Genomic DNA, 206100 nt, shown 5'->3' on the forward strand with positions numbered 1-206100 from the left:
CGGCCGGACCGTGGCGGAGAACCTCGCCGAGATCGCGCCGCCGGACCCCGACGGCAAGGTCGTGCGGGTGCTGACCTCGCCGATCCACCCGACCGGTGGCATCACCATCCTGGAGGGCACGCTCGCGCCCGGCGGCGCCGTGGTCAAGTCGGCCGGCTTCGACTCGGACGTGTTCACCGGCACGGCAAGGGTTTTCGATCGTGAGCGAGCGGCGATGGACGCGCTCGAGGACGGCACCATCGCGGCGGGCGACGTGGTCGTCATCCGCTACGAGGGCCCGAAGGGCGGCCCGGGCATGCGCGAGATGCTCGCGATCACCGCGGCGATCAAGGGCGCCGGCCTCGGCAAGGACGTCCTGCTGCTCACCGACGGACGCTTCTCCGGCGGCACCACCGGGCTGTGCGTCGGGCACGTCGCGCCGGAGGCGGTCGACGGCGGCCCGATCGCGTTCGTCCGCGACGGGGACCAGATCCGCCTCGATGTCGGCGCGGGCACCCTCGACCTGCTGATCGATGCCGCGGAACTCGCCCGCCGCGCCGAGGGCTGGGAACCGCTGCCGCCGCGCTACACCCGCGGCGTGCTCGCCAAATACTCGAAGTTGGTCGGCTCCGCGTCCAACGGGGCGGTCTGCGGGTAGGGCTGTGTGGGGGGGGGTGCCCCCGCGACTGGCGTCTTTCGGAAACCCTGAGGGTCGATAACACTTTTCAGGTGATCGATGGACAGCCGGGTGTGTCGGTTGAGGGTTTCACCGCCGAGGTGGGGGAAAGCTTCGCGTCGTACGATCCGGCGAACGGCACGGTGGTCGGCACCTATCCGGTGCACTCCGCGGCCGAGGTCGGCGCGGCGGTCCGGCAGGCTCGTGCGGCGCAGGAGACGTGGGCCGAACTCGGGTTCGACGAACGCAAACGGGTCCTGCTGGCGTGGCGCTCGTCGCTGGTGAAGCGCCGCACCGAGTTGTCCGACCTGGTGCACGCGGAGAACGGAAAACCGAAGGCCGACGCGATGATCGAGGCGATCGTCGCGCTCCAGCACATCGACTGGGCCGCCAAGCACGCGCGAAAGGTGCTCGGCCCGTGCCGAGTTCCGTCCGGGCTGTTCATGGTGAATCAGTCGGCCCGGCTCGAGTATCGGCCGCTGGGCGTGATCGGCATTCTCGGCCCATGGGACTTTCCGCTTTTCGGTCCGGTCGGCACGGCCGCGTACGCGCTGGCGGGCGGAAATGCCGTGGTGCTCAAGCACAGTGAGTACACACCGGGGATCGGGGAGTGGCTGGCCGCGAGCTTCGGCCGGGTCGCCGGGGACGACCGGTTGTTCCAGACCGTCACCGGCGCCGACACGACCGGCGAGGCGCTGTGCCGCTCCGGTGTCGACAAGATCAGTTTCACCGGCTCGCTGCCCACCGCGCGAAAGGTCTTGGCCGCCTGCGCCGAAACGCTTACCCCGGTGCTCGTCGACGCCGGCGCCTCGGATGTCCTGGTGGTGGACGAGGACGCGGATCTGGCGGCAGCGGCCGACGCGGCGGTGTGGGGCTCGATGAACAACGCCGGGCAGGTCTGCATTTCGGTGGAGCGCGCGTACGTGCACGAGCGGGTCTACGACGCGTTCGTCGAACAGGTCGTCGCGATCACCGGCACACTGAAAGCCGGTGCGGGACAACCGATCGGCCCGATCACCATGCCGGAACAGGTGGAAGTCGTCCGCGAGCACATCGCCGACGCACTGGAACGCGGCGGCAAGGCGCTGACCGGCGGCCTCGATGGTCTCGGCGACCGCTACATCCAGCCGACCATTCTGGTGGACGTCCCGGAGGACGCCCTGGTCGTTCGCGCGGAAACCTTCGGACCCGTGCTGGTCGTCACCAAGGTCGCCGACATGGACGAGGCCCTGGCCAAATCGAACGCCACCGGCTTCGGCCTCGGCGGCGCGGTCTTCGCCCGGGCCCGCGGCGTGGAGCTGGCCCGGCGCCTGCGCTCCGGGATGACCTCGGTGAACTCGGTCGTCGCCTACGCCGGCGTCCCCGCGCTCCCGTACGGCGGTGTGGGCAACTCCGGGTTTGGCCGGATCCACGGACCGGACGGGCTACGCGAGTGGACCGCCGCCAAAGCCATTACCCGCCAGCGTTTTACGAATCCGGTACGCACGACCACCTTCACTCGCCGCCCGCTGGACAATCGCCTGCTGGTCGCCGCGGCCCGAATTCTCTACGGGCGTGTTTGACCTTGTCACGGGCGGCGAATGCGAGCAGAGTCGGTGAAATGGATGAGACCACAACCGATTCGACTCCTGTGCGGACGGCGCGCGGCATCGCGGACGCGTATGTCGACGCCCTGGCCGAGCTCGATCCGCTGATCGCGGTCCGGCTCGGACGCGACCTCGACGACGACCGGCTCCCCGATCTGTCGCCGTCCGGTATCGAAGCGAAGGCCGCGCGGGCCCGCGCCACCCTCGCCGAACTCGATGCGGCCGAGCCCACCGGCGGCTATCCGGACGTCACCGACCGGCGCTGCGCCACCCTGCTGCGCGAGCGGCTCACCGCCGAGCTGGCCGTGCACGACGCCGGCGAGCATTTCCGGGCGATCCGCAACATCGCCTCCCCGGTGCACGACCTCCGCGAACTGTTCACGCTCTTGCCGACCGACACCGAGGCCCAATGGCGGGCCATCGGCCGCCGGCTCGAGCGGGTACCGGTCGCGCTGGCCCAGTACCGGTCCACGCTCGCCGAGGGCATCGACCGCGGCCTGCTGGCCGGGCCCCGGCAAGTCGACGCGGTGACCCGGCAATTCGAGGAATGGATCGCGGGGGACAATCCGGGCGGCTGGTTCGGCGATTTCGTCGCCCCGGCGCCGGAATCGCTACGCGCCGAACTGGATTCGGCGGCCGTCAGCGCCAACGCCGCCGTGGCGGAGTTGCACGACTGGCTGCGCGACGTCTACGGCCCGAAAGCGATCGACGCCCCCGATACGGTAGGTCGAGAGCGCTATCGGCGGTGGGTGCGCTACTGGAGCGGCGCCGATCTCGATCTGGACGAGGCCTACACCTGGGCGTGGGAGCAGCTGCGCGACGTCGACGCGCAGATGCGCGCCGAAGCGGAAAAGGTGCTGCCGGGCTCGACGCCGATCCAGGCCATGGAGTGGCTGGAACAGCAGGGGCCTGCGCTCGGCGACCCGGAAAGCGCTCGCCGCTATCTGCAGGATCTGATGGATCGAGCCATCGCCGACCTGCAAGGCACGCACTTCGATCTCGCCGAGCCGCTGCTGCGGATCGAGTCGATGATCGCGCCGCCGGGCAGCGCCGCCGCGCCCTACTACAGCGAGCCGTCACTGGACTTCAGCCGCCCGGGCCGCACCTGGCTGCCGGTGCTCGACCCCGCCCGAATCCCGGTGTGGAGTCTGATCACCACCTGGTATCACGAGGGTGTCCCCGGGCATCATCTGCAAATCGCGCAGTGGGTTCACCTGGCGGATCAACTGTCCGTCTATCAGGTCAGCCTCGGCGACGTGAGCGCCAACGTGGAGGGCTGGGCGCTGTACGCCGAGCGCCTGATGGACGAGCTCGGCTACCTCACCGACCCCGGTCACCGCCTCGGCTATCTCAACGCGCAGATGCTGCGGGTACTCCGGGTGATCCTCGATATCGGGCTGCATGTCGGCTTCGACTACCCGGCCGACTCCCCGTACCGGCCCGGCGAACAACTGGAACCGGACAACGCCAGGGAGTTCTTCGCGCTGTATTGCGGGCTGCCGCCCGAACACCTGGACAGCGAGCTGGTCCGCTACCTCGGCTGGCCCGGTCAGGCGATCGGATACAAGCTCGGCGAGCGCGCCTGGTTGCGTGGCCGGGCCGCCGCACAGGCCGCGCACGGCGAGGCCTTCGACCTGAAGGCGTGGCACATGGCCGCCCTGTCCCAGGGTTCGCTCGGCCTCGACGATCTCGTCGCGGAACTCTCCGCACTCTGAGAGTTAGCTCGCCCCTGGGGAATTGCCGCCCCTAGGGGCGAGCGGCCGATAGGTCGGCCCGCGTCATCGCGAATCTCAGTCGCCGATGACCTGCAACGCGCGGCCGACCTTCGCGAACACCGCCAGTGCTTTGTCGAGGTGGTCGTACTCGTGCACGGCGGTGACCGTGGTGCGGATCATCGCGCGCTCGGCGGGCACCGCGGGGGCGAGCACGCAGTTGCCGTAAACGCCTTCGTCCAGAAGGTGTTTGGCGAATCGGAGGCAGCGGAGTTCGTCGCCGATGAGCACCGGGACGATGGTGGTGCGCGACGTTCCGGTGTCGAAGCCCAACTCGGACAAACCCTTCCGCCAGTAGGCGGAGAGTTCGCGCAGCTTCGTCATGCGGGCTGGTTCGGTTTCCAGGACGTCGAGGGCGGCAGCGGCGGCGGCGACCGCCGGCGGTGGTATCGAGGCCGAGAACAGCTGAGCGCGACCGTAGTACCGCACCCAGTCCATCAGGTCGTGCGGGCCGGCCAGCCAGCCGCCGACCGAGGCGAGACTCTTGGAGAAGGTGCCGGTGAGAATGTCCGCCGCGCCGGGCAGCCCGAGTTCTTCCTCGATGCCGCGGCCGGTCGCGCCGATCATCCCGAGGCCGTGCGCGTCGTCGACCGCGAGCGGCACGCCGTGGCGGTCGCAGACCTCCCGAACCTCGGCCAGGCGAGCGATATCGCCCGACATCGAGTACACGCCGTCGACCATCACCATGGCGGGCAGCCCGCCCAGTTCGGTGCGCAACCTGCGGTCGAGATCGGCGATGTCGTTGTGCCGGAACTGGATCAGCCGGCACCCGCCGATCGCGGCGCCGTCGTAGATGGAGGCGTGGCATTCCTCGTCGACCAGCAGCACGGTGCCCTCGCCCATGAACGCCGACAGGAAGCCGAGATTCGCCTGATAGCCGGTGGTGAACAGCAGTGCGTCGGGCCGGCCGAGGAAGCGGGCGAGTTTCCGTTCGAGGTCGCCGTGCGCCGGGGTGGAGCCGTTCATCAGCCGGGAACCGGTGACGCTCGGCCCGTCTTTCAGTGCGGCGGCCGCTGTCGCCTCCCGGACCCGGGTGTCCGCCGTGAGGCCGAGATAGTTGTTGGAGCCCAGCATGATCAGTTCGCGTCCTGCGTAACGGCAGGTGGCACCGTCGAATTCGCTGAGGTCCGGGTAGAAGGGCAGCAGATCGGCCTCGCGCAACCGGCGGGCGAGGTCGAAGTCGCGGGCCTTGGCGAGGACGCCGCCGCTGTTGCGGTGGGCCAATGCGTGCCGGTTGCGGATGGACGCGCCGAGGTCCTGTTGCTCGGCGGGCCGGGCCGGCTCCGTCGGCAGGCTCGCAGTCCGATTGCCGGGCCATCGGTTTCGCAACTCGGCGAGATGACCCAGTCCGCCGAGCACCCGTGCCCGGTCGACACCGAAATCGACGAGACAGGCGATCTCGTCGACACCCACCGCGGCCAGCCGATCGATCAGCTCGGCGGCCCGTTCCGGGGTGCCGAGCAGCGCGCTGGTGTGGAAGTAGCGGGCAAAGGCATAGTCCAGGACGCGGTCCTGCTCGGCCTCACTCAGATTGTTCAGCGGTTCCGCGCCGCGGCGCCACAGGTCCACCGAGTCGCGCAGATAGCTCTTGAACGGCCGCTCCACCACCTGCCGGACCGTCCGCTCGTCCGGGTCGAGGAAGGTGTGCAGCATGAGCGTGACATGCCCGGTCCGCGGGTCGTGGCCATGGGCCGCACGGGCGTTGCGGTACGCCTCGATTTTGGTGCGCAGCTCGTCGATGTCCTGGAACAGCAACGCGGTCAGCACATTGGCGCCGAGTGCACCGGCCTGCTCGAATCGGCCGACCCCGCCGCTACAGGTGATCCACAGCGGCAGTTCGGCCTGGACCGCCGGCGGAAAGGTGCGCACCTCGATCTGCTCGCCCTTGCCGTTCGGCAGGCTGATCGATTCGCGCCGCCACAACCGCCGGACCTTGTCCGCGCCGGACAGCATCACCTGCTCGCGGTCGGCGTAATCCGCTGCGGCCAAAACGAAGTCGTCCGGGTTCCAGCCGGTGGCGAACGCGATATCGACCCGTCCGCCGGACAGGTTGTCGATGACCGACCAGTCCTCGGCGACCCGCACCGGATCGTGCAGCGGCAGCACGACACTGCCCGCCCGGATGCGTATCCGTTCGGTCGTGCGCGCCAGCACCCCGCCGAGCACCGCCGGGTTCGGGAACAGGCCGCCGAACCGGTGAAAGTGCCGCTCGGGCAGCCAGACCGCGCGGAAATCGTGTGTGTCGGCGAACTCTGCGCAGTCGAGGAACAGGCCGTAGCGATCCGGGTTGTCCGGCTCCGCGTCGCTGGCGAAGAAGAACAGGCTGAATTCGACCGGGGCGGTGGATGATCCGGTCGCGGGTGGCGCAGCGGTCACCGGGCTCGGCCTGCTCGAAACCCTTTGGTGCCCAGCGATATCGGCCGCCAGGTCGGCCATCGTCAGCCCCTCGAACAGCCGCTCGGCCGAGACCGCATAACCGAACTCGCGCTCGACGTAGACGCCGAACTCGCCGGCCTTCACCGAATCCAAACCCAGCGTGGTCATCGGTTTCCCGGCGTCCAAGGTCGCGGGCTCGACACCCGTCTGATTCGCCAGCCAGCGGGTGAGCTGATCGAGCACCGAAGGCGTTGCGGGAAGGTCCTTCTCGGCCAGGAACATGTCTCTAGCCTTCAACCGCTGCACCTTGCCGCTGGTCGTCCTCGGCAACTCGCCGGGGGAGAGGAACACCACCCGGTGCGTGTCGAGGCCGTAGGACTGCGAGATCGTCTGCCGGATAGAGGTTTCCAGCTCGCCGAGCGGCACATCCAGCTTGCTCGCGTCGACTTCCAGCAGCACGGCGAGCTCCTCGGTCCCGTCGACCTCGCAGCCGACGGCCGCGCACCGCCCTCGTCGCAACGCCGGATGCTGCGTCTCGATCGACCACTCGATGTCCTGCGGCGCGATATTGCGCCCCCGGATGATGATCAGCTCCTTCACCCGGCCGGTCACGAAAAGCTCGTCGTCATGCAGGAATCCGAGATCGCCGGTGCGCAGATAGATCGCCGGATCGCCGGGCAGCTCAGCGTGGAACGTCTCCTCGGTCTCGTCCTGCTTGCCCCAGTACCCGCCGGCGACACTCGGCCCGGTCAGCCAGATCTCGCCGATCTCACCGTTCGCCAGCCGGCTATGCCCCGCCAGATCCACGATGATCGCGCTGCCACCCGACACCACGCCGCAGCTGACCACGTCGCGCCCGGACATCCGCGTCGACCGCACACCGGCGCCGCGCGGGGTCACGCTGACGAACAGCGTCGATTCCGCCAGCCCGTAACCGGGAATCATGCTGCCCGGCCGGAAGCCGGCGGGCGCGAAGTGATCGGAAAACCGTTGCAGCGCACGCAGATTGATCGGCTCGGCGGCGACGAACGCGACCTCCCACCGGCTCAGGTCCAAGGTCGCGGCAGCATCGGGTGACACCCGCCGGACGCTGTAGTCGTAGCAGACGTTCGGCCCGCCACTCGTCGTCCCGCCGTGCTCGGAGAGGGCCCGCAGCCAGGTGAGCGGATCCCGGATGAACGCCTCCGGCGACATCAGCACCACCGGGAAACCCGCGTACAGCGGCTCCAGCAGCCCTCCGATGAGCCCCATGTCATGGTGTGCGGGTAACCAGATGACACCCTTGCTCTCCGGCGTATGGCCGAACGCCGCTTCGATGACACCGAGATTGTGCGTCAGATTGGCGTGACTGACCATGACCCCGCGTGGTGCCCGGGTGGACCCGGATGTGTACTGCAAGAACGCAACTCCGTCCGGATCCAGCGCCAGCGGCTCCGACGCCTGCCCGGCCGGCTCGTCACTGCTGAGCCAGGCCAGCCGGGCCAACGGCGGATACTCCGCGCTGGCGGCCCGCAACTGGGTCACCACCGCCGACGGCGCCAGAACCGCCGACGCCGTACAGTCCAAGGCCAGCGCCGCGAACGCCGACATATCCGAAAATGCCGACCCCGGTTGGTGATTCGCCACCGGCACCGGAATCCGGCCGGCGATCATGCACCCGAAGAACGACGTCAGGAAGTCCGGCCCGAACACCGAGGGGATCAGCACCCGGTCGCCCGGCGCGCCGGCGCCGCTCACCTTCGTCGCGATATCGGCCGCGGCCGCGTACACCTCGCGATAACCGAGCGTCTGGTCCCCGCCGTCCTCGGACAGATACGTATATGCCGCCCGGTCAGGCGTTTCCGCCGCCCGATCAGCCAGAATCCGCACCAGCGTCGTCCCGCGTGCTCCGGCCACAGCGCCTCCAACCCCGCAACCGTGGGCATAGGCGGCGCACCGGCTAGCGGAGCACAGATCTCACGATCACTCGACTCGACTCAGCATTCACGACCAGTGAACGTCCCCGCCCGCACCCCGACAAGCCCACAGAATGCCGGGCACCAGCGCTCAGGCTTCCTCGCGGCGGATCGGGGTGACCGGCGCCAGGTCCGGCTGATCCGCGCCGCGGAGCAGGATCTGCAGTTCGGTGACGAGGTGGCCGGCGATGTCATCGATGTCGGGGACCAGTTCACGGCAGCCGAGCAGGCCGAAGTGCAGGCGGCCGCCCGAGCTGCTGACGGTGATATTGAGGCCCTGGCCGTCCATCACGACCGAAAGCGGGTAGTTGGCAACCATTTTCGCGCCGGCCAGATAGACGTCGACGTTCGGGCCCGGGACGTTGGAGATGACGAGATTGAACGGCGGGATCCGGTGCGGCAGGCCCATGGCGAAGGCGACCCTGGCCGCGCGGGCGACCAGCGCCGGCGGCGCGAAGTCGGTGACGTTCTCGATCAGGCCGGGCGGGATCGCGGCCTGCTGAGCCTTGGCGATCCTCGTCGCCCGGTGCACGGCGGTGAGGCGGGCGATCGGATCGTCGAGATGGGTGGGCAAGGAGGCGAGCATCGCCGAAACCTTGTTGCCCAGTGCCGATTTGCTGTTCTCGTCGCGCACGGAGACCGGGATCATCGAGACCAGCGGCACGGCGGGCAGCGCGTCGTGATCGATCAGCCATCGCCGCAGCGCCCCGGCGGACATGGCCATCACGACATCGTTGACCGACATGCCGAACGCGTTCTTGACCGTCTTCACGTCGCCGAGATCGACACTGCGGAAGGCGAACCGGCGGTGCGGGGTGATCTCCCGGTTGAACGGCGTCTTCGGCGCGAGCCCGACCGCGCTGGCGATCACCGCGCCGTCGTCGTGCTCGCGGCCGAGAATCGCACCCACGTAAGGCGTCAGGTAGCTGCCGACCATCGGCAACGAGCGACCGAGATCCCCGGCGATCCGCGCGGCCTGTACGGGACTGCGAGCCAGCGACACCGCGGCCCGGGCGAGCATCGCTCGTTTGCTCGGCTTGGGCTCCGGCGCGAAAGGTGTTGTGGGAAGCACCCTTCGGCCCTCCGGCGTGAGATCGAGCAGGATCGTCATCAGCTCGGCGCCGGAAACCCCGTCGATCGCCGCGTGATGCATCTTGGTGTACACCGCGAGCCGCCCCTCGGCGAGCCCGGAGATGAGATACGCCTCCCACAGCGGCCTGCGCCGGTCGAGCGGCCGCGCGTGCAACCGGCTCACCTGTTCGGTCAGCTGCGCGTCCGAACCCGGTGCGGGCAGCGAGATCTCCCGCACGTGGTATTCGATGTCGAAGTTCTCGTCGTCGATCCAGTACGGCTGATCGAGGCCGAGCGGGACATACGTCAGCCGTTGATGCAGCAGCGGTATCAGCGGCACGCGCTCGCTGAGCAGACCGGTCAGCGCGGCCAAGTCGAGGACGGTAGGCGAATCGCTCGGATCGAGCACGCACAACCCGCCGACGTGCCCGGTGGAGTTGTGCGTCTCGAGCGACAAGAACGCGGCGTCGAGGCCGGAGAGCTGCTTCATCGTTGATCCTCTGTTGCTGCTGAGGATCTGAGCATGGCACCTCCGGTCCGCGCAGTCTCCGAAACGAACTCCTTGGTCGGGCGGCTGCGCGAACCGGGGCCGGCTAGTGCGTGATCCGGTCGTCGAGCGGGACGGGTTCGGTGGCCGCGGGCTGCGGGCGGGTCGGGGCGAACCAGGTCAGATAGAACGTCGTGGCCAGCGCCGCAAGCAATCCGAGCAGGCCGGCGCCGGACACGAGCGGGTGGTCGGCCATCGTCTGCGCGAGGTAGCGAACCGACAGCAGGGTGGTCGCGAAGGTGACGACACCCAGGGCGACCACGCGGACGCGGTAGTGATCCCAGCCGCGATCCGGCTCGCGCAGCGCGGATTCCACGGTCAGGCACAGCGCCGCGCCCGCGACCAGGTCGACGCCGTAGTGCGCGCCGAGACCGAGTGTCGCGATCAGGGTGCAGACCAGCCAGAACGCGCCGCCCACCCGCAGCCACAGCGGTCCGCGGCGGGAGTGGATGAACAGCGACAACGCCCACGCGGTGTGCAGTGACGGCATGCAGTTGCGCGGGGTGATGCCGTCGAAGGGCATCGGGTCGAGGGAGAACGGCAGTGGCGGAACGATATTCGGCCACACATCGGCGATCTCCAGCCCGTGCCCCTGCGGTCCGAAGGCGAGCACCGGCCCGACGACGGGGAAGACCACATACCAGAGCGGGCCGATCAACCCGAGCGCCAAGAACGTGCGCACCAGGTGGTGGCGTGGCCATGGACCGGTGGTCACGCCGCGCAACTGCCAGACGGCGACCACGATGGCCGCGACCGGCAGCTCGAAATACACCCAGCGCACCACGCCGAGCGGCACCGGCCCGGCGATGTCCAGGACGTGCCCGACGAACCAGGACGGATTGCCGAGCGCGTGATCGGCGAGCTGCGCGTACGGGTCGAGCACCGTCGGGCAGGCCCACGCCGTGATATCCAGCCAGATCTCGCCGACCTTCGTCGCGAGAATCAGCAGCGCGCCGAAAGTGATGGCGCGCAGCGCGGTTCGACGGCGTTCGCCGGACCAGCGGCACGCGGCGATCACGGCGAGCGCGGTGAGCACGATGGTCGGGCCGTTGCCGACGGTGAACAACCTGCCCTCGATCGCCCGGATCACCACGAACACCACGTCGATGGCGATGGCCGCGGCGAGCGCGGTGATCCGGACGCGAGTGGTCAGGCCGACGAGCGCGAGCAGGAAACCGGCCCACGAGGTGGTCGCGGACTTGGGCCTGCCGACGTAATCGCGAACCAGGCTGGTCAGCGGCCCGAGCGCGTGGATGTGCGCGGCGATGAGTTCGCCGGCGACGAGCACGAGCACCGCGGCGGCGACGCCGGCCAAGACGGCCGGTCGGACGCGACGTTCCTGAAACCGCTCAGCACCCGAGTGTTCGGCGGGTGGGGGCGGACTTCCCGGCGCGTCGTGAATAAGCATTCGGACATCGTAAACACGATGTGAACACGACCACGCGGCCCGGTGAACTCGCGCCGCTCGCACGCCCGCGCGAGCCCCTCGGGCTCATAGCATCAGGACCAGCGCGGAGATGAGGCCGAGCGTCGCTGTCGCAGTGGCGCCGACCGAGTTGATGATCACTACCGCGGCGGTGGCGAACACATGCGGCAGAGACTCGAGCCGAGCGGTCGTTCTCGCAGTCATGGCCCCTGTGCTACCCCGCGATATCGGGCTCAAACGGGGACATTCCAGGGCATGCCGTAGTTTTGCCCGCCCCGATCGCCGGGCCGATGTGCTCCGCGTATGACTATCCTGACCTGGTTCAAGGCTCGATGATCAAGGTGGGTAGTTATGCGGAGCAGGGACATTGAGCTGGCGGCTCGATGGTGGCAGTGGGCCATGGCGATTCCCACCGCCAGGAATCCGGTCAGCGACGAAACCGGCGAGTTCGCGGCGGAGGGGCAGCCCGCGGACGTCTGGTTCCTGGCCGGGACGTTCGGCGGCAAGGTGACCAGGAAGTGTTCCGTGCCGCACGGACGGCCGATCTTCTTCCCGGCCTTCAATATTCTCCAGCGAGCGTCGTTGTTCGGCAGGCGCGTGCCGGAGGTGCCGACGGCGAGCGGGCACGCGGAACTGAACGGCGTCACGCTGCCGTTGCGCGAGGTCGCCAACCGCAGTCCGTTCCTCATCGACGCGGACCCGGACGGTCCGTTCGGTCCGCCCGGGCGCTATCGGGCGAATGCCTGGGGCCTGTGGTGCGGCCTGGACGACCTCAGCCGCGGCGACTACATCCTCACTCTCGGCGGCGAGTACGGGCCGGGCGGATTCTGGACCGAGGTCACCTACGATCTCGAGGTCGTGTGAGGTAGTCGCGACCTGGTCACACCCGCCGCACCGAGACACCGGCGGCTTCGAGCGCGGCCGTCTCGCCGGGGGCGGCGGACTCGTCGGTGACGATCGCGTGCAGCGCGGCGGCCGGCGCGACGAACGCGAGTGCGGTGTGGGAGAGTTTCGCGGCTTCGGTGACGACGATGACGCGGCGGGACGCGGCGATCGCGGCGCGTTTGATCGCGGCGTCGTCGAGGTCGTAGGCGGTGAGTCCGTCGGCGGCGGTGAGTCCGCAACAGCCGAGGATCGCGGTATCGAAACGGAGCGCGGCCAGCGAGGCGAGGGCCAGGGGTCCGGTCAGTGCGAGTTCGCCGGGGCGGGGTGTGCCGCCGGGGACGAGCAGGGTCAGCTGCGGGGCGGCGGTGAGCGCGTTCACCGCGTGCAGCGACAGGGGGAGCACGGTCAGCCTGCGGTGTTCGAGGACTCGGGCCACCTCGAGGCAGGTGGTGCCGCTGTCGAGGACGACCGACTCGCCGTCGGCGATCAGGGCGGCGACCTCGATGGCGATGCGGCGCTTGGTCTCCAGCCCCTCGCCGGCGCGTAGCGCGAAGGGCGGTTCGTCGCCGCGCAGCAGGAGTGAGCGGGCGCCGCCGCGATAACGCTCGAGGACGCCCTGACCGGCCAGGGTCTCGAGGTCGCGGCGGATGGTCATCTCCGAGGCGCCGGTGCGCTCGGCCAGTTCCGCTACGCCGATCTCGCCTGCTTCGCGGACGGCCTCGGTGATCTGTTTCAGTCGGTCTGTGCTCACCACACTCGTAATCGAACATTCAATGTGTTCAAAAGTCAATGTTTCGAACATTGATTCTGTCCGATATGTTCGTGAGCATGCAGGGATCATTGCGGGCCGCTCAGCTGGCCACGTTCGCCTTCTTCGCGTTGAACGGTTTTCTGATCGGGATGTGGGTGGTCCACATTCCCGTGGTCGAGCGGCGGGCCGGGATCGGTCATCCGGCGCTCGGGTGGCTGTTGCTGCTGCTCGGCGCGGGTGCGTTCGTCGGCATGCGGCTGGTGGGTCCGCTCGCGGATCGGTTCGGTGCGCGCCGTGTGGTGCCGATCAGCGCGGCGTTGTGTTCGGCCGCGGTGGTTCTGCCCGGCCTGTCCGCGAACATCTGGACCCTGGGTGTCTCGCTGCTCGTGCTCGGGTTCGGCAACGGTTGCCTGGACGTGGCGATGAATGCGCACGCGGTGCAGGTCGAGCACGGTTATCGGCGGCCGGTCATGTCCGCGTTCCATGCCACGTATTCGCTCGGCGGTGTGCTCGCCGCGTTGGCCGGCGCGCGCACGCTCAGCTGGGGTTGGAGTCCGGCGGCCGCGCTCGGTGCGGCGGCGTTGCTCGGCCTCGGCTGCGCGGCGGTTGCCGCGCCCGCGTTGCTGCGCCCCGAGAAGCCGCTGCCCGCAGCAGATTTCGACACCTCGGCCGGACGGAGGACACCGCGGCGGATCTGGTTGCTGGCCGGTCTCGCACTGCTGCTGATGTTGTGCGAGGGCGTGGCGAACGACTGGAGTGCGCTGCATCTGCGTGATGTGCTCGAGGCGCCGGCTGCCACCGCGGCCCTGGCTTACGGCGCTTTCGCCACCGCGATGACCGTGGGCAGGCTGCTCGCCGACCGCGTCGCCACTCGTTTCGGACCGGTGGCGATCCTCCGCTACGGAGCGGGGGTGGCCGCGCTGGGCCTGATGACGGCCGCGCTGTCGCCGTGGATTCCGTTGGCGCTGTTGGGCTGGACGGTCTTCGGGGCCGGATTGTCCGGGTGTGTCCCGCAATTGTTCAGTGCCGCGGGTCATGCGGATCGAAATGCCGCGGGCGCCAACGTCGCTCGGGTCGCCGGGCTCGGCTACCTCGGCGTACTCGCCGGCCCCGCCATCGTCGGTCCGCTGACCCACCTCGCGCCGCTCAACATCGTCCTGCTGTTGCCCGTCGCCTTCTGCGTCGTCGCCGCCGGTGCGGCCGAGGTGCTACGACCCGGATCGGCGACGACCGCCCGCGCCGTCGCCACGGGGACCGTGAAGGGCTGATTGCCCTGGGCGACAACGACATCGGCGTACTTGCCGCCGCATGACCGCGTTAACGCACACGGGAGTCAGCGCCACCGGCGTCGTACCGCCGAATCGATCGGCCGCCGGCCACTCCGTCAGGCGGCCAGCAGCGCGCGGGCATTGCGCACCTCCGGTATTCCGATTGCCTTGGCGGCCAGCAGGAATGCCGTGACCCCGATCAGTGTCCCGGCAGCGAGGGTGACGACGTGCTCGACGCGCGGATCGGGCACGGTGTGGCGGGCGACGACCATGATCGCCAGGCAGGCCCACCCCGCGGTGGCGCTCGCCCAGATGACCCGCGTGAATGTCAGTGCGACAGCGGAGAATCCGAGCAGGCCATAGCGCCGTCGCAGCAGCACGTGCCCCATGATCGCGCCCACCACGTAGGACAGCGAGCCCGCGACGCTGAGCATCACCACGACAGCGTGATCGGGAAAGACGTTGACGGAGAACGCGACCACCGCGACCTTCGTGGCCACCATGGCGATGTTGATGAGTGTCGGCGTGCGAGTGTTGTTGTTCGCGTAGAAGACTCGCATCTGCAACATGACCAGCGCGAACGGGGCCAGGCCGAAGGCCGAGGACGCGATGGCCGTGCCGATCAATCCGGCGGCCTGCGCGTCGACGCGGCCGGTGAACACAACGGCGGCCAGCACCGGCCCGAGCAGACCCATGGCCATGGTCATCGGAACGAGTGCGACGGTCAGATAGCGTGCGCCACGGCCGAGGTCGGCGATCACCGCGTCCTGGTCACCCGCCGCCGCAGACCGGGAGATGCGCGGCATCAACACCGTCAGCAGCGAGGCCGCGAGGATGCCGTACGGCACCTGGAACAGCAGGTCGGCATAGGTGTAGATGGATACTCCATGGTGGGAGAACGCGACTCGCATCGTCACCCCGACGCCAACCTGGCTGATCGCCGCATAGGTCAGAATCCAGCCGAGCACCGGCATGCCCGCGCGCACCGGACGCCAGGTGTACGGCACCGGCCGAACACGCCATTTCCATTGGAAACCGTTGCGGCGCAACGCGAAAATCACCCACACGGCCTGCCCGGCGATTCCCGTCGTGGTGCCGATACCGATCGTGAGCACCTGCGCGGTCGTCATCGAGGCGGGTGTCAGCGTGACCGGGCCGGGCAGCAGCGCGAAGATCCCGCACGTCGCCAGCACGATCACGTTGTTGACCACTGGCGCCCAAGCCGCCGCGGCGAAGCTGTCCCGAACGTTGAGCACGGCCGTCAGCAAAACGGTTACGCCATAGTAGAAGAGTGCTTGCGCCCGTGCCTCCGCGCCCGGGTCAGCAGCGGCACCACGGCGCTGGCGAACACGCTGCCGAGCAGCAGTTCGTAGACCATGTTCGGCAGGTTGTTCGCCCCGGTGTAGGCGTCGCCGACCGCGGCCGTGCCGAGCAGCGCCGCGAGCACGATGGTCCGGGTGAACCCGGTCAGCCGGCTCACCACACCGGCCAGCGCGACCTGACCACCGGCCCGGGCCAGCGCTCCTCGCGCGGACCTTGGTTGAACTCCCTTCCACCGCGGCGCTTCCGGAGTCCTCGTCCCCAGCGGTAGTGGCTGGGTGGGTAAATTGCCGTAGTCGGTCATGGTCCTCACTCGCGTTAGCGGGTGGCAGCTCGGATGCCCGGCCCCCTGAACAGTTCCCGCCATGATGCCAGCGGCTACTCCGGGTAGGGCGGGATCAGTCGACCGCCAAGGCCTCGACAATGTCGAGCCGGGCCGCGCGGACGGCAGGCGGGATCGCGCCGACGAGGCTCAACAGCGTTGCGGCGGCGGCATAGACCAGGGTCATCGGGTTCGGGTGCGGGGTAACGTCGACGGTGAGGACGTGCGACATCGCCGGCGCGCTCAGATACTGCGTCACCGTGCCCGTCAGCAACCCGATCGCGCCGCCGACCAGGCCGATGCCGGCCGCCTCGGCGAGTACCATCCGCAGCGTGAAGCGGCGGCTGGAGCCGATCGCACGCAGCACGCCCAGCTCCCGCCGGCGTTCCAGCACCGACAGCATGAGCGTGTTCAACAGGGCGATGGCCGCGACGCCGGTGACGATCCAGGTGATGCCGCGCGAGAGTGCCGTCGCCTGTTCCACCGAGGAACTCACGCCGTGCACCGCGTCCTGCGCGGTGTACACGTACGCGTCCGGCGGCGTAACCTGCCGGATCGCCGCCAGCACCGCGTCCCGATCCGCGCCCGGGGCGAGATCGACGGCCAAGTTCGTCGATCCCGGCCGTCCGAACCACTCCCGCAACTGATCCAGGTGCATCACCACCGCGCCGCTGAGCGCCGAGAAGTACGGCACCACGTCGAGCACCCGGACCTGGCGCGGGCCGCTCGGCGTCGGCAGCTGCACCGAATCACCGGCGTCGACCTGCAGTGACCGGGCGATATCCCGGGACAGCACCACCCCGTCGCCGGCCAGCAGCTGATCCCGCAGACTGTCGCTCAGCGACTTGTAGATCTCGTTGGGTGTCCCCGGCACGCAGCCGTAGATCATCACCCGCTGAGTGCCGAGCGTCGCGAACGTGATCTGCCCCGGGATCACCTGCCGCACCCCCGGCACCGCGGCCACCTTCGCCTCGACGTCGGCAGGCAGGATGGGCGCGGTCGGAATCACGTCCGGCGTAGTCGAACTCACGTAGAAGTCGGTGTCGGCGAGCCCGGCCCACGAGGTGGACGCCGCCTCCACCACGTCCTTGTTCGTGCCGGTGAGCGCCACGATCGACACGACAGCGATCGAGACGGTCATCAGCGTCGCCCAAGCCCGCCGCGGTGCGCGTTCGATCGTCGTCGCACCGAGCGCGCCCGGCGGACCGAATCTTCGCGCGACCGAAACCGCCACTCGCACAATGGGTCCGGTGAACACGAAGCACAGGCTGATCGACGCGGCGGCCAGCAGGCCGACGGAGGCGATGGACAGCCGGCCCAGATCCGTCACCGCCATCGCCACCGCCCCGGCGCCGCCGAACAAGGCCACCAGCGCGGCGATCACCTGCAACGCGCGGCTCGGTACATCGGACCGGGAGACGCCGACCGGCGACAGCGCTTCGATCGGAGCCACCTTGTACACCTGCCGCGCGGCTATCCCCGCCGCCAGCGTGCTCGCCAGCAGGCAGGCGAGGATCCCCACCGGGACGGCGTAGCCGGGCAGCAGGAATTCCGTTCGCGTGTCGATGGATTGGACGATCGCCGACGGCAACTGATCGATCGCGGCCCGTCCCGCGAAGATGCCGAGCACCGCGCCGATCGATCCGCCGAGGAGGCCGACCACCGCCGCCTCGGCCAGCAGATCGCGAATGATCACCCGGCGTTTGCCGCCGATCGCGCGCAGCATCGAAATCACCGGGCGGCGTTGGCTTATCGCCATGCTCATCGCGATGTAGACGAGGAATCCGGCCACCACGAGCGAGACCGAGGCGGACAGCAGCGTGGTCGCGCGCAACAGCGAGATCACCCCGCTGGACTGCGCCGCGCGAAAGCTCGGATCGGCGACGATCGCGCGCCCGGCAACCGTGTTGCCGATACCGTTGCGCACCTGGTCGAGCGATGTACCCGGTGCGGTGGTCACCAGGACCGAGTCGAGACGGCCCGGCCGTCCGGCGGCGCGCTGCGCGAGCGGCAGCGGTGCGATGACGAACTGTCCACCGTTGAGCCGTTGGGCCACCTCGCCGGAAAGCACCGCCGCGACAGTCACTCTCGCCGCACCGAAGTCGAACGACGATCCCTCCGCACGCCCGAGCGCGGGACCCACCGCGACCCCGCTGGGCACGGTGAGCAGCTTCGCGCCGATCTGATCCCGGACCGTCTGTTGCAGATCGCTCCGCAACGTGCCGATGCTCGCGTCCACGCCGAGGAGCAGGATCCGGTCGGACCCCGAGCCGATCTGCGCGCGCACCATCGGCACCGCGGCGTCGACACCGGGGACCGCCGCGATCTGCGCCCGCAACGAGTCGTCGAACCCCGCGTCGGAGATGCCGGACACCTCGAGATCGGCGTTGCCGCCCAGGCTTTGGGTGATCCGCTGCAACGAGCCGGTCACCGATCCGGTGATGCTCAGCACCGCGACCAGCAGCGCGGCCGATACCGCCACCACCGCGAGCGACATCAGCGTGCGCCCCACGTGACGCAGATCGTCGCGAATATTGAACACGCGCAAGCGATCCCACGCGGCAGCCATTAACCCGGCACCTCGGCGGAATAGGTCGGCTCGTCCGAGCCGAGCTTGCCGTCGCGCAGCGTGATCACCCGATCGGTCGCGGCGGCCGCGTCGGTATTGTGCGTCACCATGACCACCGCGCGGGACTTCTCGTGCGCGATGGTGGTGAGCAGCGCCAGGATCGCCTCGCCGGTCTTGGAATCCAGGTTGCCGGTCGGCTCGTCGGCCAGGATCAGCGGCGGGTCCATGATCAGCGCCCGGGCGACCGCCACCCGCTGCATCTGACCGCCGGACAGCTCGGCGGGCCGATGCTCGGCCCGGTCGCCGAGCCCGACCAGTTCGAGCAGTCGCAGCGCGTCCGGTTTCGCCTTGGCCATCCGCGCCCCGTCGAGCAGCTTCGGCACGGCCACGTTTTCCCACGCCGACATGGTCGGCAGCAGATTGAAGAATTGGAATACGAAACCGACCCGGTGCCTGCGGAACTCGGACTGCGCCTCGTCGCCGAGATCGGCGATTTCTGTGCCCTGGAACAGAATCGACCCGGAATCCGGAGTATCCAGCGCGCCGAGCAGATGCAGCAGCGTGCTCTTTCCCGCACCGGACGGTCCGACAATCGAGACGAACTGGCCGCCGCCGATCGTCATGCTGATCCCGTCGAGCGCCCGCACGGATTGGCCGCCCACCCGGTATTGCTTAGTAACCTCGCTCAGTTCCAGCATCGGACTGTCCGGGCCGGTAAGCGCCTGCTGTCCGGGTGTCGTGGCGACCCCCGCCGGCCCGCGCGAAATTCGTTCCAAGCCATACTATTCAGGGTACGGGGTAGGTCGTCGCGGCGACATGGTTCCACCCGCCAAGTTCTTGTCATACCGTGGGTGGAGACGAAAGGCCGCTCATGGCACGATGCACAAACGGCCTGGGCGGATCTACGCTGACCGGGTGAGACTAATGCGGACGCTGTATCACGCTTGGAAAGAGCTCGCGCGCCGCAGAATTACCTCGTTGCCCTATGGGTATTCGCCCGCGGTCGTCGTGGTAACCGCCGCATTGGTGTTCGTCGTCGTGCTCGTCGCGGTGGAGCAGCGGAACGCGCTGATTCCGCCGGGCCTGCCAATTCTGGCCGGCGTCATCGCGCTCGTTCCGTCCCTGCTGTTCGCCGCCTTCGGATTGCCGCCCAGACCGATTTCCTTGGCGCTGACAATGATCGGCGGCACCGCATTGCTGCTGTGGTCGGCCCCGGTCGAATCCGATCTCGCCCCGTTCATCCTGGTGATTCTGGTCGGCGAAGTCGCCGCGATTTCCCGGGTGGCGCCCACCATTCTCGTGGCGTTCGCCTGCGGGGTCACGCTCGAAGTGGCCGACACCACCGGCCATCTCTATGGCGCACTGCCGCAATACATCACGGCTCTCGTGCTGGGCTGTTTCGCCGGTTTCATCGTGCAGCTGCAACAGCGCTTGCAGGAAAACGAACAGGCGCTGCAGGAGCAGAAGATCGAGCAGGCGGCCAGCGAGGAACGGCAGCGGGTCGCCCGCGAGGTACACGACGTCATCGCGCAATCGCTGAGCCTGACCATGATGAAACTGGCGGGGGTGCGGCAGGCGCTGATGCAGGACCGCGACATCGACGGGGCGGTCGACGCGATGACCGACACCGAGCGGCTCGGCAGGCAGTCGATGTCGGATATCCGGCGCACCATTCGCCTGCTCGAGGTGGAGCCGATGACCGTCATCCCCGAACCCGATGTCATCGATATCGGCGAACTGGTCGCCGAATTCGTCCGGGGCGGAATCCAGGTGAAGTACGCGGTGCAAGGGGATTGGCGTTCGGTGTCCGCCGTAACCGGCCTCGCGCTGTATCGGATCACCCAGGAATCGCTGGCCAATATCGCCAAACACGCTCCGAGCTCGACCGCGATGATCGATCTGCGCATCACCGATTCGACGGCCACCCTGGTGGTGGTCAACGACGCGCCGCAGTGTCTGACGAGTCGTGCGCGCGGCGGCGCCGGCTTGCGGAGTATGCGGCAGCGGGCCGAATTGCTCGGCGGCCGATTGCAGGTCGGTCCCGGCGACGACGGCTGGCTGGTGCGGGCGGAGTTGCCGAAGGGCACCGATCCGGGGGATATGCTCCGGCCGTTCCAGGGGATGACGTGAGTGGTCAGACGCCGGAGCGCCGGACGATTTTGTCTACGGTTCGCGGGGCGAAGGCGCCGAGTACGCGCAAGGACCGCGCATAACGCGGTTCGATTCGCACCGGACGTTTCCGGATGGCGGTCACGATCCATTCCGCCGCTTCCGCGGCGGTCAGCACCGGCAGGTCGGCGTAGCTTGCGGTCGGCGCGATCATTGCGGTGCGGACGAACGGATAGTTCACCGAGGTGACCGCGATCCCGGTGCCGGCGAGTTCGGCGTTCGCGGTCCGGCTGAACGCGGCGAGTGCGGACTTCGAGCCGAAATAGGCGGCGAAGTTCGGCGCGGTATCGGCCGCGCTGGTGGCGGTGCCGACGTTCACGATATGACCCGATCCGTGTTCGAGCATCGCGGGCAGTAAGGCGAGCGTCAGCCGCACCGGTCCTAGATAGTTCAGCGCCACGGTGCGTTCGAAGTCGTGGAATCGGTCCAGCGAATCGGTCAGCGGTCGCCGAATCGACCGTCCCGCATTGTTCACCAGTACGTCGATGGGCGAATGCCGGGGCCGAATCCACTCGGCCAAACGGTCCACGTCGCCGGTATTCGACAGATCGCAGCAGCGGTATTCCGCGGAGCCGCCCGCCGCGGCGATTTCCGCGCACACGGCCTCCAGTTCGTCCGCGCGCCGGGCGACCAGAATCAGCCGCGCGCCCGCCGCGGCCAGCCGCACCGCCGCCGCGCGGCCGATGCCCGACGACGCACCGGTGAGCAGAATCCGTTTTCCCGCAACGGTTTCGTCGGTCTCCGCCGCCCGCCCCGGCCGATGCAGCGACCTCGGCGGGCGCAGCGCCCACACCGGCGGGTGTCTCATCCCGCCCGGCCGTTGATGTGCGCCTCGATCGCGGCGGCGGAGGTGAGCGACGGCGTGGCCTCCGGCTCGATCCGCAGGCCGAACTCGCCTTCCAGCGCCAGCATCAACATCATGTGGTGCAGCGAGTCCCACCGCCGCAGGTTGTGCGTGGCCGGCTCGTCCGGCAAGTCTGCCTCCGCCACCTGCAGCACGGAGCCGAGTACCATGCGTACCCGGCGGGCCACGGTCGCGGTGTCCGAATCCGATGTCATTGCCACAGACCCGCTTTCGCTTCGATGACCCGATCGAGCGCCGAAGCGCCGAATTGCTCGAGCAGCACGGAGAGCCATCGCTCGAGGCCGAACGCGGCGCAACCGGAGAACGCGAACGAGCCGTCGCCCAGCGTGATCGCGCATCGCTCGCCGAAGAAGTTGCGATGGAAGTTGATCGAACCGATCGCGACCGGCCCGCCGCCGCCGGTGTAGACGAACTCCTCCTTGACCGGAAACAGTTGCTGCATCAGCTTCCGCGGCCCCGACGCCTCGAAGAACGGATCGCTGGACGCCTCGACTTCGAGCGGGAGCCCGATCGCGTCGGCGAAGGCGAGCACGGTCTTCTTGAACGTCTGTACATGCTCGATCACCGCCTCGTTGGCGCCGACGCAGACGACCTCACGCATGGTGAAGCCGAGTAGCCGCCGTTCGTGATATTCCTGCTCCCGGCGGAAACAGGAGGACACCGTGGTGATCCGCCGGTCCTGCTCGATGGTCGAATCCCGCAGCGCCAGATACACGTTGAAGCAGGCGGCCGAGGGCAGCGCGTACTGCGCCGGGCGCAGATCGCTGCCCGGCACCTCATCGATGAGCGTCGATTCGGCGTAGCGCTGCTGGGTTTCGGTGTCCCGCAGACCTGTTGCGAGCACCGCCAGGTGCGGGAAGTTGCGGAAGTAGTCGAGACCGGCCAGCTCCGCCACCGCGATCAGCGGCGGAAACAGCTGCCGTGCGGCGCCGGCCTGGAGCGCCCAGCCCTCGAACGTGGCGTCGAGCGCGCAGCGGAGGGCGACCGCGTCGTCCTCCAGCGTGGCAAGGCCCGCGCGCACCGCGAACGGCGCGTGGGTCGGGCTATCTGGTCGAGTCATCGAAGAACCTCGCCTTGATCCGGTTGACGGTGCGAAAGTCGTTGGGGGAGACGCTGTCCAGGGTGATCTCCCGGCCGGTCGCCTCTTCCAGGCGGTACAGGAATTCCACGAACATGAGCGAGCTGATGATCCGGTTGTCGATCAGATCCAGATCGGGATCGATGTCGACGAGATCCGGCCTTCGTTCCCGCAGGAAGCCGACGACGAACTCGACGCCGCTGCCGACGGTCATGCCGCGGCCCCCTCGGTGAAGATTCCCGACTTGACCAGGTAGTCGGTCGGCCGCCGCAGCACGCTCGTCGTGAACTGCTGCCACCGAGGCGATTCGAGCACCCGGCGGCGCGCGGCGTACGGGTCCGGGATGCCCGCGTCGCGGTAGGCCGCCGGGCTGGCCAGCGAGTCCACCGAGGCCCGCATGTAGTCCTTGAGGTGGCGCTCCAGCTCGAGCAGCTGTTCGGCGGGCAGCGCGCTTGCCAGCTTCGTGTACAGGTGACCGACGATCTGCCTGCCGAACGCGATGTGCCGGGACTCGTCGTGGTGGTGGATCGCGTTGACCTGCTTGATGGTTTCGTGCAGTCGCTGGTCGACGCCCATCTTCGCGTTGAAGTAGTCGACGATCTCCTCGAAGATCCACAGCCGCGCGAACACCAGGAAGTTCGCCGCCTCGGCCTGATCGGCGTTGTTCCAGCGAAGCTGCTTGTCCGCGTAGATCTTTCCGCCGTACTTCAGGCAGAAGGTGGCGAAGAACCACATGTGCTCGTTCTCTTCGCCGACGATGTGGTGCATGTATTCCGAGGCCATCTCGAAGCCGCGGGTGTGGATCCGTCCGATGATCTCGTTGAGCAGTTCCCGGATGCCGTGCACGTTGAGGCTGTAGAAGTTGATGCTCTCCCACTTGCTCAGGCGGTGCAGCTGCTCGATGCCGAGTTCATCGGCGACGTCGGTGCCGTGCACCGACATCAGCTCCGGGCTCATCCAAAAGGTTTGCTCCGGCAGCGATTTCGGCCACTTGAACACCTTGTAGGGATCGTAGTAGTCCCGCTCGGACATCATGCAGAGCCGGTCGAGTGTCTCGCGGAGCTTCTCGTCGGTGTCGTTGAGCGCGGGTGCCGCGGTCATTGTTTCTCCCTTCGAAGATCGGCCGGTGCCGAGTCCGGCGAAACGGGCAGGATGACGGCCGCGACGGACGGCTCCGAAACCGTGCCGCGGCAACCGTGCGTGGCCAGCGGCTGTGCCGCCGAAAGTGCCGTCGGCAGCAGCCGATTGGTGCGCGCGCTGATATCGGGGCGGTCGAGCAGCGGATTGCTGTCGGGCAACATCGAGGAGAACAGGCCGAAGATCGGATCGAGAATCTTGATCGTGCCGTCGGTATCCACGACCTCGACCCAGGCGTGCACCAGGTCCAACATGCCGAGCACCCAGCCGCGTCGCGTGCGAGCGGTCAAACCCGCTGCGTGGCACCGCCTTTCCAGATAGAGGCTCGCGGTGACGCAGGTGGCGATCCCGCGGGGCAGCAGGGTGTCGACATCGGCCTGGATCGCGGCGGGCAATTTGCTCCACCGCAACGAGCGCGCGAGAAAACCGGCATAGATGTCGCGCACCTGTGCCGACCGGATCTCGGTGAATTCGCCGTCCACCCGGATCTCGGCCTGGAAATGCAGCTTCTCGCCGTGCGAGCGCAAACGTCCGGCCGCGTCGGTATCGATGGGCTCGGGCAGCCGGATCGCACCGCCGTAGAGCTGGGGGGCCGGCACGGCTAGCGCGGATCCCGGATCGCCGTCGCAATACCGCGGCGTGCGGCAGCCGACGTCGGCGGTGAAGGTCCAGGTCCGGGCGCAGGTCAGTTCGTCCGTCGGCAGCGACATCCACCGCAACGCGTAGCGGAACGCCAATTCCGGTGGGGTGCGTCCGGATCCGGTGTGCAGCGCGAGATTGAACAGGTCGCGCTGATCGAATCGCAACCGCGCACCGTCGCGCGTCGCGGGCAAGCCGCGGCGCACCAATTCGGCAAGGGTGTCGTCGTCGCAGCCGAGGAGCTGCCGCGCCGCGACCGCATCCGTATCGGCTTGCCGGAAGGCGGCCGGTATCGGGAAGAAGCCGGCGAGGGTGTCGAAGAGCCGGTCGGTCGCCTGCTGGGTCACGCGGCCTCCCGGGCGGGACGCCACATCGTGGTCAGCACGTCACCGCTGGGTAGTTGGCAGCGTTCGCGCGGCTCGAACCCGACGAGGGCGTACAGCTGGGCGAGTAGAGGCGCGCTCGCCTCGAGGTACGCCGAGCGCCCCTCGTTGTCGACGTGCCGATCGAGCACGGTGCGCATCAGCATCATCCCGACGCCGCGCGTCCCCTCCTCCGCGCCGATCTGCCAGAAGTGCACATGCGCCTGCGGCGGTTGCAGGCCGCTGAAGTCGTTGTACGCCCGCAGTGCCCGTAATGCCGAGAACGGACCGGCGATCAGGCCGGGCAGCACTCGCGGCGCCCAGGTCCACCACGGAAAGCCGCGTTCGCCGTCCAGGAAGGCGAGGACGACCCCGACCAGCCGATCACCCTCGTACCCGCCGTACACCAGTCCGTCACGGCCGTAGGCGATCAGCATCTCGATGATGAAGAACGACCGCAGCACGAGCAGTCGGTGCCGGCGCGCCCGCGGCCATACCGCGGTCATCACCGGATCGGCGAGAAACGCGTCGGCGAGCAACCTGGCCGCGGGCCACGCTTGCCGCAGCGGCAAGCGCTGCACCCCGGTGCTGCTGTTCATACGGCCAATTAATCAACTCCCGCGCCGGTGCCGGTACCCCTAGCGCGGCATAAGGGTGCGCCGCTACACAAACTGGCCGTGCACGAAACCCGCCAGCAATACGATGAATCCGCCGATCTCGCCGATGATCAAAGTGATCATGTACACCCCCGTACCGCGCACCGGATTACGCAGCTGATTATCGGTGTCCTGCCGCCAGCCGTGCCAGACATAGGTCGTGATGGCGATGACGAAGTAGGGCAGCAACACCGCCGCGGCGATCAGATTCACCGCGGTCGGCCAGTCGCTGAGCTCGACGAATACCGCGATCAGCAGCACGGCGAAGGAGTACAGCAGCGCGGCCCGGTGCGCGATGCTGACATACGGATGCGCCTCGTGTTTCGGCGATACCACGATCTGCCGGTATTTCCAGGCGCCGAGCAGCAATGCCCAGAGAAAGATCAGCCCGGCCACCAGCAGCATTACTTTCGTATCTGTCCCCAGGATCATCGGCACAGTGTAGGTATCCGCCTGCCGAGCCGGACACCCTTATCGTCACTAGGGGTTTCGACGGCCGGCACCTTTTGGGTTAATGGCACGAAGTTGAAAAGCGCCACTCGCTGCGGGAGCAATTCGTGACGGATGTCCGGGCCGATAGTAGGGGAGACCAGGTGTCTTCCGGCATCGCCGCGGCCGCTGTGCAATTGGCGGTGACCGAACTCGTCGCGCGGGCAATGCCCGGGCTCGGCTCCCCGTTGTCGGCCGTGCAGCGCGCCGCCGTCGACCGATCCTCCGCGCCGATGTCCGACGCCGCGCTCACCCTGCTGGGCGGATACGCGAAGCATCTACTCGGCGTGGGCTTGATCGGCGGCATCCTCGGCAACGGCGCCGCCGCCGGGCTCGCCGTGCCCCGGGTCGGTGCCGTCGGCACGGGCCTGCTCGGCATCACCGGTGTCATCGGCGCGCTGGGCAGTCTGGCCCGGCCGGGTGCGCCGTCGTGGGCCACGCTGCCCGCCGCGGCCGGCACCGCCGCGGGAGTGCTCACGCAGTTCGCACTCCGCCGGCGCGGCGTGCGCACCGCCGCCCTTCTGGCGGGTGGCGCCGCTCTCGCGATCGCCGCGGCGCGCAGACCGCCGGCGATCGAGCGGGCCGAGATCAAGCTGCGGCAACCGGCCACGCTGCCGGCGCCGCGTGCCGATATGGAGTTCGGGATCCCCGGTGTGCGGCCGCTGATCACACCGATCGAGGACTTCTATGTGGTGCATATCGCGATCGACATGCCGCGCGTCGCGCTGCCGGATTGGCGGCTGCGGCTTACCGGCGAGGTCGACCACGAACTCGAGCTGACCTACGACGATCTGCTGGCCATGCCCATGGTCGAGGTCTACTCGACCATGGTCTGCGTGCACAACCACATCGGCGGCCCGCGGGTGAGCACCGGCCGTTGGCTCGGCGTTCCGGTGGCCGATCTGCTTGCGCGGGTAGGGGTTTCGCCCGGAGCGGATCAATTGCTGGCGCACTCGGTCACCGCCGACGCGCTCACCTCCGGTGTGCCGCTCGATACCGCGCGCGACCGATCGATCCTCGCTGTCGGCCTCAACGGTCAGCCGCTGCGCATCGAAAACGGCTTTCCGGTAAGGCTGCTGACGCCCGGCTCGTACGGGCAGTGGGCGAATGTGAAATGGCTGGAGCGGCTGGAGGTTACGCGCTTCGCCGACGCCCCGGACTATTGGGCCCAGCGCGGCTGGCCGTCGACCGGCTGGGTCCGGCCCGGTTCGCAGATCGACGTCCCGGTGCGGTTCGCCGCGTTGCCGGTGGGGGAGACGATCGTCGCCGGAGTCGCCTGGAATCCGCCGGCGGGGGTGCGCTCGGTCGAGGTGTCGATCGACGACGAGCCATGGGCCGCAGCCGAACTCGCCGCTGAACTGGCGCCTGCGGCTTGGCGGCAGTGGCGCTTCCGCTGGTCTGCGACGCCCGGCCGGCATCGGATCCGGGTGCGCTGCGACGGGCAGGAATCGCGGACTCGATCGGCGTTCCCGGCGGGGTTCGGCGGATATCAGACCGTGCGGGTCGACGTCGGGGCGGCCGATTCCCCACTGCGGCGCGGGTTGTCGACCTGGACCGACGAAATGCTGACCAGGGCGAGGTATGTGACGCGCGTACCCGCCAGCTGGCTCGGTGTCACCGAGCACAGGCCGAATCCGTCCTCGGACAAGGGTTTCGAGTAAGGGAGTGGATGGCATATGCCGAGGCAAGTTGTGACGATCACGCTCGGTGAGCTCAAATGGACCAACTTGCTGTACGCGATCGGTGCTCGACCGGACCGGCCGGGCGCGCCGCGGCCATACCTGTGGACCTCGTTCTTCAAGGTCGACGGGGACGGGGTGCAGGGCGACGGGCGTGGCGGACTGGCCGGTACGCCGCAGATATACGTCACCGATCGAAACGGTGACGACCCGATATTTCCCGCTGCGCCGGCTGAATGTTGTGCCGCCATACCGAGAACGGTCGGACAATGGTCGGGAACATTGTCACCAATTCCCGCGGTGGCTGGTCCGCGCAACGACCACGAAGGTCCGGGCTTGGTGGGGGTCGCCGTCGCAGTGCTGCAATCCCAAGGCTTTTCGACCGCGGCGGCGGGGGCGACGCGGGCCGCGCTGGACGACGCCATCCGCGCGGCGATTTCCCGGACGGTCGCGCGGGAATCCCTGCCCGACATCTATGTTCGGCTGCCGGATCAGGTTTCGGCGGCGCTGTGCGAGACGGATCATCGTGGGCGGTCCCGTCCGTCGGACCAGTTGCTCGGCCATCTCGTGCTCACCTGGTGTCAGCCCTGGTCGACGGGAAAGTATGCGAATCAACTGCTTTGCGCGAGCGGCGATCAGCTGTTCTCCGGAAAGCTGCGGGCCGGCTGGTGGGAAGAATGGGAACTGAACGGTCTTGTCGCCACGCGCGACATAGTCGACAGTCCGACGGCCTAGTTCGGCGGATTCGAGACAGCCACGCGGGTGAGAATTGATAGGATGCGGTCCGGGATTGGGGAGGGTTGAGGCCCAATGGAATTCTCGGTTCTCGGGACATTGACGGTCACCGCGAACGGGGCGCCGGTAGAGCTGGGCGGCACCACCCAGCGCGCGGTCCTCGGATACCTGTTGCTGAACGCCAATCAGGTGGTGCCCATTTCGCAGCTGATCCGGGTGCTGTGGCGCGACGATCCGCCGTCCACGGCGCGCAAGATGGTGCACAACTCGATCTGGTCGATCCGCCGGACCATGGTCTCGCCCCGTGGCCGTGCGGTGAAGCTGGCCACCCAGCCACCCGGATACGTCTTCCGCGTCGACGACGATGCCATCGATCTGTTCCGCTTCCGCCGGCTGGTCCGGCAGGGCCGTCAGGAACTGAACGGCGGCGCGACCGAACGCGGAATCGACTTGCTCAGACAGGGATTGGGCCTGTGGCGCGGCCCCGCGCTGGCGGACGTGGTCGATCCGGCGCAGTGCTGGTCCGAGCTGGCCGCCATCGAGGACGAGCGACTCGGCGCCTACGAGGTCTGCCTCGAGAGCGAGCTGGCCTGCGGGCGGCACCGGGAACTCACCGCCGAACTCGAGCGGCTCACCGCGGCCCAACCCCGCCGGGAAAGCCTGCACCGGCTCTATATGCTCGCGCTCTATCGCTCGGGCCGCCAGCTCGACGCGCTGGATGTCTTTCAGCGAGTGCGCAATTCCTTGGTGGACGGGTCCGGCGTCGAGCCGGGACACGATCTGCGACGCGTCCACGAACTGATCTTGCGGCACGACCGATCCCTCCAGTCGGATCCCGACCGGCCCGCGCTGCACACCTGATCAGCCGAGCAACTCGTCCGCGCGCATAGCGAAGCGCAACTCGGATCGGCTGCCCACCTTCAACTTTCGGAACACCCGGGTGAGGTGCTGTTCGACGGTGCTCGTGGTGATGCCGAGCTGCTCGGCGATATCCCGATTGCGTTCGCCGTCCGCCGCGAGCGTCGCCACCCGCAACTCGGCCGGGCTCAACGCGGATCGGATCTCGGCCGACGAACGGATCAGTACGGGCTGTTCGGCGGCGGTGGCATTGCCCGCCAGCGCTTTCGCGCCACATCGCCGGGACAGGCGGTCCGCGTTGCGGTGCAGCGCGCGGGATCGATCCGCCTGACCCGCGCGCTGATACGCCTCGGCGAGATCCTGGAGTACCCGGGCGATTTCGAGCTGATCGTCGTGTGCTCGCGCGATTGCCTCGGACTCGCGCAGCAGCGCCAGTCCTTCGTCGGGTCTGCTGGTCGCCGCGAGTATCCGCAAGGAGACGCCGCCGGTCCGGTGCGCGCCGGCCCGGCCCAACTCGGCGAGCTGCATTCGTGCGTAGGTCCGCGCATTGTCCTTGTCGCCCATGGCCAGATAGGCCTCGGCCATGTCGTTGCGCCACGGCACCACGACGGGCAGGTCGATCTGCCAGCGCTGCATGAGTTCACCGCAGGTGCGGAAATCCTCGAGGGCGTCGTAGAACCGGTGCGTCGCCACATAGAGATGACCCCGAGCATGCAGGTAGCGCAGCCCGAACCGGGACGCGAACATCGGCAACGGCACCGCTCGGTCGAGCTGCGCCTGCGCCTCGCGATAACGTCCGGCCGCGGTGAGCGCACGGATCAGCGTGGCCACCGGACTCCCGACCCAGGTGCCGAGGTTCTTGGCCGACACCTGATTCAACGCGCGCTGCGCATAGTGCTCGGCCGCGGTCAGGTCGCCGCGGCGCAGCGACACCTCGGCGCGCAGGCCGGCGAACACGGACTGCCAGGTCGGCGCGGACCGGGCGTTCGCCTCGGCCAGCAACACATCGCACCAGGTCTGCGCGAGATCGAGGCGTTCGGCGTGCACGAGTCCGGCGATCGCGGTGGCGAGCGGTTCGACGGTCGCCGGGTTCAACCGATGCTCGGTCAGCAGCTCCTGCGCGGCAATCGCGATCTGCCCGATGGGTTCTCGCGCGGTGATGGCGGACAACACCGTCGCGGCCTGCCGATCCGCCGACGCGGCATCGGCCCCGGCCTCCTGGGCCGGTTCGAGGTCGCGCGGGCCGTGGGTCGGGACCTCGGGATGGGTGTAGGCCAGCCACGCGTAGAGGAAGGCGACCTCGTCGGAGTTCGAGTCGGTGCCGGACGAGCGCTCGAGCGCGTCCAGGGCCACCTGCGCGTCGTCGACCTGGCCGTGCCACAGTTCGTAGCGGACCAGGAACGGCAGCATGCGCCAGTTGAGCAGCCCGGCCCGCGCGGCAACCGTGGTGCGCACATAGCTTCTGGTGGCGGGCGACGGGTTCACCTGCCATTCGATCGACAACAGCCGCCCGGAGATATCGGCCCGGTCGGCGGCGTGCAAGCTTGCGCGATAGGCGAGGGTGAGGCATTGAACCGCGCGATAGATCTGGTTCTGCAACATCGCGTCGTCGGCGGCGGCGAGCAGTACCGCCGAGGCCCATGGGTAGCGCGCGTAGCCGGCGCCGAGCAGCAGCCCGGCCACGGTGCGCGCGGACCCCTTGCCCCGCTGGAGCAAACCGGCGGCTCGATGGAACAGGCGCTTGCGCGCGTCGACCGGCGTGTGCCGCAGGACGCGGTCGCGGAAATCGGCTTGCTGAAACCTGGCCGCCGCAGCGTCGACCAGTCCGGCGGCGGACAGCCGGCCGAGCGTGGACCGCACCGCGGACTCGTCCGCCTCGACCAGCGCGGCGACCCGTTCCGGCGTCGCGGCCTCGTCGAGCACGGCCATCGCCTGCGCGATCCGCCACACCTCACCATCGCCGATCGGCAAGGGCGGCATGCCATTCGAACGCGCCACCCCGGCCGGGCAATTCGGATGTTGTGTGGAATGCATTCGACTCACTTGTGCCTCCAGCGTGCCGCGCCGATCGCCCCGCGTGAAAAGGGTGAGGGGCTCTCCGCACGCCAATGCGGGAACGTGGTCGACGTTGATCGGCTAGCATTCCCCCACCCAATCTTGCGTCAAACAGTGCATCGCACCCGTGACGACGTTGTCAAGATTGCGGTCCACTCTGCGCGGGAATTAGCAAGACCCTGTCATACGACCCGCAAAATGAACGAGCGGTGGTCCTGTCCGGCTAGGCGGCGCATAACTTGGACGAGGGATCGACGGCCCGGGTTCGCGATTACTCCGCAATTACCCGGCGTGGCTATTATGACACGGGATTACCGGGCGTGGCGTCGCGCCGGAGCCGCGATAGGGGATCGCCTAGGGGTTTCTGCTCGCTGCCCGGCAGGCGATCGTGGGTGGATGCACACAGGCGCAGCAGATTCCAGTGCCCGGGACGAGCCGGGCGGGCACCTCGACCCGGACGACAACCGCGCCCGCGACTTCCCCCGGTCCGCGCTGGCCGAAGACCAGTGGGCGGCGCGCGCGATGCTGGCCAAAAGGGTGGCGGCCAAAGCGCCGAATATGGTGCTCGCCAGCGCCTATATCCCGATCGACGGCGCCGTCGCCGGTTATCTGCTGCATCGAATTCTGAGCCGTGGCGGTAAAACCGGAACACAATGGCATTCGGTATTCGTCAATTCGGGAGTCGACGCGGTCGGCACCGTATTGAAGTATGTGCGCAACCGAACCAATCGCACACAGTCGGGGACGTCCTGTCGAATTCTGGCATTGGACTTGACCGGAACCATCGCGCACGCGTCCGGTCATGCCGTGCCCGGCCTGCGGTCGTTGGTGGACGACGGCATGCAGATCGTCGCCGACGTATCGAGTTTCGCTCTGCGCGCGGCGGATTCGTGGAGTGCCTACCTCGTCGTCTGCGACGGTCTCGACGATCGGGAGCGGATCCGGGTGCGGGACGTGCTCGCCGGGCGCAAAAGCGTTGTCGCCTACGGTGCGCTGCGCGACGAGGCGGCGTTCGCCCAGATCTGCGCCACGCCGCCCGACCGCGACATCGTGTTCTTCGGCGAGGTCTGCGTGAAGGGCCAGATCCCTTGTGGAACAGTGTCGTTCACCCGCTCGGCGTTCGGCCTCTGGAACAACCTGGCCGACAGCATCGCGCACATCTCGACCTTCGGCGGCAACGGCATCGCCGTGGAGATGTTGTGCGACACCTTGACCGAGCGGTGCCCGCTCGATCACCGCGCCGCGGCGGTAGTCGACCGGATCCGGCATCAGCCGATCGTGCGGCGAGCCCGGCTGCGGATGCACGCCAATTCATGGCAGACCCGCAATATCGACATCGGCGGTGTCAACCTGACCTTCGACAAAGCCGACGGCGTCAGCTATATCTCCGGCGACCGGCGCTACGTCGACCTGGCCTCCGGCGCCGGCCCGGCATTCCGCGGGCACAATATGCAATCGCCCGACGTCATCGCCTCGATCGGCGGCACCGGACGCGAAACCGAGCTGCTGGAAAAGAAACTCGCCGCACTGACCGGGCTGCCGGTCATGCTGCCCTCGATCAGCGGGGCGAGCGCGGTCGACAACGCGATCCTCACCGCGCTGAGCGCGCGACCCGGCCGCGGCACGGTGGTCACGCTGCACGGCAACTACTCCGGCAAGGGGCCGATGTCGATCGCGGTGAGCCGGACCAGTCCGTTCCTGCGCGAACTCGACCATCACCCGTTCCGGCCGTATCCGGTGCAGATCGTCGAGGTGCCGATGGACGATCTGGCGATGTTGCGTACGACCCTGCGCCGCACAGATATCGCGCTGGTCTGGATGGAGGCGGTGTTCGGCGCGGACTGTCTGGAGATACCGGAGGCGGTGCTGGACGAGATCGCGCAGGCGCGCGAGTCGTCGGGCTACCTGGTCGGTTACGACGAGATCTTCTCCGGTTTCTGGCGCGGCGATCCCGGCCACTTCCTCGCCAGTGCGGCACATGGCTTACCCGCTGACCTGATCGCGGTGTCGAAAGGCTTGAGCGACAGCCTCGTACCGATCGGCGCGACGATGGTCTCGGCGCGGGTGCTGGACGACATGATCGCGTCGGCCCCGGCCATGGCGAGCTGGCTGCGGTCGCACTATCGCAGCGATTTCGGGGCCGGATTGGCGCTGGCCGCGCTGGAGGAGGTCGACGGCCGAGCGTCGGGAGCCGAACTCGTCCAGGCCTTGGAGTCGATGCTGGCCAACGCATCTCGCTCGCCGATGTTCACCGGATATCGGCGGGTCGGACTGTTCGGCAAGTTGTTCGTGCGGCGGCCGCCGCGGATATTCGGGCCGCTGCGCCGATATCTGGAGGACTACTTCGATGTGCTCATCTCCAGAATTCTCGCGACGCGATGCGGAGTGATCCTGCTCGGCATGCGCGTGCTGCCGTGCACGGCGGGCGGACACGACGCCGAACTCATTCGCGCGCTCGACGAAACGGGACGCTATCTCGCACAACTGAATCGGCTGAGATTCCTGCGCACGATGGTGACCTCGGCTCTGCATTTCGCCGCGCTGGAAACGGCCACGATCCTCGTCTCGGTCCGGGAAAGGCTCGGCGACCGAAAGGCGAAATAGGGGGCCGCCCTAGGGGTTTCGGCTATTTCAACGTTTTGGCAGCATAAACCGCAACTGCGGGTTCCGGCGGCGGGCGGAGGGGTTCGATGCGCCGACCGCGTCCCACGATCGCCCAACGACAGAGGTTGTTCCGATGGCAAACGAAAACGAACTCCGCGCCTATCTGAAAAAGGCGATTCTCGAGTTGCAGGATACCCAGCAGCGCCTCGACGATGTGGAGTTCCGGGCGCACGAGCCGATCGCGATCGTGGGCATGGCCTGTCGTTATCCGGGCGGGATCGAATCGCCGGAGAGTTTGTGGGCGGCGGTGGCCGAGGGCCGGGATCTGATTTCGGAGTGGCCGACCGATCGCGGCTGGGATGTGGACGGGCTGTACGACCCGGACAATCCCGGGCGAGAGGGCAAGTCCTATGTGCGGGTGGGCGGATTCGTGCACGACGCGACGAAATTCGATGCCGCGTTTTTCGGGATCAGCCCCAGGGAGGCGCTGGCGATGGATCCGCGGCAGCGGACCGCGCTGGAGTCGGTGTGGGAGGCGATCGAATACGCCGGCATCGACCCGACCAGTCTGCGGGGCAGCGATACCGGCGTCTATCTGGGCATGATGTCCGACTTCTACGGGCCGCTGACGATGGAGGGCGGACGCGAGGAATTGGACGGCGTGCTCCCGTTCTTGATGACCGGGCAGGAGGCCAGCGTCGCGTCCGGCCGGGTGGCGTATGCGCTGGGGTTGCAGGGTCCGGCGGTGACCTTGGATACGGCCTGCTCGTCGTCCTTGGTCGCGGTGCATCACGCGACGCAGTCGCTGCGCTCCGGCGAATGTTCGCTGGCGCTGGCGATCGGGGTGACCATGATGGCCTCGCCGGTGCCGTTCGTCGGGTTCTCGTTGCAGCGCGCGCTGGCGCCGGACGGGCGGAGCAAGTCGTTCGCGGCGGCGGCGGACGGAACGACCTGGAGCGAGGGCGTCGGCACCCTGCTGCTGGAACGACTCTCGGACGCGCGGCGGCACGGTCATCCGGTGTGGGCGGTGGTGCGCGGGTCGGCGGTCAATCAGGACGGCACCTCGAACGGGCTGACCGCGCCGAACGGGGTCTCCCAGCAGCGGGTCATCCGGCAGGCCCTGGCCAACGCCGGCGTGGCCGCGCACGAGGTCGACGTGGTCGAGGCGCACGGCACGGGTACCGTGCTCGGCGATCCGATCGAGGCGCAAGCCCTGCTGGCCACCTACGGTCAGAATCGCCCAGCGGGACAACCACTCTGGCTGGGGTCGATCAAGTCGAACATGGGCCACACGCAGGCCGCCGCCGGCGTCGCCGGAATCATCAAGCTGGTCGAGGCCATGCGTCACGACGTCGCGCCGCCGACCCTGCACGTGGATGCGCCTACGCCACACGTGGATTGGTCGTCGGGGCAGGTGCGGCTGCTGACCGAGGCGCAGCCGTGGCGGCCGCGCGCCGATCGCCCGCGCCGCGGCGCAGTGTCCTCCTTCGGGATCAGCGGCACCAATTCGCACGTGATCGTCGAGGAGCCGCCGCAGGAGGCGAGCGCCGCGGCGGCGCCCGCGTTCGATCGCTCCGTCCCGGCCGCAGTGCCCTGGGTGGTGTCGGCAAAGAGCGATCAGGCATTGACCGGGCAGGCAGCGAAGCTGCTGGACTTCGTGCGGCGCGATCCGGACCTGGATGCCGTGGACGTCGGGTGGTCGTTGCTGTCGCGTGCGGTGTTCGAGCATCGTGCGGTGATCGTGGGGCGGGACAAGGCCGAACTGGTGGCCGGTCTGACCGCGTTGGCCGAGGGCCGGGACGCGCCGGGAGTGGTTCGAGGGCGGGCCGACGCCGGTGCGAAGACGGTGTTCCTGTTCCCCGGTCAAGGAACGCAGTGGGCGGGGATGGCGGCCGGGATGCTGGCGTCCTCGCCGGTGTTCGAGGCCGAATTGCGCCGCTGCGCGCAGTATTTCGCGGAGCTGGTGGACTGGTCGCTGCTGGACGTACTCGACGGCGTGCCGGGGGCGCCGGATCTCCAGCGGATCGACGTGGTGCCGCCGGTGCTGTTCGCGGTGATGGTGTCGTTGGCGGCGGTATGGCGTTCATTGGGCGTCGAACCGGACGGCGTGATCGGTCATTCGCAAGGCGAGATCGCCGCCGCCTATGTCGCCGGTGGGCTGCCGCTGCGGGATGCGGCGCGGTTGATCGTGCAGCGCAGCCGGGCATTGACCGATATCGCCGGGACCGGTGCGATGATCTCGGTCCCGTTGGAACTGGCGAAGGCGCGCGAGCGAATCACCCCGTGGGGTGAGCGATTGAGCGTCGCGGCGGTGAACGGCCCGGCGGCGACGGTGGTCTCGGGAGAGGTCGCTGCCATCGACGAGATACTGGCCGAGCTTGTGACGGAGGGGATTTCGGCCCGCCGCATCGCGGTGAACTACGCGTCGCACTCGGCCCAGATCGATCTGATCCACACCGCGCTGGTCGAATCCATGGACGCGGTGCAGCCCGTGAGCACGGCGACGGAGTTCATCTCCGCGGTCTCCGGCGATCCGGTGGACACCGGCGGCCTCGACCTCGACTACTGGTTCCGGAATCTGCGTGAGCCGGTGCGGTTCGACAAGGCGGTGCACACCGCCTACGAGCTCGGGTATCGCGGCTTCGTCGAGTGCGGGCCGCATCCGGTGCTCTCGGTCGGCGTGGAGCAGTTCCTCGACGGGGTCGACGATCACGGCGATGTGCTGGTCACCGGCTCGTTGCGCCGCGACGACGGCGGGCTCGACCGATTCCTGGTCAGTGTCGCGCAGGCGTATGTGCGGGGTGCTCCGGTGGACTGGTCTGTCCTGTTCGCCGGTACCGGTGCCCGTCGAATCACGTTGCCCACCTATGCGTTCGACCGGAAATACTACTGGCTCGAGCCGGCCGGCGATGCCAACGTCACCGCCGCCGGGCTTCAGGCCGCGCAGCATCCGCTGCTCGGCGCGGCCCTCACCCCGGCGGACGGCGGCGGGCTGATCCTGTCGGGGCGGCTGTCGTTGCAGTCGCATCGATGGCTGGCGGATCACCGGGTCGGTGGCTCGGTGCTGCTGCCGGGGGCCGCGCTGGTCGAATTGGCCTTGCATGTCGGGGAATTGGTCGACGCGCCGGTGCTGGGTGAGCTGATTCTCCAGTCGCCGTTGGTGATTCCGGAATCCGGAGCGGTCGAATTGCAGGTCGTGGCCGGCGGCGCGCAGGAGTCCGGTGATCGGTCGGTGTCGGTGTATTCGCGTCCCCAGGTGGCCAGTGAGGAGGCTGCCGGTTCGTGGACGTCGCACGCGGTGGGTGTGTTGCGGGCCGACGGCGACGAAGCACTGGACGACGACGAATTCGGCACCTGGCCGCCGGCCGGTGCGGTGGCGGTGGAACTGGGCGATATCGGCGAGGTCTACGCGGGTCTGGCGACGCTCGGCTACCGGTACGGTCCGGTGTTCCAGGGCTTGAAAGCGGTGTGGCGGCGCGGAGATTCGATCTTCGCCGAGGTGGCCCTGCCCGAATCGGCCCGGGGTGAGGCGGAGCGGTTCGGCCTGCATCCGGCCCTGCTGGACGCTGCGTTGCACGCGGTGATCGTGACCGCGACAGCCGGCGTGGCGGGGGAGGTGCGGTTGCCGTTCTCCTGGGAGGGCGTCGCGCTGGAAGCCGTCGGCGCGTCCTCGCTGCGCGTGAAACTGGTAGCGAACGGACCGGATTCGATCGCGTTGACGCTGGCCGATCCGGCGGGCGGGATGGTCGCGCGGGTGGCGTCTTTGACCACCCGCTCGATGTCGCTCGAGTCATTGGGCGCCGTGCGGGGCCCGATGGTCGACGATGCGTTGTTCGGCCTGAATTGGGTGCCGGTGGCGCCGGCGGACGATATGCCGGCCGCGACGTGGCAGTCGTTGCACGGCAACGGATCCGGCAACGGCGCGGCCGTAGCGGAGCGCTGCGTCGTAGCGGAGCGCGCGCACACGGTGATCCGCTGCTTCGCCGGCGTGGGCGCCGGGCCGGAGGTGGCCGCGCCGATCCGGACCCGAACTGTGGAGCTGCTCAACCGGATACGGGATCTCCTGGCCGACCCGCAGTCGACGGCACCCATCGTCGCGGTGACCTCCGGGGCGGTGCCGGTGCACGGCATGGAAGACATCACGGACTTCGCCGGTGCGGCCGTCTGGGGTCTGCTGCGGAGTGCGCAGAACGAGAACCCCGGCCGCATCATGCTCATCGATGTCGACGACCCGGCCGGCTACCGGGACGCGGTGACCACCGCGCTGGGCATCGGCGAGGAGCCCCAACTCGCGCTGCGCGGCGGCGCGGCGTCCGCCCCGCGGCTGGTCCGCGCCGGAGCGGACACCCTCGGTGCCCCGGATCTGATCGACCGCGGTGACTGGCAGATGGTCACCCGTGGCCGCGGGACGCTGCACGGCGACAACCTGCTCGCGGGCGAGAACCGCACGGCGGGAACGGCACTCGCGCCGGGGCAGGTGCGGATCGAGTTGCGCGCGGCCGGGATGAACTTCCGCGACGTGCTGATCGTCCTCGGCATGTATCCGATCCAGGACACACCGGTCGGCGGCGAAGGTGCGGGCGTGGTGATCGAGATCGGGCCGGACGTCACCGATCTGGCCGTCGGCGACCGGGTGATGGGCATGTTCCCCGGCATCGGCGCGACGGTGATCGCCGATCAGCGGGTCGTCACGCGGATGCCGGCGGGCTGGTCCTTCGCCGAGGCGGCTTCGGTGCCGGTGGTGTTCGCCACCGCGTATCACGCGCTGGTGGATCTGGCCGAGGTGCGGGCCGGTCAATCGTTGCTGGTGCACTCCGCGACCGGCGGCGTCGGCATGGCCGCCGTGCAGCTGGCGCGGCACCTCGGGCTGGAGCTGTATGTCACCGCCAGCCTGCCCAAGTGGAATGTGCTCCGGGACATGGGTTTCGAGGATGGGCGGATCAGCGACACCCGCAGTCTCGACTTCGAGGCGAAGTTCCTCGGCGCCACCGAGGGGCGGGGCGTGGATGTGGTGCTGGATTCCCTGGCCGGGGACAAGGTCGACGCCTCGTTGCGGCTGCTGCCCCGGGGCGGTCGCTTCATCGAGATGGGCGTCACCGACGTTCGCGAACCCGGCGATATCGCGGACCGGTATCCGGGGGTCGACTATCGGCAGTTCATGTTGCCCGCGGTGGGGCCGGAGCGGTTGCACGAGATCATGGTCGAGCTGGTCCGCCTGTTCGAATCCGGTGTGCTGCGGCCGGTTCCGGTGACGGAGTGGGACGTGCGCCGGGCGCCGGAGGCATTGCGATTCCTGAGTCAGGCACGGCACATCGGCAAGAACGTGCTGACCATGCCGCGCAGGCTGGATCCGAACGGGTCGGTGCTGGTGACCGGTGGCACCGGTGGCCTGGGCGGCGTGCTGGCCAGGCATCTGGTCGCGGCTCACGGTGTTCGGCATCTGGTATTGACCAGCCGGCGTGGTCTCGCGGCCGAGGGCGCGGCGGAGCTGGTCGCCGAGCTGTCGGAGTCGGGCGCCGCCGTCGACGTGGTGGCCTGCGATGTCACCGACCGGGCCGCGGTGGACCGGTTGATCTCCGGCATCGACGCGGAGCATCCGCTGACGGCGGTGGTCCATGCGGCCGGTGTCCTGGACGATGCCTTGTTCACCGCGCAGACCCCGGAGTCGGTGGCGAAAGTGTTCGGCCCCAAGGTGGATGCCGCCTGGCACCTGCACGAGGCGACGCGCGAACTGCCGCTGGCGGCGTTCGTGCTGTATTCCTCGATCGCCGGAGTGCTCGGCGCCCCTGGACAATCCAACTACGCGGCGGCGAACGCGGTACTGGACGCCCTCGCCCAGCATCGCCGGGTACTGGGTTTGCCTGCCACGTCGATGGTCTGGGGCTTCTGGTCGCGCGCGACCGGCATGACCGGTCACATGCAGGACGCGGACCGGGATCGGATGCGCCGCGGCGGTTTCGCCGGAATCTCCGACGCGGACGGGATGGCGCTGTTCGACGCCGCGTTGCGGTCGGGCCAGACGCTGATCGTGCCCGCGCGGATCGACGTGGCGACGTTGCGTAAACAGGGCGGCGATATCGAGGACATCCCGCCGCTGCTGCGCGGCCTGCTGCGATCCGCGCGCCGGGTGGCCGACGGCGGTTCGGTGGAGTCGTCGAAGCTGGTGGCGAGTCTGCTCGGGCTGAGCCGGGGCGAGCAGCAGCGAATCGTCTTGGAGGCCATCCGCGCCCACGCCGCGGCGGTACTCGGCCACGAGTCCAGCGACGCGGTCCCGCCCGATACCGCGTTCATGGAGTTGGGCTTCGATTCGCTCGGCGCGGTGGAGTTCCGCAACCGGCTGCAATCCTCGGCCGGGGTGAAGTTGCCGACGACGGTGGTGTTCGACTATCCGACCTCGATGGCGCTGGCCCGTTACCTCACCGAGGAGATCGCGCCGGCCGACAACCCGGCGGCGCGGCTGCTCGACCAGGTCGATTCGCTCACCGCCGCATGGACATTCGCCGAGCTGGCGCCGTCGGATCAGGACGCGTTGGCGGCCCGGCTGGACGATCTCGCACGCCGGATTCGCGCCCGCGCGCCGGAGGCCGCCGACGCGGATCTCACCGGCGCCGACGATGACGCGATCTTCGATTTCATCGATCAAACCGATCCGCTGGTCGATTCCGGTGGACCGCACTGATTCTCGCGCAGTCCGCTGATCGCCCTAGTTGCAGAGGTTGTCCCCGATGGCGAATGAAGCCGAGCTTCGTACCTATCTGAAGAAGGCCACGCTGAATCTCCAGAAGACGCGGCAGCGGTTGCGTGAGCTGGAGTCCAGGGCGTCCGAGCCGATCGCGATCATCGGCATGGCCTGCCGCTATCCCGGCGGTATCGAGTCGCCCGACGATCTCTGGACGGCGATATCGGAAGGCCGCGACCTGATCTCGGACTGGCCGGCCGACCGCGGCTGGGACGTCGAGGCGCTCTACGAACCGGACGAGCCGGGCAAGAACGGGAAGTCCTACGTCCGGGTCGGCGGATTCGTGCACGGCGCCGGGGAATTCGATGCCGCGTTCTTCGGCATCAGCCCGCGCGAGGCACTGGCCATGGAGCCGCAGCAGCGGATGGTGCTCGAATCGGCCTGGGCGGCCATCGAACACGCCGGGCTGGATCCGGCGGCGTTGTACGAGAGCGATACCGGAGTTTTCCTCGGCATCATCTCCGCCGACTACGGACCCACCATGAACGGCGACGCCAACCACAAGGACGCCGACGCCGTGCCGTTCCTGGTCACCGGGCTCACACCCAGTGTCGCCTCGGGGCGCGTGGCCTACGCCCTGGGCTTGCAGGGGCCTGCGGTCTCGATCGACACGGCATGTTCGTCCTCCTTCGCCGCGATCCATCAAGCGGTGCAATCGCTTCGGCTGGGCGAATGCTCGCTCGCCCTGGCCGGCGGGGTGACGGTGGCCACGACCGCCGAGATCTTCGTCGGGTTCTCCGCGCAAAAGGCGCTGGCACCGGACGGGCGGTGCAAGTCGTTCGCGGCCGCCGCGGACGGCACCGGGTTCAGCGAGGGCGTCGGCATGCTGATGCTGGAGCGGCTGTCCGAGGCGCGGCGCAACGGGCACCGGGTGCTGGGCCTGATCCGGGGCACCGCGGTGAATCAGGACGGCGCGTCGAACGGACTTGCCGCGCCGAACGGTCTGTCGCAGCAGCGGGTGATCCGGCAGGCGCTGGCCGACGCGGACCTGTCGGCGGCCGACATCGATGTGATCGAAGCGCACGGCACCGCAACCGTATTGGGCGATCCGATCGAGGCGCAGGCGTTGCTGGCGACCTACGGACAGCATCGGCCGGACGATCGTCCGGTGTGGCTGGGGACGATCAAATCGAATATGGGGCACACCCAGGCCGCGGCCGGGGTCGCGGGGTTGATCAAGATGGTGGAGGCGATGCGCCACGACGTCGCGCCGCCCACCCTGCATGTGGACGAGCCGACGCCGCATGTGGATTGGTCGGCGGGAAGTGTGCGGCTGCTGACCGAGGCGCAGCCGTGGCCACGCGGTGAACGGCCGCGCCGGGCGGCGATCTCCTCGTTCGGGATCAGCGGCACGAACTCGCACGTGGTCGTCGAGGAGGCACCTCAGGAGCCGGATGCGCTGGACACCGAACCCGGTGGGCTGCCGGTGGTTCCATGGGTGCTGTCGGCGAAGAGCGAACGGGCGCTGACCGGGCAGGCGGCGAAATTGCTGACCTATCTGGCGCGTAACCCGGACGCCGATCCGGTGGACGTCGGCTATTCGCTGGTATCGACGCGCGTCGCCTTCGACCATCGGGCGGTCGTGGTCGGACGGTCGCGCGCGGATTTGACCGCCGGGTTGGAACTGCTGGCGGGGGAGGAGATTTCGCCGACCGCGGTGAAGGGGATCGCCGGGGCTCGGGCGAAGACGGCGTTCATGTTCCCGGGACAGGGTTCGCAGCGGGCCGGGATGGGGCGCGAGTTGTGTTCGGCCTTCCCGGTTTTCGCGACGGCGTTCGAGGAGGTGTGCAGCGGGTTCGACGGAGCGTTCGAGGTGCCGTTGCGGACGGTGATCTTCGCCGAGCCGGAGTCGGCCGAGGCCGGATTGCTGGATCAGACCGCCTACACCCAGGCCGCGTTGTTCGTCGTGGAGGTCGCGCTGTATCGGCTGCTCGAATCCTGGGGAGTGGTACCCGATCTGGTGCTGGGTCATTCGATCGGCGAGGTGACCGCCGCGTATGTGGCGGGCGTCTGGTCGCTGACGGACGCGTGCGCACTGGTGGCCGCCCGCGGCCGGCTGATGCAGGCGCTGCCACCCGGTGGGGCGATGGTGACGGTGACCGCCGGGATCGACGCGGTGGAGGCCGCACTGCGCGGGCTGACGGATCGGGTCAGCGTGGCGGCGGTGAACGGGCCGGAATCGGTGGTCGTCTCCGGTGCCGAGGACGCGGTCGAGCAGGTGGTGGCGGCGCTGGAAGCCGCTGGGGCGCGGTCGAGGCGGCTGCGGGTGAGTCACGCGTTCCATTCGCCGCGGATGGACGCGATGCTGGCCGCCTTCGAGCAGGTTTGTGCGGGGCTGACCTATCGGCCGCCGCAGATCGGCGTGGTCTCGAACCTGACCGGTGAACTGGCCGGTGCCGACGAGCTGTGTTCGCCGGAGTATTGGGTGCGGCACGTGCGGGAGACGGTGCGATTCGCCGACGGGCTGGGCTGGGCGCATTCGAGGGCCGGGGTCGGCTGTTTTCTCGAGGTGGGTCCCGGCGCCGCGCTGACGGTTTCGGCACAGGGCATCCTGGATCAGGGTACGGCCGTGGTGAAGGGGATCTCACGCGCGCGAACCGACGCGGACATCGCCTTGCTGTCCGGGCTGGCCGGGGTGTATGCCGCTGGGACGCAGGTGGATTGGACGTCCGTGTTCGCGGGCAGCCGGGCACGGCGGGTGGACCTGCCGACCTATGCCTTCGATCGCAAGTACTTCTGGCTCGACCGATCGGACGGGGTGAACCTGGCCGCCGCCGGACTACAGGCTTCGGAACATCCCTTGCTCGGTGCGCAACTGGCCCTCGCCGACGGTGGTGGCCTGGTGCTGTCTGGTCGGCTCTCGGTGCGGTCGCATCCCTGGCTGGCGGACCACCGGGTCGGCGGGAAGGTGCTGCTGCCGGGGACCGCGTTTGTCGAATTGGCTTTGCATATAGGCGAATTGGTGGAGTCGCCGGTACTCGGCGAGTTGATTCTCCAGTCGCCGTTGGTGATCCCGGATTCGGGCGCCGTCGAGGTGCAGGTCGTGGCGGGCGTGGTCCAGGAGTCGGGGGATCGGACGGTGTCGGTGCACTCGCGGGCGCCGGGCTCCGGTGACCCGGCGTGGGTGCGGCACGCGGCCGGAGTGCTGCGCTCCGGTGACCTCGCCGAGACGCGTGAGACACCGGACCAGCGTGACTTCGTGTCCTGGCCGCCGGAGGGAGCGGTGGCTCTCGAACTCGGCGATGTGTATGCGGACCTCGCGGACCTCGGGTACCGATACGGCCCGGTATTCCAGGGATTGGACGCGGTGTGGCGGCGAGGCGATTCGATCTTCGCCGAGGTGATCCTTCCGGAACACGCGCGCGGCGAGGCCGAGAAGTTCGGTGTGCACCCGGCACTGCTCGATGCCACGCTGCACGCGATGATCGCCACCGCCATCGCCGACGGTGGCTGGGATTCGAGCGAGGTGCGGCTGCCGTTCGCGTGGGAAGGGGTGTCACTGCACGCGGTCGGCGCTTCCTCGCTACGGGTGCGCCTGCAAGCGGCAGGGCCGGATTCGATCGCCTTGACCCTGGCCGATGCCGCCGGCGGGCTGGTTGCGCAGGTGGCTTCGCTGACCACGCGGGCGGTGTCGCCGGCCGCGCTGGGCGCCGCGGGTCGCTCGGTGGTCGACGACGCGGTGTTCGGGGTGGACTGGGTGCCGGTGTCCCCACCGGATCAGCCGCCGCCGGACATTCGTTGGTCCGCGCCGAACGCTCTGCACAGCAACGGTTCTGCGAACGGCGCGCAGGCGAATCCGCCGCGCTGCGTGGTGGCGGGCCGAGAATTCGTGGTACTGCGCAGTGTTGCCGCGGCCCCGGATTCGGCGGTGCCGGAGCGCATTCGCACCGAGGTGATCGATGTCCTGGCCCGGACACAGGACCTGCTCACCGGCCAGGAAACGATCGTCGTCGTCACCTGCGGTGCGGTCGGCATCGACGAAACCGAGGATCTCACCGATTTCGCCGGCGCGGCGATCTGGGGTCTGTTGCGTAGCGCGCAGAACGAAAACCCGGGCCGCATCATCCTTCTCGACGTCGACGATCGGGATACATACCAAGATGCGGTCGCGGCGGCGATAGGGGTCGGGTCGGAATCGCAACTCGCGATTCGACGCGGGGTGCCGCACGCACCGCGACTCGCTCGCCGGAAAACCGACGCACCCGAGCAGGACAACAATGTGGTCTTCGATCCCGAAGGATCGGTACTGGTGACCGGCGGCACGGGTGGTCTCGGTGGTTTACTAACCCGGCATCTCGTTGCGGCGCATGGAGTTCGGCATCTGATACTCACCAGTCGCCGCGGCCGCTCGGCCGACGGCGCGCCGGAATTGGTGGCCGAACTGTCGGCGGCGGGTGCGTCCGTCGACGTGGTGGCTTGCGATGTCGCCGATCGATCCGCGGTCGACGAACTGATCTCCGGCATCGACGCGCGACATCCATTGACCGCGATAATCCATACCGCCGGTGTAGTGGACGACGCCCTGTTCACCGCGCAGACGCCGGAGTCGGTGGCGAAGGTGCTGGGCCCCAAGGCCGATGGCGCATGGCACCTGCATCGCGCGACCCGGGAGCTGCCGTTGGCCGCGTTCGTCCTGTACTCCTCCGTCGCGGGTCTGCTCGGTTCGCCCGGCCAGGCCAACTACGCCGCGGCGAACGCCGTGCTGGACGCGCTCGCGCAGCATCGCCGTGCGCACGGGCTGCCTGCCACCGCGATGGCGTGGGGGCTGTGGGAGCGCGCGACCGGCATCACCGGCGGTCTCCAGGCGGCCGACCGAGAACGCATGCGCCGCAGCGGATTCGTGCCGATCTCCGACGCGGACGGCATGGCCCTGTTCGACGCCGCGCTCGGTTCGGGGCAGGCGCTGATCGCTCCGGCACGCATCGATGCCGGCGCGATTCGACGGCAGGGCGCGGACCCCGAGGACCTGCCCCCGCTGCTGCGCGGCCTGCTGCGGTCGTCGCGCCGGGCGGCCGACGGCGGCTCGGCGGAGTCGTCGAAACTGGTGACGAGTCTGATCGGGCTGACCAGGCCTGAGCAGGAGCGGGTGGTCCTGGAAACCGTTCGTTCCCACGCGGCGGCAGTACTGGGCCACGGGTCCAGCAAAGCGGTTCCCGCCGAGGCCCCTTTTCTGGAGCTGGGATTCGATTCGCTCGGCGCGGTCGAGTTCCGCAACCGGCTGCAATCGGCGACCGGTGTGAAGTTGCCGACGACCGTGGTTTTCGATTATCCGAATCCGATCGAGTTCGCCCGCTACATCTGCGACGAGATCGCGCCGGCGGACGATCCCGCGGGCCGGCTCCTGGAACAGGTCGCCACCCTCGCCGCCGCCTGTTCGTCGGTGGACCTCGAGCCGGCCGAACTCGGCGCCCTGGCCGCCAGGATGGACGAAATCCTGCGGGGAATTCGCGACCAGATGCACGCGTCGGACGCCGCCGCCGAGGACTTCGGCGCCGCCGACGACGACGCGATCTTCGAATTCATTGATCAACCGGATCCGCTGGTCGATTCCGGTGGCTGAACCGATTGCGGAGGTTATCCCCGATGGCGAATGAAGCCGAGCTGCGTACCTATCTGAAGAAGGCGGCGGCGGATCTGCACAAGACGCGGCAGCGGTTGCGGGCGCTGGAGTCCAGGGTGTCCGAGCCGATCGCGATTATCGGCATGGCCTGCCGTTATCCGGGCGGGATCAGCTCACCGGCGGAGTTGTGGACGGCGATATCGGAAGGCCGCGACCTGATTTCGGAATGGCCGACGGATCGCGGGTGGGACGTCGCGAATCTGTTCGATCCGGACCACCCCGGCCGGGAGGGGAAATCCTATGTCCGCAACGGCGGCTTCGTGCACGACGCGACCGAGTTCGACGCGGGCTTTTTCGGCATAAGCCCGCACGAGGCGGTGGCGATGGACCCGCGGCAGCGGACGGCACTGGAATCGGCGTGGGAGGCGATCGAATACTCGGGCATCGATCCGCTGGCTCTGCGCGGCAGCGATACGGGCGTCTTTCTGGGAATGATGTCGGACTATTACGGGCCGACCACCGCGGAGGTGGACCGGGATGATCTGGACGGTGTGCTGCCGTTCTTGATGACCGGACAGGAAGCCAGTGTCGCTTCGGGGCGAGTGGCTTATGCGCTGGGTTTGCAGGGGCCGGCGGTGACCTTGGATACGGCGTGCTCGTCATCGCTGGTCGCGTTGCATCAGGCGGGTCAGTCGCTGCGTTCGGGAGAATGCGCGCTCGCCCTGGCCGGCGGAGTGACGGTGATGGCGTCACCGATCCCGTTCGTCGGATTTTCGCTACAGCGTGCGCTGGCACCGGACGGGCGGTGTAAATCGTTCGCGGCGGCGGCGGACGGCACCATCTGGAGCGAGGGCGTCGGCATGCTCCTGTTGGAGCGGGCCTCGGACGCGCGCCGCCACGGGCACCGGATTCTGGCGTTGCTGCGCGGTTCGGCGGTGAACCAGGACGGTGCGTCGAACGGGCTGTCCGCGCCGAACGGCGGATCGCAGCAGCGGGTGATCAGGCAGGCGCTGGCCAATGCCGGCGTGCCCGCCGCCGACGTGGACATGGTCGAAGCACACGGCACCGCAACGGTATTGGGCGATCCGATCGAAGCGCAGGCGGTGCAGGCCACCTACGGCATGAGCCGGCCGGCGGGACGGCCGCTGTGGCTGGGCACGATCAAATCGAACATGGGGCATACCCAGGCGGCCGCCGGGGTGGCCGGGGTGATCAAGGTGGTCGAGGCGATGCGGCACGAGGTGATGCCGCCCACGCTGCACGTCGACGCGCCCACACCGCATGTGGACTGGTCGGTGGGCGACGTGCGGCTGCTGACCGAGGCGCAGCCGTGGCCGCGGCGCGCTCGGCCGCGCCGGGCCGGGGTGTCCTCGTTCGGGATCAGTGGCACCAACTCGCACGTGATCATCGAGGAGGCCCCTGCGGACGAGGCCGTCGAGTCGTCGGATCGGGCTGTGCTGCCGGTGATTCCATGGATCGTCACGGCGAAGACGGCGAACGGGCTTGCCGCACAGGCGGCGAAGCTGCTGGCCTTCGTGCGGCGGCACCCGGACGCGGATCCGATGGACGTGGGCTACTCACTGGTGGTTTCGCGGACGGTGTTCGATCATCGTGCGGTTGTCTCGGGGCGGGACATGGCTGAATTGATCGCCGGTTTGCTGGCTTTGGCCGAGGATCGGGAGGCACCCGGGGTGGTGCGCGGGCGGGCCGACTCGGATGCGGACGCGGAGACGAAGTCGGTCTTCATGTTTCCGGGGCAGGGCTCGCAGCGGGCGGGGATGGGGCGCGGGTTGTGTTCGGCCTTCCCGGTTTTCGCGACGGCGTTCGATGCGGCCTGCGCGGGGTTCGACGGACAGTTCGAGCAGTCGTTGCGCGCGGTGATCTTCGCTGAGCCGGAGTCGGCCGAGGCGGGTCTACTGGATCAGACCGCCTATACCCAGGCGGCGATGTTCGTGGTCGAGGTGGCGCTGTATCGGCTGCTGGAATCCTGGGGTGTGGCGGCGGATCTGATGCTCGGCCATTCGATCGGCGAGGTCACCGCCGCCTACCTGGCCGGCGTCTGGTCGTTGCCGGACGCGTGTGCCCTGGTGGCCGCTCGGGGCCGGTTGATGCAGGCGCTGCCTTCCGGCGGCGCGATGGTCTCGGTCACCGCCCAGGTCGACGAGGTGAACGCGTTGCTGCGCGGGCTCGGCCGCCGGGTGAGCGTGGCAGCCGTGAACGGGCCCGAGTCGGTGGTGATCTCCGGCGACGAAGCAGCGGTCGCGGATGTGGCGGCGATGCTGGAAGGCACTGGGGCACGGTCGAAACGGCTCCGGGTCAGCCATGCGTTCCACTCGCCGCGGATGGACGCGATGCTCGCCGACTTCACACAGGTCTGCGAGAGACTGACCTATCGGGAACCGCGGATCGGGGTCGTGTCGAATGTGACAGGCGAGCTGGCGACCGCGGAGCAGCTGTGTTCGCCGGACTACTGGGTGCGGCATGTGCGCGAACCGGTTCGGTTCGCCGACGGTCTGGCCTGGGCTCGGGCCGACGGGGGGCGGAGTTTCCTGGAAGTCGGACCCGTTGCGGCGCTGACGGTTTCGGCGCAGAGTGTGCTCGAACAGGAGCTCGAGCAAGGGGTGGTCGTGGTGACTGGGACGTCCCGGTCGAAGGATGATGCCGACCGGGCGCTGATGGCCGGGCTGGCCGAGCTGTATACCGGTGGCGCACAAGTCGATTGGCGAGCGGTGTTCGCCGGCACGAACGCGCGGCGCATCGACCTGCCGACCTATGCGTTCGACCGCACACACTATTGGCTCGACGCGAGCGGCGGAGCGAACGTCACCGCCGCGGGGCTGGCTACGGCGGGCCATCCACTGCTGGGTGCGACGGTGAGCCTCGCGCAGGGCGACGGGCTGCTGCTGTCGGGCCTGTTGTCGTTGCAGTCACGACCATGGCTGGGGGAGCACCGGGTCGGTGGCGTGGCCTTGCTGCCAGGCGCTGCGTTGGTCGAATTAGCCTTGCACATAGGTGAATTGGTTGATTCTCCGGTGCTGGGTGAGCTCGTCTTGCAGGCGCCGGTGGTGATCCCGGAGGCCGGTGCGATCGAATTGCAGGTCGTCGCGGGCGGTGTACAGGAATCCGGGGAGCGGTCGGTGGGGGTGTACTCGCGGCCGCAGACCAACGGTGACGATCCCCTGGGTGCCGCATGGGTCTGCCACACGACCGGCGTGCTGCGCGCGGACGATGTGCGGTCGCCCCGGGCCGCGGACTCAGTCGATTTGGCAGTGTGGCCGCCGGTCGGCGCGGTGGCCGTGCAACTGGGGGACGTCTACGCAGGCCTGGCGGATTTAGGCTATTCGTACGGCCCGGTCTTCCGCGGCCTGAAAGCGGTGTGGCGGCAGGGTGATTCGATCTTCGCCGAGGTGGAACTGCCGGAGCAGGCGCGCGGCGAAGCCGGGAGGTTCGGCGTGCATCCGGCACTGCTCGACGCCACCATGCACGCGCTGATCGTCACCGCCGACGCCGCGGACGGACCCGACAGCGGTGCGGTGCGGTTGCCATTCTCCTGGGAAGGCGTGTCGCTGCACGCGGTCGGCGCATCCTCGCTACGCGTGCGATTGCGCGCCACGGGAGCGGATTCGATCGAGCTGACGTTGGCCGATCCGAGCGGCGCCCTCGTCGCGGAGGTTGCCGCGCTGACGATCCGCGCGGTGTCGCTGGCGGCCTTGGGCGCGGCGCAGACCTCGGTGGTCGATGACGCGTTGTTCGGGGTGGACTGGGTTCCGGTACCCGCTCCGGAGCGGTCGGAGGCCGAGTGGATCGCGTCGGACGCTGTGCACGGCAACGGTTCTTCGAACGGTTCGGCGGCCGCGCCCGAGCGTGCGGTGATCTCCGGCGGCGAGCTCGTGGTGGTCCGGCGCTGCCCGGCGGTCGGAGACGACAACGCGGATTCCGCTGTGCCGGAGCGGATTCGCGCCGGTGCGACGGAGACGCTCGGGCAGATACAGGAACTGCTGGCCGACCCGGCAGCGTCGCGGATCGTGGTGGTCACCTCGCGCGCGGTCGCGACCAGGGGCGACGAGGATGTCACCGACTTCGCCGGCGCGGCGGTGTGGGGGCTGTTGCGCACCGCACAAAACGAAAACCCCGGCCGCATACTGCTTGTCGACATCGATGACCCGGACGACTACCGGGAAGCCGCGATCGCCGCATCGCTGGGTTCGGAATCGCAGCTGGCGATCCGGGGAGGGGTCGCGCACGCGCCACGGCTGGTTCGCGTCGAGCTCGACCGCCCGGATGTGCACGAGCACGGCCGAACCGGGCGATTCGACCCGGTCGGAACCGTGCTCGTCACCGGCGGTACCGGCGGTCTGGGCGGCGTGCTGGCGCGGCATCTCGTTGCCGTCCATGGAGTTCGGCATCTGGTGCTGAGCAGTCGCCGCGGTGCCGAGGCCGCGGGCGCCGCGGAACTGGTGGCGGAGCTGACGGATTCGGGGGCCGCCGTAACGGTCGTCGCGTGCGACGTGACCGATCGGGCGGCGGTGCGGCGGTTGATCGGCGGTATCGACACCGCGCACCCGCTGACCGCGGTGATCCATGTCGCCGGGGTACTCGACGACGCGCTGTTCACCGCCCAGACCCCCGAGTCGGTGGCGACGGTGTTCGGTCCCAAGGTGGATGCCGCGTGGCATCTGCACGAGGCCACACGCGAACTGCCCCTGACGGCATTCGTCCTGTACTCCTCGGTCGCCGGATCGCTCGGAACCCCGGGCCAGGCCAACTATTCGGCGGCCAACGCGGTGCTCGACGCCCTGGCGCAGCACCGCCGCGTCCTCGGTCTGCCCGCCACCGCCATGGCCTGGGGGCTGTGGGAACGGGCAACCGGCATGACCGGACATCTCCAGGACGCCGACCGGGAACGCATGCGCCGCAGCGGGTTCAGTCCGATCTCCGACGACGACGGCATGGCCCTGTTCGACGCCGCATTGGCCTCGGGCCGGGCGCTGACCGTGCCCGCGCGGATCGATCTGGGCGTATTGCGTAAACAGCACGGCGATTTCGACGAAGTGCCAGCGCTGCTGCGCGGACTGCTGCGTGCGTCGCGCCGGGTCGCCGACGGCGGCACCGCGGAATCGTCGAAGCTGGTGGCGAGCCTGGTCGGGCTGAGCAAAGCGGAGCAGGAACGCATCGTCCTCGACGCCATCCGCACCCACGCCGCCGCGGTGCTCGGCCACGCGTCCAGCGACGCCGTGCCCGCCGACACCCCGTTCATGGACCTGGGTTTCGACTCGCTCGGCGCGATCGAGTTCCGCAACCGGCTGCAATCCGCGACCGGGGTGAAGCTGTCCACCACCATCGTCTTCGACTACCCGAACGCCGTCGAGCTCGCTCGCTACCTCGGCCAGGAGATCGCGCCGGAGGACAATCCCGCGGCCCGCATCCTCGCACAGGTCGACGCGCTCGCGGCGAGCTGCGCGACGGTCGCCCTCGCCCACACCGACCTCAGTGTGGTGGCGATCCGGCTCAACGACATCGTCAGATCGCTGCACGGGGAGGCCGCGGCGGGCCGCGCGATCGCCGATGTCGACGCCGCCGAGGACGACGAACTGTTCGATTTCCTGGACAAATCGCGGCCGGCCAGTCGCGCCTGACCCACCGAGAGGTTGCCGCCGATGGCGAACGAAGACGAACTGCGCGCGTATCTGAAGAAGGCGGCGCTGGATTTGCAGAAGACCCGGCAGCGGCTGCGGGAACTGGAGTCCAAGGTTTCCGAGCCGATCGCGATCATCGGAATGGCCTGCCGATATCCGGGCGGCATCGAATCACCGGAGGACCTGTGGACCGCGGTGGCGCAGGGCCGCGATCTGGTCTCCGGATTTCCGACGAACCGCGGCTGGAACCTCGATCTCATCTACGACTCCGACCCGGCCAAATCCGGCACCACCTACGTCCGCGACGGCGGTTTCCTCGACCACCCCGGCGAATTCGACGCCGACTTCTTCGGCATCGGCCGGCGCGAGGCGCTGGCCATGGACCCGCAACAGCGCCTGGTGCTCGAATGCGCGTGGGAGGCGATCGAGCGGGCCCGGATCGACCCGGTGACGTTGCGGGGGAGCGCGACCGGTGTCTTCGTCGGGGCGAACGATCAGCGGTACGGAATTTTCTCGCCCGAAGGATGGGCGGCCTATACCCGATTCGACGATGCCGAATTGTTCTGGATGACCGGCAATATGAGTTCCTACGCTTCCGGCCGGGTTGCCTATCTGCTCGGCCTGGAGGGTCCGGCGGTCACCCTCGATACCGCGTGCTCGTCATCCTTGGTGGCGTTGCATCAGGCGATGTTCGCGCTGCGGTCCGGGGAATGTTCGCTGGCGTTGGCGGGCGGTGTGACGGTGATGTCGACACCGATGCAGTTCGCGCTGTTCTCCCGGAATCAGGGGTTGTCGCAGTTCGGCCGGTGTAAGTCGTTCGCGGCGGGGGCCGACGGGATCGGGTTCGGCGAGGGCGCCGGGTTGGTGCTCGTCGAACGACTGTCGGACGCGCGGCGCAACGGCCACCCGGTGCTTGCCGTCGTCCGCGGCTCGGCGGTGACCCAGGACGGTGCTTCGCCGAATCTGATGGCGCCGAAAGGCTCTTCGCAGCAGCGCGCGATCAAGGACGCGCTCACCGACGCCGGGGTGCTTGCGGCCGAGGTCGACGTGGTCGAAGGACACGGCACCGGCACGCCGATGGGGGATTCGATCGAGGCGCAGGCTCTGCTGGCCACGTACGGACGGCATCGGCCGGACGGAAATCCGTTGTGGCTGGGGACGATCAAGTCGAACATGGGCCACACGCAACTGGCCGGCGGGGCCGCCGGATTGATCAAGATGGTGCAGGCGATGCGGCACGGCGTGGTGCCGCCGACCCTGCACGTGGACGAACCGACACCGCATGCCGACTGGTCCGCGGGCAATGTGCGACTGGCGACCGAGGCACGGCCGTGGCCGGATTCGGGTAGGCCACGGCGCGCCGGAGTGTCGTCGTTCGGTGTCAGCGGCACCAACCTGCATCTCATCCTGGAGCAGCCGGCGCCGCCCGCGAACGAACCCGGCGCTGCCGCCCCGAGTGTTGTTCCGTGGGTGCTGTCCGCGAAAACCGATGCGGCACTGCGTGGTCAGGCCGTTCGGCTGGCGCAGATGCTGGCGAACGATCGTGAATTCAGCCCGGTCGATGTCGGGTACTCGCTGGCCGTCACCCGGACGGCGTTCGACCGGCGGGCGGTGGTGGTCGGCGAAACCCGCGCCGAACTGCTGGACGGATTGGCGGCGATCATCGACGGTCGGCCGGTCGTCGAAGCGAGCACGGAAATCGTTGCGGGTGTGGGGCTGTCGGAGACCATGCGCGAAACAGCCGGTGCGACAGGCGAAACCGTGATACCGATCCTGCCACCCGATGCGTCGGACGTCCGTGGATACCTGGAATCGCTTGCACGCCAGTGGATTCGAGGAGCCGGCGTGGACTGGAGCGCGGCGTTCACCGGACACGCCGCCCGCACCGTCGACCTGCCGACCTATGCCTTCCAGCGCCGCAAGTACTGGATCGGTGACGTCGGTGAGGTGGCCGCCGAACCGGGCGCGCTGAGTGTCGGTTAGCTCACATACTGGGATATTTCGTAGGGATTGCCACCGATCCATGACATGGTAGTGCAGTGAGATCAAGCTTATCGACGTGATTCGTTTGGCTCATCTACAGAAAAGAAGAAGTAAAAGTAATGGCTCAAGGCAGTGTGAAGTGGTTCAACAGCGAAAAGGGCTTCGGCTTTATCGCACAAGATGGTGGCGGCGCTGACGTGTTCGTTCACTACTCCGCCGTGGCCGGCTCGGGATTCAAGTCCCTCGAAGAAGGCCAGCGCGTGGAGTTCGAGGTCGGACAGGGACAGAAGGGGCCGCAGGCCCAGGACGTCCGCGCTATCTGATCGACATAGCGTGAAAGAGCCCCGCACCCTTTGGGTGCGGGGCTTTTGCGTTGGGCCGAACCGTCAGTTCCCCTGTGCCGCAGCGGAGATCGGCTGCCATCTACGCCACAGCTCCAGCCGGGACTCGTAGTCCTTGGTGGCGATTGTCAGCGGCGCTTCGCCGAGGAAGATGCGCAACGGCGGCTCGTCCGCGTCGACCACGGCCAGGATCGCATCCCTGGTTGCGGCCGGATCGCCACTCGGCATCGACGAACGCTGCGCGGCCCTGGCCTCCCGCGCCGCGTCGTAGGCCGGGTTCGGGGTGGCGTGCTTGGACGACGGGCCCGCCCAGTCGGTGCCGAACCCGCCGGGCTCGATCAGGGTCACGTGCACGCCGAACGGCGCGACCTCCTGGGCCAGCGACTGCGAGAAACCCTCCAGCGCCCACTTCGACGCGTGATACGCGCCCAGGTTCAGGAAGGCGGAGATGCCGCCGATGCTGGACACCTGGATGATGTGGCCGCTGCCCTGCTCACGCAGGATCGGGACCGCCGCCTGGGTGACCCACAGGGCGCCGAACACATTGGTCTCGAATTGCGCCCGCAGCTCGTCCTCGGTGAGTTCCTCGATCATGCCGAACTGCCCGTAGCCGGCATTGTTGACGACCACGTCGAGCCGCCCGAAGCGGTCGACCGTCTGCCGCACGGCGGCGAAGTCGCCCGCCCGATCGGTGACGTCCAGCCGGATCGGTTCAAAGCTGTTGGGATACTTGGCGACCAGGTCGTCGAGCGTACTCAGGTCGCGTGCGGTGCCTGCGACACTGTCGCCGCGTTCCAGGGCGGCGAGTGCCCATTCGCGGCCGAATCCTCGGGAAACGCCGGTGATGAACCAAACTTTGCTCATGCCTCAACCGTAGTCACCTGGAGTGCACTCCAAGCAAGGTCTCCGGCGTGGCGATTTCCCGCTGTGTGAGCCAGTCCACTCGATTTTCGTCCGCGCCGCCCTACGCGCCGGTATCGTCACCGAATCTGAGGCAAAGCCTCTGCTCGGAACCGCTTTTTCCTGCCGAGGAGGTCGCAATGCGGCGCATCTCTCTCCGCCCGCTGTGGCGTCACGTACAGCGTGGCCTGATCCTGTGCGGTGCGTGCGCCGGTGGATCGGCCCGCTGCTACATCGAGTGGGCGCGGGCCAATCCCGTCGACCCGCCGAAGCAGGAATGCTGGGACTGGTCGGTGCCACAGCAGTGGTACGAGGCGGCACATCGGCACTGAACCGAGCACTCGGGGCGTGCGGCCCGCCCGCTCTGCTGGAAGAATCTCTCTGTCGCGGTGACTGTCTCGCGCGCGAGAGGGGTCTGAATGAGTGATCCGGCCGATCTACCCGCCACCGCCATGCTCGCGGGTTACCGCGACCGGACGCTGTCGCCGGTCGAGGTCGTCGACGCGGTGCTGGCGCGAATCGAGCGGTGGGAGCCGCAGCTCAACGCCCTGTACGTCCGCTATGCCGAGCGGGCGCGGACGGCGGCGATCGCCAGTGCGCAGCGCTGGCAGCGCGGGGAACCAGCCGGTCCACTCGACGGGATTGTGCTGACGCTCAAAGAGAACATCGCCACCGCGGGCTGCCCGACGCCGTTCGGCACCGCGGGATCGGAGCTCACCCCGGCCGCCGAGAACAGTCCGACCGCCGACCGGATCCGGGAGGCGGCCGGGATCGTGGTCGGCAAGACCACGATGCCCGACTACGGGATGTCGTCCAGCGGGCAGTCCAGCATCCATGGCGTCACGCGCAATCCGTGGAATCTCGCGCTCAATCCGGGAGGTTCGAGTTCGGGTGCGGCCGCGGCGGCGGCCGCCGGATACGGGCCGATCCACTACGGCACCGATATCGGCGGGTCGATCCGGTTGCCCGCGGGCTGGTGCGGGGTGGTCGGGTTCAAGCCGAGCTTCGGTCTGATCCCGGTGGTTCCGCCCTACCTCGGCCGCACGATCGGCCCGTTGACCAGGACGGTCGCGGATGCGGCGCTCGCAACGGCCGCGGCGGCAATCCCGGATCGGCGCGATCACACGGCCGGTCCGGAACTCGCGACCGATTGGGCCGCCGCGTCCAGGCCGCTCGCGCTTTCCGGTCTCCGGATCGGCCTGATGGTGGATGCCGGTGCCGGGTTTCCGGTGGAGCCTACCGTGCGTGCCGCGGTCGGCGCGGTCGCCGAACTGCTGCAATCCGCGGGCGCGCGGGTCGAGAAGGTCGAGCCGATCATGACCGACGAGATGCTCGCCGGATTGAACGACTTCTGGTGCATGCGGCAGTGGTCGGAGATCCGTTCGCTGCCCGCGGCGCGCAAGGAGAAGATCGCACCCTTCATCCACGATTGGATCGCCGGCGCCGAAAATCTGACCGGCGCCGCGGTTTTCGCCGGCTACTCGCAGTTCGACACCATGGCCTTCGCCGCCGACCGCAGGCTCGACGCCGTCGACTTCCTCATCACTCCGACCTCCCCGGTCACCACCTGGCCGGTCGACAAGGTCGTACCAGACGACGATCCGACTCTTCCGTTCAAACACGTCTGCTTCACCATCCCGTTCAACCCCGCCGGGCACCCGGCCATCTCGATGAACTGCGGCCGGGTCGCCGACGGCACCGCCATCGGCGTCCAGTTCGTCGGGCGCCGTTTCGACGACGTCCGGCTGCTGCGACTGGCCGCCGCGTTCGAGGAGGCGCGCCCGGTGCAGGCGCCGTGGCCGGGCGCGCCGCCGGTCAGCCCGTGACGCTCGGCTGGCCGTTCTCGATGTGGCCGCGGAAGTGGCGCTGGTAGGCGGGGTCGATGTCGACGGTGAGGGACAGGTCGTACCAGCCCTTGCCGTAGCTGAGGGCGTTCCAGGTGTCGGTGGTCGTCTTGCCGGGCGCGATCTTGTAGGTCCAGGGGCCGTCGGTGCGGTAGCTGTTGGCCTTGACCGTGACGACGGCGGGGGCGGTGCCCTTGTTCGTCATCGTCAGTTGCAGTTTGTTGTCCGGGGAGTACGCGGCGGTCACCTCGAGCGGGGACGTCGAGGTGCCGTTCATCCGCCAGAGGAAACGGTTCGGCCCGTGAATGGCGATGCCGTATTTCTTGTCCGGGTAGCTCTGGACGTTCCAGGTGTCGGAGACGGTGGCACCGGATTTCACGTCGTAGTGCCACGGGCCGTCGGTGCGGCCGTCTGCCCGATACGCGGCCAATTGGAGATCGGCCGCGCCGGTGTTGCGGAATGTGGTGGTCAGCGCGCCGCTGGCGAGGAGTGTCGCGTTGGCGACGGGAGCGTAGGGCAGGGCCCGGGCGGGACGGGTGCCCGATTCCTGCTCCGGCGGGTGCTGGCCGCCGGTGGCCGGGGGAGCGGGTTTGGGGAGTTTGCTCTGGGTGGCATCGGCTTGCGCGCGCAGCGCGGTGGCGTCGGGCAGCATCGGCACGGTGGTATTGGGCTTGGCGAAGTCGAAGCAGCCGGTGAGGTCGCCGCAGATGGAGCGGCGCCAGGCGGAGATGTTGGGTTCGGCGACGCCGGTCCACTTCTCCAAGAAGCGGATCACCGAAGTGTGGTCGTGCACTTGCGAGTTGACCCAGCCGCCGCGGCTCCACGGCGAGATGACCAGCATGGGGACGCGCGGGCCGAGGCCGATGGGCTGGCCGTTGACGTACTCGCCGGGTGTGCCGGGCGGCGCCATCGGCGGGGGAACGTGGTCGAAGAAGCCGTCGTTCTCGTCGAAGTTGATCAGCAGGGCGGTCGAGTTCCAGAGATTCTGGTTGCCCCACAACGCTTTCAGCACGGCCTGGGTATAGGCGGCGCCGTCGACGGGGCGGGCCGCGGGGTGCTCGGAGTATCCGTAGGGGGCGACCACCCACGAGACCTGCGGGAGGCGGCCGCCGGCACAGTCGGCGATGAAGTCCGCGAGGACGTGGTCGACCTGCTTGCCCTTACCCGAGTCCGGCTTCCAGTTCTGTGCGCCGAATACCTTTGCCCGCGAAGCCAGTTCGGTGTTCTTGGGATCGTGGTAAGCGTCGAAGAGCCACAGCGGGTTGTCGCCGTAGTCGCCGACGAAGGGGTGGCCGCCGTCGTCGCCCACCTCGTCGTTGGCGTAGACCTTCCAGCTGATTCCCTTGTCCTGCAACCGTTCCGGGTAGGTGGTCCACCGGTAGACGGGCTTGTAGTCGGCCGGGTTGCTGATCGCCGGACCGCCGAATTGCCCTGCGGGGTCGATCGTTCCGGTCCAGTGATAGAGCCGGTTGGGTGTGGTCGGGCCGAGGACGGAGCAGTGGTAATGGTCGCAGACGGTGAACGCGTCGGCGAGCGCGCGATGGAACGGGATGTCCGCTTCGGTGAAATAGCCCATGGCCATCTCGCCCTTCGCCGCGGTCCAGCCGTCGCTCCAGCCGCCGCGCACCGCGCGATGCTGGTCGTCCCAGCCGTGCGGCAGATCGCCGAGGTCCTGACCGTCGACCACCTTGGTGTCCACGTGGAAGGGCAGCAGGTAGCCGCCGTCGGACCGGCCTGGATCCGGTTGATAGTAGACATTTCGGCCATCGGCCTTCTGCACCACCGACGCGTCGGCGAGCCCGCGCACGCCGCGCATCGTGCCGAAGTAGTGGTCGAACGAGCGATTTTCCTGCATCAGGATCACCACATGTTCGACATCGCCGAGGGTCCCCTTGCGGCTGGGCGCCGCAAGGGCCTCGGTCATTCCGGCGGGCAGTATTTGCAGCCCACCGCCCAACGCGGCCGCGCCGAGCGCCCCACCGATGAATCGTCGCCTTGGAAAACCCGAACCTATGTGGGGCACAGCATTCCTCTCGATACGACATGAAACTGACGTGCAGAGTAGAGAATGTTCGCTTGCTATAACCATCGACGATGGTTTCGGCCGGAGGCAACTGGGCAGTGAACAAGCTGTAACTGGGGCCCGAATGGGTGGGGACTACGCGGGTTTAGGCAAACTCTCCGTTAACCATCCACGACCGGCAGTGGAATGGACGTCCGCAGGCTCAGCCTCGGGACAGGTAGGGGTCGGCGATTTTGGCGAATTCGTCCAGTTTGTGCAGGGTTTCCGATTCGGGAAGGGTGGGCAGGGTGAGCGAGACACGCCCGACGCCGGCTTCGGCGTAGGCGTCGAGCAGGGCGAGGTCGGCGTTGGCGCCGAGGACGGTGATCGGGAGGTCGTTGCCGTCGAGCTGGGCCAGTTGAGCGGGGATCTCGGCCGGGTCGGACACGGCGAGCGGGATCCAGCCGACGCGGTGGCGGATCGCGCGCTTGGCGGCGGAGTCGCCGCCGCCGATGAGGATCGGCGGGTGTGGCCGCTGGACGGGCTTGGGCCAGGCGTAGATGGGGTCGAAATCGACGAAGCGGCCGTGGTATTCGGCGAGGTCCTTGGTCCAGATCTCGCGGATGGCCTCGATCTGCTCGTCGACCAGCGCGCCGCGGGTGCGCGGGTCGGTGCCGTGGTTGGCCATCTCTTCCCGGTTCCAGCCGATGCCCACGCCGAAGACGAAGCGGCCGTTCGAGATTCGATCGAGCGTGGCGATCTGCTTGGCGGTGTGGATCAGGTCGCGCTGGACCAGCAGGGTGACCCCGGAAGCGATGATCAGCCGCTCGGTGACGGCCGCGACGGCGGCCAGGGTGATGAACGGGTCCTCTGCCCGGTAATACACCCGCGGCAACTCGCCGCCACCCGGATAGGGGGTCTCCCGGCTCGCGGGGATATGCGAATGTTCAGCGAGGAAGAGGGATTCGAACCCCCGATCCTCCAGTGCCAGGCCAAGCTTCGGGCCACTGATGCCCTCGTCGGTGACGAAGGTATTGATACCGATCTCCATGCGCAGACCAACCGAGGGCCCACCGCCGGATATTCCGGGCTACCGCATCGCGGACGGCGGGGGTCAGCGCAGCTGCACGACGTGATCGATGGCGAATTGCCGCAGCCGTTCGCGGACGGCGGCCGGTGCGGCGCCGTGCGCCCGGGCGGCGAGGCCGGTGAGTTCGTCCACGGTGCGGGTGCCGTCACAGAGGTCGAGCAGGTCACGGGTGGCGGCGGTCAGGCGGAAGATCCGGCCCCGGAGGCTCGGGCGTTTATGGAACGCGCACAGCCACGGTTCGCCGTGCACGATCTCGCCGCGGCTGGTCAGGGCATCCAGGGTGAGCGTGAATTCGTCTATTCGGAGCAGTGAGCTGCGGGTCGGACGCAGTCGGCCGAAATCGGGGTCGCGGCGTGCGCCCGCTGAGCGGGCGAAGGCCGGGTGGACGGTGTCGTGGTCCGCGTCGACCGCCAGCCACAGGCGGTGTCGCTCGAAGCGGATGATCTCGCGGACGGTGTCCAGCGGGAGGTCCAGAGGGGTGTCCTCGCCGACGGATTCAGCGATCAGGGCGGCGAAATCCAGTGCGCTGATCGACGCCGCCCGGTGCCGGAGTCGCTCGACACGGCCGTCGAGGATCGCCACGGTCCGCGGCATGTTCCTGCGCAGCAACGGAAGTACCGGGTCGGCGATCGGATGCCGCGGACGGCCGCGGGTGACGGCATCGAACATCGTCTCGTACGCGGCGCCCAGTTCGTCGTTGTCCGCCAACGGAATCCGCTCGGCGCTCCGTCGCCCGAATTCGACCGCCGCCGCCGGATCCTCGATCACTTCCGCGAGCACCGTTGCCAGCCCATCGATATCGCGCGGATCTTCGACGACCCGCGCCCGGTCGCGCAGCTGCGGCCAATACGGCTGGGTGCGAACCACTTCCGCGGACAGCACCGCGCAGGTTCCGCTGCTGAGCAGTTCCATCGGTAGCCCGGGGCGGTGCACCTCCACCGGGAAATCCCGTTCCAGACCGCACACTGCCGTGCAGGCGCGCAGGATCTCGGGGACGCGCCAGTGCGGCAGGAAGGGGAGCGTCCAGGTCACGTCGGCGAGTCCGAGTTCGTCGACCGCGGCGAGGAAGCGCAGGCGTTCGGCGCCACCCGACATGACCACGAAGTTGAATCGCATTCCGCGCCCGCGCAATCGCGAGAGCGCCTGGATCAGGTCGTACGAGCCCTTGGTGACGCCGAGCTTGCCGTAGACGCCGATCGTGGCGACCTCGGGATCGAGGGGCGCCGTATTGCGTACCCACGGTGTGTCGCTCAGCCGCGCGACGAGTGCCGACAGGTCGGCGACCGGACCGTCGGGGGTGAACTCCGGCGGCAGCGAAGCCCGCGGAATGGGCGCGATGCGATCGAGCGGAATGCCCAAGCCGGTCAGATTCCGGTCGCCGACGACAAGATCCGCGCGCCGCAGTACTTCTCGGTAGGCCTGGCCCAGCTCCGGATGATCGAGCAGGCGCGTCCGATCGCTGCCCGCGTGTTGGACGACGTGCGGAATACCGGTCCAGGACGCGGCCAGATGGGCGCTCAACCCGTAGGGCTCCAGGTAGGCGGAGAACACCAGATCCGCGCCGTGCAACCGGATCTCCTCGGTGGCCAGCGCGGCGAGCTTGGTCGCGAACGGATTGGCGGACGGGATGTAGGCCCGTGACCGCTCCCACCGGCCGGTCGAGATCACCCGTACCGCACCGCCATCCGGAAACGTCGCCTCGAGCCGCTGGAAGTCGCTGTCGTCGAGCTGGATTCGATAGTCGTCCTCGACCTCGTCGGCATTGGTCACCACGTCCACCTGGTGCCCACGCTCGGCCAGCGATCGGGCCATCCAGTAGCAGTGCGCGCTCACGCCGCCCTGAATCGGCGGGTACTTCATCACCGCGCAAATGCGCATCAGCCCACCGGGTTTCCGTCGAGCAGCCGTTCCTGCCGGGCGAACCGCACCACCGGCTCGGCCTCGGGCGGATACGGTGCGCCCGACCGCAGGACCCGATAGGCCTGCTCGCCCAGTCGATAGCAGGTCAGGGCGGAGCGTCCGGCCACCTTGGCCAAGGCGATGCGAATCGGCGTCGCCGTGCCGTCGGGCGGCAGTTCGCCGGTGCGCGTCCATTCGTTGTGCGGGGCAACCACATCGGTGTCGAATTCGGCGAGCCGCACGTGCGCGCCGAGCCGCGACCCCTCGTCCGTCGCGTACTCGGCCGCCAGCGTCGCCGCCGGGTCGTACAGCAACTCCAGGCGTAGTACCTCGTACCTGGCCAGATCAGCCATCTGCCGCCTGCCGCTGGTCGCCAGATAGTCGAGAAACCTTGTCCCCTCGGCCAATACGCGTTTGTGGTTCTGCTGACCCGCCACGTGCACCGGCGGACAGCGACGGATGAAGTCGCCGAGCAGCTCGTGCTGATGCGGCGCCGCGGACAGGGTGGCGGGCAGGCAGCGGGCGAGCATGTCCAGCCGCTTGTTGGTCACCGAGCGCACGTTGATATCGAGCTGCTGCCGATCCGCGGCGACCAGCAGCTCCAGCTCGGCCGGGCTGAGCCCGAACCGGGCGGCGAGCTCGGCGGGCCGCTCGTCCAACAGGATTCGCGCGTCGCCCGCGGTGAGCAGCTCGGCCAGCGCCCGCTGGAAACCACTGCCGGTCATCGGCTCACCACCGAACCGATCGCCTCCCTGGCCCGGCGCAGATCCGCGGTGAGTTCGTCGAAGTCATCCGGAAACTCTTGGTCGCGTTCGAGGATGACGCAGCGCAACGCCGGTGTCCGGTCGGACACGTATTCCAGCAGTTCCCACACCTCGGCGGGCACGGGAGCCGAATGCGAGTCCAGCAGTGTGCCTTCGGACCAGTAGCCGCCCGCCAGATGCATCTGTACCACCCGTTCGAGCGGGATCGAGTTCAGGAACTCGATCGGGTCGTAGTCGTGATTGGTGGCGTTGACGAAGACGTTCGTCAGGTCGAGAAGCAGTCCGCAGCCCGCCTTTTCGACCACCCGCGTGATGAACTCGGCCTCGGACAACTCGGCCGGGAAGTCCAGGTGATAGGTGATGTTCTCCAGCAGGAACGGCGTGCCGACGTGCTCCTGCACCTGCCGTGCCTTGCCCGCGATGTCGTCGGCCAGCTCCCGCGTGCGCATCAGCGGCGTCAACTGACCGATCGAGACGCCGCCGGCCCGGGTGAAGGACAGGTGGTCGCTGCACCACGGCGCGCCGACCCGCGCCACCAGCTGGGCGAGATCGTCGAGATAGGTGAGGTCGAGCGGTCCCTCGGTGCCGATCGACATCTCGATTCCGTGCGGTACCAGCGCGAACTGGTCGCGGAGCTGTTCGAGGGGGCCGCCGACCGGCGTATCGAGAAAGCTCTCGGTGATGATCTCCAGGCAGTCGATCGGTTCCTGGTTCGCCATGATCGCGGCGTCCAGTTCCCGGCGATATCCGAGACCTACCCCGAGGGCGGGCAGGCGGCCGAGGTCGAAATCAGGCATAGCACATGCAGCAGCCACCGCAGCGGCAGCAGGGGAGCACGCCCATGATGCGGTTCTCGGTGGCGCCTTCGTCTTCGGCCAGCTCCACGCGCTCGAAGAGGTATGGATCCATCAGCTCTATTGCGACCGACATTGTTCTCACCTTTCGTCAGGTACCGAGCAGTCAGCATGGGCCGGGTCGGCGGCCATCGGACAGGGAGTACGGACCCATGACGGCCGGGAATCTTTCCCGGACGGCCGGGAAAGTCGCGGGCGTGCGGGTTCGGTCAGCGGTCCGGCAGCTTCCCATTCGACCCTGGTCAGAGCACGCTCGAGCGGGACAGTCCGGCGAACCGGGCTGATCTCGAGGACTGTGCCAGGGGGTTGATCACTGTGCTGCCCAAGGCCGCTGCCCAGCGGCGAACGCTCGGGCCGGAACTTTCCGTCATCGACGGCATCGGTGCGACATTGACCGGAACGCGACCGTTGACCGTGGTGCTCGCCGATGACCACGTGGTGGTCCGGGCGGGTCTGCGATCGCTGCTCAGCTCCGCCGACTGGATCGAGGTCGTCGCGGAGACCACCGCGGACGGTGCGTTGCGCGAGGCCGTGCTGAGCCGGCCGGACGTGCTGATTCTCGGACAGTGGCGGCACCCCGAAAGCGGTGCGATCATCGGCGAATTGGCGCGTTCCGCGCCGGGTGTCGCGGTCTTGGTGTTCAGCGTGGGCGAGGACGACGAGTCGGTGTTCGCCGCGATCCGGGCCGGCGCGGGCGGCTGTCTGCGCGATGCGGCCGATCGCGACGACCTCCTGCGCGCGATCTGCGCGGTGTCCGCGGGGTGGGTCGTATTGAGCCCACACATCGGCGGCAGGCTCGCCACCATGCTGGCCGACCCGGCGCGACATGCGCGCCCGTTTCCGGATCTGACCACCAGGGAATTCGACGTGCTCACCCATGTCGCCGCGGGGTTATCGAATGCGGCTATCGCCGCCGAACTCCAGTTGGCGCCGAAAACGATCAGTAACTATCTGTCCCGCATCTTTACCAAACTGGGGGTCGCCGATCGCGCGAACGCGATTGTGCGCGCGCGTGACGCGGGGCTGGGGTGAGTACTGGGCGGTCGACTGTGAAGTGTCGGTTGTTCGATCGACAACAGGGCTCTCGGTACGTATTCCGGTGTAGAGTTCAACTACTTTCGTCCGGTACCGAAGCTCGTTTCGTATGAGTAGCGATAAGGCCGATTCGCGCGCGACGCGCAAACGGACGGAATACGGACCGATTAGTGCCGCGCCCAGCGTCGGTGGTGGGTCGGGCACAGTGGAACCGGATTCGGTGGGGCGGTGCGGCTCGGATAAAAAGCCGCGGGCTCGGCAGGGCAGCACCAGGTCTGCGCGGCCGAGCCCGACTCGGCGCTTCGGGTGGACCTACATGCTCGCCTTCTTGTAGGCGTCCACGACCTCGGCCGAAATCCGCCCGCGGCTCGATACATCAATACCCTTCTGGCGTGCCCATTCCCGGATGACACCGGTCTGCTCCCGCCCGGCCGCCGGCTGCGAGCGCGTGCTCGTACCCCGCGGTGCGCGTCCGACCTTGCGGGCGGTCGCGGTCCACTCCGCGAAAATGCCGCGGAGTTGCTTGGCGTTCAGTGCCGACAGATCCATCTCGTAGGCCACGCCATCCAAGGTGAAGTGCACTGTTTCTTCGGCTTGGGACTTGCCGTCGTAGTCGTCGACCAGTGTCACAACGACCTTGCGTGCCATGGAGTTTCCCCTTCGTAGATGCTCGAATGTGTAGAAGCGACAATCGTAGACCTACGGAATGACGCGTGGACTTCGCGGTATCCGTGTTCGAACAAATCCGAACTGGATGAGAAGCTGATCTGTGCTCGAGACTTCCATGACCGATGCCGTTCGGCGGCATGATCCAGCGGTGCGCGGGTTCGCCAGTGACAACTATGCCGGGGTGCACCCGGAGGTTCTCGCGGCGCTCGCGCTGGCCAACGGCGGTCACCAGATCGCCTATGGCGGGGACGACTACACCGCACACCTGCAACAGGTGTTCGCGCGGCATTTCGGCGAGCGGGCCAGTGCGTATCCGGTATTCAACGGCACCGGTGCGAATGTCGTTTCGCTGCAAGCGCTGCTGCCCCGGTGGGGCGCGGTGATCGCGGCGGAGTCGGCGCACATCAACATGGACGAGTGCGGTGCGCCGGAGAAGCTGGCCGGGGTGAAGATTCACACCGTCGCCACTCCAGATGGCAAATTGACTCCCGAGTTGATCGATCGGCAGGCCTACGGGTGGGGCGACGAGCATCGCGCGCAGCCGCTCGCCGTATCGGTCACGCAGAGTACCGAACTCGGCACCCGGTACACCGCCGCGGAACTACGCGCGATCTGCGAGCACGCGCACGAACGCGGCATGCTCGTGCACCTCGACGGCTCCCGGCTGGCCAACGCGGCCGCCTCGCTCGGGGTGCCGATGCGCGAGATCACCACCGACGTGGGCGTGGATGTGCTGTCCTTCGGTGGCACCAAAAACGGTCTGCTGCTTGGTGAATGCGTCGTCGTACTCGATCCCGGGGCGGTGCGCGACCTGGTGTACCTGCGCAAGATGTCGATGCAGCTGGCGTCGAAGATGCGGTTCGTCTCGGTGCAGTTCGAGGCGCTGCTCGGCGGTGATCTGTGGTTGCGCAGTGCCGCGCACGCCAACGCGATGGCGACGCGGCTCGCGGCGGCGGTGCGCGGTATCGACGGTGTACGGGTGGTGCGCCCGGTGCAGGCGAACGCGGTTTTCGCGATTCTGCCGCGCGCGGTGACCGAGCGATTGCAGCAGCGCTATCGGTTCTACCTGTGGGATCAGCAGACCGGCGAGGTCCGCTGGATGTGTGCGTTCGACACCACCGAGGACGATATCGACGAGTTCGCCGCGGCGATCGCCGAGGAAATGGGCAAGGCCTGATCCGTCAGCGGGTGGGCGCCACGTCTGCCGGCGTCGTGCGTCGCTGGGCGCGGCTCGGGCGCGGAATCAATGCGTCGATCGCGAACGCGCCGGGGCCCAGCACGGCGATGAGGAAGAACGCCCAGCAGAACATCGCCGCGGCCTCGCCGCCGTTCTGGATCGGCAGGATGCCGGTCTTCAAATGCACGAACAGGAACGCGTAGGCCATCGAGCCCGAGCACAGCAGCGCGGCGATCCGGGTGCCGAGGCCCAGGGTCACCAAACCGCCCCCGACCAGCTGGATCACCGCCGCCCACCAGCTCGGCCAGCTGGCGAACTCGGCGACATGGCCGCCGTGCGGGGCGACCGGCCAGGCGAACAGGCTGGACATGCCGTGAATGGTGAACGAGAGCCCGACCAGAATGCGAAACAAACCGAGCACAATCGCGCCGGGACCGCCCGGCACGGAACCAGTGTTCGCTTCGGAAGACAGCAGAGGCATGACACGACCTCGAATCCGTAGGTTTCGGATGATCGGAAGCGCCACCCGTATCTGTCACTACGATCCGCAGGCGTGAATTGTTCAGCAACTGGCGACGCCGAGTATGCGACGTCGTGTCCTCCCCACTTGATTTGCCGGTATCCGCGACCGGGAGTGCCTGGTAGATAAAGTCTTCGGCGGCGCGGCCGGCGACCGCTACAGTCGGAAGCTGTGCTACGCCCCGAGCTTCCGATCGCCACCGAACGACTCATCCTTCGCACCGCCACGGCCGCGGACCTCGACGAGATGTACGCGTACAAATCTCGACCCGAGGTCTGCCGCTATCTGCCCTACGAGCCCATGTCGCGGGACCAGGTCGCCGAGCGGCTCGCCGGGCCGTGGGCGCGGACCGAGCTGACCGAGGTGAATCAGGGACTCAACCTGAGCGTCGAGGACAAGGCGTCCGGACGGTTGCTCGGCGACGTCGTGCTGTTCTGGCGGGATGCCGAAAGTCGTAGCGGTGAAATAGGTTACGTGTTCTCGCCGTCCGCCGCGGGACACGGGTATGCCACCGAGGCGGCCCGCGCGCTGTTGCGACTAGGGTTCGAACAGCTTTCGCTGCACCGGATTACGGCCCGCATCGACGCGCGCAATGCCGCGTCCGCCCGGGTCCTCGGACGCCTCGGGATGCGCCGTGAGGCCCTCCATCTGGAGGATCTGTGGTTCAAGAACGAGTGGAGCGACACCGTCGTCTACGCCATGCTGGAACACGAATGGCGCAGCCGCACTACCGCACTCGGCGACTCGGTGAACCTCGGAGCCGGCCGTCCCTGAATCGGCTCGGCCGGTCCGGAGTCGGATTGCCGAGGGGTCGAACTACGCTTGGATAACCTCGATACGGACCATGGCGCCGGGGGAGTCGCAACTGGCCCAGGATTGATTCTGGCCGTACTGAATCGGGCCGTATTTCCAGTAGGTGAAGGGGACGGGCCAGGCGACGCAGGTAAGTTTGGCCTGGTGCCAGGTCGGCAGCTCGCAATTGACCATTCCGCCGGTGTTGAAGATGTTGTAGACGTGACAGTTGGCCTCCGGTACCGGGACGTCGGCCTGGGCCACGCCACCGCTTGCGAGCACGGCGGATGCGGCTGCGGTGGCGACCACGGCGCCTGCGGCGATTCGCTTCGCTGAAAACATTTCGAACCTCCTGAATCGGTGTTGACAGAAACATCGCACAGGGGTCGCGCTTGTTACTCGGAAATATTCGCAACGCTTCTTTCGGCCGGATTTCGGCTTGTCGGTTGATGCGACGTAACGCAGGTTGTGCGAATAACGATATCGCGGCCCGAAGCGCTTGTTTGCCCGCCGAAACGCGGCATTCTCCCCACACTGAATCCCGCAGTTTTCGCTGCGGCACTTTCTCTTTCGGGACCGGATGCGTGGGCTCCCGGCCGAGCGTGCCTAACCCCCGATGTCGGTACCCGACCATATGGTTGGACGTATGACCGACATAGCTCCACTTGCCGCGTCCTCACGGGCCACCTTCGGAGATCCGGGCGTGCACGCCGTCGTCCGATCCGGGCGCACCGTGCACGCGGTCAGCCTCGGTCAGTGGGTGGGCGATGAGGAAGTGCCCGAACTGCTGTGTCACACCGGGGTCGCCGGGTGGTCGCCCGCGGCGCTGGAACCGACCCGGGAAGCGGTCACCTGCGCGCGGTGCCTGCGCCGGACCGGGAGGCAGAGCCTCGCGTCGCAACAATTGCCGCTGTTCGGGGAGTTGGAGGTCGCCGACGAGGACGACAGGCTGCCGCTCTCAGAGTAGGCGCGCGACCGGGCTGTGCTCGAGTTCGCGCAACAGGTGGGCGACGTCGTCGCAGACGAAGGTCGCGCCCTCGGCTTCGAGTTCAGCGCGCGAGATCCCGCCGCTGAGCACGCCTACGGTCGGCACGCCGACGGCGGCGCTGGCGCGGATGTCCCACACCGTGTCGCCGACGAAGACCGCTCGGTCCGGCGGGACACCGGCACGGTCGAGCGCGATCTGCACGATGGTCGGATCGGGCTTCGCGGTGTCGACGTCTTCGCCGCTGGTCACGGCATAGAGCACGGATTCGCTGTCGAGCAGTTTGCGCAGGACGGACAGCTCGTCCGGAGGTGCTGAGGTGGCGAGCAGGACGCGCAGGCCGCGATCATGCAGGCCGGCCAGCACCTCCCTGGCTCCGGGGAGCAGGGTGAGTTCGTCGGCGCTGTCCAGGTAGAACCGAGAGTGCAGGTCGTCGGCGCGTTCGGCGGCGTCATCGTCGAGGTCACCGGCCAGGGTCTGAATCAGGGAGTCGCCGTCCATGCCGATCGCGCGGTGGATCCGCCAGGTCGGCACGGTCGCGCCGGCCTCGCGAAACGCCCGGTGCCACGCGCGGGCATGCAGGTAATTGGAGTCGACCAGGGTGCCGTCGATGTCGAACAGTACCGCCGCGGGCTCAGGCAACGAGGACTCCTTCGCTCGGGGCCGGTCAGGTACCGGCCTGTAGCCGATCTACCCCGGATCCTCCGATCGAACCGTTTCGCCCAGGGGCACTGGTGCCGGAGATAGGGTTGTCCCATGGATTGGGGGCACTTGTGCACGCAACGCGTCTGCGTCGGGTAGCGATTATCCCGGCATGATCACTCGCACTCGCATCGTCGGTGGATTCCTCTGCGCCACCTCGCTTTTCATCGTCGCACCGGCCGCCCACGCCGACACGGGCAGCTCGTCGCTCGGCGCCCTGATCAATGTGGGCTGCCTCCTGCAAACCCTGTCCGCCGAATCCCCGACCGCCGACTGCAAACCCCCGCAGATCCCGGTCGCCGCCGAAAACCCGGCGCCCGAGGCCGCCGCCCGCTGATTCTCCGGCCCGAGCAAGCTCAGTCGAGGCAGAACTCGTTGCCCTCGATGTCCTGCATGACCAAGCAGGACTCGTTGACGCCGTCGGCGCGCAGCAATTGCACGCGGGTCGCGCCGAGTGGGATCAGTCGCGCGCATTCGGCTTCCAGTGCCGCCACGCGCTCCTCACCCACGAGTCCGGTGCCGACCCGCACGTCGAGATGTACCCGATTCTTGACGACCTTGTCCTCGGGAACCCGCTGAAAGTACAGTCGCGGGCCGGCGCCGGACGGATCGACGCCCGATGCACCCCGCTGCTCGTACCCCAGCACCGCGCACCAGAACTGAGCGACGCGCTCGGGTTCCGCGCAATCGAAGGTCACCTGGATCTGTCTGACCGCTGTCACCGGACCACGATAGAGCGCCCGGTGTTTCGCTGTCGCGCGACTTTCTGTGGAGTTCGTACGGGCACCTCGGTGCGGCCGGTCGATGCGCGGGCGACGAGGGCCGGAAGGAGATGCGCTCGGTCGCGGCGTCTTCGTCCGCGGCGGTCAGCAGGTCCACTGCCGAGGCGCCGATGCGCGCGCTCGGCTGGCGAATCGAGGACAGCGCGACAGTGGTCGATTCGGCGACGTCAACGCGGCGAGCGCTCTGCGTTCGAGGGCAGGCCCGCTTCACCGCGCGTCCGGCGTTCCCACTGACCGTCGTAATCAGTTGGTGCAGGGGGCGTTTCGGAGCTGGTTCAAGCGGAGATGTCGAACAGGGTGAGCGCTCGGGTGGCGCGTTGTTCGGCGCGTTCGCGCATGGCACAGGTCGGTCCGATGCCCTGGGTGACTGATTCCGCCGACAGAAGCCAGCCGTGACAGCGCCGGCAGTGTGCCACGAGCCTGGCCTCGGGTTTGTTGTCGGTCTCGGCCATCTCGCTCTCCTCCGGCCGTGGGTCGATATGCAGTCAGCCTGGCACAGGGGTACGACATGCCCGCTGCGGTCGCCTGGGCGATGAAGCTGTACCCGGGCGCGAGCCGAGGATGATCGGATCGGTTCGCGGCGATCGGGTATGGCAGGCGCTGGTCCGCCAGAGTTGATGGCGAAGGGAGGCCGCATGATCTCGGCACTCAATCGGCTGGTCGACCTCGTCGACGCACACCTCACCGAGGAGCTCGACATCGGTGGGTTGGCGAAGACGCTCGGCACGACGGAATACCATCTGCGGCGGATGTTTTCGTCGTTGGCGGGGATGCCGCTGTCGGAGTATGTGCGTCGTCGTCGGATGACCGTCGCGGCCGCCGACGTGGTTCGGGGCGAGGACGATTTGCTGAGCATCGCGGTGCGGCACGGTTACGGGTCGACCGAGGCCTTCGGTCGCGCGTTCCGTGCGGTGCACGGCGCCGGGCCCGGTGTGGTGCGCCAGGCCGGCGGTCCCCTTCGCACACAACCGCAACTCAGGTTTCGCCTGACTGTCGAAGGGAGTAGTCCCATGGACACCCGCATCATCGATCGGTCCGCGTTCCGCCTCGTCGGGCTCGCGGCTCGCGTTCCGCTTATCCATCAGGGTGTAAATCCGCACATCGAGCGGCACATCGCGACGCTGCCGCAGGCGGAGCATCTGCGGCTGAAGGCGCTCGGGGACACCGAGCCCGCAGGGCTGCTGCAAGTTTGTGACGATCTGGATCCGGACAGCACCGAGGGCAGCGAACTTACCTACCTGCACGGAGTCGCGGTCGCTCCGGACACCACGATCACCGACGACCTCGACGCCATCGAGGTCCCGGCCGGCACCTGGGCGGTCTTCCGCACCGCCGGGGAGTATCCGCAGGCGCTGCAACAGACTTGGGCCGCGACCGCGACCGACTGGTTCCCGTCCAACCCGTGGCGGTTGCGGGCGGGCCCCTCGATGGTCGCGGTTCTAGACCGCGCGGACGACTTCAGCAGCGCGACCTGCGAGCTGTGGTTGCCGGTCGAGCCGGCGTAGTTGGACAGGTGATCACCGGGAACTGAGGTTGTTCGGCTCTCGGGCGATGCCTGCACCAGTTCCCGGTGGTCGGCTGACCAGATGTTGTGTCAGTGGCTGTGTCAGGTTGGGGTCAGGTCGGTGTCAGGTGGGGTGGCGACAGTGCTTTTATGAGCAGCACGGGATTGGTCGGGTCGGGGGTGCGGGAGGCGTATGCGGACAACCTCTTCGGTGGCGCGCAGTTTTCGGTGCCGCGTGCGGAGTGGGTCGGCCGCTTGGGGCGGTTTCTGCGTGGGGACCACGCGTTCGCGCAGTTGATCCGTTTCGCGGTGGTCGGGGGTGCCAGCAACATCGCTTATGTGCTGCTGTTCCTGGTTGCGAACGGGATGGGCACGATGGTCGCGAATATCGCCGGTTCGCTTGTGAGCACGGTGATCGCTAACGAGCTGCACCGGCAGCTCACCTTCCGGGCCGCCGGGCGGGTCGACTGGTTCACCGCGCAGTGGGAGGGCGGTGGGCTGGCCCTGGTCGGGGTGCTGATCAGTACGGCGGCGCTGGCCGGTCTCGAATTTTGGGCGCCGGGACTGGGTGAGCTGGCGCAGTCGGGTGCCGTGATCGTCATCATGGCGGCGGTCGGCGGCATTCGGTTCGTGGCGCTGCGTGGATTCGTCTTCTGATTGAAAGGCGACCCATCCGGGCCGCTGCCGGATCCGAATATCGGGAGGTGCGGAGGATTTTCCGCGGGCAGCGGTGGGGCATTGCCCTTGGTTCCGGGAGGATCGGACATGTCGGACGGGGTTTCTCGGCGTCGATTGCTGAGTACTGCGCTGGCCGCCGGTGCGGTCGCTTCCGGGGCGGTCGCGAGCTCCTGTGCGCCGGCCTCGACCGAGAGCATCGGCGGTTCCCGCGACCGCAGCGAGTTGCTCGCGCGCGAACTGCTGGGGGTCGATGAGAACGGTGCCGACCAGACGTTGGCCTATCTGAAGATCCTCATCGACAGCGGTTTGCCCGCTACGGATCGGCGTAAGCGGGTCATTGTGGTCGGGGCCGGTCCGGCCGGGTTGAGTGCCGCGAACCTGCTGGCCGAGGCGGGGCATCTTGTTACGGTGTTGGAGGCCAACGGGAATCGCACGGGTGGGCGGGTCAAGACGATCCGCGGCGTCTTCTCCGATCCCGCGCTGCATGCCGAAGCCGGGGCGATGCGGTTGTCCAGTGTGCATCCGATGGTGCTGGCGCTGGCCGACAAGCTCGGTGTGCCGCGGCGGCCGTTCTACAACTCCGACGTGCTCGCGGAGACCGCGACGCCGCCGGCTCCCGCGGTGTTCTACCGGTCGTTCACCGGTGAGGAATGGTCCAACGGGCCGAGGACGCAGTACATTTCACCGCCTTCGGCTGGGCGTAGTTTGATCAAAGTCAACGGAATGACCGTCACCCGTGCGCAATACGCGGCGAACCCCGGCGCGGTGCACGCGGGCTTCGGGTGTGATCTGCGTGAATCCAGCGGCGCGGTCATGGATGACGTGCTGCGCCAAGGCTCGGCGCTGTCCGGCCGGCCGATCGAGCGGCAAGTCGAAGGCTGGACGCGGTTGTTGAGCAAATATGAAAACCACTCTCTGCGTGGATATCTCATCGATCGAGGGTGGACGAAGGAACGAATCGAGGCCGTCGGCACGCTCGAGAACATGATCGCGCGGATGCGGCACAGCGTCGTCTTCCCGCTTGTCGACCACACTTTGATTCCCGCCGATGCCACCTACTGGGAGTTGGCGGGCGGGATGGCGTCGCTCACCGATGCGCTGGCGCAGCGGCTCGGATCGTCGATCCTGATGGGTAAGCGCATGATTCGGCTGGAACAGACCGAACACGGGGTGCGGGTCTGGACGACCGCGGAGACCGGGGACGAGAGCTCCGACGGTCGTCCGGTCGACCCGGTCGAGTCGTTCGAGGCCGACTACGCGATCGTGGCGATACCGCTCACCGCGGCCCGATTCTGCGCGTTCGAGCCGCAGCTGTCGTACGACAAGCGGTGGGCGATCATCGAGATGCACCACGACGCGGCGACAAAAGTGTTGCTGGAGTTCCGAAGTCGGTTCTGGGAGCAGGGGGCGGGCGGGTTCCGCGGCGGTCGCTGCACCGTCGATCTGCCGAGCCGGTCCATGTACTTCCCCTCGCACGTGGACGGCTCGGACGGTGGTGTGGTGCTGGCCTCCTACACCCTGGCCGAGGACGCGATGCGGTGGGATTCACTCACCGAGGGGGAGCGTGTGCATTTCGCGCTGGCGGGGATGCGTGAGCTGTTCGGCCCGCGGGTCGACGCCGAATTCACCGGAGTCGGCATCACCCAGAGTTGGGTGCGCGCCCGATACGCCCTCGGCGAGGCCGCCATGCCGACCCCCGGCCAACTGCACGACCACCATCTCGCAACCCGCACGATCGAAGGCCGCGTACATTTCGCAGGCGACCACACCAGCCTCAACACCGCATGGATCGAAGGCGCCCTGGAAAGCGGTGTCCGCTCGGCCCTCGAGGTCCACCGCCGCTGACCCGATTTCCCCGCGGCCGCCAGGCAATTCAGTGATCCGAATAGCCGAAAGAATCGGCAGCGGTCAGGCCTTGCAGGAAGGTCTCGAAGTCGGAGGCCAGGGTCACCGAATTCTCCTGATCCGCGTCGAAGAATGTCACCGAGGGTTCGCCTCGAGGCCCGCAGTTGCGATAGTCGAGCCCGACCCACCAGTGGCCGTCACCGGCCAGCAGCACGATCGGCGAGGGCAGACCCCATTCCTTGATCAGGTATGGCGTATCCAGCAGGCCATTCGGGCCGACGCCCATGACGACATCGAACGGTGCGTAGCTGTCGATTCCGAGGGCCAGCGCGGGAAAGGGGAAGGCATTCCACTGATCTGCGACAGTCCCGCCGTTCTGTACGCCCAAAAGCCGCAGGAGCGACGCGGGCAATTCGACCCCCAGCTGGTTCTCGGCCGCGCGCACCCCGTCGTCGGTGAGCGGATCGAGAACGCCGTAGTCCGAGTCGCTCCAGAACGAAGCCAGCACGTGATCGAAAGTTGCCACGGCGCGAATCATACGAACGTCGCGGGCCGTTGGTCCGCGGGTGGATCAGCTGGAGCGTTCTACTCGGGTGAGCCATTCGGTGAGGAGGGCGCGGAGGAGGGTGGGGTGTTCGTGGGGGAGGGCGTGGCCGGCTTCGTCGATTACGGCTAGGGAGGCGTGGGGGTAGTGGTCGAGCAGGTCGGTGGCGGCGGCGTAGCCGACGGTGGCGTCGAGTCGGCCGGCGACGATTACGGTCGGGCCGGTGAAGGGGGGCTCGTGAGTGGGTGTGATGGACCATTGTTCGCCGATTCGGTCGAGTGCCGCGTGGTCGAAGAGTTCGGCGCCGGGAACCACGTAGCGTTCGTATCGGTCGAGCATTTCCGGGGTTTGGATGACGAAATAGCCGCGGAATTCGTCGTCGCCGAGGTCGCCCGATCCGACCACCACGCGGTGCTCGGGAAGATCGCGGGATTCCGGCAGCAGGGGACAGATGAGCGCCAGGCCGGCGAATTGCGCGGGACGTTTCGCGGCCATTCCCTGGGCGAAGTAGGCGCCCGCCGAGTAGCCGATCAGCAGGGGTGCGGAACCGTCGCTGACCTCGGCCGCGAATCCGAGGAGGGTGTCGACGACATCATCGGCGCTGCGCAGTGATTCGGGCGCGGGCGTACGGCCCATTCCGGGGAGGTCCGGATAGATCCGGCGAAAATCTGTCACGCCGTCGAAGACCTGCTCGAAGCAGGCCTCGCTTTCGCGATGATCGACGCCGGCGCCGTGCAATATTACAACAGGTCGGCCGGTTCCGTGCTCTACGTAATGCACTGTTACCTTGCCCAATTGGGTTTCCATTTCCGCAAGTTACCGTGCTGTCGGCAGTTGCTGCCAACGCTGTTTCCAGGGGCAGCATAATTCGGGGTGTCGAACCAGGTATGTGGCCCGGGCCGGCCGGCGCTGGTCGAACCGGCCCGCGCAGCACCACCGGTGGTGACGAGTCGGTCCCGGGGCGCGGGGCGAAAGTTGTTGTGCGAGTTCGTAACCGTCGCACCCACGCTACCCGGGCCGCTGCGCCGGGACTAATTCATTCCGGTGATGAACTCACTGAACAAGCGGTTCGCCGAACCGGACTCGAACAGGCGCTTGAAGTCGGCCCGGGCGATCTGGTGCCGGAACTCGCCCTGATAGGAAGCGTCGCCGGCGTTGTGCACCAATTCGGTCCACCAGGCCGCGAATGCCTGATAGTTCCATATGTGATCCAGGCACGTCGACGAGTAACTGTCCAGCAGGCTCGAATCGCGCTCGTTGGCCCGGTAATGGACCAGGGCTTCGGCGAGTACCTCGGCATCGTGCAGGGCGAGGTGCATCCCTTTCGCGCTCATCGGCGGGACGATGTGCGCGGCGTCGCCGAGCAGATACAGCCGGCCATAACTCATCGGGCTGTACACCACACTGCGCAGCGGCACCAGTTGCGTGTCGACGATCCGGCCCTTGCTCGCGACGGGTTCACCGAAGCGGGTTTCGAGCTCTTCCCAGATGTTCTCGTCCGACCACTGTGGCAGCGAAGTGTCGAGCGGGCACTGCAAATAGAATCGACTCGCGTGCGGTCCGCGCGCGAATTGCCCCGCGAATCCGCGCGAATGCAGCGACATCATGGACTGTTGACGGGGCGGCACCTCGGCCAAGATGGTCAGCCACGCGTATCCGTATTCGTGACCGTATCGGGTGAGGGCCTCGCTGGGGATGGCGGCCCTGCTGACGCCGCGGTCGCCGTCGCAACCGGCGACGAACTCGCAGGTGATCGCCCGTTCCGTGCCTGCGCTGTCGCGATAGCGAACGCGGGGGTGCTCGTCGCCGATGTTCTCCACCGCGACGTCGGCCTCGAAGCGCAGATCGCCTCCGTCGCTGATGAACACGTCGATGAGGTTGCGCACGAGGACCTGCTGCGGGCAGAAACGCCCGTCGTCGTATTCATCCGTAGCGAATTCGAGCGGCCGCGTCTCTCCGTCGATCCGGAAGTTCATCACGAGCTGCAACGGCGCCCCGCCGAGCACCCGGTCCTCGAGCCCCCATTCGCGGAACATGCGCACTCCGCGCGTGTCGACTACTCCGGCACGCTGTCGCTGTTCGACGTATTCGCGACTGCGTTTTTCCAGGATGACGCACTCGATTCCGCTGCGCAGCAAGAAGTTCCCCAGTGTCAGCCCGGAGACGCCCGCTCCGATGATCACTACAGTGGTGTTCTCGTCCGACATTATTCGGTGCTCCTCGGTATAAGCATGATTCTGTTCACAATCGGCCGCAGCGTGAAAGTTCTTGAAATAAGCGGGGATTCACCGGCGGCGGCCTATGAACAAGGTATGCGTGCACCGAGCGGGCGCACCACCGGCATTCTGTCATCCGATACCGGAAACCGGCCAAGATCTAGCGCGCAGCCCGCTGCAGGTCGCTCTGGTAGCGGCCGGGAGTCTGGCCGACGATGGCGGTGAACGCCTCGATGAAGCTGGTCGGATTGGACCAGCCGCAGGCCAGCGCGGTGCTGGTGACCGACCGTCCGTCCAGCAGATGCACCAGCGCGTGCTGGATGCGCAGCAACGTCCGCCACTGCTGGAAGCTCATGCCGAGCTCGGCCTGGAACAGGCGGCTGAGCGTGCGCTCACTGGCGCCCGCCGCGCGTCCCAGCTCGGCCAGTGTGGCGGTGTTGCCCGGGTCGGCGTGCAGCAGGCCGGTGACCGCGCGCAGCCGATCATCGCGCGGCTCGGGCAGGTAGACGAACTGCTCGGGGATGTCAGTGAGTTCGTCGATCACGATGTGGCGCAACCGTTCCCGCGCTCCGGGCCGGAACGGGCGGTCGGTGGTGAGGGCGACCAGCGCTTCCCGCAGCAGGGGCGTCACCGCGAAGACGGTCGGTCGATCCGGCAGCCCGCCGCACAATTCCCGGGGCAGGTGGAGGATGCGGATCTCGGTCTCGCCGTAGGCGCGATGGCTGTGCGCGAAACCGGCTGGGGTCCAGGTGAGGCGGTCCGCCGGCGAGACCCAGGTGCCGAATTCGGTCGTGGTGGCGAGCACGCCGGTCGAGGGGTAGAGCAGCTGTCCTTGGCGATGCCGGTGCACGGCGACGTGGGTGCCGTGCCCCATCCAGCCTCCCTTCGCCGAGGTGGAGTCGAGGTCGGCAGATGTCTGGCGGGTTTCTGGCATCCCGCGCGAAGTTACCAGAATGACGTCCGCTCAGCGGGTTTGGGCGAGTTACTGCGGAGCCGGTCCGTCCGGTTGGGGCGAATCGGTGTCGCCGGGTCCGATTCTGCGTGGCCTGGCTCTGCGCCGGATGCCGGCTGCCGGGGCATCCGCACGGGCGCGTTTGCGGCGCGCCGCGCCGAGATCGATGACGCTGCCGTCGTGCTCCGGATCCGGTACCTGGCCGGGATCGGCCGTCCACCACCCGGTGTCGCGCTGGAGTTCCGAGCGCATCACGGGCCTGGTCGGCGGCGCCTCGTGGATGGCATCGCCTTCCGTGCGCCAGGTCTTGCGGGGACGTTCGCCGGGTTCGTCGGTCATGCGCCGCGGGCTTCGCGGCAGTCTGGTGAGCTTCGCCGCGTCCGGATCCGCTTCGGGGGAACCGGCCTCGGCAGCTTTGTGACCTTCCAGCTTCCTACGTAACCGTTCCACCGCGTCGAATCTGTTCCCGCCGGACCCCGGCACTATCGCGTCACTCACGTCCGCATTCTCCCTCAGGACGTTTACACGTGCGCCGTCGCCCACGTGACGAGTCAACGATAACCGGCGAGATCAGCGTCATACGAATGGGCTGCCGAGCGCGACCCCGCCGGGGTCGGGTACGCAACCGCTCGGGCGGGTCAGGTCGGCTTGCCCGCGGGCCGGATGCGCGCGTCGTCGCGGTCCGCGCCCAGGCCGGCGAGCAGGCGCAACCCGTCCGCGGCCGGGCTGCCGGGTGCGGCGGACAGCACGATCAGTTCCCTACCCGACTCGTCCGGCAGGGCGAAGTTCTCCTGATGCAACTCCAGGAGTCCGACGAGCGGATGGCGATAGGCCTTGCGTCCGTGGGTGCGGGCACACACGTCGGCGCGGGCCCAGAGCCGGCGGAAGCGCTCGCTGCCCATGGCCAGCTCGCCGATGAGCGAGGCCAGGCGCGGGTCCTCGGGGTATTTACCCGCGGCCAGGCGCAAGTGCCCGACCACGTCGAGGGTGCAGGTCTCCCAGTCCGCGTAGAGGCCGCGCTGGTCCTCCTCGAGGAAGATGTGCCGGGCGGTGTTCAAGCCGGGCAACGGGCGGCTGAACAGGAGACCGGCGAGGCGGTTCCCGGCGAGCACGTCCAGGCGGTGATCCATGATCAGCGCGGGTGCGTCGACGACCAGGTCCAGGACGCGCAGCAGTTCCGGCCGGACCCGCCCGCCCGGTGTCTTCGCCCGGCGGCGGCGTTGCCTGGCGAGCCGGTAGAGGTGCTGGTGTTCGGTTTCGTCCAGGCCGAGCACGCGGGCCAGCGCGTCGAGGACCTGCTCGGAGGGCTGAGTCGCGCGGCCTTGTTCGAGGCGCACGTAGTAATCGACGCTGACCCCGGAAAGATGCGCGACCTCTTCGCGGCGCAGACCGGCCACCCGGCGATATCCGTCGATGGGGATGTCGACGGACGCCGGGTCCACGCGCGCACGCCGGGTCCGGAGGAAGCCTGCGAGATCGTCCATGCCTTCAGTATTGCCGGGGTGGTGCGCGTGAAGGTGGTCCTGCTGATACCAGGAAGTCCGGTCCGATGGAAGCGGCGCCCCTGAACGCCGGGCAGCGCGGCGCCCAGGATCGAAAGCATCCGATCCGAAGGAGTTCCCATGAAGACGCTGATCGTCTACGCCCACCCGGAGCCGAAGTCGCTCAACAGCTCGTTGAAAGACCTTGCGGTGTCCACCTTGCGGACCGCCGGCCATGAGGTACAGGTGAGCGATCTGTACGCGATGAACTGGAAGGCAGTCGTGGACGCCGCGGACTACGGTCCGCACGCGTCGAGCCCGCTGCGGGTCGCCCGCGACTCGGGCCGGGCCTTCGACGCCGGAGCGCTCACCCCGGACGTCCGGACCGAGCAGGCGAAACTGCTGTGGGCCGACATGATCATCTTCCAGTTCCCGCTGTGGTGGTATTCGATGCCCGCGATGTTGAAAGGATGGGTGGACCGGGTTTTCACCTTTCACTTCGCCTACGGCGTCGGCGAGCACAGCGCCACCAAGTACGGCGAACGCTTCGGCGAAGGCACCCTCGCGGGCCGGAAGGCGCTGCTGTCGGTGACCGTCGGCGGCCCGGAATCGCATTACGCGGCACGGGGAATCAACGGTCCCATCGACGATCTGCTGTTCCCGATCCAGCACGGCATCCTGTACTACCCCGGCATCGAGGTGCTACCGCCGTTCGTGCTGTACGGCACCGACCGGACCACCGACGAGGAGTATCCGGACATCGCCAAGGCCTGGGAGCAGCGCCTGCGCACGCTGGAATCGACCGAGCCGATCGCGTTCCGCCGGCAGAACTTCGGTGACTACGAGATCCCTTCGTTGCAGTTGAAGGACGGGCTGGAGCCCCTGGGACGCAACGGTTTCGGACTGCATGTGCGCGGCTGACCGGCTGTCGCGTCACGTCCGGCGCATGAACGCCATGGTGTAGTAGACGTTCTGGATGTTTCGTTCGAGCACGGTGACGAGTTCCCAGCCCTGTGATTCGAGCAGTTCGATGCCGTTGACCAGATGGACGACCGGTTCGAAGATCGCACGCTGATAGCCGTCGGCGCCGAGCACGAAACCACTGGTTTGCGGCGAGCTCAGGACCAGGTTGCGGCGTGGATACGCGCGCAGGTCCACCACGCCGTTCAGCACGGCGATCACGTCGAAAATCGGTCCGGGTAGGGGAGCGTTCACATCCCCATCGTCGTGCATGCCCGGCCCGCTCGGCACAATCGGGCTTGTGTCTCCATCTAGGGGAGGCCGGAGAGTTGGGTAATGGACGACGACACGCTCTTGACGATCGGGGCTCTGGCCGAACGGACCGGGTTGACGGTCAAAACGATTCGGTTCTACTCCGACAAGGGGATCGTGCCGCCGACCGAGTACAGCCCCGGCGGATACCGGCTCTACGACGCCGACGCCGCAGCACGACTGGAACTGGTCCGCACACTGCGTGAACTGGGCATCGACCTGCCCACGGTGGCGCGGGTGCTGGCCAACGAGATGTCGGTGACCGCCGTCGCGTCGGCGCACGCCGACGCACTCGACGTGCAGATCCGGATCTTGCGCACGCGGCGCGCGGTACTGCGCGCGGTGGCCGAACGGGGTTCCCAGCGAACGGAGATGGACCTGATGCACAACCTGATGCGCATGTCGGAGGCCGAACGGCGCCGGCTGATCAACGATTTCGCCGACGCGGCGTACGGCGGCGTGGACGCGAACCCGGCCATGGTGGAGCTGGTGCGCACCACCATGCCCGAGCTGCCGGACGATCCGACGACCGAGCAGATCACGGCCTGGATGGAACTCGTGGAGTTGGTGCAGGACAACGACTTCCGTGCGGCGGTGCGCGCGATGGCCGAGTATCAGGCGCGAGAGCGGGCCGACGGTGACACCACCGGCTTGCATCACGAGCTGACCGAAGCCGTTCGCGCCCAGGTCGGTAAGGCTATCGCCGACGGGGTCGATGCCGAATCTGTCTCGGCCGCAAAGGTTGTCGACGCGTTGAGTGCGCGCTATGCCGCTACGTTCGGAAGGCTCGACGACGCGCGCTTGCGCGATTGGATGGTCGAGCGGCTCGAAATAGCCAATGATCCTCGCGTGGAACGTTATTGGCGTCTGGTCTCGGCGATCAACGGCTGGCCCGAAATGCCGGACCTGGCACCGGTATTCACCTGGCTCACCGCCGCATTGCGCGCCCACCCGGGTGATTGAATCGCGTGATACTCGCCTGCTGGGTCGCGGGCCGCGTGGAAATGTGTAGCCGAAGCCGGTCGCATCGGGAAATCCCAGCGGGTGCCGATGCGGGGGAGGAGGTCTTGGCGGCAGATCTCCTCGCCGGCGGCGCAGGGCACGTTCCGCCGATCGGCCGGAAAGATCAGCTCATCGGGGGATAGGCCCGATCATTTGCTGCTGCCTAATGTCTAGAGGCAGGTGATCGGCTGCACGGACTGCCCTCCGTTGCCGCTGTGGGTTGGCACGGCCGGTCATCGCGCGGGTCCGCCGATCTCGGGTATCGCCCGCCAGGTGCCGACCCCTCGAGCCTGGCCCCGGGGTCGGCGGACCGCTTCCCGTCTGTCACCGCACGGCGGCCTGATTTCGCATCGCGCCGAGGACGAGGGTGGCTGCTCACGCACCCTCCGCCACACCGACCTGCCGATCCTCGTCGCACGTGTCGGTGGGTATCGGTAGCGTCTGGTGCTGTGGAAACAGGGGAACGTATCCAAGAGCTCGCGGAGCGCATCGTGGCGCTGCGCGACGCCTACTACCAGGGCTCGCCGTTGGTCGCCGACGCGGACTACGACGCGATCGAGGACGAGCTGCGCGGTTTGATCGAGGCGCATCCGGAACTCGCGCCGGATCCGAATCCGCTGGAGCAGGTCGGCGCGCCCGCTGTGCTGCACGCGCCGATCCGGCATGCGCGGCCGATGCTGTCGCTGGAGAAGGCGACCAAGCCGGAGCAGGTCGAGGCGTTCTTCAACCGCTTCCCCGGCCAATCGGTGGTGGTGATGCCGAAACTCGACGGGCTGTCGCTGTCCCTGGTTTTCGAGGACGGGCGGTTGGCGCGCGCCGTGACCCGGGGTGACGGCACCACCGGCGATGACGTGACCATGCTGGTTCGCGCGCTGGTCGATGGCGTCCCGGAACGGATCGACGTCCCGGGCCGGGTGGAGGTGCGTGGCGAGGCGGTGATGCTGCGGTCCACCTTCGCCGCCTACAACACGGCGCATCCGGACAAGCCGCTGATCAATCCGCGCAATGCCGCGGCGGGCACGCTGCGGGCGAAGGATCCGGCCACGGTCGCCGAGCGGCGCCTGCAGTTCTTCGGATTCGACTTGGACGCCGCCGGCGACGCGGCTGCCGACGATCTGGAAGAGGGGCTGCGGGCGCTCGGGATCGCGGGCGCGCAGATGCGGCACTGCGCCGACGCCGAGCAGGCGCAGGCGGCGATCACCGCGATCGAACAGGGTCGCAACGATCTGGACTACGACCTCGACGGCGCGGTGCTGCGCCTCGCCGACCGAGACGCCTACGCGGCGGCCGGAACCCGGTCGAACTCCCCACGCGGTGCGCTGGCGTTCAAGTTCGCCGCCGAGGAGAAGACCACGCTGCTGCGCGAGGTGATCTGGGATGTCGGCAAGACGGGCAAGATCGTGCCGGTCGCCTGGCTGGAGCCGGTGTTCGTCGGCGGCACCACGGTCACGAAGGCGACGCTGGCCAACCAAGAGGTGATCAAGGCGCGCGACATCAAGGTCGGTGACACCGTGCTGGTGCGCCGCGCCGGCGACGTGATCCCGTTCGTGGCGGGCGTACTCGATGCCGCCAAGCGCACGGGTGCGGAGCGCGAGATCGTCTCGCCCACCGTCTGCCCGTCCTGTGGGCAGCCGGTGACCGAGCAGGGCAACAGCCGGGAACTGTTCTGCACCAACGTTTCCTGCCCGGCCCAGACGGTGCGCAGGCTGATCCACTGGGCGTCGCGATCGGCGGCCGACATCGATGCCATCGGTGGCGTGTGGATCGAACGCCTCGCCGAGGCGGGCATTCTGGAGAATCCCTCGGACTTCTACACGCTGACCAAGGAACGCCTGCTCGAGTTCGACCGCATCGGCGAGGTCTCCGCCACCCGCATGATCGAGTCGATCGATGCCAGCCGTCAGGTCGGCCTGCGCCGCGCGCTGATCGGCCTGGCGATCCCGATGGCCTCCGACGGAACCGCCGCTCGCCTGGCCCGCGCGGGATTCGCTTCGCTCGAAGAGGTCGCCGACGCGGGGGAGGAGCGACTCGTCGCGGTCGACGATATCGGCGCGAAGGTGGCCGCCTCGCTGATCGCGCACCTCACTCGCCTGCGCCCGGAACTGGAGCGGCTGCGCGCGGCGGGCGTCTCCCTGGACGTGCGCGCCGAAGACCTGCCGCCGGTCGTCGCGGCCGGCGCGCCCCTGGCCGGCAAGACCGTGGTGATCACCGGCGCGATCAGCGACCCGCGCTCCGGCGAGAAGGTCGCCCGCCCCACCTTCCAGCGCCTGTGCGAAAAGGCAGGCGCGACAGCCGCCTCCTCTGTCTCCGCGAACACCGACCTGCTGATCACCGGCGCCGGAGTCGGCGACAGCAAGCTGACCAAGGCGGAGAAGCTCGGCGTCGAGGTCATCGATCAAGGCGAAATCTGGACCCTCCTGATCGCCGCCAACATCGTCTAGCCCGAGTGGCCGTGCGGTGACAATTCGCGATATCGGTGTCGGCCGTTAGGTGTGCGACCCGCAGCTATATATGGAGCCAGCTGTCGCCGAGCCGATCGAAGGTGGTCTGGATTTGCCCCATCCAGACGGGCTGTCGTGCCGAACTGCATGGCCTACACCGGGTGGGCGAGCAGGAACGCACGGGCGAACACCGGCCGGGACAGTCGAGGCCAGTTCAGTCCCGCGAGCGCCTGGCCGGCTGCGGGCACGACCTCTTCGTTGACCTGGACCTCAGAGATCTCGTCACCGGCAACTCCACCGAAGAGCAGCCTGATCCCGTTCCAGTTCGGCCGGTTGATCGCCGGCGCGATCGTCAGGGCGAGAGCGGGCAAGACCGAATTGTCCATCAGCCACTGTTGAAGGGCGTCGTCGTTGACGAGACCCCAGGCTATCGCCGGACCATGAACCACGTGATGCCCTGGCAACCCGTTCGGATGATCGGGGCCATAGTGCGCGCCGAACTCGTTGCGCCGTAGGAACAGTTCGATAATCGTCGCCCCGGTGGTTTGCGCCCATGTCATGGCCGCCCGGTCGAGGGCCTCCTCCACCGAACTGCCGATACCGTGCACGTGGTCCCAGATCATTTCGGAATCCGGCCGCTCGCGTTCCATGACGAACCCGATCCGCACGACCTCCGGCTTTCCCTCGATGTGCCCCGCTTCGACCACCACGGCGGTGCCGCCTGGACCCGTTACGCCGCCCTCCGTAACTTCCCACTCGCCGTACAGCTGAGCCATTTCACGCGCGATCGCGCGTGAAACCTGGTACCGCAAGCCGTCAGCCGTGGAAGCCATACGATCAAGTGTAAGAGAGTGTTTCACGCGCGAGGGCACTCCATCGACCGCTGAATGCGGCGACCTCCGGTCGCCACTGCGGCAGGACCACTGCCGGTACCTACTTTGCCGGTGATTGAGCCTGGCTCGGCTGACTTGCGTCAGAGAGGCTGGGGGGCAATCGGTCACGACGAGGTAGTGAGCGCAATCCGGCCGAAGACCTCGGCCGATTCCATCTTTTGGTGGGCCTGCACCGCCTCCTCTAACGGCAATACCTCGTGCACTACCGCTTCCAGCTCACCGCGGCTGGCGGCGGCGAATACTTCGGCGGTGCCTGCGCGTTGATCGGGGGCGGGCACGGTGTCGGCGCTGAAGGTGATGAACGACAGGGACTTTCGGAAGGCGGCGATCATCGGCATGGCGAAGTCCGGCGGCGGGAATCCGGCCATCGCGCCGACTACCACCATCCGCCCGTTCGGCAGGAGCTTGGTGAAGAAGGACGACAGGTGGGCGCCTGCGACGATGTCGACGATGATGTCGTAGCCCGCCGGGGCGTCCCCGTCGCCCGAGCCGGCGCGGTCGAGCACGTGCGTCGCGCCGAGCTTGCGCAGCCGATCGCCACGCTCGGCCGACGACGTCGTCACCGCCACCGCCGAGGCGCCGCCAAGAACGGCGAGTTGCACCGCCATGACGCCGATTCCGCCTGCCGCACCGCGCACCAGCACCGACTCGCCGGCGGCGAAATGCGCGTGGCGCAAAGCGAAATGGGCCACCATGCCGGAACTGCCGAGCGTCACCGCGTCGACGGCGGACAGGCCCTCCGGTAGCGGGACGAGCGCCGTCTCCGCGACGACGGCCTGTTCGGCGTACCCACCGGTCCCGTCGGTCAGCGCCCATACCCGCCGACCGACCCACGCGGTGTCGACCCCGTCGCCGACCCCGGTCACCCGCCCCGCGATCTCGCTGCCGAGGACGTGACCGGCGGTCTCGCCGAACGCGGCCAGCGTGCCGTTGCGGCGCAGCACATCCACACCGCCCACACCGATCCCCTCCGTGGCGATCAGCACCTGCCCGGCGCCAGGGGCCGGATCGGGAAGGTCTACGACCGCGAGAACCTCGGGCCCGCCAAACGTTCGGACCTGTACTGCCTTCACTGATATCTCCGTTTCCTGTTCGATCTGAGCCGACCATCGGACCGTAACGGACACCCCCGTCCGTTTAGTTAAAGTGAGAGCGGTGACCCCTCGTTTGTCTCACACCCTGCGCTCCGACGCACAGGACAACCGCGAACGCATCCTCGACGCGGCCCGTGCGGTATTCGTCGCCGAGGGTCTGGACGTGCCGATGCGGGCGATCGCTCGCCGCGCCGAGGTCGGCCCCGCCACCCTCTACCGGCATTTCCCGACCAAGGAGCTGCTGGTCACCGAGGCGTTCACCGACCAGATGCGCGCCTGCGAGACCATCGTGAACGAAGGGCTCGCCGACCCCGACCCATGGCACGGTCTGTGCGTGGTGGTCGAGCGGCTCTGCGAGTTGCAAGCCCGGGACCGAGGTTTCCCGGCGGCGTTCATGTCCGCCTTTCCGCACGCGATGGACTTCGCCACGATCCGCGCGTCGTCCCTGACCGGCGCGGCCGAACTGATCCGCCGCGCCAAGGACACCGGCCACCTGCGGCCCGACGTCGGGCTGGACGACTTCCTCCTCCTGATCATGGCCAACAGCGGCATTCGAGCGGCGACACCGGCAGCCCGCACCGCGGCCTCGCGACGCTTCGCCGCACTGATGATCCAGGCGTTCCGCACATCATCCGAGTCCTCACCGCTACCGCCGGTGCCCCGGCTGCTGCCGTTTACCTGGCCGGATCGCTGATGAGGTGGTGGTAGGCGGTATCGAGCGGAATGTCGACCGCGTACCAGGCCGCGGGTCGCTCGTTGTCGTGCGGACACCAGGCGGCCGCGATGCACAGCCGGGCCACCTGTGTGGTGTTGAGGCCGGGCAGGTGCCAGCCGATCCGGGCCGGATCGCGGTAGCGCACACCGTATTCGGCGGTTTCGTCGTCACTGCTCGGCAGCAGGCGGGCCCAGCTGGTCGGCATCAGCCGGCCGTCGGCGGCCTGCATGGCGAGCAACTCGGAATCCGGGCCGCCGATCGAGACCATGAAGTCCTCGTTCTCGATGCTCACCGCCGCGAGGCATTCGCCGGGATCGCGGCCGCCATAGGCATTGCCCGGAATGTCGGTCAGCTCGGCCGAGATGACCAGCCGGGGCAGCTTGGCTCGCGACTGCACCTGCCAGATTCCGGCCCAGACCGGGACCGGTGCGCCGCCGTCCCAGGCCGGTACGTCGATGCTGCCGATCAGCAGATCGACCGCCGCGTCCCGATGCCGCCACTGGTGCAGGTGCGAGCCGTTCGGCAAGCGCCACAGGGCATCCGGTTCGGTCGCCAGCACGTCGGATCCGAGGGTGACGGAGAAGCCGATGGTGCCGAGGGGAGTGTCGATCACAGCTGGGCGACGGTCTGCCTGGGCCAGGTGGTCGGTAGGGAGCATGCGCCCATCATGCAGGGTTGCCTCCGCGGGGAAATGACAGACCGGACTGTTGGCGTCCCGGGCGGCCGGTCGGCAGGATGGCAACCATGACCGCCATTCCCGAGAAGTCTGCCGCCGCTCTGGAAAACGACTACGACAGCTTCGCCGAGGCGTACACGGCCGAGACCGAAACCAACCTGTTCAACGGCTATTACGCGCGGCCCGCGATCGTGGAGCTGGCCGGAGAGGTGACCGGCCGGCGGATCCTCGACGCGGGCTGCGGCTCCGGCCCCATCTTCGCCGCGCTGCGCGACCGAGGCGCCGTCGTGACCGGTTTCGATGCCAGCGCCGAGATGGTGCGGCTGGCCCGGCAGCGACTCGGCGCGGACGCGGCTCTGCACGTCGCCGCCATCGGCAGCCCGCTGCCGTTTCCCGACGGTGAGTTCGACGACGTCATCGCGTCCCTGGTCCTGCACTACCTGGAGGACTGGACCGCGCCGCTGGCCGAGCTGCGCCGCGTGCTGAAACCCGGTGGCCGACTGATCATCTCCGTCAATCACCCGTTCATCTACAAGTTGATCTACCCCGCCGCCGATTATTTCGCGACCACCAAGCACTCCGAGGAATACACCTTCGATGGCAGGCAGGCCGTTCTCACCTACTGGCATCGCCCCCTGCACGCGATGACCGACGCCTTCGTGGCAGCCGGGTTTCGCACGTCCGTCATCAGCGAACCGCCTCCCGCCCCTGGTGCCCGCGAACTCTTTCCCGACCTGGTCGGAAAGTCCCCATCCGGAGCATTTTTGAGCTTCCTTTTCTTCGTCCTGGAGGCCGTCGAAGAATCCTGAGAGCCTATACTGCCGGTCGAGTGAGCATGGCGACGCCGTGCATGATGGCCCAGATCAGCACCGGGAATGCCGCGAGACGCTCCCACAACCCGAACATCTCCGCGCCGCCGACCTTGGCCATCGTCGCGACGAAACCGGCAATGGCGATGACCCCCAACGCGATTCCGATCCTGCCGAGGGCCGGCGTTCGCCCGTCGGAGATCATGGCCACCGCGGTGAGCACGACCGCGACCGCGCCGCCCGCGATGGCGACGATCGCACCGATGGTGTGCGGGGCGATCCTGGTGTCCTCCGGATTGAAACCGACCATCACCAGCCCGATTCCGGCTGCGGCATACAGCGCGAAGCCCGCGCGCGCCGGCCAACGCCGCCCGAAGATCCGCGCCGCCAGCAGCGCGCCCGCGGTCAGGCACAGCCCGCTGAGAATCCAGGAGACATTCGCGAGGACATGCCACGGCGAGCACACCCAGGTATCGACGTGCTCACTCTGGAAACAGGTCTCCGCCCCCAGATCGCTGATCGCATTGCGCGTCCAACTGTATGGCGTCGTCCACCGCGATTGGACCACGACCAACACGACGAAATACTGCACGGTCGACACCCACGCCAAACCCGCAATCGAAGCGATCCGTGAATTGCTCAACCATTACCCCAATCCCGTCGAGGCCGCTGCGCCACCGCAGGTCAGGGTATCGGCACCGGACGACCCCGGCCCGCAGGCGCCACGCGCGCCGGTGAGACTGAGCCGGTCAGTTCCGCTTCAGGCTGCCGACGCTGAGCGATCCGTTCGCGGGCGGCTGGACGTCCTCGGGTTCCTCGGCGGGCGCCGGGACTTCCGCTTCCGCCGCGCGGACGTAATCGGCGGGATCCTGATCCACGGGCCGGACGCCGGCGTAGTTGCGCGCCTCGAAGGCGGCGAACGCGACGGCCAGCTGATGGCGGCGCGGCAGCCCGGCCAGGCGGCGGAAGTCGGTGAGGCCCTCGCGTTCCTCCTCGGCCATGTGATCGCTGTTGGCCAGGTTCGCGGCGGCGACGGCGGCGAACCACTCGTCGGTGCCGACCTGATGACGCGCCACCTCGGCGACCGCGTCGCGGATCTCGTTGTGGTCGTGGATGGCATCGAGGGTCTCGTCCTCCACCCTGTCCTTGCGCCGCGCCGCGATACCTACCTGGAGCAGGGCGGGGTAGAAGATCTCCTCCTCGGCGAGCGCGTGCAGCTCCAGGAAGGACGCCAGCCTGGCCCAGATCGCGGACAGCACCTCGGTGTCGGCGCGATCGATCTGCTCCAGGATCGCGAACAGGCGGCGCTGTTCGTGGTGGTCGTCGAGAATCAGCTCGGCAATGTCCACAGTTCCTCCCTGATGTTGCGCCGTCAGTTCTGAACGCTGTCGTTCGCGCGCCGACCTCAGGGAACCGACGATAGCGCACCGATATGAGTTGCTCCCTCGTGCGACGCGGATCGGCAGTGATGTCATCGGTTCTGTGAGTCGTCGCCAGGCGTGTGCGGGCTCCGGTCCGGCCTGGTGGATCCACGGTCATCGGTTCCGGCGCACAGACTTCGGTGTGGCGTGTGACCGAAGTGACAGAACGTGGTTCGCGGAGGAGGTTTGGGGTAGAGCTGGTAAATAAGGGCCCGCCTGCGTTGCCGGGAACCCGATGCCGATCGATCGGTGGATTGCTCAGGGGAAAGGAACGTACGCAATGACAGATACTCTCGTCGATCTCACCCCCGAGGGGCAGGTCGCGCGACCTGCCGCCCGGTTACAGCCGGTACGGAATGTTCCGGCCGCGGGGAATGTGTGGCGTGCGGCCAAAACTGTTCTGGTGACCCGGGTCAGCGGTCCGCGGCAGTTGACCGCGGTGCCGCGACTGGTCATTCCGATCGGCGACACCCAGCTCGCCTTTCGCGTGTCGTCGCAGTCCGCGGAAGCCGAGGAGCTGGCGCGGGACGGGCGGGTGCTGGTTCAGCCCGGCGACCGGCGGGGCAACCCCGCACTCGGCTCGCACCAGCGGCAAGGCCAGGCCCAGTTGGTGACCGCGGGATCGCTACTGCCGCACGTGGAGTCGGAGATCGCCGCGAAGTATCGGTGGCGAATCCCCGTGGCGCGCTTCGCTCATCGCCTCGGTCACGGTGACGCACCCTATGCGGACGTCGTCGTGCTGGTGACCGTCGCCGAGCCGAGCCCGACCCCCATGCTGCCGCGCTGAGCCGGGCAGCACATGCCCGGGCCGGGCGCGTGCTCAGTGGGGGCGGGTGGCGCGATAGTAGGTAACTCGGCCGACGAAGCGGTGGGGTTGGGAAGCGACCTCCTCGCAGGTGAAGCCCGCGGAGCGGAGGAGGCGCGGGATGGTATCGCCGATGTTGTCGGGGAGCATGCGTTCCAGCAACTTCCGCTGGGGCGCGAAGCCGTCACCCTCGGTCAAGGTGCCGCCCACGTCGAGGATGTGCAGTCGGCCGCCGGGCCGTAGCACGCGCCAGGCTTCGGCGGCGGTCGCCGCCTTCACGTCGTAGTCCAGGTGGTGCAGCATCAATGCCGAAAGCACCCGATCGAATTCGCCGTCGCCGTAGGGCAACTCCTGGGAGTAGCCGATCTCGAAGCGGATTCCGGTCGACTCCTTCGCTTTTCGCTGTGCGCGGGCCAGCGCGCGGGGGTCTGGATCGGAGCCGACGATGTCCGCGCCGGGTGCGGCCCGCTTGGCCTTGATGGTGAGATTGCCGGTACCGCAACCGATTTCCAATACGCGATGATCGTCGCGAAGGTCGGCCTGCGTGATGAGCCGGTCGTGCATCTTCGGGGTGCCGAACAGTCGTGAGATCAGGTCGAAGCTCGGCAGCAGTGCTTGCAGCCCTGCGGCGGGCCGGTAGTGGTGTCGTTCGGCGACGGCTCGGGTGCGGTCATGCGGAGGATGTTCGGTCATGAGTCCCATGATCAAACCCAGCTCACCGACATACTGGGCAGATTGTCGGCCGAAGTAGGACTATCTTCGGTGTCATGCCCGAGGCTTCCCGGCCGGTGCGTTACCAGTCCGGCGTGCCGGTACACGGCTACCGGAACGATCCGGCGATTCCACCGGTGTCGGTGTGGCGGTTGACCGCCCACGAACTGGCCGGCGGCGTCGGTCCGCATATTCACGATTTCCCGGCGCTGCTGTATCTGCCTCGAACCGGCGAGATCTACGTGGTGGCCATCGGCCACGTGGTCGACCGCACCGCGGTGGGTGCCGTCGACGAGGCGTTCGCGGTGTTCTTCGACCCCGCAGCGCTGGGCGACGACGGACGCGGACCGTGGCCCGCCTGGCGCACCCACCCGCTGTTGTTCCCGTTCGTCCACGGCGCCGCGGGCGGGATGCTGCGGCTGCGGGCGCCCGCGGCGCGCCGCGGACTGTGGCAGGACACGATCACGGCGATCGACCAGGAGTTGACCCGACGCGGGTTCGGCTATCGGCAAGCGGCGCAAGCACATCTGACGGTGCTGCTCATCGACGTCGCCCGCCTGGCCGATGACGTCGTCGGCGATCTGCGCCGCAGCCACGAGCCCATGCTGGCCGCGGTGTTCGACATCATCGAACAGCGCTACGACCAGTCCCTATCGCTGCGCGACGTAGCTCGCACCGTCAGCATGACGCCGGGGCACCTGACAACCGTGGTGCGCCGCCGAACCGGCCGCACCGTTCAGGATTGGATCATCGAACGCCGCATGGCCGAGGCCCGCGCCCTGCTCGCCGACACCGACCTGCCCATCGCCGAGATCGCTCGTAGCGTGGGCCTACCCGACCCCGGCTACTTCGCCCGCGTGTTCCGCCGCGCCCACGGCATGGCGCCGCGGCACTGGCGCGGCCGGCACGTGCCCGGCCGCGCCGAACCGCCGGCCCCGCCTCGTGTCGACGCCCGGCCGGCCGCCAGTTGAACCCGTCCTGTCACCTTTGGGCCCGGGAAACGGTCATGGTGGCATGACAATCGCGCACACCTGGCCCGGATGGGTCGCGACCGGTTTTCTCTGGTTCCTCGCCTTCGAATTCATGATGGGCGCGGTGACCAAATTCTGGCCTGGACCAACGTTTTTCGGGCCCGCGTACTCGATCAAGTTCGCGGACTGGGGCTGGCCCAGCTGGTTCCGGTTCGTCGTCGGCGGGATCGAGGGCGTTTGCGCTCTGCTGCTGGCGATTCCGTACCACGAGGCGCGATTCCTCGGCGCCGCGGTGCTGATCCTGGTGTTGACCGGCGCCGTGGTCACGCACATCGTCAACCATCACGGCGCCAAGGAAAGTTTCGCGGCGCCCGTGCATCTGATCATCATGGTCGTGATCGTTCTCGCCACCTGGCCCGCTCAGTGGATGGACCTGCTCCGACCGGGGCAGTGGTCGTAGCCGAATATTCCTGTGGGTGAGCGATATTCGCCCGGCGACCGCATGGCCGCACTGTCCGTGCCTATCCCGGCCGCCGCAGCACGGCGTGGTGAATACCGCTCGGCCATAACATGATCCGGCAACACCCGGCAACCCCTGAATAACACTGGCACGAGCGGGCGCGATAGGCGGGAGTGAAACCTTGCGGAACCGAATGGCAAGTGTAAAAATCAATTGGATCCTGGATCCAATCTAGAAATAGCTTGGTGTGCAGGGTAATCCGACCACCCCCGTCCCGACGTTGAACACTGCGTTGAGGCGTGACCGAAGGGGGGAACCTGTGGACATCGACGCCTTTCTGTCCGAACCGGGCCGTAGTGACGCAACCAACGACGTTCGAAAGTTGATCGACAAGCTCGACATTCAATACATCTATGTGCAATTCGTGTCGGTCACCGGCCGCGTCGTCGGCAAAGGCATGCCCGCCTCCCGATGGGAGGACCTGGCGACCCGCGGCGTGCAGATGGTGTACGGGGCGGTGGCCAATGTCGCCACCGACCGGCGCGGCCGCTACCTCGGCTACGGCCCGGAGGCGTCGGAGCTGATCGCGATACCGGAGCCGGAGACCTTCGCCCAACTGCCCTGGGACGGCCGGGTCGCGCGGGTGTTCGCCCGGCTGTTCCGCAACCGTGAGGAGGCCGAAAACCCCGGCGCCGCACTGTCTTCGGACTGCCGCGGCAACCTGGCCCGGCAGCACGCGGCGTTCGCCGAGCGGCACGGCACACACCTGCGGGTCGGCACCGAACCGGAGATGATGTGGCTGCGCCGCAACGCCGGCAACGAGTTGGTCGGCGTGTCGAAACCGTACTGCTACCACGTTGATCAACTCGAGGAACTGCGCGACATCAGCATGCGCGTGCTGACCTACGGCCAGGCACTGGGGCTGGAGATGATCCAGGGCGATCACGAGGACGCACCCGGCCAGCTCGAGCTGAATTTCCGGTTCGACGACCCGCTGCGCAACGCCGACCGGCTCATCACCTATCGGCAGATCTGCCGTCAGGTGGCGCGGGAATTCGGCGTGATCGCGTGCTTCATGACCAAACCGTTCCCCGGCCTGTCGGCGTCGGGTTGCCATCACAACCTGTCGCTCTGGCGCGGTGGCGACGACGAGACGATCGCGAGGGAAACCGAGACCACCGTGCCCGGCGTGCGCCGCTATCGCACCGGTGGGGTGAATCTACTCGTCGGCGACCGAGCCGTGGGTTCGAATCCGTTGCAGCTCAACGACATCGGTCAACGCATGGTCGGCGGGGTGGTCACCCATCTGCCCGCGCTCACCGCACTCGCCGCCTCGACGGTGCACTCCTACCGCCGCCTGTGGGACACCGGGTTCTGGGCGCCGCTCACCGCGGGCTGGGGTTTCCAGAACCGGACGTCCGCGGTCCGGGTATCGGCGCCCGACCGGGTCGAATATCGCACGGCCGATTCGATGGTCAATCCGTACCTGATGGCCGCGGGCCTGCTCGCCGCGATGGACGACGGTCTGGTGAACAACCTGGACCCGGGTCCACCGTCGAGCGCCAACAGCTACGACAGCACCCCGGATCCGCAACCGACCCTGCCGATGAATCTCGGTGCGGCGCTGACGGCATTGGACCGGGACGAGGTGTTGCGCGCGGCATTGCCCGGCGACATGTACCGCGTCTACACCGCGCACAAGCGCGACGAATGGGAACGATTTCTGGCCACGACCAGCGAGTGGGATTTCGACTTCTATCTCGACTACGTGTCGTGACCTGTCCGCTCGGTATCGACACCGAGTGGCGAACATAGAAGAGGATTGCGATGACGTCATCAATTCAGACCGAACTCTTCGGTCCGCTGCCTGCCGACCGCTTCGCCGACGATCCGGTGGTCATGCTTCCCGGCCGCTCGACCGCGGATCTCTCGCCGGATATCGTCGCCGGATTGGCCGAGCTGACCGTGGATTTCGATGATCTCGCCGACGACCGCTGGCTGCAAACGGAGTATTCCTTCCGGAAACGGCGGTTCAGTCTTTTCTCGGTGGACACGGCCGAGCATCGGATCGAGCAGTTGGAGCATCGAGCCTTCTATCAGGAGGAGACGGTCAATCCGTACGCAGGCGGCTTCGAGCGGAAATTCGAGCCGCTGGCCGAACGGACGACGGACAACCCCTTCCTGCATCAGCTGATGTGGGATGTCCTCGCGGTGCTTCCGCCGGAGCGTGTGCGTGCGTCCCGGCACTGGGAAATCGGAGTGCATCTGATCCGGATCGTGGCTTTGCCGAACAAGCCGGGATATCCGGCACCGGAGGGTATGCACCACGACGGGCACGCCTTTACCTCGATTTCCTTGATCAATCGAGTGGACGTCGCGGGCGGGCGCAGCCTGTTCGCCGATCTGGATCGCGTGGTGTACCGCAAGCTCGAATTGGAGACGCCGATCGACACGGTGGTGTTCGAGGACCCGCGCTGCCTGCACGACGTGACCCCGGTGACCGTGGCGGGCGATGCCACCTTCGCCAGCCGCGACGTCTGCGGCTTCTCGCTGAACCCGCTGCCGGTCGACTCCGGCTCCGACCGGCCGGTGGCCGCCGAGCAGGCCCGATGACCGAAATGGCGACCGTTCCCACCGCACAGCTGCGGGCGGCGGGGACCCATCTGCTCGTAGACCTCATCGGGGCGAGCCGCCTCGACGATCCCGCGCTGACCGAGCGGGTGCTGCGCGAATGTGTCCGCGCCACGAATGCCACGCTGCTGTACGTCTACGTGCACCATTTCGGTGGCGCCGGCGGCGTGACCGGGATCGCGGTGCTCGCGGAGTCGCATATCAGCATTCACAGCTGGCCGGAGCACGACTTCGCCGCCGTGGACATTTTCACCTGCGGCAGCACCGATCCGGAAGTGGCGATTCCGGTGCTGGAAAACAACTTTCGGCCGAAACGGGTCACCGTGCAATGGTTGAAACGTGGTCGTTCGGCATTCACGGCCGACGGCCGGTATTCGAAGGAGACATCATGACCGAGACCGGGAGTCGCCGCGAAATCATGCGACATGTGTACGTGGACATCTGGATCGGTGAGCTCTGGAACAAAGGCGACCCGGCGGGCAGCCGGATCCTGTCCGACAATTTCTTCGACCATCGCCCGATCGACGACTTCCCGAATACCAAGGAGGGGCATGTCGCCATGGCGATCGACTGGCATCAAGCCTTTCCCGACCTCACCTTCGATATCGAGGAGGTGCTCGTCGACGGCGACAAACTCGTGGCCCGATACAACTCGTCGGGAACGCACACGGGCGTGCTGTCGGGAATTGCCGGGACCGGGCGTCCGGTGTCGCTGTCCGGTATCGACATCATGCGCTTCGACGCGGACAACCGGCTCGCGGAGTGGTGGCACAACGAAGACATGTTCGGTCTGATGCAGCAAATAGCGGAGTAGCACATGGAGCAGCGCCGATACTTCGAACAGCTCGACGCCGTCGATCCGCTGCGGGATATCCGGGCACAGTTCGATTTGCCCGACGACCGCGTATTCTTCAATGGCAATTCGCTGGGGCCGCCGCCGCGCGGGACCGCTGAGCGACTCGACGAGGCCATGCGGCGGTGGCGCGACGATATGAACGCCGGCTGGTGGGACCATCAGTGGTTGCAACTCCCGACCCTGACCGGCGACCGCATCGGCGGCATCATCGGCGCGGCTCCGGGCCAGGTCGTGGTGGGCGAGTCCACCTCGGTCAACCTGTTCAAATTGCTGTGCGGCGCTGTGGAATCGCAGTCCGGGAGCGGGCGGTCGGTGATCCTCACCGACCGTGACAACTTCCCGAGCGACCTGTACATCGCCGACGGTGTCACGCGCTATGTCCACCGGCAGGCGACGGTGCGCCGGGTTCCGCAGGACGAGATCATCGATCGGATCGACTCGGATGTCGCGGTGGTCACGCTCAGCCACGTCGATTACCGCACCGCCCAACTACTCCCGATGCGCCGGATCAACGAGCGGGCACACGAGGCCGGAGCGCTTGTGCTGTGGGATCTTTCGCACAGCGCGGGCGTCGTTCCACTCGAATTGGACGCCGACGGTACCGATCTGGCGGTCGGTTGCGGATATAAATACCTCAACGGCGGACCCGGCGCGCCCGGGTACATGTATGTCGCCCAGCGGCTGCTGCCGCGCTTCGAACAGCCCGTCACCGGCTGGCTGGGGCATACCCGGCCGTTCGACTTCACGGCCGGCTATCAACCGGATCCGGGCGTCGCGCGATTGACCACCGGCTGCCCGCCACTGCTGAGCCTGCTCGCCTTGGACGAGGGCGTCACGCTCACCGCCGGAGCCGACCCGGCGGCGGTGCGCGCCAAATCGGTTGCGCTCAGCGAGGAGTTCATCGCTTTGGCCTCGGCCCGGCTGGCGGGCTACGGTGTCGCGGTGACCGGACCCGTCGACAGCGCGCAGCGCGGTAGCCATGTGTCCTTGCACAGCGAATCGGCCGAGCGCCTCGCGAAAGGCTTGGCGGCTCGCGGTTTCCAGCTCGAGCTGCGCCCGCCGGACCTGCTGCGGTTCGGCCTGGCACCGCTCTACATCCGGCACGTCGACGTCTTCGACTGTGTCGCCGCGATGGAACAACTACTAGCCGAGGAGACCGCCGACGCCGCCCCGCGGCCGTGACGGCGCCGCCGGAGCGGACCCGAACGGCCGCGCCGCCGACCGGGGGAGTCGCGGCACCTGCCGGTTCCCGGCGGCGCTGGCTGGCGCTCGCGGTCGTGTTGACCGGCCAGTTCATGGCTTCGATGGACACCACGGTCGGCAATATCGCCGCGCCCTCGATTCAGCAGGATCTGCGGATCGCGTCGGGCACCGCCGCGCTCGCGGTCGCGGCGTACACGCTGATGTACGCGAGCCTGCTGATCACCGGCGCGCGACTGGGCTCCGACCGCGGCAGGCGACGCCTGTTCCTGATCGGGATCACCGTGTTCACGGTGAGTTCCGTCGCGATCGGCCTGGCGCCCAACGCCATCGTGCTGATCGGTGCCCGCGCCGTCCAGGGTGCGGGAGCGGCCATGGCCGTGCCCCAGGCGATTTCGTTCATCCAGGCGGACTTCATCGGTACCGCGCGGACCCGCGCCCTGGCCGCCTATGGTGCGATGATCTCCTTCGGCGCCACCGCGGGACTCGCCTTGGGCGGCGCGTTGATCAGCCTCGATATCTTCGGACTCGGTTGGCGGATCGTCTTTTTGCTCAATCTGCCGGTGGGTATCGCCGTGCTGGCCGGGGCCGCCCGGCTGCTGCCCGAGATCGCGGTCTCCCCACGGCAACTCGACCTGGCCGGCGTCGGTCTGCTGACCGTCGGCGCGGCCTCGATCACCGGCGCGCTCGCGCTCGGCCCGGACACCGGGTGGACCTGGCCGGGCTGGGCGGTCGCGAGCCTGGGCGGCGCGGTGCTCGCGGTGTTCCTCGCCTGGCAGCGGAAACAACTGCGGCGCAACGGTGCTCCGCTGCTCGATCTGCGCATCATGGCGGTGCCCGGTATGCGGCCCGGGCTGATCGCTCTGCTGCTGTCGGGGACGACCTACACCGGGGTGCTGTTCTGCGTGGCTGCCGACCTCCAGGACCATCACGGGCGCAGCGCCGCCGCGGCGGGAATCGCGCTGGTGCCCTTCGCGATCGGGTTCGGTATCGGCTCCGCGCCGGGATCGCTGGTGCCGCACCGGCGCCATCTCGCCCTCGCGATCGCGGGCCTCGGGATGCTCGGCGGCAGCCTGATCCTGCTCGGCGCGAGTGAGCGTGGTGCCGGCCCGCATACCGCGTCGGCCGTAATGCTGCTGGCGGCGGCCGGTTTCGGCTACGGCGCCTGCTTCACGCCGCTGCTCGGATTGACCGTGGCGCACGTTCGCCCGGGCCAGGTGCCGGACGCGACGGGGATCGCCACCACCACATTCCAATTCAGTTTCGTCCTCGGCGTAGCGGTCTTCGGCAGCCTCTACGCCTCTACGTCCCTCGCGTACGCGCTCGCGGTAATGGGCGCGCTCGCCTGCGCCGCGCTCGCGCCGACGGCAATGATTCGTCCCATAAATAACTTTGGCAGACAAACGAACAACGCATGACGATGCGGAAATGTTGCCCGCTCGGTCCGGGAGTGTTAGAAAATAACTGGATCATGGATCCAACCGCGGCAAACACTCCAGCACAGGTAGGCGGCACCGTTCGGATGAGCGCACGAAACAGACCGATCATGGCTGCGCTGGGGCACATTTCGGTACCGCAGACCCATTCCCGGTCGGTAATCGAGTCGACGCTTGCGGAAGCAATTCTGAACGGAACCATTCTCCCGGGAACGCCGCTGCGGCAAGAGGAGCTCGCCGAGGTTTTCGGGGTGAGTCGTATGCCGGTGCGCGAAGCCTTGATTCAGCTGGAGGGAAAAGGGCTCGTCCGGTTGCGGGCGGGCAAGGGCGCCGTCGCGGTGAAGCTGGACCCGGCCGACCTCATGGAAACGTATGACGTCCGGCTGATCATCGAACCCGCCGCGCTGCACTTATCGATCCCGAATCTCACCGAGGCCGATATCCAGGAAATCCGCGGTCACGTCCGTCGAATGGAATCGGAAACCGATCCGGCCACCGTGGGACGCCTGAATACCGAGTTCCACATGGCGCTCTGCCGTCGGGCCGCGAACTATCGATTGCTGAAGCTGGTGCGCGCGGCGCTGGAAGAGGAGGAGCAGATCATCCGGCTCCACTTGGCCGCGCTCGGGGCCGATGCGCTCGGGCGGCCGGACCACCACGCGCTCGCCGACGCGGCCGCGGCCCGAGACGCGGTGGCGGCCATCGAGATTCTGCATCGTCACATCACCGCCGCGGCGGACACGTTGCGGGACTACCTGAGCGTGCGCAAGGGTGATCGTGCTGTCCCGGTTGCCCTTTCGCGCAAGTAGTCGACGATCTACCGCGTGACGGGGGATCACTTCTCCAGCGCGTCGCGGACCATGGTGGTCAAGACCTGTGCCGCAGTGCCGAGTTCGCGGTCCCGGGGCGCGGCCAGGCACATTCGCCAAGTGAGGTCGCTGCTCGCGGTGAGGGTGAGGGACCGCACCGTCGCGTCCGTCCAGGCGTACGCCTCCGGCAGGATCGCGATGCCGAGCCCCTGCCGGACGTAGTCGGCGACGACGCTGCCATCGCCGAGTTCGATGGAAACAGTCCTGGTCAAGTTCGCCGCGGCGAACGCGCGGTCGACCACCGCCCGGCTGCCGAAGCCCTGGGCGAGGTCCACGAAGGCCTCGCCCTCCAGTTCTTGCAGTCGCACGGAACGTCTTTCGGCGAGCGGGTGGGTGGCCGGGACGAGCAGCCGCATCGGGAAGGACCGCAGTTCGGTCAGCCGGAGCTTGCGGCCGAACGGTCCGGGCTCGGACAGGATCGCCAGGTCCAGTTCCCCGGCGACCACGGCGGCCGCGAGTTCTTGCGAGCCACCTGCGCGGTGGCTCAACCGCAGCCGCACCTCGGGGTGTTCCGCGTGCATCCGGCCGAGGACTTCCGGCACGTCGAGCCAGGGGATCGAGGCCATCAAGCCCAGCCGGATCTCGCCGCCGATCGTGCCGCGAACGCCATCGATCGCGTCGATCGTCTCGCGCACGCTGTCCAGGATCGTGCGTGCCCGGGGGAGCAGGACGGTCCCGGCCTCGGTCAGGGCGACCTCGCGGGAGGTGCGCCGGAGGATGTCGGTGCGGAGTTCGCGTTCCAGCGTCTTGATCGCCGCGGAGACCGCCGACTGCACCACGTGCAATCGGGCGGCCGCCCTGGTGAAACTGCGTTCCTCGGCGACGGCGACGAAGTACTCGAGATGCCTGAGCTCCATCCGCCAACTATCTCAGAAAGTGATAGCTGGAAGAAAAATGAATCGTTGGACGTGAACCTTCGCGGGTTCGACGATGGAGTCGGCGGGCCGCTCGGACCGCCGCGATTCCGCAGAAAGAGTGCAATGCGATGACGACTGTGTCCCACACCTATCGGGAGAGGTCCGCCGAACAGCCGGACTCGGGCCGGCACAACACCGGCTTCTGGTTGGTGACCGTGGCCTTTTGCGCGGCGATGGCGTTCTCGACGGTGCCGACGCCGCTGTACCCGCTCTACGCGCGGCAACTCGGTCTGTCTGCGTTGACGCTCACCATCGTGTTCGCCGTGTACGGGGTCGGCGTGATCGTCAGCCTGTGCACGGTCGGGCACGTGTCGGACTGGATCGGCAGGAGGCGGGTGCTCACCGTCGCGCTTGCCATGGAGGTGCTCGCCGCCGTGGTTTTCCTGCTTCCGCCGCAGCTGCCGCTGCTGATCGCCGGGCGCCTGATCAGTGGATTGGGGGTGGGCGCGATCACCGCGACGGCCACCGCGTACCTGCATGAGCTGCACGTGATCGCGCGGCCGCGAGACAGTGCGCGACGCTTCGAAATCGCCTCTCCGGCTGCGAATATCGGTGGGCTCGGGGTGGGTGCGCTGATTGCGGGGGTGCTCGCCGAATGGGCGCCGTGGCCGTTGCGGACGACGTATGCGGCGTTCGCGGTGTTCCTGACCCTGGTGATCGTGGTGTTGATCCGGTCCGTGCCGGAGACGGTGTCGGTGCCGCGCTCGCTGCGACCGGCCTACCGTCCGCAGCGCGTGTCGGTGGTCGGATCCAAGCTCGGCTGGGCTGTCGCGGCGGGCAGTGCCTTCGCGGCGTTCGGCACCTTCGGTCTATTCGCTTCGCTGGCACCGGTTTTCCTGGCCGACACCCTGGGCCAGTCCTCTCGGGTGCTGGCGGGCGGGGTGGTGTTCCTGGTGTTCGCCAGCGCGCCCGTCGCCCAGCACGCCGCCATGTCGTTGCCGGTGCCGACCCGGCTCGTGACGGGGTTGCTCGGCGCGGTCGTCGGGCTCGGCACGTTGGTCGCCGCCATGCTGTCGGGCAATCTGCTGCTGTGCCTGGTGGCAGGCGTGGTGAGTGGCGCCGGGGCAGGGGTTCTCATCCAATCCGGCGTCGCCCGCACCGTGCGTGCCGCCGGTCCGGCGAACCGCGGCGAGGCGGTGGCCGGGCTGTTCCTCATCGGCAACGCGGGGTTGATCGTTCCGGTGGTCGGCATGGGTGTCGCCACCCAATTCGTCGACACCCGAATCGCGATGGCGGGTTTCGCGGGCGTGCTCATCGCCCTGCTGATCGGTCTCGCCGTGGGTACTCGCGGAATGCGCGGTGCCGCAGCATGATTACCGATGTCCTCCCCGACCTCGGTGCCATCGGCCTTGGGGCGGAACATCTTCGACCGAATGCATAGGGTCCGGCTCCAACGCGCCGCCCCGGCCGGCCGGTACCGTCGATGAGCGGTGCCGGTCGCGGTCGGGGCGGTTGTGCATCAGATGATTCGACGCACCGGGCTCACCTCAGGTGCCGGGTGAAGAAGCTGTCCGCAGCTTCCCCGGCGTAGTGCGGGACGCCGGTGTGCCCACCCATATTTGCGTGCAACGTCTTCTCCTTGGAGCCGAAAGCGTCGAACAGGTCAAGGGCCATCTGCCGGTCGTTTCCCTCGTCGTCCCACTGAAGCAGGACGTGCAGCGGAATGGTGACTCGGCGGGCCTCCTCGAAGATGGTGCGAGGCACGTAACTTCCGGCGAACAGCACGGCGGCCTCGACGCGCGGCTCGACCACCGCCAGCCGGGTGCCGATCGAGATCACTCCGCCGGAATACCCGACCGGACCGCCGATTTCGGGCAGCGCGAGGAGGGCGTCCAGGGTGGTACGCCATTCCGAGATTGCCGGGTCGAGTAGCGGAAGGATGAGCCGGTCGACGATGTCGTCGGTGACCGGCTCACCGGCCGCCAGCGCCCGATGCAGGTCGGCTACGGCCTGATCGACGATGGCGTTCCGGGGGCGGTCACCGCTGCCGGGGAGCTCGATGGCGGCCGCGGAGTAGCCGCCCGCCACGGCGTGCCGAGCCCTGCCCAGCAGTCGCGGGTAGGACTTGCGCAGCCCGAGCGGAGGAGGGCCGAGCAGGATCAGTGGGGTAGGCGTGGCGGTGGATGCGGGCGTCCACAGGACGCCCGAGATCTCCCCGATGGTGAATTCGCGCTCGACGACGTCGTCATCGAACCGCTGCGCTGAAATGAATTGCATGGTCGTGCCTTTCGGGAATGCGCTCGAACGGCGCTCCCGGACGACCTATCGCCCTACCGTGGCCCCAAAGGGGAGCACCCATGTAGAAACGTGCACAGGTACCACCTCCTCGCTCTCCAGCCCGGTCCCCAGAAAAGTAGCAGCACGCACTGCGGTCCGCCAACGAATTAACGACGGCTTCCATGCCTGACTCGCCGGTGGTCGCGCTCAGCCTCCTGCGATGTCCGAACTGATCGGCTCAGCCAGGTCTTGGAGGGCGTCGTCGTATTGCCTGCGGTCGAACCGGAATGGGCCGAACGCGCTGTAGTCGCGCTGCGGGCGATAGGGCTGTTCGAATTTGTCCCAGGTCACCACGTCGTCAGCTACGACGATCTCGGCCAGGAGCGGCCAGCAAACCCACTCGCCACACTCACACGCGAGCAGGGGGATCTTCGATCTCGTTGCGATAGCGGTCTTTCCACGGTAGTGGTCATCGATTTGATTGTCCCCGAGGTATGTCGGTATGAGGCCTCCGTACGCCCCACCGGCGGGCTGCATCCCTGCCTCGATCTCGAATCTGTCGATCAGATCGGTAAGCGGGACGCCGTCCACCCGTGGCATGACCCGGTCGCGCCGCCAGATCGGCAAGATGCCGGCCAGTGCCCAGCGGCGTGGGCGGCAGAACTGAACTTGTACGTCGAACTGAATCTTGTTGGCGGCCGTGATGAAATCCGGCCCGGACCCATTGGCGCGAACAGTGAGCCGGTCATCGGCAGCGCCGGACTCCAGCCACTCGCCGGGGGTCACCGGCAGGGGCGAAGGACGCCCTTTCCGCTAGAAATAGTCATGGCCCCATTGTATATGGGACTCGGATGTCCATGGGGGAGCAAATCCTGTACTCCTGCAACGGGATCGATGGCCGCGGGCCTACTGGTGTTCGATGCGGTGCGCCAGTCCGTCCAGGATGAGGTTCAGTCCCTCCTCGAAGGCCGACTCGTGATCGATCTGGGGGATGTCGGTTGAGTCGTCCTCGGGTCCGGGGTCGGCCTGTTCTTCCAGGACGGTGCCGACGGTGAAGCGGCTGGCGGTCAGCATCGCGATTTGGGCCTCGCGTTCGGGTAGGCCGGATTCGATCAGGAACGCCATCTTGTGGAGCAGTTGGTCGAGGTTCGCTCCGCCGGGGCGGGTTCCGGAGTGGAGGCGTGCGCCGTCGCGCCGGAGCAGCAGGGTGCGCCGGAAGCTGCGGGTGTTCTCGCGGAACCATTCGCGCCAGTCGTCGCCGGACTCCGGGAGGGGGGCCGTGCCGTGCGGCGCCATCGCGGCCTCGGCCATGGCGCTGAGCAGGTCTTCTTTCTTGCGGAAGTGCCAGTAGAGCGACGGTTGCTCGACGCCGAGCCGTTTCGCGAGTTGCCGGGTACTGACGGCGTCGAGGCCGACCTCGTCGAGCAGGTCGAGCGCTTCGGCGATGACGGTGTCCCGGTTGAGCTTGGCCATATTGACAATCTATCAGTGATAGGCGATCGTTGACGTTGCCTATCACTGATAGATTGGATCGAGCGCATGGCAGCCGAATCGAAGTCCTTGGAAATCCTCATCTGCGGCGGCGGGGTCGCCGGGCAGGCGCTGGCCTACTGGCTCGCGCGCGGCGGTCACCGGGTGGTCGTCGTCGAACGCTTTCCCGCGCTGCGGGCCACGGGCGCGCAGGTCGATCTGCGCGGACAGGGTATCGAGGCGATCGAGCGGATGGGCCTGCTCGATGCGGTCAAGCGCAAGCTGGTGGACGAGGCCGGCGTCGCCTTCGTGAACGGCAAGGGCAGGCCACGCGGCACGATCATGGCCAATACCTCCGGCCGGGGCAGGCAGACGCTCACCTCGGAGTACGAGATCATGCGCGGTGACCTGGTGCGCCTGTTGCACGAGGTGACGAAGGAGGACGTGGAGTACGTCTTCGGCAAGAGCGTCGAGCGCTTCGAGCAGGTCGGCGAACGCGTTGTCGCGCACTTCTCCGACGGCACGGCCGGCGAATACGACCTGCTGGTCGGCGCGGACGGGCAGGGTTCGCGCGTCCGCCGGGCCATTCTGCCGCACGGTTCGCCGGATCCGTACCGGCCGTTGGGGATTCACCTGGCCTACTGGTTCGTGCCGCGCATCGCCGCCGACACCGATATCCGCGACACCTATCACGCCCCGCGCGGCCGAATGATCATGCGCCGCAGCCACAACCCGACCGAGACCCAGGTCTACTTCATGCTGCGCGAAACCTCGGCGGAGGCTTCGGCCGTCCACCGCGCGCCGGTCGAGCAGCAGAAGTCGTTCTGGGCCGGGCGTTTTCGCGACGCGGGCTGGCAGATCGATCGATTCCTCGACGGCATGCGGACAGCGGAAACCTTCTACTCGCAGGAGGCCTTACAGGTCCGCACGGACACCTGGTCGAAGGACCGCGTGGTCCTGGTCGGCGACGCCGCACACTGCGCCTCGCCCTACAGCGGCATGGGTATCTCCGGCGCCTTGGTCGGCGCCTACGTCCTGGCCGGCGAAATCAACCGCAACCCGCGCGACCTGACCACCGCCCTGGCCGCTTACGACACCACGCTGCGCCCGTTCGCCGGCCAGATCCAGGCCACCGTCAAACCGCGCCTCCTGCGCCTAGGCATGCCCACCCACCAACTGTCCATCGACCTGTTCCACACCCTCACCGCCACAGCCTGCTACCTCCGCATCCCCGAAATCCTCGCGCAGCGTGCGAACGAAGACCGCGGCGGCACCTGGCACCTCCCGGAATACCCAGAACTCGCCCCAACCCATTGATCTGAATACGGCCTTTTGCTCGTGCGGCGGGATCCGATTGCCTTCCGGGCCCGGCGCTTCGATCCCCGCCGCGAACGGGTAGTTACTATTATCCCGTCGTGCGTCGACTGAATGAAGGACAGACGTTCGAACCCGCGGCTGCCAGACTGAACATGCTACATCTGTAGCACTGGCCGGCTTGGCCGCGCACATCGACTGCGGTTGACGTGTACTACCTGGGCTCGATTCGAGCCGGGGGATATGATGAACGACAAGAATAATGATAAAAAATACAAAAAATGGTTCACCATACGGGTTCTGACGAATCTCTTGGCCGCAATGGGAATTGCCGTTTCGGCTACATGGATATTCTGCCTTATCTTCCCTTGGGGTCTGGGTTTCTGGTTGTGGTGGTTGGGGGCGGATTTCTCGATAGGTGCGTTGTGGCTGCTCCTGAGATTGATCCCGCCCTCTGTGCCGGTAAATGAAGCAAATGTGTTCGCGACTTCTTATAAAACCAACGGTATTGTCAGGGCGCTGATGGAGGAAGCGTTCGAGATGACCGCCAAGTATGACAAAGAGGTTCTCGCGCTGCTCGCGGATATGATGGTGGAGCCGGAGACTTATCGACATCGAGTAACGGAAAACTTGGAGCTCGGTCGGTGGGTGACGAAGAGATCCGTCACGATGGATCTGGTCATCGATGAACAGCAGTACGTTCAGGTCGAAGAAAAGCCATCAATTCTGGTTCCGCTCATAGAACCGACGAAGGGATGGCTGTTCGATCGTCTGGCGATCCATCCCACCGGCGACGAGCCGGTGGTATCCCTGGCGTACGGTGGCCAATCGGCCGCGCTGTATATTGCGGTACTTATTCATCAGTTTCATATCACGTATCCCGATCTTCCCGCCGACTTCAAAGACTGGCCTTGGGATCGGTACGCGGCTCTGCAAGACATAGTGACTACGGTGTCGAAGTCTGCTGCCGCGCTGCGGGCGATGAGCAAGTCGTTCGCGAACAACTCGCGGTGCAGAAAGTCGAAGCCGAGCGAGGAAGATCGCCAGCGACTGTTCGATGAAGTGATCAAGGCGCATCAGGAGGACCTGGATCTCATCCTCGTCCCGAGGTCTGTTCCGGTCCCCGCCGGAGCGCGTACCGCGCATGGTGAGGCCGGCGTTGGCGACGAGGAACTTGCCGTGCAGGAAGTGGAGCGAAACAAGCTCCGGCGGATCGCGCGTCTCGGCATAGCGCATTACCTGGTAATCGTGCAGTGCAAGCCGGCGAAGTATCTCAAGCTGGCATACAGCTACGAGCAGTCCACCGGCAGCTTCTTGCAGAAGCCGACTCGATCGGAGACTTCGACACTGGCCCGGATTCTGCAAAAACTATCCGGAATACCGAGCGGGTACCTGAAGGTGGGGCTCACGCGTGCGAGTCACGCCAAGAGCTATCACATGCACGCGAGCGTGCCCGATGGGTCGTACGTGCGGCTCGCCTATGTTACCGATGACGCGAACCGAGCCGTGATGGTAAATGCGCGGCCGTCTATCGCCGTTAATATTCCATATTTGCGCCCAGTGGGGAAATCGGTGACCAGCCTGCACGTCTACGGCAGAAATTTGAGCAGTATCCGGGAGAAGGGAGGAAGAATCATTCCGATTGTTCGTAAACTCGATCGGGGCGTAGCAGAGCTGAATTCGCAACCGGTCAGCCTCGGCCTCCGGGCGCGGATATGCGAACGGCCGACTGGTACGGAGCTGTTTGCCACGATAGTGGCCTGGTCGGTGCTGCTGGTGACGATAATCTTGCGAGAGGCGGCGGAGGCCGAAGCGCACACGGATGTCGCGGTGGCGGTGCTGGCGCTTCCTGCGGCGATCGCGGCGTTGGCGGTGTTCTTCGTCCGGGCATTCGAGCGAAGTTTGCTGGTATCTATTGCCGGCTCGGCGCTGACTATGGCAAGTACCGTGCTGGCGGTCACCGTAACGTTCATTTTTGCATTCAGGGCGGCATCGACAAAACCTGGCATGCATGCCGACGATTGGTCACACTGGGTCGTTTATTGGCAGATATTGCTTACCCTTGTCGTAGTCGTGGTCATCGCCACGACTGGAATGTTGGTTATTCGTACCAAACGGTACGTCTCCAGTCGATTCAAATCCGACACGTAACGATTTCGTTGAGCATATTGACATCAGAGGTATAATCGCGCCAAAGGATTCGTGTAAATAGTGATACCGATCGACCATTTCTCGATGAACAAATCAGGTAGAACCAGAAGAGGAGGCCTGGCTTCATGGCAGCAGAGACCGACCCGAGCCACGGCGATCTCGATCAAGACGAGACCGTATGGGTCGAGGACGCTTCGTACCGCGCCAACGGCGCGCTCGTCATCCCCAGCGACGATGCCGACGTGGATCCCGTCCCGCTAGGCACGCCGCTCGGCAATATCGAAGAAACGGCCGATGCGTATGGGCCTATTCACGACACCATGGTCCGACTGAACAGCAACCCGGCCGAGCGCGCGGCGACGCTCGACGCGATGATGGCCCACTGGGATCCGGAGGCGGCGAACGAACGGATCAAAGCTCGGGTCAAGGCGCGTATAGCGGCGAAACGCCAGGCCGAAAAGTCGGTTCTCGGCAACGTCAAGGAATGGGTACGAGCCCATCCGGTCGCCAGTTCGTGGCTGTAAACACAAGGTTTTAGGTGCGCGGGCGGGCGGTGGGACCGGAACTTCGCCCGCTTCGTATCATCCGCAGACTCTCGTCAGAGGGAGGTGCGGGCGATTTCTAGCCAGTGGTGGGCGTCTGTGCCGACGGCGGTGAGGGTGGTTTCGGTCAGGGGGCGGCGTTGGGTGACGCGGAGGCAGAAGTCGAGGGCGGTGCCTTGGATTCGTTGCTCGGCGTCCTCTGGGCCCCAGCAGTCGCAGCGGCACCATGAGCGCTGCGGTCAAGTGCGAGTCGTACCACGGAAACGCTTGGCCTGGTGCGAGATCGCGCAGTGCCGCGGCCACCTCGATACGGCCGGAGCGCCACTGTTGCAGCAGTTCCGCCCGCGGTTTGGCCGCGCCCTCGGCGGCGTCGAGATCTCGGTATCGGGGACCCTCGACCGCCGCGTGCTTCAACACGGCGTCGAACGCCTCCGGGGTGCGGATCGCGATGAGCACGTTCTGGTCGGCGGAGGCGAGATGGGCGATCTGGTGGGCGATCGTCCATCCCGCCGCCGGCGTCTCCCTGGACCAGTCGGCCTGCGCCGAGATCAGCGCGTCGAGCTCATACCCCTCGGACACCAGGTCTGGCAGAGCGACCTCGAGCTCTACGCCGGACATGTCGAAGCCGTAGTCCAACATCCAGTAACACCTTCACCGCGTCGACAGTGACAGGCTTGCCTGCCCGGTGTCCGAGCCTATGGCTGCCGACCGAGCCTCGCAAACACGCTGACCTGCGAGGTTATCGAAAACTGATGGTCAGCCGCACAGCGTCAGCTGGATGAACGCCTGAAGGGCGTGGTCGATGGGGTGCGGTTGTGGCCGCCGCGTGGCGTCGATTCGATTCCACCGTTGCAGGTTCACCGCGACCGACAGCTGGCGCGTGTGGTCCGCGCTGGTCATGGACATCGCGCCACCACCCCAGACGGACCCGTCGTGTCCCCAGAATATGCCGTGTCCGGGCATCGTCAGCTTGTGCAGCCCAAGCCCGTACTCGATGGTCTTTCCCTCGAACGAGATGACCGGTCCCGTCTGCTGCATCTCGGAAAGTGCTGAGCGGCTGATGATTTCACCTTTCAGCAGCAGGCCGAAGAAGCGGTTCAGATCCGCGACGGTCGAGATCAGCGACGCCGCGGGACCCACCCAGGACATGTCGAAAACGCTGAAATCGCGTGGCGGATCGAACATGCCGAACCAGGCCTCGTAGTGCAGGGAGTGTGGGCCGTCGAGGTCGGGTCCGGCGGGGAATCCGGTGTCGCGCAGTCCGGCGCGCTCGATGACGTCGCGGGTGATGCAGTCCTCCGCCGAGGTGCCGGTCACCAACTCCAGAAGTTGGCACAGCAGAAGGTAATTGGTGTTCGAATACACGCCGGGTGAGCCGCCGGGACTCCCGGTGGCCGGCGCCGCGACGCCCAGTGCGATCAGCTCGGTCGGAGGGAATTCAGTGAACCTGTTGTCTTCCAGACTCTTCGGCGTAGTCCGGGCCACGTCGGGAAACGCCGCCAGCGACGGATACGCGTACGGAAGGTATTCGGCGAGCCCGCTCGTATGGTTGATCAACATCCGCACCGTGATCGCCGCCCCTCGGTCGCGGGGCACGAGGTGCGGCAGGTAGTCGCCGATCGGTGCGTCGAGCGCGAGTTCGCCCCGGTCGACTTGCCGCAACACAGCCGCGGCGGTGAACGTCTTGGTGATGCTGCCGACCCGATGCCGCATATCCGCCGTGACCGGCCGCCCGGTGGCGACATCGGCGAGTCCGGTTGCACCACGCCATATTTCATCACCAGAACGCACCTCGGCGAAGGCTCCCGGCAGGCCGGCGTGGTGGAGGTTGTCCAATGCGGTCTGCAATTTCGCGGGATCGAGGGTGTCGGTCACAGCGGATGTCCTCTCACTGTCGGCGAGTGCCCGTTGGCACCCGAAGTGACACCACTATCGACCGGCGGATACCGCCCGGTATTGGAAAAATTTCCCCCACGCCCGGTAGCGATGCTGGGCGATCGCCGGCAGGTAGTGCTTGGTCAGCGCCCCCGGCGCGCGGTGGGCGAAAAGCGAGAAGTCCCGGCTCAGGTGCGCTTGATCGGTGTACCCGCAGTCCGCCGCGACCCCGGCGGCGGGCTGTCCCGCGAGCAGGCCGTCGACCGCGGAGCGGAACCGGACCAGCATCGCCGCCCGCTTGGGCGTCAAGCCGATCTGCGATTCGAAACGGGTCAGCAGCCGTTTGTGACTCCACCCGACGGACTCGGCGAGCGCGCCGATCCGTACCTGACCACCCGAGCTGAGGATGCGATCCCAACCGGCGAGCACCTCCGGATCAGGCACCCGCATCGCCCGGTCACACTGCGTCAGAAACGTTTTCGTCAACGCGAAACGCTCCTCCCAGGTCCGGGCTTCCGCCAGTCGCGCACGCAGCCGCCGGGCCCGCACACCCCACAGATCCTCGAGGTCGACCGCACCCCGCCCCAAATCGGTTGGGGCGATACCTAATAGCGAATACGCCTGAACCGGCGACAAGCGAACCTCGACGCACTCGGCGCGTTCACCACGAATCCGCATCGCGTCCAGCGCAAGCCCGGCCACGAACCCGTCGAGCGTCCGCCGCCCCGACGCATCGTCGATGACCAGCCCACGACCCCCGAACTCGATCAGCATGGTGATCGCTGCGGCCCCCGCCACCCGGAGATCCACCCCGGCCCCGCCGGTATCGCGGTACCCGATCATCGCGCCACCCAGCGGCGCGGCCACACCCGCGAAATCCCACTCCGCGTCCCGCCCGATATCCACAACTCCCACCCGTTCAGGCTACGTAGCCGCGGGGCATCCGGGCCGCGCGAGAGCTGTTCGGAAATCCATACCAAGCAGGCCCCGACTGTGACCTGTCCCGCATATGTCGATCGAGTGCCCGGTTCGGTGTCCACACCGCTTAACGTCGCCAAGGCACGACAGTTGGAGGGAAGGTGGCGGCGAGCGTGGTTGAAACCCAGGCGAAGCTCGATGAATTGGTCAAGATCCTGGCGATCGCTACGGAACCGGCAGGTGAGGCCGGTATTGCCAAGCGGGAGAAGAAGGGCATCCCGAGTGTCCGCGAGCGCGTGCACATGCTGCTCGATCCCGGGACGTTCATCGAGACCAGCGCGCTGGCCCGCCAGCCCGATCAGCAGGACGCCCTCTACGGCGACGGACTGGTCACCGGCCGGGGTTTGATCGCCGGTCGTCCGGTGGTGGTGATCGCGCACGACCAGACCGTCTACGGCGGGTCGGTCGGCATCACCTCCGCGCGCAAGTTCATGCGGGCGCTGCAACTCGCGTTCGACAACGCCTGCCCGGTCGTCACGATCAACGATTCCGGCGGCGCGCGCATCCAGGACGCGGTCGGCTCGATCGCGTCGTTCGGTGACATCTCCCGGGTGCTGGAAAAGCTGTCCGGCTATGTGCCGCAGGTGTCGATCATTCTCGGCAAGTGCGCGGCGGGTTCGGTGTACGGGCCGATCAACACCGACGTGCTGATCGGCACCAAGGATTCCTACATGTTCGTCACCGGCCCGGAGGTGATCAAAGCCGTCAACGGCGAGGACATTTCCGCGGAGGCGCTCGGCGGCGCCGAGGTGCAGGCCAAGCGCGGCACCCTGCACCACGTGGCCGACACCGAGCAGGAGGCCTACGATTGGGCCCGCCGGTACCTGAGCTACATGCCCACCAGCTGCCTCGAGCAGCCGACGATCGTGAATCCTGGTCTGGAGCCGGAGATCACCGCCAGCGATCTGGAGCTCGAGAAGATCGTCCCGGACTCCGACCGCACCGGCTACGACATGCACGAGATCCTGCTGCGGATCTTCGACGACGGTGAGTTCCACGAGGTCCGCGAGGCGATGGCGCCGAACCTGATCACCGGATTCGCCCGGGTCGACGGTTATCCGGTCGGCGTGATCGCCAATCAGCCACTGGTGCTGGGTGGTTCGATCGACGCGAACTGCTCGGACAAGTCGACCTACTTCATCCGGCTCTGCGACGCGTTCAACATCCCGCTGGTCTTCGTCGTCGACACCCCCGGCGTGCTGCCGGGCCTCGAGCAGGAAGCCAACGGCGTGATCATCCGCGGCGGCCGGGTGCCGCGCGCGATCATCGAGGCCACCGTGCCGATCATCAACCTCGTGGTGCGCAAGTCCTATGGCGGCGCCTACGGCATGATGGCGGCGCGTCAGGTGGGCGCCGACATCAGTTTCGCCTGGCCGACCGCCCGGATCGCGGTGATCGGCGCCGAGAGCGCGGTCGACCTCATCGGTAAGCGGCAGCTGGCGGCGGTGCCCGCCGAGCAGCGGGCGGCCGCGCGCGAGTTCATGGTCAATCACTACAACGAGACCATCGCCACCCCGTGGATCGCGGCCGAGCGCGGCTACATCGACGCCGTCATCGAACCCGCGCGCACCCGCCTGGAGATCCGGCACGCGCTGCGGCTGCTGCGCGACAAGCCGCCGGTCAAGCCGGAGTTCAATCCGCGCAAGCACCCGGTGTACCCGATGTGAGTGCGGGGCTGACCGCGCCAGGCGCCCTCACCTGGCGCGGTCTGTCTTATTCGGCCTCGTGGCCGGCGTGCCTGGGCAGGCAGAACATCAAGCCCCACAGCGCCGCGAAAACACCGCCGACCCACCAGAGCACATCGGTGAACGCCGCGCGGTTGGCTGCGCCGTCGGACGCGCCGCCGGTGGCCGCGAAGAACACCACCGCCGTCATGGCGATGCCGACGGCGTAACCCAGCTGCATCGCGGTGTTGAACAGGCCCGAGGCCGAACCGGCGCGCTCGTGTGGGACCTTCGCGAGCGTCAGGTCGGCGATCGGCCCGCCGACCATGCCGAGGCCGAACCCGAGCAGCACCACGGGAACGGCCATCGCGAGCAGGGTCAACTCGCCGTGCCCGCCCCTGATTTGGAGCCCGTAGGCCGTTATCGCGGCGAGGGCGATCAGGGCTCCGGTTTGCGGCAGGCGGCGCGCGAACCGTCCGGCGGTCTTGGTCGCGGTGATCGCGCCGACCAGCTCGCCGAGCGCGAGCAGCGTGAAGGCCAGGGCTGCCGTCAGCGGGCTCATGTCCAGGCCGTGTTGCAGATACAGCGTCCAGGTCATGAAGAACAGGCCGCACATCAGGCCCAGCATCAGCTGCGCGGACAGGCCGCCGGTGAACTGCTTGCCCTTGAACAACGACAACGGGACCAGCGGGGCATCTTTGCGGCGCTGCTGGTAACGCACGAAGACGCCGAGCACGAGCAGGCCGCCGGCTAGCATGCCGAAGCACCACAGCGGCCAGCCGTGCGCCTGTCCCTCGGTGAGCGGGAAGAGAATCAGCACCATGGCCGCCGCGGACAGCAGCACGCCGAGGAGGTCGAGACGGTCGGCCTTCGTCGCGGTCGACTCGGTGACGAACTTGCGTCCGAGCACGATCACGGCGAGCCCGACGGGCACGTTGATCAGGAAGATCGGCCGCCAGGACAGGCCGAACAGGTCGGCCTCGGTGAGCGTGCCGCCCAGGACCGGACCCAGGACACTGCCCATCGACAGGACGGCGCCGTAGAGACCGAAGGCGCGGCTGCGGTTCGCACCGTCGAAGATGACGTGCACGGTCGCCAGGACCTGGGGGATCATCACGGCGGCCGCACCGCCTTGGCACACGCGGGCGGCGATCAGCAGCCCGGGGCCGGTCGCGACGCCGCACAGCAGCGAGGCGAGGGTGAACCCGGCGGTGCCGAGCAGGAAGACCCTGCGCCGGCCGAAGATGTCGCCGAGCCTGCCGCCGGTGATCAGCCCGAGCGCGAAGGTCAGCGCGTAGCCCGCGGTCAGCCACTGCACGGCGCCCGCCCCGGCGCCGAGCGATGCCTGCAGGGTGGGCAGCGCGGTGACAACGATCGAATCGTCGAGAATATTCATGAGTTCGCCGGTCAGCAGGACCGCAAGGGCGATCTTGGCGGCGGTCGTCATCGCCGGTGACGAAACGGGGTTACCAGCCGAGGGCTCAGGGGTTTGGTCGAGCGCGGGGGAGTTCACGGTAGGGCTCCTGAATCAGGAATCGGGGAGCTCGCCATCGCCGCACCGGAAACACGAAATCCCGGGGCAGCTGGCAGAGCCGCACCCGGGAACGGACAAAAGGGTGACGCAACTCAGGCCTATGCGACGTCCGGTCCCATGCACGTTGACCGTGGGGACTGCGGACGACTACACGACCTGGGAGATACGCCACCACCTCGAATCCACTACCGAAGGAACAGGGAGCCCGAACCGCCGAAGAATCTTCGGGGCCGGGACTCGACCACGATACGGCACTGGCCGGCTCCTGCGCATTCGGATATCCGCAGGCCGGACACCGAGACCGCCGGGGTGATTCGAAAGCGGCGCGGCCGCACCGGCTTCCGGTCCGGGCGGGCGCGGATTACGGTGACAGCCGTGCGGAAGCGCTCCGACGCCTGACCACCCGGTGAGGTCCGGACACGTGCCGACGCGAAGAAGTGGTGGAAATGGTCCCGCGGCGGCGGGGCCTCGACGATGTGGGAGTACCGACGAGATGACGAACCGCTTGGTCGGCGTGACGATCGACTGTGTCGATGTGGAGCGGGTCGCGGACTTCTGGAGCGCACTGCTCGATCGTCCGCGTGGAACGTCGCGGCCGGGCTGGGTCTACCTCGGTGAGCGCGACGATCCGCAGCCCCGTCTGGTGTTCCAGCCCGTGGCCGAGCCGAAGCGCGGCAAGGTCCGTCTGCACCTGGACGTTCAGGTGGACGACATCGACGAGGGCATCGCCCAGGTCGTCGCGCTCGGCGGACGGCCCACCGGTGAGCGGCACGACTACGACCAGGGCGTGGTCGTCGTGCTGACCGACCCCGAGGAGCACGAGTTCTGCCTGGTTCAGTTCTACTGACCGGGCCTATTCGGTTGCCGGAGCGGTGGTTTCGTGGACCAACCGCCACAGGTAGCCATGATCCGCGCTGAGCAGTATCGCGGTGACCAGGCGGCGACTGCTGGCCGCGCCCTGCCGGTTCTCCGCCGTGAAACGCACGGTGAGAATGGTGCCGCTCTGCGCGACCTCTTCGATGTCGCTGATCTCGATGGTGAACCCCGGCTGTGCGTTTCGCGCCGACCACACGCCCGCCAGCAGGGTGTCCCGGTCGATGACCTGCCCGACCGTGGTGACCGAGGAGAAATCGTCGTGCAGCGCGTTGGCGAACCGGTCGAACACCTTGGGCGGGGCGTTGGAACCCATCCATTCGGCCAGGTCCGAGTGCAGAGCCTCGATCACGTCGGCGAGGTCGGGGTGTTCAGGCATAGCGGCAATCTCGGTCTCGTCGGCGTACTCGGCCCTTCCCGAAGATCATATCCAGCGGGGATCGCCCGAAATAGGTGGTGCACCAATAGGATCGTCGAGGTGGTGGGAGACGACAACGCACACAGTGGCATATCCAACCGGCGCGCGGTCATCGCCGGGGCAGCGGCGGCGGTCGCGGGAGCGGGGATCGGGGTGGCGGCCGGGCGGGCCACCGCGGCGGACGCGGACGCCTCGACCGTGCGGGATTCGTTCACGGTGGTCGATCGGCGCGGCAAGCAGCGATTCCTGCTGGACACGGCGAAGCCGCCGATCATTCTCGGCGGCAAGACGCTTCCGGCGGCGGAGCGCAGCGGTCCGGACGGTTCGTACCTGATCTTCAACGACGAGAACGGCGACGAGAAGGGCGGCATCATCGCTGCCAGTAGTGGGGCGCTGGTCTCGCTCGACTATCCCAACGGCGACGCCGTTCACCTGCAGACCGCATGGCAGGACCGGGCGGGTGGCGCCGCGCTGACCATGACCCACATCGGCGATCCGACGGCGCCGCTCGATGACGCGAAACATCCTCTGGGAGTCCAGCTTTCCGTCGACACCGAGAACGGAACGGCGCTGACGCTGTGTGATCCGCAGGGACGCCCGCGAATTCAGCTGCGCGTGGCGATGGACGGTACGCCCTCCATCGCGATGCTCGACGAGAACGGCGCGGTCGTCAAACAGCTCTGATCGCGAACGGGATTGCCGCCGGCGGGCCGTACCGGCGGCAATCCGCCCCCGGATATCAGGCGGTGCAGTTCTTCTGGGCGTCGGTGCGCACCTTGCGGCCGGTGAACTCCTCGAGAATCGAGATGTTCTCCGGCGCGTAGTTCTTCTCGGTGATCTTGTCGGCGTTAGGGCTGCCGAGTTTGCCGGAGTATGGCGCGGACTTCTCCAACCAGTAAGCGGTGCGCAGGAATTCGGTCAGCACCCAGTCGCGCAGCTTCGGCTCGTTCTTGATCTTCGCCCAGTAGTCGGGGTGCTTGTCCTTGGCCACGCGCAAGTACAGCAGCAGATACCGGAGGTTGGTCGCGGCGATATCCCTGGAATTACTGGCGCCGATGCCCTTGATGTACTCCTGCACCACGGTGACCGCGGGCAGGCCCATCAGTCCGGCGTTCAATTCCGCGGTCACGCCTTGCAGGTGGTAGTCGCCCTGCTGCTTGTCCCGCAGATAGATGCCGTCCATGTCGTCGCTGAGCTTGTCCTTGATCAACGGCAGGATTTCCTTACGCGGGAAACCGCCGTACAGCGGGATGTTCGTCAGCTGCTGCGTGGCATTGATCCAGGACGCGGTGTATTTGTCCCACTCGGTGCGGGACCCGTCCAGGTCCCACATGTGCGTTTCCTCGTGAATCGCCACCATCATCGACTCGGCGAACGCCTCGAAACTGCTCGTATCCACGAACTGATTCCAGTACTGATCCTTCGCCTGGGCGATCGCCAATTTCTGCCCGCTCGGCCAGCGCCGCTGGTACATGGCTTGCAGGGTCGGCATCCAGTTCGACCGGTTGAACCGTGCCTTCAGGTCGCTGATGTCGGCCTGCGGGGTGGAGGGTTCCTCGTAGCAGAAGGGCGCGGCCGCGACCGGATCCTGGGCATCGGGCGCCGCCACCGCCACCGAGCCCGGCCCGATCGACAGGACCAGGCAGGCGGTGACCATGGGTAATAGACGTTTACGGTTCATGAGAATCTCGCTCGGGGGTGTGCAGGGGTAGGGCGGGTGCTGGACAGCAGGACGAACCCGATACCGCGGCACTGGGCATTTCGACAATTGCTCACCGAGACCGCAGGGCATTCGACCAAAAATCGAGATCTGTTGCGCGAGAGGCTGTCCCAGCGACGGCCGCGAGGTACGCCACCATTTCTGAACAACTGTTTGAATGGTGACATGAAAGACATCCCCGGATCTCCCCAGTGGGAAGTGGGGATAAATGCGAGAATTTACCCTTGAATTATTCGACAGCGGCAACTCGCACGGAACGCGAAGATGCGTAAGCCCGATCGCGAACTCCCCCGGTGCATATGCCGCCTGGTCGGCGACGAGGCCCTCGGCACGCGACGACCCCGTACCGGGCGAGCGGAAACGCTCGCCCGGTCCAGCGGGTTGTTAACGCCCGGAACCGCTTTCGAGGAACTCGCGGATGAAGCAGAGGGGGCAGATGGGGTCGAACGGCGCGGTGACCGTGGTGGCGGAATTCGACGGCGGATCCACCGGTGCGGCCGAGGCGATCGCGGGTTGCGCGGCGAGCGCCAGGGAAATGGCTCCGGCGGCGAGAACATTCAGCATGGGACGGTTCAAGAGATCCTCCACGTTGATGAGATGAGCCGTGAGGGTAGCAAGGCCCGCCGACCCGGTCATGCCCCGAATTTCGGGCGAGGCGTCAGACGAGTGCGTGCTCTTCGACCGGTGCGCTCAGGTTCGTGCCGTTGAGATCCAGGTACAGCGAGCGTTCGGTGACGGACAGGGTCGCGGTGTTGCGGCGGTCGAGCGCGGCGACGGCGGCATCGATGAAGTCGCGGTCGAAGCTGTAGAGCGGGATGTCCTCGGCCCGGTGGATGCGCTTGCCGGCGAGCTGTGCGAGTACCTTCGCCGGGTCGCGATGGGTATAGACGGCCGCGCGCCCGGCCAGCTTGCTGCCGCGGTGCAGGCGTTCGGCATCGGGCGCACCGACCTCGATCCAGGCCGTGATCCGTCCGGTCATATCCCGGACCAGCACGGCGGGCTCGTCGGTGGAGGAGACCCCGCCCTCGCTGAACGCGATACCTTCCCGATACTCGAGGCAGTAGGCGAGCAGCCGGGTGATCATGAACTCGGCGGTCTCGGACGGGTGGCGCGCGACCCGCAACTCCAGATCCTGGTAGACCTCGCGATCGACGTCGGCCAGCTGAACGGCGAAGTGGTGCAGTGTTGCGGGAAGGGCCATAAGACCAGGAGCTTAGGTGACTCCTGCCGCCGGCCGTGCCGCGCGACCTCGGTCAGGGGATGAACCGGGTGTCCGGGTGCCGCGGGCTGTTCCCGTCGAACAGGTCGGTGCCGAGGTGTTTCAGGTGCAGATCGAAGAACGCCGCGATGTAGTCCTGCTGCGCGTCCACCGATCGAGCCGGATTGATCGTGCCGACTTGCTGCTCGCGCAGCTTCGGCGTGAGCAGGCCGGCGCACTGCGGCACCGCGATCTGCAAGTCGGTGAAGCTGTTGTGCGCGGCGCCGTCGAAGTGCAGGTCCCGCTTCCACCCCGGCTGACCGGCCCAGAACTGACCCCAGCTCGGGTCGGCATCGTCCACGTGCGAGTGCTCGAATCTCCGCCCCGTCTGCGGATGCACGCCGTCCGCGCCGACCAGCATGAACGGCCGGTCCAGTCCGTGCTCGACGACCTCGCCGAGCTTGCCGGCGTTCATGCTGCCGTCGAAGTTGATCCCCGCGGCGATGCGCCGATCCCGGTACATCGCCTCGCCCGCGGTGTAGCCGCCCAGCGAATGACCGAACATGCCGACCTTCGACAGATCCAGCGCACCCGCCAACCCCGCTGGGAGCGTGCGATTCTCGGCGTCGGGGTTCTCCCCTCGGTGCAGCCGGTCCAGTTGGTCGAGCACGAACTGCGTGTCCGCGACCCGGGTGTCCATCGCGGTCGCGAGGAAGGCCGGGTCCGGCTTCGCGTCGCTGGTGACCATGCGCCCGCCGGGAAACTCGACCGCCTGCGCGTCGTAGGTGTGAGAGATGGACACGACCACGTAGCCGTGGCTGGCCAGGTCGTCGGTGCGCACCGAATTGAGCTCGCGCACCACCCCGAAGCCGTGCGAGAACAGCACGACCGGCCAGGCACCGCCCGTGCGGTCCACCTCGGCAGAGTTGCTCGCCAGGCGTTCGGTGCCGCCCCAGTCGATGGTGCCGGGCGTCAGTCCGTCCTCGGGCGCCGCGGTCGCTATCCGATCGACCGCGGCCGCTATGCCCGGCGACATCCAGGCGGCGCGTTCCCCGGTGCGCCGCGCGGGGTAGCTCACCGTGACCATCAGCTCCCGCTTGTCGGCCGGATGCCACGGATCCGGCCGCGAATCCACCAGATGCAGGTCCGTCGTCCCGATCGGGTAGCGCCCGCTCAGCGGCGGCAGGGTGATCTTCGCCGGGGTGCTGGGGGCCGGCGCGGTCTGGTCCTGCCCGCACGCGGTGAGCAGGACGGTCGCGGTCATGGCGGCGGTCAACGCCAGCGCGCAGCTGCGCAATGTGAACACTTCGGTGGTCCTCCTCGACGTCGGCTCGGCGCCATCATGGCAAAACCCGGCGTACCTGCGCGTCAGCCCGGCGGAGGAGTCGATGTACCCCGGGATGCGTAGGGGACTACCCCCAGAGGGCCGAGCCGCGACCGGCTCGTCCCCCTAGACTGTCGATCGAGAGGAAGGGACCCCTGATGAAGCGAAACCTGAACTGCCCCTGCGGAGAAGCCATCGTCGGCACCGACGAGGATGATCTTGTGGCGAAGACACAGGCCCACCTGGCCGAGAATCATCCGGGTCACGACTACTCGCGCGACGAGATCTTGTTCATCGCTTATTGATTCGGTTATCGGTTCAGCTCCGGCCAGAGGACCTGATCCGGCTGGCACAGGCTGGCCGATCGGGTGGTGGGTACCGGGCCGGTGCCGGGGGTGAAGGCCCACTGGGAGATCGGTCCGGCCGCCTTCCAGCGCAGCGCGCCCGACGCGTCCGCGACCACCTCGTACACCGACTCGCTGCCGCCGACGAGCTGGGTGCCGACGCAATAGTCGGTGTATTCGGTGCCGGGTTGTTGTGCGCCCACGCTGAAGTTCCCGGTCGGCGCCGTGGTGGCACCCGGGTTCGCGACGGTGCGCGGGGCCTGGGCGTCCGCCCCGTGGGCCCAGCGCGGTGCGCCGAGTTGATCTGTGGCGCAGGTGAATGCGCGGCCGCCGGCGGTGACCGCCGTGCCCTGCGGGTAACCGGTTCCGGCCCAGAGACACTCGGCCGCGGGTGCGGCGCCCGCACTGCCCGCGGCCGCGCCGACCAGACCCGCGGCGGCGACCGCGGCCGCGGCGATGGCCAGCCCGCCGCGCCACCGGGTGGACCGCCCGGAGGCGTCGTGCGCAGCTGATTCGCGTTCGTTGTCGATCATGTCCCGACCATAGGAATCGGTTGCCCGGCTGAGCATCACGCCGCAGCGCTATTTGCCGTCGATACCGCAGTGCTAGGGGTGATTCCGCAGTGCGCGGCGGCTCGGACTCAGGGTGCCGAGGGCCCGCCCGGCGGTGTCCGATCAGGCCAGTGATGTGTTGTGTCACAAGGACGCCGACGCTGTGCTGTGCGGTTGCACGGCTGAAACCCGGCGCGAACCCGGTGACCGGCCCACCGACAAGTTTTCGGTCGAGCCGACCGCATATCGCCGAAACATGCTCTGCTGTATGGTCTCTCGCGGGGGTGTAGACGCGGAATATTTCGTCCGTCGCCCTGCTCGGTGGGAGGTCCGATGATAGGATGGGTCGGAGCTGAGGAATGTTCGGGCAGATGAGTTCCTCGGCTGAAATCGTTGAGAACAAGGCGGGCTCCGCCTTGTTCTTCGTGTGCGAGAGGGGACTTGGACACGTACTCCCAATGGGTGTGCCTGAGGCACGTGGTGTAGGTCGAACGGTTATTCCTTCGGTGTGGAATACCGTCGGTTTGTGGTGTCCTGATTCGAATTGTTCGGGATTTCCTTTGTTGTCATCGTGGCGACTGGTCGGTCGTCGCGCCCCGAGACTTGATCACGCCATATATGGTGGCGTACAAGCATGTCCGGTGTCGCCCTCGTGGTCGGCGTCGAAGTCCAACTCTTAAGCGTATCCGCGCCGCTGCCTGTTTCGGGCTGGAACTGGTAGGTTCCGAAATGTTTCCGAAAGGTGACGCGTTTGATCTCGGGGTTAACACCATTCACAAATAACGCCACGAATCACGCTGGCGATCCGCAGATTGCGAATGCAGGGGGCTTTCGACACCGTATCGTTGCCGGAACTCTGCCAATGTGAAATATTGCTGTCCGCGCTAGTTAGTCACTGCTGACCCGGCACAGCGCCGTGCCTACCGCATCGATTCGTCCCGCTTGTTGTGGTGGTTCGGATCGGTACTGGCAGCGGGGCGAAGTGTGCTACGGAATGATCTCGGCTTCGACGCAGGAGTACCGCCGTGAGTGAACACAGGTTGAACGTGGACGACGATGCGAGAGTCGGAGTTGCCGACGTAGTCATCGAGATTCCTATCGAGTCGATAGACATCAGCGGCGCACTGCGCGTGCGAGCTGAGGACTCGGCGCATACGCAGGTGCTAGCTACGACGGAGGCGGAACTGCCGCCGATCCTGGTGCATCGAGAAACCATGCGGCTGATCGACGGTGTGCACCGTCTGAAGGCCGCGAAATTGAAGGGGGACACCGTCATCCGGGCGCAATTCTTCGACGGCACCGAGGAGGAGGCGTTCGTGCTCGCGGTGCAGGCCAACATCGCGCACGGCCTGCCGCTGTCGATTCTCGATCGCAAAGCCGCCTCGTTGCGCATCATGCGGATGTATCCGCTGTGGTCGGATCGCAAGGTCGCCGAAGTCGCCGGGCTGGATCACAAGACGGTCGGCGCGGTGCGCAGGCAGTCGTCTGGGGATGTTCCCCAGACGAGGCACCGACTAGGGCGCGACGGCCGGATGCGCCGCGTGCGTCGTCCGGACGTCGAACACCAGCGCCGGAAAAAGCCCTGCGACGGCAGCGACGCGGCGCCGCTCGCCCCCGATCCGGCACCGCCGGAACGGGTTTGCCCCTCCTCGGTCCTGCAGAGCCTGCGGCGCGATCCGTCGCTGCGGCTCACCGAGACCGGACGAACGGTGCTGCGCTGGCTCGACGCCAGTCCGCGCACGCCCACGCAATCGCTCGATCTGGCCGACCGCATCCCGGAACACTGCCTGAATCTCGTGCTCGATATGGCCCGGCAGAACGCGGCGAACTGGCAGGACTTCGCGACCCGAATCGGCGATCGGCTGCACAGTAAATGACGACGGATTTTACCTCGGGAGACGGTGCGTGACTTGCGAATCGAATTAATTTGCAGGTCGCGCACCGCCGAGTCCCCGGTCCCGCGATTCACCCCGCCGACGCTGCCGAGCGTCGGCGTTTTTTCGGCCCGGAGCGGACCGTGCGTCGCGGGGGCCGTCGGTCGCGGCGGCGAAGATCCGTCGGCGGGCGCCGTGCGGGTGATGTCCGGGCAGCGCCGGTACGGCTCGGCGGCGGCATAATTCGTCGCACTTGCGCCGAAAGCGGGGTTGCCCCAGCGTAAGTGCGGGACACTTCGCCGGATTAGCGCTACGGGCTAATTAATTAACCCGTGATACGAAGTCCCCAGTATCTCCCCAGTCGAAAATAACGCCCGCCGTGTGTTTCTACTTGGATATGAAACACCCACATCGAAGGGCGGCTCGCTTCACCGCTACCGCGGTGTTCGTATTAGCGGCAACGGCTTTCACAACCAGCTCCGGTGCCCTCGCCCAGCCAACGACAACCACACCGCCGGCCACCCCTTCGACGTCGGCGCCCACCACTACGCCGACCGGTCCCTCGACCACCACGTCGACCGATACCTCGACATTGTCGCCGACTATCTCGACGACCGAGACCGCGCCGACCACCACGTCTGCCGATCCGTCGACGACCTTCTACCCGTCGACCGAACCGACGACGTCGGCACCGACCACGCCTCCGTCGCCGACCACATCGACGACCACCACCCCGCCGACCGCGACGACCGTCGTGCCGACCACGTCCACCACGCCGGGCATCTTCGAACTCCCCACCCTGCCGAAGAACCCGTTCACCGATCCCGACGGGATCATCGCGCAGGTCATCTTCAAGAACCCGCTGCCGAAGCCGTCGGGCACGCCGTCCGACGCCCCAGCGATCGCGCAGGCGCAGGCGCAGACCGTGCAGCAGGCATTGGGTGCCGAATCGGTCGGCAGCCTCGTGGTGGACAAGGCGTTCCAGGCCGGGCCGGGCGCCACGGTCCGGCTGCGGCAGCAGATCGACTCGGTGCCGGTCTTCGGCGCGACGGTCGCGCAGTCGCTGGCCGCCGACGGCTCGCTCACCTCGGCCAGCGGCGCACTGGCACACAAGGTTCAGGGCAAGTACCCGACGGGCGTGAGCACGCCGCCGGCCGCGGTCGCCGCCACCGCGCTGCGCACGCTGGCCACCGAGACCAAGCAGTCGCGGGACGGATTCGCCGTCGGCGCGACGGTCGCCATGTGGTACGACCCGAAACTGGCGGCCAGGAGCGGCGCGGCCGGCGTGGCGGTCCCGGCGTACAAGGTCACGGTCAAAAGCGCAGGCGCGCAGGGTAAGCAGCCCGTGCAGTGGGTCGTGTTCGTCGACGCCAACAACACCGGACGCGTGCTCGACGGCTGGCGCGAATCCGAGCATCCCGAGCGCGACGTGTGCGAGGCGGGTCGGACACCGGCCGACCCCGACGGCAGGCCGGAAACGCTGGCGTCGCGCTGCCGCCGCTGAACGTGTGCCGCCCGGCGGCGCATTGATTTACGGGGATCGGACGGCGGTGTGCGCCGTCCGCGTTCCCGGCAGTACCTGCGGGATGCCGAGTTGGCATCGCCCGCAGTCGATGACAGATCCGCTCGAGCTTCGACACGCGCGCGCGACCCAGCTCGGTCCCGGATCGCCTACCACAGAGGTTGTGCACCATGCGAATTCAGAAATGGTCTGACAGAGGCAATCCGATTCCCGTCGCGCTCAGAGCCCGGCCGGTCGCGGTGTCGGCGTTGGCGCTAGCGTTGAGCCTCACTGCCGGGGTGGCCGCGGTATCCGCCGCACCGGCGGATTCGCCGAACGGGGCGGCGGCCAGCGCGGCCGACCCGACGCCGGGCTCCGACGGACTGGGCGATCCGTACTACCCGAAGGACGGCAACGGCGGCTACGACGCGACCCACTACGACGTCGCCATCGACTACAACCCGCCGACGCACAACCTCAAGGGCAAGGCCACCATCACGGCCAACGCCACGCAGAACCTTTCGGCGTTCAACCTCGACTACGCCGGTCCCGCGGTGAGCGCGGTGGCCGTCAACGGTCAGACCGCCACCTTCCGCAAGACCGGCGAGCACGAACTCGTGGTGACGCCGAAAGCGGCGCTGCCGCAGGGGCAACCGTTCACCGTCGTGGTCGACTACGCCGGCACGGTGCCCAACAGCAACGGCAACGGCTGGACCTACTCGCCGTCCGGCGGTGCCTTCGCGGCGGGCGAACCGCATTCCGCGACAACGTGGTACCCGCTCAACGACACCCCGTTGGACAAGGTCACCTTCACCGTGAAGGCCACCGTGCCGACCGGCTGGGACGTGGCCTCGAACGGGGTGCGCACGTCGGATGTGGCCGCCGGTACGGGTAAGCACACCGTCACCTGGGAGGCGAAGGATCCGATCATCGGGTACCTGACGACGATCGCGATCGACAAGTTCACCCGGCTGAACCAGCGGGCCGGGAATACGCCGCTGGAGAGTTTCTTCGCACCGGGCGGAGCGCAGCAGAAGAAGGATCTGGAAAAGAAGCTGCCGGGCGTGCTCGCCTTCGAGGAAGGGCTGTACGGTCCGTATCCGCTGGAGGCGGGCGGCGGCATCTATGTGGACACCAACCTGCAATTCTCGCTCGAGACGCAGACCCGGCCCATCTACGCGCCGTGGACGGACCTCAACACGCTGATCCACGAGAACGCCCACCAGTGGTGGGGTGATTCGGTCTCGGTCAAGGATTGGCGCGACGTCTGCCTGAACGAATGCTTCGCCAGCTACACCGCCGACATCCTGTATCCCGAGCGGGTCAATCACCAGAACGCCGATCAGATCTATCGCCGGGCCCTCGCCAGCGCCGATCAGCAAGGCGTCTGGTCCACTCCGCTCTACGATCCCGGCAAAGGCAACGAGTTCACCGTGGTCTACAGCCGCGGGCCGCTGTTCCTGCACGCGCTGCGGCGTTACATCGGTGACGATGTCTTCTTCGCCGCAGTCAAGGATTTCGCGCAGGGGCACAAGGGTGGGAACGCGTCGATTCCGGAGTTCCGGCAGTTCGTCCAGTCTCGCACCAGCAAGAATCTGACCGGGTTCTTCGATGCCTGGCTGAACGGGCGCAAGCGGCCGGCGAGCGAGTACCTGTACCCGGGCAGCCTCAACAACCAGGGCCTGCAAGAAGCTCCCGAGGCGCCGGGGGCCGATGCCTGGCCGTTCGGCCGCGGGGATCGGAAGTGACGCCGGTCTCCACGAGACCTGAGTTGCCGCAGCGCATCCGGACCTTCGTCGCTGCCGCAGCCATCGCGCCGTTCATCGTGGGTGTGCTGCATGCGGTGCCGGGGTCGGATGCGCGGGGGCAGGTTTCCGCGCCGCACAGCCGGTTGGCGAAATGCGCGCAGGTGAATCCGATCGAATCCCGGACGCTGCGTGCGGAAGGGATAGCGGGACAGCGTAATTGCGGTGTCGGGCACTGGGCCGACCCTGGTAATGGCGCAGCCACTCCGGCGGGTACCAAGGGTGTCTTCAAGAAGAAACCTTCGTATCTGGAGGCTTGACGATATCCGCTGGGCCGCTGCGTATTTTGCGCAGCGGCCCGGTCTCGTGCTCGCACCGGGAAGCGCCGCCGGTCCCCTCCACCTGCGGCACTCCCCACACCGCGTCGGGTCGGGCCGGCGCGTCGTTGCGCGGCCCGGTATGCCGGGTGCGCTGCCCATCATCACCGGCGTCGACGGTCGTTGGCTTGGACGAATGTCCGGCTGTCGGGAGGTGGCCGTGGGTCGTGCGGGCACCTCGGGGTTGACCTTCGAGCTACCGTGGGGTGGCAACTCGGTCGTTCTACCCACGTTGGAGGCTTCTTGCGCACCCTCGCTCGTGTACTGCTCGTGCTGCTGGTTCTCGCCGGTGGGACGGCCTCGACGGTGCCGATGGCGCTCGCCGGGCCCACGGTGCCGCCGGTGATCATCGACCGCGCCACCATGGACCGGATCGATGAGGTGCTGGGTGTGCGCAATGGTGCGCCGGCCGGGCAGAGCAAGGGGGAGCTGCTCGAGCTGTTGTCGCGGCAGTTTCTCGGTACGCCGTACGGTGCCGACATGCTGATCGGTTCCGCGACCCAGCGCGAGCAGTTGGTCGTCGACTTCCGCCGGGTCGATTGCTTCACCTATCTCGACTACGTCGAAGCGCTCAGCCGATCCGCCGATAAGGATCAGTTCCTCGCCAACCTGGTCGAAACCCGCTACACCGGCGGGCGAGTCGACTTCTCGCAACGCAAGCACTTCTTCAGCGACTGGGTGAGCACGCCGAGAATCGCCGCCACCGACGTCACGGGCGCGGTGAGCACCGGCGCGGTGACTGTTGCCAAGCGGCTCAACGCAAAGGGTGACGGCGGGACGTATCTACCCGGATTGCCGGTGGTCGATCGCCCCATCACCTACATTCCCAGTGCCGCCGTGAACGACAGCGTCATCGCCGGCCTCCGCACCGGCGACTACATCGGCGCATACAGCGACGACCCAGGACTGGACGTCACCCACGTCGGAATCTTCGTCATGACCCCCACCGGCCCGATCTTCCGCAACGCCTCCTCCCTCGCCGCGAACAACAAAGTCGTCGACTCCCCATTCTCCGACTACCTCCACTCCATCCCCGGCATAGTCGTATACCGCCCGCAGCAGTAGCCCTGCACTTCGGCGAGCGGAGCGCCGTTTGGAAAATGGTTGGACGTGTGGGGCGGTATCGCGCAGCATCGACGCATGTCACAGGCTGTACTGCGTACTCGGCGGATCGTGTTGGTTCCGCTGGCTGAGGAGCACTTCGAGTACGAGGTGGAGTTGGATTCCGATCCGGCGGTGATGCGGTATTTGGGGAACGGTGGGGGTCGGAGTCGCGCGGAGGTCGAGCAATTCCATCGGCGTCGGGTTGCTGTCGCGGAGCGGGCGCCCGGGCTGGGTTTCTGGGTCGGGTTCGTCGAGGGACAATTCGTCGGGTGGTGGCTGCTCGAGCCGCCGGAACGAGCGGACCAAGGGCCGGTCGACGCTCAGGCGGAACTCGGGTATCGGCTGCTGGCCCGCTACTGGCGACAAGGTCTGGCCAGCGAAGGCGCGCGCGAACTGATCCGGCACGGCTTCGAAGACCTCGGACTGACCCGGATCTTCGCGGAAACGATGACGGTGAACGCGGCCTCCCGCGCGACCATGGCGGCGGTCGGCATGAAGTACGTCCGCACGTTCCACCAGGAATGGGACCACCCGATACCCGGCGCCGAACACGGGGAAGTCGAGTACGCGATCACCGAAAACGATTGGGTCCCATAGCGCGAAGGCGCCGTCGATACAGCAGGCCGAGTTCGCGCGTGCCGGATCCGGGTGGGTCTTCGAGCTCAGCTGGTTGCGAGCGTCTGCCGCAGGAAGGTGATCAGCGCTGCTGTTGTCTCGACGGGACGCTCCAGGTTTGGCAGGTGGGCTACTCCGAGAAGTTCCAGGTGGTGGGCGTTCGGGAGGATGGCGGGGAGGTGGGCGGCGAAGTCGCGGAAATCCGGTAGGTCTAGTTCGCCGGAGATGGCGAGTGTCGGTGCCGTGATCGCGGACAGGTCGAATCGGGTTGCGGTACTGCCGGGAGCGTCGGCGGCGGACAGTTGAAGGTCGAAGGCGCGGCGCTGCATTTGCCGCACGGCGGCTTGCGTTTTCGCATCTGCGGCGGGGCCGAGCCACGTGGTCACGTTGAGTTCCACTGCGCCCGCGATATCGCCGGCGTCGAGCAGGGAGTCCTCGCGCGCACTGAACGCCGCCAAGGCGGCGCTCGAATCATGTTGGGGAGCAGCGGAACACAGCAATGCCAGGGCGGTCGTGCGGTGCGGCCGGCGGGCAGCGAATTCCAGGGCGACTTTTCCACCGTAGGAGGAGGCGATGAAAGCGGCCTGTTCGATGTCGAGAACATCCAAGAGGGCGAGGACATCGTCGGCATCGTGATACGCACGAGGTGGTACCGGAGCGTCGCCGAAACCGCGGAAGTCGCAGCGCACCACTCGATATCCGGCATCGATGAGGGCGACCCACTGGGGATCCCACATTCGCCGGTCACACACTCCCGCGTGCAGCAGGACTACCGGCGGGCCGTCGCCTGCCACGTCGTGGGGAAGAGTCATCGCTCGAACGCTAGTTGGCACCCGGCGCCCGCGCATTCGAATATCACCTCGCACGCGGTCGGACGGCTCGGTATTTCCGCTGGGCCGCGGCTTGCGGGCGTCTTCGTCCCGAAAGTGATGCCGGGGTCATGAGCGTCTGGAGGGATGGTTCGGGTGCTGGTGGCCGCGGACGGCCGATTGGGCCCGCTGTCTCGGAGCGAATGCTCGAACAGGTTGGGCTTCGATCGTCAGCGGGACGTGGTTGCGGCGGAGACGAGTGCAGGCGTTGTGATGTCCCGGTTGGGCATTGAGTGGTGCCGGTTGTCGGTGGTTGTAGCTACGGAGCGGGCGGCACTGGAGGCTTAGTGGTTGGAGCTGGTTGTGCTGGAGCGGGTTTCGGGGCTGGTGGTTGTTTGGGTGCCGGTGTTGTTTCGGCAGGTTTGGGAGCCGGGGCTGCCGGTGCGGGGGTCTGCTGTTTGGGGGTGGTCGGAGCCGGGGCGGCTGGTTGATTGGGGGCTGGGGATGGCTGCTTCGGTGCCGGTGCCGGTGCCGGTGCCGGTGCCGGTGCCTGGGCCGGGGGCGGAGCGGAAGCCGGTGCGGGAGCTGGTGCCGGAGCGGCCGGCGGTGGTGTGGCTGGTTGTTTGGATGCGGGGGTTGGGACGGGCGTGGTTGGTTGTTGTTTGGGGGCGGGTGCCGGGGTGGTTGGCGGTGGTGCGGCTGGCTGTTGGGGCGGTGGGGTCTGAGTGGGCTTGGCGGCCGGAGGGTTCGGCGTCGTTGTGGGGGTCGGTGGTTTGGGTGCGGTGGTGGAGGGTTGGGGTGGTTTCTGTTCGGTTGTCTTGGGGGCGACTGGTGGTTTGGGCTGGGGCGATGGGGTAAGGGTTGCCGGAGTCGAGGGGGCGGGAGTGGCCTGGGCCGGAGTCGGTTGCGGTGTGGTGGTTGACGTTGTGGTGGGAGCAGGGGTGGTCGAGGTGGGTTGGGGTGTCGTGGTGGGGGTTTGAGTGGTTGTGGTCGGGAGCGTTGTGGTCGGGAGCGTTGTGGTCGGCGGGGCCGTGGGAATGCTGGGAATCGAGGGTGGGCAGAATACGCCGCAGGGGATCGGCGCGCGTCCGGGGATGTTGATCATCACCTGGATTCTGACTTCGATTCTGCCCGTGGGGCTTTGCGGATCTGTGGTGGCGGGTCCGGTCGTCGTGGGCGGCGGATCGATGGCCGAGTCCGGTGCGGGGGCGTCCGGTGCGGCGGGGTCGGCAGGCGCGGCGGGGTCGGCGATGGTGGCGGTTTCGCCCGCGCTCATGCTCGAACCCGCTCCGTCCGGCATCCCGCCGCTGGGGGTGCTGTCGGGAATGGGGGAGAGCTCGCCCTGCTGGGGCGCGCCGCCGGTCTTGTAGGCGTTGGACCAGCTGAGCACCTTCGACGCGTAGTCGAGCGAATTGTTGTAGCGCAAGACGGCCCGGATCTCTTGCTTCGGATCGCGCATGTCGAGATTGCCGGAGCACAGGTACTTACCCGCGCCGAGCACGGCGTCGAAGATGTTGTTGGGGTCGGTCTTCCGGTCGCCGTTGCCGTCCGCGGCGTACAGCGTCCAGGTGCCGGGCAGGAACTGCATCGGCCCGACGGCGCGCACGTAACCGCCGTCGGCGGCCTTGATGATTTCGTTGCCGGGCAGCGTGCCATCCAGCGCCGGACCGTAGATGATGCCGCGGGTGGTCCCGTCGGCGTCGGTGCGCCCGTTGCCCGCGTGATTGGACTCGATCTTGCCGATGCCGGCCAGCAGGTGCCACGGCATCCCGCACTGAGGGGTCGACGATTGCAGCGACAGCTCGGCATTGCGATAGGCGGCGAGCGCGACTTCCGGGATGCCCCGAGTCGGCACGTTGGGCAACGCGACATCATGCAGGGGAACGGTCGCATCCGCCAAGGACCCCGGATCGGCGGGCGGATCTGCTTGCAGCCGTAGCGATTCTCTGGATGTCGTGACCACGCTGACCGATTGATCCGCCGCTTGATCACTGGGCGTAATCGCCGACGCCAGCACACCATCGGGCACGTGTTTGCTCGCGACCGAGCCGGAAATCAACAATCCGGCGAATATGAGTGCGGATGCGGTAACAGGTCCGGAGATTCGCATCGGCCCACCAATTCCTTCATCGACGTCGATGGCGAACTGCACGGTATCGCCACGTTTTTCGATATCGCGCCGACGAATCGTCCACCGCGACCTCTATTTCTCACCCCCGCCCGCCGATCGACGCGCGGACGAGCATGAGACCTGTTGTACGAGTGGATGTCACAGCGCAACGGCCGACCACCTGCCGTCAAGTTCCGAACAACCGGCGCAAGCATGACACGAACGGACCCGCTCGGGATCCCCAGTAGAAGTGGGGAATTCGAGACATCCATGTTCCGTCCCGATGTGGTGATCGGTAAATAGCCGCATATCCCCAGTTGAGAGGGTCCCCACTCATATCTTGCACGCTGATCCATACTTCTGGATGCCCCCTAAAGTTGTACCGGAGGTACGCTATGCGAAAGTTTCTATACCCCTTGGCATTCGGCGCCGCCGTGGCCTTGACCACGCTGGTTTTACCGGGCCAATCCGGTTACGCCGCCGATAATCCGCAAACAATCGAGCGCGCTGTCACCGATATCGTGCCGGTCCCCGTGGAAGCCAAGGCCGATCCCGGCGCGAACTTCACCCTGACCGCCGCCACGGTGATCCGCGCCGAACACCAGGCGAAGGAAGTCGGGGAATACCTCGGCGGGCTGCTCCGGCCCGCCACGGGCTTCCCGCTGCCGGTGGTGGATCGATACGACCGGGCCAAGCCGGGTATCACCCTGGAGCTCGGCGACGCGGGTCACCGGGTCGGTGACCAGGGCTACCAGCTCACCGTGGCCAAGTCCGGGGTCACCCTGAAGGCGAACACCACCGACGGACTGTTCGGCGGCGTGCAGTCGCTGCGCCAGCTGTTCCCCGCGGCGATCAACAAAACGTCGGTGCAGAAACAAGAGTGGATCGTTTCGGGCGGCAAGGTCGTCGACTATCCGCGCTTCCGCGAGCGCGGCGCGATGCTCGACGTGGCCCGCCACTTCTTCAAGCCCGACCAGGTCAAGCGCTACATCGACCAGATCGCGCAGTACAAGGTGAACACCCTGCACCTGCACCTGACCGACGATCAGGGCTGGCGCATCGAGATCAAGAGCTGGCCGAAGCTGGCCGAGATCGGCGGCCTGACCGCGGTCGGCGGCGACCCGGGTGGCTACTACACCCAGGAGCAGTACAAGGACATCGTCAAATACGCCGCGTCCCGGCACATCACGATCGTCCCCGAGGTCGACATGCCCGGCCACACCAATGCCGCGCAGGCGTCCTACGGCGAATTGAATTGCGACGGAAAGCCGGTGCCGCCGCGCACGGACATCGAGGTCGGCTACAGCTCGCTGTGCATCGGCAGCCCGATCACCTACAAGTTCGTCGAGGACGTCATTCGCGAACTGTCGGCGATCACCCCCGGCAAGTACATCAATATTGGTGGTGACGAGGCGCATTCGACCTCGCCGGCGGATTACCAGACCTTCTACCAGAAGGTAATGCCGATGCTGGCCACCTACGACAAGAAGGCGACCGGCTGGCACAACATCGTCGTGACCAACCCGCCCACGTCGGCCATCCCGCAGTACTGGGATCCCGCCAACACCAATGCCGATGTCGTGGCAGCGGCCAAGCGCGGCAACAAGATCCTGATGTCGCCGGCCAACAAGGCGTACCTGGACATGCAGTACAACAAGGATTCACCGCTCGGTCTGCACTGGGCCGGCTACGTCGAGGTGCAGGACTCCTACAACTGGGATCCGGCCACCTTCCTGCAGGGCCTCACGGAGAACCAGCTGGCCGGCGTCGAGGCGCCGCTGTGGTCGGAGACCCTGCGGACCAGCGCCGACATCGAGTACATGGCCTTCCCTCGGCTGGCGGGCATCGCCGAGATCGGCTGGTCGCCGCAGGCGACGCACAACTGGGACAAGTATCGGGCACGGCTGGCCAAGCAGGGCCCGATCTGGACCGCGCAGGGCATCAATTTCTATCGCTCACCGCAGGTGGACTGGAAATAGCTGACGTTGCGCAATAATCCGGAGGTCACTTCGGAAAACGAATAATCACCGCAGGTTCGGTGTGTCCGAATAACAGGATCGTCCCCCAACACGATCCGGAAGGAGTCCGAGGTGTCGCCTTACAGAAAAACTCTGATCGCTTCATTCGCACTACTGACCGGGCTGGGGGCGTTTCTCACCCCGGCGACTGCCGTGGCCCAACCCGCGGCCGCGGCAGTCGACACCGACGGTGACGGATTGCCCGACGTGTGGGAGACCAACGGATACGACGCCAACGGCGACGGGAAGATCGACGTCGATCTGCCCAAGATGGGCGCGAATCCGAAGCACAAGGACCTGTTCGTCGAGATGGATTACATGAATGGCCGGCTGCCGACCGCCGCGGCGCTCGACCGGATCGTCGGGGTCTTCGCCGATTCCCCGGTGACCAACCCGGACGGCCGCAACGGGATCACCATCCACCTGGACGCGGGTACCGCCAGGGGCGCCAAATATGATCTCGGCGGCGGCAATCAGGTGCCCTACGACAGCAACCTGTCACCGGTGGACGATCAGGTCGCGGCGATCAAGCGAACCAACTTCGCCTCCGCCCGGTCGCACATCTTCCACTACATGATCTGGGCCGACTCCTACGACAATGGTTGCAGCAGCGGCATTTCGCTGGGCATCCCGGCGGACACCTTCATCGTCGCGCTCGGCCCGCAGTGCAACTGGAATCCGGGTGACAATGGCAACGTCGGCACGTTCATCCACGAGCTGGGACACAATCTCGGCCTGAAACATGGTGGCACCGACCATGTGAACTACAAGCCGAACTACCTGAGCGTGATGAACTACAGCTTCCAGTTCAATGGTGTACCTAAGGTCGACGGCAGTGCGAACTTCGGTTACTCCAGCGTGAATCCTCCTGCACTGAACGAGAGTTCGTTGCAGGAGCGGCAAGGACTCGGTGCGGTCGCCGCCGGGTGGCGGACGGACTACTTCTGCCCGGACAACACCCGCAGGCGCACTCCCGGATCGGCGGACCAGCCGATCGACTGGAACTGCAACGGCTCCATCCAGACCGGCACGGTACGGACCAGTGTCAACAACGACCGGAACTACACCACCCTGCAAGCCCAGAACAACTGGGCCTCAGTGGTATTCGACGGGGGCAACGTCGGGCCGGTCGGTGTCGAATCCCGGCAGTTGCCGGAACGGTCGCCGGAGGAGATGACCAAGGCGGAGTTCGACCGGCTGCAATCCAGCCTGCACGAATAACGTTCGACGCCTGAACGATTCCCGGCGGTGCCTCCTCCACAAGAGGATGCACCGCCGGAAATCGTTATGCCAGAAGAAAATCTACCGGTTGACCGGCTCCCGATCGCGGTTCTTCGCGAACATCGCGAGCACCGCGGTCAGCACCGCGCCGACCACGCCGCCGCCGGCCACCTGACCGATGACCTGCCCGAGATCGAGACCGGAGCCGGTCGCCGCCTGGATGATCGCGCCGGTGACACCGCCGCCGACCGCGCCCGCGGCGCTGTTTCCGACCAGGCCGAAGCCCTTGCCCGCACCGGCCATGTTCCCGCCGACCAGTCCGCCCAGTACACCCAATAGCCATTCCATTGTCGTTCCTTTCGAGTGGTGGTCCGTTGGCTAGCCGCGAGTGCGCGGTGCGTCGCGGTGCATCTCGTGTGCGCCCGCGACGGTCGCGGAGCCACGCTGTGCCGCAGCGGCCGAGGCCGCGGTGGCATCACCGCGCGGCGCCGTGCGGGTGGCCGGCGTGACCGGGCCCCGGGTCGTGTGGGCCGGATCCGACCGGCGACGGCCGATCATGGCGAGCAACCCGCCGACGACGGCCGTGATGGCCAGGCCGATCGGAATGCCCCACCACCGGTTGATGCCGGAGCCGCTGGAGTCGTCGGTGGCCTCGTTGTCGGGGTTCGGCACCGGGTTCGGCGCCGCGACGTCAGGCGAGTTCGCCCGGAATCCCGGCAGGGTCGCGGCTAGCTCGGGCGGCATGGTCGCCAGGCCGTCGCGGTCGGACCACTTGATCTCGGTGCCGGCCGGCCCCTCGAAGTTCGCGGTCGCGACGCCGTTGTCGACGGTCATGTCCGAGCGGGGGTAGCCGAACGGCCCGGTGATTCCGCCGCTTTCCCGCCACGCGTCGAGCACCTTGCCCTTGATCGCCCAGGCGCCCAGCTCCGGCTTCCAGTAGATCGCGGCGCCGCCGGACTCGGAGAAGTCGTTGAAGCGGCCGACCCCGTCGCCCGCGGCCGACTCGTCGTTGGTGGGGAAGCGCAGCGGCCCGCTCGGCCCGCCGAGGGACTTGTACTTCACCAGGATCTCGCCGTACACCGCCTTCGCCCCGGTGTCCGGCGAGAAGTAGATGACGCCGCCCTGATAGGCACGTTCGGCGCCGCCGGCCACCTCCGTGGCCGGGCCGAGCGGGGCGCCCAGGAACGATCCGGCCCCGCCGAAGTCGTTGTAGTGCGCGTCGATCGCGTTGGTCGCCTCCGCGGACGGATCCGCCACCGCGGCCGGTGCCGTGACCAGCAGGCCGGAAGCGAGCAGGGCCACCGCGTTGACCGCGAGGGTGGTGCGACGCCGGGTCTTTCCTCGATGGATATCCAACAGTTCAGGCATGATCTCCTCGATTCGTCAGGCGATGCGCGAGCCGCACAGGTGAGGGTCGCGCTCGAAAACAGGCGCGGTCGATCAGCTACAGGCGGGCAATTCCCCGGTTTCCGCAAGATCAAACCCTGATTCTGCTGGAAATCCGTGGTCAACCGTCGTGGAAGTGGGAAACCTGCGATGGCTGCCGGTAGATCAGCTACTCGCGAGCTGAGGCGGGTTCTGTCGGACGTTTGGGGGATACCCAGCCTGCCGAACGGGGGTCAGCATTGCAGGATGATCGAGTCGCGGACGAAACGTTCCGCTTTTCGGGCTACCGGAATTCAGTTGGTGGAAATCTTGAATCCCACATGGGGAGTGTGACTTTCGATGGATATCGTGGTCGTATTGGTCACGCTGGCGATCGGTGCGATCGTGGTCTGGGGCGCGATCAACATCTGGACCGAAGCCACCTATGAGCGCGATCATCCGGAAAGCACGCGGTGTGGGTTTCGTGGTGACGATGACGAGAGCGGCCGATAAACCCCGCCCAGTGAGCTGCGGGGAAGAATGCGGTCGAGCGCGGCCGACGGTCTGCTAAATTTGCGGAACCGGCGGTACCGGGTTCATTGAACCTCGAACCGCCGGGCGGTACCAAACATCGTCGTTGGGAGTTGCCGTGACCGGAACGGGCACCGTCGCCGCGTTCGACCGCACGACCCGCCGGGTCGGCACCATCGAGCGGTTGCTCGCGGATGCGATCGCGTTGGTCGGCGGCTTCTCCACCCGATCACCGGTCTACGACGTGCTGCCCAGCTCGCTGGTCGACGCGGATTTCGTGCCGGCGGCCGAGCTGAATGTGCGGCTGTTCTTCCGGTTCTGGCTCGACGGCAACCAGCCGACGGAGGAGGACACCCGGCCACTGGTCGACCGTGCCGTGTCGTTGCTGCGCGACGGGATGCCGCTGGAGGAGGTGCTGGGCAACTACCGGGCCGGCGTCGACTTCCTCTGGTCCCAGCTGCCGAAGACGGCGTCCCCGGCCGGCCAGGCGGCGCTCGCGGAGATCGGCAGGCCGCTCTCGGAATACCTCTCGCTGATGACCGCCCGCATCGCGGTGGCCTGTGTCGAGGATGCCCGGCGCCGGCCGTCGGACGAGCTCGAACGCCGGCGCGGGGTCGTCGACGCCCTGCTCGCCGGGCGCGATCCCGGCGATTGGCTCGATGATCCGGCGGTGCCGGTCGCGGACGCGTTCGTGGTCGCGGTGATCCGCCCCGGCGACCCCGGACCCGGCACGCTGACCGATCTGCGACACCGGATCCACGACCTGCCGGGTGCGTTCCTGCGTCGCGATATCCGGGGCTGGACGGCCCTTATCCCGATGGATTCGCGCGACGACAGCGCGGCGGTCATCGCGAGTCTGTCGACCCGTCTGGCGCCCGGAATCGGCACGGGCGCATCGCCTTTGCTGTGGATCGGGGTATCGCCCGCGGCGACCCGCGCGGCCATCCCGGAGTCCTTCGCGGAGGCGCGGGTCGTCGCCGAACTCGGACGCTGCCTCTCCCGCGACGAGATGATCTGCCGTCGGCAGGACCTGCGGCTGGAGTACGCGGTGGCGGTCGACGGATCGGTGCGCAAGGAACTCGCCTCGGTGCTGGAGCCGCTCGCGGATCAACCGGTCCTGGCGGAGACGCTCGGGGTGTTCTTCGCGAACGAGTGCAACCAGAATGCCGCGGCCCGGCTGTTGTTCGTGCACCGCAACACCATCACCTATCGGCTGACCCGGATCGCCGAACTCACCGGATACGACCCGCAGCGCCCGACCGAGGCGATGACCCTGTCCGCCGCGCGGACCGCGCAACTACTGGAAGCGAAGGCATTCTCGGCCTGATTCGCACTCGCGGGGTCGAATTCTATGGATGTGCACAACTGCCCGCGACGGGAGTCTGTCTGTTTGTCGATAGCGAGGGGGTCGCAGGCAAGGTGTACTGGCACCACTTCGGTCTTCGCATGATGCCGATCACGGTTGACGAGATGAGGGTGCATGTTCGGGGAGAGATTCACCTGGGCGGCGGTGCCGTTGACGGCACTGTGCCTGGCCGTGTCCAGCGCCGGTATCGCGGCGGGCGATCCGTATCCGACGTTCCCTCCGGATCAGAATCAATTGCCGCAGTTGCCCGCCGAGCCGCAGATCTACGACCTGCTGCCCATCCCGGTGCCCGCGGAGGATCCGTGGTACGCCGACCCGGACGATCTGGCCGCCTACGCGCCGGGGCAGATCATTCGGTCGCGCACCGTGCAGACCCGGATACTCGGCATCCCGTTCCCGGTCGACACCAAGCAACTGTTGTTCCGCAGCAACGACATTCACGACAACCCGATCGCCACCGCGACCTCGGTGATCACTCCGGGCATTCCGTGGACGGGCGGGCCGCGGCCGGTGGTCTCCTTCCAGGAGGCGATCGACTCGACCAACTCGGCGTGCAACCCGTCCTACACGTTGCAGGTCGGCACCATGAAGGAAGCCGCGCTGGCGGTGGGGTGGCTGGCGCAGGGCTTCGCGATCAACGTGCCCGACTTCGACGGTAAGTTCAATACGTTCAACACCTTCGACGAGGGCAAGATGGTGCTCGACAGCCTGCGCGCCATGAAAAATGATGCGTCGCTGGGACTTACGGATTCCGGCATCGCCATGTACGGCTACTCGGGTGGTGGTTCGGGGTCGATCCGCGCGGCGGAAATGCGCGAAAGTTACGCTCCCGACGTCAGATTGCTCGGTACGGCCATCGGTGGGACGCCCGGCGATCTGCGTTTGCAGGCGCGGTACGCGACAAAGCAACAGCCGGGGCTCACCGGGATCAGCAACTTCACCATGTGGCTCGGTTTCGCCGGGTTGTCGCGGGAGTTCCCCGAGCAGTTCGATGCGGCGAAGCTGCTGAACAAGGAGGGACAGGCGATTCTGGCGGATATGCAGAGTCGCTGCGTCTACACCGTGGCGCTGTCGGGTATGTACCGGCCGATCAGTGACTACTTCAATCCCGGGATGACGCTGGAGACCGCGCCGGGCGTGATGCAGGTCTTGCAGGAACAGAGCCTGGGACAACACATTCCGGACAGTCCGATCTTCTGGTTCCACGGCATCTGGGACGAGCTGATTCCCGCGTCGGTGGTCCTGCCCGCCGTGAACGACTACTGGAACCGGGGTGCGGACCTGCGTTTCTACACGATGCCGCTGCCCGAGCACGTCGTCAACGCGGGAGCGGGCTGGCCGCCGGCCGTAGCCTGGATCAGCGCCGTGCTGCGCGGGTTACCGCCGGGGCCGCGATTCAAGGCCGATTTCCAGATTCCCGGCTGAGTTCCTGGCCAGACTTTCGGGGGCTTCGGCTCGGCGCGACGGTCGGCGTCCTGATGACGCTGGCCGTCGCGGCGGGCTGCTCGACCGAGCCCGCGCCGGTCGCCGGGTCGCCGTCGGCCGCGGTGCGGCCCACCGCTGACGAGAGCACGGCCGTTACGCGACTGGTCGCGGATCAGGACGCGATTCTGGGCCCCGCGCACGCCGGAGGGGATCACCGCGGGGACTACGCTTGCCGAGGTTCGCGCGGCTTATCCGGACCTCAAATTCGGTGTTAACTGGAGTTCGGCCACGGTGCCCGGCCATCCGGCGAATCGCTACGGATTCATGGGAATTCACCAAAACGACTACGGCACAGGGCAATCGGTCAAGTCTGTACTGCTGTTCGCCGCCGACATCAACATCTGCCACAACTAACGCGTCGGCACGCTGCGTTCGGCATGATCCGGGTGCCTAGTTCTGTGCCGATCCGACGCCGGTTCCGCAGGGAACCGGCGTCTTGTGCTCCGGATCCAATGCGTTGAGCACCAGCTGGATTGCGACCGGGTCGGACGTGATCGCCATGTGCTCGGAAAAGTCCCCGGGGCAGATGTCCTGCAAGGTGATGTTGTCGACATCCGGGCCGGTGAGGAAGCCGGTGGTGTACGGCGTCGCGAATTCGTCGTACTCGGAGACGATCACGGTGTAGCTGACGCCGGGCTGTGTTTCGCCGCCGCTGTTGAGCTGCGTGATGAAATCCGACGTCGGCAGCTGCTCGGTGCACGACGGGCACACCAGGTCGGTCGCCGATGGCACAAGGGTGATCGGCAAACCGACCAAACCCCAAGTGGTGCCGTGATTGTCGGGCGCGAGGCCGATCAGGGCGTGCACCTTAGAGGCACCGCCGAGGTTCTTCAGGTAGTAACGCGGCAGCATGCCGCCCTGGGAGTGGCCGACGATATCGACTTGCCGCGCACCGGTTGTCGCGAGCACGCGGTCGACGAAGTCCGAGATCTCCTGCGCGGAGCCGCGCATGGGGCCCACGCCGGATACGGTGCCACCCAGGCCGCGACCGAAGTCGAGCGCGTACACGCAGTAGCCGGCCGCGACGAGCCGCGGTGCCATGGCGAACCAGTTGTCCAGGCGGTTCTCGAAGGTGCCGTGGGCCAAGACAATTGGCCGAGGGTGCGCGGCACTGGGTTGGCAGGACCAGTTGTTCGCGCCGGGTGGGGAGGGGACGACGTCCACATCGGAGGAGCCCTGGATCGGCGCGTCGGCGCCGGCGGTGGTGGTCACAGCAAGGTGAGCGCTAACGCGCTGAGTCCAGCCGCATAAAGTTTGATACCGCGCATAAAGAGCTCCTCATATCCGGTTCGCCGCGGGGCCGAGTCGGTTTTCTTGCTGCCAGCGCGGTGCCGAGCCTAGCTCGAGCCGCGTTGACCAGCACCTTGTGCGTCGGGAGCTGCGTCACATCAGTCCGCGGGTTGGCATCGGGCACAATTCTGCGAGGTTTTGCTGGGCACCGGCACATCGTCCGGTGTCGCCCGCGGCCGCTGTTCCGCGAATTCCTGGCAGACATTAGAATGGTATTCGGCGGAATTCCGGACGCTTCCCTCCGCTTTCCCCAGTTGAAATTATTGGCCCCGTCATGTCGTCCGATGTAGAATGCGGGGTTTTGTCTTGATGCTGCTGTTGATATCTGGGTAAAACCATCCAGTCGGAATTTATTTACACACCAGAAATGACGTCGCGACACGTATTCAACCGGCCGCTACCATCGGTGATCGTTAGGTCCGGTCCCGGCGAATCGAAAGTGCTGTGGCCGTGCGATAGTTCAACGGGGGTGTATGCGGCAATGCCACAAAAGGATCGGGTTCAGCAGCGGTGCCGAGCGTCGAGACCGCCGGTCGGCGGATTCAAACGGGAGCTCTCGCCGGAGGTCAAGGAAGCCGTCAAGGATATTCACAACAGCAGGGACAACTGGCACGGTCCGCTCGACCTGTTCGTCGACTGGCTGGTCATCGCCGGTGTGGCGTTCGCCGTGGTGAGCTGCGGTTATCACCCCGTCGTGTATGTGATCGGCGTGCTCGTCATCGGCGGTAGGCAGCGCGCACTGCGCAGCCTGATGCACGAGGCCAGTCACCTGAAACTGACTCGGCACGGGCCGCTGAACAAGTGGCTCGGCCGCGTCTTCATCGCCTGGCCGATCTTCTCCGGTCTGTCGTCGTATACGTGCGCGCATTGCGAGCATCATCGTCACCTGTGGGACGACCGCCGCGATCCGAAATTGCTCGGCTATATGCGCCTGGGATTGGTGAACCCGCGTGATATGAAGCAATTCGTTCGCCGACACCTGGTGAAGCCGTTATTGCTGGCACACGTGCCATTTCAGGTGACCGCAGACCTCATCGGACGGGACGAAGACCGCAAGGAGACGCGGCTCCGGATTCTCTTCCTGGTACTGGTATCGGCGGGATTCGTGCTGACCGGTCTCGGCCTCGACTTCCTGCTCCTCTGGGTGGTGCCGTACGCCACCTTCTACCAAGTCTTGCGGTACTGGAGCGATATCGCCGATCACGCCGGGCTGCGCTCGGATAATCCTTGGCAGGCGACCCGCAGCTGGGACGCGTCCTGGCTGGTCCGGCAATTCCTCGCACCGCACAATTCCAACTGGCACCTGGCCCATCACCTGTACCCGGCGGTGCCGCACTACCGAATCCACCGCCTGCATAAAACGTTGCAGGCGGCACCGTCGTACCAGCAGGCGCATCACTGTGACGGCTTCTTGTTCACCCGCGGTCAATGCCGGCCCTCGGTGGTGCAGGATGTACTGCGGCCGGAGCGATTGGCGCAGATCCGGTCCCGCCATCCCGACGCCTGCGAACACCGTGGCTCGGTCCTGTCCGACTGTGCCCAGAGCTGCCCGGTGACCGCGATGCGCCCGGTCGACGCGAGCGAAATCGAATGAGCCTCAGCGTAATCCGGGGCGCCGAGCGGCGATCGGGAGTCTGGTCCGGCGGCCTGCTCGCCTTGGGCTCCAGCGTCGCGGTCGGCTCCGCGATCGCCGCGACGACGGCATTGACCACCTTTCCCATCATGACCGGGCAAGCGGCCAGATACGCCATCGCCGCGGCACTCATGTTCTGGTGCTTCCGGCGGCAACTCCCGCGGGTCGCCAGGCCGCAACTCGTCCGCATCGGCGTGCTGGGCGCGACCGGCCTGGCCGGCTTCAACATCTGCCTGGTGCTGGCCCTGCAACGGGTCGACGCCGGGGTGGTCGGCGCGGTCGTCGGAGCGGTGCCCGTGGTGCTGGCCCTGTGCGGTCCGCTCATGGCGCGTCGCTCGCCGTCGGCGCGCGCGGTGGTCGCTGCCGCGATCGTGACGGCAGGCGCGGTAGTCGTGCAATGGTCCGGTTCCGCTGACGACCCGTTCGGACTCCTGCTCGCGGCCGGTGCACTCGCGGGTGAATGCGCGTTCTCCCTCGTCGCCATTCCGCTGGTACGCGAGATCGGCGCGAAGGCCACCGCCACCTACGCCGCGACCGCAGGCGCGGTCCTGTGCGGAATCGTCGCGCTGATAATCGATCTGCCGACCTTGCGCCTGCCTACGCTGCCGGAATCGGCGGCAATCGCTTACCTGGCCGTGGTCGCCTCCGCCGGAGCGTTCCTCCTCTGGTACGCGGCCCTGGACCGCATCCCCGTCGAAACAGCCGGCGCGTTCGCCGGTGTCGTCCCCGTCTGCGCGCTGATCACCGGCATGCTCCTCGGCGTCGCCCACGGCTCCCTTATCCGTTTCGCAGGCGCCGCAATCGTCAGCGCCGGAGTAGTACTCGCCGCCCGCGGCCCCCGACAGGCCACGCCGACCGACCAACCGGATCTCACCTGACCCGGCGGGATCGTTGCCACGCCACGCCAAGGAGGCGACGACGCGCTGGGGAGTGAGGGATTTGGACAGTTGATCACGAGGAAATGGTGCAAGTATCGGCCGAGAGTCGAACTGCACCAGTTCCCTGTGATCGACCGTCCAGCGGCTATCCGCCGTTCAGCCAACGCTGCTTCAGCGCGACATGGTTGTCCCACCAAGCGCGGACGGCCGCTGGGTCTGATCCGGCGGGTGGTGGCGGAGATTCGCCGGGGAACAGCCAGTTGGCGTCCGGGGCGCCGACGGTGGTGGAGGTCGGCGGGGCGGGCGGTTCGAGGGAGGTCGAGGAGCGCGGTGGCGGTGGCGACGGCTCGACTCGATCGGTGGTGCGGGCGGGCGGCACGACGACGGGTGGCGTCGACGTGGGTTCGGCCGGTTCTGTGGTGCTCGGTAGTCGGTCGGGCGGGGGTGTGTCCGAGGTAATCGGTTCTGGGGGAGTCGGTTTCGCCGACGCGTCGAGAACGTGGACAGCCGGTGTGCGCTCGGTGTGCAGCGCGGCGACGGTGAATGCGGACCCGCCGAGCAAGACGATGAGTGCGGCGGCGGACAGCATCACTCGGCGCGATCGGCCGTGCTCGCGCGGGACGGGCACCGGCAGGTTGCGGATCTGTTCGGCGGCGACCAGCGCGGCGCCGCGGGCTGGGGCGTTGACGAAGTCCGGTAGTCGGCGGACCTCGACGCCGAACGCGTTGTGCAGGACGGTGGAGATCTCGGCTTCGGCCGCTGCCGCGCCGCAGAGCACGACGACATCGGGGCGCACCGCGATCGTGTCCAGCAACGGCCACATCCGACTGACCGCTCGGCCCGCCGATTCGGCGTCGTGCAGACCGGCGGGCCAGGAGTCCGCGGCGAGGATGCGCGCGCGATCCGGACCGACAACCGCACAACAGGTGTGGTCGCCGAGGGTCTCGATGGCCAGCACGGTGCCGAACGCCTCCAGCCCAGGCGCGTCCTGAACCACCGCGAGCAGCGCGGATCGGATCGAAACCAGCGAGGCCGACTGCCATTTCCGTGTGGCGAGGAAGGTCACCAGCGCACGTCGCTCATCCGCCGTGCGGTACAGCACCGCGACGTCATCGATGGGCAGGTCGGAGTCGCCGGTCAGGCGATCGAGAACCGTAGCGACCGCCGCGGTCACCTGGCCGTCATCGACCTGCTCGGTGACCGCGCGCAGCAGGTGCGGCCGCGCGTCGGCGACGAACTCGCCGATGAGCAGCACGCCCCGCACAACCGTCCGCTCAGCGGATATTCCGACCGTCGCCATCACCATCACACCTCGAACTCGACAAACATCTCGGCAGGAGTTCGCCCCGCGCAGGCCGGGTGATTGGTCGAATCGCCGATCAATTCGGTGAACCGGGCCGGCGATGTCTGGAATAAACCTTAGCGCTCATCTACTTAACGTTGATGTTCTTAGTGAGGAGAGATTGACATGGTGACTGTTTCCGACCCCTCGGACATCGAACCCAACGCCGGAAAAGTCCCGCTACGAAGGTGGTTCGCGGTCTCCGCCGTGGCCTTGGGCACCTTCGCGGTGGTGACCTCCGAGCAACTGCCCGTCGGACTGCTCACCTCGGTCGGCGGCGCGCTCGGTGTCTCGCCGGGGACGGCGGGCTTGATGGTGACTGTGCCGGGCCTGGTCGCGTCGGCGACGGCGCCGATCCTGCCGGTGGCGATCGGGCGGCTGGATCGCCGGGTCGTGCTGCTCGGCCTGATCTCGCTGGTGGTGGCCGCGAATGTGCTGGCCGCGTTCGCGCCGAACTTCGGTCTGCTGCTGGCCGCGCGCTTCCTCGTCGGCATCGCGATCGGCGGGTTCTGGGCGCTGGCCGCCGGAATCGCGGTGCGCATGGTGCCGGCGAAGTACGTACCGCAGGCCACGGCGATCGCGTTCGGCGGCGCCACCGCGGCCAATGTGCTCGGCATTCCGGCCGGCACGCTGATCGGTGAATTGACCGACTGGCGAATCGCTTTCGGCTTGCTCGGCGGGCTGGGTCTGCTGGTGGTCGTCGCGTTGCTGTGGCTGCTGCCCGCGATGCCGGCGACCGAGCCGGTGCGGCTGCGCACGCTCGGCGAACAGTTCCGCAATCCGGTGGTCCGGGCCGGTGTTCTGGTCACATTCCTGATGGTGAGCGGTCACTTCGCCGCGTTCACCTTCGTCAGCCCGATCCTGCAGGACCTCTCGGGCATCGACAAGGCGATGGTCGGTCCGGCGTTGCTGGCCTTCGGTGTCGCCGGCATCATCGGCAACTTCCTCACCGGGGCGGCGGCGGGTCGCAATATCCGGGTGACGCTGATCGTCATCAGCACGCTGCTGGCCGCGGTGCTGGCGCTCGTCGCGCTCATCGGCGGCACGCCGGTCACCGGGGTGATCCTGCTGGTCGTGTGGGGTCTGGCGTTCGGTGGCATCCCGGTGGGCGTGCAGACCTGGATCCTGCAGGCCGCGCCGGGCTCCACCGAGGCGGCCACCGCGTTGAACACCGCGATGTTCAACCTGGCGATCGCGCTCGGCGCGCTGTTCGGCGGCATCATCGCCGACAACGTGGTGCTCTCGGCGGTGCTCTGGTTCGGCGCGGGGCTGAGTGTCCTTGCGTCCGTGGTGGTGTCGACCACCCGTACCGCACGCTGAGGTACCGCGGGTGCCCTGCCTGGTTGAGGGGTCAGGCAGGGCACTTTCACATGATCCGAACCGGTTGCCCGGCAGAGGTGTTCATGACTTCGCTGTCGAGTTGCGCGAGCACTGACCAATCTCCGGCATGGAGGGCGCCGCGCGCGGTGACCGGCACCGGCAGGCGATTGCTCATGGCCTGCTGGGCCGCCGCGATGTCGCCTGGGTGGTGCCCCAGGACGGTCGCGCCGACCACTCGCCCGTGCGACAGGATCAGGCGTCGATAAGACTCGGGACGGTCGAGCACGATCACCTCGTCGCCGAACTCCGGTTCCACCTTCCCGGTCGAGAACAGCTCCAGACCAACGCCTTTCAGGATCATGGCGGGCGCGGCCCGGGTCAGGGACCGGTCACCGCCGAGCGCGTTCACCGCGGCGACCTGCGCCTGCTCCGCCGCGATCGGCCACAGGCCGAACACCTGGCCGTCCAATTCGGCGACGTCGCCGGCGGCATAGACGTCGGGGATCTGGGTGCGCATCCGATCGTCCACCAGCACACCACGTTCCACAGGCACGCCCGCGCTGCGCGCCAGCTCGATGTTCGGCCGGATGCCGGTGGCGGTCAGAAACAGATCGCACTCGAGCTCGCGCCCGTCGCGCAACACCGCCCCCCGAACCGCCGGATCGCCCGTGACGCTGACTGTTTCGGCGTGATGCAACACCTGAATGCCGGTTCTGGCGAAGTGCTCGAGCACCAATTGCGAGCAGCGCGCGTCGATCTGCTTGGCCAGCAGCCGATCACCACGGTCGAGCACGGTCACGTGCAGGCCCAGCAGGTGCAACGCATGCGCGGCCTCCAGCCCGAGCAGCCCACCGCCGGCGACGACCGCGCGGGCGCAACGGAATTGCTGCGCATACGAGCGGATCCAGATCGCGTCACCGGCCTCGCGAAGCACGAAACACCCCGGCCGGGAGAGCCCGTCGATCGGCGGCAGCGCGCTGCTCGCGCCCATGGCGAGGATCAGGCGGTCGTAGGGGAGCGCTTCGCCGGTGCCGAGGAAGACCCGGCGGCCCGCGAGATCGATGCTGGTGGCGAGGGTGTTGAGCCAGGTGGTGATCTGATGGTCGTCGTACCACTGCTCGGGTAGTAGATGCAGGCCTTGCATCGCCGAACGCCCGTATACGAGTCGCGAGATGCCCATCCGGTTGTAGAGCGGATGCGATTCCCGCCCGACGAGATGTATCTCGCAATCAGGGTGATTGCGTCGCAGGAAGTCCGCCGCCGTCACGCCCGCGATGCCGTTGCCGATCACCGCGACGCTGACGATGGACCGATCGAACCGCGTCGGCCGCGGCGTGTTCGGGTTACCGGGTTCCGGCGTCAGCGAAACCTTGACTGCGCCCCTGCTGATCCGCGCGCAGCACGCCATCCGGGTATTGTCGGCGAAACCCAGTCGCCGCAACGTATTCCGTTCATCCTGGCCCGGGCCCGACAAGCACGACATCCCGTCGAGCACCGCGACCGGATCGGCGCCACACACGCCCATCCGGCAGCCCGCCTCGATCCGCTGTTTGCCCCGTTCGGCGACCTCGAGCAGGCTCATCCCGCTGTCCGCGTCCACCTCGACGCCGTCGAAGCTGACCGAAGCCGCAGGCGCGCTGGGCGTTTGCGCCTCCTTCGGCCGAATCTTCGGCAACGCCAGTAGTACCGGTTCGGTGCGGGTCCCGGTGCTCAGCGCGAATTGCAGCTCGACGACCCGGGTCCGGGCCACCCACACGATGGTCGCGAGCAGGATCGCCGCGCTGATCGGCCAGTGCAGCCACGGCGCGCTGAGCCCGGTGACCGTGCCGAACGACCGAGCCAGCGTCGCCGCGGCGAACCAGTAGAAGATGTTGAGCGCCAGCGCCGAATAGCCGACACTGATCGTCGCGATGCTGAGCGGCGTCATCGCCTCCAGCGCGAAGAACAGCCCGATCGCGACCACCATGAACAGTGCGAGCACCGAATAACGCTGCCCCAGGCCGGTTTCGGTCCGCCCGGCCAGGATGAAGAAGCCGAGGACGAAGCCGGGCAACGCCGCCGCGAACAGTTTGCGCGGTGCGCTCCACGCGAATTCGGGATCGGTCAGATCCGCCTGATAGGCGGATCGCGGTTTGAGGTCGTAGCAATTCTTGGCGCAGCCGACGCACGGCTCGCAATGACTGTTGGGCACGGTGACGAACGGCGTCTGCCCGTACGCGCGTTGCAGCGGGAACAACGGGCAGATGCTGCTGCACCAGCCGCTCTTGCCTTTGAACAGGAAACCGCCGGTGAAGGCGGCGACCAGGACCAGTGCCAGCACGGTGCCCGCGGCGGCACCGTTGCGATCCAGGCCCGCCAGCCTGGCGCCCGCGATACCGAAGAACAGCGTGGTCGCTCCGAGATAGCCTCGGGCATAGAGCCAATCGGGTGGATTCTTCCCGCGCGTGAAGCCCAGCACCCGCGGGAGCTGATTCGTCGCGGCCAGCGGGCAGCTGTTGCGCCAGAGCCCCGGCGCGATCAGGAACAGGCCCGGCAAGAGGGGCACCACTACGCCGAAAAAGACGAACAACCCACCCGCGGGCCGGACGAACATCGCGACGATCATCTCCAGATAGACCGCGACGCCGGCGATGCGCACCAGGTGCCACATTTTCCGTGGCATTCGACTGGGCATTTCCGGGGAGGCGGGGAACGGATTGCGCTGTCCGTCCGGATCGATGTCGAGGATCCGGTTCGCCAGGGCGATCAGCCGGGTCGGCGCGGGAGCGACCGGCGGTGCGGCAGTGGGTGGTTCGTTCTGCGTTTCCTCGTCGATCCGGGCCAGCGGTTCGGTGACCGGGTCGTAGAGCACGATGATTTCGGTGTCGCCGAGTTGCACGGTGTCGCCGGAGGTCAGCGCCGTGCGGCCGGTGAGCGGGACGCCGTTGACCGTGGTGCCGGTGCGACTACCGAGATCCACCACCGATAGCGCGGTGGGGCTCGGGACCAGTCGCAGGTGACGCGGCGAGATGGCGGTGTCGGCCAGCTGTTCGTTGTCGCCGTTGCGGCCGAAGGTGACCGGGCCGCTCAACATCAGCCTGCGGGCGGCCCGGCCCGGTTCCCTGATCTCGATCAGCGGTGGGCCACTCCGCATGCCCGTGCGTCCGCCGAATCTTCGGAACCCGTTGTGCCAGTGCGCTGTTCGATCAGGCGGCGCGCTCATCCGCGGCCTCCGCCCGGCAGCGCCCGATACCCGCTGCCCAGATCCCCAACCAGCCGGCGCCACTCGACGCGTGCTTGTACCCGTATGCACATCCGGTTTGACCTCGATCGTCACGTAAGTCAGGCGCCAGCATGCACGCAGCGCTGACTACCTGTTATCCAATGGTGATGAACTAGCGACCGATCCGCGATGGGACTTGGGTAAAAGGGTACGTGAATTCATATGTCAATGCTGTGAATTCGCCACCGCTTCAATCGATCTCGCCCTTCACCCGGTTAAGCCCCGCTGTAGACCGCCTCGACCGGTCGGTACGGGTGGCCCGTTTCCCTGCTGATCTTTGCGGCTGCCGCGACCTCGACCTGCGCGAACGCGCGTCGGGTTCGGCTGCGCGACAGTTCTTCTCAGCTCTGATTCGCGCCCGTGTGTAGCAGGGGAAGCGTCAAGGGGGATGGTCATTTGCCAGCCCGTTGTCACGCCGCGGCTCGCGGTCGCCTCGGGAAGTCCCGCTCGTTCCGTCGTCCGCGATTTCGGCCCTTGTTACGGGGCGCGTGCGCGAGTGCCGCATGGCGCGAGATCGGCGCGCCGCGTGGTTACAGTGACGTGGCGGCAAACCACGGCACGATGGGTGCGGGCCGGGTAACGAGGAGGCGGCATGGATGCGGCGGTCGAGGTGACCCCGGTGGTTCACGCGGGTGGCGGGGACCGGAAGGTGCGGGCCGCGGTGGTGGTCGGGGCGCTGGGTGTGGTGTTCGGCGATATCGGGACCAGCCCGATCTACACGATTCAGACGGTGTTCAATCCCGGCGATCCGCATCCGGTGCCGATCAGCACGGACAACGTGTACGGGGTGGTGTCGCTGATCTTCTGGTCGGTGATGATCGTGGTCACGCTGACCTACATCTCGCTGGTGATGCGGGTGAACAACGACGGCGAGGGCGGGATCATGGCGCTCATCACGCTGCTGCGGCGGTTGGGTGGCGGGCGCGGCGGCCGGGCGGCGACGCTGTTGGCCGGGGTGGGAATCTTCGGTGCGGCACTGTTTTTCGGCGACAGCATGATCACCCCGGCGATCTCGGTGCTGTCCGCGGTGGAGGGCCTGAAGATCGTGCAGCCGGGGTTGGAAGAGCTGATCGTGCCGATCACGGCGGTGATCATCATCGTGCTGTTCACCGTGCAGCGCCGCGGCACGGCGGCGGTCGGCCGGCTGTTCGGCCCGGTGATGATCCTCTGGTTCGGCTCGATCGGCGTGCTCGGCATCTCCGGCATCGCCCGGCATCCGGAGATCCTGAAGGCCCTGTCGCCGACGTACGCGCTCGGTTTCCTGGCCGGTCACTTCGGTATCGCGTTCTTCGCGCTGGCCGCGATCGTGCTCGCCATCACCGGCGCGGAGGCGCTGTACGCGGACATGGGCCACTTCGGCCGGAAGGCGATCACCCGCGGCTGGCTCGGCCTGGTGCTGCCCGCCTGCGTGCTGAGTTATCTCGGGCAGGGCGCGCTGATTCTGGGTGACGAAAGCAATGTCGGCAGCCCGTTCTTCCTGCTCGCGCCCGGCTGGGCGCGGTTGCCGCTGGTGCTGCTGGCGACCGCCGCCACGGTGATCGCCTCGCAGGCGGTGATCACCGGCGCGTATTCGGTGGCGTCGCAGGCCGCGCAGCTCGGTTATCTGCCCCGGCTGCGGATCGCGCACACCTCGGAGTCGACCATCGGGCAGATCTACGTGCCGTGGATCAACTGGGTGCTGATGTTCTCGGTGCTGACGCTGGTCTTCGCGTTCCGCAGTTCGGCCGCGCTGGCCTACGCGTTCGGCATGGCGGTGACCGCCACCATCTCCATCACCACGCTGGTGTTCTTCTATCTCGCTCGGATCAAATGGAATACGCCGCTGTGGCTGGTCCTGCTCGGCGCGGTCCCGCTGCTGGCGGTCGACGCGCTGTTCCTCGCGGCCAACCTGACCAAGCTGGTGCACGGCGCCTGGCTGCCGCTGCTGATCGGGCTCACCGCGTTCACCGTGATGAGCACCTGGGCGCGCGGGCGCGACGTGGTCACCCGGGCGCGGGAGGAAAAGGAAGGCCCGCTGCGCGAATTCATCGACGAATTGCAGTATCAAGAGCCGCCGCTGGTGCAGGTGCCCGGCACGGCGGTGTTCCTCAACCGCGGCATGGAGACCGCGCCGCTGGCGATGCGGGCCAACGTCGAACACAACCACGTGCGCCACGAACACCTGGTGATCCTGTCGATCGATACGGTTCCGGTGCCGCGCGTGCCGGACGAGGAGCGCACCGAGATCGACGCGCTCGGTTACGCCGATGACGGAATCATCCATGTGACAGCGCATTGCGGCTACATGGAGACACCGAACATCCCGAACATCCTGCGGCTGCTCGACCCCGAGCAGACCGAGGGCCGGATCTCGGTCGACGACGCCTCCTACTTCCTGTCGAAGATCGAGCTGAAGCGCGGGACCGAACCGACGATGGCGGGCTGGCGCAAGCGGCTGTTCATCGCCACGTCCTACATCACCGCCGATGCCGCCGAATACTTCGGGTTGCCGGGGGAGCGGACCGTGATCATGGGCGAGCGGGTCGAGGTGTAGCCGCGAAAGGGTTGCCGCCGGTGCTGTAGGTCGTTCGGCGGACACCGGATTCGGGCCGGCGTCAATACGCTGGATGGACTATGGAACGGTACCGGTCTGTCACCGTCGCACCGCGCGGCGAGCGCGGTCGCGGATGACCATGCCCACGCCCTCGCGAGGTGCCCGATGTACGTCGTTTGGCGGACATCGCGGGTGAGCCCGCATCGATAAACTCTTGGTACACAATGAGTTTCGTGGTTCACGGCGCATTCCGGGAAGGCGGGCGCCGGAGCACTCGGCGCAGTCCCGACAGGTGAGGTGAGTTCCATGAGTGAGTCCGTCGACGGTCCGCTACCGCCCTTGCCGTGGGAGTTCGAACTCGATTCGGAGACGCGCGAGGACATCCTCGCAGTCCTCCGGGATGCCACGCGGTGGCAGCTGCCGCCGCGCCGCTGGGAGCACGTGCTGGATTCGGTCGGGGCGCTCGCCGTGGCGCTGGCGAACGGCGACGCCGTCGCCGTCCGGGAGTCCATCGCCGAAGTCGAACTGATGGGTCCGGTCCGGGCCACCCGCATCGGCGCCGGACATCGCTCGCCGGCGCCGCACCGGATGCTGGACCGCGTGCACGCGCTGGTGCATTCGCTGGGCGGGGAGCCGGTCACCGCGGACGAGCACGAGTAGGTGACCCGATGGACGAAAACGGCTTAGCCGACCAGGAATTGGTGGTGCACGTGTTCGCGCCGCTGGACGGTCCGCGGGCGGCGACGGCGCTACAGCATGTGCGCGCCATCTGGGCGCGGGGCGCGGACCGGCTCGGCATCGATCGGCCGGTCGAATCCTGTGATCTGCCGGCCGCGTTGCCGGAGGGCAGAATTCGCGGGGGCGCCGCCACGGCGCTGGCGCTCGCGGAAGACCGCACCGGCGACTTCCAGATGATCGCCCGGCGCGAGCACGACATCCTGAGCTTCTCGCTGGTACTCGCGGCCCCGATGGACACCGAGGAGCGCAGGCTGCGCATCGGCTCCGCGATCGCCCCCGGGTGGCGCGCATTCGATCGCTGGTGGGGTCAGCTGTCGATCGACGGCGTAGACGCTTTCCTGGGCACCGCCGTACTGTTCCAGGCACAGCTGCCGGACGACGCGACCGTCGCGCTCACGCCGATCATGCAGTCGGCCTTGCCGTTTCGGCTGGCAGCGCAGCCTTGGCTGCGGCAGCCGAGCCCGAAGGGGCCGGCCCTGGCGATGTGGGAGCTCGGTTCGGCCGATACCGACCCGAACCGCGTCTTCGTGGTCGGCGCGCCCGGTGGGCATGCCGCCGAGTTGAGCGCGTGGACCTGGAGCGATGGCGGCGTAGCGCTGCCGCCGCTGCCCCGGTACCTCATGCATGCGGCCAAACTCCGCCACGAGGCGCGCGTCATCGGTGACGGAGCACAGCTGCGCGAGTTGCAGCAGCGGGCCAAGGACCGAGTCGACGGCTTCGCCATGTTGGTGGCCGCCCCGATCACGGTGACGGCGGCGGCGCATCAAATCCGGGGCCTGGCGGTCGATGAGATGACCTTGACTGCCACCCTCGATGATCTGCAGGACATGCGGTACAGCGTCGAGATCGCCGAGCACAACATGAAACTCGCGATGGCCAGGCCGTGTTCCGCCGATCACGCCCTCGCCGAGCTGCTCCCGCAGCGCGTCGGTGCGGCGGCCCGCCTGCTCCAGACGGCACTGGACCGGACGCAGCACGTGCGAAAACTGCTGGCGGACTGGAGCATCGGTCCGCACGGCGCCGTGGGCCGGCCGGAATCGGTACTGGCGGAGCGAGCTCCGGCCGGAAGCCCGCCACGGCGCGGCGAACCGACCGGACTGCGCCTCGGCTTCGCCGTGGACATCGCCGAATACCGCCGTCGCAGTGCCCCGGCTCGGGATGATGCGCAGCGTCGGCTGGCCGCTCTGGTCCGCGAGGTGGTGCGTGCCCTCGGATCAGACCTCGACGACACCGATCGCGAGGGCACCGGCGGCGGCGTGCGGGTACTGGTTCCATTGTCCGTCGAAATCCCTACCGCGCTAACGGCTTTGCTATGCACCCTGCGCGATCGGCTCGAACTCGACAACCGGCACGCGTGCGAGCGTATGCGACTACGCACCGCGGTCGCCGTCGGCATGTCCGGCCCGGGCGACATCGGGTACGCCGGTGAGACGGCCATCGAGATCGGCCGGCTGCTGGACAGCGCGGCGCTGTACCGGGCCTCGGCCGGCAATCCGGACTCCGATCTGGAGTTCCTGATCGCGGGCAGGCTGCACGAGATCGTCACTGCCCCTGGCCCACTCGACTCGTTCCGATTCGAGCGCTGCCGCGTGCGGACGAAGAACTACGACGAGGACGGATGGCTGTGGATCAGGTGACCGGGGTGACTCGGGACGTGTTCGAGCCCAAGCAGAACCGTGTCGACCCGGCGCTGACGCAACGGGTGGAGTACCTGAAACAACGGGTCGCCCTCGCCGAAGAGGTCCGCACCCCCGACGAGGTGCGCGCCGCCCTCGCCGAGGTGAACCTGTTCATCCTGGAGTTCGCGCCCACCTCGGTTACCGACCTCGGCAAGGCCCTGCTGGCCACGGACGTGCTGCGCTGGGCGATTATTCTGGAATCGCAACTGCCGGAGTGCAATTGGTTCCGGGTCGCCTTGAACTCGACCATGCACGCGGACGCCTACGCACATGTGGTCAGCCAGTTCTGGCAGAACGACGAGGCGCAGATGCCCCTGCGCGCGGCCAACCAGGTGGCCTTCGAGCTCGGCGCGTACGCGAACCACCGCTGCTCGATGCCCGCGTTCGCGCCACTGCTGCTGGAGAACGTCTCGGGCAATCTGTACAGCGCTACGCAGACCATGACCGCGATCCGCGCGGTCGAACCCGATCCGCACAAGCTGATCGCGATCGCTCAGGAGAACCAGCGGTGGGGCGCCCGGATCGAGCCGGCGGAATTCGGGACTCCCGGCGACCGGGACACCCGCATGATCAACCGGCGGCTCGAGGAGTTCCGCGTCCAGCAGGTGAAGGCCGTGGAAGCCGCACCCGCGCAACGCATCATGCTCGAGGCCGATGTCCGGCACTGCGTCACCGAGCTGGCCGCGATCCGCTCGGCGCGTGATGTCGTCTACGTCGTCGCCACCGCACTCGGCGGCGTCGCCTTCCGTACCTACGGCGACGCCGCGCGGGTCGGCCGGACGGTCAGCATCGATCTGCCGCGGTTCACCAGCCAGCGAGTTTACGCGTGGCAGGCCCGGATCAGCGACCTATACCGGCGCCGGGACAACGATGGCCCGAGTGCCGCCGCGTTGCACGGTGAACTCACCGAGATCCTGGCCGAAATCGGCGAGGCGAGCCTGTCCGTCTTCCGCGTGCAGTGGCCCGACCTGGCGGCCTTCGCACTCGCCCCGGTCGGCGCCGCCGCCACGCTGCCGCTCGGTGGCGCCCTGGTGGACGGCCGGCCCGCGCAACTGCACTTCGACGTGACCGTCGTGCCCAACGCCGGCATCTTGCTTTCCGCCACTTTGCATCCCAGAACAACCTCGCGCGACGCGGTGGTCGCGGTGGACCCTTCGAGCGGCGAGGACTTCCTGCCTCGGGTCGAGCCGGAGGGCGAGGCGATCGCGGCCATCCACGGGACGCGGCCGGTGAACCTGAGGCCGAGCGGCGCTCGATCGAATGGTGCTGAGCCGGAACGTTTTCGGTCCTTGTCGCCGAGCAGGCAACGGGAGATCATCGATGACCCGGCCCGACACTCGGTGGTCTCGCGCCCCGGCGGCGGCATCCTCGACGCCATCGAGAGCGCGGCGGTCGTGCACCTCGCCTGTCACAGCGTGCTGGTTGAGGAGCCGGTATTCAACTCGATCCTGCTCCTCGGCGAAAACCCGGTCTCGCTCAGCGAATTCGTCATCCGGCCGGTCGCGCCCGGCGGGGTGGTCGTGCTGTCCGCCTGCTCCGTCGGCGCAGTCGTGACCAGCCTGCCGAACGAACTGCTCGGCTTTCCGGCGGTGTTCCTGTCGGCCGGCGCGCGCACCGTAATCGCCTCTGCCACACCGATTGCCGACTCCCGCGAGACGATCACTTTCCTGACCGACCTCCATCGTGGCCTGCGGGCCGGCGCGGAAGGCCGCGTCGCGCTCCGGACGGCGGTCGCGGCATCGTTCGAGCGCGGCGATCCGAGCTTCATCTGGGCCGGATTCACCGCGTACGGAGCGTGATACCGCACGGCACCCCGGGAACCGAAGCGGTTCGCGGGGTGCCGCGCACGGTGACCGACCGGCAGCCGGTCATCGCGGGATCGTTCAGGCCAGGTCGAACCGATCGAGGTTCATCACCTTGTCCCACGCGGCGACGAAGTCGTGCACGAACTTCTCCTTCGCGTCGTCGGTGGCGTAAACCTCGGCGAGCGCGCGCAATTGGGAGTTGGACCCGAAGACCAGGTCGACCCGGCTACCGGTCCAGGTGGTCGCGCCGGTGCCGCGATCGACTCCGGTGTAGGTGCCCTCGTCGGCCGACGGCTCCCACTTCGTGCCCATGTCGAGCAGGTTCACGAAGAAGTCATTGGTCAACGACCCGGTGGCGGAGGTGAATACGCCCAGTGACGACTGCTGGTAGTTCGCGCCGAGCACGCGCAGGCCGCCGACCAGCACGGTCAGCTCGGGTGCGCTCAGCGTGAGCAGGTTCGCCTTGTCGATCAGCAGGTACTCGGCCGGCAACCGGCTGCCCTTGCCGAGGTAGTTGCGGAAGCCGTCGGCGCTCGGCTCCATCGCGGCGAACGACTCGACGTCGGTCTGCTCCTGCGTGGCATCGGTGCGGCCCGGGGTGAACGGCACCTCGATGTCGTACCCGGCCGCCCGCGCGGCCTGCTCGACCGCCGCGCAGCCGCCGAGCACCACGAGATCGGCGAAGGATACCTTCGTGTTGCCGGCCTGCGCGGCGTTGAACGACTCCTGGATTCCCTCCAGCACGGGCAGCACCAGCGTGAGCTGGTCGGGCTCGTTGACCTCCCAGCCGCGCTGCGGCTGCAACCGGAGGCGGCCGCCGTTGGCGCCGCCGCGCTTGTCACTGCCGCGGAACGACGAGGCCGCCGCCCATGCGGTCGAAACGAGTTGCGCGACAGTGAGTCCCGACGCCAGGATCTGGCTCTTCAGTGCCGCGATATCGGCCGCGTCGACCAGGTCGTGAGTCAGCGCGGGGACCGGGTCCTGCCACAGCAGCGTCTCCCGCGGGACCAGCGGGCCGAGGTAGCGGACGATCGGGCCCATGTCTCGGTGGGTCAGCTTGTACCAGGCCTTGGCGAACTCCTGCGCGAGTTCCTCCGGGTGATCGAGCCAGCGCCGGGTGATCTGCTCGTAGACGGGATCGACGCGCAGCGACAGATCGGTGGTCAGCATGACCGGGGTGTGCGTTGTGCCGTCCACGTGCGCATCGGGCACGGTGCCCGCGCCGCCGCCGTCCTTCGGGATCCACTGCCAGGCGCCGGCCGGGCTCTTGGTCTTCTCCCACTCGTAGCCGTAGAGGGTCTCGACGAAGCTGTTGTCCCAGGTCTTCGGGGTCGGCGTCCAAGCGCCCTCCAGGCCGCTGGTGATCGCGTCCTTGCCGACGCCGGTGCCGAACGAGCTGCGCCAGCCCAGGCCCTGCTCCTCCAGCGGGGCGGCCTCGGGCTCGGGGCCGACGTGATCGGCCGGGCCCGCGCCATGCGTCTTGCCGAAGGTGTGACCGCCGACGATCAGCGCCGCGGTCTCGATATCGTTCATCGCCATCCGGCGGAACGTCTCCCGGATGTCGGCGGCCGCGAGCAACGGATCCGGATTGCCGTTCGGCCCTTCCGGATTCACGTAGATCAGGCCCATCTGCACTGCGGCGAGCGGGTTTTCGAGATCGCGCTCGCCCGAGTAGCGTTCGTCGCCGCCGAGCCAGGTGCGCTCCGGACCCCAGTAGACGTCCTCCTCGGGCTCCCATTGGTCGACGCGGCCGCCGCCGAAGCCGAAGGTCTCGAAGCCCATCGATTCCAGCGCGACATTGCCGGTGTAGACGATGAGGTCGGCCCAGGACAGCTTCTTGCCGTACTTCTTCTTCACCGGCCACAGCAGGCGGCGCGCCTTGTCCAGGCTCGCGTTGTCCGGCCAGCTGTTCAGCGGCGCGAAGCGCTGCATGCCCGCGCCGGCTCCGCCGCGGCCGTCATTGATCCGGTAGGTGCCCGCGGCGTGCCAGGCCATCCGGATGAAGAACGGCCCGTAGTGGCCGTAGTCGGCGGGCCACCAGTCCTGTGAGGTCGTCATGACGGCCTCGATGTCCTGCTTCACCGCGGCCAGGTCGAGCGTCTCGAACTCGGCGGCGTAGTCGTAGTCCGCGTCCATCGGGTTGGCGACGGCGGGGTTCTTCTGCAGGATCTTCAGGTTGAGCTGGTTCGGCCACCAGTCACGGTTGCCGCCGCCCTCGGTCGGGTACGTGAGGCGAGCGGTCGCTACCGGGCATCCGCCGACAGCGGGCTCTGTGTTGGCCTCTCCGATGGGCGGGTGGTCCTCGGGCACGGCAATTCCTTTCCTGGGTGGACAGCGTGACGGTTTTATTGGATGAGTTCCAAAGTATGACTCATTCAAATCTGGATGGTGGTGGTTTTGAAAAACTGCTTCCGACCGGGCGAATGAGACATATGTCTATGACAAATGTCTAAGACGCTGGTAGTCTCGTGGCATGGGAAATCGCGAAGACCTGTTGGCCGGAGCGCGCAAGGCCGTGCTCGAGCGCGGCCTGGCCAAGACCACCGCCCGCGATATCGCCGGTGCGGCCGGCGTGAGCCTGGCCGCCATCGGCTACCACTTCGGCTCGAAGGATCGGTTGATCACCGAGGCGATCACCGAGTCGATGGGCAGCGGGATCGGCGACGGGATGGAGGCGGCGATCCGGGCCGGCGGGGAGGGGCGGTCGCTGCGCGAATCGCTGGCGCCCACCTGGTCCGGGCTGCGCGAGGTGATCGAGAACAACCACGAGGCATTGCTGCTCAGCGCGGAGAACGCGCTGCTGGTCGCGCGGTCGCCGGAGTCGCAGGAGTTCATGGTGCAGGCCACCGAGGTCGCGATCGGCGATCTCACGGCGACGTTCCAGCAGGTGCATCCCGAGTTGTCCGAGGAGCAGGCGCGGGCCGTGGCCACGCTCTACTTCATGCTCTTCCAAGGGCTGGCGATGACCCAGTTGATCGCGCCGGCCGCCGCCTCGGTGGACGGCGATCAGCTCGCGCTGGCCGTGCAGACGTTGCGCGACATGTGATCACGCGGCCAGCAGCGCCAGTACTTCGTCGAGGTGGTCGGTGAGGAAGAAATGTCCGCCGGTGAAGAGCCTCAGGTCGAAGCGGCCGGTGGTGTGCTCGGACCAGGCCCGCGCCTCGTCGAGGGTCACCTCGGGGTCGTCGGTGCCGGTCAGGACGGTGATCGGGCAGCTCAGCGGTGGGGCCTGGCGCATGCGGTAGGTCTCGACGGCTTTGTAGTCGCCGCGGAAGGCGGGCAGGATCATGCGCAGCATCTCCTCGTCGCCGAGGACGCGGGAGTCGGTGCCGCTCATCCGGCGGATCTGCGCGAGCAGCGCGTCGTCGGAATACCGGTGGACGTGCACGTCGCGATGCCGTGACGGGGCCATGCGGCCCGACGCGAACAGTGCCTGCGGCGGCTCTCCCGAGGCCGATAGGCGTTGCGCCACTTCGAAACCCAGCGTGGCGCCGAGGCTGTGACCGAACAGTGTGATCGGCCGGTCCAGCCACGGGCCCAGGTGCTCGGCCACCAGGTCGGCGAGTTCGTGGAGGTCGTCGACGCAGGGCTCGTTGCGGCGGTCCATTCGGCCCGGGTATTGGATCGCGAGCACGTCGATCGCGGGGGACAACGCTCGGGCGACCGGAAAGTAGAAGGCGGCCGCGCCGCCCGCGTGCGGAAAGCAGATCAGCCGGGTGGCGGCGTCCGGTGCCGGGTGGAACCGCCGGATCCACGCACTGGTTTGCCCGGTGCCCATTCGCCCTCCCTCCGCGTGTTCTTCGATTCAAGCCGGTGGCACCGCGACGGGTCGACCCCTACTCACGACGGGAGTAGGGGTTTCGCGGTGTCGGCCTAGGCGCGGTCGAGCGGGTTCGCGGCGACTCGCGCGGCCATGCCGCTGCGCAGGGCGGCGGCGGGTGAGGTGTGCGGTTTGCGTTCGGCCTGGGCCTGGAAGCAGGCCAGGAATTCCGCCGGCAGCCCGAGGCGGGGGTGGTGTTCCAGGACGCTGTCGCGGAACTCCGGTGCCACGGCGTCGGCGCCGCGTCCCGAGATGTCCACTGCCGTCGCGTATTCCAGCAGATAGCTTTCCGGGTCGAGCGTGACGTCGACGCTGTCGGCCATGTGCGCGACGATCACCGCGGCAACGTGCTCCCGCCGTTGCGCCGGCCAACCGGCGGCGGCACCGAAAACCCAGGCCAGATGCCCGCCGGAAACCTCGAACGTGAGTCCGGCGTTGTCGAACTCCTCGACCAGGCCCAGGTCGTGCAGCAGCGCCGCGACATAAAGGAGTTCGGCGTCGAAGTCGATGCCATTGAGCTTCGCGTGCCCTGCCGCCCACAGATACGAGCGGACCGAATGGTTGAACAGGGCGGGCGTGCAGTAGGCCGCCGCCACCTCGGTGGCGGACCGGCAGGCCGCGGAATCCGGGATGGTCACATCGTCGAGGTTCACGGGGTCATTGTGCCAGCGCCGCGCCCGGATTCTCGGCACAGGATCTCCACATTCGACGCCAGGAACCCGCACAACCATTGTCTAGGTTGGCCTCCACGGGCCCGCTGTCGCGGCGGGCCGGCGAGTACGGAGGTCGGTATGCAGGACGTGGACGAATTCGCGCGGTGGGTGGCCGAATTCGAGGCGAAGCAGCTCGCGCGGGCCGCGATGGGGGATCCGGAGTGGGCCCGCGGCGCGAATCTCGATCCGGCCGTGGCGCGCAGCGTGCAACGATTCCAGATCGGCGAGAGCGGGGACGGAGCGAATCTGATCGCCAAGGCCGAGGCCGCCGGCGATCCGCGCTATACCGCCGCGGTGCGATTGTTCGTCGCCGAGGAAATCAATCACGCGCGCATGCTGGGGTTGCTGCTGAATGCCGGTGGTTGGCAAACCATCCGCGCGCACTGGAGCGACGTGGTGTTCGTCCGGCTCCGGCGTGCGCTGGGTTTGCGGCTGGAATTGATGGTGCTGATGGTCGCCGAGGTGGTGGCGTTGCGTTATTACCGCGCGTTGCGCGACGGCACCGAAGATGTGTTGACCACGCGGGTCGCCGGGTTGATTTTGAACGACGAATTGCGGCATGTGCCGTTTCACTGCCACCGATTGCGGGTCGCGTTCGCCGGGTCGTCTCGCGCGGCGCGGTGTATTCCGATACTGCTGTGGTGGGTCGTGCTGATCGGCGCGACGGTGGTGGTCGCCGCAGACCACGGGCCCGCGTTGCGGCGATTGGGCGTTCGCCGAACCGGATTCGTGCTCGATGTGATCGCTTTATTCAAAGTAATTGTGCCGACCGCCGTTTCGGGCAATTCGGTCACGGTGACCGGGGGCGCGCCGGTTCCGCTGCGGGCAGCGCATGCCAAGCGCTTGCTTCACTGAGCGAGATGGCCCGGCGCGCACCGGTTTTGGTTCATCAGCCGGTCTCATCTGGCAGGGTGTCAGGTGTGACCGAGTTCAGCGACAGGGGCAAGCTGAGGTACCTGGTCGAGATCTCCGAAGGCGACCGAGGGAGCGCGGTGTGGTGGCAGGTGACGAATACCGGTGGTGCCGCGCAGGTGGCGGCGGCGTTGGTCGAGATGGCGGTGCGTCTGGAACTCGAGCTGCCGTACCACCCGAGTGAGGTCCGGTGCTGGTATCGCTACGAAGTGAGCTGGCCCGACGGTGCGATATTGGAGGGGTTCGAGGGTGCGGTCGAACCTCTGCTCATCCCGGACGACCTCCGGGCGCTCGCCCGATCGGTAATCGCGGTCACCGTTCGGGATCGGCGGCGCCGAGCCGAATAGCCGATCCCGCAGTGCATCCCATCATCGGATGAATAGAGCGGAGCTTGCCTGAGTGGCCAGGTAGTCCGTCCCGCAAATTACAGGTAATCGGTACTCGTGCTGTCACTCGGTGATCGGTGAATGCTGACTTCTGCTCGATTGTTTTCAGCTGGAGGTGCCCACCGTGGCCGCTTTATGGATTCGCACGCGCCGCATGACGCTGCCCAACACATTCCGCGATATCAACGACCTGAAGGCCAGCATCGTGCCCGTGCTGGTACAGAACGCGTTCAATCATGTGGTGAACACCGAAGGGGAGGTGGCCGGAAATCGAGGCGCCATTCGCCTCTCCATCGGCTACCTCCCCATCGCCGGCCGCGACTTCTACCAACAGGTCATCGCCGCCGGCGACAACGCGGACGTCACCTTGGCCGTCGTCGAGGATATCCAGCGGCAGATATCCATTTAGCGCCCCGCCTCCTCGGCGTATTTCTCGATGAGGTCGGTGGCGCGGAGGGTGCCGCCTTCGGCCCGGGTGTCGAGCCGAAGCCGGGCGCAGCGGTCCGCGATCGCCGGATCAGTGGTGAGGGCAGTCAAAGCGGCTCGGAGGTTCTCGGCGGTGGCGTCGGCGGTATCGATGCGGCGGGCCACGCCGAGTTCGACGAGTTTGTCGGCGTTCATGAATTGCTCGGCGCCCTGGGGCACCGTGATCATCGGGACGCCGGCCAGCAGTCCTTCGCCGCAGCCACCCATTCCGGCGTGGGTGACGAAAGCGTCCGCGTGTTCCAGGATCGCTCGTTGCGGAACCCAGGAGTGCACCTCGACTTTGGCCGGGATGTCGCCGAGTTCGGTTGGTTCGGTGTACTTTCCGATCTGCAGGACGATGTGCCAGCCAGGCAGGTCGCCGTAGGCCTGGATGCACCGGCGGTAGAACTCCGGTTGTCGGGTGTAAGCCGAGCCGAGGGAGATCAGTAGGACCTTCTCCGCGTCTGCTGGACGGGACCAGGGTTCCTCAGCGTTGTGCGGGTTGACGCAGGGGCCGACGAATATCACTGTGTCGGAGTCGGTTTCGTCGGCATGCGGTTGCATCGCGCGAGGGATCAGCGCCAGCGCTTTGTCCGGCATGCCGGAGAAAACGTCCACATCGGTGGTGGTCGCCTCGGCGTCGGTGAGCCACCGGGCGAATTTCGCCCGGTAGGCATCGGCGCCTGGCAACTGCCGAATGTGTGCTGCCACATCCTGTTCGTAACCTTTCCACGCCACGAACGAAGGCGAGAGCTGCACGATCGGGCGACCCTGCGCCTCGGCGAGCGCGCGACCGGCATAGGCGCCGATGTCGTACAGGTAGAGATCCGCGGCGTCGCGGTCGTAGGCGGCGCGCAGTTGCGGGAGGGACTGGATCGCGTTGTCGAGGAACAGGTCCATGGTGGAAACCGGATCCTCGGGCCAGCTGTTGTCGGCGACCGGCAGCGTGGACGTGCACGGGATCAGTTCGGCGCCGGCCGCGGTGATCAGGTCGCCGACGACCGGGTCGTTGGCGTAGGTGACGCGGTGACCGCGCGCCACCAATTCACGGATGATCTCCAGGCTCGGCAGGACGTGACTGACGATGGGGATGCCGACCATCGCGATATGGGCCGGGGGAGTGCGCATACGGCGGGCTCTCAGTTCAGTTCTGCGGCAGCGGATTCGAGGGCGGTGATGTTGCCTGCCATGATGGTTCGCAGGTGGGCGGTGAGGTGCTCGAGCGGCCAGTTCCACCAGGCGATTGCCAGTAGCCGGGCAATGTCGTCGGCGTCGAAGCGAGTTCGGATGAGCCGGGCCGGGTTGCCGCCGACGATGCCGTAATCGGGCACGTCGGCGGTGACCACGGAGCCGGTGCTGATGATCGCGCCGTGACCGATCCGCACGCCGGGCATCACCGTCACCCCGTTGCCGAACCAGACGTCGTTGCCGACCACGGTGTCGCCGCGGTTCGGCAGGTCGGTGAGCAGGTCGAAGTGCTCGGTCCAGGAGCCGCCCATGGTGGGGAACGGGAACGTCGACGGGCCGTCCATCCGGTGGTTGGCCCCGTTCATGATGAACCGGGTTCCGGTGCCGAGGGCACAGAACTTGCCGATGATCAGCTTCTCCGGTCCGTAGTGGTACAGCACGTTCCGGGTTTCGAACGCGGTCGCGTCGTCCGGGTCGTCGTAGTAGGAGAACTCGCCGACCTCGATCAGGGGCGAGGTGAGCAGCGGCTTCAGCAACACTACGCGCGGCTGGCCGGCCATCGGGTGCAGCACGGCCGGGTCTGCGGGAAGAACGTCGGGCACGGCGAATCTCCTTCGGTGCGTAGATGATCGGGGTCGGGCGTCAGACGCGGGCGCAGGCCCGCAGGTCGAGATGGGCGCCGCGCCAACGGGAACGCAACCGACGGTCGTGGCTGACGATCACGAGGGCGCCCGGATAGTCGGCCAGGGCGTTTTCGAGATCTTCGACCAGGCCGGGTGACAGGTGGTTGGTCGGCTCGTCCAGCAGCAGCACATCGACGGGCTCGACGACCAACCGCGCCAAGGCAAGTCGTTGGCGTTGCCCGCTGGACAGGTCGGCCACGCGCGTGGTGAGCTGGGCGCGATCGAACAGTCCGAGCGACATCAGGCGTTCGGCCTGCCCGCCGGTGTCTCCCGTGCGGCCGCGGGCGAAGGCGGCCAGCACCGTGTCCCCGGGTTCGCCGGTCAGCGGCTCCTGCGCGAGGTAGCCGACCTTTCCGGCGCGGGTGACCGTTCCGCTGTCCGGCGTGAGCCGCCCCGCCAGTACACGCAGCAGGGTCGACTTACCCGCACCATTGGGCCCGGTGATGAGCAACCGCTCGCCCGCGGCGACGGTGAGGCTGGTCCGCTCGAGCCTGCCCGCGACCGCGATATCGCTGGCGTCCAGCATGGTTCCGTGCGCCCGGCCTGCCCGCAGGCTCGGCGCGAAACGCAGCGGTTCCGGCGGCGCGGGCACCGGGTCCGCGAGCAGCCGGCGCAACCGCTCCTCGGCGTTGCGGACCCGGCTGGCCAGCGACTGCTGCACCCGCCCGCCGGCCCGGTCGTAGGCCATCTTGTTGTTGTCCTTCATCGCCCGGCCCGGGGCGACCTGACGGGCGGTCGTGGCCACGGTCTCGCGCAGGTGGCCGATGTCGTTCTGCCACTGCGCGTAGGCCTGCGCCCACCGTTGCCGCGCGGCCGCCTTCTCGGTCAGGAACCCCGCATAACCGTTGCCGTAGCGGATGATTCGCCGCCGGTCCGCGTCGACCTCGAGCAGGCTCGTCGCGACCCGCTCGAGGAAGGCCCGGTCGTGGGAGACCGTCACCGTCGTGCCGGAACGGGTCCGCAGATGATCTTCCAGCCAGGTCAGGGCGTCGTCGTCGAGATGATTGGTCGGCTCGTCGAGCAGCAGCACCTCGGACCCGGCCGCCAGCACAGCGGCCAGCCGCAGCCGGACCTGCTCGCCGCCGGACAGTCCGCCGACCGTGCGTTCGCGATCGACCAGACCCAAACCCAGTCCGTGCAGCGCACGTTCGACCCTGGCGTCGGCGTCGTAACCGCCCCGAAGTTCGAAAGCTGTACTCAGCTCGCCGTATTCGGCCAGCCCGGACTCGTCCCCGGTCGCCATCGCGACCTCGATGCGACGCATCCGCTGTTCGATCGAGCGCAGTTCGCTCAGCGCGCGATCGATGACCTGCTGCACCGTCATCCTGGGCGGCAACTGCTCGTCTTGCGCGAGATAACCGACACCACCGTCGGCCTGGACGACGATCTCGCCGTCGTCGGGCACCTCCCGCCCGGCGAACATCCGCAGCAGGGTGGTCTTGCCGGATCCGTTCTCGCCGATGATTCCGGTGCGCTCACCCGCGGCGAGCGAACAGGTCACCTCATCGAGAACGAGCCGGCCGTTGAAGGACTTGCTGACCGCGAGCGCGGTGATCTGGGTTGGCATACGCACACTCCGAAGTATTCGAGGACGCGGTGATCTGAGACCGCAGGGCCGGGTGAACACTTCGAAGGAGCATCGGCATAACCTCACTTAGTGCGACAACTGTTGCATTAAGATAGCGCTGTTGTCCCACCCCGTCAAGCAATCGGATGCCGACCATGAATTCCGCACCGCCTCCCGACCAGCTCCGGCCCCGGCCGGGCGGCCGAACCGCCCGAATCCGCGAGCAGGTCCTCGACGCCGTCCGCGCGGAGCTGACCGAACACGGTTACGACGCGCTCACCGTCGACACGGTCGCCGCGCGCGCCGGGGTGCACCGCACCACGGTGTATCGCCGCTGGCGCGATGTCGGCGGCCTGATCACCGACGTTTTCGCCGCGGCGAGCGACCTGGAGTGGCACCCCCGCGACACCGGCACGCTGTGCGGCGATCTGGCCGCACTCAATCGGGAGATCCAGGACTCGCTGACCGAGGAATCGTCGATTGCGGTTGCGCTGATTGCGGTTTCGTTCCGTTCCGCGGAGGCGGCCGATGCGCTGCGGGCGCTGTGGGAGGATCGGTACGCGCAATCGGAGATCGTCGTCGAGCGCGCGATCGAACGCGGCGAACTCCCGCCGCACATCGACGCGCGCGCCCTGCTGGTCGCCGCGACCGCCCCGCTCTATCACCAGCTGGTGCTGCTGCGCACCCCCCCGGATCCGCGGCTGGCCGACCGCGCGGCGGCCGCCGCCACGCTCGCGGCGCAGGCCGGGGCATTCGGCAACCCGTCCTGACCGGGATCGCTCACCCCCGGAGGGCCGGCTCGAGCACCTCCTCGCACCACTCGCGGAAGGTCGTCGGGCTCGCCGTCTCCGGCGTGCGCCGCACGCCGTTGTCGAGGCCGGCGTCCTTGGCGCGCATCATGTCGATGAACCCCGCCACGAAGGCCTCGCCGGTGCCGTATCCGGCCATCGCGGTGCGGAAGTCGTCGATAGATTGCCGTTCGTAGCGCACCGGGCGCCCGAGCACGTCGGACATGATGCGGGCCTGGTCGTTCGGCGACAGATCCTCCGGGCCGAGCACCGGGACCTCCTCGAACCCGGTCCACGCACGGTCCAGCAGCAGGCCGGCGGCGGCCGCGGCGATATCGCGGGTGGCCGCCGACGGGGCTTTGTGGTCGGCGTCGACGATATCGGTGAAGACTCCGTTGTCGCGGATCGAAACCACTTGCCGCAGCAGGTTGTCCATGAACGACGGGTTCGCGAGCGCGCGGTAGGCCACGCCCGTGCTCGCGATGAGGTCGTCCATGGCCAGCGACGCGGTCACGTGTCCGGCGTGCGCGGCGACGGGGGTGCCGCGGCCGAGCGCCGAGACCCCGACCACGTGCCCGATTCCGTGGGCGGTGAACGCCTTCGCGGCGGGCCGGGTGAAATCGGTGAACGCGACGTCCAGGCTCGGTGTCTGAGGATTCGGCGGGGGCAGCCAGAAGACGGCGTCCGCGCCGGCGAACGCCCAGTCGAGGACCTCGGCATCGCCGTGCGAGCCGGTCACCACGTCGACGCGGGCGCGGACCGCGGCGGAGAGCTTTGCGGGGTCGCGCGCGATGACGCGCAGTTCCTCTGTACGAGTGGAGTTTTCGTCGAGCAGGAGGTTCAGCAACTGGCTGCCGATATTGCTTGTCGGTGCGGTGATGACGATCATGGTTCGAGTCTCCGGCCGACCGTCCGATGTCGTCCAATACCCTTTCCGGAAATTGATACCCTTGAGGTATGGATTTGGATCTGCGCAAACTCCGCTACTTCATGGTGGTGGCCGAGCGGCGGCACTTCGGCCGGGCGGCCGAACAGCTCTACATCGCCCAGCCCGTGCTCAGCCGGCAGATCCGGGCGTTCGAACAGGAGCTGGCCTGCACGCTGTTCGTGCGCAGCACCCGCAGCGTGGAGTTGACCGCCGCCGGGCAGCAGCTCTACGAGGAGGCGCAGGGGATCCTCGCGACGGTCGAGGCGGCGGTGCGGCGGGTGCACGACGTCGAGCGGGATGTCCGGCGGATCGTGGTCGCGTTCTCCGCGGGATTGCCTGTGTCCGAGGCGATTCGGGCGTTCGCTGAGCGTCATCCGGAGGTCGAGACCGATCTGGTTCCGGTGCACTGGTGGGATCCGGCCGCGCCGCTGCGCGACGGCCGGGCGCAGATCGGCTACTTGCGGCGGCCGTTCGACGATGCGGGATTGCGCACCATCGCGATCGGGCACGAGTGCTGGGTGGCGTGCATGCCCGCGCGGCACCCGCTGGCGTCTCGTGCCGAGCTCACTTTCGCCGATCTCGACCAGGAGCAGATGCTCGACGTGCCGAATAGGCGGACGGTCTCACTGGAGGAGAAGTTCGAGCTCATCGCGTCGGGGCGGGGGATAGCGGTGCTACCGCTGAGCGTCGCGGTGTCCTATGCCCGGCCCGACCTCGTCCATATTCCCGTCACCGATGCCGAACGAGTCGAGACGTGCCTGGCCGTGGCGGCGGACCGACGGGAGAAAGTGCTGCGTGACTTCCTGGAGATCGCCACGGCGACGCTGCGGGCGCGGACGGCCGCGTGACGTTCAGCGTCGTTCGAGCCTGGTCCAGCCGGACCAACCGCGTTCGGCGAGCAACTCGATCAGCCGGCGGGCCGGCGGTGCGGTGTCGAATGCCAGGGTGTCGAGCAGCGCGGCCAAGGATGGCTCGATGGCGCCGCCGACGTAGTCCTCGCCTTGTTCGTCGGCCAGTCGGGTGAGGTAGGCGGCGATCTTGTCGACCAGTTCGATCAGCATCGAGTCGGCGTCGGTCCGGTCGAGGGTGCGGCTCAGGGTGCGATAGAAGTCGATGAGCGGCGGGTGGGCGATCTGCTCGCGTTTGCGCGCGATCAACTCGGGGATACGCTCGGGCGCGCGGGCGGCGAGGGGGATCCAGCCGTCCCGTTCGACCTGGACGATGCGCTCGTCGACGCCGAGTTCCCGCAGGTGTTCGAGAAACTCGACCACCGTCGCGGGCAACGCGAGGCTGTCTCCGGCGGCGAGGCGGGCGAGCCGCTCGCGGTGCCGTTGCCGCAGGCGGATCTCCGCGCGCAGACGCTCGTCGATCTCCTCGACCGCCGCGGCGAGCTCGTCCGCGCCGGCGTCCAGCAGCTCGCGCACGCGCGCCAGCGGGACCCCGGCCTCGGCGAGCGTCCGGATCTTGATCAGCTCGACCACCGTGGCGGCGCTGTATCTGCGATAGCCTGCGTGATCCCGATCTGGTTCGGGCAGTAGGCCTTTGGCGTGATAATGCCGTATCGCGCGCACCGTTACTCCGGCATAGGACGCCAGCTCACCGATGGTCAGCATCGGACCAGTCTCCCGGAAGCCGTTCACTCGGTCCGCGCATGGGCGCTCCGGATGATCCGGGCGATGTCCGGAGCATGAGTGACGACCAAAGCATGCGTCGCCTCGAGCGGGTGGTCGGAGATGTCCGGCCGTTCGCGCAGGAGCCGGTCGAAGCCGGCCCGCCAGAGGCGATTGTGGCGCGGTTGCCGGCCTTCGGTGCCGTCGCCCGCCATTGACGTCGCCCGGATCAGCAGGATCGGGCAGTCGATCGCGCGGTAGCGGTCCAGGATTCCGGGCCCGGCCACGTCCAGCTCGAGGTCGAGGCCGGATCGGAGTACATCCAATTCGAGGTTGAGATCGAGGATTTCCGCTGCGGTGAGCAGCATCTGGCTCGGGGTGCCCCGGGCGGCCGTCTGCTCTGTGTACTCCCATAACGCGCGGAATTCGGGCAGGTCGGCCGTAGTGATGAACGGAGCGGGTATCGGGTTCGCGCCGTCGATGACCACGAGTGCGCCCACGGTGCCGGGATGTTCGGCGGTGTAGTGCACGATCAAGTCCGCACCGTAGGAATGGCCGGCCAGCACCGGTGCGGACAATTCGAGTTCGGCCAGCACGGCGGCGAAGTCGGCGAGGAACTCCGCGAAGGCGTACCGGTCGCCCGCCGACGAAAGACCGTGCCCGCGCAGGTCGAATGTCACCACGTCGAAGTCGCGCCGCAATAGCTCGATGAGTTCGTGCAACTCGGCCTGTGTCGAGGTCAGTCCGGGGGACAGCACCAACGGTGGTCCGTCGCCGCCGCGCGACACCGGGATTTCCACACCCGCCCGGCGGATTGTGAACTGGTCGGTATCTGTGTTCATGCCGTTCATGCTGGACGATTGACCCAGCGTCAGGGTCAACCCTTGATTCGGATTGCCGCGGCCCAGTTCGATTGGAATGGTCCAATTTAGCGATACCATCGAAAATGGATGGGTGTGGTTCGCGGCGGTAATGTCCGCGACTGCCGAGGGTCGACTTCCAAGTTCGGAGAAGAAGCTCATGGTCGCAGAAGCGCGTCGGATCAGCGTCGACTCGAGTGTCGCGGAACGCGGCCCGACGGCGCTGCGCATCGCGGTCGGCGGCCAACTGCGCAAGCTGCGCGAGGCCTGCGGCATCACGCCGCAAGCCGCGGGCGAACACATTCGCGGCTCGCACGCCAAGATCAGCCGGCTCGAACTCGGCCGGACCGGGTACAAGGAACGCGACATCGTCGATCTGCTGAACCTGTACGGGGTCACCGATCAAGAACAGCGGACGATGTTCATCGACCTGGCGCGCAAGGCCAACGAGCCCGGCTGGTGGCATCGATACAACGATCTGCTGCCGTCCTGGTTCGAGACCTATCTCGGGTTGGAGGGTGCCGCGCGCACCATCAGAACCTTTGAGGGCCAACTGGTTCCGGGTCTGCTGCAAACCGAGGACTACGCGGCTGCCGTCGTCGCCGTCGGCTATGAGAACTCGGAAGTGGCGCGTCGCTACGAGCAGCGCAATCAGCACCAGAGCCTGGACCTCCAGGCCGCCCGCCGGGTGGAGCTGCGCACCGAGCGGCAGAAGATCCTGAACGTGCGCGGTGGCCCGACCCTGTGGGCGGTGCTCGACGAGGCCGTCCTGCATCGCCCCGTCGGCGGCTCGAAGGTGCTGCGCGCGCAGCTCGAACACCTCGTGGAGATGTCGAACAAGCCGCAGGTCACCATTCAGGTCCTGTCCTACCGCTCCGGCGGCAACGCCGCCGCGGGCAGCTCGTTCACCATGCTGCGCTTCGCCGAGATGGAACTCCCCGACGTCGTCTACCTCGAACAACTCACCACCGCCCTCTACCTCGACCGCCGCGAAGACATCCACCTCTACCGCGAGGTCATGGACCGCCTGGCCGTCCAAGCCGAAACCCCCGCCGCCTCCCGCGCCCTCATCCTGCAAGCCGCCGAGCGCCTGTAACCAATCCCGCCCGATGCCCTAGTGCCTGCGGGTGCGGGCCGATTCGATCCGGGCGGGTAGGAGCGGTTCGGCGCTGAGGGTTGGTCAGTCCCAGGCGTAGAAATGGATTCGGCGGGTGCTGGTGCTGACGAGGGTGCCGGAGGGGTCGCGGAGTTCGGCTACGCCGGTGTTCTGGGCGTCGTGGGTGGCGAAGAAGGGGGCTTGGTCGGGGCGGACGGTGATCGGGTGCTGGCGCCACTGGGTTTCGCCGTCGCAGGTGACCGGGGCGTTGATGGTGGTGCCGGTGGCGGTGGGGCGGCCCGGCTTGACGGCGGTGAGGTGGACGGTCAGCGTCCAGTGCGGTTGGCCCTTCGGGCAGTGGACGTCGACGTAGGCGGTGGCCTTGCCGCCGGAGACGTAGCTGTCGTCGTGCAGCCAGACCGGGTCGACCGGCGCGGTCGGTATCGCCCAGAGCAGGCCGGTGACGAGCAGAGCGGTCAGAGCAGTCATCGAAGCAGCCCTTCGGGACGCGTCATCGAGCGACGAACGGTGTCTGTCAATTGTCGGTCACAGCAACCGATTTCACGCGGGTAGGCCAACTGGGGAACCTCGTTCGGGGGTGCTCGGGATCGCCGCGTTCGACGCACACGCCACGGCCGATGCCGCCGCTCGGCGCTGAGGTTGCAGACTGTTCGGTAATGAAACTGCCTGAACTTCCCGATCTGCCGGTCCGCGGCGCGCTCGATCGAATCGTCGCGACCCTGGCCGAGCACGAGACCGCCGTGCTGGTCGCGCCGCCGGGGACGGGCAAGACGACCTTGGTCCCGCTGGCGTTGGCGGCGGCGACCAGCGGGCGGGTGCTGGTGGCCGAGCCGCGGCGGCTGGCGGCCCGCGCCGCCGCCGGGCGGATGGCCGCGTTGCTGGGCGAGCCGGTGGGGGAGACGGTCGGGTATTCGGTTCGGGGGGACCGGCGAGTGGGGAAGGCGACGCGGGTCGAGGTCGTTACATCGGGCCTCCTGGTGCGGCGGTTGCAGGGCGATCCGGAGTTGGCGGGGGTGGATGTAATGGTGCTCGACGAGTGCCACGAGCGGCATCTCGACGCGGATCTGCTGCTGGCGTTGCTCCTCGACGCCCGGGCCGGGCTCCGGCCCGATCTCGGGGTGCTCGCCACGTCGGCAACCGTTGCGGCGGACCGGCTTTCGGTGCTGTTGGGCGGGGATGCAGCGGCCCCGGTGGTGGAAGTGCAGGGACGGGCGTATCCGGTGGAGACGACGTACGTTCCGCCGTTGCCACGGGAGCGGATCGAAGCCCAGGTGGCCCGCGCCACCAGGGCGGCACTCGCCGAAACCGAAGGCGACGTGCTCGTCTTCCTGCCCGGTGTCGCCGAAATACGCCGGACGGCAACGCTTCTCGCCGAGGTGCCGGACGTCGACGTCGTTCCGCTGCACGGGAGACTCTCCGCCGCAGGCCAAGACACGGCGTTGCGCCCGGGCTCGCGACGGCGTGTGGTGCTGTCCACGGCGGTGGCGGAGTCCAGCTTGACGGTGCCCGGCGTCCGGGCGGTCGTCGACTCGGGACTGGCCCGAGTGCCCCGCATCGATCGGGGACGCGGCCTGTCCGGCCTTGCGACGGTGCGTGTTTCGGCCGCGGTCGCCGCGCAGCGCGCCGGCCGCGCCGGACGCGAGGCCGCCGGGCAGGTCTGGCGCTGCTGGCCGGAGTACGAGCACAGCACACTGCCCGCCTACCCGGAGCCGGAGATCCGGACGGCGGACCTGACCAGGCTGGCGCTGGAACTCGCCTGCTGGGGCACCGCGGACGGCGACGGTCTCGCCTGGTGGGATCCTCCGCCACCCGGCGGTCTGGCCGCGGGCCGGGATGTATTGCGCGCGTTGGGCGCCGTGGCCGGTGACGGCGCGGTGACCGGCCGCGGCCGAGTCATCGCCCGGATCGGCCTGCACCCCCGCTTGGCACGAGCGTTGCTCGACGCAGCGCCGGAGGTCGGTGCGCGGGCCGCGGCAGAGGTGGTCACCGTCCTCGATGACGACACCCTCATCGCCGGAGTCGATCTCACCGCCGGGCTGCGCGCACTGCGCCGAGAACGACCGGCACGCTGGCGCAAGGAGGTCGAGCGACTGGCCCGGCTGGTCGATCCCGCGGAGGGCGTCGATGATCCGGCTCTCGTTGTCGCACTGGCCTATCCGGAGCGGCTCGCCCGCAGGCGTGGACCGGGATCCACGAGCTATCTGATGGTGAGCGGAACCGCCGTCACGCTGCCGCACGGCTCGGGTCTCGGCGATGCGGAGTGGCTGGCCGTCGGCGTGGCCACCCGCGATCCGGGCCGTTCCGACGGGTGGATCCGATCGGCGGCGGTCGCCGACGAACAACTGGCCCGCCGGGCCGCGTCGAACCTGCTGACGACCGGCGACGAGGTCGCGTGGACCGACGGCGACGTGGTCGCCCGCCGGGTCGAACGTCTGGGTGCGATCGTGCTGTCGGAGAAGCCCATTCGCAACCCCGACCGCGAATTGCTCAGCGCGGCGCTACAGGACGGGTTGAAATCGACCGGTCTGGCCTTGTTGAACTGGAGTCCCGCAGCGATCGCCTTACGTCAGCGCCTCGAATTCCTGCACCGCACCCTCGGCGAACCCTGGCCCGCGGTCGATGACGACTCGCTGCTCGCCGCCGCCGACAGGTGGCTCGGCCCCGAACTCGCCACCGCCCGCAAACGCGCCGACCTCGAACGCGTCGACGCCGGACCGGCGCTGCGTCGTCTGCTGCCCTGGCCGGACGCCACCCGCCTGGACGAACTCGCCCCGGAACGCCTCCAGGTCCCCTCCGGCAGCCACCCCCGCCTCGACTATTCGACCGACCCGCCGGTACTGGCGGTCAAGGTGCAGGAGGTCTTCGGCTGGACCGACGCGCCGCGCCTGGCCGATGGCCGCATCCCCATTGTGCTGCACCTGCTTTCACCCGCCCAGCGCCCCGTCGCGGTAACCGCGGATCTGGCCTCCTTCTGGCGCACCGGCTGGCCGCAAGTGCGCGCGGACCTGCGTGGCCGCTACCCCAAACACGCCTGGCCAGAAGACCCGGCCACGGTTCCCGCCCATCGCGGCACCGCCCGGAACGCCGGTCGGGGTTAGCGTTTCGGCTCGGGCGGTAGATTCCCCTGGCAGGACGGATCCGCGGGCGGCGGTTTGATGATCGGCTGTGTGCACACCCGCCACTGCGGATTCGGCGCCGGGTCGTGGAACTCGAACAACATCGCCCCACCGATGATCAGCGCCAGTGCCGCTGCCGTACCGAGCAGCGGTCGAACCAGCCGATGGTCGAGTATCCGGCAGAACAACACCAATCGCCACAGTCGCCCCACCCACCACAGCTGCCATAGACGCCACGGTTGCCGTTGTCGCAATTCGTACATGGTACTGTCCCGTCCCTCGCATGGGTTGAATCGCGCTGGCGGCCAGCGTGTTACACGACCGAGCGAGAGCCGGGATCACTACCCGGTGTTACTTGCCCAGCTTGTCGGACATGTCGTACTGCTGATAGAGCTGCGCGGCATTGGCCGGCGTCACTCGCATCGTGTCCAACACCTGCTTCTTCTCCACCGGCTGCTGGTGCAGCAACTTGTCCAGAGTGGCGACCGCCTGCTCGGCGCCGGTCGGATAGACGAACGTCGTGAGCAACTGCCCGTTCTGCACGGCGCGGATCCCGCCGGTCGGAATGGCGAGCCCGTCGATGCCGATGATCTGGATCGAACCGGCCTTGCCCGCACCCTGAATGGCGAGCTGGGCGCCGAGCGCCATATCGTCGTTGTGCGCGTAGACGAGGTCGATCTTGTCACCCTTGGACAGCCATTGCTGAGTCACCGTGGTGGCGTTGGCCTTCAGCCATTTCGCCTCCTGGTCCTCGATGATGGTGACGTTGTGGCCGGCGATCGCGTCCCGGAAACCCTTGTCGCGGTCGATCTGCGGGTGATCGGACAGAATGCCGCGCAGTTCGACGACATTGCCGCCGTTGGGCAGCGCCTGCACCGCGGCCTCCCCGGCGAGCTTGCCGATGAGATAGTTGTCGCCACCGATGAACGAGTCGTAGCAGTCGGTATTGACGTTGCGGTCCAGGATGATCACCGGGATCTTGGCATCGCAGGCCTGCTGCACGGCGGCGGTGAGCGGGGCCGGTTCGTTGGGCGAGACGATGAGCGCGTTGACCTTCTGCTGGATGAAGGTCTGCACCTGGCTCACCTGCGTCGCGCTGTCCTGGTGCGCATCGGTGATCGGCAGCAGCTTGAAATCGGGGTGCTGCTTGGCGAAGTACTGCAATTGCAGGTTGAGCTGGGCCCGGTAGGGCTCGGCGTTGTTGGATTGCGAATAGCCGATGACGAATTGGCCGCCGTCCGACGGGCTCGGCGGGTTGGACGCGCAGGCCGCGGCGGCCACGGCCGTGGTACACAGCGCGACCGCGGTGAGAACTGTGCGGCGGATGGATCGCATTTTCACTCCTGGAAACAGGTGGTGGGCCACGACTTCGGCCGCGCGGCCGGGGTCGCGAAACGGCATCAGGTGCCGCTGCTTTCGTGCGGGCGCCGAGCGCCCGGCCCGCGGGGTAGCCATCGGGCCAGCGGTCCGGTGAGACCGCGGAAGAATCCTGGCCGTTGCAGCACCACGGCCACCACGACGATCAGGCCCTTGATGATCAGCTGAGCGTTGTCGCTGACCGCGTTCAGGCCGAGCACGTTGTCGAGCAGGGTGAGGATGAGCGCGCCGACGAAAGTGCCGGTGATAGCGCCCTTTCCGCCGGCCAGGCTGGCGCCGCCGATCACCGCGGCGGCGATGGCGTCCAGCTCGTAACCGGTGCCCGCCAGGGGATCTCCGGACGCCCGGTAGGCGGCGTCGATCGGCCCGGCGAATCCGGCCAGCATCCCGGACAGGGTGAATACCGCGATGATCACCAGCGTCACATTCACGCCGGAAAGTCTTGCGGCAGTGGGATTACCGCCGACGGCGTAGATGTGCCGGCCGAATGTGGTCTTGGACAGGATCAGCTGGGTCACGACGCAGACGGCAACGAAAGCGAGGACCGGATAGGAGATTCCGGCGGTGCCGAACAGCGGCAGCCAGGTGCCCTTGAACAGGGTGTGGCCGGGGGTGCCGAGCAGCGCGAACTCGGACGCGCTCGGGGTGAGGCGCCCGTTCTCGTCGTAGACCGCCGTGCCCACGGCGACATTGCCCGACACCTGTCTGTCGATGCCGCGGACCACCGACAGCATGGCCAGCGTCATCACGAACGACTGGATCCGCAGCACGGTGGTCCCGAGCCCGTTGCACAGCCCGAAGAACGCGCCCACCAGCGCGCACGCCGGGACGATCAGCCACGGGTTCAGACTGTGCTGGACCAGCAGCATCGCGGCGGTCATCGAGCCGATGCCGAGGATCGACCCCACGGACAGATCGATGCCCGCGGTGATGATCACCAGAGTGACGCCGACCGCGAGAATGCCACGGGAGGAGAACGCCGTGATCGCGTTGGTGATGTTGGTCTGATTCCAGAAGTACTGCCCCTTGGTGCCGATGCCGATCAGAATCACCAGCAGCAGACCGATATATCCTTGCGCGGCACCCAGATAGGGCGTCAGCCGGGTAACGCGTGACCACAGCGCCGACGCCGCGGAACGCTGATCGTCGGCCGGAGTCTTGCTGTCCGTCATGCTCGGTCCTGAGGGTCGCACTGCGTCGGCTGGGGTTCGTTTCGGTTCGGCCTCAACCTGTTTCGCGTCGCACGCCGGTGGCGGGCGCCCTGGCCATCGCCGCCGCGAGGATCGCCTCCTGATCGAAGGGCGCGCCACGGGCCGGATCTCGATGGAACTCCCCGGTCAGCCTGCCCTCGCAGAGCACGAGGATGCGGTCGCACATGCCGATCAGTTCGAGCAGTTCCGAGGACACCGCGAGGATCGCCGCGCCCTGGCGGGCCAGTTCGTCCATCAGCGCGTGGACTTCGGCTTTCGCGCCGACGTCGATGCCGCGGGTCGGCTCGTCCATCAGCAGCACCGACGGATGGGTGAGCAGGCACTTGGCGAGCACGACCTTCTGCTGATTGCCGCCGGACAACGTGTCGACGACGGTGGCCAGCGACGCAGTCTTCACCTTCAGCTCAACGACTTTCGCGGTGACCGCGGCGCGCTCGCGCTTCGCGTCGACCGTCCGCCACGGGCGCAGATAGCGATCCAGCGAGGCCAGCGAAGCATTGAAGCGCACGGTGTTGGCCAGCATCAGGCTCTGCGCCTTGCGGTCCTCGGCGACGAGCGCGATGCCGTGCTCGATGGCGTGCCGCGGACTGCGCGGCCGGTAGCGACGACCGGCGAGGGTGATCCGTGCGCTGACCCCGGTGGCGGCACCGTAAAGGGCCTCGAGGACCTCGCTGCGCCCGGCCCCCATCAATCCGGCCAGTCCGACGATTTCACCCTCGGCTACTTCGAAGGACAAGTCGTGCAGGGGAACTGCGTCGCTGTCGACGGCGGGCGCGGTCGTCAGATGTTCGACGGTCAGTCGCGCCTGCCCGCCCGCGTGCTGTTGCGCGCCGCGCGGAAACAGCTCACCGAGCGGACGACCCACCATCAGCTGGATGAGTTCGGCCCGCCGCGTGCCGCGCATCGGCCGCTGGGCCACGTAGGCGCCGTCGCGCAGCACGGTGACGGTGTCGGCGATCTCCTCCAGCTCCTCGATCCGGTGCGAGATGTAGATGACGCCGACCCCGTGGCCGGTCAGGTTGCGGATGACGGCGAACAGCCGTTCCACCTCCGCCTCGGTGAGGGCGGAGGTCGGCTCGTCCATCACCAGGATCTTCAGGTCGTGGTTGAGCGCCTTGGCGACCTCGATGAGCTGCTGCTCGGCCAGGCGGCATTGCCGAACCAGCCTGCGCGGCTTCAGGTCCAGGCCGACCCGGGCCAGCAGGTCGCCCGTGCGCGCGTCCATGTCCGAGCGGGCCAGCGTGCCCCAGGCGGTGCGCCGTTCCTGGCCGAGGAAGATGTTGTCGGCGATGGACAGCTCCGGTACCAGGTTCAGTTCCTGGTGGATCATCGCGACGCCGTGCCGGGCGGCGTCCTTGGGGGAGCGCAGATGCGCGGGGCTGCCCGCTATTTCGATGCTGCCCGCGTCGGGGGTGAACACGCCGGCGAGCACGTTCATCAAAGTCGATTTCCCCGCGCCGTTTTCGCCGAGCAGCGCCAGCACCTCACCCTCGCGCAGGGTGAGTTCTACTCCGCGTAGCGCTTTCACCCCGGGGAATTCCTTGACGATGCCGCTCATGGCGAGCAACGGCGCGTGGCCATCGGTACCGGTCACGGGGCTGGCTCCCCCCTCGTCAACGGGTGGCTGCCGCGATCGACTGATCCACGGGATGTGACGTCGGTCTCAGAAATCGATTTCTGTCACCCTAAATTTCGAGTCGGCGAACCGTCAAGCCCGTTGAGCGAGCAATCTTCTCGGCTACAGTTGCCACCAGCACTTCTCGACCGCTATCCGAGAAATCGTTTTCCCGGATAGCGAGCGGGCACGGGATCGAAGGGTGGTAGCCCGCAGATGGCGACGGTGACGATCCGCGACGTCGCGGCCCTGGCCGGGGTGTCACCGGCCACCGTCTCGCGGGTGCTCAACGCCGATCCGCGGGTCGCGCCGGACCTGCGCGAGCGGGTGCGCGCCGCGGTCGGCAAGCTCAACTACCGGCCGAACAGTCAGGCCAGATCGTTGCGCACCCGGGCGACCAGGGTGCTGGGTCTGATCATCACCGACATCCAGAATCCGTTCTTCACCGCGCTGGCCCGCGGGGTGGAAGACGCTGCGAGCGAGCGTGATTACTCGGTGGTGCTGGCCAATTCGGACGAGAGCCTGGACAAGGAGCAGCGGTACCTGGAGGTCGCCGCCGCAGAGCGGATGGCGGGGGTGGTGCTGGCCCCGGCCTCCGCCGCGAACAGCCGAATCGGCACGCTCACCGATCGGGGTATTCCGGTGGTCGCGATCGATCGGCGGCTGCGCTCGGCCGACGTGGACAGCGTGACGGTCAACAATCAGAAGGCCGCCAAGGAAGCCGTCGACCACCTCGTCGCGGCCGGCTGCAAGCGGATCGCGATGATCACCGGGCCGTCCCACGCGTCGACGGCGACCGGGCGGCTCAGCGGGTATCGAGCCGCGTTGCGCCAGGCCGGAATCGAGCTCGACCCGGATCTCGAACTGCGCGGTGACTATCGCATCGAGGGCGGACGGGCCGCGGCGCGAGCGATTCTCGCGTTGCCCGACCGGCCCGACGGGTTGTTCGTCGGCAACAACCTGATGATGGCCGGTGCCTTACACGCGCTCGCCGATGCCGGGGTCACCTTCCCCGGCGACATCCTGCTGGCCGGGTTCGACGAGATGAGCTGGGCGGGGTTCGCGCCGCCGATCACCCTGGTCGAACAGCCGAGCTACGAAATCGGCAGGCAGGCAACCGAATTGCTGCTGCGGCGGATCGCCGGTGCGGAATTCCCGGTGCAGCGGGTCGTGCTGCCCGCCCGATTGCGCGTCCGGGAGAGCACCAGCCGGAGCGTCATCGCCTGAGCGGCAGGCGGATTCAGCCGAACGGCGCCTCGCGGACGAAGCGGGTCAGCGCGGCGGCGAACGCCCGCGCCTCGTCCTCGGGCCAACCGGCCAGGTGCTGATCGAATCGTCGCGCGAGCCGCTTGCGCATCACCTCGACCGCGCGCTGCCCTTCCTCGGTCAAGGTCAGCAGGGTGGCTCGGGCGTCGGCCGGGTCGGGGGAGCGCCGCACCAGGTCCGCCCGCTCGAGCCGGGATGCGTGTCGGCTGGTCACCGATCGGTCCAGGCCGATTTCGGCGGCCAGCGCGGCCGCGCTGCGTGGACCGAACCGGCCGAGCGCGCTGAGTACCGGGTAGGTCGCCGCGTCCACCTCCGGTCCGAGGCCCTCGGTGAGCTCGGCGTAGATGCCTTCCCTGGTTCGACGGCGCAGCAACTCGGCGATGGCCTCGGCGACGCGTGCACCGACTCCCTGATCTGTCATGCGTCAAAGAATAGCGTGCATCGAGCACGCATCTGCGGTACAGTCATATGCGTGCACGATGCACGCATATGATCGAAGGAGCTAGACATGACCACCAACATCGCCGCAGCCCTCAACGACCTGCTGTTCGACCGGGAGCACGACGTCGCCGCCGCCGTCACCCGGCACTTCGCCGACGACTACCGGCAGCGCACCGACGGTGTATGGAGCGACCGCGCGGAATTCGCCGAGCACATCACCCACCTGCGCGGGGTGCTTACCGGCGGCTATGTCGAGGTGCACGACGAGTTCATCGACGGCGCGCGCTACGCCGACCGGCACACCGTGCACGCCACCAAAATCGACGGCAGCACAGCGGCTTTCGAGGTCTTGGTGTTCGCCGAATTCGCCGCCGACGGCCGCTTCCGGCAGATCATCGAAACCACCACCATGCTCGCGGGGCAGGCCGAAGATCAGCATCTCGGCAGCGCCCGCTGACCGTTCTCGGCCAAGCGGCAAGGGTCAGTACGGGAACGCGGCGGTGAGCGCGCAGAAGAGGCCGAACGCGCCGATCGTCACCATCAGCAGTACTGCCAGGAGCGCGCCGTGGATGTTGTCGATGAGAGCCGGTTGGGTGGCGGTGCGCGACTGTGCCATTTCGAAGCCTCCGGTAGATGGGCGCTGGGGTCAGCACGGCGATTCCCGGTTGTGCGGGCCTCAAACGCGGTCGGCTGATCTCGATTCGGCCGAAGGGTGTGATGTGTGACTACCGGTCGGCCGGCGGTTGCAGGCTGATGCGGTCGGCCAGGGAGTCGACGGCATCCGCGTCGGCGTAGGCCTCGGTGGTCAGTTCGAGGAAGGCGGCCCAGCGGTCGATCCGCGGCGTCCAGCGGGCGATGAACGCGGTGGCGTGTTCGACCTCGGTCGGCGAACCTTCGCGGTGCGCGCGGGCCGCCGCTTCGGTGGCGGTTCGCACGGTGTTCTGCGCGAGCGCGAGCTGCTCCCGGCAGTGATCGGGGTCGGGGACCTCCTGGCGCACGGTTTCGGCCTCTACGCGCAGATTCAGTATGAGGGTGCCGAGGCGGGGATCGGCGGGTGCCGTCGGCGGCGCCGAGGTGCCCGCGGCAAGGGCCCGTTCCCGCCGTTCCCGCCGCCGTTGCTCGTGCTTCTCGGCCAGCGCGAGTTGCTTGCGATAGGTGTCGAAGTCCTCGACCGTGATCTCGGGGTAGCTCAAAGCCGCTGTCGTCGAAAGCTTTTCGTTGCCTTCGCCGTCGCGCACGACCAGGGTCAACCGGGCCAGGGAGGGGACGGGATCCGGCTCCTCGTCGAGGCGCGCGTCCAGCACCGCGTTCCGATGGTCGACCAGGATGTCGGCCGCCACTCGGTCGAGCACCGCCGTCCCCACCTCGATGTGATTCGCGCAGGTACGACCGGTGCACGGGTCGGGAAACCCGAGTTCACCGATCCCGGCATCGACCACCGATTCTCCCTCCGCCCCGAGACCCACGACCTCCCAGGTGTAGGTTCTCGAGTCCCCTGCCTGCGCGCGATGCTGCTCGGACATGGCCCGAACGGTACCGGACCGGGCTTTCCCGAGGTTCGAATCCCGGCCGCCCCGCGGCTCAACCGGCAGTCGCGCTCATGCCCTGTCACATCGACCGGGCCGCAACCGTGTTCAGTTCATGGCGCAGAGAGCGGTTTCGACGAGTTGGTTGATGTCGCGGGTGGGCTGTGGGGTAGTGGGGACCTGATTGGCGATGACGGTGACCGAGCGGCCGTCGGCGGTGACGCCGCCGCGGGTTTCGAAGCCGTCGATGTCGCCGCCGTGGCCCCAGCTGTCCTTGCCGCAGGGGAGCCGGCTCTGCATGAGACCGAGGCCGTAGCCGACGGGCGGGCCCGTAACCGGCAGAGGGACGGTCGTTTTCATCTCTTCCAGTTGGGCGGGCGGTAGCAGCTTGCCGTCGAGGAGCGCGGTGAAGAACTGATTGAGATCGGCGCCGGTGGACACCATCGCGCCGGCCGCACCGGCCGAAGTGACGTTCTGGTCGGTGTAATCGACCAGGGCTCCGTCGATCTCGGCGTAGCCGCGCGGGTGCGGACCGCGGATCGTGGTTTCGTCCGGGTCCGGATAGTAGGTGCCGTGCAGGGCGAGCGGCTCGATGATGCGACGGGTGATCTCCGTGCCGAGCGAGTTTCCGGTGACCTTCTCGATCACCATCCCGGCGAGGGCGTAGTTGGTATTGGAGTAGGCCCACCGGGTACCGGGTTCGAAATCGGCGGGGGCGGTGAGGGCGTTGCGCACCACTTCGGCGATATCCCTTCTCCCCCAACGGACTTGCTCGTTGTAGGTGGATATCTGCCCCGGTTTCGGTGTCGTGCCGAACTCGGCCGCGTACTCGGGAATGCCGCTGTTGTGCTGCAACATGTTCCGGATAGTGATCCGATTTCCGTCGATGCCCGGTCCCTGTACGACACCCGGCAGATACCGTTCCACCGGACCGTCCAGATCGACCTTGCCCTCGGCCACCAATTGCAGCATGACGGTGGACACGAATACCTTCGTGTTACTGGCGATCCGGACGCGGGCGTCATCGGGGAAAGGCGTGCCTTGCTCGCGGTCGCCCGTCCCCGCGTTCGCGGTCCAGACCTGACCGTGGTCGGTGATCACGATCTGCGCGCCGGGCAGGCGGCCCACCGAGACCAGATTATTCAGGGCCTCAACGATTTTCGCCCGACTGTCGGCGCCGACGACGGGCTCGAGCCGATCCGTTCCCGTGGAACTGCATGACGTCGCCACTGCGGCGACTACTGCCCCGGTGGCCACCATCGTGGCCAGCGATCGATCCCATACCCGGATGCGCAAGACGATTCCCTTCTGTCGCGGACGCAGTCACGGTATGAAAAAACCGAGTGGCCGCTCTATCCGGTAGGCCCCTCTCTTTTCGGTGGTGCAGGCACCACCGTCACGAGACGCGATCGGGCGCTAGCGATGCCCGTGGGCGGGTAACCACGCCGCGACCCGGAAGCCGCCCTCCGGTGCCGGTCCCGCCTCCAGTCGACCGCCCAATTGCGTTGCACGCTGGCGCATTCCGTCCAGTCCGCGTCCGCCGCCGTGATCATGGTGGTCGCCGCCGCCACCGGTGTCGGTGACCGTCACGACGAGTTGTCCACCGGCGACCCGGATATCGACTTCGGCCTGCTTCGCACCGGCATGACGCAGGACATTGGTCAACGATTCCTGCACGATCCGATACGCGGACTCCGCGACCGCCGGCGCCACCTCGATGCTTCCGTGCCGGTGCACGGTCACCTCGACGCCCGCCTTGGAAATGGTCTCCGCCAGCCGGTCCAGGTCGTCGAGCTCGGGCGCGGACGCGGTGTGGTCGCGATCGTCACCGATCACCCCGAGCAGCCTGCGCACCTCGTCGAGGGCTTGCCTGCCGACGTCCTCGACCGCTTCGATGGCCAGCTTCGCCTTGGCCGGATGGGTGTCGAAGACATCGTTGGCGGCCGCGGCCTGCAGCACCATCAGCGACACGGTGTGGGCGAGCACGTCGTGCAGTTCGCGGGTGATCCGCGCTCGCTCCTGCAACACCATGCGTCGCGCTTCGGACTCGCGCCGGGCCGATCTGGCTCGGCCGAGCGCACCCCAGCTCCACGCCAGCGCCGCCGCGCCGGACCAGAGCAGGGCCGCCGACCACCGGTCGGTGGCGCCGAGTGCGGCGGCGAAGAGCCCAACCGCCGCGCCCAGTCCCCACAGCGATATCCGGGCCGGGCGTAACCAGGCGAGCGTCGTCAGCACGATCAGGGCGACGCCCGGCCCGAGTGGCAGACGCATCAATTCCAGGGCCGCGCCGATGAACAGCGAGACCGCGGTGACGAGCAACGGCCTGCGATCCATCCACCAGACCACTGCGATCTGGCACACCACCAGCGCGAGTGCGGCGAAGCGGCCGGCCGGGGTGAGTGCGGGCTGCGGGATGAGCAGCGCCATCGGCGCGATCGTGGCGAGAGTGCACGCGACCAGCAGCACCCGCCATCGTCGGGACAATCGCGTCTCGAACAGATCCGGCACGCCGCCGACGCTACCGGGCCTGCGGATCCGCGGAAGACGCACGGATCAGCGTGTCCGGGACGCCGGGTTCACGCGCCCCACTCGCCGGGTGGCCGAGGCCGGACCAGGCCGAGGTCGTAGGCGAGGACCACCGCCTGCACTCGATCGCGGAGTCCGAGTTTGCGCAAGATGGCCGAGACATGGGTTTTCACGGTGCCTTCGGTGACGTCGAGTGTCGCCGCGATCTCGGCGTTGGAGGCGGCCTGCGCGATCAAGGTGAGCACCTCGACCTCACGGTGGGTGAGTTCGGCCAGGTGCGGAGTCGCCGCGGGGTCCGGGTGGACCTCGGCCACGAACCGGTCCAGCAGCCGCCGGGTGACCCGCGGTGCGAGCAGCGCCTCACCGCCGGCCACCACGCGGATGGCCTCGACCAGTTCGGCCGCCCTGGCATCCTTCAACAGGAATCCGCCCGCACCGGCCCGCAGTGCCGCGTACAGCAATTCGTCCTCGTCGAAGGTGGTCAGCACGATCACCGACGGACGATGCTCCGCCTTCATCAATTGCTGCGTGGCCTGCACCCCGTCGACGCCCGGCATCCGCAGATCCATAAGGACGACGTCGGGCCGGGTTCGTGCGGCCAAACCCACTGCCTCCGCACCGTTTCCGGCCTCACCGACGACCTGGATATCGTCCCTGGTCTCCAGGATCAGCCGAAGTCCGGTACGCACCAGCGCTTGATCGTCGGCGATCAGCACCGTGACCGGCATCAGTCTTTGACAGGTTCGGCGCCACTGCGTTTGGTCACCGAGTCGCCCGCGTCGAGCGAATCCCAGAGCGTCCGGCCGACCCGCACCTTCACCGTGCTCCCGTCGTCGAGCCGCACCACCAGGCGACGATAGAGGTTGGCTCCGTCGAGCAGGCCGCGCGACTTCTTGACCACCGTTCCGTGCCATTCCTGCTGCGCCATCTGATCCACTCCTCGCTGGTCGAATATTCGTCGCCGACCCGTTGGCTCGGCGTGCGGTCCAGTGTTGCCGGTAGCGCCGGTCCGCCACATCACCTCACAGCGGTAATTGTCTCTCTGTCGAAAGTTAGAGACCGCACGCGCGGCCCGGGTAGAGACACACCGTCGCAGGCCGCAATGCGCCGTGCCGGGACGATCCACCTGAAGACTCGACCCGTGCATCCGCTGATCGCCCGGAAATAGCCGGTGCGGGTTCGTGGTCCAATCGAGAGGCAGGGATATGAAACGCACGTTGGCAGTCTTGATCGGGGTGGTCGCTGTGCTCGGCGTCGCCGCATGTTCGGACGACTCCGAGCCCACACCGAGCACCACCAGCGTTAAGGCGACGACGACCACGTCATCTGCGCCGACCACCACGTCGGTGCCCGCGGTGAGTCCCGCTCCGGAATCCACTCAGCAGCGTGGCGCCGACGGCTCCACCAACAACAATCTGAGCCCGGAGTACTGCGCCAAGAACCAGGATCCGGGTTGTCCGCTGGGTAGCTACATCGGCCCCAACGCCATCCCCAGCCCGAACGGCGATGGCACCTGGGTGCCGTGTGAAGGCACCATCTGCACGAACCCGAACCACGGCGCCGGCCCCGAAACCACTGCGCCGGTCGCAACCCCGACGACCACCCCGCAGGACTCCGCCCGAGTCGAGGGCGCCCCGTGCGAGGGCGACGGCCGCTGGGTCCATCTCACCGGCGGCGACGCCGCGCACTACGGCACCGAATGGCTCTGCCGGCACTGACACCGGACCGATGACGAGGCGTGCTGGTGGTGGACTCTCCGTGCCGCCACCATCCGCCCGTTCCGAATCGCACGCGAATCATGCACGCCTGCAACGCGTTTCCGGACGAATCGGCAGCGTCGGATGGGCCGTTGTCAGTGACCTGCGGCCAGGCCGCGCTCCAGAAGACCGAAGGCGGTCTCGGCACGCGCCACCGCCGTGGGGTAGATTTCGTCGGCGCGCCGGCCGGAGCGTATGGCCTGGGCATTGTGATACGTGAGGATCCGCTGTGCGCTGAACACCTGTGCCGCAACGAGATGCGCGGTGAACTCGTCGTTCGGCTCGACGGTGTCGCGCAGTGCGTCGGCCAGATCTCGTTCCTGCGCGACCATGTATCCGGCCAGATGAGCCATCAACGCGGGCGTCGAATACAGCAGGTTGTGGAACGTGACGGCCTCCGGCGTGTCGTTGAGTCCGGTGAGCGGATCGCGCTCGGCGAGTAGCTCGAGGAAGTTCTGCCGCAGCGCCCCCAGCGCGGACGTGCCCGCCGGACGTTCCCGGACCACGACCGCGGACCCCCGCCCGCCGCCGATGAACCGGCGCAGCACCAGATCTTCCTTCGTGGGGAAGTAGGCGAACAGCGTCGGCTTGGACACCTCGGCCGCGGCCGCGATATCGGCGACCGAGACGCCGTCGAACCCCGACTCCTGGAACAGCGTGAAGGCCGCGTCCACGATCGCCTGCCGGGTGCGACTCTTCTTGCGCTCGCGCAATCCGGGCTCGTCCATACGCACAGCGTAGCGAAATCCGACCGGATAAATAATTTGACTAGGGCATATAATTAACCGAGTTAAGTTAAATGTCTATCGAAGTGGGGGTTGACGCGACCATGCAGCACACTGATCACGACCACGTCGAGCCCGAGATCCGGGCCGAACGCGACTACCTGGGCGCCTGCCGCGCGGCGCTGACTCGCATGCGCGAAGAAGCCGTCACCGCGCTGGCCACCGGCCGGGGCGAGGGCGATGCCTTCGACAAAATGCAGAACTTCGCGGCCCGGCAGTTCCACAAGCGGCAGATCGCAGAGCTGTCCGGGCTCGATGATGTGCCGCTGTTCTTCGGACGTCTCGACTTCCCGTGGGGCGATGTCTACGACACGGTCCGGGATATCGGTGCGCCGTCGTCCGCGCCCGACAGCGATCGGGTCTATATCGGACGTCGCGGCGTCAGTGACGAGGCGGGCGAACTCATGGTCATCGACTGGCGTGCTCCGCTCTCGCGCGCCTTTTACGAAGTGAGCCACCAGGATTCGATGCGGGTACGGGTACGCCGCCGGTTCGGGTTCGACCACGAAGGCGCGCTGACCGCCTTCGAGGACGAATCGCTGGACTACCGGTTCGCCCGGACCGACGCGAGCGATCTGCTCGCCGCGGAGATCGAACGGCCACGCAAGGGCCCGATGCGCGACATCGTGGCCACGATCCAGCCCGAACAGATGAGCCTGGTGCGTTCGCCGCTGGAGCGCACGCTGTGTGTCCAGGGCGCGCCCGGCACCGGAAAGACCGCCGTCGGCTTGCACCGGCTGGCGTATCTGCTGTTCACCGAGCGAGATCGGTTGCAGCGCGAGGGTGGGGTCGCGGTGATCGGACCCAACCGGTCGTTCCTCGCCTACGTCCGCAATGTGCTGCCTGCCCTCGGTGAAGTGGAGGTCTTGCAGACCACGATCGCTGAACTCACCGACCCGGGCATCACGGTCACGCGGGCCGAAGATCCACGGACCGAACGGATCAAGGGCGATGCGCGGATGGCCGAAGTCCTTCGGCGGCACCTGTTCTCGCGGATCCGGCCGATGGAGGAACCAGTGCGGGTGAAGCATGCGCAGCGCACCTGGCATCTGTATCCCGAGGAACTCGCCGACGAACTCGCCGAGGTGCGCGGGCGCGGGACCGACTACAGCAGCGGCATCGAACTGCTTGCCCAGCGGCTGGCCCTGCTCGTGCTGCGTCAGCTGGAACGCGGCGGTCATCCGGTCGGGCCCGGCACGTTGCGTCAGCTCGGCCGCAATCGGGCGATCGTCCGCGCCGTCCAGCAGATCTGGCCCGAAACCGATGCCGTCCGAATGGTTTTCGACATCCTCACCGACCCCGGCGAGCTCGCCCGCGCGGCCGAGGGCATCCTCACCGCCGACGAGCAACAGGCCATCCTCCGCGAGCCACGCCCGCGCAGCCCGAAGACGATGACCTGGTCCAGCCCTGACCTCGCCCTCATCGACGAGGCCTCGGGGCTGATCGAACGTCCGGCGAAACTCGGCCACATCGTGGTCGACGAAGCTCAAGACCTCAGCCCGATGCAGATCCGCGCGATCGGCCGCCGCGTCGCCGGCGCCTGCACCGTCCTCGGTGACCTGGCCCAGGCCACCAGCCCGTCCGCCGCGGAAGACTGGACCGCGGTACTCGACCACCTCGGCCGACCGGACGGGCAGATCGAGGAACTCACCCGCGGCTACCGCGTCCCCGCGCAGATCATCGACTTCGCTGCCCGCCTGCTGCCCCACATCGCGCCGGAACTACGCGGCCCCGCGTCCTATCGGCAATCGGTGGATGCTCTCCGAATAACCAGGGCCGCAACAGAAAATCTCACCGAGGCAGTCCTGGAGGCATGCGCGTTCGCGTTGGCCGAGGCAGGATCCATAGGCCTGATCGCCGCCGATGGCGACATCCCGGAGCTACGTAGAGTCCTGTCCGCCAACGATTTACCGCACACTGTCCTCGGAGCTGACGAGAACATCGACCCCACCCGCCTGGCGCTGGTCCCGGTCACCCTCGCGAAGGGCTTGGAATTCGACACCGTTCTGGTCGTCGAGCCCGCTCGCATCGCCGCCGCGGAACAACGTGGCCTGCAACGCCTTTACGTCGCCCTCACCCGAGCCGTCAGCAACCTCCACATAATTCACGCCGACCCCTTACCCGCCCCCTTGGCGCAGGAACCCGCGATGAGCGTCTGACACCCCCCGGATCGACCACTCGGAATAGACCGGCGACACTCCAGGTCTCCAGCGATTCACTGGTCGTCGGGGCATGCTTCGAGGCGCGGGATAGGGGAGGGGAGCAGGAAGAGGAAGGCGGTGAGTGCGGCGACGGTAGCGATCCAGAGCGTGGGGCGCAGCCCGATAGCGGTGGCGAGCGTGCCGCCCGCCAGCGAACCGAGCGGGCGGACCCCGTAGTTGACGGCCCGGTAGGCGCCGGACACGCGGGCGAGCAAGCGATTCGGGGTGATCGCGGTGAAGAGGGACGACGCGGCGATGTCCAGCCACATCACGCCGAGGCCGGAACCGAATTCGGCGGCGGTGAGGAGGGCGAGGACGACCGGGCCGGTGCCGTGGGCCGCCGGAATCAGCAGCATCGGGGCAGGGAAAGCGATGCAGCCGGCAATGAAGGTCGGACCGACGCCGATCCGGTCGGCGAGCGGGCCTGCGGTGACCGCACCGAGTAGGCCACCGACCGCACCCGCACCCAGGACCACACCGATCAGGCCGGGCTCGAGGCGCAGAACATCGATGGCGTACAGCATGAACAACGCGGCCACCATCAAGGTGAAGAAGTTGACGGTAGCGGTGGCGGCCAGCGCGGCGCGCATGATGGGCGAGCCCGCGATGAACCGGATGCCCTCGGTGAACTGACCGCGAACCGGTTGCTGCGCAGGCAGTTCCGGCGGCGCGATGCGAGCCAGGGTGACGGCGGAGGCCAGGAACGACACCGCGTCGGCAAGCAGGGCGGTCGGCGCCGAGAACAGCTGGACCAGAAGGCCACCGATGCTCGGACCGGCCATCTGCGACATCGCGCGGCTGGCGCTGATCAGCGAGTTGCCCGAGATATAGCGTTGCGGCGCAACGAGAGCGGGGAACAGGGACGCGTTGCAGACGTCGAAGAAGACGGACAGCGTGCCCACCGAGAACGCGACGACGTAGAGCTGGGTGAGGGTCAGCTCGTCGGCGAAGTAGACCAGCGGGATGCTGGAGACGAGGAGGAATCGGCCGAGATCGGCCGTCATCATCACCCGGCGCCGGCGTGCGCGACGATCCGCCCAGACGCCGGCCGGTAAGCCGAACAGCAAGTGCGGCAACCATCCTGCCGCCATCAGCAGGCCCATCTGTGCGGCGTCGGCGTGCGTGACCAGGACGGCGACCATCGGGATCACGACGAACGAAATCTGGTCGCCGAAGGTGGATATCGCCTGGCCGGTCCAATAGCGGCGGAAGCTCACGTCGCGCAGCAGCTCGGGGAGCCAGCGTTTTCGCCTGCCGGACAGCGGGATCGAGGGCGGCGCGGACACGATTCCCGGACCTACTGGTTATTCCCGCCAGTGGCGTCTGCGGGAAAGGCCAACTGCAACAACGTAATCGGTCGAGACCCAGCAGGTCGCATATCCGCGTCGTCGAGCCGTTCCAGGTACGGCTGCGTCAATTCCTGGAACTTCGTACCCAGCTCGGTCAACTCGGCCGCCGTCAGGTGCAGTACCGTATCGCCGAACCGAGCGGCTTCCTGCCAGTCGGCCGGCTCCTCGGCGCGGGTCCGAATCCAACGCGCCATGAGTTCGAAATACCGCTCGGCGACGGCCAATTCGAGCGCCTCCGTCGCGGCCGCCGCCGCGGGATCGGTGGTGCGTGCCTCCCAACTGGTGAACACCGCGGTGGCCCGCCACGGCTTCTCCCGCCCACGCCCGCCCCCGGCCTCCTCCACCAGCCCGTACTTCGCCAGCTGTCGCAGGTGAAACGAGCAGCCGGCCACACTTTCCCCGATCGCATCCGCCGCCCGAGTCGCCGTCATCGGCCCCTCCCGCCGCAATAGCCCGACCAGCGCCAGCCGCGTCGGATGCGCGTAAGCACGCAGCGCCCGCGGATCGGTCAGCCGGATTGAGCTGGGCAAATGTTGATCAGCCACCATCTAAAGATATCTTTAGAAAGGTTTCTTTACAAGCAATTCGGGGAGTCGGTCGCGACTCCGGCGCGGGGGCGAGCGGATCTGTCGGTCCTCGATGCCAGACTCTGGGGCATGAGATGGGCGCTGGCCGAAGCGGAGGAGGGGGGTGCGCGTCTGTGTCCGCTCGATCAGGACGGTCATCCGGCGGGGCCGGTGCTGCACGAGCCCTCGCTGGCCGAGGCGGTGCGCTCGCGTCCGGAGGTCGATCGGTGGGTGTGGCGGTCCACGGCGGAGATCTACCGGACGCTGCTGGCGGCCGGTGTGCGGGTGGATCGGTGCTACGACGTGCAGGCCGCCGAGTCGCTGCTGATCGGCCACGAGGAGGGGCAGTCGGGTCAGCCGCGCTCGCTGGCGGCCGCGTGGGCGCGGCTGCACAACCTGCCCGTCCCGCTGGACGCGCCCGCCCGGGCCGCCGAGACCCAGCCGTCGCTGTTCGAGTCCGGTCCGGTCCCGCTGCCGCCCGGAACGGACGAATTCACCGCCCTGCTGCAGGTTTACGCGGGTCAGGTGGCGCGCACGGCGAAAACCGAATACCCGGACCGCATGCGGTTGCTGGTCGCGTCCGAGTCGGCGGGCATGCTGGTGGCCACGGAGATGCATCGGGCCGGGGTCCCGTGGCGCGCGGACGTGCACCGCGAACTGCTGGACAAGATGCTGGGCGAACGCTTTCCCGGCAGTTCGGAACCGCGCAAGATGGCGGAGCTGGCCGACGAGGTGTCGCGAGCGCTCGGCGTGCGCGTCCGGGCCGACCTTCCGCAAGACATCATCAAAGCCTTTGCCCGAGCCGGCATCCTGTTGTCCTCCACTCGAAAATGGGAGCTCCAGCGGATCGATCATCCGGCCGTCGCGCCGCTGCTGGCCTACAAATCGCTGTACCGCCTGCACACCGCCAACGGCTGGGCCTGGCTCGAACAGTGGGTGCACGACGGCCGGTTCCGGCCCGAATACCTGCCCGGTGGAACGGTTACCGGCCGCTGGACGACCAATGGTGGTGGCGCACTACAGATTCCGAAGGTGGTACGACAAGCGATCCGCGCGGACCCCGGCTGGACCCTGGTCGTCGCGGATGCCGATCAGATGGAGCCGCGGGTACTGGCCGCGGTGTCGCGTGATCCCGGGCTGATGGAGGTCGCGGGCCGCGGCGACGACCTGTACGCGGACCTGGCCGCCCGCGCCTTCGGCGGCGACCGCGACCAAGCCAAAATCGCCCTGCTGGGCGCCATTTACGGTCAGACCTCCGGCGACGCGCTCACCCACATGGCCGAGCTGCGCCGCCGGTATCCGGCCGCGATCGCCTACGTCGACGACGCGGCGCACGCCGGGGAGGAGGGCCGCCTGGTCCGCACCTGGATGGGCCGCACCTGCACGCCGGTGTCCGTCGCGCCGCCCGACGAGGCGGACCTGCCCCAGGAGGAAGTCCGATACGGTACCGCCGCGGCACGCGCTCGCGGTCGGTTCACCCGCAACTTCGTGGTGCAGGGCAGCGCCGCCGACTGGGCGCTGCTGGTGCTGGCCGGCCTGCGCCACGCGATGCACACCGCCGGCCTTCGCGCCGAACTCGTCTTCTTCCAGCACGACGAGGTCATCGTGCACTGCCCGGCCGAGGAGGCCGCGCAGGTCGCGGAGATGATCGCCGCCGCGGCCGACAACGCGGGCCGGATCGCGTTCGGGCCCACGCCGGTGCGATTTCCGTTCACCACAGCGATCGTGGAGTGCTACTGGGACGCCAAATGATCGCGGGCTCCCGGAGCCGACGGAACGGCCGGTTGACCATGCCGCAGCGGCATGGTTTTGACTGGGTTCGATGTCCGGCACCCTAGTGCCGGCAACTCCGATTCCTGAGGGGGCAGTCGTGGCGTGGAGTACTCGTCAGCTAGCCGATCTGGCCGGCACGAGCGTGCGGGCGGTGCGGCACTATCACGAGGTCGGGCTGCTCAACGAACCCGAACGACGGTCGAACGGCTACAAGAGTTACGGCGTCGCGCACCTGGTGCGGCTGCTGCGGATCAAACGCCTGACCGATCTCGGGTTCTCGCTGGCCCAGATCGCCGAGATGGGCGAGGCCGCCGAACATCCCGAACAGGCCCTGCGCGCCTTGGACACCGAGCTCGCGGCGAGCATCGAACGCATGCAACGCATTCGGGTCGAGCTGGCCCAGACCCTGCAGCAGGCCGCACCAACCGATCTGCCGCCCGCGCTGGCCCAGGCGGCCGCGCACGCGGACCTGTCCGACGCCGATCGCGCGTTCGTCGTCGTGCTGGCCCGGGTGCTCGGCCCGGCAGGCATCGACGCGTATATCGAGATGCTCCAGACCTACAAGGCAGACCCCGCCGCCGTCGAGTTCGACAACCTGCCCGCCGACGCCGACGCGCAGACCCGCCGAAACCTGGCCGCGCGGATGGTGCCACAGGTCCGGACGATGCTCACCAAGCATCCGAATCTGCTGAACCCGTATGTCGACGCGCCCCGCGGCGCGCGGTATGCCTGGCAGGCGGCGGAGGTGGCGGTGAACGATCTCTACAACCCGGCCCAGATCGATGTGCTGGCCCGCGTCGGCGAGGAGATCGAGGCCTCGCCCGAGCCCGGCTGGGCATGAGCGCAAGCGCGAACGACGCCGCGGCCGCCCTCGCGCCGAGGGCGGCCACGACCTGCGTTAAGCGCCGAACCAGTGGGTGAGCGCGTCGCGCAGCGTGCGCACCGCGGTTTCGACGGGTTCGTCGATCGTTGCGGCCCAGGCGATGTGCGCGTCCGGGCGGATCAGTAGCGCGTCGGCCGGGCGGTCACCGGTTTTCGCGGTCCGGATGTCGACGCGGTCCTGCCACTCGCGGGCGACCTCCCGGAACTCCGGACGATCCGCGAGGTCGAGCAGGACGGGGCGGGCACCGCGCAGGAGTCCCGCGACACTGGTGACGCCGGCATCGGTGTGCAGGGTGAGGTCGGGCGCGAACGTGCCGGTCAACGGGTGGTGTTCGGAACCGGGCATCGGATAGCGGATATCGGCATGGCCGACCAGCTCGCCCATGCGCCGCAACGCCGGCTCGTCGCTGACCAGTTCCTGGAACACCTGCCGCAGCGCGTCGGCGGCGAGATCGTCGCCGCGGCGCAACGCCACCTGTGCCCGCGTTTGCAGCATGGCGCGGGCGCCGGCGAGGTGGCGTTCGTCGTGATAGGTGTCGAGCAGGCCGTCCGGCGCCCAGCCGTTGATCGCCGCGCCCAGCTTCCAAGCCAGGTTGACCGTGTCGAGCATGCCGACATTGATCGCCGTGCCGGTGGCGGGGAACAGGTGGGCCGCATCGCCGGCCAGCATGATCCGCCCGTCCCGGTATCGCTCGGCCTGCCGGTCCTTGAAGGTGTAGCGCGACAGCCGAATCGGCTCGCCCAGCGGCAGCTCCGCGCCGAGCACCCGGCGAGCGCTGGCCGCGACCTCGGCGATGGTCAGCGGTTCGTCGTCGTCGTATTCGGTCGATTCGTCCTCGGTGGTCTGCATGGACCACACACCGTCCATGATCGCGAACGCGAACACGCCGCGGTCGGTCCGGGTGAAACCGGAAGCGACGCGGCCCAACCCGGGGACCTCGATGTCGCCGTTGTCCAGCACCGTCACCGTATCCGGCACGGTGACCTGGGCCAGCCGGTTGACCTCCGGATAGGTGGTGCCGGGGAAGGGAATTGCGGCCAGCTCGCGGATCCGGCTGCGTCCACCGTCGCAACCGACCAGGTAGCGGGCGGTCACCTGATGGGTTCCGTCCGGTCCGCGCACGTCCGCGGTCACCGTGTCCTCGTCCTGGCGCACCCCGACCACCTCGTGCCCGCGCCGGATCTCCGCGCCGAGTTCGCGAGCATGCTCGTCGAGCAGGCGCTCGATCTCCCGCTGCGGGATCGGCAACGCGTGCATCGGCACATCGGCCATGCCGGTGAAGTCCAAATAGATGTTGCCGAACGGGAATCGGGGCGCGAGGTGCGGATCGCTGCTGATCGCCTCGAACCGGTCCAGCAGGCCGCGGTAACGCAGCAGGTCCAGGATTCGACCGCCGATGCCACTCGCCTTCGGGGTGTCGCGCCGCTGCGACTGCCGTTCCAGTACCAGCGAACGCACTCCGGCCAGGCGCAACTCACCGGCCAGCATCAGGCCACTCGGGCCCGCGCCCACGATGATCACGTCGGTGTCGGTCACTCAAACTCCCATTTACGCAGGTTCTGGCTAACGGCGGATGAGTATGCCGCACGGCCCGGGTCTTGCGGCAAGTCCCCTGGTGCGCTATATGTTGGGAGCGGAAAGGGTAGGGATTCGAACTTCCGGCAATCTATTGGCAAGGGCGCGAACGGATCTGCTCACACCAGCGCGGCCCGTCCTTGGGCGTATTCGATGAGGGTCTCGACGTAGTTCGACGTGTCCGGGTCTACGCGGCACGCACGGAGTCGGGTCACCGCGTCATCCAGTTCCGGTCCCGGCCCACGATCGGCGAGCAGGACGACGATCGCCTCCCGGGTCGCGAACTGCGGGTCCGGGTCGGCCAGCAGTTCATCGAGGTATCCGTCGGGCTCCAATAGTCGAAGTGCCCGGCGTGCGTAGGTGTGCACGCGCTTGGGCAGCTCGGCTCGGATGGTGTCGACGTCCGCTTGCAGCGCGTGCCCGCCGGGTAGGTCCGGGTCGACCCGCAGCGACCACTGCTCGGTCAGGTTCGCCGGTAGGCCGCGCTCGGTGAGCAGGCCGGGACCGCTCGCCCGCTCGATCGGCACGGGGGCCAGGCCCGACTGCTCGTTGCGCCAGTTACGGAACTCCCACCAGGCGAGCGGCGTCGCGCTCAGGCACAACCCGAACCGGAGCACCTGCTGCCCGTCGGTCCAGGTGCGCTGCGTCCGGGTGCGCCCGACGGATGCCAGGCCACCCGGCACCTCCCGCAACCACAAACCCTCCGAGCCCTCGAAACCATAGGGCAGCAGCAGCTTGCCCGCATCGCGCGTCAGCCGGCGCAGCGCCGAGTCCATTCCGACCATGTCAGCAGGCTAGCGGTACCCGCCGACATAATCGGATCAGTGTGCATCGCACCGTGTTTCGCGGTATTCGGAGGACACCGTTGCGGCTTACTTCGATTCCACCCGGCCGAGCGGGTCGGCGTCCGCCGTCAGCGCGTCCCGCGCCGCCTGCCACGCGGCATCACCCGGGAAGAACTCGCTACGCAGGTAGGCCCAGGTGAGTCGCTGGACCGCGGCCACGCGCGCCGGATTCTCGTCGGTGGTCTCGGCGACGTCGTAGCCCGAGATCCCGCCGAGCCCGTGCTCCGCGCCGAAGAGGGTGAGCAGGGACTTGGGGCCGGGGGCGAGGAAGTACGGATCGGTGTGCCAATCCGGACCGTCGACGGTCAGATGCGCCGAAGCGTCTTTGTCGCCCGCGACCACCAGCGTCGGTGTCCGCATCTCGGCGAAGTCCGTGGTCGAGAAGAACGGATAGTTCCGCGTGACGAACTCGGTGAGGGCATCGCCACCCCGGCCGGGCGCGGCCAGCAACACACCCGCCGTGATGCGCGGATCGGCGAGGTTCACCTCGGTTCCGTTGTCCGTGAGCCGCGCGCCCAGCAGCAGGCTCGCGGTGTGCCCACCCATCGAGTGCCCGGCGACGGCGACCTTGCTGTGGTCGAGCCGTCCGCGGAGTTGCGGCACGGCGGATTCGAGCACGTTCAGCTGGTCGAGGATGTGCGTCATATCCTCCGCGCGGGACCGCCAATACATCGGTGCCCCAGGGGTATCGGGGTCCAACCGCAAAGTCGAGGAACTCAGGTGGGTGGGCTGGATGACGACGAAACCGTGTGCCGCCCAGTAATTGACCAGGGGCGCATAGCCGTTCAAGGAGGAGAGATTGTTCGAGTGCCCCTGACCATGCGAGAGCAGGATGATCGGCAGGTCGCCGCCGGTCGTGGGGGCGGATACGCGCAATTGCAGGTCGACGGGGCGTCCGGAAACCGTCAGCGTTATCGGACTGACCGAGAGGACGGGGGTCTGGCCGAAGTTGTTCTCGCTCATGAGTTGTCTTTCCGCTCGATGACCGTAGCCGATTCTGTTCGGCCACTGCCGTTTTCGGAAGGGGCAGGGTTGGCGGCATTTAATCGGAACGCCGCTCCGATTAATATACGGAGCGCCGTTCCGCTTTGTCAACGGCCGCTTCGCTCACCGAGGCAGCGGATCCGCCCCGACCATCCGCGTCCCGTTCGCTGCCGAGAGCCGAACCATCCGGAAACCCGCCCGCGCCATCGCCTGCTCGTAATCCTGAATAGCCGCCGTCACCGGACGACCGGCACCGACCTCGGCCAGCGCCGCCGCGAGGGCGGCACCGTCCCGGAGTGCGATATTCGCGCCCGCCCCGGCGGCCGGACTCATCGCATGGATCGCGTCCCCGAGCAGCGTCACACGCGACGCGGGCCACTGCGGAAGGGGCACGCCGCTGCGCACGCGGATCGCGAAAATGCTTGACGGAGTGCAGCTCTCGACGATCCCGGTCAGCAACGGATGCCAACCGGCGAGTTGCTCCAGCACCAGCGCGCGCAGTTCCGCACCCGACGCCGCACTCAGTTCGGCATCGGACAGACCGAGCCGTTCGACGCGGCGGCCGAACATCACGGCGAGGGCGTCCGCTACCGGTTCGACCTCGGGCGCCAGCCGGGCAGCGGCCGCATCCGGTCGTTCGCGAAACCTACCGGATCACGCCATCGCTGGTAATCGCATCGGCTCGGTGACGTTCCAGTTGGCGGGCACGTCGCGCATGAGCAGGGTGCAGTCGAGAGTCGCACTGCCGCTGGGGAATCGGGCAGGGTCGTCGAAGAAGGTCGAGCGGACGGCGTGGGTGTGGGCCGGGTGGACCTGCCAGGCGTCGGTGGACAACTCGAGTCCGTCGAGCCGGGTGCCGTCGCGGCTGGCCGAGTAACCGACGCGGCCCTCGCGGAAGAAATCCGACGCGGCGCGCAGATGCGGGAACAGCATGCTCCCGCCGAATTCGCCGACGGTGCGCACATCTACGCTGACCCGGGTCGAATTGTCGCGGGTCGTGTAAGCGACGTGCAGATCGCGTTCGCTCTCCACGACGTCGAAGCGGGCGAAACTGTGCACGCCGGGGAACAATCGCCCGCCGAGCGCCACATTCAACGATGACCCGCTGTCCCGCCGCGGAATATAGACACCGCTCTCGACTCCGTCCGGACCGTCCCATTCGACGGCGATCCGATGCGCGGCATTCTCGCTGCGCACCCCGACCGCACTCGGCAGCCCGACCGGACGCACCTGGCCGAGCCGGACCAGGCAGATCCCCGCGACCGCCCAGTCGTTCGCCAGATGCGGTCGCAGCGGCGCGGGCAACATACCCGCGACCACTTCGGGCTCGACGCGATAATTGATCAGCAGTCGTCTTTCGATGATGCTCGAAATCTGCGGCATCATGGCGCAATTCCTCTCCCGGGGCCGGCTGCGCCGCTGCTGCGGTGGATCCCGAACCCCTCCGATTCCGACCGTACTCACAATCCCGGGCGCCGGCTCCGAGACCTTCGTCGCACTCCGCCGGAAACGCCGGAGGGCGGGGACCGATACCGGTCCCCGCCCTCCGTCACCGCACGTGAAAGCGCGCGGCAATCAATCAGCCCAGACGAGCCTCGATCGCCTCGATGATCCGCGGCCGCAGCTCGGCCGCACTGATCACGGCATCGACCGAGCCGACCTCGACCGCGCGGTGGATGTTGTGCACCTTGTCGAACTCCGCGGCGACCTCGCTCAGCTTCTCCGTGCGCACCGACGACCTGGTCTCGTCGAGTTCGGCGGTCAGCGTCGCGCGGTCGGTGCCGGACGCGTTCGCGGCCCGCGCCGCCAGGTCCCGCACCCGGGCATCGTTCGCGGTGCGCCGGTTGACATCACCGGCGAACACCACCGCGGCGGCGGGGGCGCCACCGAGCACCGAGGCGAACGAACCCTCCAGCGCGAGCACGGTCATGTTCGGGTTCAGCTGCTTGGAGAACACCACGAACGCGCCACCGTGGTACCGCGAGATCACGCAGAACACAATGGGCCCTTGGAAGTTCACGATCGCGCGGCCGATCTCGGCGCCGTACTCCAGCTGCAACTTCTTCATCGACTCGGGCGAGCCGTCGAAGCCGGACAGGTTGGCCAGCACCACCAGCGGCCGATTTCCGCTGGCCCCGTTGATGGCCCGCGCCGCCTTCTTCGACGACTGCGGGAACAGCGTGCCCGCCGTGTAGGTATCGGGTCCGTCGGTGGCCGGGAAGCCACGCCGCGGCACGCCCCTGGACTCGATGCCCAACAGGCACACCGGAATACCGCCGACGTGCGCGTCTTGGACAACCGCGGTCTCGGCGTCGGCCATGCCCGCCCAGCGCTCCAGCACCGCGTGGTCCTGGTCGGACACCGCGCGCATGACGGACCGAATATCGAAGGGCTTCTTGCGATCCGGGTTCGCCGTCGCGGAGAAGATCTCGCCGACGGTACGGAAGTCGCTGTCCGCCAGCATGTGCGGGAAGTCGGAGATATCGCGATCGATGGGATCGGTGGTCTGCGACCGCCGCGGCGTCTGCTCGCCGGGTGCGATGTAGGTGTGGTCGTAGTGCGCCATCAGCACGTCGCGCGCCGCAGCCAGATCCGGTGCCCAGTACTGGGCTTGGCCGTTCGGGCCCATCACGCGGTCGTAGCCGCCGATACCGAAGTTGTCCTCGGCCGACACACCGCCGGAGAAGTCCAGCGCCTGCTTGCCGGTGAGCACCATCGCGGAGTCCGGCGTCATCACCAGGATGCCCTTGGTGTGCATGAGCATCGTCGCCTCGGCGTTCCAGTACGGCTGCGCGCCGACGTTGATGCCGGCGACCACGATGTTGATTTCGCGCCCGTCCTGGGTGAATTCGACGATCCGCTTGAGCGCGGCCGCCACCCAGTCCATGTTCTCGGTGCCGGACTCCATGGAGATCCGGGCGCCGGAGGACAGCGCGTACCACTCCAGCGGCACCTGCATCTGCTCGGCCAGGTCCAGCGCCGCGATGATCCGTCGGCACTCCGGCTCTGACAGCGCGCCAAGGGATTTCGTCGGATCGCCGAGCAGCACCACCCGGCTGATGCCCTCCGGGTACTGTTTCGTCGGCGTGTTGACCACACCGACGACGATTGCCGCGGTGTTGCGCCCCTTCGGCCGGTCGACCGGCACCAGCGTGTAGTCGGGAGCGAGGTCGTACTCGTCGAATTCGCCGAGCAGGCCGGTCAATTCGTACGGGTAGACGGTGCCGCGGCTGCTGGCCCGGAGCACCTTCTGCCGGTACTCGTCGAGCGGCTCGATCACGTCGTCGGTGCGCTCGCCGACGGTGACCTCGGTGGCGTCGAACCCGATGCGCACGGCGACCTTGGTCAGCTCGCCGGACTTCGGGTCGCGTTGACGCGCGATGAGCAGGATCTCCTCCAGCCCGGCACCCGCGGTGGTCGGGCGCACGTGGCGCACGACCGTCTCCAGCTCGGCCGGGGTGACGTCGATCGGCGGCCAGATGTACATCACGATGCGGTTGGTGTTGAACCGGTTCGCCGACGGCCGCATCGACTGCGCCCGCCGGATCGAGTCGAGGCAGGTCGCGATGGCGATCTCGGCGGTCGGCAGCGCGAGCAGCCTGCCGTCCTGCTCACGCAGCGCGGCCAGGTCCCGCACCTGGGCGAACGCGATGAGGCGCTCGTCGGACGGGTTCTCCTTGGCGACGCAGCGGAACAGGTACACCTCTTCGTCGTCGGAGGACGGCAGGCGGGTGAGGTCGAACTTGCGCAGCCGCTGCATCTGCATCCGCTGCGCGATGTACGGGTGCAGGCCGCGGATCAGGCGCTCCTCGGCCATGCCGGTGGCCGACGGACGGAAGGTGAAGTGGTGGTGCATGACCGCGCCGCCGCTGCCCGCGACCGCGACGGTGATCCGGTGCACCTGACTCGGCAGCGGGTACCCGCCGAGCACCTCGTGCAACGCCGACGCCATCGCGTCGAAGTCCGCGGGCTGCTTCTCCCAGCTGAGGTAGATGTCGGCGTCGATGGACGCGGCGCCGCCCCTGGCGAGCTCGGTGAGCCCGTTCAGCACGGTGTCGAGCGCGTCGAACCGCACGGCCGCCGAAACCAGGCTCAGGCCACGGCGTTCGGCGATCACGAAGGTGCAGCCGGCCACCTCGCGGGTGTGCACGTCGCTGAGGCCCTTGTTGCCGTAGTAGCGCCGGGTCAGCACCTCCAGCATGACCGTGTTGTCCCGGTTGCCGCGGACCAGGCGCTGACCGAGCAGCCGCACCAGCGGCTCGGTGCTGCGCACCATCTCGGAGATGCGCTCGGCCCGGTCCGGCGGGCCCTGGTGCGCGTCGAGGTAGCGCAGGTGCTTGCGGATGTTGGTGTAGACGCGGGCGCGGTTGCGCCGCAGCAACGGCTGGCCGTACCAGGCGTAGACCAGGCCGCGCGCGAGATCGGCGATCACCGGGACGCGGACCTGGGTGGCCGCGACGAGCCGCTCCAGGGCCAGGCCGACCGGCTCGCGCAGCGCGCGATCCGGCATCGGCTCCTGCAGCCATTCGCGCAGCAGCGTGGTGATGACGGTGACCGTGTCGGACGGACGCTGCTGGGCGAGGAAGATCCGGAAGACCGCGGCCTCGAGTTCGGGGGTGCGGTCCAGTTCGGTCACGCCGTAGTGGCGCAGCGCGTTGGCGAGCTTGGCCTGGAACGAGGCCGGCAGGCCCGCCCGTTCCACGTCGAGGCTCTGCAAGTAGGTGTGGAAGTACTCGCGCGCGCTGTGCACGTGGCTGTGGCTGCCGTCGTCCTCGGACGAGCGGTTCTGGCTCAGCTCCGCGAGGTCGGCGAACACCTCCATGAGCTCGAGTTCCTCGGCGAGCGGCCGGCGGCCGTCGGCGAGGGCGGCCCGGCGTGCGGTGAGGTAGTCGCTGAGCACGCGGCTGTCGTCGTGCGGGTCGACATCGTAGCCGAGCAGCAGGCTGCGCAGGTCTTCCTGGCCGCGGGCGGTGCGCTCGTGCGGCTGGACCTGGGCGGGCCCGACCGGCAGGTCGAGTTCGACCGACCCGGTCGCGGCCTCCGCCTCGGCTTCGTCGCCGTCGCCGAGCGGCTCGAGCCACATCATCGGCGCGCCGGTCTCCACCTGGCTGCCGACGGAGACGGCGCATTCCTTGACTCGCGCCTTGAACGGCGCGCGCAGCACCGTCTCCATCTTCATGCTCTCCAGCACCAGGATCGGCGCGCCGGCCTCGACCTCGGCACCGACCTCGAGCGGCGTCGCGACGACCAGCGCGGGCGCGGGGGAGCGGACGACGCCGCCCTCGTCGCGGCTGATCCGGTGGGTCACGCCGTCGACGTCGACGAGGTGGACCGGGCCGTGCGTGCCGGTGGTCAGGCGATAGCGGGTGCCGTTGACCATGATCTGGCCGGTATGCCGGTCGAAACGCTCGAGATCGACGTCGGCGGTACGGATGTCGCCGGCCGCCTCGATGCCGATCCGGAACCGGTGCGCGCCGATGCGCGCGACGCGTACCCGGTAGCCGGTGCCGCGCAGCTTGAGGTCGAGCGGCCGGCCGCTCTCGTGCTGGACCTGCGGACGCCCGCCGGACGCGGTGGACAGCAGTCGATGCTGTTCGGCGCGCTCGTCTTCTTCGTAGGCGTCGATGGCCGCCGCGGCGAGCGCGATGGCGGAGTGCCGGTGCGAGACGAGGCGGCCCTCGGCGCGGACGCGGTCGATCCAGCCGGTGTCGGCGCTGGCGTCGATCACCTCGGGCTGATTCAGCAGGTCGAGCACGAAGCTCTTGTTGGTCGCGCCGCCCTCGATGATCACCCGGGTCTGCGCGACCGCGCGACGCAGCCGGCCGAGCGCCTGCTCGCGGTCGGCGCCGTACGCGATGATCTTGGCGATCATCGAGTCGAAGTCGGCCGGAATCGTGTCGCCCTCGCTGACGCCGGTGTCGACGCGGATGCCCGGCCCGGCGGGCAGGTTCAGTCGCGCGATGCGGCCGGGGGCCGGAGCGAAGTCGCGGTCGGGGTCCTCGGCGTTGAGCCTGGCCTCGATGGCGTGTCCGCGCTCGACGGGCATCTCGCCCTCGAGCCGTCCGCCGGAGGCCACGTGCAGCTGGGCCCGGACCAGGTCGAAACCGGTGGTGTACTCGGTGATCGGGTGCTCGACCTGGAGGCGGGTGTTGACCTCGAGGAAGGCGAACAGCTGATCGCCGGGGTGGTAGAGGAACTCGACGGTCGCCGCGCCGCGGTAACCGACCGCGATCGCCAGCCGCTCGGCCGAGGCCTTGAGGTCGGCGGCCTGCTCGGCGCTGAGCACCGGCGACGCCGATTCCTCGATGACCTTCTGGTTGCGCCGCTGCACCGAGCAGTCGCGGACGCCGAGCGCCCACGCCGTGCCCTGGCCGTCCGCGATCACCTGCACCTCGACGTGCCGGGCGCCGGTGACCAGGCGCTCCAGGAACACGACGCCGCTGCCGAACGCGCGCGCGGCTTCCTGCCGGGTGCGCTCGTAGGCGTCGACCAGGTCGGCGTCGTTGGTGACCACGCGGATGCCGCGCCCGCCACCACCGGCGGTCGCCTTGAGCATCAGCGGGTAGCCGATCTCGGCCGCGGCGGTCATGGCGGCCTCCACGGTCTCGACCGCGCCGCGGCTCCACGGCGCGACCGGCACGCCGACCTCTTCGGCGATCAGCTTCGCGCCGATCTTGTCGCCGAGCTTGCGCATGGCATCCGGGCTGGGGCCGATGAAGGTGACGCCGATCTGCTCACACAGCTCCGCGAACGCCGGATCTTCCGCGACGAAACCCCAGCCGACCCACGCCGAGTCGGCGCCGGTCGCGATCAGCGCCTGTTCCAGCGCTTTCAGGTCCAGGTACGGACGCGCGGACGCGGGGCCGAGGTCATAGGCGATGTCGGCCTCGCGCACGAACGTCGCGTTCCGGTCGACGTCGGTGTACAGGGCGACGGTTTCGATCGGACGCGCGGTTGCCGCGGCCAAATCTCGGACGGCGTGGATGAGGCGCATAGCGGCCTCTCCCCGGTTCACGATGGCGATGCGGCTGAACACTCGCCGACTCCTTCCTCTCCTGAGCGCTGGCCCGGACGACGGGCGAGGGGTTGCAACTCTCGGTCCCGCGTAGTGTGCACCTCTTATCCAAATATGTGCACAGCGAACGGGTGTTACCGGCCCGTAGCGTGAAATTGCCTATCGCCACCGGGTCCGGCAGGTGACCTGTGCGTCGAACCGAGGGGTCGGTCCCGACGAATGAATCACTTTGCGTACAAACAGTATCGACCCTCGATCGAGGATTCGTCTCGTGGTCGTCCAGCTGAGGCGCGATCATGGTGCGAAGGGGAAGTATTTCTGTTCATCCTGCTGTCCGTGAGGCTGCCGTGCTGGGCCTGCGTCCCATCCCGGACCGCGGTGACCACAGATCGCGTTGGGACATGCCTGGTGAGTCAGGTGCGCCTGCTCCCGGAGATGATCGATAGTGCTGAGCGCGTCGGGTGGGGTCCCCGACCTACTCACGCAGTTGGTATGGGCAACGCGGGAGTTCCAGCGTGGTCATCGGGTTGTGGTCCGGTTCAAAGAAGCTGGTCCGGTTCAAAGAGGCTGGTCCGGTTCAAAGAGGCTGGTCCGGTTCAAAGAGGCTTGGGAAGAGAGAGGGTCAGTGGTGGTTCGGTGATTGCGGCGAGTCATGGTCGTCCTAGCCCGGACCGCAGCGACCAGGTGCCGCGGGCGGCGGGCCGCGCTGAACCTGTTCTCAATGTGTACCCGGAGGGCCAGCGCGAATCAGGGGCGAGATGGCCTGGTGAAGGGTTTCGCACATAGGTCACCTCACCGCGGATAGCGCTATAAGCCCGCCGCCCGCAGACCAAGCGACAGATAGGTTCGACCTCGCACACCCGCTTCATCTTTCGCATACCCCGCAGCCCGCTAACAGGTATGCGAAGGATGAAGCAGGTTTGCGAAGAAGTCTCGAGAACGCAACCACAGCCGGATAACCACGCTGGAACGCGACGCCGCGTGCTCGACATGCGCCTAAAGCCGGGTACGGCAGGCGACGTGCTCAGCACTACTTCAGTGAAAAGCTGGGTAGGTCTTCAGCTTTCTCTCGTCAGGTCGCGTTGGGACATGCCGGAGGTATACCTGGCAATCAGGTGCGCCTGCTCCCCGAGATGATCGATAGTGCTGAGCGCGTCAGGTGGGGTCCCCGACCTACTTACGCAGTTGGCATGGGCGACGCGGAAGTTCCAGCGTGGTCATCGGCTTGTGGTCCGGTTCGAAGACGCTTGGGAAACGAGGGGTCGGGTGAGCGGTCCGGTGATTGCCGTGTGTCGCGTGGTAGTTCGGCGGTCGGGGTGAGGCGCGTGGTGGTTCGGGAGTGGGGGTGAGGCGCGTGGTAGTTGGGGAGTGGGGGTGAGGCGCATGGTGGTTCGGGTGCTTTGATGTTCGGCGAGCACGCCGATTGGGCCGAGCACCAGCACCGGGAACAGGCTGATGCCCGCTATTGGCGGTCGGAGTGGGTTAAATGGCCGGCCCCGCTCATCGAGTCGAGTCAAAAGGTCGTTCGCGTTCATCGAGTCGAGTCAAATGGCTGCTGTAGAAGATCAACTCGCGACCTTTTGACTCGACTCGATGGTTTGAGTGGCGGCCAGGGGGTTGGTGCCGCGGCACCAACCGGTGCCGAGCGGATTCTGGTGTCCCGGAGCGGTGGCATTGCGTTCCGGCAAGCGTGGAGCAACTGGGGAACGGTGCATTGTGCCGAATTGGCTGCGCCGATACTGTGCGGCTATGAGCGACTCTCGGTACCGCCGCGGTCTCGCGCGACCGCTGTTCCTGTCCGCTGTGGTCGTCGCGCTGCTGCTCGCCACTGCGGCCTGTGGCGGGACGGGCGAAAGTCATTCCGCGCCGGAAACTCCGGCGGCGGCCACCAGTGTCGAGGTGAACCAGACCGGTGGATTCGCCGGTGTCACCCAGGTCTATACCGTCGACGAGACGGTCGACAATCCGCGCCGCGGGGCGTTGTTCGAGATGGCGGCCGCTCCGGATTTCCGGACGCTCACCGACGCGTACACCGGTCCGAACGACTGCCGCGACTCCTATCAGTACGCGGTGACCGTCACCTACCGCGACGGCACCACCAAGAGCGTCAGCACCGACGAATGCAATGAGTCACCCAAGGTGCTGACCGACATCATCGCGCTCACCAAGGAAATCGGCCGCCGCAGCTGAGGTCCGGTGTCGGTCGTTCGGATGACTTGTCCGCCCATTTCGCCGGTCGCAAACTTGATTGATGTCAAGCGCGGCCGATGCTGAATTCGAATCCATGGTCCGGGGATATCTCGTGGCCCGCGCGGACGGCTTCCCGCAATCACCCAGCGCAATAGTCGCGCTAGCCAAGGGGATCGCACGCAACGGCGGCGACCCCATCCGCCTGCTGTCCGGACTAGACGTATTCGCCGACCAGTTGGGTGAATACGCGGCGATCGTAGACCTCAGGGCTCAGATCGAGGCCCAGGAGAATGCACAGGCCCCGCCGAGCATGGTCGAATGATCCGAGTGGCGCCGGAGAACACCGACGCCGCCCGCTGCGAGTCGTTCCAGGACGCACCCGCCGACCGCGTTTCGCCAAGGGGATGGCGCGTAACGGCGGCGATCCCATCCGCCTGCTGTCCGGATTAAACGTATTCGCCTATCAGTTGGGTGAATACGAGGCGATTGTCGACCTCAAGGCCCGCATCGAGGCACAAGAGAACGCGCCGGTGCCGCCGAGCATGGTCGACTGATTCGAGTAATCACGGGGCACACCGAAACCGTCCGCGACGAGCAATTCCTCGATCGCCCGCCAACCGCGCCTGCGGTACCGCCACTGCCGCGCCCGCGCCACGCCCGCGTTCGCGTCATTGCCGCGCTTGCGCCACGCCCGCGTTCGCGTCATTGCCGCGCTTGCGCCACGCCCGCGTTCGCGTCATTGCCGCGCTTGCGCCACGCCCGCGTTCGCGTCATTGCCGCGCTTGC

At 67.6% G+C, this 206100-nt stretch carries 178 protein-coding genes and 2 pseudogenes (1 of these 180 running past the window's edge); 83 read left to right on the forward strand and 97 right to left on the reverse strand.

Translation table 11 applies throughout. The features are described from left to right. The 3 genes from ilvD to ACFYO1_RS32350 all read left to right on the forward strand — a co-directional run. Positions 1–637: the 3' portion of a dihydroxy-acid dehydratase gene (ilvD, locus tag ACFYO1_RS32340; RefSeq protein WP_387239369.1), read on the forward strand. It extends 1070 nt beyond the left edge of the window; 637 of the gene's 1707 nt are visible here — the last part of the coding sequence; its start codon lies off the left edge, out of view; the stop codon is at positions 635–637. Positions 638–708: 71 nt separating this feature from the next. After that, positions 709–2217 (forward strand): aldehyde dehydrogenase family protein, encoded by a 1509-nt coding sequence (locus ACFYO1_RS32345; protein ID WP_387239372.1) that lies wholly within the window; start codon positions 709–711, stop codon positions 2215–2217. 38 nt (positions 2218–2255) lie between these two features. Beyond that, positions 2256–3956, forward strand: coding sequence for a DUF885 domain-containing protein (locus tag ACFYO1_RS32350; RefSeq protein ID WP_387239375.1), 1701 nt, complete (start codon positions 2256–2258; stop codon positions 3954–3956). 75 nt (positions 3957–4031) lie between these two features. Here ACFYO1_RS32350 and ACFYO1_RS32355 read toward each other — a convergent pair whose 3' ends face one another. The 4 genes from ACFYO1_RS32355 to ACFYO1_RS32370 form a co-directional block, all read right to left on the reverse strand. Next, the gene (locus ACFYO1_RS32355) at positions 4032–8285 is read right to left on the reverse strand and encodes a MupA/Atu3671 family FMN-dependent luciferase-like monooxygenase (RefSeq protein ID WP_387239378.1); all 4254 of its coding nucleotides are present in this window, start codon (positions 8283–8285) and stop codon (positions 4032–4034) included. Between the two features lie 150 nt (positions 8286–8435). Beyond that, a complete protein-coding gene (locus tag ACFYO1_RS32360; RefSeq protein ID WP_387239381.1) occupies positions 8436–9905 on the reverse strand; it encodes a wax ester/triacylglycerol synthase family O-acyltransferase in 1470 nt (489 codons plus the stop codon). Between the two features lie 103 nt (positions 9906–10008). Next, the gene (locus ACFYO1_RS32365) at positions 10009–11370 is read right to left on the reverse strand and encodes a DUF5933 domain-containing protein (RefSeq protein WP_387239384.1); all 1362 of its coding nucleotides are present in this window, start codon (positions 11368–11370) and stop codon (positions 10009–10011) included. A gap of 84 nt (positions 11371–11454) precedes the next feature. Continuing rightward, positions 11455–11592 (reverse strand): hypothetical protein, encoded by a 138-nt coding sequence (locus ACFYO1_RS32370; protein WP_364734833.1) that lies wholly within the window; start codon positions 11590–11592, stop codon positions 11455–11457. 147 nt (positions 11593–11739) lie between these two features. Here ACFYO1_RS32370 and ACFYO1_RS32375 point away from each other — a divergent pair, with 147 nt between their 5' ends. Beyond that, on the forward strand, positions 11740–12252 hold the full coding sequence (locus ACFYO1_RS32375; protein ID WP_387239388.1) for a hypothetical protein: 513 nt from the start codon (positions 11740–11742) through the stop codon (positions 12250–12252). Positions 12253–12268: 16 nt separating this feature from the next. On the opposite strand, the gene ACFYO1_RS32380 is transcribed toward ACFYO1_RS32375, so the two are convergent. Then, on the reverse strand, positions 12269–13024 hold the full coding sequence (locus ACFYO1_RS32380) for a DeoR/GlpR family DNA-binding transcription regulator (RefSeq protein WP_387239391.1): 756 nt from the start codon (positions 13022–13024) through the stop codon (positions 12269–12271). A 77-nt stretch (positions 13025–13101) separates the two neighbouring features. Between ACFYO1_RS32380 and ACFYO1_RS32385 the strand changes: the two genes are divergently transcribed. Next, positions 13102–14292 (forward strand): MFS transporter, encoded by a 1191-nt coding sequence (locus ACFYO1_RS32385; RefSeq protein ID WP_387239394.1) that lies wholly within the window; start codon positions 13102–13104, stop codon positions 14290–14292. A 116-nt stretch (positions 14293–14408) separates the two neighbouring features. On the opposite strand, the gene murJ is transcribed toward ACFYO1_RS32385, so the two are convergent. The 4 genes from murJ to ACFYO1_RS32405 all read right to left on the reverse strand — a co-directional run bounded on the left by murJ (position 14409) and on the right by ACFYO1_RS32405 (position 19201). Next, on the reverse strand, positions 14409–15548 hold the full coding sequence (murJ, locus tag ACFYO1_RS32390) for a murein biosynthesis integral membrane protein MurJ (protein ID WP_387239397.1): 1140 nt from the start codon (positions 15546–15548) through the stop codon (positions 14409–14411). Between the two features lie 17 nt (positions 15549–15565). Beyond that, entirely contained in the window at positions 15566–15916 is a 351-nt protein-coding gene (locus ACFYO1_RS32395) for a lipid II flippase MurJ (protein ID WP_387241637.1), read from the reverse strand. A 94-nt stretch (positions 15917–16010) separates the two neighbouring features. Continuing rightward, positions 16011–18503, reverse strand: a complete 2493-nt coding sequence (locus tag ACFYO1_RS32400; protein WP_387239400.1) for an FtsX-like permease family protein — start codon at positions 18501–18503, stop codon at positions 16011–16013. Then, positions 18503–19201 (reverse strand): ABC transporter ATP-binding protein, encoded by a 699-nt coding sequence (locus ACFYO1_RS32405; protein WP_387241640.1) that lies wholly within the window; start codon positions 19199–19201, stop codon positions 18503–18505. Before ACFYO1_RS32405 ends, ACFYO1_RS32400 begins: the two co-directional genes overlap by 1 nt. Positions 19202–19427: 226 nt before the next feature. Between ACFYO1_RS32405 and ACFYO1_RS32410 the strand changes: the two genes are divergently transcribed. Beyond that, on the forward strand, positions 19428–20633 hold the full coding sequence (locus ACFYO1_RS32410) for a sensor histidine kinase (protein WP_387241643.1): 1206 nt from the start codon (positions 19428–19430) through the stop codon (positions 20631–20633). Positions 20634–20637: 4 nt separating this feature from the next. Here ACFYO1_RS32410 and ACFYO1_RS32415 read toward each other — a convergent pair whose 3' ends face one another. From ACFYO1_RS32415 to ACFYO1_RS32450, 8 genes are all read right to left on the reverse strand, one after another. Continuing rightward, on the reverse strand, positions 20638–21480 hold the full coding sequence (locus ACFYO1_RS32415) for an SDR family NAD(P)-dependent oxidoreductase (protein WP_387239403.1): 843 nt from the start codon (positions 21478–21480) through the stop codon (positions 20638–20640). Beyond that, positions 21477–21731, reverse strand: a complete 255-nt coding sequence (locus tag ACFYO1_RS32420; RefSeq protein WP_387239405.1) for an acyl carrier protein — start codon at positions 21729–21731, stop codon at positions 21477–21479. Before ACFYO1_RS32420 ends, ACFYO1_RS32415 begins: the two co-directional genes overlap by 4 nt. Continuing rightward, complete coding sequence (locus ACFYO1_RS32425; protein ID WP_387239408.1) at positions 21728–22597, reverse strand: hypothetical protein; 870 nt, start codon at positions 22595–22597, stop codon at positions 21728–21730. The genes ACFYO1_RS32420 and ACFYO1_RS32425 overlap by 4 nt, the downstream gene beginning before the upstream one ends. Next, positions 22581–22829, reverse strand: a complete 249-nt coding sequence (locus tag ACFYO1_RS32430) for a hypothetical protein (RefSeq protein ID WP_387239411.1) — start codon at positions 22827–22829, stop codon at positions 22581–22583. Before ACFYO1_RS32430 ends, ACFYO1_RS32425 begins: the two co-directional genes overlap by 17 nt. Continuing rightward, entirely contained in the window at positions 22826–23716 is an 891-nt protein-coding gene (locus ACFYO1_RS32435; RefSeq protein WP_387239414.1) for a diiron oxygenase, read from the reverse strand. Before ACFYO1_RS32435 ends, ACFYO1_RS32430 begins: the two co-directional genes overlap by 4 nt. Further along, positions 23713–24738 carry a hypothetical protein gene (locus ACFYO1_RS32440; RefSeq protein ID WP_387239417.1) on the reverse strand — a complete coding sequence of 342 codons (1026 nt, stop codon included), beginning with the start codon at positions 24736–24738 and terminating at the stop codon, positions 23713–23715. Before ACFYO1_RS32440 ends, ACFYO1_RS32435 begins: the two co-directional genes overlap by 4 nt. Then, positions 24735–25352 carry a hypothetical protein gene (locus tag ACFYO1_RS32445; protein ID WP_387239420.1) on the reverse strand — a complete coding sequence of 206 codons (618 nt, stop codon included), beginning with the start codon at positions 25350–25352 and terminating at the stop codon, positions 24735–24737. Before ACFYO1_RS32445 ends, ACFYO1_RS32440 begins: the two co-directional genes overlap by 4 nt. A gap of 63 nt (positions 25353–25415) precedes the next feature. Then, a complete protein-coding gene (locus ACFYO1_RS32450; RefSeq protein ID WP_387239423.1) occupies positions 25416–25841 on the reverse strand; it encodes a hypothetical protein in 426 nt (141 codons plus the stop codon). Between the two features lie 161 nt (positions 25842–26002). Between ACFYO1_RS32450 and ACFYO1_RS32455 the strand changes: the two genes are divergently transcribed. The 3 genes from ACFYO1_RS32455 (at position 26003) to ACFYO1_RS32465 (ending at position 29173) form a co-directional block, all read left to right on the forward strand. Then, entirely contained in the window at positions 26003–27559 is a 1557-nt protein-coding gene (locus ACFYO1_RS32455) for a molybdopterin-dependent oxidoreductase (protein WP_387239426.1), read from the forward strand. A 15-nt stretch (positions 27560–27574) separates the two neighbouring features. Beyond that, positions 27575–28312, forward strand: coding sequence for a hypothetical protein (locus ACFYO1_RS32460; RefSeq protein ID WP_387239429.1), 738 nt, complete (start codon positions 27575–27577; stop codon positions 28310–28312). Between the two features lie 75 nt (positions 28313–28387). Continuing rightward, the gene (locus ACFYO1_RS32465) at positions 28388–29173 is read left to right on the forward strand and encodes a BTAD domain-containing putative transcriptional regulator (protein ID WP_387239431.1); all 786 of its coding nucleotides are present in this window, start codon (positions 28388–28390) and stop codon (positions 29171–29173) included. Here the strand turns inward: ACFYO1_RS32465 and ACFYO1_RS32470 are convergent, their stop codons facing one another. Beyond that, positions 29174–31204, reverse strand: coding sequence for a LuxR C-terminal-related transcriptional regulator (locus tag ACFYO1_RS32470; protein ID WP_387239434.1), 2031 nt, complete (start codon positions 31202–31204; stop codon positions 29174–29176). A gap of 417 nt (positions 31205–31621) precedes the next feature. Here ACFYO1_RS32470 and ACFYO1_RS32475 point away from each other — a divergent pair, with 417 nt between their 5' ends. The 6 genes and pseudogenes from ACFYO1_RS32475 (at position 31622) to ACFYO1_RS32500 (ending at position 54070) form a co-directional block, all read left to right on the forward strand. After that, complete coding sequence (locus tag ACFYO1_RS32475; RefSeq protein WP_387239437.1) at positions 31622–33829, forward strand: aminotransferase class III-fold pyridoxal phosphate-dependent enzyme; 2208 nt, start codon at positions 31622–31624, stop codon at positions 33827–33829. Between the two features lie 133 nt (positions 33830–33962). Beyond that, positions 33963–40508, forward strand: a complete 6546-nt coding sequence (locus ACFYO1_RS32480) for an SDR family NAD(P)-dependent oxidoreductase (protein ID WP_387239440.1) — start codon at positions 33963–33965, stop codon at positions 40506–40508. A 46-nt stretch (positions 40509–40554) separates the two neighbouring features. Next, positions 40555–46128, forward strand: a complete 5574-nt coding sequence (locus tag ACFYO1_RS32485) for an SDR family NAD(P)-dependent oxidoreductase (RefSeq protein ID WP_387239442.1) — start codon at positions 40555–40557, stop codon at positions 46126–46128. A 23-nt stretch (positions 46129–46151) separates the two neighbouring features. Next, the gene (locus ACFYO1_RS32490; protein ID WP_387239445.1) at positions 46152–51764 is read left to right on the forward strand and encodes a type I polyketide synthase; all 5613 of its coding nucleotides are present in this window, start codon (positions 46152–46154) and stop codon (positions 51762–51764) included. Positions 51765–51776: 12 nt separating this feature from the next. Next, positions 51777–53441 (forward strand): annotated as a pseudogene (locus ACFYO1_RS32495) (type I polyketide synthase); the annotation flags it as partial. 425 nt (positions 53442–53866) lie between these two features. Beyond that, a complete protein-coding gene (locus ACFYO1_RS32500) occupies positions 53867–54070 on the forward strand; it encodes a cold-shock protein (RefSeq protein WP_150407347.1) in 204 nt (67 codons plus the stop codon). Positions 54071–54133: 63 nt separating this feature from the next. Here the strand turns inward: ACFYO1_RS32500 and ACFYO1_RS32505 are convergent, their stop codons facing one another. Further along, the gene (locus ACFYO1_RS32505) at positions 54134–54952 is read right to left on the reverse strand and encodes an SDR family oxidoreductase (protein WP_387239448.1); all 819 of its coding nucleotides are present in this window, start codon (positions 54950–54952) and stop codon (positions 54134–54136) included. A gap of 176 nt (positions 54953–55128) precedes the next feature. Here ACFYO1_RS32505 and ACFYO1_RS32510 point away from each other — a divergent pair, with 176 nt between their 5' ends. Further along, positions 55129–55320: a hypothetical protein gene (locus ACFYO1_RS32510; protein WP_387239450.1), complete on the forward strand. Its 192-nt coding sequence runs from the start codon at positions 55129–55131 to the stop codon at positions 55318–55320. An 87-nt stretch (positions 55321–55407) separates the two neighbouring features. Continuing rightward, complete coding sequence (locus ACFYO1_RS32515; RefSeq protein ID WP_387239453.1) at positions 55408–56814, forward strand: amidase; 1407 nt, start codon at positions 55408–55410, stop codon at positions 56812–56814. On the opposite strand, the gene ACFYO1_RS32520 is transcribed toward ACFYO1_RS32515, so the two are convergent. From ACFYO1_RS32520 to ACFYO1_RS32545, 6 genes are all read right to left on the reverse strand, one after another. Next, complete coding sequence (locus ACFYO1_RS32520) at positions 56804–58855, reverse strand: phosphocholine-specific phospholipase C (protein ID WP_387239456.1); 2052 nt, start codon at positions 58853–58855, stop codon at positions 56804–56806. The two genes, ACFYO1_RS32515 and ACFYO1_RS32520, sit on opposite strands and share 11 nt — an antisense overlap. Before the next feature lie 202 nt (positions 58856–59057). Next, positions 59058–59885 carry an LLM class F420-dependent oxidoreductase gene (locus tag ACFYO1_RS32525; RefSeq protein ID WP_387239459.1) on the reverse strand — a complete coding sequence of 276 codons (828 nt, stop codon included), beginning with the start codon at positions 59883–59885 and terminating at the stop codon, positions 59058–59060. 63 nt (positions 59886–59948) lie between these two features. Then, positions 59949–61802 carry a glycosyltransferase gene (locus tag ACFYO1_RS32530; protein WP_387239462.1) on the reverse strand — a complete coding sequence of 618 codons (1854 nt, stop codon included), beginning with the start codon at positions 61800–61802 and terminating at the stop codon, positions 59949–59951. Continuing rightward, on the reverse strand, positions 61802–62548 hold the full coding sequence (locus tag ACFYO1_RS32535) for a hypothetical protein (protein ID WP_387239465.1): 747 nt from the start codon (positions 62546–62548) through the stop codon (positions 61802–61804). Before ACFYO1_RS32535 ends, ACFYO1_RS32530 begins: the two co-directional genes overlap by 1 nt. Next, positions 62545–63384, reverse strand: coding sequence for a DUF692 family multinuclear iron-containing protein (locus tag ACFYO1_RS32540; protein WP_387239468.1), 840 nt, complete (start codon positions 63382–63384; stop codon positions 62545–62547). The genes ACFYO1_RS32535 and ACFYO1_RS32540 overlap by 4 nt, the downstream gene beginning before the upstream one ends. Continuing rightward, positions 63377–63517, reverse strand: coding sequence for a hypothetical protein (locus ACFYO1_RS32545; RefSeq protein ID WP_387239471.1), 141 nt, complete (start codon positions 63515–63517; stop codon positions 63377–63379). The genes ACFYO1_RS32540 and ACFYO1_RS32545 overlap by 8 nt, the downstream gene beginning before the upstream one ends. Before the next feature lie 239 nt (positions 63518–63756). On the opposite strand from ACFYO1_RS32545, the gene ACFYO1_RS32550 reads away from it, so the two are divergent. Next, a complete protein-coding gene (locus ACFYO1_RS32550; RefSeq protein ID WP_387241646.1) occupies positions 63757–64473 on the forward strand; it encodes a LuxR C-terminal-related transcriptional regulator in 717 nt (238 codons plus the stop codon). Between the two features lie 315 nt (positions 64474–64788). Here ACFYO1_RS32550 and ACFYO1_RS32555 read toward each other — a convergent pair whose 3' ends face one another. Further along, positions 64789–65124, reverse strand: coding sequence for an Lsr2 family protein (locus ACFYO1_RS32555; RefSeq protein ID WP_150407356.1), 336 nt, complete (start codon positions 65122–65124; stop codon positions 64789–64791). Positions 65125–65260: 136 nt separating this feature from the next. On the opposite strand from ACFYO1_RS32555, the gene ACFYO1_RS32560 reads away from it, so the two are divergent. After that, on the forward strand, positions 65261–66322 hold the full coding sequence (locus tag ACFYO1_RS32560) for a threonine aldolase family protein (protein ID WP_387239474.1): 1062 nt from the start codon (positions 65261–65263) through the stop codon (positions 66320–66322). Positions 66323–66326: 4 nt separating this feature from the next. Here ACFYO1_RS32560 and ACFYO1_RS32565 read toward each other — a convergent pair whose 3' ends face one another. After that, a complete protein-coding gene (locus ACFYO1_RS32565; RefSeq protein WP_387239477.1) occupies positions 66327–66803 on the reverse strand; it encodes a DoxX family protein in 477 nt (158 codons plus the stop codon). Positions 66804–67013: 210 nt separating this feature from the next. Between ACFYO1_RS32565 and ACFYO1_RS32570 the strand changes: the two genes are divergently transcribed. Next, positions 67014–67616, forward strand: coding sequence for a GNAT family N-acetyltransferase (locus ACFYO1_RS32570; protein ID WP_387239479.1), 603 nt, complete (start codon positions 67014–67016; stop codon positions 67614–67616). Positions 67617–67658: 42 nt separating this feature from the next. On the opposite strand, the gene ACFYO1_RS32575 is transcribed toward ACFYO1_RS32570, so the two are convergent. Continuing rightward, positions 67659–67976 carry a hypothetical protein gene (locus ACFYO1_RS32575; RefSeq protein WP_387239482.1) on the reverse strand — a complete coding sequence of 106 codons (318 nt, stop codon included), beginning with the start codon at positions 67974–67976 and terminating at the stop codon, positions 67659–67661. A gap of 304 nt (positions 67977–68280) precedes the next feature. Here ACFYO1_RS32575 and ACFYO1_RS32580 point away from each other — a divergent pair, with 304 nt between their 5' ends. Next, on the forward strand, positions 68281–68601 hold the full coding sequence (locus ACFYO1_RS32580; protein WP_387239485.1) for a hypothetical protein: 321 nt from the start codon (positions 68281–68283) through the stop codon (positions 68599–68601). On the opposite strand, the gene ACFYO1_RS32585 is transcribed toward ACFYO1_RS32580, so the two are convergent. Then, positions 68593–69261, reverse strand: coding sequence for an HAD family hydrolase (locus ACFYO1_RS32585; protein WP_387239487.1), 669 nt, complete (start codon positions 69259–69261; stop codon positions 68593–68595). The two genes, ACFYO1_RS32580 and ACFYO1_RS32585, sit on opposite strands and share 9 nt — an antisense overlap. A 172-nt stretch (positions 69262–69433) precedes the next feature. Here ACFYO1_RS32585 and ACFYO1_RS32590 point away from each other — a divergent pair, with 172 nt between their 5' ends. Next, positions 69434–69658, forward strand: coding sequence for a hypothetical protein (locus ACFYO1_RS32590; protein WP_387239490.1), 225 nt, complete (start codon positions 69434–69436; stop codon positions 69656–69658). A gap of 19 nt (positions 69659–69677) precedes the next feature. On the opposite strand, the gene ACFYO1_RS32595 is transcribed toward ACFYO1_RS32590, so the two are convergent. Together ACFYO1_RS32595 and ACFYO1_RS32600 are read right to left on the reverse strand one after the other, a co-directional pair. Further along, the gene (locus ACFYO1_RS32595; RefSeq protein ID WP_387239493.1) at positions 69678–70043 is read right to left on the reverse strand and encodes a VOC family protein; all 366 of its coding nucleotides are present in this window, start codon (positions 70041–70043) and stop codon (positions 69678–69680) included. Positions 70044–70378: 335 nt separating this feature from the next. Beyond that, entirely contained in the window at positions 70379–70555 is a 177-nt protein-coding gene (locus ACFYO1_RS32600; protein ID WP_191094372.1) for a DUF6011 domain-containing protein, read from the reverse strand. Positions 70556–70738: 183 nt separating this feature from the next. On the opposite strand from ACFYO1_RS32600, the gene ACFYO1_RS32605 reads away from it, so the two are divergent. The 3 genes from ACFYO1_RS32605 to ACFYO1_RS32615 all read left to right on the forward strand — a co-directional run bounded on the left by ACFYO1_RS32605 (position 70739) and on the right by ACFYO1_RS32615 (position 74130). Next, on the forward strand, positions 70739–71608 hold the full coding sequence (locus tag ACFYO1_RS32605; RefSeq protein WP_387239497.1) for a GyrI-like domain-containing protein: 870 nt from the start codon (positions 70739–70741) through the stop codon (positions 71606–71608). A 149-nt stretch (positions 71609–71757) separates the two neighbouring features. After that, entirely contained in the window at positions 71758–72264 is a 507-nt protein-coding gene (locus ACFYO1_RS32610) for a GtrA family protein (protein WP_387239500.1), read from the forward strand. 108 nt (positions 72265–72372) lie between these two features. Then, entirely contained in the window at positions 72373–74130 is a 1758-nt protein-coding gene (locus ACFYO1_RS32615; protein WP_387239503.1) for a flavin monoamine oxidase family protein, read from the forward strand. A 28-nt stretch (positions 74131–74158) separates the two neighbouring features. On the opposite strand, the gene ACFYO1_RS32620 is transcribed toward ACFYO1_RS32615, so the two are convergent. The 6 genes from ACFYO1_RS32620 to ACFYO1_RS32645 all read right to left on the reverse strand — a co-directional run bounded on the left by ACFYO1_RS32620 (position 74159) and on the right by ACFYO1_RS32645 (position 79326). Beyond that, positions 74159–74656, reverse strand: a complete 498-nt coding sequence (locus tag ACFYO1_RS32620; RefSeq protein ID WP_387239506.1) for an SMI1/KNR4 family protein — start codon at positions 74654–74656, stop codon at positions 74159–74161. A 45-nt stretch (positions 74657–74701) separates the two neighbouring features. After that, the gene (locus ACFYO1_RS32625) at positions 74702–75481 is read right to left on the reverse strand and encodes an alpha/beta fold hydrolase (protein ID WP_387239509.1); all 780 of its coding nucleotides are present in this window, start codon (positions 75479–75481) and stop codon (positions 74702–74704) included. Between the two features lie 224 nt (positions 75482–75705). After that, complete coding sequence (locus ACFYO1_RS32630; RefSeq protein ID WP_387239512.1) at positions 75706–76881, reverse strand: 4-hydroxybenzoate 3-monooxygenase; 1176 nt, start codon at positions 76879–76881, stop codon at positions 75706–75708. A gap of 169 nt (positions 76882–77050) precedes the next feature. After that, entirely contained in the window at positions 77051–77824 is a 774-nt protein-coding gene (locus ACFYO1_RS32635; protein ID WP_387239515.1) for an AraC family transcriptional regulator, read from the reverse strand. Positions 77825–77872: 48 nt separating this feature from the next. Further along, complete coding sequence (locus ACFYO1_RS32640; RefSeq protein WP_387239518.1) at positions 77873–78340, reverse strand: hypothetical protein; 468 nt, start codon at positions 78338–78340, stop codon at positions 77873–77875. 140 nt (positions 78341–78480) lie between these two features. After that, a complete protein-coding gene (locus ACFYO1_RS32645; protein WP_387239521.1) occupies positions 78481–79326 on the reverse strand; it encodes a helix-turn-helix transcriptional regulator in 846 nt (281 codons plus the stop codon). 138 nt (positions 79327–79464) lie between these two features. Here ACFYO1_RS32645 and ACFYO1_RS32650 point away from each other — a divergent pair, with 138 nt between their 5' ends. Next, a complete protein-coding gene (locus ACFYO1_RS32650; protein WP_387239524.1) occupies positions 79465–80244 on the forward strand; it encodes an NAD(P)H-dependent oxidoreductase in 780 nt (259 codons plus the stop codon). Positions 80245–80256: 12 nt separating this feature from the next. Here ACFYO1_RS32650 and ACFYO1_RS32655 read toward each other — a convergent pair whose 3' ends face one another. Next, positions 80257–80538 carry a hypothetical protein gene (locus tag ACFYO1_RS32655; RefSeq protein WP_387239526.1) on the reverse strand — a complete coding sequence of 94 codons (282 nt, stop codon included), beginning with the start codon at positions 80536–80538 and terminating at the stop codon, positions 80257–80259. 81 nt (positions 80539–80619) lie between these two features. Here ACFYO1_RS32655 and ACFYO1_RS32660 point away from each other — a divergent pair, with 81 nt between their 5' ends. Both ACFYO1_RS32660 and ligA read left to right on the forward strand, forming a co-directional pair. Continuing rightward, the gene (locus ACFYO1_RS32660) at positions 80620–81558 is read left to right on the forward strand and encodes a MerR family transcriptional regulator (RefSeq protein WP_387239529.1); all 939 of its coding nucleotides are present in this window, start codon (positions 80620–80622) and stop codon (positions 81556–81558) included. Between the two features lie 488 nt (positions 81559–82046). Beyond that, positions 82047–84038 carry an NAD-dependent DNA ligase LigA gene (gene ligA, locus ACFYO1_RS32665; RefSeq protein WP_387239533.1) on the forward strand — a complete coding sequence of 664 codons (1992 nt, stop codon included), beginning with the start codon at positions 82047–82049 and terminating at the stop codon, positions 84036–84038. Between the two features lie 152 nt (positions 84039–84190). Here ligA and ACFYO1_RS32670 read toward each other — a convergent pair whose 3' ends face one another. Beyond that, entirely contained in the window at positions 84191–84871 is a 681-nt protein-coding gene (locus ACFYO1_RS32670; RefSeq protein ID WP_387239536.1) for a DUF6348 family protein, read from the reverse strand. A 164-nt stretch (positions 84872–85035) separates the two neighbouring features. Beyond that, a complete protein-coding gene (locus ACFYO1_RS32675) occupies positions 85036–86004 on the reverse strand; it encodes a zinc-binding dehydrogenase (RefSeq protein WP_387239539.1) in 969 nt (322 codons plus the stop codon). A gap of 82 nt (positions 86005–86086) precedes the next feature. Between ACFYO1_RS32675 and ACFYO1_RS32680 the strand changes: the two genes are divergently transcribed. Then, positions 86087–86719: a TetR/AcrR family transcriptional regulator gene (locus ACFYO1_RS32680; protein WP_387239542.1), complete on the forward strand. Its 633-nt coding sequence runs from the start codon at positions 86087–86089 to the stop codon at positions 86717–86719. Here the strand turns inward: ACFYO1_RS32680 and ACFYO1_RS32685 are convergent. Continuing rightward, entirely contained in the window at positions 86700–87398 is a 699-nt protein-coding gene (locus ACFYO1_RS32685) for a hypothetical protein (protein WP_387239545.1), read from the reverse strand. The genes ACFYO1_RS32680 and ACFYO1_RS32685 overlap by 20 nt on opposite strands. Positions 87399–87484: 86 nt before the next feature. Here ACFYO1_RS32685 and ACFYO1_RS32690 point away from each other — a divergent pair, with 86 nt between their 5' ends. After that, complete coding sequence (locus tag ACFYO1_RS32690; RefSeq protein ID WP_387239548.1) at positions 87485–88225, forward strand: class I SAM-dependent methyltransferase; 741 nt, start codon at positions 87485–87487, stop codon at positions 88223–88225. Positions 88226–88229: 4 nt separating this feature from the next. On the opposite strand, the gene ACFYO1_RS32695 is transcribed toward ACFYO1_RS32690, so the two are convergent. Both ACFYO1_RS32695 and ACFYO1_RS32700 read right to left on the reverse strand, forming a co-directional pair. Next, entirely contained in the window at positions 88230–88802 is a 573-nt protein-coding gene (locus ACFYO1_RS32695; RefSeq protein WP_387239551.1) for a DUF998 domain-containing protein, read from the reverse strand. 172 nt (positions 88803–88974) lie between these two features. Further along, positions 88975–89574, reverse strand: a complete 600-nt coding sequence (locus ACFYO1_RS32700; protein WP_387239554.1) for a hemerythrin domain-containing protein — start codon at positions 89572–89574, stop codon at positions 88975–88977. 352 nt (positions 89575–89926) lie between these two features. Between ACFYO1_RS32700 and ACFYO1_RS32705 the strand changes: the two genes are divergently transcribed. Continuing rightward, entirely contained in the window at positions 89927–90433 is a 507-nt protein-coding gene (locus ACFYO1_RS32705) for a hypothetical protein (RefSeq protein ID WP_387239557.1), read from the forward strand. Positions 90434–90466: 33 nt separating this feature from the next. Here ACFYO1_RS32705 and ACFYO1_RS32710 read toward each other — a convergent pair whose 3' ends face one another. Further along, complete coding sequence (locus ACFYO1_RS32710) at positions 90467–91144, reverse strand: class I SAM-dependent methyltransferase (protein WP_387239560.1); 678 nt, start codon at positions 91142–91144, stop codon at positions 90467–90469. A gap of 74 nt (positions 91145–91218) precedes the next feature. On the opposite strand from ACFYO1_RS32710, the gene ACFYO1_RS32715 reads away from it, so the two are divergent. The 9 genes from ACFYO1_RS32715 to ACFYO1_RS32755 all read left to right on the forward strand — a co-directional run bounded on the left by ACFYO1_RS32715 (position 91219) and on the right by ACFYO1_RS32755 (position 99525). Further along, the gene (locus ACFYO1_RS32715; protein ID WP_387239562.1) at positions 91219–92133 is read left to right on the forward strand and encodes a helix-turn-helix transcriptional regulator; all 915 of its coding nucleotides are present in this window, start codon (positions 91219–91221) and stop codon (positions 92131–92133) included. A gap of 43 nt (positions 92134–92176) precedes the next feature. Then, positions 92177–92593: a DoxX family protein gene (locus tag ACFYO1_RS32720; protein ID WP_387239565.1), complete on the forward strand. Its 417-nt coding sequence runs from the start codon at positions 92177–92179 to the stop codon at positions 92591–92593. A gap of 382 nt (positions 92594–92975) precedes the next feature. Next, positions 92976–94370 carry a glutamine synthetase family protein gene (locus ACFYO1_RS32725; RefSeq protein ID WP_387239568.1) on the forward strand — a complete coding sequence of 465 codons (1395 nt, stop codon included), beginning with the start codon at positions 92976–92978 and terminating at the stop codon, positions 94368–94370. Positions 94371–94420: 50 nt separating this feature from the next. After that, the gene (locus ACFYO1_RS32730) at positions 94421–95206 is read left to right on the forward strand and encodes a 2OG-Fe dioxygenase family protein (protein WP_387239571.1); all 786 of its coding nucleotides are present in this window, start codon (positions 94421–94423) and stop codon (positions 95204–95206) included. Continuing rightward, a complete protein-coding gene (gene speD, locus ACFYO1_RS32735; RefSeq protein ID WP_387239574.1) occupies positions 95203–95616 on the forward strand; it encodes an adenosylmethionine decarboxylase in 414 nt (137 codons plus the stop codon). Before ACFYO1_RS32730 ends, speD begins: the two co-directional genes overlap by 4 nt. Beyond that, on the forward strand, positions 95613–96038 hold the full coding sequence (locus ACFYO1_RS32740) for an ester cyclase (RefSeq protein WP_387239578.1): 426 nt from the start codon (positions 95613–95615) through the stop codon (positions 96036–96038). The genes speD and ACFYO1_RS32740 overlap by 4 nt, the downstream gene beginning before the upstream one ends. Positions 96039–96041: 3 nt before the next feature. Next, the gene (locus tag ACFYO1_RS32745; protein WP_387239581.1) at positions 96042–97262 is read left to right on the forward strand and encodes a kynureninase; all 1221 of its coding nucleotides are present in this window, start codon (positions 96042–96044) and stop codon (positions 97260–97262) included. Then, positions 97259–98698 carry an MFS transporter gene (locus ACFYO1_RS32750; RefSeq protein ID WP_387239584.1) on the forward strand — a complete coding sequence of 480 codons (1440 nt, stop codon included), beginning with the start codon at positions 97259–97261 and terminating at the stop codon, positions 98696–98698. Before ACFYO1_RS32745 ends, ACFYO1_RS32750 begins: the two co-directional genes overlap by 4 nt. Next, complete coding sequence (locus ACFYO1_RS32755) at positions 98695–99525, forward strand: GntR family transcriptional regulator (RefSeq protein WP_387239587.1); 831 nt, start codon at positions 98695–98697, stop codon at positions 99523–99525. Before ACFYO1_RS32750 ends, ACFYO1_RS32755 begins: the two co-directional genes overlap by 4 nt. 26 nt (positions 99526–99551) lie before the next feature. Here the strand turns inward: ACFYO1_RS32755 and ACFYO1_RS32760 are convergent, their stop codons facing one another. After that, positions 99552–100442 carry a LysR family transcriptional regulator gene (locus ACFYO1_RS32760; protein WP_387239590.1) on the reverse strand — a complete coding sequence of 297 codons (891 nt, stop codon included), beginning with the start codon at positions 100440–100442 and terminating at the stop codon, positions 99552–99554. 128 nt (positions 100443–100570) lie between these two features. Here ACFYO1_RS32760 and ACFYO1_RS32765 point away from each other — a divergent pair, with 128 nt between their 5' ends. Next, positions 100571–101815: an MFS transporter gene (locus ACFYO1_RS32765; protein WP_387239593.1), complete on the forward strand. Its 1245-nt coding sequence runs from the start codon at positions 100571–100573 to the stop codon at positions 101813–101815. Between the two features lie 169 nt (positions 101816–101984). On the opposite strand, the gene ACFYO1_RS32770 is transcribed toward ACFYO1_RS32765, so the two are convergent. From ACFYO1_RS32770 to ACFYO1_RS32780, 3 genes are all read right to left on the reverse strand, one after another. Next, on the reverse strand, positions 101985–102719 hold the full coding sequence (locus tag ACFYO1_RS32770) for an alpha/beta hydrolase (protein ID WP_387239596.1): 735 nt from the start codon (positions 102717–102719) through the stop codon (positions 101985–101987). Positions 102720–102926: 207 nt separating this feature from the next. After that, positions 102927–103505: a hypothetical protein gene (locus tag ACFYO1_RS32775; protein WP_387239599.1), complete on the reverse strand. Its 579-nt coding sequence runs from the start codon at positions 103503–103505 to the stop codon at positions 102927–102929. Between the two features lie 120 nt (positions 103506–103625). After that, on the reverse strand, positions 103626–104192 hold the full coding sequence (locus ACFYO1_RS32780) for a TetR/AcrR family transcriptional regulator C-terminal domain-containing protein (protein ID WP_387239602.1): 567 nt from the start codon (positions 104190–104192) through the stop codon (positions 103626–103628). A 66-nt stretch (positions 104193–104258) separates the two neighbouring features. Between ACFYO1_RS32780 and ACFYO1_RS32785 the strand changes: the two genes are divergently transcribed. The 3 genes from ACFYO1_RS32785 (at position 104259) to ACFYO1_RS32795 (ending at position 108178) form a co-directional block, all read left to right on the forward strand. Further along, positions 104259–105506: an FAD-dependent oxidoreductase gene (locus ACFYO1_RS32785; protein WP_387239605.1), complete on the forward strand. Its 1248-nt coding sequence runs from the start codon at positions 104259–104261 to the stop codon at positions 105504–105506. 243 nt (positions 105507–105749) lie between these two features. After that, on the forward strand, positions 105750–107654 hold the full coding sequence (locus ACFYO1_RS32790) for a hypothetical protein (protein WP_387239608.1): 1905 nt from the start codon (positions 105750–105752) through the stop codon (positions 107652–107654). Positions 107655–107779: 125 nt separating this feature from the next. Then, entirely contained in the window at positions 107780–108178 is a 399-nt protein-coding gene (locus ACFYO1_RS32795; protein ID WP_387239612.1) for a hypothetical protein, read from the forward strand. A 74-nt stretch (positions 108179–108252) separates the two neighbouring features. Here ACFYO1_RS32795 and ACFYO1_RS32800 read toward each other — a convergent pair whose 3' ends face one another. From ACFYO1_RS32800 to ACFYO1_RS32815, 4 genes and pseudogenes are all read right to left on the reverse strand, one after another. Further along, positions 108253–108378 (reverse strand): hypothetical protein, encoded by a 126-nt coding sequence (locus ACFYO1_RS32800; RefSeq protein WP_387241649.1) that lies wholly within the window; start codon positions 108376–108378, stop codon positions 108253–108255. A gap of 100 nt (positions 108379–108478) precedes the next feature. Next, positions 108479–108835: pseudogene (locus ACFYO1_RS32805) on the reverse strand (maleylpyruvate isomerase N-terminal domain-containing protein); the annotation flags it as partial. A 117-nt stretch (positions 108836–108952) separates the two neighbouring features. Beyond that, entirely contained in the window at positions 108953–110071 is a 1119-nt protein-coding gene (locus ACFYO1_RS32810) for a serine hydrolase domain-containing protein (protein ID WP_387239615.1), read from the reverse strand. Between the two features lie 54 nt (positions 110072–110125). Next, positions 110126–110986, reverse strand: a complete 861-nt coding sequence (locus ACFYO1_RS32815) for a helix-turn-helix domain-containing protein (protein WP_387239618.1) — start codon at positions 110984–110986, stop codon at positions 110126–110128. A 176-nt stretch (positions 110987–111162) separates the two neighbouring features. Here ACFYO1_RS32815 and ACFYO1_RS32820 point away from each other — a divergent pair, with 176 nt between their 5' ends. Further along, positions 111163–112716 (forward strand): acyl-CoA carboxylase subunit beta, encoded by a 1554-nt coding sequence (locus ACFYO1_RS32820; protein WP_387239621.1) that lies wholly within the window; start codon positions 111163–111165, stop codon positions 112714–112716. Between the two features lie 46 nt (positions 112717–112762). Here ACFYO1_RS32820 and ACFYO1_RS32825 read toward each other — a convergent pair whose 3' ends face one another. Beyond that, complete coding sequence (locus ACFYO1_RS32825) at positions 112763–114160, reverse strand: MFS transporter (RefSeq protein ID WP_387239624.1); 1398 nt, start codon at positions 114158–114160, stop codon at positions 112763–112765. A 580-nt stretch (positions 114161–114740) separates the two neighbouring features. On the opposite strand from ACFYO1_RS32825, the gene ACFYO1_RS32830 reads away from it, so the two are divergent. After that, positions 114741–115094, forward strand: coding sequence for a VOC family protein (locus ACFYO1_RS32830; protein WP_387239627.1), 354 nt, complete (start codon positions 114741–114743; stop codon positions 115092–115094). A 6-nt stretch (positions 115095–115100) separates the two neighbouring features. Here ACFYO1_RS32830 and ACFYO1_RS32835 read toward each other — a convergent pair whose 3' ends face one another. After that, the gene (locus tag ACFYO1_RS32835; RefSeq protein ID WP_387239630.1) at positions 115101–115499 is read right to left on the reverse strand and encodes a DUF4440 domain-containing protein; all 399 of its coding nucleotides are present in this window, start codon (positions 115497–115499) and stop codon (positions 115101–115103) included. Here ACFYO1_RS32835 and ACFYO1_RS32840 point away from each other — a divergent pair. Then, positions 115488–116222: a hypothetical protein gene (locus ACFYO1_RS32840; RefSeq protein WP_387239633.1), complete on the forward strand. Its 735-nt coding sequence runs from the start codon at positions 115488–115490 to the stop codon at positions 116220–116222. The two genes, ACFYO1_RS32835 and ACFYO1_RS32840, sit on opposite strands and share 12 nt — an antisense overlap. Positions 116223–116277: 55 nt before the next feature. On the opposite strand, the gene ACFYO1_RS32845 is transcribed toward ACFYO1_RS32840, so the two are convergent. The 4 genes from ACFYO1_RS32845 to ACFYO1_RS32860 all read right to left on the reverse strand — a co-directional run bounded on the left by ACFYO1_RS32845 (position 116278) and on the right by ACFYO1_RS32860 (position 119762). Then, entirely contained in the window at positions 116278–117219 is a 942-nt protein-coding gene (locus tag ACFYO1_RS32845) for a hypothetical protein (RefSeq protein ID WP_387239636.1), read from the reverse strand. Positions 117220–117642: 423 nt separating this feature from the next. After that, positions 117643–117894, reverse strand: a complete 252-nt coding sequence (locus tag ACFYO1_RS32850; protein WP_387239639.1) for a hypothetical protein — start codon at positions 117892–117894, stop codon at positions 117643–117645. Between the two features lie 22 nt (positions 117895–117916). Further along, positions 117917–118459 (reverse strand): YaeQ family protein, encoded by a 543-nt coding sequence (locus ACFYO1_RS32855; RefSeq protein WP_387239642.1) that lies wholly within the window; start codon positions 118457–118459, stop codon positions 117917–117919. A 52-nt stretch (positions 118460–118511) separates the two neighbouring features. Further along, positions 118512–119762, reverse strand: a complete 1251-nt coding sequence (locus tag ACFYO1_RS32860) for an alpha/beta hydrolase family protein (protein WP_387239645.1) — start codon at positions 119760–119762, stop codon at positions 118512–118514. 176 nt (positions 119763–119938) lie between these two features. Here ACFYO1_RS32860 and ACFYO1_RS32865 point away from each other — a divergent pair, with 176 nt between their 5' ends. Further along, complete coding sequence (locus tag ACFYO1_RS32865) at positions 119939–120085, forward strand: DUF1059 domain-containing protein (protein ID WP_150404935.1); 147 nt, start codon at positions 119939–119941, stop codon at positions 120083–120085. Between the two features lie 5 nt (positions 120086–120090). Here ACFYO1_RS32865 and ACFYO1_RS32870 read toward each other — a convergent pair whose 3' ends face one another. Further along, positions 120091–120657: a hypothetical protein gene (locus ACFYO1_RS32870; RefSeq protein ID WP_387239649.1), complete on the reverse strand. Its 567-nt coding sequence runs from the start codon at positions 120655–120657 to the stop codon at positions 120091–120093. Positions 120658–121700: 1043 nt separating this feature from the next. Here ACFYO1_RS32870 and ACFYO1_RS32875 point away from each other — a divergent pair. Beyond that, a complete protein-coding gene (locus tag ACFYO1_RS32875; protein ID WP_378723387.1) occupies positions 121701–122552 on the forward strand; it encodes a ParB/RepB/Spo0J family partition protein in 852 nt (283 codons plus the stop codon). A 384-nt stretch (positions 122553–122936) separates the two neighbouring features. Here ACFYO1_RS32875 and ACFYO1_RS32880 read toward each other — a convergent pair whose 3' ends face one another. After that, positions 122937–123185 (reverse strand): hypothetical protein, encoded by a 249-nt coding sequence (locus ACFYO1_RS32880; protein WP_387239652.1) that lies wholly within the window; start codon positions 123183–123185, stop codon positions 122937–122939. 118 nt (positions 123186–123303) lie between these two features. Between ACFYO1_RS32880 and ACFYO1_RS32885 the strand changes: the two genes are divergently transcribed. From ACFYO1_RS32885 to ACFYO1_RS32905, 5 genes are all read left to right on the forward strand, one after another. After that, complete coding sequence (locus ACFYO1_RS32885) at positions 123304–124053, forward strand: hypothetical protein (RefSeq protein WP_387239655.1); 750 nt, start codon at positions 123304–123306, stop codon at positions 124051–124053. Between the two features lie 188 nt (positions 124054–124241). Beyond that, positions 124242–125798 carry a M1 family metallopeptidase gene (locus ACFYO1_RS32890; RefSeq protein WP_387239658.1) on the forward strand — a complete coding sequence of 519 codons (1557 nt, stop codon included), beginning with the start codon at positions 124242–124244 and terminating at the stop codon, positions 125796–125798. Further along, positions 125795–126115 carry a hypothetical protein gene (locus tag ACFYO1_RS32895; protein WP_387239661.1) on the forward strand — a complete coding sequence of 107 codons (321 nt, stop codon included), beginning with the start codon at positions 125795–125797 and terminating at the stop codon, positions 126113–126115. Before ACFYO1_RS32890 ends, ACFYO1_RS32895 begins: the two co-directional genes overlap by 4 nt. A gap of 300 nt (positions 126116–126415) precedes the next feature. Next, the gene (locus ACFYO1_RS32900) at positions 126416–127237 is read left to right on the forward strand and encodes a DUF1460 domain-containing protein (protein ID WP_387239664.1); all 822 of its coding nucleotides are present in this window, start codon (positions 126416–126418) and stop codon (positions 127235–127237) included. A gap of 75 nt (positions 127238–127312) precedes the next feature. Further along, positions 127313–127873 (forward strand): GNAT family N-acetyltransferase, encoded by a 561-nt coding sequence (locus ACFYO1_RS32905; protein WP_387239667.1) that lies wholly within the window; start codon positions 127313–127315, stop codon positions 127871–127873. Positions 127874–127938: 65 nt separating this feature from the next. Here the strand turns inward: ACFYO1_RS32905 and ACFYO1_RS32910 are convergent, their stop codons facing one another. Together ACFYO1_RS32910 and ACFYO1_RS32915 are read right to left on the reverse strand one after the other, a co-directional pair. Then, positions 127939–128703 (reverse strand): alpha/beta fold hydrolase, encoded by a 765-nt coding sequence (locus tag ACFYO1_RS32910; RefSeq protein ID WP_387239670.1) that lies wholly within the window; start codon positions 128701–128703, stop codon positions 127939–127941. Positions 128704–129019: 316 nt separating this feature from the next. Next, positions 129020–130762 (reverse strand): lytic transglycosylase domain-containing protein, encoded by a 1743-nt coding sequence (locus ACFYO1_RS32915; RefSeq protein WP_387239673.1) that lies wholly within the window; start codon positions 130760–130762, stop codon positions 129020–129022. 443 nt (positions 130763–131205) lie between these two features. Between ACFYO1_RS32915 and ACFYO1_RS32920 the strand changes: the two genes are divergently transcribed. Further along, complete coding sequence (locus tag ACFYO1_RS32920; RefSeq protein ID WP_387239676.1) at positions 131206–132789, forward strand: family 20 glycosylhydrolase; 1584 nt, start codon at positions 131206–131208, stop codon at positions 132787–132789. A 111-nt stretch (positions 132790–132900) separates the two neighbouring features. Next, positions 132901–134049 (forward strand): hypothetical protein, encoded by a 1149-nt coding sequence (locus tag ACFYO1_RS32925; RefSeq protein ID WP_387239679.1) that lies wholly within the window; start codon positions 132901–132903, stop codon positions 134047–134049. An 81-nt stretch (positions 134050–134130) separates the two neighbouring features. Here the strand turns inward: ACFYO1_RS32925 and ACFYO1_RS32930 are convergent, their stop codons facing one another. Continuing rightward, complete coding sequence (locus ACFYO1_RS32930; RefSeq protein WP_387239682.1) at positions 134131–134397, reverse strand: hypothetical protein; 267 nt, start codon at positions 134395–134397, stop codon at positions 134131–134133. A 30-nt stretch (positions 134398–134427) separates the two neighbouring features. Further along, the gene (locus ACFYO1_RS32935; protein ID WP_387239685.1) at positions 134428–135417 is read right to left on the reverse strand and encodes an LGFP repeat-containing protein; all 990 of its coding nucleotides are present in this window, start codon (positions 135415–135417) and stop codon (positions 134428–134430) included. A gap of 357 nt (positions 135418–135774) precedes the next feature. On the opposite strand from ACFYO1_RS32935, the gene ACFYO1_RS32940 reads away from it, so the two are divergent. From ACFYO1_RS32940 to ACFYO1_RS32950, 3 genes are all read left to right on the forward strand, one after another. Then, positions 135775–135927 (forward strand): hypothetical protein, encoded by a 153-nt coding sequence (locus tag ACFYO1_RS32940; protein WP_387239688.1) that lies wholly within the window; start codon positions 135775–135777, stop codon positions 135925–135927. A gap of 136 nt (positions 135928–136063) precedes the next feature. Further along, positions 136064–137272, forward strand: coding sequence for a PucR family transcriptional regulator (locus ACFYO1_RS32945; RefSeq protein WP_387239691.1), 1209 nt, complete (start codon positions 136064–136066; stop codon positions 137270–137272). A gap of 153 nt (positions 137273–137425) precedes the next feature. Beyond that, positions 137426–138736, forward strand: a complete 1311-nt coding sequence (locus tag ACFYO1_RS32950; protein ID WP_387239694.1) for a lipase family protein — start codon at positions 137426–137428, stop codon at positions 138734–138736. Between the two features lie 450 nt (positions 138737–139186). On the opposite strand, the gene ACFYO1_RS32955 is transcribed toward ACFYO1_RS32950, so the two are convergent. Further along, positions 139187–140008 (reverse strand): esterase/lipase family protein, encoded by an 822-nt coding sequence (locus ACFYO1_RS32955; RefSeq protein ID WP_387239697.1) that lies wholly within the window; start codon positions 140006–140008, stop codon positions 139187–139189. 445 nt (positions 140009–140453) lie between these two features. On the opposite strand from ACFYO1_RS32955, the gene ACFYO1_RS32960 reads away from it, so the two are divergent. Both ACFYO1_RS32960 and ACFYO1_RS32965 read left to right on the forward strand, forming a co-directional pair. After that, positions 140454–141680 carry a fatty acid desaturase family protein gene (locus tag ACFYO1_RS32960; RefSeq protein WP_387239699.1) on the forward strand — a complete coding sequence of 409 codons (1227 nt, stop codon included), beginning with the start codon at positions 140454–140456 and terminating at the stop codon, positions 141678–141680. Next, positions 141677–142597 carry an EamA family transporter gene (locus ACFYO1_RS32965; protein WP_387239702.1) on the forward strand — a complete coding sequence of 307 codons (921 nt, stop codon included), beginning with the start codon at positions 141677–141679 and terminating at the stop codon, positions 142595–142597. Before ACFYO1_RS32960 ends, ACFYO1_RS32965 begins: the two co-directional genes overlap by 4 nt. 145 nt (positions 142598–142742) lie before the next feature. Here ACFYO1_RS32965 and ACFYO1_RS32970 read toward each other — a convergent pair whose 3' ends face one another. After that, positions 142743–143897, reverse strand: a complete 1155-nt coding sequence (locus ACFYO1_RS32970; protein WP_387239705.1) for a hypothetical protein — start codon at positions 143895–143897, stop codon at positions 142743–142745. A 168-nt stretch (positions 143898–144065) separates the two neighbouring features. Between ACFYO1_RS32970 and ACFYO1_RS32975 the strand changes: the two genes are divergently transcribed. Further along, positions 144066–145259, forward strand: coding sequence for an MFS transporter (locus ACFYO1_RS32975; RefSeq protein WP_387239708.1), 1194 nt, complete (start codon positions 144066–144068; stop codon positions 145257–145259). 46 nt (positions 145260–145305) lie between these two features. Here the strand turns inward: ACFYO1_RS32975 and ACFYO1_RS32980 are convergent, their stop codons facing one another. Further along, complete coding sequence (locus ACFYO1_RS32980; protein ID WP_387239711.1) at positions 145306–148392, reverse strand: FAD-dependent oxidoreductase; 3087 nt, start codon at positions 148390–148392, stop codon at positions 145306–145308. A gap of 721 nt (positions 148393–149113) precedes the next feature. Between ACFYO1_RS32980 and ACFYO1_RS32985 the strand changes: the two genes are divergently transcribed. From ACFYO1_RS32985 to ACFYO1_RS33000, 4 genes are all read left to right on the forward strand, one after another. Beyond that, entirely contained in the window at positions 149114–151054 is a 1941-nt protein-coding gene (locus tag ACFYO1_RS32985; protein WP_387239714.1) for a potassium transporter Kup, read from the forward strand. A gap of 306 nt (positions 151055–151360) precedes the next feature. Continuing rightward, a complete protein-coding gene (locus ACFYO1_RS32990; protein ID WP_387239717.1) occupies positions 151361–151714 on the forward strand; it encodes a CATRA system-associated protein in 354 nt (117 codons plus the stop codon). 8 nt (positions 151715–151722) lie between these two features. Continuing rightward, on the forward strand, positions 151723–153429 hold the full coding sequence (locus tag ACFYO1_RS32995; protein WP_387239720.1) for a CATRA conflict system CASPASE/TPR repeat-associated protein: 1707 nt from the start codon (positions 151723–151725) through the stop codon (positions 153427–153429). Then, a complete protein-coding gene (locus ACFYO1_RS33000; RefSeq protein WP_387239723.1) occupies positions 153411–155270 on the forward strand; it encodes a CHAT domain-containing protein in 1860 nt (619 codons plus the stop codon). Before ACFYO1_RS32995 ends, ACFYO1_RS33000 begins: the two co-directional genes overlap by 19 nt. A gap of 84 nt (positions 155271–155354) precedes the next feature. On the opposite strand, the gene katG is transcribed toward ACFYO1_RS33000, so the two are convergent. Next, entirely contained in the window at positions 155355–157586 is a 2232-nt protein-coding gene (gene katG / locus ACFYO1_RS33005; protein WP_387239726.1) for a catalase/peroxidase HPI, read from the reverse strand. Between the two features lie 163 nt (positions 157587–157749). Between katG and ACFYO1_RS33010 the strand changes: the two genes are divergently transcribed. Continuing rightward, positions 157750–158322, forward strand: coding sequence for a TetR/AcrR family transcriptional regulator (locus ACFYO1_RS33010; RefSeq protein WP_387239729.1), 573 nt, complete (start codon positions 157750–157752; stop codon positions 158320–158322). On the opposite strand, the gene ACFYO1_RS33015 is transcribed toward ACFYO1_RS33010, so the two are convergent. Together ACFYO1_RS33015 and ACFYO1_RS33020 are read right to left on the reverse strand one after the other, a co-directional pair. Next, on the reverse strand, positions 158323–159054 hold the full coding sequence (locus ACFYO1_RS33015; protein ID WP_387239732.1) for a thioesterase II family protein: 732 nt from the start codon (positions 159052–159054) through the stop codon (positions 158323–158325). Positions 159055–159149: 95 nt separating this feature from the next. Next, entirely contained in the window at positions 159150–159749 is a 600-nt protein-coding gene (locus ACFYO1_RS33020; protein WP_387239735.1) for an HD domain-containing protein, read from the reverse strand. A 138-nt stretch (positions 159750–159887) separates the two neighbouring features. On the opposite strand from ACFYO1_RS33020, the gene ACFYO1_RS33025 reads away from it, so the two are divergent. The 3 genes from ACFYO1_RS33025 to ACFYO1_RS33035 all read left to right on the forward strand — a co-directional run bounded on the left by ACFYO1_RS33025 (position 159888) and on the right by ACFYO1_RS33035 (position 161516). Continuing rightward, on the forward strand, positions 159888–160664 hold the full coding sequence (locus tag ACFYO1_RS33025; RefSeq protein ID WP_387239738.1) for a ferritin-like domain-containing protein: 777 nt from the start codon (positions 159888–159890) through the stop codon (positions 160662–160664). A gap of 65 nt (positions 160665–160729) precedes the next feature. After that, positions 160730–161068, forward strand: a complete 339-nt coding sequence (locus ACFYO1_RS33030; RefSeq protein WP_387239741.1) for a hypothetical protein — start codon at positions 160730–160732, stop codon at positions 161066–161068. A 163-nt stretch (positions 161069–161231) separates the two neighbouring features. After that, complete coding sequence (locus ACFYO1_RS33035) at positions 161232–161516, forward strand: hypothetical protein (RefSeq protein WP_387239744.1); 285 nt, start codon at positions 161232–161234, stop codon at positions 161514–161516. Here ACFYO1_RS33035 and ACFYO1_RS33040 read toward each other — a convergent pair. The 3 genes from ACFYO1_RS33040 to abc-f all read right to left on the reverse strand — a co-directional run bounded on the left by ACFYO1_RS33040 (position 161513) and on the right by abc-f (position 165010). Further along, positions 161513–162700 carry a macrolide family glycosyltransferase gene (locus ACFYO1_RS33040; protein WP_387239747.1) on the reverse strand — a complete coding sequence of 396 codons (1188 nt, stop codon included), beginning with the start codon at positions 162698–162700 and terminating at the stop codon, positions 161513–161515. The genes ACFYO1_RS33035 and ACFYO1_RS33040 overlap by 4 nt on opposite strands. 11 nt (positions 162701–162711) lie before the next feature. Then, positions 162712–163320, reverse strand: a complete 609-nt coding sequence (locus ACFYO1_RS33045) for a CatB-related O-acetyltransferase (protein ID WP_387241653.1) — start codon at positions 163318–163320, stop codon at positions 162712–162714. Between the two features lie 82 nt (positions 163321–163402). After that, the gene (abc-f, locus tag ACFYO1_RS33050; RefSeq protein ID WP_387239750.1) at positions 163403–165010 is read right to left on the reverse strand and encodes a ribosomal protection-like ABC-F family protein; all 1608 of its coding nucleotides are present in this window, start codon (positions 165008–165010) and stop codon (positions 163403–163405) included. A 155-nt stretch (positions 165011–165165) separates the two neighbouring features. On the opposite strand from abc-f, the gene ACFYO1_RS33055 reads away from it, so the two are divergent. Next, positions 165166–165780 carry a TetR/AcrR family transcriptional regulator gene (locus tag ACFYO1_RS33055; protein ID WP_387239753.1) on the forward strand — a complete coding sequence of 205 codons (615 nt, stop codon included), beginning with the start codon at positions 165166–165168 and terminating at the stop codon, positions 165778–165780. Positions 165781–165790: 10 nt separating this feature from the next. Here ACFYO1_RS33055 and ACFYO1_RS33060 read toward each other — a convergent pair whose 3' ends face one another. After that, on the reverse strand, positions 165791–166687 hold the full coding sequence (locus ACFYO1_RS33060) for an NAD(P)H-binding protein (protein WP_387239756.1): 897 nt from the start codon (positions 166685–166687) through the stop codon (positions 165791–165793). A gap of 68 nt (positions 166688–166755) precedes the next feature. Here ACFYO1_RS33060 and ACFYO1_RS33065 point away from each other — a divergent pair, with 68 nt between their 5' ends. Further along, positions 166756–167574 (forward strand): LysR family transcriptional regulator, encoded by an 819-nt coding sequence (locus ACFYO1_RS33065; RefSeq protein WP_387239759.1) that lies wholly within the window; start codon positions 166756–166758, stop codon positions 167572–167574. 3 nt (positions 167575–167577) lie between these two features. On the opposite strand, the gene ACFYO1_RS33070 is transcribed toward ACFYO1_RS33065, so the two are convergent. Together ACFYO1_RS33070 and ACFYO1_RS33075 are read right to left on the reverse strand one after the other, a co-directional pair. Then, complete coding sequence (locus ACFYO1_RS33070) at positions 167578–168339, reverse strand: MerR family transcriptional regulator (protein WP_387239762.1); 762 nt, start codon at positions 168337–168339, stop codon at positions 167578–167580. 23 nt (positions 168340–168362) lie between these two features. Beyond that, on the reverse strand, positions 168363–169178 hold the full coding sequence (locus tag ACFYO1_RS33075) for an alpha/beta fold hydrolase (RefSeq protein ID WP_387239765.1): 816 nt from the start codon (positions 169176–169178) through the stop codon (positions 168363–168365). A 178-nt stretch (positions 169179–169356) separates the two neighbouring features. Between ACFYO1_RS33075 and ACFYO1_RS33080 the strand changes: the two genes are divergently transcribed. Beyond that, entirely contained in the window at positions 169357–170292 is a 936-nt protein-coding gene (locus ACFYO1_RS33080) for a helix-turn-helix domain-containing protein (protein ID WP_387239768.1), read from the forward strand. Positions 170293–170376: 84 nt separating this feature from the next. Here the strand turns inward: ACFYO1_RS33080 and ACFYO1_RS33085 are convergent, their stop codons facing one another. Next, complete coding sequence (locus ACFYO1_RS33085; protein ID WP_387239771.1) at positions 170377–170781, reverse strand: hypothetical protein; 405 nt, start codon at positions 170779–170781, stop codon at positions 170377–170379. Positions 170782–170969: 188 nt separating this feature from the next. Between ACFYO1_RS33085 and hrpB the strand changes: the two genes are divergently transcribed. Continuing rightward, on the forward strand, positions 170970–173411 hold the full coding sequence (gene hrpB, locus ACFYO1_RS33090; RefSeq protein WP_387239774.1) for an ATP-dependent helicase HrpB: 2442 nt from the start codon (positions 170970–170972) through the stop codon (positions 173409–173411). Here the strand turns inward: hrpB and ACFYO1_RS33095 are convergent. The 4 genes from ACFYO1_RS33095 to ACFYO1_RS33110 form a co-directional block, all read right to left on the reverse strand. Beyond that, a complete protein-coding gene (locus ACFYO1_RS33095) occupies positions 173408–173683 on the reverse strand; it encodes a hypothetical protein (RefSeq protein WP_387239777.1) in 276 nt (91 codons plus the stop codon). The two genes, hrpB and ACFYO1_RS33095, sit on opposite strands and share 4 nt — an antisense overlap. A 97-nt stretch (positions 173684–173780) precedes the next feature. Further along, positions 173781–174764 carry a substrate-binding domain-containing protein gene (locus tag ACFYO1_RS33100; RefSeq protein WP_387239780.1) on the reverse strand — a complete coding sequence of 328 codons (984 nt, stop codon included), beginning with the start codon at positions 174762–174764 and terminating at the stop codon, positions 173781–173783. Between the two features lie 65 nt (positions 174765–174829). Next, entirely contained in the window at positions 174830–175978 is a 1149-nt protein-coding gene (locus ACFYO1_RS33105; RefSeq protein ID WP_387239783.1) for an ABC transporter permease, read from the reverse strand. A gap of 52 nt (positions 175979–176030) precedes the next feature. Further along, positions 176031–177611: a sugar ABC transporter ATP-binding protein gene (locus ACFYO1_RS33110; RefSeq protein ID WP_387239786.1), complete on the reverse strand. Its 1581-nt coding sequence runs from the start codon at positions 177609–177611 to the stop codon at positions 176031–176033. A 237-nt stretch (positions 177612–177848) separates the two neighbouring features. On the opposite strand from ACFYO1_RS33110, the gene ACFYO1_RS33115 reads away from it, so the two are divergent. After that, positions 177849–178859 carry a LacI family DNA-binding transcriptional regulator gene (locus ACFYO1_RS33115; protein WP_387239789.1) on the forward strand — a complete coding sequence of 337 codons (1011 nt, stop codon included), beginning with the start codon at positions 177849–177851 and terminating at the stop codon, positions 178857–178859. 13 nt (positions 178860–178872) lie between these two features. Here the strand turns inward: ACFYO1_RS33115 and ACFYO1_RS33120 are convergent, their stop codons facing one another. Next, positions 178873–179319 carry a MarR family winged helix-turn-helix transcriptional regulator gene (locus tag ACFYO1_RS33120; protein WP_387239792.1) on the reverse strand — a complete coding sequence of 149 codons (447 nt, stop codon included), beginning with the start codon at positions 179317–179319 and terminating at the stop codon, positions 178873–178875. An 87-nt stretch (positions 179320–179406) separates the two neighbouring features. Between ACFYO1_RS33120 and ACFYO1_RS33125 the strand changes: the two genes are divergently transcribed. Continuing rightward, positions 179407–179796, forward strand: a complete 390-nt coding sequence (locus ACFYO1_RS33125; RefSeq protein ID WP_387239795.1) for a nuclear transport factor 2 family protein — start codon at positions 179407–179409, stop codon at positions 179794–179796. 24 nt (positions 179797–179820) lie between these two features. Here ACFYO1_RS33125 and ACFYO1_RS33130 read toward each other — a convergent pair whose 3' ends face one another. From ACFYO1_RS33130 to ACFYO1_RS33155, 6 genes are all read right to left on the reverse strand, one after another. Further along, positions 179821–179955 (reverse strand): hypothetical protein, encoded by a 135-nt coding sequence (locus ACFYO1_RS33130; protein ID WP_387239798.1) that lies wholly within the window; start codon positions 179953–179955, stop codon positions 179821–179823. A gap of 109 nt (positions 179956–180064) precedes the next feature. Further along, the gene (locus ACFYO1_RS33135) at positions 180065–180862 is read right to left on the reverse strand and encodes a hypothetical protein (protein WP_387239801.1); all 798 of its coding nucleotides are present in this window, start codon (positions 180860–180862) and stop codon (positions 180065–180067) included. A gap of 111 nt (positions 180863–180973) precedes the next feature. Continuing rightward, positions 180974–181993, reverse strand: coding sequence for a serine hydrolase domain-containing protein (locus ACFYO1_RS33140; RefSeq protein WP_387239803.1), 1020 nt, complete (start codon positions 181991–181993; stop codon positions 180974–180976). A 288-nt stretch (positions 181994–182281) separates the two neighbouring features. Further along, positions 182282–183373, reverse strand: coding sequence for a histidine kinase (locus ACFYO1_RS33145; protein ID WP_387239806.1), 1092 nt, complete (start codon positions 183371–183373; stop codon positions 182282–182284). A 68-nt stretch (positions 183374–183441) separates the two neighbouring features. Then, positions 183442–184119 (reverse strand): response regulator, encoded by a 678-nt coding sequence (locus tag ACFYO1_RS33150; protein ID WP_387239809.1) that lies wholly within the window; start codon positions 184117–184119, stop codon positions 183442–183444. Next, positions 184119–184319 carry a hypothetical protein gene (locus tag ACFYO1_RS33155; RefSeq protein ID WP_387239812.1) on the reverse strand — a complete coding sequence of 67 codons (201 nt, stop codon included), beginning with the start codon at positions 184317–184319 and terminating at the stop codon, positions 184119–184121. The genes ACFYO1_RS33150 and ACFYO1_RS33155 overlap by 1 nt, the downstream gene beginning before the upstream one ends. 289 nt (positions 184320–184608) lie before the next feature. Here ACFYO1_RS33155 and ACFYO1_RS33160 point away from each other — a divergent pair, with 289 nt between their 5' ends. After that, positions 184609–185109 (forward strand): hypothetical protein, encoded by a 501-nt coding sequence (locus ACFYO1_RS33160; protein WP_387239815.1) that lies wholly within the window; start codon positions 184609–184611, stop codon positions 185107–185109. 134 nt (positions 185110–185243) lie between these two features. Here the strand turns inward: ACFYO1_RS33160 and ACFYO1_RS33165 are convergent, their stop codons facing one another. Continuing rightward, positions 185244–185876 carry a TetR/AcrR family transcriptional regulator gene (locus tag ACFYO1_RS33165; protein ID WP_387239818.1) on the reverse strand — a complete coding sequence of 211 codons (633 nt, stop codon included), beginning with the start codon at positions 185874–185876 and terminating at the stop codon, positions 185244–185246. Positions 185877–185977: 101 nt separating this feature from the next. Between ACFYO1_RS33165 and ACFYO1_RS33170 the strand changes: the two genes are divergently transcribed. Beyond that, positions 185978–188092, forward strand: a complete 2115-nt coding sequence (locus tag ACFYO1_RS33170; protein WP_387239821.1) for a HelD family protein — start codon at positions 185978–185980, stop codon at positions 188090–188092. Positions 188093–188148: 56 nt separating this feature from the next. Here the strand turns inward: ACFYO1_RS33170 and ACFYO1_RS33175 are convergent, their stop codons facing one another. Together ACFYO1_RS33175 and ACFYO1_RS33180 are read right to left on the reverse strand one after the other, a co-directional pair. Continuing rightward, complete coding sequence (locus ACFYO1_RS33175) at positions 188149–189420, reverse strand: MFS transporter (protein WP_387239824.1); 1272 nt, start codon at positions 189418–189420, stop codon at positions 188149–188151. Between the two features lie 11 nt (positions 189421–189431). Further along, positions 189432–190028 (reverse strand): winged helix-turn-helix domain-containing protein, encoded by a 597-nt coding sequence (locus ACFYO1_RS33180; RefSeq protein WP_387239827.1) that lies wholly within the window; start codon positions 190026–190028, stop codon positions 189432–189434. Positions 190029–190139: 111 nt separating this feature from the next. Between ACFYO1_RS33180 and ACFYO1_RS33185 the strand changes: the two genes are divergently transcribed. Beyond that, positions 190140–191801, forward strand: coding sequence for a bifunctional 3'-5' exonuclease/DNA polymerase (locus ACFYO1_RS33185; protein ID WP_387239830.1), 1662 nt, complete (start codon positions 190140–190142; stop codon positions 191799–191801). Between the two features lie 70 nt (positions 191802–191871). Next, the gene (locus ACFYO1_RS33190; RefSeq protein ID WP_387239833.1) at positions 191872–192663 is read left to right on the forward strand and encodes a MerR family transcriptional regulator; all 792 of its coding nucleotides are present in this window, start codon (positions 191872–191874) and stop codon (positions 192661–192663) included. A gap of 57 nt (positions 192664–192720) precedes the next feature. Here ACFYO1_RS33190 and ACFYO1_RS33195 read toward each other — a convergent pair whose 3' ends face one another. The 6 genes from ACFYO1_RS33195 to ACFYO1_RS33220 all read right to left on the reverse strand — a co-directional run bounded on the left by ACFYO1_RS33195 (position 192721) and on the right by ACFYO1_RS33220 (position 203145). Continuing rightward, a complete protein-coding gene (locus ACFYO1_RS33195) occupies positions 192721–194241 on the reverse strand; it encodes an FAD-dependent monooxygenase (RefSeq protein WP_387239836.1) in 1521 nt (506 codons plus the stop codon). A gap of 158 nt (positions 194242–194399) precedes the next feature. Next, a complete protein-coding gene (locus ACFYO1_RS33200) occupies positions 194400–195065 on the reverse strand; it encodes a hypothetical protein (RefSeq protein ID WP_387239839.1) in 666 nt (221 codons plus the stop codon). Positions 195066–195152: 87 nt separating this feature from the next. Further along, entirely contained in the window at positions 195153–196088 is a 936-nt protein-coding gene (locus tag ACFYO1_RS33205; protein ID WP_387239842.1) for an alpha/beta hydrolase family protein, read from the reverse strand. Between the two features lie 144 nt (positions 196089–196232). After that, the gene (locus ACFYO1_RS33210; RefSeq protein WP_387239845.1) at positions 196233–196679 is read right to left on the reverse strand and encodes an FAD-dependent oxidoreductase; all 447 of its coding nucleotides are present in this window, start codon (positions 196677–196679) and stop codon (positions 196233–196235) included. Positions 196680–196763: 84 nt separating this feature from the next. After that, positions 196764–197495, reverse strand: a complete 732-nt coding sequence (locus ACFYO1_RS33215; RefSeq protein ID WP_387239848.1) for a DUF2071 domain-containing protein — start codon at positions 197493–197495, stop codon at positions 196764–196766. A 193-nt stretch (positions 197496–197688) separates the two neighbouring features. After that, the gene (locus ACFYO1_RS33220; protein ID WP_387239851.1) at positions 197689–203145 is read right to left on the reverse strand and encodes a carboxyl transferase domain-containing protein; all 5457 of its coding nucleotides are present in this window, start codon (positions 203143–203145) and stop codon (positions 197689–197691) included. 1728 nt (positions 203146–204873) lie between these two features. Here ACFYO1_RS33220 and ACFYO1_RS33225 point away from each other — a divergent pair. The 3 genes from ACFYO1_RS33225 to ACFYO1_RS33235 all read left to right on the forward strand — a co-directional run bounded on the left by ACFYO1_RS33225 (position 204874) and on the right by ACFYO1_RS33235 (position 205868). Further along, entirely contained in the window at positions 204874–205314 is a 441-nt protein-coding gene (locus tag ACFYO1_RS33225; RefSeq protein WP_387239854.1) for a protealysin inhibitor emfourin, read from the forward strand. Between the two features lie 61 nt (positions 205315–205375). Continuing rightward, on the forward strand, positions 205376–205636 hold the full coding sequence (locus tag ACFYO1_RS33230; protein WP_387239857.1) for a hypothetical protein: 261 nt from the start codon (positions 205376–205378) through the stop codon (positions 205634–205636). Positions 205637–205718: 82 nt separating this feature from the next. After that, positions 205719–205868 carry a hypothetical protein gene (locus tag ACFYO1_RS33235; protein WP_387239860.1) on the forward strand — a complete coding sequence of 50 codons (150 nt, stop codon included), beginning with the start codon at positions 205719–205721 and terminating at the stop codon, positions 205866–205868. Positions 205869–206100: the final 232 nt, after the last annotated feature.

The organism is Nocardia sp. NPDC006044, from assembly GCF_042871115.1.
Taxonomy (GTDB): domain Bacteria; phylum Actinomycetota; class Actinomycetes; order Mycobacteriales; family Mycobacteriaceae; genus Nocardia.

Bases quoted from the DNA above. Each gene is read 5' to 3' on its own strand.
- ACFYO1_RS32350 (WP_387239375.1), top strand. From the start codon at position 2,256: ATGGATGAGACCACAACCGATTCGACTCCTGTGCGGACGGCGCGCGGC.
- ACFYO1_RS32360 (WP_387239381.1), bottom strand. From the start codon at position 9,905: ATGAAGCAGCTCTCCGGCCTCGACGCCGCGTTCTTGTCGCTCGAGACG.
- ACFYO1_RS32365 (WP_387239384.1), bottom strand. From the start codon at position 11,370: ATGCTTATTCACGACGCGCCGGGAAGTCCGCCCCCACCCGCCGAACAC.
- ACFYO1_RS32370 (WP_364734833.1), bottom strand. From the start codon at position 11,592: ATGACTGCGAGAACGACCGCTCGGCTCGAGTCTCTGCCGCATGTGTTC.
- ACFYO1_RS32375 (WP_387239388.1), top strand. From the start codon at position 11,740: ATGCGGAGCAGGGACATTGAGCTGGCGGCTCGATGGTGGCAGTGGGCC.
- ACFYO1_RS32385 (WP_387239394.1), top strand. From the start codon at position 13,102: ATGCAGGGATCATTGCGGGCCGCTCAGCTGGCCACGTTCGCCTTCTTC.
- ACFYO1_RS32395 (WP_387241637.1), bottom strand. From the start codon at position 15,916: ATGACCGACTACGGCAATTTACCCACCCAGCCACTACCGCTGGGGACG.
- ACFYO1_RS32400 (WP_387239400.1), bottom strand. From the start codon at position 18,503: ATGGCTGCCGCGTGGGATCGCTTGCGCGTGTTCAATATTCGCGACGAT.
- ACFYO1_RS32405 (WP_387241640.1), bottom strand. From the start codon at position 19,201: ATGCTGGAACTGAGCGAGGTTACTAAGCAATACCGGGTGGGCGGCCAA.
- ACFYO1_RS32410 (WP_387241643.1), top strand. From the start codon at position 19,428: ATGCGGACGCTGTATCACGCTTGGAAAGAGCTCGCGCGCCGCAGAATT.
- ACFYO1_RS32415 (WP_387239403.1), bottom strand. From the start codon at position 21,480: ATGAGACACCCGCCGGTGTGGGCGCTGCGCCCGCCGAGGTCGCTGCAT.
- ACFYO1_RS32420 (WP_387239405.1), bottom strand. From the start codon at position 21,731: ATGACATCGGATTCGGACACCGCGACCGTGGCCCGCCGGGTACGCATG.
- ACFYO1_RS32425 (WP_387239408.1), bottom strand. From the start codon at position 22,597: ATGACTCGACCAGATAGCCCGACCCACGCGCCGTTCGCGGTGCGCGCG.
- ACFYO1_RS32430 (WP_387239411.1), bottom strand. From the start codon at position 22,829: ATGACCGTCGGCAGCGGCGTCGAGTTCGTCGTCGGCTTCCTGCGGGAA.
- ACFYO1_RS32435 (WP_387239414.1), bottom strand. From the start codon at position 23,716: ATGACCGCGGCACCCGCGCTCAACGACACCGACGAGAAGCTCCGCGAG.
- ACFYO1_RS32445 (WP_387239420.1), bottom strand. From the start codon at position 25,352: ATGAACAGCAGCACCGGGGTGCAGCGCTTGCCGCTGCGGCAAGCGTGG.
- ACFYO1_RS32450 (WP_387239423.1), bottom strand. From the start codon at position 25,841: ATGATCCTGGGGACAGATACGAAAGTAATGCTGCTGGTGGCCGGGCTG.
- ACFYO1_RS32460 (WP_387239429.1), top strand. From the start codon at position 27,575: ATGCCGAGGCAAGTTGTGACGATCACGCTCGGTGAGCTCAAATGGACC.
- ACFYO1_RS32465 (WP_387239431.1), top strand. From the start codon at position 28,388: ATGGAATTCTCGGTTCTCGGGACATTGACGGTCACCGCGAACGGGGCG.
- ACFYO1_RS32470 (WP_387239434.1), bottom strand. From the start codon at position 31,204: ATGCATTCCACACAACATCCGAATTGCCCGGCCGGGGTGGCGCGTTCG.
- ACFYO1_RS32475 (WP_387239437.1), top strand. From the start codon at position 31,622: ATGCACACAGGCGCAGCAGATTCCAGTGCCCGGGACGAGCCGGGCGGG.
- ACFYO1_RS32480 (WP_387239440.1), top strand. From the start codon at position 33,963: ATGGCAAACGAAAACGAACTCCGCGCCTATCTGAAAAAGGCGATTCTC.
- ACFYO1_RS32485 (WP_387239442.1), top strand. From the start codon at position 40,555: ATGGCGAATGAAGCCGAGCTTCGTACCTATCTGAAGAAGGCCACGCTG.
- ACFYO1_RS32490 (WP_387239445.1), top strand. From the start codon at position 46,152: ATGGCGAATGAAGCCGAGCTGCGTACCTATCTGAAGAAGGCGGCGGCG.
- ACFYO1_RS32500 (WP_150407347.1), top strand. From the start codon at position 53,867: ATGGCTCAAGGCAGTGTGAAGTGGTTCAACAGCGAAAAGGGCTTCGGC.
- ACFYO1_RS32505 (WP_387239448.1), bottom strand. From the start codon at position 54,952: ATGAGCAAAGTTTGGTTCATCACCGGCGTTTCCCGAGGATTCGGCCGC.
- ACFYO1_RS32510 (WP_387239450.1), top strand. From the start codon at position 55,129: ATGCGGCGCATCTCTCTCCGCCCGCTGTGGCGTCACGTACAGCGTGGC.
- ACFYO1_RS32515 (WP_387239453.1), top strand. From the start codon at position 55,408: ATGAGTGATCCGGCCGATCTACCCGCCACCGCCATGCTCGCGGGTTAC.
- ACFYO1_RS32525 (WP_387239459.1), bottom strand. From the start codon at position 59,885: ATGGAGATCGGTATCAATACCTTCGTCACCGACGAGGGCATCAGTGGC.
- ACFYO1_RS32530 (WP_387239462.1), bottom strand. From the start codon at position 61,802: ATGCGCATTTGCGCGGTGATGAAGTACCCGCCGATTCAGGGCGGCGTG.
- ACFYO1_RS32535 (WP_387239465.1), bottom strand. From the start codon at position 62,548: ATGACCGGCAGTGGTTTCCAGCGGGCGCTGGCCGAGCTGCTCACCGCG.
- ACFYO1_RS32540 (WP_387239468.1), bottom strand. From the start codon at position 63,384: ATGCCTGATTTCGACCTCGGCCGCCTGCCCGCCCTCGGGGTAGGTCTC.
- ACFYO1_RS32545 (WP_387239471.1), bottom strand. From the start codon at position 63,517: ATGTCGGTCGCAATAGAGCTGATGGATCCATACCTCTTCGAGCGCGTG.
- ACFYO1_RS32555 (WP_150407356.1), bottom strand. From the start codon at position 65,124: ATGGCACGCAAGGTCGTTGTGACACTGGTCGACGACTACGACGGCAAG.
- ACFYO1_RS32560 (WP_387239474.1), top strand. From the start codon at position 65,261: ATGACCGATGCCGTTCGGCGGCATGATCCAGCGGTGCGCGGGTTCGCC.
- ACFYO1_RS32565 (WP_387239477.1), bottom strand. From the start codon at position 66,803: ATGCCTCTGCTGTCTTCCGAAGCGAACACTGGTTCCGTGCCGGGCGGT.
- ACFYO1_RS32575 (WP_387239482.1), bottom strand. From the start codon at position 67,976: ATGTTTTCAGCGAAGCGAATCGCCGCAGGCGCCGTGGTCGCCACCGCA.
- ACFYO1_RS32580 (WP_387239485.1), top strand. From the start codon at position 68,281: ATGACCGACATAGCTCCACTTGCCGCGTCCTCACGGGCCACCTTCGGA.
- ACFYO1_RS32590 (WP_387239490.1), top strand. From the start codon at position 69,434: ATGATCACTCGCACTCGCATCGTCGGTGGATTCCTCTGCGCCACCTCG.
- ACFYO1_RS32600 (WP_191094372.1), bottom strand. From the start codon at position 70,555: ATGGCCGAGACCGACAACAAACCCGAGGCCAGGCTCGTGGCACACTGC.
- ACFYO1_RS32605 (WP_387239497.1), top strand. From the start codon at position 70,739: ATGATCTCGGCACTCAATCGGCTGGTCGACCTCGTCGACGCACACCTC.
- ACFYO1_RS32610 (WP_387239500.1), top strand. From the start codon at position 71,758: ATGAGCAGCACGGGATTGGTCGGGTCGGGGGTGCGGGAGGCGTATGCG.
- ACFYO1_RS32615 (WP_387239503.1), top strand. From the start codon at position 72,373: ATGTCGGACGGGGTTTCTCGGCGTCGATTGCTGAGTACTGCGCTGGCC.
- ACFYO1_RS32625 (WP_387239509.1), bottom strand. From the start codon at position 75,481: ATGGAAACCCAATTGGGCAAGGTAACAGTGCATTACGTAGAGCACGGA.
- ACFYO1_RS32630 (WP_387239512.1), bottom strand. From the start codon at position 76,881: ATGTCGGACGAGAACACCACTGTAGTGATCATCGGAGCGGGCGTCTCC.
- ACFYO1_RS32635 (WP_387239515.1), bottom strand. From the start codon at position 77,824: ATGCCAGAAACCCGCCAGACATCTGCCGACCTCGACTCCACCTCGGCG.
- ACFYO1_RS32645 (WP_387239521.1), bottom strand. From the start codon at position 79,326: ATGGACGATCTCGCAGGCTTCCTCCGGACCCGGCGTGCGCGCGTGGAC.
- ACFYO1_RS32650 (WP_387239524.1), top strand. From the start codon at position 79,465: ATGAAGACGCTGATCGTCTACGCCCACCCGGAGCCGAAGTCGCTCAAC.
- ACFYO1_RS32660 (WP_387239529.1), top strand. From the start codon at position 80,620: ATGGACGACGACACGCTCTTGACGATCGGGGCTCTGGCCGAACGGACC.
- ACFYO1_RS32670 (WP_387239536.1), bottom strand. From the start codon at position 84,871: ATGGCTTCCACGGCTGACGGCTTGCGGTACCAGGTTTCACGCGCGATC.
- ACFYO1_RS32685 (WP_387239545.1), bottom strand. From the start codon at position 87,398: ATGCTCCCTACCGACCACCTGGCCCAGGCAGACCGTCGCCCAGCTGTG.
- ACFYO1_RS32690 (WP_387239548.1), top strand. From the start codon at position 87,485: ATGACCGCCATTCCCGAGAAGTCTGCCGCCGCTCTGGAAAACGACTAC.
- ACFYO1_RS32705 (WP_387239557.1), top strand. From the start codon at position 89,927: ATGACAGATACTCTCGTCGATCTCACCCCCGAGGGGCAGGTCGCGCGA.
- ACFYO1_RS32710 (WP_387239560.1), bottom strand. From the start codon at position 91,144: ATGACCGAACATCCTCCGCATGACCGCACCCGAGCCGTCGCCGAACGA.
- ACFYO1_RS32715 (WP_387239562.1), top strand. From the start codon at position 91,219: ATGCCCGAGGCTTCCCGGCCGGTGCGTTACCAGTCCGGCGTGCCGGTA.
- ACFYO1_RS32720 (WP_387239565.1), top strand. From the start codon at position 92,177: ATGACAATCGCGCACACCTGGCCCGGATGGGTCGCGACCGGTTTTCTC.
- ACFYO1_RS32730 (WP_387239571.1), top strand. From the start codon at position 94,421: ATGACGTCATCAATTCAGACCGAACTCTTCGGTCCGCTGCCTGCCGAC.
- speD (WP_387239574.1), top strand. From the start codon at position 95,203: ATGACCGAAATGGCGACCGTTCCCACCGCACAGCTGCGGGCGGCGGGG.
- ACFYO1_RS32740 (WP_387239578.1), top strand. From the start codon at position 95,613: ATGACCGAGACCGGGAGTCGCCGCGAAATCATGCGACATGTGTACGTG.
- ACFYO1_RS32745 (WP_387239581.1), top strand. From the start codon at position 96,042: ATGGAGCAGCGCCGATACTTCGAACAGCTCGACGCCGTCGATCCGCTG.
- ACFYO1_RS32755 (WP_387239587.1), top strand. From the start codon at position 98,695: ATGACGATGCGGAAATGTTGCCCGCTCGGTCCGGGAGTGTTAGAAAAT.
- ACFYO1_RS32760 (WP_387239590.1), bottom strand. From the start codon at position 100,442: ATGGAGCTCAGGCATCTCGAGTACTTCGTCGCCGTCGCCGAGGAACGC.
- ACFYO1_RS32765 (WP_387239593.1), top strand. From the start codon at position 100,571: ATGACGACTGTGTCCCACACCTATCGGGAGAGGTCCGCCGAACAGCCG.
- ACFYO1_RS32770 (WP_387239596.1), bottom strand. From the start codon at position 102,719: ATGCAATTCATTTCAGCGCAGCGGTTCGATGACGACGTCGTCGAGCGC.
- ACFYO1_RS32780 (WP_387239602.1), bottom strand. From the start codon at position 104,192: ATGGCCAAGCTCAACCGGGACACCGTCATCGCCGAAGCGCTCGACCTG.
- ACFYO1_RS32785 (WP_387239605.1), top strand. From the start codon at position 104,259: ATGGCAGCCGAATCGAAGTCCTTGGAAATCCTCATCTGCGGCGGCGGG.
- ACFYO1_RS32790 (WP_387239608.1), top strand. From the start codon at position 105,750: ATGAACGACAAGAATAATGATAAAAAATACAAAAAATGGTTCACCATA.
- ACFYO1_RS32795 (WP_387239612.1), top strand. From the start codon at position 107,780: ATGGCAGCAGAGACCGACCCGAGCCACGGCGATCTCGATCAAGACGAG.
- ACFYO1_RS32825 (WP_387239624.1), bottom strand. From the start codon at position 114,160: ATGACGACCGCCGCCAAGATCGCCCTTGCGGTCCTGCTGACCGGCGAA.
- ACFYO1_RS32830 (WP_387239627.1), top strand. From the start codon at position 114,741: ATGACGAACCGCTTGGTCGGCGTGACGATCGACTGTGTCGATGTGGAG.
- ACFYO1_RS32835 (WP_387239630.1), bottom strand. From the start codon at position 115,499: ATGCCTGAACACCCCGACCTCGCCGACGTGATCGAGGCTCTGCACTCG.
- ACFYO1_RS32845 (WP_387239636.1), bottom strand. From the start codon at position 117,219: ATGAACCGTAAACGTCTATTACCCATGGTCACCGCCTGCCTGGTCCTG.
- ACFYO1_RS32850 (WP_387239639.1), bottom strand. From the start codon at position 117,894: ATGACCGGGTCGGCGGGCCTTGCTACCCTCACGGCTCATCTCATCAAC.
- ACFYO1_RS32855 (WP_387239642.1), bottom strand. From the start codon at position 118,459: ATGGCCCTTCCCGCAACACTGCACCACTTCGCCGTTCAGCTGGCCGAC.
- ACFYO1_RS32865 (WP_150404935.1), top strand. From the start codon at position 119,939: ATGAAGCGAAACCTGAACTGCCCCTGCGGAGAAGCCATCGTCGGCACC.
- ACFYO1_RS32870 (WP_387239649.1), bottom strand. From the start codon at position 120,657: ATGATCGACAACGAACGCGAATCAGCTGCGCACGACGCCTCCGGGCGG.
- ACFYO1_RS32890 (WP_387239658.1), top strand. From the start codon at position 124,242: ATGCGAATTCAGAAATGGTCTGACAGAGGCAATCCGATTCCCGTCGCG.
- ACFYO1_RS32905 (WP_387239667.1), top strand. From the start codon at position 127,313: ATGTCACAGGCTGTACTGCGTACTCGGCGGATCGTGTTGGTTCCGCTG.
- ACFYO1_RS32910 (WP_387239670.1), bottom strand. From the start codon at position 128,703: ATGACTCTTCCCCACGACGTGGCAGGCGACGGCCCGCCGGTAGTCCTG.
- ACFYO1_RS32920 (WP_387239676.1), top strand. From the start codon at position 131,206: ATGCGAAAGTTTCTATACCCCTTGGCATTCGGCGCCGCCGTGGCCTTG.
- ACFYO1_RS32930 (WP_387239682.1), bottom strand. From the start codon at position 134,397: ATGGAATGGCTATTGGGTGTACTGGGCGGACTGGTCGGCGGGAACATG.
- ACFYO1_RS32935 (WP_387239685.1), bottom strand. From the start codon at position 135,417: ATGCCTGAACTGTTGGATATCCATCGAGGAAAGACCCGGCGTCGCACC.
- ACFYO1_RS32940 (WP_387239688.1), top strand. From the start codon at position 135,775: ATGGATATCGTGGTCGTATTGGTCACGCTGGCGATCGGTGCGATCGTG.
- ACFYO1_RS32950 (WP_387239694.1), top strand. From the start codon at position 137,426: ATGTTCGGGGAGAGATTCACCTGGGCGGCGGTGCCGTTGACGGCACTG.
- ACFYO1_RS32960 (WP_387239699.1), top strand. From the start codon at position 140,454: ATGACGTCGCGACACGTATTCAACCGGCCGCTACCATCGGTGATCGTT.
- ACFYO1_RS32965 (WP_387239702.1), top strand. From the start codon at position 141,677: ATGAGCCTCAGCGTAATCCGGGGCGCCGAGCGGCGATCGGGAGTCTGG.
- ACFYO1_RS32970 (WP_387239705.1), bottom strand. From the start codon at position 143,897: ATGGCGACGGTCGGAATATCCGCTGAGCGGACGGTTGTGCGGGGCGTG.
- ACFYO1_RS32975 (WP_387239708.1), top strand. From the start codon at position 144,066: ATGGTGACTGTTTCCGACCCCTCGGACATCGAACCCAACGCCGGAAAA.
- ACFYO1_RS32980 (WP_387239711.1), bottom strand. From the start codon at position 148,392: ATGCGGAGTGGCCCACCGCTGATCGAGATCAGGGAACCGGGCCGGGCC.
- ACFYO1_RS32985 (WP_387239714.1), top strand. From the start codon at position 149,114: ATGGATGCGGCGGTCGAGGTGACCCCGGTGGTTCACGCGGGTGGCGGG.
- ACFYO1_RS32990 (WP_387239717.1), top strand. From the start codon at position 151,361: ATGAGTGAGTCCGTCGACGGTCCGCTACCGCCCTTGCCGTGGGAGTTC.
- ACFYO1_RS32995 (WP_387239720.1), top strand. From the start codon at position 151,723: ATGGACGAAAACGGCTTAGCCGACCAGGAATTGGTGGTGCACGTGTTC.
- ACFYO1_RS33000 (WP_387239723.1), top strand. From the start codon at position 153,411: ATGGCTGTGGATCAGGTGACCGGGGTGACTCGGGACGTGTTCGAGCCC.
- ACFYO1_RS33010 (WP_387239729.1), top strand. From the start codon at position 157,750: ATGGGAAATCGCGAAGACCTGTTGGCCGGAGCGCGCAAGGCCGTGCTC.
- ACFYO1_RS33015 (WP_387239732.1), bottom strand. From the start codon at position 159,054: ATGGGCACCGGGCAAACCAGTGCGTGGATCCGGCGGTTCCACCCGGCA.
- ACFYO1_RS33025 (WP_387239738.1), top strand. From the start codon at position 159,888: ATGCAGGACGTGGACGAATTCGCGCGGTGGGTGGCCGAATTCGAGGCG.
- ACFYO1_RS33040 (WP_387239747.1), bottom strand. From the start codon at position 162,700: ATGCGCACTCCCCCGGCCCATATCGCGATGGTCGGCATCCCCATCGTC.
- ACFYO1_RS33045 (WP_387241653.1), bottom strand. From the start codon at position 163,320: ATGGCCGGCCAGCCGCGCGTAGTGTTGCTGAAGCCGCTGCTCACCTCG.
- abc-f (WP_387239750.1), bottom strand. From the start codon at position 165,010: ATGCCAACCCAGATCACCGCGCTCGCGGTCAGCAAGTCCTTCAACGGC.
- ACFYO1_RS33055 (WP_387239753.1), top strand. From the start codon at position 165,166: ATGAATTCCGCACCGCCTCCCGACCAGCTCCGGCCCCGGCCGGGCGGC.
- ACFYO1_RS33060 (WP_387239756.1), bottom strand. From the start codon at position 166,687: ATGATCGTCATCACCGCACCGACAAGCAATATCGGCAGCCAGTTGCTG.
- ACFYO1_RS33065 (WP_387239759.1), top strand. From the start codon at position 166,756: ATGGATTTGGATCTGCGCAAACTCCGCTACTTCATGGTGGTGGCCGAG.
- ACFYO1_RS33070 (WP_387239762.1), bottom strand. From the start codon at position 168,339: ATGCTGACCATCGGTGAGCTGGCGTCCTATGCCGGAGTAACGGTGCGC.
- ACFYO1_RS33075 (WP_387239765.1), bottom strand. From the start codon at position 169,178: ATGAACACAGATACCGACCAGTTCACAATCCGCCGGGCGGGTGTGGAA.
- ACFYO1_RS33080 (WP_387239768.1), top strand. From the start codon at position 169,357: ATGGTCGCAGAAGCGCGTCGGATCAGCGTCGACTCGAGTGTCGCGGAA.
- ACFYO1_RS33085 (WP_387239771.1), bottom strand. From the start codon at position 170,781: ATGACTGCTCTGACCGCTCTGCTCGTCACCGGCCTGCTCTGGGCGATA.
- hrpB (WP_387239774.1), top strand. From the start codon at position 170,970: ATGAAACTGCCTGAACTTCCCGATCTGCCGGTCCGCGGCGCGCTCGAT.
- ACFYO1_RS33100 (WP_387239780.1), bottom strand. From the start codon at position 174,764: ATGCGATCCATCCGCCGCACAGTTCTCACCGCGGTCGCGCTGTGTACC.
- ACFYO1_RS33105 (WP_387239783.1), bottom strand. From the start codon at position 175,978: ATGACGGACAGCAAGACTCCGGCCGACGATCAGCGTTCCGCGGCGTCG.
- ACFYO1_RS33115 (WP_387239789.1), top strand. From the start codon at position 177,849: ATGGCGACGGTGACGATCCGCGACGTCGCGGCCCTGGCCGGGGTGTCA.
- ACFYO1_RS33120 (WP_387239792.1), bottom strand. From the start codon at position 179,319: ATGACAGATCAGGGAGTCGGTGCACGCGTCGCCGAGGCCATCGCCGAG.
- ACFYO1_RS33125 (WP_387239795.1), top strand. From the start codon at position 179,407: ATGACCACCAACATCGCCGCAGCCCTCAACGACCTGCTGTTCGACCGG.
- ACFYO1_RS33130 (WP_387239798.1), bottom strand. From the start codon at position 179,955: ATGGCACAGTCGCGCACCGCCACCCAACCGGCTCTCATCGACAACATC.
- ACFYO1_RS33135 (WP_387239801.1), bottom strand. From the start codon at position 180,862: ATGTCCGAGCAGCATCGCGCGCAGGCAGGGGACTCGAGAACCTACACC.
- ACFYO1_RS33150 (WP_387239809.1), bottom strand. From the start codon at position 184,119: ATGCCGGTCACGGTGCTGATCGCCGACGATCAAGCGCTGGTGCGTACC.
- ACFYO1_RS33155 (WP_387239812.1), bottom strand. From the start codon at position 184,319: ATGGCGCAGCAGGAATGGCACGGAACGGTGGTCAAGAAGTCGCGCGGC.
- ACFYO1_RS33165 (WP_387239818.1), bottom strand. From the start codon at position 185,876: ATGGACGAGCCCGGATTGCGCGAGCGCAAGAAGAGTCGCACCCGGCAG.
- ACFYO1_RS33170 (WP_387239821.1), top strand. From the start codon at position 185,978: ATGCAGCACACTGATCACGACCACGTCGAGCCCGAGATCCGGGCCGAA.
- ACFYO1_RS33185 (WP_387239830.1), top strand. From the start codon at position 190,140: ATGAGATGGGCGCTGGCCGAAGCGGAGGAGGGGGGTGCGCGTCTGTGT.
- ACFYO1_RS33190 (WP_387239833.1), top strand. From the start codon at position 191,872: ATGTCCGGCACCCTAGTGCCGGCAACTCCGATTCCTGAGGGGGCAGTC.
- ACFYO1_RS33200 (WP_387239839.1), bottom strand. From the start codon at position 195,065: ATGGTCGGAATGGACTCGGCGCTGCGCCGGCTGACGCGCGATGCGGGC.
- ACFYO1_RS33205 (WP_387239842.1), bottom strand. From the start codon at position 196,088: ATGAGCGAGAACAACTTCGGCCAGACCCCCGTCCTCTCGGTCAGTCCG.
- ACFYO1_RS33210 (WP_387239845.1), bottom strand. From the start codon at position 196,679: ATGTTCGGCCGCCGCGTCGAACGGCTCGGTCTGTCCGATGCCGAACTG.
- ACFYO1_RS33215 (WP_387239848.1), bottom strand. From the start codon at position 197,495: ATGATGCCGCAGATTTCGAGCATCATCGAAAGACGACTGCTGATCAAT.
- ACFYO1_RS33225 (WP_387239854.1), top strand. From the start codon at position 204,874: ATGAGCGACTCTCGGTACCGCCGCGGTCTCGCGCGACCGCTGTTCCTG.
- ACFYO1_RS33230 (WP_387239857.1), top strand. From the start codon at position 205,376: ATGTCAAGCGCGGCCGATGCTGAATTCGAATCCATGGTCCGGGGATAT.
- ACFYO1_RS33235 (WP_387239860.1), top strand. From the start codon at position 205,719: ATGGCGCGTAACGGCGGCGATCCCATCCGCCTGCTGTCCGGATTAAAC.